Source organism: Streptomyces lanatus (assembly GCF_014655715.1).
In the GTDB taxonomy this organism is placed as follows: Bacteria; Actinomycetota; Actinomycetes; order Streptomycetales; family Streptomycetaceae; genus Streptomyces; species Streptomyces lanatus.
In genome coordinates, this window is sequence record NZ_BNBM01000006.1 from 1 (window position 1) to 226,789 (window position 226,789).

General features: G+C 70.5%; 210 protein-coding genes, 3 tRNA genes and 4 pseudogenes (1 of these 217 cut by a window edge). 96 read left to right on the plus strand and 121 right to left on the minus strand.

Annotated elements, in window-relative coordinates; translation table 11 throughout:
* Positions 1–57: 57 nt before the first annotated feature.
* The gene (locus tag IE325_RS17360) at positions 58–735 is read right to left on the minus strand and encodes a DUF4328 domain-containing protein (RefSeq protein ID WP_229911853.1); all 678 of its coding nucleotides are present in this window, start codon (positions 733–735) and stop codon (positions 58–60) included.
* 200 nt (positions 736–935) lie between these two features.
* Between IE325_RS17360 and IE325_RS17365 the strand changes: the two genes are divergently transcribed.
* The 3 genes from IE325_RS17365 to IE325_RS17375 all read left to right on the plus strand — a co-directional run bounded on the left by IE325_RS17365 (position 936) and on the right by IE325_RS17375 (position 3,105).
* On the plus strand, positions 936–1,619 hold the full coding sequence (locus IE325_RS17365; RefSeq protein ID WP_190070845.1) for a DUF4232 domain-containing protein: 684 nt from the start codon (positions 936–938) through the stop codon (positions 1,617–1,619).
* Positions 1,620–1,672: 53 nt separating this feature from the next.
* Complete coding sequence (locus IE325_RS17370) at positions 1,673–2,212, plus strand: hypothetical protein (protein ID WP_190070846.1); 540 nt, start codon at positions 1,673–1,675, stop codon at positions 2,210–2,212.
* A gap of 101 nt (positions 2,213–2,313) precedes the next feature.
* Entirely contained in the window at positions 2,314–3,105 is a 792-nt protein-coding gene (locus IE325_RS17375; RefSeq protein WP_190070847.1) for a polysaccharide deacetylase family protein, read from the plus strand.
* A 12-nt stretch (positions 3,106–3,117) separates the two neighbouring features.
* Here IE325_RS17375 and IE325_RS17380 read toward each other — a convergent pair whose 3' ends face one another.
* Entirely contained in the window at positions 3,118–4,593 is a 1,476-nt protein-coding gene (locus IE325_RS17380; RefSeq protein ID WP_190070848.1) for a helix-turn-helix domain-containing protein, read from the minus strand.
* Positions 4,594–4,813: 220 nt separating this feature from the next.
* On the opposite strand from IE325_RS17380, the gene IE325_RS17385 reads away from it, so the two are divergent.
* From IE325_RS17385 to IE325_RS17405, 5 genes are all read left to right on the plus strand, one after another.
* Positions 4,814–5,248 (plus strand): peptidase inhibitor family I36 protein, encoded by a 435-nt coding sequence (locus IE325_RS17385; RefSeq protein WP_190070849.1) that lies wholly within the window; start codon positions 4,814–4,816, stop codon positions 5,246–5,248.
* A gap of 161 nt (positions 5,249–5,409) precedes the next feature.
* Positions 5,410–7,554: a YncE family protein gene (locus tag IE325_RS17390; protein WP_190070850.1), complete on the plus strand. Its 2,145-nt coding sequence runs from the start codon at positions 5,410–5,412 to the stop codon at positions 7,552–7,554.
* A complete protein-coding gene (locus IE325_RS17395) occupies positions 7,551–8,516 on the plus strand; it encodes an AAA family ATPase (RefSeq protein WP_190070851.1) in 966 nt (321 codons plus the stop codon). Before IE325_RS17390 ends, IE325_RS17395 begins: the two co-directional genes overlap by 4 nt.
* Entirely contained in the window at positions 8,516–9,658 is a 1,143-nt protein-coding gene (locus IE325_RS17400) for a DUF58 domain-containing protein (RefSeq protein WP_190070852.1), read from the plus strand. Before IE325_RS17395 ends, IE325_RS17400 begins: the two co-directional genes overlap by 1 nt.
* Positions 9,655–11,847, plus strand: coding sequence for a transglutaminase TgpA family protein (locus tag IE325_RS17405; protein ID WP_190070853.1), 2,193 nt, complete (start codon positions 9,655–9,657; stop codon positions 11,845–11,847). The genes IE325_RS17400 and IE325_RS17405 overlap by 4 nt, the downstream gene beginning before the upstream one ends.
* A 43-nt stretch (positions 11,848–11,890) precedes the next feature.
* Here the strand turns inward: IE325_RS17405 and IE325_RS17410 are convergent, their stop codons facing one another.
* The 3 genes from IE325_RS17410 to IE325_RS17420 form a co-directional block, all read right to left on the minus strand.
* Complete coding sequence (locus IE325_RS17410) at positions 11,891–12,199, minus strand: hypothetical protein (RefSeq protein ID WP_190070854.1); 309 nt, start codon at positions 12,197–12,199, stop codon at positions 11,891–11,893.
* A gap of 68 nt (positions 12,200–12,267) precedes the next feature.
* Positions 12,268–13,848, minus strand: coding sequence for an alpha/beta hydrolase (locus IE325_RS17415; RefSeq protein ID WP_190070855.1), 1,581 nt, complete (start codon positions 13,846–13,848; stop codon positions 12,268–12,270).
* Between the two features lie 85 nt (positions 13,849–13,933).
* Positions 13,934–14,953 carry an aldo/keto reductase gene (locus tag IE325_RS17420; protein ID WP_190070856.1) on the minus strand — a complete coding sequence of 340 codons (1,020 nt, stop codon included), beginning with the start codon at positions 14,951–14,953 and terminating at the stop codon, positions 13,934–13,936.
* A gap of 128 nt (positions 14,954–15,081) precedes the next feature.
* On the opposite strand from IE325_RS17420, the gene IE325_RS17425 reads away from it, so the two are divergent.
* From IE325_RS17425 to IE325_RS17435, 3 genes and pseudogenes are all read left to right on the plus strand, one after another.
* A complete protein-coding gene (locus tag IE325_RS17425) occupies positions 15,082–15,669 on the plus strand; it encodes a TetR/AcrR family transcriptional regulator (protein ID WP_229911878.1) in 588 nt (195 codons plus the stop codon).
* A gap of 83 nt (positions 15,670–15,752) precedes the next feature.
* The gene (locus IE325_RS17430) at positions 15,753–16,775 is read left to right on the plus strand and encodes a glycoside hydrolase family 5 protein (protein ID WP_190070857.1); all 1,023 of its coding nucleotides are present in this window, start codon (positions 15,753–15,755) and stop codon (positions 16,773–16,775) included.
* 48 nt (positions 16,776–16,823) lie between these two features.
* Positions 16,824–17,749 (plus strand): annotated as a pseudogene (locus IE325_RS17435) (Ppx/GppA family phosphatase).
* A gap of 62 nt (positions 17,750–17,811) precedes the next feature.
* Here the strand turns inward: IE325_RS17435 and IE325_RS17440 are convergent.
* The 4 genes from IE325_RS17440 to IE325_RS17455 form a co-directional block, all read right to left on the minus strand.
* Complete coding sequence (locus tag IE325_RS17440) at positions 17,812–19,017, minus strand: NAD(P)/FAD-dependent oxidoreductase (RefSeq protein ID WP_190070858.1); 1,206 nt, start codon at positions 19,015–19,017, stop codon at positions 17,812–17,814.
* A gap of 136 nt (positions 19,018–19,153) precedes the next feature.
* On the minus strand, positions 19,154–20,098 hold the full coding sequence (locus IE325_RS17445) for an RNA polymerase sigma-70 factor (RefSeq protein ID WP_190070859.1): 945 nt from the start codon (positions 20,096–20,098) through the stop codon (positions 19,154–19,156).
* A 10-nt stretch (positions 20,099–20,108) separates the two neighbouring features.
* Positions 20,109–20,864, minus strand: a complete 756-nt coding sequence (locus tag IE325_RS17450; RefSeq protein WP_190070860.1) for a hypothetical protein — start codon at positions 20,862–20,864, stop codon at positions 20,109–20,111.
* Positions 20,854–21,369, minus strand: coding sequence for a SigE family RNA polymerase sigma factor (locus IE325_RS17455; protein WP_190070861.1), 516 nt, complete (start codon positions 21,367–21,369; stop codon positions 20,854–20,856). The genes IE325_RS17450 and IE325_RS17455 overlap by 11 nt, the downstream gene beginning before the upstream one ends.
* Before the next feature lie 211 nt (positions 21,370–21,580).
* On the opposite strand from IE325_RS17455, the gene IE325_RS17460 reads away from it, so the two are divergent.
* Together IE325_RS17460 and IE325_RS17465 are read left to right on the plus strand one after the other, a co-directional pair.
* A complete protein-coding gene (locus IE325_RS17460; protein ID WP_229911854.1) occupies positions 21,581–22,627 on the plus strand; it encodes a sigma factor-like helix-turn-helix DNA-binding protein in 1,047 nt (348 codons plus the stop codon).
* Complete coding sequence (locus tag IE325_RS17465) at positions 22,624–24,258, plus strand: transglycosylase domain-containing protein (protein WP_190070863.1); 1,635 nt, start codon at positions 22,624–22,626, stop codon at positions 24,256–24,258. Before IE325_RS17460 ends, IE325_RS17465 begins: the two co-directional genes overlap by 4 nt.
* Here the strand turns inward: IE325_RS17465 and IE325_RS17470 are convergent.
* The 3 genes from IE325_RS17470 to IE325_RS17480 form a co-directional block, all read right to left on the minus strand.
* On the minus strand, positions 24,252–24,866 hold the full coding sequence (locus IE325_RS17470) for a dihydrofolate reductase family protein (RefSeq protein ID WP_190070864.1): 615 nt from the start codon (positions 24,864–24,866) through the stop codon (positions 24,252–24,254). The genes IE325_RS17465 and IE325_RS17470 overlap by 7 nt on opposite strands.
* A 119-nt stretch (positions 24,867–24,985) precedes the next feature.
* Positions 24,986–25,870 carry an NAD(P)-dependent oxidoreductase gene (locus IE325_RS17475; protein ID WP_190070865.1) on the minus strand — a complete coding sequence of 295 codons (885 nt, stop codon included), beginning with the start codon at positions 25,868–25,870 and terminating at the stop codon, positions 24,986–24,988.
* A gap of 1 nt (position 25,871) precedes the next feature.
* A complete protein-coding gene (locus tag IE325_RS17480) occupies positions 25,872–26,762 on the minus strand; it encodes an NAD(P)-dependent oxidoreductase (protein ID WP_190070866.1) in 891 nt (296 codons plus the stop codon).
* A gap of 137 nt (positions 26,763–26,899) precedes the next feature.
* Between IE325_RS17480 and IE325_RS17485 the strand changes: the two genes are divergently transcribed.
* Positions 26,900–27,229 carry a winged helix-turn-helix transcriptional regulator gene (locus tag IE325_RS17485; RefSeq protein ID WP_190070867.1) on the plus strand — a complete coding sequence of 110 codons (330 nt, stop codon included), beginning with the start codon at positions 26,900–26,902 and terminating at the stop codon, positions 27,227–27,229.
* Here IE325_RS17485 and IE325_RS17490 read toward each other — a convergent pair.
* The 3 genes from IE325_RS17490 to IE325_RS17500 are packed head-to-tail and all read right to left on the minus strand — an operon-like array spanning position 27,155 to position 29,596.
* A complete protein-coding gene (locus IE325_RS17490; protein ID WP_229911855.1) occupies positions 27,155–28,417 on the minus strand; it encodes an acyltransferase family protein in 1,263 nt (420 codons plus the stop codon). The genes IE325_RS17485 and IE325_RS17490 overlap by 75 nt on opposite strands.
* A complete protein-coding gene (locus tag IE325_RS17495) occupies positions 28,401–28,997 on the minus strand; it encodes a hypothetical protein (protein WP_190070868.1) in 597 nt (198 codons plus the stop codon). The genes IE325_RS17490 and IE325_RS17495 overlap by 17 nt, the downstream gene beginning before the upstream one ends.
* A complete protein-coding gene (locus tag IE325_RS17500; RefSeq protein WP_229911856.1) occupies positions 28,994–29,596 on the minus strand; it encodes an RNA polymerase sigma factor in 603 nt (200 codons plus the stop codon). Before IE325_RS17500 ends, IE325_RS17495 begins: the two co-directional genes overlap by 4 nt.
* 237 nt (positions 29,597–29,833) lie before the next feature.
* Here IE325_RS17500 and IE325_RS17505 point away from each other — a divergent pair, with 237 nt between their 5' ends.
* From IE325_RS17505 to IE325_RS17515, 3 genes are all read left to right on the plus strand, one after another.
* Complete coding sequence (locus IE325_RS17505) at positions 29,834–30,163, plus strand: GYD domain-containing protein (protein WP_190070870.1); 330 nt, start codon at positions 29,834–29,836, stop codon at positions 30,161–30,163.
* A gap of 111 nt (positions 30,164–30,274) precedes the next feature.
* Positions 30,275–30,775: a hypothetical protein gene (locus IE325_RS17510; RefSeq protein ID WP_190070871.1), complete on the plus strand. Its 501-nt coding sequence runs from the start codon at positions 30,275–30,277 to the stop codon at positions 30,773–30,775.
* Positions 30,776–30,924: 149 nt separating this feature from the next.
* Positions 30,925–31,494: a tellurite resistance TerB family protein gene (locus tag IE325_RS17515; protein WP_190070872.1), complete on the plus strand. Its 570-nt coding sequence runs from the start codon at positions 30,925–30,927 to the stop codon at positions 31,492–31,494.
* A gap of 113 nt (positions 31,495–31,607) precedes the next feature.
* Here IE325_RS17515 and IE325_RS17520 read toward each other — a convergent pair whose 3' ends face one another.
* From IE325_RS17520 to IE325_RS17530, 3 genes and pseudogenes are all read right to left on the minus strand, one after another.
* Positions 31,608–32,096 carry a DUF6415 family natural product biosynthesis protein gene (locus tag IE325_RS17520; protein ID WP_190070873.1) on the minus strand — a complete coding sequence of 163 codons (489 nt, stop codon included), beginning with the start codon at positions 32,094–32,096 and terminating at the stop codon, positions 31,608–31,610.
* Positions 32,093–32,299, minus strand: a complete 207-nt coding sequence (locus IE325_RS17525) for a hypothetical protein (protein WP_190070874.1) — start codon at positions 32,297–32,299, stop codon at positions 32,093–32,095. Before IE325_RS17525 ends, IE325_RS17520 begins: the two co-directional genes overlap by 4 nt.
* 167 nt (positions 32,300–32,466) lie before the next feature.
* Positions 32,467–33,187: pseudogene (locus IE325_RS17530) on the minus strand (GntR family transcriptional regulator).
* A gap of 58 nt (positions 33,188–33,245) precedes the next feature.
* On the opposite strand from IE325_RS17530, the gene IE325_RS17535 reads away from it, so the two are divergent.
* The 4 genes from IE325_RS17535 to IE325_RS17550 all read left to right on the plus strand — a co-directional run bounded on the left by IE325_RS17535 (position 33,246) and on the right by IE325_RS17550 (position 36,379).
* A complete protein-coding gene (locus IE325_RS17535) occupies positions 33,246–34,079 on the plus strand; it encodes a class I SAM-dependent methyltransferase (RefSeq protein WP_190070875.1) in 834 nt (277 codons plus the stop codon).
* Complete coding sequence (locus tag IE325_RS17540; RefSeq protein WP_190070876.1) at positions 34,076–34,561, plus strand: hypothetical protein; 486 nt, start codon at positions 34,076–34,078, stop codon at positions 34,559–34,561. The genes IE325_RS17535 and IE325_RS17540 overlap by 4 nt, the downstream gene beginning before the upstream one ends.
* Positions 34,562–34,634: 73 nt before the next feature.
* Positions 34,635–35,279 carry an RNA polymerase sigma factor gene (locus IE325_RS17545; RefSeq protein ID WP_190070877.1) on the plus strand — a complete coding sequence of 215 codons (645 nt, stop codon included), beginning with the start codon at positions 34,635–34,637 and terminating at the stop codon, positions 35,277–35,279.
* Positions 35,276–36,379, plus strand: a complete 1,104-nt coding sequence (locus IE325_RS17550; protein ID WP_190070878.1) for a CU044_5270 family protein — start codon at positions 35,276–35,278, stop codon at positions 36,377–36,379. The genes IE325_RS17545 and IE325_RS17550 overlap by 4 nt, the downstream gene beginning before the upstream one ends.
* Positions 36,380–36,539: 160 nt before the next feature.
* On the opposite strand, the gene IE325_RS17555 is transcribed toward IE325_RS17550, so the two are convergent.
* The 4 genes from IE325_RS17555 to IE325_RS17570 all read right to left on the minus strand — a co-directional run bounded on the left by IE325_RS17555 (position 36,540) and on the right by IE325_RS17570 (position 41,210).
* Positions 36,540–37,040, minus strand: a complete 501-nt coding sequence (locus IE325_RS17555; RefSeq protein WP_190070879.1) for a universal stress protein — start codon at positions 37,038–37,040, stop codon at positions 36,540–36,542.
* A 4-nt stretch (positions 37,041–37,044) separates the two neighbouring features.
* On the minus strand, positions 37,045–38,268 hold the full coding sequence (locus tag IE325_RS17560) for an SLC13 family permease (protein ID WP_373315183.1): 1,224 nt from the start codon (positions 38,266–38,268) through the stop codon (positions 37,045–37,047).
* Positions 38,269–38,408: 140 nt separating this feature from the next.
* The gene (locus IE325_RS17565) at positions 38,409–39,404 is read right to left on the minus strand and encodes a phosphotransferase family protein (RefSeq protein WP_190070880.1); all 996 of its coding nucleotides are present in this window, start codon (positions 39,402–39,404) and stop codon (positions 38,409–38,411) included.
* A gap of 108 nt (positions 39,405–39,512) precedes the next feature.
* Positions 39,513–41,210: an amidohydrolase gene (locus IE325_RS17570; protein WP_190070881.1), complete on the minus strand. Its 1,698-nt coding sequence runs from the start codon at positions 41,208–41,210 to the stop codon at positions 39,513–39,515.
* A 160-nt stretch (positions 41,211–41,370) separates the two neighbouring features.
* On the opposite strand from IE325_RS17570, the gene IE325_RS17575 reads away from it, so the two are divergent.
* Complete coding sequence (locus IE325_RS17575; RefSeq protein ID WP_190070882.1) at positions 41,371–42,393, plus strand: helix-turn-helix transcriptional regulator; 1,023 nt, start codon at positions 41,371–41,373, stop codon at positions 42,391–42,393.
* A gap of 12 nt (positions 42,394–42,405) precedes the next feature.
* Here IE325_RS17575 and IE325_RS17580 read toward each other — a convergent pair whose 3' ends face one another.
* Together IE325_RS17580 and IE325_RS17585 are read right to left on the minus strand one after the other, a co-directional pair.
* Positions 42,406–43,134, minus strand: coding sequence for an LmeA family phospholipid-binding protein (locus tag IE325_RS17580; RefSeq protein ID WP_190070883.1), 729 nt, complete (start codon positions 43,132–43,134; stop codon positions 42,406–42,408).
* 22 nt (positions 43,135–43,156) lie between these two features.
* Positions 43,157–43,774, minus strand: a complete 618-nt coding sequence (locus IE325_RS17585) for a TetR/AcrR family transcriptional regulator (RefSeq protein ID WP_229911857.1) — start codon at positions 43,772–43,774, stop codon at positions 43,157–43,159.
* A 108-nt stretch (positions 43,775–43,882) separates the two neighbouring features.
* Between IE325_RS17585 and IE325_RS17590 the strand changes: the two genes are divergently transcribed.
* Complete coding sequence (locus tag IE325_RS17590; protein WP_190070884.1) at positions 43,883–45,544, plus strand: MFS transporter; 1,662 nt, start codon at positions 43,883–43,885, stop codon at positions 45,542–45,544.
* 162 nt (positions 45,545–45,706) lie between these two features.
* On the opposite strand, the gene IE325_RS17595 is transcribed toward IE325_RS17590, so the two are convergent.
* The 6 genes from IE325_RS17595 to IE325_RS17620 all read right to left on the minus strand — a co-directional run bounded on the left by IE325_RS17595 (position 45,707) and on the right by IE325_RS17620 (position 54,226).
* A complete protein-coding gene (locus IE325_RS17595; RefSeq protein WP_190070885.1) occupies positions 45,707–46,372 on the minus strand; it encodes a TetR family transcriptional regulator in 666 nt (221 codons plus the stop codon).
* Positions 46,373–46,427: 55 nt separating this feature from the next.
* Positions 46,428–47,684, minus strand: a complete 1,257-nt coding sequence (locus IE325_RS17600) for a sensor histidine kinase (protein WP_190070886.1) — start codon at positions 47,682–47,684, stop codon at positions 46,428–46,430.
* A gap of 114 nt (positions 47,685–47,798) precedes the next feature.
* Entirely contained in the window at positions 47,799–50,012 is a 2,214-nt protein-coding gene (locus IE325_RS17605; protein WP_190070887.1) for an MMPL family transporter, read from the minus strand.
* A 309-nt stretch (positions 50,013–50,321) separates the two neighbouring features.
* Positions 50,322–51,581 carry a vWA domain-containing protein gene (locus tag IE325_RS17610; RefSeq protein WP_190070888.1) on the minus strand — a complete coding sequence of 420 codons (1,260 nt, stop codon included), beginning with the start codon at positions 51,579–51,581 and terminating at the stop codon, positions 50,322–50,324.
* Positions 51,578–52,816 carry an AAA family ATPase gene (locus IE325_RS17615; RefSeq protein ID WP_190071237.1) on the minus strand — a complete coding sequence of 413 codons (1,239 nt, stop codon included), beginning with the start codon at positions 52,814–52,816 and terminating at the stop codon, positions 51,578–51,580. The genes IE325_RS17610 and IE325_RS17615 overlap by 4 nt, the downstream gene beginning before the upstream one ends.
* A gap of 54 nt (positions 52,817–52,870) precedes the next feature.
* A complete protein-coding gene (locus IE325_RS17620) occupies positions 52,871–54,226 on the minus strand; it encodes a hypothetical protein (RefSeq protein WP_190070889.1) in 1,356 nt (451 codons plus the stop codon).
* A gap of 149 nt (positions 54,227–54,375) precedes the next feature.
* Here IE325_RS17620 and IE325_RS17625 point away from each other — a divergent pair, with 149 nt between their 5' ends.
* Together IE325_RS17625 and IE325_RS46840 are read left to right on the plus strand one after the other, a co-directional pair.
* Positions 54,376–55,284: an expansin EXLX1 family cellulose-binding protein gene (locus IE325_RS17625; protein ID WP_190070890.1), complete on the plus strand. Its 909-nt coding sequence runs from the start codon at positions 54,376–54,378 to the stop codon at positions 55,282–55,284.
* Positions 55,285–55,560: 276 nt separating this feature from the next.
* Positions 55,561–55,845: a hypothetical protein gene (locus IE325_RS46840; RefSeq protein WP_190070891.1), complete on the plus strand. Its 285-nt coding sequence runs from the start codon at positions 55,561–55,563 to the stop codon at positions 55,843–55,845.
* Positions 55,846–55,941: 96 nt separating this feature from the next.
* Here the strand turns inward: IE325_RS46840 and IE325_RS17635 are convergent, their stop codons facing one another.
* The 3 genes from IE325_RS17635 to IE325_RS17645 are packed head-to-tail and all read right to left on the minus strand — an operon-like array spanning position 55,942 to position 57,492.
* Positions 55,942–56,433, minus strand: coding sequence for an RNA polymerase sigma factor (locus IE325_RS17635; RefSeq protein WP_190070892.1), 492 nt, complete (start codon positions 56,431–56,433; stop codon positions 55,942–55,944).
* A gap of 43 nt (positions 56,434–56,476) precedes the next feature.
* The gene (locus tag IE325_RS17640; protein ID WP_190070893.1) at positions 56,477–57,112 is read right to left on the minus strand and encodes a class F sortase; all 636 of its coding nucleotides are present in this window, start codon (positions 57,110–57,112) and stop codon (positions 56,477–56,479) included.
* Entirely contained in the window at positions 57,109–57,492 is a 384-nt protein-coding gene (locus tag IE325_RS17645; protein ID WP_190070894.1) for a Tat pathway signal sequence domain protein, read from the minus strand. Before IE325_RS17645 ends, IE325_RS17640 begins: the two co-directional genes overlap by 4 nt.
* A 192-nt stretch (positions 57,493–57,684) precedes the next feature.
* On the opposite strand from IE325_RS17645, the gene IE325_RS17650 reads away from it, so the two are divergent.
* The gene (locus IE325_RS17650; protein WP_190070895.1) at positions 57,685–58,113 is read left to right on the plus strand and encodes a DUF6153 family protein; all 429 of its coding nucleotides are present in this window, start codon (positions 57,685–57,687) and stop codon (positions 58,111–58,113) included.
* A gap of 91 nt (positions 58,114–58,204) precedes the next feature.
* Positions 58,205–58,849, plus strand: coding sequence for a DUF305 domain-containing protein (locus IE325_RS17655; RefSeq protein ID WP_190070896.1), 645 nt, complete (start codon positions 58,205–58,207; stop codon positions 58,847–58,849).
* 46 nt (positions 58,850–58,895) lie between these two features.
* On the opposite strand, the gene IE325_RS17660 is transcribed toward IE325_RS17655, so the two are convergent.
* Positions 58,896–60,830 (minus strand): right-handed parallel beta-helix repeat-containing protein, encoded by a 1,935-nt coding sequence (locus IE325_RS17660; RefSeq protein WP_229911859.1) that lies wholly within the window; start codon positions 60,828–60,830, stop codon positions 58,896–58,898.
* Positions 60,831–60,987: 157 nt separating this feature from the next.
* Here IE325_RS17660 and IE325_RS17665 point away from each other — a divergent pair, with 157 nt between their 5' ends.
* From IE325_RS17665 to IE325_RS17675, 3 genes are all read left to right on the plus strand, one after another.
* The gene (locus IE325_RS17665; RefSeq protein WP_190070897.1) at positions 60,988–61,794 is read left to right on the plus strand and encodes a class I SAM-dependent methyltransferase; all 807 of its coding nucleotides are present in this window, start codon (positions 60,988–60,990) and stop codon (positions 61,792–61,794) included.
* A gap of 119 nt (positions 61,795–61,913) precedes the next feature.
* Entirely contained in the window at positions 61,914–62,345 is a 432-nt protein-coding gene (locus IE325_RS17670) for a VOC family protein (protein ID WP_190070898.1), read from the plus strand.
* A gap of 69 nt (positions 62,346–62,414) precedes the next feature.
* Entirely contained in the window at positions 62,415–62,783 is a 369-nt protein-coding gene (locus IE325_RS17675) for a DUF6479 family protein (RefSeq protein ID WP_190070899.1), read from the plus strand.
* Positions 62,784–62,809: 26 nt separating this feature from the next.
* On the opposite strand, the gene IE325_RS17680 is transcribed toward IE325_RS17675, so the two are convergent.
* The gene (locus IE325_RS17680; RefSeq protein ID WP_190070900.1) at positions 62,810–63,301 is read right to left on the minus strand and encodes a DUF7144 family membrane protein; all 492 of its coding nucleotides are present in this window, start codon (positions 63,299–63,301) and stop codon (positions 62,810–62,812) included.
* Between the two features lie 176 nt (positions 63,302–63,477).
* Here IE325_RS17680 and IE325_RS17685 point away from each other — a divergent pair, with 176 nt between their 5' ends.
* Positions 63,478–63,936, plus strand: coding sequence for an FxLYD domain-containing protein (locus tag IE325_RS17685; RefSeq protein WP_190070901.1), 459 nt, complete (start codon positions 63,478–63,480; stop codon positions 63,934–63,936).
* Here the strand turns inward: IE325_RS17685 and IE325_RS17690 are convergent.
* From IE325_RS17690 to IE325_RS17700, 3 genes are all read right to left on the minus strand, one after another.
* Positions 63,930–64,679 carry an Ig-like domain-containing protein gene (locus tag IE325_RS17690; RefSeq protein ID WP_229911860.1) on the minus strand — a complete coding sequence of 250 codons (750 nt, stop codon included), beginning with the start codon at positions 64,677–64,679 and terminating at the stop codon, positions 63,930–63,932. The genes IE325_RS17685 and IE325_RS17690 overlap by 7 nt on opposite strands.
* 188 nt (positions 64,680–64,867) lie before the next feature.
* Positions 64,868–65,143, minus strand: a complete 276-nt coding sequence (locus tag IE325_RS17695; RefSeq protein ID WP_190070903.1) for a hypothetical protein — start codon at positions 65,141–65,143, stop codon at positions 64,868–64,870.
* 70 nt (positions 65,144–65,213) lie between these two features.
* Positions 65,214–65,912 (minus strand): TetR/AcrR family transcriptional regulator C-terminal domain-containing protein, encoded by a 699-nt coding sequence (locus tag IE325_RS17700; RefSeq protein ID WP_190070904.1) that lies wholly within the window; start codon positions 65,910–65,912, stop codon positions 65,214–65,216.
* Between the two features lie 132 nt (positions 65,913–66,044).
* Here IE325_RS17700 and IE325_RS17705 point away from each other — a divergent pair, with 132 nt between their 5' ends.
* The 3 genes from IE325_RS17705 (at position 66,045) to IE325_RS17715 (ending at position 68,631) form a co-directional block, all read left to right on the plus strand.
* Positions 66,045–66,995 (plus strand): ATP-binding cassette domain-containing protein, encoded by a 951-nt coding sequence (locus IE325_RS17705; protein ID WP_229911861.1) that lies wholly within the window; start codon positions 66,045–66,047, stop codon positions 66,993–66,995.
* A 29-nt stretch (positions 66,996–67,024) separates the two neighbouring features.
* On the plus strand, positions 67,025–67,831 hold the full coding sequence (locus IE325_RS17710) for an ABC transporter permease (RefSeq protein WP_190070906.1): 807 nt from the start codon (positions 67,025–67,027) through the stop codon (positions 67,829–67,831).
* Between the two features lie 152 nt (positions 67,832–67,983).
* On the plus strand, positions 67,984–68,631 hold the full coding sequence (locus IE325_RS17715; RefSeq protein WP_190070907.1) for a DUF4142 domain-containing protein: 648 nt from the start codon (positions 67,984–67,986) through the stop codon (positions 68,629–68,631).
* A 1-nt stretch (position 68,632) separates the two neighbouring features.
* Here IE325_RS17715 and IE325_RS17720 read toward each other — a convergent pair whose 3' ends face one another.
* Positions 68,633–70,279, minus strand: a complete 1,647-nt coding sequence (locus tag IE325_RS17720) for a glycoside hydrolase family 13 protein (RefSeq protein ID WP_190070908.1) — start codon at positions 70,277–70,279, stop codon at positions 68,633–68,635.
* 251 nt (positions 70,280–70,530) lie between these two features.
* On the opposite strand from IE325_RS17720, the gene IE325_RS17725 reads away from it, so the two are divergent.
* Positions 70,531–71,463 carry an LAETG motif-containing sortase-dependent surface protein gene (locus tag IE325_RS17725; RefSeq protein WP_190070909.1) on the plus strand — a complete coding sequence of 311 codons (933 nt, stop codon included), beginning with the start codon at positions 70,531–70,533 and terminating at the stop codon, positions 71,461–71,463.
* Between the two features lie 64 nt (positions 71,464–71,527).
* On the opposite strand, the gene IE325_RS17730 is transcribed toward IE325_RS17725, so the two are convergent.
* The 4 genes from IE325_RS17730 to thrS all read right to left on the minus strand — a co-directional run bounded on the left by IE325_RS17730 (position 71,528) and on the right by thrS (position 74,930).
* Entirely contained in the window at positions 71,528–72,181 is a 654-nt protein-coding gene (locus IE325_RS17730; RefSeq protein WP_190070910.1) for a DUF7691 family protein, read from the minus strand.
* Positions 72,182–72,243: 62 nt separating this feature from the next.
* A complete protein-coding gene (locus tag IE325_RS17735; RefSeq protein WP_190070911.1) occupies positions 72,244–72,522 on the minus strand; it encodes a hypothetical protein in 279 nt (92 codons plus the stop codon).
* Between the two features lie 29 nt (positions 72,523–72,551).
* Positions 72,552–73,523, minus strand: coding sequence for a nucleoside hydrolase (locus IE325_RS17740; protein WP_190070912.1), 972 nt, complete (start codon positions 73,521–73,523; stop codon positions 72,552–72,554).
* A 159-nt stretch (positions 73,524–73,682) separates the two neighbouring features.
* Positions 73,683–74,930: a threonine--tRNA ligase gene (thrS, locus tag IE325_RS17745; protein WP_190070913.1), complete on the minus strand. Its 1,248-nt coding sequence runs from the start codon at positions 74,928–74,930 to the stop codon at positions 73,683–73,685.
* 325 nt (positions 74,931–75,255) lie between these two features.
* Here thrS and IE325_RS17750 point away from each other — a divergent pair, with 325 nt between their 5' ends.
* The 6 genes from IE325_RS17750 to IE325_RS17775 all read left to right on the plus strand — a co-directional run bounded on the left by IE325_RS17750 (position 75,256) and on the right by IE325_RS17775 (position 80,601).
* Entirely contained in the window at positions 75,256–75,912 is a 657-nt protein-coding gene (locus tag IE325_RS17750) for a Uma2 family endonuclease (RefSeq protein ID WP_190070914.1), read from the plus strand.
* 247 nt (positions 75,913–76,159) lie between these two features.
* Positions 76,160–77,509 carry a helix-turn-helix domain-containing protein gene (locus IE325_RS17755; RefSeq protein WP_190070915.1) on the plus strand — a complete coding sequence of 450 codons (1,350 nt, stop codon included), beginning with the start codon at positions 76,160–76,162 and terminating at the stop codon, positions 77,507–77,509.
* Between the two features lie 76 nt (positions 77,510–77,585).
* Positions 77,586–78,590, plus strand: a complete 1,005-nt coding sequence (locus IE325_RS17760; protein ID WP_190070916.1) for a permease — start codon at positions 77,586–77,588, stop codon at positions 78,588–78,590.
* Positions 78,587–79,393 carry a TIGR03943 family putative permease subunit gene (locus tag IE325_RS17765; protein ID WP_190070917.1) on the plus strand — a complete coding sequence of 269 codons (807 nt, stop codon included), beginning with the start codon at positions 78,587–78,589 and terminating at the stop codon, positions 79,391–79,393. The genes IE325_RS17760 and IE325_RS17765 overlap by 4 nt, the downstream gene beginning before the upstream one ends.
* Positions 79,394–79,539: 146 nt before the next feature.
* Positions 79,540–80,280 (plus strand): GAF and ANTAR domain-containing protein, encoded by a 741-nt coding sequence (locus tag IE325_RS17770; protein ID WP_190070918.1) that lies wholly within the window; start codon positions 79,540–79,542, stop codon positions 80,278–80,280.
* A 45-nt stretch (positions 80,281–80,325) separates the two neighbouring features.
* Entirely contained in the window at positions 80,326–80,601 is a 276-nt protein-coding gene (locus IE325_RS17775) for a hypothetical protein (protein ID WP_190070919.1), read from the plus strand.
* An 8-nt stretch (positions 80,602–80,609) separates the two neighbouring features.
* On the opposite strand, the gene IE325_RS17780 is transcribed toward IE325_RS17775, so the two are convergent.
* The 3 genes from IE325_RS17780 to IE325_RS17790 form a co-directional block, all read right to left on the minus strand.
* Positions 80,610–81,392: a hypothetical protein gene (locus IE325_RS17780; protein ID WP_190070920.1), complete on the minus strand. Its 783-nt coding sequence runs from the start codon at positions 81,390–81,392 to the stop codon at positions 80,610–80,612.
* Positions 81,393–81,787: 395 nt separating this feature from the next.
* On the minus strand, positions 81,788–85,588 hold the full coding sequence (locus tag IE325_RS17785) for an nSTAND1 domain-containing NTPase (protein ID WP_190070921.1): 3,801 nt from the start codon (positions 85,586–85,588) through the stop codon (positions 81,788–81,790).
* A gap of 338 nt (positions 85,589–85,926) precedes the next feature.
* Positions 85,927–86,913, minus strand: a complete 987-nt coding sequence (locus tag IE325_RS17790; RefSeq protein WP_190070922.1) for a hypothetical protein — start codon at positions 86,911–86,913, stop codon at positions 85,927–85,929.
* A gap of 261 nt (positions 86,914–87,174) precedes the next feature.
* Here IE325_RS17790 and IE325_RS17795 point away from each other — a divergent pair, with 261 nt between their 5' ends.
* On the plus strand, positions 87,175–88,191 hold the full coding sequence (locus tag IE325_RS17795; protein WP_190070923.1) for a ribosome-inactivating family protein: 1,017 nt from the start codon (positions 87,175–87,177) through the stop codon (positions 88,189–88,191).
* 177 nt (positions 88,192–88,368) lie between these two features.
* Here IE325_RS17795 and IE325_RS17800 read toward each other — a convergent pair whose 3' ends face one another.
* Both IE325_RS17800 and IE325_RS17805 read right to left on the minus strand, forming a co-directional pair.
* Positions 88,369–88,563, minus strand: coding sequence for a DUF397 domain-containing protein (locus IE325_RS17800; protein ID WP_190070924.1), 195 nt, complete (start codon positions 88,561–88,563; stop codon positions 88,369–88,371).
* The gene (locus IE325_RS17805; protein ID WP_190070925.1) at positions 88,523–89,371 is read right to left on the minus strand and encodes a helix-turn-helix domain-containing protein; all 849 of its coding nucleotides are present in this window, start codon (positions 89,369–89,371) and stop codon (positions 88,523–88,525) included. The genes IE325_RS17800 and IE325_RS17805 overlap by 41 nt, the downstream gene beginning before the upstream one ends.
* 85 nt (positions 89,372–89,456) lie before the next feature.
* Here IE325_RS17805 and IE325_RS17810 point away from each other — a divergent pair, with 85 nt between their 5' ends.
* The gene (locus tag IE325_RS17810) at positions 89,457–89,933 is read left to right on the plus strand and encodes an ATP-binding protein (protein WP_190070926.1); all 477 of its coding nucleotides are present in this window, start codon (positions 89,457–89,459) and stop codon (positions 89,931–89,933) included.
* 139 nt (positions 89,934–90,072) lie between these two features.
* Entirely contained in the window at positions 90,073–90,825 is a 753-nt protein-coding gene (locus IE325_RS17815; protein WP_190070927.1) for an NPP1 family protein, read from the plus strand.
* 150 nt (positions 90,826–90,975) lie between these two features.
* Here IE325_RS17815 and IE325_RS17820 read toward each other — a convergent pair whose 3' ends face one another.
* Positions 90,976–92,496 (minus strand): hypothetical protein, encoded by a 1,521-nt coding sequence (locus IE325_RS17820; RefSeq protein ID WP_190070928.1) that lies wholly within the window; start codon positions 92,494–92,496, stop codon positions 90,976–90,978.
* Positions 92,497–92,566: 70 nt separating this feature from the next.
* Entirely contained in the window at positions 92,567–93,769 is a 1,203-nt protein-coding gene (locus IE325_RS17825) for a PP2C family protein-serine/threonine phosphatase (protein WP_190070929.1), read from the minus strand.
* A 222-nt stretch (positions 93,770–93,991) separates the two neighbouring features.
* Here IE325_RS17825 and IE325_RS17830 point away from each other — a divergent pair, with 222 nt between their 5' ends.
* Together IE325_RS17830 and IE325_RS17835 are read left to right on the plus strand one after the other, a co-directional pair.
* Entirely contained in the window at positions 93,992–94,432 is a 441-nt protein-coding gene (locus IE325_RS17830) for a hypothetical protein (RefSeq protein ID WP_190070930.1), read from the plus strand.
* A 64-nt stretch (positions 94,433–94,496) separates the two neighbouring features.
* Entirely contained in the window at positions 94,497–95,396 is a 900-nt protein-coding gene (locus IE325_RS17835; RefSeq protein WP_190070931.1) for a hypothetical protein, read from the plus strand.
* Positions 95,397–95,435: 39 nt separating this feature from the next.
* Here IE325_RS17835 and IE325_RS17840 read toward each other — a convergent pair whose 3' ends face one another.
* Complete coding sequence (locus IE325_RS17840; protein ID WP_190070932.1) at positions 95,436–96,761, minus strand: aminotransferase-like domain-containing protein; 1,326 nt, start codon at positions 96,759–96,761, stop codon at positions 95,436–95,438.
* Positions 96,762–96,838: 77 nt separating this feature from the next.
* Here IE325_RS17840 and IE325_RS17845 point away from each other — a divergent pair, with 77 nt between their 5' ends.
* On the plus strand, positions 96,839–97,618 hold the full coding sequence (locus IE325_RS17845; RefSeq protein WP_190070933.1) for an alpha/beta fold hydrolase: 780 nt from the start codon (positions 96,839–96,841) through the stop codon (positions 97,616–97,618).
* Between the two features lie 7 nt (positions 97,619–97,625).
* Here the strand turns inward: IE325_RS17845 and IE325_RS17850 are convergent, their stop codons facing one another.
* Positions 97,626–98,015 (minus strand): hypothetical protein, encoded by a 390-nt coding sequence (locus IE325_RS17850; RefSeq protein WP_190070934.1) that lies wholly within the window; start codon positions 98,013–98,015, stop codon positions 97,626–97,628.
* A 172-nt stretch (positions 98,016–98,187) separates the two neighbouring features.
* Between IE325_RS17850 and IE325_RS17855 the strand changes: the two genes are divergently transcribed.
* Together IE325_RS17855 and IE325_RS17860 are read left to right on the plus strand one after the other, a co-directional pair.
* Positions 98,188–99,162, plus strand: coding sequence for an endonuclease/exonuclease/phosphatase family protein (locus IE325_RS17855; RefSeq protein WP_190070935.1), 975 nt, complete (start codon positions 98,188–98,190; stop codon positions 99,160–99,162).
* A 29-nt stretch (positions 99,163–99,191) separates the two neighbouring features.
* Entirely contained in the window at positions 99,192–101,129 is a 1,938-nt protein-coding gene (locus tag IE325_RS17860; protein ID WP_190070936.1) for an FUSC family protein, read from the plus strand.
* A gap of 83 nt (positions 101,130–101,212) precedes the next feature.
* Here the strand turns inward: IE325_RS17860 and snpA are convergent, their stop codons facing one another.
* Positions 101,213–101,872 (minus strand): snapalysin, encoded by a 660-nt coding sequence (gene snpA / locus IE325_RS17865; protein WP_190070937.1) that lies wholly within the window; start codon positions 101,870–101,872, stop codon positions 101,213–101,215.
* A 172-nt stretch (positions 101,873–102,044) separates the two neighbouring features.
* On the opposite strand from snpA, the gene IE325_RS17870 reads away from it, so the two are divergent.
* Positions 102,045–102,989, plus strand: a complete 945-nt coding sequence (locus tag IE325_RS17870; protein ID WP_190070938.1) for a LysR family transcriptional regulator — start codon at positions 102,045–102,047, stop codon at positions 102,987–102,989.
* 29 nt (positions 102,990–103,018) lie between these two features.
* On the opposite strand, the gene IE325_RS17875 is transcribed toward IE325_RS17870, so the two are convergent.
* Positions 103,019–105,094: a PhoX family protein gene (locus tag IE325_RS17875; RefSeq protein WP_190070939.1), complete on the minus strand. Its 2,076-nt coding sequence runs from the start codon at positions 105,092–105,094 to the stop codon at positions 103,019–103,021.
* Between the two features lie 276 nt (positions 105,095–105,370).
* On the opposite strand from IE325_RS17875, the gene IE325_RS17880 reads away from it, so the two are divergent.
* From IE325_RS17880 to IE325_RS17900, 5 genes are all read left to right on the plus strand, one after another.
* Positions 105,371–106,816: a VWA domain-containing protein gene (locus IE325_RS17880; protein ID WP_190070940.1), complete on the plus strand. Its 1,446-nt coding sequence runs from the start codon at positions 105,371–105,373 to the stop codon at positions 106,814–106,816.
* 143 nt (positions 106,817–106,959) lie between these two features.
* Positions 106,960–108,675 carry a methionine--tRNA ligase gene (metG, locus tag IE325_RS17885; RefSeq protein ID WP_190070941.1) on the plus strand — a complete coding sequence of 572 codons (1,716 nt, stop codon included), beginning with the start codon at positions 106,960–106,962 and terminating at the stop codon, positions 108,673–108,675.
* A 161-nt stretch (positions 108,676–108,836) separates the two neighbouring features.
* Positions 108,837–109,313 carry a hypothetical protein gene (locus IE325_RS17890; RefSeq protein ID WP_190070942.1) on the plus strand — a complete coding sequence of 159 codons (477 nt, stop codon included), beginning with the start codon at positions 108,837–108,839 and terminating at the stop codon, positions 109,311–109,313.
* 64 nt (positions 109,314–109,377) lie between these two features.
* Positions 109,378–109,743, plus strand: coding sequence for a PH domain-containing protein (locus tag IE325_RS17895; protein WP_190070943.1), 366 nt, complete (start codon positions 109,378–109,380; stop codon positions 109,741–109,743).
* A 61-nt stretch (positions 109,744–109,804) separates the two neighbouring features.
* Positions 109,805–110,485, plus strand: a complete 681-nt coding sequence (locus IE325_RS17900) for a nucleotidyl transferase AbiEii/AbiGii toxin family protein (protein ID WP_190070944.1) — start codon at positions 109,805–109,807, stop codon at positions 110,483–110,485.
* Positions 110,486–110,515: 30 nt separating this feature from the next.
* Here IE325_RS17900 and IE325_RS17905 read toward each other — a convergent pair whose 3' ends face one another.
* From IE325_RS17905 to aspS, 3 genes are all read right to left on the minus strand, one after another.
* Complete coding sequence (locus tag IE325_RS17905; protein ID WP_190070945.1) at positions 110,516–111,853, minus strand: MFS transporter; 1,338 nt, start codon at positions 111,851–111,853, stop codon at positions 110,516–110,518.
* A gap of 196 nt (positions 111,854–112,049) precedes the next feature.
* Positions 112,050–112,967, minus strand: coding sequence for an intradiol ring-cleavage dioxygenase (locus tag IE325_RS17910; protein ID WP_190070946.1), 918 nt, complete (start codon positions 112,965–112,967; stop codon positions 112,050–112,052).
* Between the two features lie 129 nt (positions 112,968–113,096).
* Positions 113,097–114,860 (minus strand): aspartate--tRNA ligase, encoded by a 1,764-nt coding sequence (gene aspS / locus IE325_RS17915; RefSeq protein ID WP_190070947.1) that lies wholly within the window; start codon positions 114,858–114,860, stop codon positions 113,097–113,099.
* Positions 114,861–115,017: 157 nt separating this feature from the next.
* On the opposite strand from aspS, the gene IE325_RS17920 reads away from it, so the two are divergent.
* Positions 115,018–117,168: a SpoIIE family protein phosphatase gene (locus IE325_RS17920; RefSeq protein WP_190070948.1), complete on the plus strand. Its 2,151-nt coding sequence runs from the start codon at positions 115,018–115,020 to the stop codon at positions 117,166–117,168.
* On the opposite strand, the gene IE325_RS17925 is transcribed toward IE325_RS17920, so the two are convergent.
* The 3 genes and pseudogenes from IE325_RS17925 to IE325_RS17935 form a co-directional block, all read right to left on the minus strand.
* On the minus strand, positions 117,120–118,196 hold the full coding sequence (locus tag IE325_RS17925) for an AI-2E family transporter (protein ID WP_190070949.1): 1,077 nt from the start codon (positions 118,194–118,196) through the stop codon (positions 117,120–117,122). The genes IE325_RS17920 and IE325_RS17925 overlap by 49 nt on opposite strands.
* 112 nt (positions 118,197–118,308) lie before the next feature.
* A pseudogene (locus tag IE325_RS17930) lies at positions 118,309–119,016 on the minus strand (pirin family protein); the annotation flags it as partial.
* A 187-nt stretch (positions 119,017–119,203) separates the two neighbouring features.
* The gene (locus IE325_RS17935; protein WP_190070950.1) at positions 119,204–120,694 is read right to left on the minus strand and encodes an MFS transporter; all 1,491 of its coding nucleotides are present in this window, start codon (positions 120,692–120,694) and stop codon (positions 119,204–119,206) included.
* A 145-nt stretch (positions 120,695–120,839) separates the two neighbouring features.
* Between IE325_RS17935 and IE325_RS17940 the strand changes: the two genes are divergently transcribed.
* Positions 120,840–121,574 (plus strand): TetR/AcrR family transcriptional regulator C-terminal domain-containing protein, encoded by a 735-nt coding sequence (locus tag IE325_RS17940; RefSeq protein ID WP_190070951.1) that lies wholly within the window; start codon positions 120,840–120,842, stop codon positions 121,572–121,574.
* Between the two features lie 7 nt (positions 121,575–121,581).
* Here IE325_RS17940 and IE325_RS17945 read toward each other — a convergent pair whose 3' ends face one another.
* On the minus strand, positions 121,582–122,058 hold the full coding sequence (locus tag IE325_RS17945; protein WP_190070952.1) for an SseB family protein: 477 nt from the start codon (positions 122,056–122,058) through the stop codon (positions 121,582–121,584).
* Between the two features lie 120 nt (positions 122,059–122,178).
* Here IE325_RS17945 and IE325_RS17950 point away from each other — a divergent pair, with 120 nt between their 5' ends.
* From IE325_RS17950 to IE325_RS17970, 5 genes are all read left to right on the plus strand, one after another.
* Positions 122,179–123,009, plus strand: coding sequence for an intradiol ring-cleavage dioxygenase (locus IE325_RS17950; protein ID WP_190070953.1), 831 nt, complete (start codon positions 122,179–122,181; stop codon positions 123,007–123,009).
* Positions 123,010–123,137: 128 nt separating this feature from the next.
* Entirely contained in the window at positions 123,138–124,964 is a 1,827-nt protein-coding gene (locus IE325_RS17955; protein WP_190070954.1) for an acyl-CoA dehydrogenase, read from the plus strand.
* A 134-nt stretch (positions 124,965–125,098) separates the two neighbouring features.
* Complete coding sequence (locus IE325_RS17960) at positions 125,099–126,397, plus strand: M18 family aminopeptidase (protein WP_190070955.1); 1,299 nt, start codon at positions 125,099–125,101, stop codon at positions 126,395–126,397.
* A 62-nt stretch (positions 126,398–126,459) separates the two neighbouring features.
* On the plus strand, positions 126,460–126,708 hold the full coding sequence (locus IE325_RS17965; RefSeq protein WP_190070956.1) for a DUF6458 family protein: 249 nt from the start codon (positions 126,460–126,462) through the stop codon (positions 126,706–126,708).
* 66 nt (positions 126,709–126,774) lie between these two features.
* Positions 126,775–127,272 carry an LURP-one-related/scramblase family protein gene (locus IE325_RS17970; RefSeq protein WP_190070957.1) on the plus strand — a complete coding sequence of 166 codons (498 nt, stop codon included), beginning with the start codon at positions 126,775–126,777 and terminating at the stop codon, positions 127,270–127,272.
* Positions 127,273–127,282: 10 nt separating this feature from the next.
* Here the strand turns inward: IE325_RS17970 and IE325_RS17975 are convergent, their stop codons facing one another.
* Positions 127,283–128,080 carry a carbon-nitrogen family hydrolase gene (locus tag IE325_RS17975; protein ID WP_190070958.1) on the minus strand — a complete coding sequence of 266 codons (798 nt, stop codon included), beginning with the start codon at positions 128,078–128,080 and terminating at the stop codon, positions 127,283–127,285.
* 190 nt (positions 128,081–128,270) lie between these two features.
* On the opposite strand from IE325_RS17975, the gene IE325_RS17980 reads away from it, so the two are divergent.
* Positions 128,271–129,095, plus strand: a complete 825-nt coding sequence (locus IE325_RS17980) for a maleylpyruvate isomerase family mycothiol-dependent enzyme (RefSeq protein WP_190070959.1) — start codon at positions 128,271–128,273, stop codon at positions 129,093–129,095.
* Between the two features lie 238 nt (positions 129,096–129,333).
* Positions 129,334–130,101, plus strand: coding sequence for an SAM-dependent methyltransferase (locus IE325_RS17985; RefSeq protein WP_190070960.1), 768 nt, complete (start codon positions 129,334–129,336; stop codon positions 130,099–130,101).
* A gap of 7 nt (positions 130,102–130,108) precedes the next feature.
* On the opposite strand, the gene IE325_RS17990 is transcribed toward IE325_RS17985, so the two are convergent.
* Together IE325_RS17990 and IE325_RS17995 are read right to left on the minus strand one after the other, a co-directional pair.
* Positions 130,109–131,404: an MFS transporter gene (locus IE325_RS17990; RefSeq protein WP_190070961.1), complete on the minus strand. Its 1,296-nt coding sequence runs from the start codon at positions 131,402–131,404 to the stop codon at positions 130,109–130,111.
* Complete coding sequence (locus tag IE325_RS17995; RefSeq protein ID WP_190070962.1) at positions 131,401–132,063, minus strand: GntR family transcriptional regulator; 663 nt, start codon at positions 132,061–132,063, stop codon at positions 131,401–131,403. Before IE325_RS17995 ends, IE325_RS17990 begins: the two co-directional genes overlap by 4 nt.
* A gap of 283 nt (positions 132,064–132,346) precedes the next feature.
* Between IE325_RS17995 and IE325_RS18000 the strand changes: the two genes are divergently transcribed.
* Positions 132,347–133,195: a D-alanyl-D-alanine carboxypeptidase family protein gene (locus IE325_RS18000; protein WP_190071239.1), complete on the plus strand. Its 849-nt coding sequence runs from the start codon at positions 132,347–132,349 to the stop codon at positions 133,193–133,195.
* A 62-nt stretch (positions 133,196–133,257) separates the two neighbouring features.
* Here IE325_RS18000 and IE325_RS18005 read toward each other — a convergent pair whose 3' ends face one another.
* The 4 genes from IE325_RS18005 to IE325_RS18020 form a co-directional block, all read right to left on the minus strand.
* Positions 133,258–134,652, minus strand: a complete 1,395-nt coding sequence (locus IE325_RS18005) for a dihydrolipoamide acetyltransferase family protein (protein ID WP_190070963.1) — start codon at positions 134,650–134,652, stop codon at positions 133,258–133,260.
* Between the two features lie 10 nt (positions 134,653–134,662).
* Positions 134,663–135,640, minus strand: coding sequence for an alpha-ketoacid dehydrogenase subunit beta (locus IE325_RS18010; protein WP_190070964.1), 978 nt, complete (start codon positions 135,638–135,640; stop codon positions 134,663–134,665).
* Position 135,641: 1 nt separating this feature from the next.
* Complete coding sequence (gene pdhA / locus IE325_RS18015) at positions 135,642–136,826, minus strand: pyruvate dehydrogenase (acetyl-transferring) E1 component subunit alpha (RefSeq protein WP_190070965.1); 1,185 nt, start codon at positions 136,824–136,826, stop codon at positions 135,642–135,644.
* Positions 136,827–137,272: 446 nt separating this feature from the next.
* Positions 137,273–138,832, minus strand: a complete 1,560-nt coding sequence (locus IE325_RS18020) for a protein kinase domain-containing protein (RefSeq protein ID WP_190070966.1) — start codon at positions 138,830–138,832, stop codon at positions 137,273–137,275.
* A 351-nt stretch (positions 138,833–139,183) separates the two neighbouring features.
* On the opposite strand from IE325_RS18020, the gene IE325_RS18025 reads away from it, so the two are divergent.
* Complete coding sequence (locus IE325_RS18025; protein WP_190070967.1) at positions 139,184–140,833, plus strand: protein kinase domain-containing protein; 1,650 nt, start codon at positions 139,184–139,186, stop codon at positions 140,831–140,833.
* A gap of 103 nt (positions 140,834–140,936) precedes the next feature.
* Here the strand turns inward: IE325_RS18025 and IE325_RS18030 are convergent, their stop codons facing one another.
* The gene (locus tag IE325_RS18030) at positions 140,937–141,479 is read right to left on the minus strand and encodes a bacterial proteasome activator family protein (RefSeq protein ID WP_190070968.1); all 543 of its coding nucleotides are present in this window, start codon (positions 141,477–141,479) and stop codon (positions 140,937–140,939) included.
* A gap of 86 nt (positions 141,480–141,565) precedes the next feature.
* Complete coding sequence (locus IE325_RS18035; RefSeq protein WP_190070969.1) at positions 141,566–142,111, minus strand: PadR family transcriptional regulator; 546 nt, start codon at positions 142,109–142,111, stop codon at positions 141,566–141,568.
* A 78-nt stretch (positions 142,112–142,189) separates the two neighbouring features.
* Here IE325_RS18035 and IE325_RS18040 point away from each other — a divergent pair, with 78 nt between their 5' ends.
* Entirely contained in the window at positions 142,190–143,161 is a 972-nt protein-coding gene (locus IE325_RS18040; RefSeq protein WP_190071266.1) for a hypothetical protein, read from the plus strand.
* 47 nt (positions 143,162–143,208) lie between these two features.
* On the opposite strand, the gene IE325_RS18045 is transcribed toward IE325_RS18040, so the two are convergent.
* Positions 143,209–144,189 (minus strand): NAD(P)H-quinone oxidoreductase, encoded by a 981-nt coding sequence (locus IE325_RS18045; RefSeq protein WP_190070970.1) that lies wholly within the window; start codon positions 144,187–144,189, stop codon positions 143,209–143,211.
* Positions 144,190–144,431: 242 nt separating this feature from the next.
* Between IE325_RS18045 and IE325_RS18050 the strand changes: the two genes are divergently transcribed.
* Together IE325_RS18050 and IE325_RS18055 are read left to right on the plus strand one after the other, a co-directional pair.
* A complete protein-coding gene (locus IE325_RS18050) occupies positions 144,432–145,445 on the plus strand; it encodes an ATP-binding cassette domain-containing protein (protein WP_190070971.1) in 1,014 nt (337 codons plus the stop codon).
* A complete protein-coding gene (locus IE325_RS18055; protein ID WP_190070972.1) occupies positions 145,442–146,290 on the plus strand; it encodes an ABC transporter permease in 849 nt (282 codons plus the stop codon). Before IE325_RS18050 ends, IE325_RS18055 begins: the two co-directional genes overlap by 4 nt.
* A 9-nt stretch (positions 146,291–146,299) precedes the next feature.
* Here IE325_RS18055 and IE325_RS18060 read toward each other — a convergent pair whose 3' ends face one another.
* The 6 genes from IE325_RS18060 to pdhA (IE325_RS18085) form a co-directional block, all read right to left on the minus strand.
* Positions 146,300–147,418 carry a potassium channel family protein gene (locus IE325_RS18060; RefSeq protein ID WP_190070973.1) on the minus strand — a complete coding sequence of 373 codons (1,119 nt, stop codon included), beginning with the start codon at positions 147,416–147,418 and terminating at the stop codon, positions 146,300–146,302.
* The gene (locus IE325_RS18065) at positions 147,406–148,794 is read right to left on the minus strand and encodes a molybdopterin molybdotransferase MoeA (protein WP_190070974.1); all 1,389 of its coding nucleotides are present in this window, start codon (positions 148,792–148,794) and stop codon (positions 147,406–147,408) included. The genes IE325_RS18060 and IE325_RS18065 overlap by 13 nt, the downstream gene beginning before the upstream one ends.
* On the minus strand, positions 148,791–149,735 hold the full coding sequence (locus IE325_RS18070; protein ID WP_190070975.1) for an NTP transferase domain-containing protein: 945 nt from the start codon (positions 149,733–149,735) through the stop codon (positions 148,791–148,793). The genes IE325_RS18065 and IE325_RS18070 overlap by 4 nt, the downstream gene beginning before the upstream one ends.
* Before the next feature lie 66 nt (positions 149,736–149,801).
* Positions 149,802–151,193, minus strand: a complete 1,392-nt coding sequence (locus tag IE325_RS18075; RefSeq protein ID WP_190070976.1) for a dihydrolipoamide acetyltransferase family protein — start codon at positions 151,191–151,193, stop codon at positions 149,802–149,804.
* The gene (locus IE325_RS18080) at positions 151,193–152,197 is read right to left on the minus strand and encodes an alpha-ketoacid dehydrogenase subunit beta (RefSeq protein ID WP_190070977.1); all 1,005 of its coding nucleotides are present in this window, start codon (positions 152,195–152,197) and stop codon (positions 151,193–151,195) included. The genes IE325_RS18075 and IE325_RS18080 overlap by 1 nt, the downstream gene beginning before the upstream one ends.
* Positions 152,194–153,330, minus strand: coding sequence for a pyruvate dehydrogenase (acetyl-transferring) E1 component subunit alpha (pdhA, locus tag IE325_RS18085; RefSeq protein ID WP_190070978.1), 1,137 nt, complete (start codon positions 153,328–153,330; stop codon positions 152,194–152,196). Before pdhA (IE325_RS18085) ends, IE325_RS18080 begins: the two co-directional genes overlap by 4 nt.
* Positions 153,331–153,520: 190 nt before the next feature.
* Here pdhA (IE325_RS18085) and IE325_RS18090 point away from each other — a divergent pair, with 190 nt between their 5' ends.
* Positions 153,521–154,006: an Lrp/AsnC family transcriptional regulator gene (locus IE325_RS18090; protein WP_190071240.1), complete on the plus strand. Its 486-nt coding sequence runs from the start codon at positions 153,521–153,523 to the stop codon at positions 154,004–154,006.
* Positions 154,007–154,014: 8 nt separating this feature from the next.
* Here IE325_RS18090 and IE325_RS18095 read toward each other — a convergent pair whose 3' ends face one another.
* Positions 154,015–154,605, minus strand: a complete 591-nt coding sequence (locus IE325_RS18095; RefSeq protein WP_190070979.1) for a TetR/AcrR family transcriptional regulator — start codon at positions 154,603–154,605, stop codon at positions 154,015–154,017.
* The gene (locus tag IE325_RS18100; RefSeq protein ID WP_190070980.1) at positions 154,602–156,119 is read right to left on the minus strand and encodes a 3-hydroxyacyl-CoA dehydrogenase; all 1,518 of its coding nucleotides are present in this window, start codon (positions 156,117–156,119) and stop codon (positions 154,602–154,604) included. The genes IE325_RS18095 and IE325_RS18100 overlap by 4 nt, the downstream gene beginning before the upstream one ends.
* Before the next feature lie 160 nt (positions 156,120–156,279).
* Here IE325_RS18100 and paaN point away from each other — a divergent pair, with 160 nt between their 5' ends.
* Complete coding sequence (gene paaN / locus IE325_RS18105; protein WP_190070981.1) at positions 156,280–157,971, plus strand: phenylacetic acid degradation protein PaaN; 1,692 nt, start codon at positions 156,280–156,282, stop codon at positions 157,969–157,971.
* On the opposite strand, the gene IE325_RS18110 is transcribed toward paaN, so the two are convergent.
* The 3 genes from IE325_RS18110 to IE325_RS18120 are packed head-to-tail and all read right to left on the minus strand — an operon-like array spanning position 157,968 to position 160,716.
* Positions 157,968–158,702: a TrmH family RNA methyltransferase gene (locus IE325_RS18110; RefSeq protein ID WP_190070982.1), complete on the minus strand. Its 735-nt coding sequence runs from the start codon at positions 158,700–158,702 to the stop codon at positions 157,968–157,970. The genes paaN and IE325_RS18110 overlap by 4 nt on opposite strands.
* Positions 158,699–159,925, minus strand: a complete 1,227-nt coding sequence (locus tag IE325_RS18115; protein WP_190070983.1) for an HTTM domain-containing protein — start codon at positions 159,923–159,925, stop codon at positions 158,699–158,701. Before IE325_RS18115 ends, IE325_RS18110 begins: the two co-directional genes overlap by 4 nt.
* Positions 159,922–160,716, minus strand: a complete 795-nt coding sequence (locus tag IE325_RS18120) for a DUF5819 family protein (protein ID WP_190070984.1) — start codon at positions 160,714–160,716, stop codon at positions 159,922–159,924. The genes IE325_RS18115 and IE325_RS18120 overlap by 4 nt, the downstream gene beginning before the upstream one ends.
* Before the next feature lie 248 nt (positions 160,717–160,964).
* On the opposite strand from IE325_RS18120, the gene IE325_RS18125 reads away from it, so the two are divergent.
* The gene (locus IE325_RS18125) at positions 160,965–162,098 is read left to right on the plus strand and encodes an acyl-CoA dehydrogenase family protein (RefSeq protein ID WP_190070985.1); all 1,134 of its coding nucleotides are present in this window, start codon (positions 160,965–160,967) and stop codon (positions 162,096–162,098) included.
* Positions 162,099–162,116: 18 nt separating this feature from the next.
* Here IE325_RS18125 and IE325_RS18130 read toward each other — a convergent pair whose 3' ends face one another.
* The 4 genes from IE325_RS18130 to IE325_RS18145 form a co-directional block, all read right to left on the minus strand.
* Entirely contained in the window at positions 162,117–162,464 is a 348-nt protein-coding gene (locus IE325_RS18130; RefSeq protein WP_190070986.1) for a rhodanese-like domain-containing protein, read from the minus strand.
* Positions 162,465–162,509: 45 nt separating this feature from the next.
* Positions 162,510–163,421: a J domain-containing protein gene (locus IE325_RS18135; protein WP_190070987.1), complete on the minus strand. Its 912-nt coding sequence runs from the start codon at positions 163,419–163,421 to the stop codon at positions 162,510–162,512.
* Between the two features lie 446 nt (positions 163,422–163,867).
* Positions 163,868–165,334 (minus strand): DUF2252 domain-containing protein, encoded by a 1,467-nt coding sequence (locus IE325_RS18140; RefSeq protein ID WP_190070988.1) that lies wholly within the window; start codon positions 165,332–165,334, stop codon positions 163,868–163,870.
* A gap of 172 nt (positions 165,335–165,506) precedes the next feature.
* Positions 165,507–165,869, minus strand: coding sequence for a winged helix-turn-helix transcriptional regulator (locus IE325_RS18145; protein ID WP_190070989.1), 363 nt, complete (start codon positions 165,867–165,869; stop codon positions 165,507–165,509).
* A gap of 105 nt (positions 165,870–165,974) precedes the next feature.
* On the opposite strand from IE325_RS18145, the gene IE325_RS18150 reads away from it, so the two are divergent.
* On the plus strand, positions 165,975–166,625 hold the full coding sequence (locus IE325_RS18150) for an FMN-dependent NADH-azoreductase (RefSeq protein ID WP_190070990.1): 651 nt from the start codon (positions 165,975–165,977) through the stop codon (positions 166,623–166,625).
* A 75-nt stretch (positions 166,626–166,700) separates the two neighbouring features.
* On the opposite strand, the gene IE325_RS18155 is transcribed toward IE325_RS18150, so the two are convergent.
* Entirely contained in the window at positions 166,701–166,898 is a 198-nt protein-coding gene (locus tag IE325_RS18155; RefSeq protein WP_190070991.1) for a hypothetical protein, read from the minus strand.
* Positions 166,891–168,225, minus strand: a complete 1,335-nt coding sequence (locus tag IE325_RS18160; protein WP_190070992.1) for a glycosyltransferase 87 family protein — start codon at positions 168,223–168,225, stop codon at positions 166,891–166,893. Before IE325_RS18160 ends, IE325_RS18155 begins: the two co-directional genes overlap by 8 nt.
* 214 nt (positions 168,226–168,439) lie before the next feature.
* Between IE325_RS18160 and IE325_RS18165 the strand changes: the two genes are divergently transcribed.
* Positions 168,440–168,802, plus strand: coding sequence for a DUF1304 domain-containing protein (locus IE325_RS18165; protein ID WP_190070993.1), 363 nt, complete (start codon positions 168,440–168,442; stop codon positions 168,800–168,802).
* Positions 168,803–168,983: 181 nt separating this feature from the next.
* Here the strand turns inward: IE325_RS18165 and IE325_RS18170 are convergent.
* A tRNA-Leu gene (locus tag IE325_RS18170) sits at positions 168,984–169,067 on the minus strand.
* Between the two features lie 483 nt (positions 169,068–169,550).
* Here IE325_RS18170 and IE325_RS18175 point away from each other — a divergent pair.
* From IE325_RS18175 to pknB, 6 genes are all read left to right on the plus strand, one after another.
* Positions 169,551–170,432 (plus strand): FHA domain-containing protein, encoded by an 882-nt coding sequence (locus tag IE325_RS18175; RefSeq protein WP_190070994.1) that lies wholly within the window; start codon positions 169,551–169,553, stop codon positions 170,430–170,432.
* Between the two features lie 10 nt (positions 170,433–170,442).
* Positions 170,443–170,958, plus strand: coding sequence for an FHA domain-containing protein FhaB/FipA (locus IE325_RS18180; protein WP_190070995.1), 516 nt, complete (start codon positions 170,443–170,445; stop codon positions 170,956–170,958).
* A gap of 90 nt (positions 170,959–171,048) precedes the next feature.
* Positions 171,049–172,635 carry a Stp1/IreP family PP2C-type Ser/Thr phosphatase gene (locus IE325_RS18185; RefSeq protein WP_190071241.1) on the plus strand — a complete coding sequence of 529 codons (1,587 nt, stop codon included), beginning with the start codon at positions 171,049–171,051 and terminating at the stop codon, positions 172,633–172,635.
* A 27-nt stretch (positions 172,636–172,662) separates the two neighbouring features.
* The gene (locus tag IE325_RS18190) at positions 172,663–174,111 is read left to right on the plus strand and encodes an FtsW/RodA/SpoVE family cell cycle protein (protein ID WP_190070996.1); all 1,449 of its coding nucleotides are present in this window, start codon (positions 172,663–172,665) and stop codon (positions 174,109–174,111) included.
* Entirely contained in the window at positions 174,108–175,583 is a 1,476-nt protein-coding gene (locus IE325_RS18195) for a peptidoglycan D,D-transpeptidase FtsI family protein (protein WP_190070997.1), read from the plus strand. The genes IE325_RS18190 and IE325_RS18195 overlap by 4 nt, the downstream gene beginning before the upstream one ends.
* A gap of 170 nt (positions 175,584–175,753) precedes the next feature.
* The gene (gene pknB, locus IE325_RS18200) at positions 175,754–177,739 is read left to right on the plus strand and encodes a Stk1 family PASTA domain-containing Ser/Thr kinase (RefSeq protein ID WP_190070998.1); all 1,986 of its coding nucleotides are present in this window, start codon (positions 175,754–175,756) and stop codon (positions 177,737–177,739) included.
* Between the two features lie 204 nt (positions 177,740–177,943).
* Here pknB and IE325_RS46100 read toward each other — a convergent pair whose 3' ends face one another.
* The gene (locus tag IE325_RS46100) at positions 177,944–178,360 is read right to left on the minus strand and encodes a hypothetical protein (protein ID WP_229911862.1); all 417 of its coding nucleotides are present in this window, start codon (positions 178,358–178,360) and stop codon (positions 177,944–177,946) included.
* Positions 178,361–178,392: 32 nt separating this feature from the next.
* On the opposite strand from IE325_RS46100, the pseudogene IE325_RS46105 reads away from it, so the two are divergent.
* Positions 178,393–178,557: pseudogene (locus tag IE325_RS46105) on the plus strand (restriction endonuclease); the annotation flags it as partial.
* Between the two features lie 96 nt (positions 178,558–178,653).
* On the opposite strand, the gene IE325_RS18210 reads toward IE325_RS46105, so the two are convergent.
* From IE325_RS18210 to IE325_RS18235, 6 genes are read right to left on the minus strand one after another with little or no spacing between them, the layout of a single operon-like run.
* Positions 178,654–179,418, minus strand: coding sequence for a class E sortase (locus tag IE325_RS18210; RefSeq protein ID WP_190070999.1), 765 nt, complete (start codon positions 179,416–179,418; stop codon positions 178,654–178,656).
* A 12-nt stretch (positions 179,419–179,430) separates the two neighbouring features.
* A complete protein-coding gene (locus IE325_RS18215) occupies positions 179,431–180,609 on the minus strand; it encodes a class E sortase (protein ID WP_190071000.1) in 1,179 nt (392 codons plus the stop codon).
* Positions 180,606–181,244: an aminodeoxychorismate/anthranilate synthase component II gene (locus tag IE325_RS18220; protein ID WP_190071001.1), complete on the minus strand. Its 639-nt coding sequence runs from the start codon at positions 181,242–181,244 to the stop codon at positions 180,606–180,608. The genes IE325_RS18215 and IE325_RS18220 overlap by 4 nt, the downstream gene beginning before the upstream one ends.
* Positions 181,241–181,429: a hypothetical protein gene (locus tag IE325_RS18225; RefSeq protein ID WP_190071242.1), complete on the minus strand. Its 189-nt coding sequence runs from the start codon at positions 181,427–181,429 to the stop codon at positions 181,241–181,243. The genes IE325_RS18220 and IE325_RS18225 overlap by 4 nt, the downstream gene beginning before the upstream one ends.
* Before the next feature lie 26 nt (positions 181,430–181,455).
* A complete protein-coding gene (locus tag IE325_RS18230) occupies positions 181,456–182,145 on the minus strand; it encodes a class E sortase (RefSeq protein ID WP_190071002.1) in 690 nt (229 codons plus the stop codon).
* Between the two features lie 24 nt (positions 182,146–182,169).
* Positions 182,170–182,946: a DUF881 domain-containing protein gene (locus IE325_RS18235; RefSeq protein ID WP_190071003.1), complete on the minus strand. Its 777-nt coding sequence runs from the start codon at positions 182,944–182,946 to the stop codon at positions 182,170–182,172.
* 142 nt (positions 182,947–183,088) lie between these two features.
* Here IE325_RS18235 and crgA point away from each other — a divergent pair, with 142 nt between their 5' ends.
* Positions 183,089–183,343: a cell division protein CrgA gene (gene crgA / locus IE325_RS18240; RefSeq protein ID WP_190071004.1), complete on the plus strand. Its 255-nt coding sequence runs from the start codon at positions 183,089–183,091 to the stop codon at positions 183,341–183,343.
* Positions 183,344–183,633: 290 nt separating this feature from the next.
* Here the strand turns inward: crgA and IE325_RS18245 are convergent, their stop codons facing one another.
* Together IE325_RS18245 and IE325_RS18250 are read right to left on the minus strand one after the other, a co-directional pair.
* On the minus strand, positions 183,634–184,464 hold the full coding sequence (locus tag IE325_RS18245) for a rhomboid family intramembrane serine protease (RefSeq protein ID WP_190071005.1): 831 nt from the start codon (positions 184,462–184,464) through the stop codon (positions 183,634–183,636).
* Between the two features lie 103 nt (positions 184,465–184,567).
* Positions 184,568–185,101: a peptidylprolyl isomerase gene (locus IE325_RS18250; RefSeq protein ID WP_190071006.1), complete on the minus strand. Its 534-nt coding sequence runs from the start codon at positions 185,099–185,101 to the stop codon at positions 184,568–184,570.
* Between the two features lie 326 nt (positions 185,102–185,427).
* Here IE325_RS18250 and IE325_RS18255 point away from each other — a divergent pair, with 326 nt between their 5' ends.
* Positions 185,428–186,141, plus strand: coding sequence for a DUF5324 family protein (locus IE325_RS18255; RefSeq protein ID WP_190071007.1), 714 nt, complete (start codon positions 185,428–185,430; stop codon positions 186,139–186,141).
* Between the two features lie 175 nt (positions 186,142–186,316).
* On the opposite strand, the gene IE325_RS18260 is transcribed toward IE325_RS18255, so the two are convergent.
* Positions 186,317–186,389 (minus strand) — tRNA-Ala (locus tag IE325_RS18260).
* Between the two features lie 183 nt (positions 186,390–186,572).
* Here IE325_RS18260 and IE325_RS18265 point away from each other — a divergent pair.
* Both IE325_RS18265 and IE325_RS18270 read left to right on the plus strand, forming a co-directional pair.
* Entirely contained in the window at positions 186,573–187,121 is a 549-nt protein-coding gene (locus IE325_RS18265) for a helix-turn-helix domain-containing protein (RefSeq protein ID WP_190071008.1), read from the plus strand.
* Between the two features lie 176 nt (positions 187,122–187,297).
* Positions 187,298–188,947, plus strand: coding sequence for a serine/threonine-protein kinase (locus tag IE325_RS18270; RefSeq protein WP_190071009.1), 1,650 nt, complete (start codon positions 187,298–187,300; stop codon positions 188,945–188,947).
* A 94-nt stretch (positions 188,948–189,041) separates the two neighbouring features.
* Here IE325_RS18270 and IE325_RS18275 read toward each other — a convergent pair whose 3' ends face one another.
* Both IE325_RS18275 and IE325_RS18280 read right to left on the minus strand, forming a co-directional pair.
* Positions 189,042–190,394: a hypothetical protein gene (locus tag IE325_RS18275; protein ID WP_373315187.1), complete on the minus strand. Its 1,353-nt coding sequence runs from the start codon at positions 190,392–190,394 to the stop codon at positions 189,042–189,044.
* A 236-nt stretch (positions 190,395–190,630) separates the two neighbouring features.
* On the minus strand, positions 190,631–190,759 hold the full coding sequence (locus IE325_RS18280) for a DLW-39 family protein (RefSeq protein ID WP_003999697.1): 129 nt from the start codon (positions 190,757–190,759) through the stop codon (positions 190,631–190,633).
* Positions 190,760–191,097: 338 nt separating this feature from the next.
* On the opposite strand from IE325_RS18280, the gene IE325_RS18285 reads away from it, so the two are divergent.
* Positions 191,098–191,475 (plus strand): DUF6344 domain-containing protein, encoded by a 378-nt coding sequence (locus tag IE325_RS18285; protein WP_190071011.1) that lies wholly within the window; start codon positions 191,098–191,100, stop codon positions 191,473–191,475.
* A 130-nt stretch (positions 191,476–191,605) separates the two neighbouring features.
* Here IE325_RS18285 and IE325_RS18290 read toward each other — a convergent pair whose 3' ends face one another.
* From IE325_RS18290 to dnaA, 10 genes are all read right to left on the minus strand, one after another.
* On the minus strand, positions 191,606–192,349 hold the full coding sequence (locus tag IE325_RS18290) for an AAA family ATPase (RefSeq protein ID WP_190071012.1): 744 nt from the start codon (positions 192,347–192,349) through the stop codon (positions 191,606–191,608).
* 77 nt (positions 192,350–192,426) lie between these two features.
* A tRNA-Ile gene (locus tag IE325_RS18295) sits at positions 192,427–192,503 on the minus strand.
* 111 nt (positions 192,504–192,614) lie between these two features.
* Positions 192,615–193,373 carry a DUF3566 domain-containing protein gene (locus tag IE325_RS18300; protein ID WP_190071013.1) on the minus strand — a complete coding sequence of 253 codons (759 nt, stop codon included), beginning with the start codon at positions 193,371–193,373 and terminating at the stop codon, positions 192,615–192,617.
* Positions 193,374–193,391: 18 nt separating this feature from the next.
* Positions 193,392–195,980 (minus strand): DNA gyrase subunit A, encoded by a 2,589-nt coding sequence (gyrA, locus tag IE325_RS18305; RefSeq protein ID WP_190071014.1) that lies wholly within the window; start codon positions 195,978–195,980, stop codon positions 193,392–193,394.
* A 42-nt stretch (positions 195,981–196,022) separates the two neighbouring features.
* Entirely contained in the window at positions 196,023–198,095 is a 2,073-nt protein-coding gene (gene gyrB / locus IE325_RS18310) for a DNA topoisomerase (ATP-hydrolyzing) subunit B (RefSeq protein ID WP_190071015.1), read from the minus strand.
* A gap of 428 nt (positions 198,096–198,523) precedes the next feature.
* Positions 198,524–199,075, minus strand: coding sequence for a DciA family protein (locus IE325_RS18315; protein ID WP_190071016.1), 552 nt, complete (start codon positions 199,073–199,075; stop codon positions 198,524–198,526).
* Positions 199,072–200,193, minus strand: a complete 1,122-nt coding sequence (gene recF, locus IE325_RS18320) for a DNA replication/repair protein RecF (RefSeq protein WP_190071017.1) — start codon at positions 200,191–200,193, stop codon at positions 199,072–199,074. The genes IE325_RS18315 and recF overlap by 4 nt, the downstream gene beginning before the upstream one ends.
* A 126-nt stretch (positions 200,194–200,319) precedes the next feature.
* The gene (gnd, locus tag IE325_RS18325) at positions 200,320–201,195 is read right to left on the minus strand and encodes a phosphogluconate dehydrogenase (NAD(+)-dependent, decarboxylating) (protein ID WP_190071018.1); all 876 of its coding nucleotides are present in this window, start codon (positions 201,193–201,195) and stop codon (positions 200,320–200,322) included.
* A gap of 177 nt (positions 201,196–201,372) precedes the next feature.
* Complete coding sequence (gene dnaN, locus IE325_RS18330; RefSeq protein WP_190071244.1) at positions 201,373–202,503, minus strand: DNA polymerase III subunit beta; 1,131 nt, start codon at positions 202,501–202,503, stop codon at positions 201,373–201,375.
* An 867-nt stretch (positions 202,504–203,370) separates the two neighbouring features.
* Positions 203,371–205,272, minus strand: a complete 1,902-nt coding sequence (gene dnaA, locus IE325_RS18335) for a chromosomal replication initiator protein DnaA (RefSeq protein ID WP_190071019.1) — start codon at positions 205,270–205,272, stop codon at positions 203,371–203,373.
* Between the two features lie 383 nt (positions 205,273–205,655).
* On the opposite strand from dnaA, the gene rpmH reads away from it, so the two are divergent.
* From rpmH to IE325_RS18380, 9 genes are all read left to right on the plus strand, one after another.
* The gene (rpmH, locus tag IE325_RS18340) at positions 205,656–205,793 is read left to right on the plus strand and encodes a 50S ribosomal protein L34 (protein ID WP_015659252.1); all 138 of its coding nucleotides are present in this window, start codon (positions 205,656–205,658) and stop codon (positions 205,791–205,793) included.
* Positions 205,794–205,814: 21 nt separating this feature from the next.
* Positions 205,815–206,186: a ribonuclease P protein component gene (rnpA, locus tag IE325_RS18345; RefSeq protein ID WP_190071020.1), complete on the plus strand. Its 372-nt coding sequence runs from the start codon at positions 205,815–205,817 to the stop codon at positions 206,184–206,186.
* Positions 206,183–206,536: a membrane protein insertion efficiency factor YidD gene (gene yidD / locus IE325_RS18350; protein WP_190071021.1), complete on the plus strand. Its 354-nt coding sequence runs from the start codon at positions 206,183–206,185 to the stop codon at positions 206,534–206,536. Before rnpA ends, yidD begins: the two co-directional genes overlap by 4 nt.
* A gap of 3 nt (positions 206,537–206,539) precedes the next feature.
* Positions 206,540–207,808: a membrane protein insertase YidC gene (gene yidC, locus IE325_RS18355; protein WP_190071022.1), complete on the plus strand. Its 1,269-nt coding sequence runs from the start codon at positions 206,540–206,542 to the stop codon at positions 207,806–207,808.
* Between the two features lie 15 nt (positions 207,809–207,823).
* A complete protein-coding gene (locus IE325_RS18360; RefSeq protein ID WP_190071023.1) occupies positions 207,824–208,336 on the plus strand; it encodes a Jag family protein in 513 nt (170 codons plus the stop codon).
* Between the two features lie 126 nt (positions 208,337–208,462).
* The gene (gene rsmG / locus IE325_RS18365; RefSeq protein WP_190071024.1) at positions 208,463–209,179 is read left to right on the plus strand and encodes a 16S rRNA (guanine(527)-N(7))-methyltransferase RsmG; all 717 of its coding nucleotides are present in this window, start codon (positions 208,463–208,465) and stop codon (positions 209,177–209,179) included.
* Positions 209,180–209,474: 295 nt separating this feature from the next.
* Positions 209,475–210,545, plus strand: a complete 1,071-nt coding sequence (locus IE325_RS18370; protein ID WP_190071245.1) for a ParA family protein — start codon at positions 209,475–209,477, stop codon at positions 210,543–210,545.
* Positions 210,542–211,639, plus strand: a complete 1,098-nt coding sequence (locus IE325_RS18375; RefSeq protein ID WP_190071025.1) for a ParB/RepB/Spo0J family partition protein — start codon at positions 210,542–210,544, stop codon at positions 211,637–211,639. Before IE325_RS18370 ends, IE325_RS18375 begins: the two co-directional genes overlap by 4 nt.
* A 319-nt stretch (positions 211,640–211,958) precedes the next feature.
* Positions 211,959–212,576 (plus strand): GNAT family N-acetyltransferase, encoded by a 618-nt coding sequence (locus tag IE325_RS18380; RefSeq protein WP_190071026.1) that lies wholly within the window; start codon positions 211,959–211,961, stop codon positions 212,574–212,576.
* Between the two features lie 52 nt (positions 212,577–212,628).
* On the opposite strand, the gene trxA is transcribed toward IE325_RS18380, so the two are convergent.
* From trxA to IE325_RS18415, 7 genes are all read right to left on the minus strand, one after another.
* Entirely contained in the window at positions 212,629–212,961 is a 333-nt protein-coding gene (gene trxA / locus IE325_RS18385; RefSeq protein WP_031484651.1) for a thioredoxin, read from the minus strand.
* Between the two features lie 44 nt (positions 212,962–213,005).
* Complete coding sequence (trxB, locus tag IE325_RS18390) at positions 213,006–213,974, minus strand: thioredoxin-disulfide reductase (protein WP_190071027.1); 969 nt, start codon at positions 213,972–213,974, stop codon at positions 213,006–213,008.
* A gap of 170 nt (positions 213,975–214,144) precedes the next feature.
* A complete protein-coding gene (locus IE325_RS18395) occupies positions 214,145–215,071 on the minus strand; it encodes an RsmA family anti-sigma factor (RefSeq protein WP_190071028.1) in 927 nt (308 codons plus the stop codon).
* On the minus strand, positions 215,068–215,808 hold the full coding sequence (gene sigM / locus IE325_RS18400) for an RNA polymerase sigma factor SigM (RefSeq protein ID WP_190071029.1): 741 nt from the start codon (positions 215,806–215,808) through the stop codon (positions 215,068–215,070). The genes IE325_RS18395 and sigM overlap by 4 nt, the downstream gene beginning before the upstream one ends.
* 35 nt (positions 215,809–215,843) lie before the next feature.
* Positions 215,844–217,562, minus strand: a complete 1,719-nt coding sequence (locus IE325_RS18405) for a protein kinase family protein (protein WP_190071030.1) — start codon at positions 217,560–217,562, stop codon at positions 215,844–215,846.
* 137 nt (positions 217,563–217,699) lie between these two features.
* Positions 217,700–219,925 carry a murein biosynthesis integral membrane protein MurJ gene (gene murJ / locus IE325_RS18410; protein ID WP_190071031.1) on the minus strand — a complete coding sequence of 742 codons (2,226 nt, stop codon included), beginning with the start codon at positions 219,923–219,925 and terminating at the stop codon, positions 217,700–217,702.
* 45 nt (positions 219,926–219,970) lie between these two features.
* Complete coding sequence (locus IE325_RS18415; RefSeq protein WP_190071032.1) at positions 219,971–222,379, minus strand: DUF6049 family protein; 2,409 nt, start codon at positions 222,377–222,379, stop codon at positions 219,971–219,973.
* A gap of 269 nt (positions 222,380–222,648) precedes the next feature.
* Between IE325_RS18415 and IE325_RS18420 the strand changes: the two genes are divergently transcribed.
* Positions 222,649–224,091, plus strand: a complete 1,443-nt coding sequence (locus IE325_RS18420; RefSeq protein WP_190071033.1) for a CCA tRNA nucleotidyltransferase — start codon at positions 222,649–222,651, stop codon at positions 224,089–224,091.
* A 101-nt stretch (positions 224,092–224,192) separates the two neighbouring features.
* Here the strand turns inward: IE325_RS18420 and IE325_RS18425 are convergent, their stop codons facing one another.
* The 3 genes from IE325_RS18425 to IE325_RS18435 all read right to left on the minus strand — a co-directional run.
* Entirely contained in the window at positions 224,193–224,678 is a 486-nt protein-coding gene (locus IE325_RS18425) for an LppU/SCO3897 family protein (protein WP_190071034.1), read from the minus strand.
* 110 nt (positions 224,679–224,788) lie between these two features.
* Positions 224,789–226,066: an MFS transporter gene (locus IE325_RS18430; protein WP_190071035.1), complete on the minus strand. Its 1,278-nt coding sequence runs from the start codon at positions 226,064–226,066 to the stop codon at positions 224,789–224,791.
* A 95-nt stretch (positions 226,067–226,161) separates the two neighbouring features.
* Positions 226,162–226,789: the 3' portion of an inositol-3-phosphate synthase gene (locus IE325_RS18435; RefSeq protein ID WP_190071036.1), read on the minus strand. It continues 455 nt past the right edge of the window; the window shows 628 of its 1,083 coding nt (coding positions 456–1,083); the start codon falls outside the window, past its right edge; the stop codon is at positions 226,162–226,164.

Consider the following 226,789-nt stretch of genomic DNA (forward strand, 5'->3'; position numbering starts at 1 on the left):
CGCACTCGGCGGCCACCCACCGATCAGCCGCGTGAACAACCCTGCGGGTCAATACACCTAGTCCGCGCGGACCGGTGAATCGGCGTCCAAGTGCCGCATCTGCACCGCCGTCACGGCCCGGACCACGAAGATCCCGGCCACCGCCGCCCCGATGACCGCCGCGTCAGACGCGAGCAGCATCCATACGTCCGAGTAGGCGCGGGCGATGAGCTGGTCCGTGTCGTCGCCGTACATCAGGCCCACGCCGCTGAGAAGGCCGACCAGCCACAGGCCCCACCAGATGTTCACGACGGCCGGGAGCCGCTCGCCGGGGGCGCTGTCCTGGTGGGCGTCCGCGACGATGCCGCGTGGGATCCACAGGTTGGCGATGGGGATCACCCAGCCCGCGTAGAACCAGAGGCCGGAGTAGCGCGGCTTGCGGCCGGAGAGGGTGCGGGCGTTGTCGCGTACGTTGTCGAGCCACAGTAGGAAGGCGATCGCGCAGATCAGTACCGCGGCGCCGCCCACCGAGGTGACGAGGTGGTACTGGTCCTCCAGGGAGGTCAGCGGGCGGTGTACGCCCTCGCCCTGGTCCGGCGGTCCGGAGGCGGGTTCGCCGGTCGTCGCGAGTCTGATCTCCCAGATGGCCCGTGCGGCCCAGACCGCGCCGGAGAGGGCGAGGCCGGCGGTCGCGACTCGGGCTGCGCCTCGGACGGGGCGCAGGGCAGGTGTGGGGGGTGCTATGTGGTCGTTCACCGGGGCATCCTTGCCGACCGTCCGCCCCGGCCGCCAGAGCGGCACGCCTGATCGTGATCATGTCACCGGTCTGTGACAGCGCCGTCAGGGAACGATGGCACCGGGATCCCTTCCGCTCACCGCGTCCTCCTAATGATCGAGAGACACACCGAGCAACCGAGACGCCTCGGCCTCAACCAATCGACCACCAAGGGGATTTCATGTTCGGCAACCGTCGCAAGGCCCTCCTCGTCTCCGCAGCCGTCGTGGGCGGTGCCCTGCTGATGACGGCGTGTCAGGACTCGGAGAAGGACGCGGCCGCGTCGAACACCGCCGCCACCGCCTCGCAGGGTGGTTCCTCGTCCTCCTCCCCTTCCGGCTCCTCGACCGGGGGCAGCGGCAAGGGCTCCGGTAAGGACACCGGCACGGGCACCGGCAAGGGCTCCTCCGGCAGCGGGTCCGACGGGTCCGGTGTCGACAACGGCAACGGCGAGCGCGTGCCGGTCGAGCAGAGCTGCGGTGCCAACGACATCTCCTGGAGCACCCGGTCCGAGAGCCAGGCCGGCGGGTACATCCTGCTCATGGCCAAGGCGAAGTCGGGGATCAGCTGCTACCTGCCCGCCGCGCTGCCGACCGTCGCCTTCGGGTCCGACGGCACCCAGGCGGGGCCCGCCGAGCAGTCCGTCGGGGAGCAGATCAAGCTGAGCGGGAGCACCGTCGCGTACGCCGGTGTGAACCCGAAGTCCAGCAACAGCGACGGGGGCAAGGAACTGGACAGCATCATCGTCGGCGTCGGTGACAACGACCCGAACCCGGTCTCCCTGCCGGTCGGCACCATCACCGTCGACAAGCCGGTCGTCACCAACTGGCACACCGTGGCGACGGACGCCGTTCCCTTCAGCTGACCCCCACCCCACCCTCCTAGAGTTCTCGGAGGACCACCGACCGAGGAGGGCCGATGACGCCATCGCATTCCCCCGAGGTGCGGCAGGGCGACCTGCCGTGCTTCCGGGTCGAGCTGGAGAGCCCCGCGGAGGGGATCCGGCGGGTGCTGGAGGTCCGCGCGGGTTCGATGGAGGAGGCCCTGGTCAAGGTCCGGGATGCCGAGCATTGGCCCAGTGGCGGTTCGGGGAGCGACCCCGGCAGGTTCCGGGTCGTGGAGGCGACCGAGGAGAGCGCCACCAGCGAGGCCCGGCACGACCGGAACGCCCGGCGGCGCTACCTCAACATCATCGTGGAGGCAGGGCTTTCGGCGCTGGGCAAGACCCATCCCGAGCACTCGGACGACGAGTTCTCCGACGTCCTGTGCGACTTCTTCACCCGGGCCATCACTCTGCCGGGGCATGCCCCGTTCCCCGCCGGGGACGCGGAGGCCGATCGTCTGCTCAGCACCGATGACGCGGCCGCCGTGATGGTCCAGCTCCTCACCGTCCATCTCGACCATCACGGGCTGAAAGTGGCGCCCGCCCTTCCGGAGGAGCAGTCGCCGACCTCGTAGTTTGTGGAATTGTCCGTGATCGGTAACAGACGGATCCCCCGACCGTTTTTCCCCCTCTTGCCGGATGCACAGGCTCACAGCGACGGCAAGGAACACAGGACATGGTGCGTGGCGGCGGACGGGGATGGTACGGCAAGGTGCTCGCGGCGGCGCTCGGCGTGACCGCGGTGGCCGCGATGACCTCGTTCTGGGACGCGAAACTGGGTCCGGCCGACGAACAGCCCGCCCGGCCGGGCGTCTCCGCACCGCCCGCCCAGCCGCAGGGCAAGGGCAAGGAGAAGCCGCCGTCCGTCTCCGCGGAGATCGTGCACGCTTCGGACGCGGGAGCGCGTGGCGTCAACATCACCATCGACGACGGGCCCGACCCCGTATGGACCCCTCAAGTGCTTGACGTGCTGCGGGAGTACGGGGTCAAGGCCACCTTCTGCATGGTGGGGACCCAGGCGCAGGCCCACCCTGAGCTGGTGAGGAAGGTCGTCGCGGCGGGGCATCGGCTCTGCGACCACACCGTGTCCCACGACGTCACCATGGACCGCAAGTCCGAGGCCTTCCAGTCGCAGCAGATACTCGACGCCGAGCGGATGATCACGGAAGCGTCCGGGGGGGTACGGCCCATGTACTACCGTGCGCCCGGCGGCGCCTTCACCCCTTACAGCCGCCACCTCGCCGCCTCCCATGGCATGCGGCCGCTCGGCTGGAACATCGACTCCAAGGACTTCGAACTCCCCGGCACGGCCACCATGGTCGCCACCGTCAAGAACGAGATCTCCAACGGGCCCACTCTGCTCTTCCATGACGCCGGCGGCGATCGTTCCCAGACCGTGGCCGCCCTGCGCGAAGTACTGCCATGGCTGAAGCAGCAGGGGTACTCCTTCGGCTTCCCCGTGCGCTGACCTGCCGGGTCGTCATTGCCATCCGGTGGCATCGCTGACGGGGGACAGCGACGGGCGCGTCTGGATCTTCGTCTCCGAGAAGCCGTACTTGTCGAAGGCCGTCCGGTTCGTGATCGCGCGGTAGCCGTACCACGCGTCCCAGATATACGGCTGTGAGCTGCCCCGCGTCCTGGCCAGAATCCCGTTGGCCAGCTCGCGGGCCTTGTCCCATCCGCAGTCCGCGAAGACGCCGGTGCTGAGGACGGCGACGCCGCTCCAGTCGTTCCAGAGGCTGAAGTAGACCGCCGCGTCGGGGATGTAGTAGAGGATCCCGCCCGGGCCGACCAGGTAGACGCGGTCGTCGGTGGGCGTCTTGAAACGCTGCCCCGACGCCGGGCAGGCGCCGGTGGGGGACGCCGAGGGCTTCGGAGACTTCGGCGGTCGTGCCGGGCGGTCGCCGACCACCCGCACCAGGGCCGGTCCTACGGCCTCGGGTGAGGTCGCCTCGTCGCAGTGCGGCCAGTCGGCGAAGTTCTTCGACCGGTTCCACAGGCGGTGGGCGGCCTGGATGTTCCACTCCGGGTCCATCGCGTCGCGCGGGGTGCCGCCGAGTTTCCGTAGCGTCGTGTCGGAGATCTGGAAGACGCCCCAGTTCCGTGTGCCGTTGGGGTTCGGCACCATGTGCAGCGGGTCGAGGAAGGACTGGCAGTCGGCGATGGCCACCGCGCGGTCGGGTGCCTCGCGGAACACCTTGCGGACCCGCTCGCGCACCTTGCCGGCCGGCCAGGTGTCCATCCGGATCGGCGGCTCGTAGAGGGCCTTCTTCGTCTCCTCGCCGACCACTCCATTGGCGTCAATGCCGGAGAGCACCTGGAAGGCGGTCACTCGACGCAGGGTCTCCGGGCCGAACTCACCGTCCACCTCCAACTCGGCACCGGCCCGCTCCAGGAGCCGCTGCACCTCCCGTGCGCAGGCGTCCTTTCGGCCCATGCCCACGGGCTCGGCGCATTTCGGGGAGAAGAGCAGGCCCTCCTCCTCGTCGCCGGAGGTGGTCATCATCGCCAAGGCTGTGGCGCCGAGCGCCAGGACGAGAGCGACGGCGAGGAGGGTGGTGGGGCTTCTGCGGTACCAGGGGGATGGGGGGTGGGGAGTGGGGGGTTCAGCGACCGGGGGCTCGTCCGGGGTCGCCCCGGAAGCCGCGTCCGTGTCCGCTTCCGTGTCCGCGTTCGCGTCCTCGCCCTCTCCCCGATCCGGCTCCCGCGCCGCGTCCGCCAGCGACCAGAGCCGGTGTAATCGGCGCAGTTCCTCCGAGGACGCCCCGCAGGCCGTGGCGAAGCGGTGGGCCGGGCCGTAGTCCTTCGGGATGTACGAGCCGGAGCAGTAGCGGTGCAGGCTGGACCTGCCGATTCCGGTCTTCCCGGCCAGCTCGCCGTAGCTGAGGCGGGCCCGTCCTCTGAGCGCCCGCAGGCAGGCCGCGAACTCCTCGAACTCCTCGGGCTGCGATCCCATCGGTCTTCCCCTTCGGCACCCACCGTCGTCGTACCGCGCGCCGTCCCCCTGTCCCACCGGCGTCCCAACAGGCCGACTGAACCACGAGGTCACACGCGTTTCGGCGTCCCAGCATCCCATCGGACGGGGATTCGTTGCCAGGCGTTCCAGCGCGCTGCCAGCGTCGGCGTGGCTCGGGCGACAGGCCCCGACAGCCGACGACATGACCAAGGAGACAGTGATGAGGAACAAGCTCATTACCGCGCTGGCGACCACAGGGTTCATCGCCGTGGCGTTGACCGCCCTGCCAGGCACCGCGCAGGCGAACCCCGAGTGGTACGTCTCGCCGGCCTCGCAGATCCAGGCGGCGGACGGCAACCTCCATGCCTGGGAGCACCAGAAGAAGGGCGGCAAGCACTGCGCGTGGCCCAACGAAGTGGACAACTGGGACAGCTGCAACGGCATGCGCAACGAGGCGAGTTCCGTCTTCAACAACGGCCGCACGCATGACGTATGGCTGTACTACGGCCCCAACCAGACCGGCGCCCACTTCTGCCTCAACAAGGGCGTGTACCTGGAGAACATCGTCCACCACTACTTCCCGCACAACGGGGCCGGTGGCGGCGAGTCCCTGAACGACAACATCGCCTCCCACAAGTGGGTCGCCAACTGCTGAGCCACACCCGCTGAGTCACACGCAGTGATCCACTCGTCCGTCGCCTCCCACGAAGCGGCGGACGAGTGCCTGTGAGTGGCGCGTGTTGTCGCTGACACCTCTGTGTCCCGTCAACTACCCTTCGGCTACGCAGAGTTGGATATCGGCATGGGGGAGCAAGCATGCGCCCGACCGGCAACCACGTCACCGGCTATCTGGCCGTCTGCGCGGTCGGCACCCTCGTCGCCACCTCGCTCGTCGTCGGAGCCGGTGCGTCCGGTACGCGGCCCAGCCTCGCCGATGTCGGTGCCTGGCTGGCCAGCAGTGCGAAGGGCGAGGTCGCGCACGCGCACGGGCTGACCGGCGAGGTGGACGGCAAGGCCGTGCTGCCGGGCGGGATGGCGGGGCACCCGGTCTCGGTCGCGCAGGACGGCGACACCACGCTGGTGCTCGACGAGCGGACCGGGCGGGTCGTACGGATCGACGCCGCGCAGCTGACCGCCGAGCAGTCCGCGGACTACGGTGCGGCGGGGCTGCAGCTCGTCTCCGGGGGTGCGTACGCCTATGTCGTCGACCCGGCCAAGGGTTCCGTGCAGCGGATCGACCCCGCGATGACCACCGCCGAGAACCCGCCCGTAGAACTGGGTGGGCGGGCGGGAGCCGCCGTGGCCGACGGGGCGGGCACGCTGTGGGTGCCGCTGCCGGACTCCGGGACTGTGGTGCCGTTCGTGAAGGGGCGGAAGGGCGCTGCGGTCGAAGTCGCGGGCGCGGGGCATGAGTTGGCGCTGACCCTGGCCGGGGGGCGGCCCGTGGTGACCGACCTGGACACCGGTGTGATGAAGGTGCTGGGCGTCGATGGCGTGCAGGGCTCCTTCGAACTCGGCGACGCCATCGATGGGGCGGACCCGGGCGAGGTCCTGGTGCCGGGCGGCACCGATGGTTCCGCGGTGCCGGTGCTGGCCGCCGGCAGCGGGGATCTGGTCGTGGTCGACGTCCGCAGTCGGCAGACCACTCGGGTCCGCGTGCCCACGCAGGGGCATGCGCTGGGAGCGCCCCAACTCCTCGGCAAGCGGGTCTACATTCCCGACGAGTCCAACGGCGGGCTGCTGGTGTACGACACCTCCCTCTCCGCTCCCGCCGATCCGGTACGGGTCACCGGTGGGGCCGGTGAGCTCGAACTCTTCGTGCGCGACGGCCTGTTGTGGGTCAACGACCAGGACGGGGCCGCCGCCGCGGTGATCGACGCGGAGGGCGAGGTCAGGCGGATCGGGAAGTACGGGACGGATGCGCCGTCCGCGCGGCAGCCGGGGGACGGGCCGGTCGAGGACCGGGTACCGACCGGGGTGCCCGGCGCGCCGGTTCCGCCCGGGGCGGGCGCCCCCGGTGGGACGACGGCTCCGGCACCGGGGCCGGGTGCCCCTTCCGGTGGAACGCCCGGCGGGACACCTGGGCCGCCCACGTCCCAGGACCCCGAGCCCGGCGCCCCCGGCTCACCGCAGGCGGAGTCCCGGCCGGGCGCCATCCGCATCACCTTCGCCCCGGTGGTGGGCGCGACCCCGCAGCGGTACATGCTCAAGGGCGCGGCAGCGGAACAGACCGTCACCCCGGAGGAGGTCGGTCCCGAGGGGCCGTTCGTCTTCGAGGTCAGGGGCGGGTCGTGCGAGGAGCAGTACGGCTTCACGGTGGTCGCGGAGTACGGCGGGGGGAAGCCGGACAAGGAGTCCGCGCCGTCGGCGCTGGCGCGGCCGTGTGTTGCGCCGGGGGCGCCGCGGGAGGTCACCTTCACTCCGGCCCAGGGCGGGCACGGTGGCAGGGTGACCTGGCAGCCGCCGCAGGATGCCAGTGGCTCGGTGAAGTACGTGATCAACGGGCCCGGCGGGACGGCGGAGACCACCGAGCCCGGTTACACATACCGAAATCTGAAGAACCGCAGCAAGGACGGGGTGTCGGTGATGGCGAGCAACGCCGCCGGGTCGGGCGGGGCGGCGTCCGGATGGATCGACCTGACCCCGCCCCCTCAGCAGATGACCATCGTGAACAACAGCGACACCGACGACTCCGTCGGAATCCGCTCGGAGCCCACCACTCAGAGTGGCTACCGGGTGGGCAGAATCCCCGGCAACAAGACCGACCCGGTAGTCCAGGTCACCACCGTCCGCTGCAAGGTGAAGGGCGAGGAACAGACCTACGAGGGCACCGGTGAGAAGACGGATGTCTGGGCCCTCCACACCTTCCACAGCCCGGAAACCGACAGGGACCACACCGGCTACACCTCCGACATCTACGTGAACTCCCGCTCAAACCCAAACATCTGGGACTGCGAATGACCCAACCCCCCACCCGCATAGCCGACACCTTCCACACCCTCGCCGACAACATCGAACGCGTCCTCAAGGGCAAACGGGACACCATAGAACTCGCCCTCACCTGCCTCCTCTCCGAAGGCCACCTCCTCATCGAGGACGTCCCGGGCACCGGCAAGACCACCCTCGCCCGTTGCCTCGCCGCGTCCATCGAGGCCGAGTTCGCGCGGGTTCAGTTCACCCCGGATCTACTCCCGTCCGACATCACCGGCGTCACCGTCTACCGGCAGAACACCGGGGTGTTCGAGTTCCTCCCGGGCCCCGTGTTCGCGAACATCGTGCTCGGCGACGAGATCAACCGGGCCTCGCCGAAGACGCAGTCCGCGCTGCTGGAGGTGATGGAGGAGCGCCGGGTCACGGCGGACGGCACCACGCACCCGGTGCCCCGCCCGTTCATGGTGGTCGCCACGCAGAACTCGGTGGACATGGGCGGCACTTATCCGCTGCCCGAGGCGCAGCTCGACCGTTTCCTGATGCGGATCACCGTCGGTTACCCGGACCACGCCTCCGAGGTCGCGGTGCTCAAGGATCTCAAGGAGAGGAACGCCGACCCCGAGTCCCTCACCCCCGTCACGACCGCCAAGGAGATCGCGGAGCTCATCGCGCTGGCCGCCACCGAGGTACAGGTCGCCGACGCGCTGTACGACTACATCGTGCGGGTAGTGGCAGCCACCCGCGCCCTCCCCGACGTACGCCTCGGCGCCTCCACGCGCGGCTCCGTCGCCCTGTTGCGGGCGGTGCGGGTGCGGGCGGCCTCGCAGTCACGGCCGTACGCCTTCCCGGAGGACGTCAAGGCGCTGGCGGGGCCCGTACTCGCGCACCGGCTGATCCTGACCCCCGAGGCCGAGTTGAGCGGCCGTACCGGAACGGAAGTCATCGACGAGGTGCTGGCCACCGTGCCGCTGGACCGTGGGGCACGCGTCTGATGCTGTCGGGCACCGGGTGGGGCACGCTGGCGGGCGGTGCCGTGCTGACCACCACCGGCTATGCGCTGGGCTACGGCGAGGCCGCCGCGCTCGGCGTGACTTGTCTGCTCGCCGTCGCTTTCGCCGTCCTGTGGGCGCTGCCCGCGCCCGTGCTCGGCGCCGAGCGGCGGATCGTGCCGAGCAGGGTGAGCCGGGGTGATCCCGCCGAGGGTGTCGTCGTCCTGACCAACACCGGCAGCCGGGCCCGGCGGGGTCTGCGTGCCGTGGACCGTTGCGGTGGCCAGGACATCACCGTGGAAGTGCCGGCACTGAACCCCGGCGCCACCCACGAACTCCGCTACCCGCTCCCCACCGCCCGCCGTGGCCGTGTCCCCGTGGGGCCGCTGCGTCTTGAGCGGACCGATCCGCTCGGGCTGGTGCGCCGTATGCGGCCGTACGGCGAACCGGACACGGTGCTGGTACGGCCCCGGACCTGCCCGCTGCCCGTGCTGCCGTCCGGGCAGGCGCACCATGTCGAGGGGCCGGCCTCCGACACCGCCGACGACGGGTCGCTGACCTTCCACGCGCTGCGCGAGTACGTCCTCGGGGACGATCTGCGCCGGGTCCACTGGCGTTCGACCGCCCGCACCGGGACGCTGATGGTCCGGCAGATGATCGACGTCTCGCTCCCGCACACCACGCTCGTCCTCGACACCCGGCGCCCGGCCTACGCCTCCGGCGACGACTTCGAACTCGCCGTGGACTGCGCCGCCTCCATCGCCTGCGCCGCCGCCCGTTCCCACTTCCCCGTGCACCTGGTCGGCGCGACGGGACCGATCCTGCGCACCGACGGCACCGGCGACGACGGCGACGCACTGCTGGACGCGCTCGCCGTCGTGCGGGGCGAGGAACTGGCCTCCGTGACCGCCGCCTTCGAGGGGCTGGAGCGCGGCCGCGGTGACGGGGCGCTGGTCGTCGTCACGGGTGATGCCCGGGGGCTCGGCGTCGTCGACCGGGTGCGGCGCGGCTTCGGGCGGGTGACCGTGGTGCTGGTCGGCGACGCCGACACCGATGGACCCGGGACCGCCTCGGATGTACGGCAGTTGCGGGTCACGTCCCTGGACGAGCTGGCGGCCGGTTGGCGCCGGGAGGCCGTGCGATGAGCACGACCCGCACCCGCACCCTCACCTCCCTGCTCGCCGTGGCGGCCCTGTCCGTCTCCGCCGGGTACGGGTTCGCCCGGGTCTTCCCGCCATCCGATCTGCTGCCCGTGCTGGCGGTGGCCGCATTCGCCCCGCTCGTCCTCTCGGCCGTGCTGTCGGGGCGTCTCCGTCTCCGGGAAGGCCGGACCCCCCTCCCCCTCTGGCCGTCCGCGCTGCTGACCGTCGTCGTATGGGCCGTGGTCGTCAGCGCGACGCTGTTCCGCGAGGTGAGCGGCGGGCTGCCCGGCGGGCCCGCGCTGCGTGCCGCGTGGTCCGCGTTGCTCGACGCCCCGCACGGGCTGCTCTCCACGATCCTGCCCGCGCCGGGCGAGCCCGAGCTGCTGGTGCTGCCGCATGCGCTGGTGTGGGCGGCCACCGCCGTCTCCGCCGAACTCGCCCTGCGCACCCGCGCCCCGCTGCTCCCGGCCCTCCCGGCGGTCTTCGTCTTCGGCGTCGCCCTGGTCCTGGGCGCCGACGGCCCGGGAACCGCGTACCCGGCCGCGGGCGCGCTCGCCGCGGCCACCGCGCTGCTGGTGCTGCTGCGCTCCCGGGCCCGCCTTCCGCTGCGCGCGACGGCGCTACGGCTGCCGGCGGTGGGCGCGCTCGGCCTGGTCGCGGCACTGCTGGGCCCGCACTTGCCCGGCCTCGGCACCCCCTACGACCTGCACGAGACGGCGACGCGAGCCGACCGACGCCCGCAGTCCGTCAGCCCGTTGGACCTCCTCGCGGCCTGGATGCGCAACGGCGACGAGAAGCTGTTCACCGTACGGACCTCGGGCGCGACCCCCGGGAACTACCGGCTGGCGGTCCTCGACCGCTACGACGGCACGACCTGGAGCAGCGGTGCCGGGCTGACCCGTACGGGAGGCCGGGTACCGGAGGATCCGGAGGAGCGTCGCGGCGCCAAGACCCTCCAACAACACGTCACCGTACAGTCGTTGCCCGGCATCTGGCTCCCCGCCGCCGACCGGCCCTCGTCCGTCGGCGCGCCCGAGGGCACCTCCCTGTCCGTCGATCCGGACAGCGGGGTGCTCTCCACGGGCGCGGCGCTCCCCGCCGGATTCACCTACACCGCGACCTCCCGACTCCCCTCCTACGACGCCGAGCGGCTCCGGTACGCGTCCGCCGCCCACGACCCGGCGCGGCTGGCGCTCCCCGCCGTCGACGCTGCCGGGCAACCGATCGCCTCCGTACGGTCGTTCAGGAAGATCGCCGAGCGGGTGACACGGGGCAGCACCCAGCCGTACGAGCGGGCCGTGCGCCTGGCCGACTGGCTGCGCGCGAGCTACCGCCTCGACCCCGCCGCGCTGCCCGGGCACACCTATCGGAGCCTGGAGTTCTTCCTGGCGGGCGGCGGGGGCGGTACGTCCGAGCAGTTCGCCGCCTCGTTCGCGGTGCTGGCGCGCACGCTGGGTCTGCCCACCCGGGTGGCCGTGGGGTTCGGGCCGGGTACGCGGACCGGGTCCGGTGCCTGGCAGGTGCGGGGGCGGGACGTGCTGGCCTGGCCGGAGGTGAGGTTCGCCGGTGTGGGCTGGGTGCCGTTCCAGCCGACGCCGGGCGAGAGCGCGCGGGGTGCCTCCGCCGCCGTTTCGCCGGCGAAGCCGGAGGAGCGGCAGCGGGCGAAGGAGCGGGAGAGCACGGCACCGACGCGACCGTCGACGCCGTCGCACACGCGGGACGAGGCGACCGGGGGCGCATCAGGCTCCCGCCCGCTCCCGGTATGGCTCACCGCACCGCTCGCCCTGCTCCTGCTCGCCACGGCCTACGTGCTGTACGCCCTGTGGCTGCCGTACCGCCGACGCCGCCGACGCCGCAACGCCCCGGACGCGCGGCGCAGGGTCCTCGGCGCCTGGCAGCAGATCACCGAACGTCTCACGGAGATCGGGCTTCCCGACACGGGAGCGCACACGGCGCAGGAGGTCGCCGCCTTCGGCGTGGAGCACATGGGCGGCACCGCGGACCAACGCCTGCCGGCCCTGGCCACCCTGGTCAACGAGGTGGCGTACGCGGACCGCAGCCCCGACCCCGCGACCGCCGACGCCGCGTGGGCGGACTGCGCCGCCGTCGAGACGACGGTCCGGGCCCGCGTACCGCGCCGAACCCGCCTGCTCCGCCTCCTGAAACACGTGTGGCGCCGCCCGTCCGTGTAACAGGACGAGCAGCGCCACACGCACGCTGGCTGACGGTGAATCGTCAGCCGGGGAACGGCTTGCTCGCGTCGTCCTCGGCCTTGATGCACGCGTCGAGCTTCTTCTGGATGGCGGCGGCGTCGTTGAGCGCCTTCTTGGCCGCCGCGGTCTCGCCCAGCTGCTTCAGCTTGGCCGCCTTGGTCTTGAGGTCGGCGATCTGCTGGCGCATCTTGGCCTTGTTGCAGGTGACGGCGGCCTTGACCGAGACCGCGCTCTGGTCGGCCGAGGTGGCGGCCTGAGCGGGCGCGGACGTGATGAAGAGACCGCCGACGATGGCCGCGGAGACGGCCAGGGCGGAGAGGCGCTTGGTCATGAGTGTTCCCCCAGACAGGGCTTGCAATGGTCGCGGTGGATCTTACAGAGCCGTCTGTAGGGAGTGACTCAGCGGTAGGTCCCCGTACCCACCAAGTCCGGGAGCGGGTTGATGAGTTCGCCGTTCGGGGACCGGCGTTGCGCGGAGGGGTCGGTCGGCCACACCGCGGGGCAATGGGTGCCCTTGCGTGGGGTTTTGAGGGTGGTGAGGTACGTGTCGATGGCGTCGCGTGTGCACGGGCTCAGCCAGTAGTCGCCGTGGCCCACACCGTCGTACGTCAGGAGCACCGCCTCGCGGCCGATCTGGCGGGCCGCGTTGGAGCCCCAGGAGTACGGGGTGGCCGGGTCGAAGCGGCTGTTGGTCATGAGGATCGGCGGCGTGCCGTCGACGTGGAGGCGGCGCTGGGGGTTGGTGACCTCGGCCGGCCAGTCCTGGCAGCCGGTCTGGACGGTCCAGCCGAGGGTGCTGAAGCGGGTGACGGGGGCGCGGCGGGCGAGTTCGCGTTCGATGCGGGCGAGGGACGAGTAGGAGGGGACGTTCAGGTCGTAGTCCTGGCACATCACCGAGAGGAACGGGTACGGCGTCGGCTCGCCGTACTTGCGGACGGCCCCCGCTGCCGCCGGGTCGGCCGCGTCGATGTCGGAGAGCAGCTGGGCGAAGTCGAACCAGGAGGCCGGCTCGTACATATGGCTGAGGGCGAGGCCCTGGAGGTCCTGGGGCGTGACCGGCTGGGGCGGGTCGCCCGGCAGGACGATGTCGCCGGCTTCCGCGCGCTTGTGGAGCGAGTCGAACAGGGCGCGGGCGTCCCGGTCGTGGAGCGCGCAGGACGTCGTACGGGCGCACCAGTCGGCGAACTGGCCGTACGACGACTCCACCGCGTCGGTCTCGGTGCGCTGGAAGTCCCGGTTGCCCAGGCTGTGGTCCATGTTCGAGTCGAGGGTCATCGCGCGGATGCGGTGCGGGTAGCGCTCGGCGTACTGCTGGCCGATCGCGGTGCCGTAGGAGACGCCGTAGTAGCTGATCCGCTGCTCGCCGAGGCCGGCGCGGATCGCGTCCATGTCGCGGACGACGCTGCCGGTGTCCATGTGGTCGGCGAGCGGTCCCGTGAGTTCGCGGCAGCTCGCGCCGAGCGCGCGGTTCGCGGCGCGCAGGGCGGTGAAGGAGGCGGCGCTGTCCGGGAAGAGCAGTTCGCCCTGGGCGTTGATCAGGTCCTCGTCGCACTTGAGCGGGTTGCTGCGGGCGACGCCGCGCGGATCGAAACCCACGATGTCGAAACGGGCCAGCAGTTCGGGCGAGAAGACGTCGGGCGCGGCGAGCGCGAAGGATACGCCGGAGCCGCCCGGACCGCCCGGGTTGACCAGCAGCGAGCCGATCCGCTTGTCGGGGTCGGTGGCGAGGTGACGGGCGAGGGCCAGGTCGATGGTGTCGCCGTGCGGTCGCTTCCAGTCCACGGGCACCTTGACGGTGGCGCACTCGAACGTGCCCTGGCTGGAGGGGGATTCGCAGGGTTGCCAGGCTAAGCGCGAGGTGTTTTCGGGGGCGGCTGCGGCCGTCCCGGTGAGTAACTGGCCGAACAGCGTGGCGATCAGGGCTCCTACGGCCAGTTTCGCGCGCGGGATCAGTGAGGTCGGTGGGGGGTTGGGCGACATGGGTGTCCCTCCATGAATCAGAAGTTCACAGATGGACCACAGAATCGCCTCAACCCCCTTGTGAATCAAGGGATCTGAGAGTCAATCAGCGACGGCGCAGCGATGCCTCGAGCAGCGACGGCGGGGTGTCGAACTTCTCGTGTGCCGCCAGGTCGGTACCGGGGGCGACGATCGCGTCGACGGCGTCGAGTACATCGGCGGAGAGCACCGTGTCCGCGGCGGCGAGCTGCGCGTGGAGGTGGTCCGTCGTGCGGGGGCCGATGAGGGCGGCGGTCACGGCGGGGTGCGCGGTGACGAAGCCGAGGGCGAGCTGGATCATGGTCAGGCCGGCCTCGTCGGCGACCTTCGCCAGCCGTTCGACGGCGTCGAGGCGGGCCCGGTTGACGGGCAGGGTGAGGTCGAAGCGGTCCGGCATGAAGGCGGAGCGGTTCGTGGTGATGTCCCTGCCCTCGCGGACCGCGCCCGACAGCCAGCCCGAGGCGAGCGGGCTCCACACCAGCACCCCGAGCCCGTACTCCTCGGTCACCGGCAGGACATGGGTCTCGACGCCGCGCTGGAGGATCGAGTAGCCGGGCTGCTCGGTGACGTAGCGGCTCAGGCCGTGCTCGCGGGCGGCCCACTGGGCCTGCACGATGCGGTGCGCGGGGTAGGTCGAGGAGCCGAAGTGGCGGATCTTTCCGGCGCGTTGGAGGTCGGTGAGGGCGGACAGGGTCTCCTCGTCGCTCGTGCTCGGGTCCCAGCGGTGGATCTGGTAGAGGTCGACGTCGTCGACGCCGAGGCGGCGCAGGCTGTCCTCCAGTGCGGTGACCAGCCAGCGGCGCGAGGCGCCCCGGTGGTTGCGCTCGTCGCCCATCGGCAGGGCCGCCTTCGTCGCCAGCACGATGTCGTCCCGGCGGCCCGCGACGGCCTTGCCGACCATCTCCTCCGACTCGCCCGCGCTGTACATGTCGGCGGTGTCGATGACGTTGATCCCGGCGTCCAGAGCGGCGTCGACGAGGGCGGTGGCCTCGCTCTGCGTGGTGCGCCCGATCCGGCCGAAGTTCATCGCGCCGAGCGCGAGCGAGCTGATCTGGATGCCGGTGCGGCCCAGGGTGCGGTACTGCATGCGGTTGTCTCCTCACGATCAATCCGGAACAGTGTTCCGTTTCGACGATACGGAACGGTGTTCCGGTTTGGCAAGCGGGTGGCGTACGGTGAGGACGCAGCGTGGACGCGGGCGCGACGGCGCAGGGAGTGAGCGGGTCGGTGAAGGACGACGAGGGGGCACCGCCCGGGCGGAAGGACGCCCGGCGCAACAAGGAGACGCTGCTCGACGCGGCCGCCGCGGTCTTCGTCGCGAAGGGCGTGGACGCACCGGTGCGCGACATCGCGGCCGAGGCCGGTGTCGGACTGGGCACGATCTACCGGCACTTCCCGACCCGGGCGGACCTCATCATCGCCGTCTACCGGCACCAGGTCGACGCCTGCGCCGAGGCCGGCCCGGTCCTGCTGACGACGGGTGCGAGCGCGTACGCCGCGCTGGGGCAGTGGATCGACCTCTTCGTCGACTTCCTCGTCACCAAGCACGGGCTGGCGGCGGTCATGCGGTCCGACAGCGCCGGCTTCGACGCGCTGCACACCTACTTCCTCGACCGCCTCGTGCCGGTGTGCGCCCAGCTCCTCGAAGCCGCGGCCGCCGCCGACGAGATCCGCTCCGGCATCGAGGCCTACGAGCTGATGCGCGGCGTCGGCAACCTCTGCGTCGGCGCGGACACCGACCCCCGCTACGACGCCCGGCGCCTGGTCGGACTGCTCGTCGCCGGACTGCGCAAAGCACCGTAACTTTATGTTCTGATGTGTTGACCTCTGTTGGGATCAGCTTCTAGTTTGCGGGAATCGCACACAGCTGCTCAGAAGGGGATGCCGTGCCACGAGAGAACCGCCATCGCCGGACAGCCTGCCTCGGCGCGCTGCTGGCCTGCGTCACGGCATTCGGAGGCTCCCTCGCCTCCCCCGCGTCCGCGCGCCCCTCGGTGCCGCCCGTCAGTGACTTCCACGGGGTCAACTGGGCCGACCCGCGCGACAACTACGCCGACGACGAGGTCGTGCCGTCGGGGCTGTCCACGTCGGACGGCTACGCCACCACGTACGCCAAGTCCCGGGCGATCATCGGCGGGTTCGCCAAGCTGGGGGCCAACACCGTCCGGCTACCGGTGAATCCGTCCTCGGTCAACGGCCCCTTCTGGAAGTCGTACCGGGGAGCGATCGACGCCGCCACCGACAAGGGGTTCAAGGTCATCCTGGGTTACTGGGAGGGCGACAACGCCAAGGACGGCAAGGTCGACGACCCGGCCGCGTGGGACCGGATGTGGGCGCGGATCACCGGTGCCTACGCGCGCGATGCGAAGGTGTACTTCGAGCCGATGAACGAGCCGTTCGGCTACACCTCCCAGGAGTGGCGCGACGTCGCCGCGAAGTGGGTCACCGACCATCGCTCCGTGCCCCGCGACCGGATCCTCATCGGAGGCGTCAAGTACAGCGAGGACGTCAAGCCGGTGTGCGCCGACGGCCGGCTCGACGGGACCCGGCTTGCCCTGCACAACTACGGCTTCTGGCACACCGACTGGACCAGCTACGACCAGTGGAAGCAGGACTTCAAGGAGCGCATCGGCGACTGTGCCTCGCGCACCGTCCTGGACGAGTTCGGCGCCACCATGACGTCCGGACTGGACTACAACGGGCCCGTCGACGGCTCCCACGAGGTCGCCTACATCCAGGCCGCCACCGACACCGTCCGTGAGCTGGGCCTGGGTTCGGTCTACTGGCCCGGCCTGCGCAACGGCGACACCTACTCCCTCACCACCCTCCAGGGCACGGGCACCCACCTCTCCCTGAAGCTCAACAACCGCAGCGGGCTGGACCGGCTGCACTGGGCCTGGCGGAAGTAGCCGACGTCACCGACGCTTCACGTGTTCCGCGAGGGGTACGCCGAGTCCATGAGAGTAAGCGTGCTGGACACCGGCTCCAACACGGTCCGACTGGCCGTGTGCGACGTCGGGGACGGGGTGCCCCTCCCGGTGCACACCGCGAAGTGGAAGCTACGTCTGTCCGAACACATCGGCAGCGACGGCCGGCTCGGGGAGGAGGCCACGGAACGGCTCGTCAAGGCGTTACGGGCGGCCGTAGAGATGGCCCGGCAGTGGGACGCGCCGGAACCCCTGGCGTTCGCGACCTGACGTTCCTGGGCGCCCGGCGCTGGATGGGCTGGCGCTCGGGTCCGCTGGCTCTCTTCGACATCGGCGGCGGTTCCCTCGAAGTGGCCTTCGGGCGGGGCAGGACACCGGAGTTCGTGGCGTCGCTGCCGCTCGGCGCGAACCGGCTCACCCGTGAGTTCTTCGACTCGGACGACCCGCCCCAGCCGTCCGAGGTGACCGCCCTGCGCCGCAAGGTGCGCCATCAGCTGCGTGACGTCTCCGCCCGTATCCGCTGGGAACATCCGCAGACGGCCGTCGCGACCTCGCGGACCTTCCAGCAACTGGCGCGGCTGTGCGGCGCCGCGCCGGGGCGCCGCGGGCCCTTCGTCGAACGGGTCCTGCACCGCCGCGATCTGCGCCGGGCCGTAGACCGGCTGGCCGCGCTGCCCGCCGGCGAGCGGGCCGCGCTGCCCGGCATCTCCACACCCCGGGCCGGACAGAGCCTGGCCGGGGCGCTGATCGGGCACGCCGCGATGAAACTGAGCGATGTGAAGACCCTGACGATCTGCCCGTGGGCCCTGCGCGAAGGCATCCTCCTGCGCCATCTGGAGGACGGGGCCGACTGGTGGGCCGACATGGAGCACCATGACGGCGCCAGGAGGCCGGACCTGGACGGCGTACCGATCGCCTCGCACGCCCTGCGCGTGACCGTGCCCTCGTCGCCCTGACCTGCGCGGTCGTCCACGAACGGGCGCCCTCGGAGTCGAAGGCGCCCGCTCGGGTGGGTCGTTCAGGCCGCGGCCGTCGCCTCGACCGGGCGGTGTACGACCCGGCGGCGGCGGGTCGGGAAACCCATCGTCGGGTTGGCGACGCCCCAGACCGCGCCCTTGCAGACCAGTTCCTTGTACGTGGCGGCGAGACGGCCGGTGAGGGCGGCGCTGACGGCGCGGTCGTCGGCGGTGACGTACTGGATGAGGCCCTCCTTGCGGCCCAGGGAGATGCACTGGTTGAAGTAGCGCAGGGGTGCGTTCGGGAGCTTGCCGCCGGTCAGGCGGGCCGCGATGGTGTCGGCGGCCTGCCAGGCCATCGGCGTGCCCGAGGCGCAGGACATGCGCAGCGGCTTGTCGCCGCGGCCCATCGCCAGGGCCGCGTCGCCGATCGCGTACACGTCGGGGTGCGACACCGAGCGCATCGTCCCGTCGACCACGATCTGGCCCGTGTCGGGGGCGACGTCCAGGGTGGTGGCCGCCGCGATCGGGTGAACGGCGAAGCCGGTCGTCCACACGGTGACCGCGGCCGGGATCGAACCCCCGTCGGCGGTGGTGAGGCGGTCGGCCGCCACGGCGGTGACGGCGGCGTGCTCGTACGCCGTGATGCCGAGCCCGTCGAAGACCTTGCGCAGATGCCGGCGACCCTTGGGCGAGAGCCAGTCACCCAGTCCGCCCCGGGCGGCGAGGGAGACATCGAGGTCCGGGCGGGCCTCGGCGATCTCGGTCGCGGCCTCCAGACCGGTGAGGCCACCGCCCACGACGACCACGCGTTCCCCGGCGCCCAGTGCGGCGAGGCGCTCGCGCAGCCGGAGCGCGCCCGGACGGCTCGCGATCTCGTACGCGTGCTCGGCGGCACCCGGCACACCGTGGTCGTTCCAGCTGCTGCCGAGGGCGTAGACGAGGGTGTCGTACGACAGCTCCCCGGCCCCGTCGGCGGACTCGACGGCGACGGCCCGGCGCTCGACGTCGACGCCGGTGACCCGCGCCAGCCGCACTTCGACGCCGGTGCCCGCGAACATCTCGGTGAACGGCCGGGGCCTGAGGTCATGGCCCACGGCGAGCTGGTGCATCCGGACGCGTTCGACGAAGTCGGGCTCGGCGTTGACGAGGGTGATGGCGACGTCCTCGCGGTGCAGCCGCTTGGCGAGACGCCCGGCGGCGATGGCGCCGGTGTATCCGGCTCCGAGGACGACGATGCGGTGCGGAGTGGGCTGCGTCGACTGCATGGTGCTGCTCCTGTCGGGAAGCGGATCTCTGTCGGATTCGCCTCTTGAACCGGGCAGCTCGCCGTTTCCTGACAGCTTCCCGATGTGAAGCACGTCACATCGGGAAGGGGTCAGATAAAAGGTGTCGGACAAGGGGTCAGAACATGGTCAGCCGCGGGTCGCCGTGTTCCGTCGCCGCCCACCGCTCGGTCGCCCGCTCCAGCTTGTCGGGGTTGACCTGGTTGCGGACGCCGGCGATGCCGTCGGCGGTGATCTCCAGGCACATGACGCCGATGACCTTGCCGTCGAGGACCACCACGAGGGCGGGGCCGCCGTTGGCGGTCGTGGCGTACACCTCGGGCGAGCCGCCGACCAGCGCGCGCTTGGCCTCGCCGGGCTTGAACAGACCCCGCAGGAACTTCGCCACCGCGAGCGCGCCCTCGAACGCCTTGGCACGGGCCGGGACCTTCCCGCCGCCGTCGCCGATCGAGACGGCGTCCTGGGTGAGCAGCCGCACCAGGGGGTCGGTGTCACCGCTGGTCGCCGCCGCGAGGAACTCGTCGATGATCCGCCGCGCGGCGGCCTCGTCGATCTCGGTACGGGCCTTGCCGGCCGCGACATGGCCCTTGGCGCGGTGGAAGATCTGCTGGCTGGCGGCCTCGGTGATGTCGAGGATCTCGGCGATCTCCCCGTGCCGGTAGTCGAAGGCCTCCCGCAGCACATACACCGCCCGCTCGTTCGGCGTGAGCCGCTCCAGCAGGGCGAGGACCGCGTACGACACCGACTCGCGCTGCTCGGCGGTGTCGGCAGGGCCGAGCATCGGGTCACCGGCGAGCAGCGGTTCCGGCAGCCACTGGCCGACGTAGGTCTCGCGCCGCGCCCGGGCGGAGGTGAGCTGGTTGAGGCACAGGTTGGTGAGCGCCTTCGTCAGCCAGGCCTCGGGCACCTCGATCCGGTCCACGTCGGCTGCCTGCCAGCGCAGGAACGTCTCCTGCACGGCGTCCTCGGCCTCGCTCGCGGAGCCGAGAAGGCGGTAGGCGATGGCCCCCAGACGGGGCCTGGACGCCTCGAACCGATCCACGTCGCTCATGGTCAGGGCCATGGTCGGGATCCTAGCCGGGCGCGGGTGGCACGGACACGGACGCCGTGGGATCGGCCGTCCGGGCACCCTCGGCGGACCTGGCACCGTCCGTGGGTTCCGCGGCCCTTGTGCCCTGCCGCGCCCCGGCCGTCACCGAGATCGTGTCGCCGATGCGGATACGGCCGTGGAACCACTCGGCGTCCTTGATGTCGAGGGCGATCAGCCCGCCCTGGGCCTCGTAGTCACTCAACACCTTCAGCTGGGGGACGTATTGGCCGATGTAGTGCGACCGGCCCTCGCTGTCGCGCAGTTCGACCACGTACGGGACGCTGACATAGGCGGGCCCCTTGGACGGCACCTCGAAGGTCAGCTGTCGCGGGTTCTGCTTGGCGACCACCGTCAGCGGGCCGGTGAACTCCGTCGGCGCGGCGTTCCGCGACACGACCGGCAGCGCCCGGCCGTCGACGGTGAGGGTGCCCCCGCGCAGGTCGAGCGTGCCGGCGACGGGCTCAGGCGTGGGCGTGGGTGTGGGGGTGGGCGTCGGGGCGGAGTACGTGGTGGCCGGGACGCGGCTGCCGGGTGGGTGTTCCCGGGCCCCGCCGGAGTTCAGGTTCAGCGCGAGGCCGAGGACGACGAGGGCCAGGGTGCCCGCGCCGAGGGTGACCGTGACCCGGCGGCGACGCCTGCGGCGCGTCGCGCGGGCGCGGATCGCGGCGCCGTCGACGGTCGGCGGGGTCCCTTGGTCCGCGGCCAACTCGCGCAGCGCGGCGGAGAGTTCATCGGACACGGCCGCTCTCCTTCCGGACCGGCACATCGGCGTCGTCCGCCGCGAGGTGCTTCGCCAGCGCCGCCCGCCCCCGGGACAGCCGCGCCTTGACGGTCCCCACGGGCGCACCGGTGTCGGAGGCTACCTGTTCGACACTGAGGTCGCACAAATGGTGCAGGACGATCGCCATCCGCTGTGCCTCGGGCAGTTCGCGCAGGGCGGCGACGAGCGCGGTGTACTCGGGCCCCGGGCCCGGGGTGTGCTCCGGCGGCGGGTTGCGCCGTACCAGTTCCAGCCAGCGTTTCGCCCGCCGCCAGCGGCTCACCGCCAGCCGCATGGCCACCGTACGGATCCACGCCTCGGGCGCGCTGTCCGCCAGGAACCGCTCCCGCCGGTCCCAGGCCCGCACGAACGCCTCCTGCACGACGTCCTGGGCCTCGCCGTGGTCCCCGGTGAAGGCGTAGAGCTGCCCGGTCAGCCGGGGGAACGCGGCGGCGTAGAAAGCGTCGAACTCGTCCTCGGTCATGCGTCGGTCATGCCTCCACCGGAATCGGTGCCCTTTCCGTGCAACCCGGCCACCTCCGCCGTGCGTACAAGTCCCGCGGCCCCCACCAGGAAGACGCAGCACACGCGTCCCCGGCTCCCACTTCCCGGACGGTGCTTTTCCTCACGGCGGTCGCGGACCGGACGCCCGCGCGCCCGGCCACGAACGTGTCCCCGAGCCGAAGGACCCCCACGTGCCGGCACCCCACCACGCGCCCCACGACTTCGCCGCCTACGCCCGCGCCCACTGGCCCCGGCTGGTCGTGACGGCGCGGCTGCTCACCGACGACGACGGCGCGGCGGAGGAGTTGGCGCGCAGAACGCTGGCGCGGATGTGCGCACGGTGGCGGCGCGTGCCGCGCGACGACGTGGACTTCCATGTACGGCGCTGTCTGGTGCGGATGCACCTGCGCGGGCCGCGCGGACGGCGGGCCGCACGCCGCCGGGCCGTGCTGGTCCTGCGGTTCTGGGAGGGACTGACCGACACGGAGATCGCCCAGGTGCTGGGCTGCTCGACGGGCGCGGTACGGGCCCGGATCCGGCACGGCCTGCACGCGGCCGGCGCCGGCCCGGAGCAGCTGCGCGAGGTGTACGCCCGGACGGCCGGGGAGGTCGTCCCGTCCGAGGTGCCGCTGCCCGGCATCCAGGGACGGGGCCGCGAACTGCGCCGGCGCCGGGTCGCGGTGGCCGCGGCGGCCTGCGCGGCGCTCCTCACGCCGGTCGCGCTGCTCGCCGTCGGCCGGGTGGGGGCGGGCGGCGCACAGGAGTTGGCGACCGGCGGCCCCCGTACGGCACCGAGTCCCGTCCGGGTCGTGACGCCGGGCGAGCGGGTCACCGCGGGGCCCGGGGTACGGGTGTGGCTGACCGCGGACGGCGGGCACTGGTCGGCTCCGGTGACCATCGCGGGCGACGACGGCGACCGCCCGCTCGACGAACCGGGGGTCACCCTGCGGGTGGACACCGTCAAGGGCGGCTACCTCCTGTCGGGCCTCTTCCACGGCCTGCGCGGCGAACCGAGCCGGGTGGAGGTACGCACCGGCGACGACGGCGACACGACCACGGCGAAGATCCTCGTCCTGGCGGGCAGCCCGGGCTGGGGCGTCTGGTACGCGGGAGCGCCCGTGCCCGAGAAGCAGATGAAGGCGCTACTGGACGGGGACGGGGACGAACGGATCGTGACCGTCTACGACGCCTCGGGCAAGGTGGCCGCCCGCTCGGACCGCGAGTGGTGGCGGGCATGACGGAACCCCACCGCGAACGCACCCCACGCCACACCCGCGTCCACACCCCCCTGCGCATCCGCTTCCGCCGCACCCGGGGCCGCAGGCTCCGCCGCCTCCTGTACGCCTTCCTGGCCCTGCTCGCGACGCTGTGCACGGCCGCGGTCGTGGCGTACCAGCTCACCCCGATCCCGAAGCCGCACCCCGAGACGGTCACCCAGAGCACGGTGTTCCTCGACAAGGGCGGCGCCTACCTCGGCCGCCGCGGCCCGGTCGACCGCCAGGACGTACCCCTCTCGTCCATCCCCCGCCATGTACAGGAGGCGGTGATAGCCGCGGAGAACCGCTCGTTCCGCACGGACAACGGCATCTCGCCGAGAGCTATAGGGAGGGCCACCCTCGCGGCCCTGACCGGCGGCGAACCGCAGGGCGGCTCGACCATCACCCAGCAGTATGTGAAGAACGCGCTGCTCAGCCCGGAACGTTCACTGACCCGCAAGGCCCGCGAGGCGATCGTCGCGATCAAACTGGACCGCACCCGCAGCAAGGACGAGATCCTGGAGGGCTACCTCAACACGGTCTACTTCGGCCGGGGAGCGGCAGGCATCCAGTCGGCATCGCGCAACTACTTCGGAGTGGACGCGAAGAACTTGACGATCGCGCAGGGCGCGGCGTTGGCGTCCATCGTCAACATCCCGTCGTACTACGAGAAGGCGGGCTCGGACGCGAAGGTCACCGCGAAGCTGGCGGACCGCTGGGAGTGGGTGCTGGACGCGATGGCGGCGAGCGGCACGATCACGGCACGGCAGCGCACCGAGGCCCGCTTCCCGGCCTTCCGCTTCTACCCGCCGGGCGAGACGGAGGGCCAGCGCCAGTATCTGATCGACGTCGCCGCGAAGGAGGCCGCCGACCGGCTCGGCATCACCGAGGACCAGCTCGCGAGCGGCGGCTACAGCGTGACGACCACCTTCGACCTGGCCCTCCAGGACCGCGCCACCCAGCTGGTCCAGGACCATCCCGGCGGCAAGGACGGCGTACGTGTACACACGGCGGTCGTGGGCCTGGTGCCCGGCGACGGAGCCGTACGCCTGCTGTACGGCGGCTCGGACTACGCACGCCAGCCCTTCAACGACGCGGTGAGCGGGGCGGTGGAGGCGGGCACGGCCCTGGACCCCTTCGTCAAGATGGACCGCCTGGCGGGCGAGCCCCTGCGCGCCGTACTCCGCACCACGGCACCGACCCCACTCGCCCTCACCTCCGCGTACGCGACCCTCGCGGCCGGCGGCGAGCACGCCACCCCGTACACCGTCACCCGCATCACCCGCGAGGGCCGCACCGTCTACCGGGCCCACCCCGAGGTACGACGCGTCCTCGACGAGAAAGCCGCGCTGATGATGGGCACCCGCCCGTCCCCGGCCACCGCCGCCACCCCGAGCGTGACGAAGCCCCTCCTCACAGGCGGCGCGGGCGGCGGCACCACCCGCCGCACGGTATGGACCACCGCCTACGACCCCGACCTCACCCTCACAGTCGCCCTGTTCGCCGACCGCCCCGGCCCCAAGAAGAACACGACGACCCCGGCCCAACTACCGAACGAGCCACCGCCGGTGGAGTTCGCGGAGGGGGTGGCGACGGGGATCATGGCTCACTGACTGAGGCGATACTTCAGGTGAGTAGCCAGCGCCGTGGCCTCAACCCGCACCGGCTCCACGTCCCGGCGCACGGCCCCCGGCCCCTCGAAGAGCCGCAGACCCGCGCCGAGCAGTGCAGGCACCACATGCAGCTGCAGCTCGTCGATGAGTCCCGCGCCCAGGTACTGCCGTACGGTGCTCGCGCCGCCCGCGATGTCGACGTTCCGGTCGCCGGCCGCGGCCCTCGCCCGGTCGAGGGCGTGGTGGATGCCGTCGGTGACGAAGGTAAAAGTGGTGCCGCCCTCCTTGACCAGGGTGGGGCGGGGGCGGTGGGTGAGGACGAAGACCAGGGTGCGGAAGGGCGGGTTGTCGCCCCAGAACTCCTCGCCCGTGTCGTACATCGTGCGCCCCATCACCACCGCGCCGGTCGCATCGAACCACTCCCGCATCAGCTCGGAGTCACGGTTCTCCTCACCACCGCTCATGCCCTGCCGCTCCCGCCAGCTCGCCAGGTTGTGGATCCACTCGAAGAGCGGTTCGGCACCGGTGCCGCCCGGGTTGTCGAGGGTGACGTCGGGGCCGGCGATATATCCGTCGAGGGAGATGGCGAGGTCGGCGGTCACGGTCATGAGGGGGGCTCCTGGGTGGGTGACGGGGGTGTGCCTTCACTCTCACGTCGATCGGCGGGCGGCGCATTCGACACCGCCGGTGGAATCGGCCGTGACCTGCTTCAGTGCCGCCTTCGGCGTCAGTCGCCGCCGACCCCGGTGGGCGCTTTCAGGACCTCGATCAGGCTGGTCACGCTGTCGTCGGCATGCCCGGCCGCCGTGCCCCGCCGGAAGATCTCCAGGACCGCGTTCGGCAGTGAGGGGTCGACGCCGGTGTCCTGGGCGGTGCGCAGGACGTGTTCGGCGCTCGCCGCGCCCATGGCGAGTCTGTCGATGTCGCCCGGATGCTCACCGGCAGCGATGCGCGGTGTGTAGTGGGCCAGGAAGTCCGGCATGCCGGACAGCACGGACGACATCGACGGCAGCAGCTCCTCGGCGCCGACGCCCTGGGCGTCCGCCATCGCGAGGGCGTGCAGCCAGCCCAGCACCGTCGTCCAGAACAGATCCATCCCGGCCTGGTAGTACAGCGCCGCAAGCCCCGGGTCCTCGCCGCGGAAGTCGGTGCCGGTGAGCACCTCCAAGGTCTCCCGGTGTGTGTCGAAGACGTCCTTCGGCCCACTGTAGAAAGTGGAGAAACCGGGCTGCCCGATGCCCGGGGGCGAGGCCAGTACGCCACCGGTGAGGTACGCGGCACCGTGGCCCGACGCCCACCGCGAGGCGTCCCGGGCACTCTGCGGGGTCTGCGAACCGAGATTGACCAGGACGCGCCCGGACAGCTCGTCGGTGGCCGGCCCGAGGACCGCGTACATCGCGTGCTGGTCCGTCAGGCTGAGGACGATCAGCTCGCTCGCGGCCACCGCGTCACGAGCGGTGGCGGCCCGCCGGGCCCCCTCGGCGGCCAACTCGTCCGCGCTGCCCGTGCTCCGGTTCCAGACGGTGACCCGGTGCCCCCGCCCGAGGAACGCCCTCGCCATGGCCCGCCCCATCGGGCCGAGGCCGATGACCGATACATCCCGCCGTCCCACGCTAGGCCGCCCTCTCCGGCTTCCTGAGCACCTCTGTCAGCGCCGAGATGCTGTGCTCGCCGTGTCCCGCCTCGGCCGCGCGTCGGACCAGGTCGTGCAGGGGGGTGAGCCAGGCGGTGTCGACGTTCGTCTCCTCGGTCAGGTCCGCGTCGTGGGCCGAGCCCGCGAGGAAGAGGTTCACCGAGGACGCGGCGTCGGTGTAGTCGCCGCTGTCGATCTCCTTCGCGTACACCGGAAGCAGCGACTTGATCATGTCCAGCCACTTCTCGGCGTACCGCACCATGCTGCTCACCTCCAGCCCACGCGACTGGAGGACCGCCGCCCCCTGGAAGAAGCCGACGAGGGCAGGCAGCAGCGTGGCGCCGACGGCCATTTCGTAGAGGGCGGCGAGGTCGGGCTCGTCCCCGAGGTGGACGGTGTCGCCGCCGAGTGTCCTGAGCGCCGTCTCGTACTCGTCGAAGACCGTTCGGTCACCGCCGTAGTAGAGCAGCGTGTCCGCCTCTCCCACGGCCGACGGCACGTTCTTGACCGCCCCGGCCAGGAAGCGGGCGCCATGCCCCGTCACCCAGGCGGCCATGGCCCGGGCGCCGGCGGGCGCGCCGCTGTTCAGGGTGACGACGGCCCGTCCGGGTAACGCCGTCGCGGCCGGCTCCAGGGCGGATCGGGTGTCCTCGAAGGTGGTCAGACACGTGACGACCAGCGGGCTCGCCGTCACGGCGGCCGCCACCGTCGCCGCCCGCACCGCTCCCCTCTCCACGAGGGCCGCGGCCCTGCCCGGTGTGCGGTTCCACACCGTCGTCGGATGTCCGGCGTCGATGAACGCCCCGGCCAGTGCCCGGCCCATCGAACCCAGCCCGATGACGGTCACGGGTGTGCGATCGCTCTCAGCCATGCTTCGACTCCATTCACGTCCGCTCACGGAAATATCGAAATCGCGCACGGCCCATGCTGGTTGTTCACGCACATTCCCTCAAGTACCTACAATTTTGTGGGGTACTGAAAGAATTGTTAGTGGGAGGGCCGAGGAACATGAAGGAGCGGACCTATATCTGTGGTCTCGACGCCGCGATCGCCGTCATGGGAGGGAAGTGGAAGGGCCTGATCCTGTTCTCGCTGGGTGAAGGGCGGTTACGCTTCGGTGAGTTGCGGCGGACCCTTCCCGGGATCAGCGAACGGATGCTGACGCTTCAGCTGCGAGAGATGGAGAAAAGCGGCCTGGTGCATCGCGAGGTCCACTACCAGGTCCCGCCGAAGGTGGAGTATTCGCTGACCGAATTCGGCCACTCACTCAATACGGCGATGGCGCCGCTCGGCGAGTGGGGCGAGGAGCACATGGAGCGCATCGAGGCCATCCCGTGATCTCCGCGGATTCCGGCCGGGTACCTCCACGAAGCGGTACGTCAGCGCCGACAGCGGCAACAGCACGGCGACGAACAGGACTTCGCGTACGGGATCGTCCTGCCGTGATCGCCCCAGCGTGCCGTCGCTCACCGCCAGGAGCAGCGGGTGCACCAGGTAGACCGAGTAGCTGATGATGCCGAGGGCGGTGAGTGGGCGGGGGGTTCGGTGGTGCCGTAGGGCCAGTCCGGTGGCGAAGGTGAGCACGGCCGCTGCGAACGCCAGGGTCCAGCCGCCGGCCGTGAACTGGCGCCCGTCGCCGTACCAGTTGGCGCTCGCCACCGCGCAGACCAGCACCACCGCGGTCGTGCAGCCCGCGCGCGCCCAAGTGATCTGGCCGCGCTCTGCCCGGTGGACGGCGGTGCCGAGGAACATCACTGCGAGGATCACCAGGCTCTCCCACAGCGGGACCGTGGCGTTGAGGGCGACCAGGACGAGCGCCGGAACCGCGCCCAGCACGCCCCCGAACACACGCAGCGCATACGCCTCGGCGCTCGCGCAGCCGATGGCCACCGCCATGGTGAGCGACGCCCACACGATCAGCGGGCCGGTGCCGACCGCGCCGGAGAGAGCGGACGTCGGCAGGGCGATCCCGGCCATCGCGCTCGCGGCGGCGAGAACCGCGAGAGTGGCGGAGACGGCCGCCGAGTGGCGGTGGAGCCGGACCGTGAACAGACAGACGACCAGCAGGTAGAAGGCCATTTCGTAGGAGAGCGTCCACAGGACCAGGAGGAGGTTCGGGGTTCCCAACAGCTCCTGGAGGAGGGTGATATGGGCTACGGCCACGGAGGCCGGGCTCTGTCCGTCGAGGTCCGGGCCGATCTCCGCGATGCGCGTCAGGTCGAAGGCGAGGGCGAGGGTGATGACGGCCGCGTACAGGGGGTAGATGCGCAGCAGGCGTCCGGTCCAGAAGGTCCGGACACAGCGGCGGCGCTCCAGCGATGCCGGGATGATGTAGCCGCTCACCAGGAAGAACACCATGATGCCGTAGCGGCTGGTGTTGAAGTGGGGCATCAGTTCGCGGCGGAACTCCGGGAGGTAGGAGTACGAGGAGTGGTCGAGGACGACGACGAGTGCGGCGATGCCGCGGAGGGCGTCGAGCCAGCCGTAGCGGTGTGAATCGGGACCGCTGCTACTGATTCCGGCCACTCTTCCTCTTCGGCTTCACCGGGACGCAGGGCTGGTAATCGGCCTTGTCCGCATAGGCTTTGACGGAGTTCGGCCGGGTGTAGCCCTTGGTGTTCTCGAAGACCAGCAGGTCACCTCGGTGCAGGGTGATCGTCGAGCGGGCGTCCAGTCCACGGATGGGGACGAGGCTTCCGTCCTTGGCGATCGCCCAGATGCCGGGTCGTTCGAAGCGATCCCGGTCCCGCTCGCAGACATAACCCTCGGCGATCACCTCCACGGTGACCTGGATGCCCAACGGACGTACCTCGCGAGCGAGTTCATGCTGGGCGCCGATGTCGAGCTCCTGGTCCTTGACCCTGAGCGTGACGCTGCCGTCGCCGTGCGGCTCGACCGCGTACGCCTTCGCCCCGGCCGGTGAGCCGGGCACCACCACGGCGGCGACCCAGGCCGCGGCACATGCGGCCGCGACGACGGCGAGGCGGCGCATGCGGGCCTTCGAACGGCTGCCGCCCCCGTCCGGGACGTCCTCGCGGCGCCGCTCGATCTCGCTCGTCAGCTCGGCCAGCAGCCGGTCCTCGAAGGTCGACTTCGTCGTGCTCATGCTTCTCCCCCTAGGACGTACGCAGGCGACGGATCGGTCGGTACGGCCGGCGGGTCCGCCTCCCCGCGCAGCGTCTTGCGTGCCCGGTGCAGCCGGACCCGGGCGGTGACCTGGCGGATGCCCAGCGCGGCCGCCGCCTCCGTGACGGTGAGCTGGTCCACCGCGACCAGTTCCATGACGGCCCGTTCGCTCTCGGGGAGCCGCACGAGCGCGGCCAGCACCCGCCGCCCCGGGCTCTCCGCGTCGAGCCGGTCCTCGATCCGGGCGATGTCGTCGGCCTCCAGCAACCGCCGCCCGGACAGGCGCAGATCGCGTTCGGCCTCCCTGGCGATCCGGCGCCGTTCCGAGGAGACGACATTGCGGGCGATGCCGTACAGCCAGGCCGTCTCGCTGCCGAGGCGGGGCCGGTAGGTGTGGGCCGAGTCGAGGACGGCGAGGAAGATCTCGGCGGCGAGGTCGGCCGCGGTGTGCGGGTCGTCCACCCGCCGGGCCACGAAACGCATCACCGCCTCGACATGGCGCCGGTAGAACTCCTCGAAGAGCCTCGGGTCACGCACCGCCGCGGCGGGCCCGACCGGTAACTGTTGCGCTCCGTCCACTGGCGACTCCTTCGCACGGCTCCCGCACACGGCTCCCGCATACGAACACTTCATCTGTTCTTGGGCCGGGGCGCGAAAAGCGTTACACGGGCGCCGGGGGAGCAACCGGTGACAGCGGGGCGACTGCCAACGGGTGAATCCGGCGCCGCGGCGGATGGCGGCCGCCCTGGCGGCGGGAAGGCCCTTGCCCGTACGGAGTTCCGGGGTACCGGACGAGCGATGGGCAGGAGCGTCCCGATGCCGAAGTTCCTCATCCAGGCGAGCTATACGTCCGAGGGCACCAAAGGGCTGCTCAGGGAGGGCGCGAGCGGGCGCCGGGCCGCCGTCGAGCAGGTCGTCTCCGGTCTCGGCGGCAAGGTCGAGGCCATGTACTTCGCCTTCGGCCGGGACGACCTCATCCTCATCATCGACTTCCCCGACCCCGTCTCCATGGCCGCCGCCAGCCTCGCCGTGAAGGCCAGCGGCGCCCTCGACACCCGGGCCACGCCCCTGCTCACCGTGGACGAGATCGACGAGGCGGCCCGCAGACAGGTCGCGTTCCGCGCGCCGGGGGCGCAGGGCGGCTGAACAAGGCGTGGTCTTCGCGTTCGCACGTGGCCGTAACCTTGAGTACATGCGTGACCGACAGGCTTGCCGGTCAGGCCGGTTCACCCGAGCGAATACGAAGGACCAGCGCACGTGTCGTTGAAGAACAGTCGTCTCAGGCTCGCTTCCGCCGCCCTCGTCGTGGCCCTGTGCGGTCTGGCCACAGCCACTGCCACAGGTCCGGCGACGGCCGCGACGGAGGCGGGGGCGCGGGAACAGACGTCCTTCGCACCCTCGGGCTTCGTCGACCTCCCCGCCGGTCCCCTCCCGGCCGACGGCGAGCGGCACGCGTTCACGGTCGGCTACCGCAACGACGGCCCCACGGACCGGACCGTCGCCCCGCAGCTTCTGGTGGTGTCGCCGGACGGAGGGCCGTTCCTCGATCCGGCGGACGTCGAGGTGGAGCGGCGTACGGCGCACGGCTGTTGGGAGGCCGTGGAGGTCGGTACGCAGACCGGCACCCTGTTCACCGACCTCGCGAAGGCCCGGCGCACCCTGCATCCGGGCGAGACCCTCACCCAGGTCTACCGGGTCACGGTCGCCGACCCGCAGGTCAAGGCGACGGTGGCACCCCGGGTGGCGCTGTACGGCTGAACGGCTGATGTGTGGCGCCCGGTTTCCTTGAGGATGCTGTGAGGGATGTGTGAGGGGGAACTCGGGTGGGGGCGCGGACGTTGGCTGGATGAGACGCGAAGCGCAAGAGGACGACCGGAACGACACGGGCTGAAGCCGAGGTGGCACGGATGGCGATGTGGGATCGGATCAAGGACCAGGCCAAGGGACTGCAGCAGCAGGCCCAGGGCGCACGGGGCGCGGGCGGGCACGGGCAGCCGGGGACGGGGTCCGGCGGACGCGGCCGGTCCGGCTCGGGTTCCAAGGCCCAGTTGGTCAGCGCGCTGAAGTCACAGCTCACCTCGCTCAAGACGGAGCTGAAGAGCGGCGCCTACCGGGACGCCAGCATGGCCATGTGCGCCCTGGTCGCCGCCGCCGACGGGAATGTCGACCCCGCCGAGCGGCAGCATGTGGAGTCCCTGATCCTCAACAACGACGTCCTGCAGAACTTCCCGTCCGAGCAGCTGCGGCAGCGCTTCAACAAGCATGTCGACCAACTGTCGTACAACTTCCAGCAGGGCAAGACCGAGGCCCTCCAGGAGATCGCCAAGGCCGCGAAGAAGCCCACGGAGGCCCGGGCGGTCGTACAGACGGGTTTCGTGGTGGCGGGCGCGGACGGGTACATCGCGCCGGCCGAGGAGCAGGTGCTGCGGGAGGCTTGCTCGGTACTGGGGCTGTCCGCGCAGGAGTTCGGGCTGTGAGCGAGCGGTGGGCAGGGGGCGCCGCACCTATGTGACGTCCTTGCGGCCGAGGCCCCGCCCTCCTGCCACGGGGGAAGCAGAGGAGCGGGGCCGGTTGTCGGTGCATGCGGGCGTCAGCGGTGCGGGGTGCTGACGCAGATGACGTGGACGCGGCCCGCGCCGACCGCGTCACAGGAGAGACTGACTCGGGCGTACGGCATCGACACCTGACCGTCCTCGATCGGCTTGTCGCAGGCCAGGCACATGGGCGCCCCGGTGAGCGCGGCGTGGTGATCGCACAGGGCCAGGACGGAGCGGGCGAGCCGCATCGCGCGCTGGGTCTCGCCGTGCAGCCCTGCCGCCTCCGGCTCACGCAGCCGCCGTTCCGCCTCACCGACGCCGACCAAGGCGACTTGCGCGGGCACGTCGCCCGTAGGCAGACCCGCCGCGAGTTCCTCGACGACTGGGATCAGCCGCTCAAGGAAGCCGCCGAGGTCCGCGTGCCAGAGCTTCAGGTTCTCGTGTCGCGGCAGCGTCGGCTGATCGAGAAACCAGGACGCGGCGGCGCGCATTGTGGCGGGGGTGGGTGCCTGGGTGCCCGTCTCCTCTTGGGCGGCGCTCACTGGAGAACCGCCGGCCGTTCGGCCCGGCAGCACGCACACGCGCAGGGCGGGTTCGGGGACATCTGCGGCAGTGGCTGCGGCTCCGTGTCGCGCAGGATGCCCACGGTGCCGCGCTCCTCGGTCACCGCGCCGTAGCGGTCCACGGTGTACACCCGCAGCGTCATCTTGACCCCGGGATCTCGGGGAGCTGTAGCGTTCGTCATGTCGACCTGCTCTCTCAGGTTGGCCGCTCCCCGGGGCCGTGTCAGCGGTCGCCGGGGTTCCCATTTCGGTAGCCGGGCACAGCGCGACCGCGGACGCGGCCGACGAGCACGGCACAACCAGAGATTGGACCGGTGGACCGGTCCAGTCAAGCGGATCTGAAGAAGCGCTACCCCATCGGGTACCTGTCGGTCTCCTCGAACACATGCGAGGCAGTGACGCCCTCTTCGCACACCAAGGGGCGTCGATCCCGGTCATACGCCATGTGCACCACTACAGCGACGGCAACGGGCCGGTCCACCTCAAGCAGGCGAGCCTCCTCCCCGGTGGCCAGACGGACCGTCTTGACGTCAACGCCTTCAAAGGGCACCCGACCTGTTTCGCGCCGCACGTAATGGGTCGTTCCCTCTGCGATCGGGCCCGCCAGAGCGAGCCGAGGGGCAGCGTCCGCGATGTCCGGCGGAAACCACGCGGTGACCAGCGTGCCCGGAGCCCCGTCATCCAGCAGGACCAGCCGCGCCCGGCGCAACGCGGTCTCCCCTCCCCTCAGTCCAAGGAGGTCCCTCACATGCTCCGGCGGCACAATCCGGTCAGGCACACCCAGCCGCCGAAAAGGCGCACCACCCGACAGCCGGGTGGAGCCCGCTCGGCGCCCACCGGCAGGCCGCGCGACCGGCGTCTCCACCACTGTGAACCCCGCACCTTGGCGCGCGATGACCAGGCCGTCATTACGGAGCACGTCGTACGCCTTGACCACCGTCGCCCTGGAGACATTCCACTGCTCTGCCAGATCACGGCCGGACGGCAGCAGTTCACCGGGGACCGAATTCGCCGCCCGCGATCCTGGTCCGCAGATCCTCGGCAATCTGCTCGTACTTCAGCAATGACATGGACGCACACACTTCCGATCACTGGACTGGTCCACCGGTCAGCCCTCAGAATGCCCCCATGACGAGCCCCGAGGTAGCGCCGGAGATCGTGAGGTTCTACGCCGAGACCATCGATGAGGCCCAGCGGCTGAGTACGACGGCTGACGGTCGGCTTGAGATGGTACGCACGCGGGAACTGCTGCGCCGCTATCTGCCCCCACCGCCCGCCCGGATCCTCGACGTCGGCGGTGGGCCCGGGGCGCATGCCCGTTGGCTCGTCGAGGACGGTTACGCCCTGCACCTCGTCGACCCGATCCCCCGTCATGTCAAGCAAGCCGAACAAACCGGCGCCACGGTCGAGTTGGGCGACGCCCGCCGGCTCACCGCCGAAGACGGCTCCTACGACGTGGTGCTCCTGCTCGGCCCGCTCTACCACCTGCCCAAGCGCGCCGACCGCGACCAAGCGCTCGCGGAGGCCCACCGGGTGCTGAGACCGGGCGGCCTTCTGGCAGCCGCTGGCATCAACCGGTACTCCAGCCTGTTCGAGCACGCCGCCTTCGCGCACCTGCACAAGGAGACGATGCGCAGGAGCATCGGCGGCATCCTCGCCTCGCAAGTCCACGACGGGAGGAAGGCGTTCACCGCGGCCTATTTCCACAGCGGCGAGCAACTGCGCGACGAGGTGACCGCGGCGGGCTTCGAAGCCGCCGAGGTGTTCGGCGTCGAGGGCCCGGCCTGGTCCATGCTCGCCGCGGCCGAGCGAAACACCGGCAGCGACTTCCGTGACTCCGCCCTCTTCGAATCGGCGCTCACCGCGGCGCGCATGGCGGAGCCGTATCCGGAACTGCTCGCGGCAAGCTCCCACCTGCTGGCCGTCGGACGGCGCCATGGCGGCGCTGAAGGAGCGAGATGACCACCATCGCCGTCACCGGGCACATGGACCTGACCGCGCCCAGCGTCTCCCTCGTCCGAGACGCCCTGCGGGAGGCGCTCGCGCCGTATGCCTTCGATCTGACCGGCGTCTCGTGCATCGCCCAGGGCTCGGACTCCGTATTCGCCGAAGTCGTGCTGGAACTCGGCGGACGCCTGATCGCAGTCATTCCCTCGCAGGACTACCGGCGGAACAAGGTCGAGCCCGATCACGAGGAGACGTTCGACCGGCTCGTGGAGGCCGCGGCCGAAGTCGTGGTCCTGGACCACGAGACCGCGAACCGCTCGGCGTACGAAGACGCCAATCGCACGCTGCTGAAGAGGGCCGAGCGACTGGTCGCGGTCTGGAACGGCGAACCGCCGAGCGGCAAGGGCGGCGGCACCACGGACACCGTCCTGGCGGCGCGCGACGCCGGTCTCCCCGTGGACGTCGTGTGGCCTGACGGCGCTGCGCGAAGGGCCTGAGACCCCGGCATGTGGCACAGATCACGGGAAGCCGGTCCGGGGTGCCGGACAGCTCATTGATGTGAGCACTCATATGCGAACCCGGGTACGGGCCGGGGAATCGAGCGCGTTCGCCGAGCTCTTCGACAGCTACGCCCGCGCGGTCTACAACCATGCCTTCCGGCTGACCGCCGACTGGTCGGTGGCCGAGGACGTGATGGCCGCGACCTTCCTGGAGGCATGGCGGCTGCGCGACCGGGTGGATCCCGAAGGCGGCTCGCTCAGGCCCTGGCTGCTGGGCATCGCCACCAACACGGCCCGCAACCAGTACCGCAGCAACCGGCGTTACCGCGCCGCCGCCAACGCCGCCGCCGCGGCCGAGCTGTCGGTGCCCGACCACGCGGACGAGGTCGCCGACCGGGTCGACGACCGGCGCCGGGTCGCGACCGCCCTCACCGCCCTGGCCAGGCTGCGCGCACCGGAACGCGAGGTCGTCACGCTCTGCCTGGTCGAGGGCCTGGACTACGAGGCCGCGGCGGTGGCGCTCGGGGTGCCCGTCGGCACGGTGGCCTCCCGGCTGTCCCGGGCTCGCAGGAAGCTGCGGGCGCATGCGGAGGACGCCGCTGTAGGGACGCCGTACGAGAAAGTTCCCGGAAATCGGGAAGGCGGCCGGCCCGCACGACAGACAAGAGGTGATCACACCAGCGTGATCCGGCCCGCACAGGAGGGAAACCGATGAACGCGAACACGCCCCGGCCGCACCCGGCCGACCAGGACCGGAGCATCTCCGAGCTGCTCTCGGGTACGGCGCGTGACCTGCCGTCGGGCCGCCACGAGTTCCACAAGGAGCGACTGATGGCCCAGATCCACGACATACGGCGCGACGAGCGCACCGAGACGTCAGCGCCCCGGCAGCAGCGCCGTCTGCGCCTCCCGCGCCCGGCGATCACCCTGCCCCTCACCGCGGTCGCCGTGGCGGCGGCGGTCGTCGCCGGGGTGTGGCAGAGCGGCGGGGGCGCCGGGGTCAGGGACAGCGGGGTCGCCACCGGGCCGGCGCTGACGACGAAGATCGGTGCGGCGACCACCAAGGGCATGCCTCAGCTGATCGACCGGATCTCGCTGGCGGCGGCCGACACCTCCCATCCGGACGTCAGGCCGGGGCAGTTCATCTACATCGAGTCCAAGTCCGCCGACAGCTTCATCAAGACCGTCGGCGACAAGTCGAGCCTGGCCAGTCACGCGCTGCACACCCGGCAGGTGTGGGAGTCCGCCGACGGCACCGAGGGCTGGCTCATCGACCCCTCGGTCAATGACAGCCCCGAGGGCGAGACCCTGAGCCTGCCCGACGAGCAGGGCAACACCCCCGAGGCGACGCTGAACGCCCCCTCCTACGACTACCTCGCCAAGCTCACCACCGACCCCGACGAACTCCTCGCGAAGATCTACAAGGAGACCGAGGGGATGGGCAACACCCCCGACCAGCAGGCGTTCACCACCATCGGTGACCTGCTCGGCGAGAGCTACCCTCCGGCGGAGCTGTACCCGGCGCTGTTCAAGGCCGCCGCGAAGATCCCCGGTGTCGTCGTGGTCGACGACGCGGTGGACGCGGCCGGACGGCACGGGATCGCGGTGGCCCGGCTCGACGAGACCAGCGGGCAGCGCGAGGAGTGGATCTTCGACCGGAAGACCCATGTGTTCCTCGGCGAACGCACCGTCCAGGTCCGCAAGGGCACCGGCACGGACGCCCTGATCACACCCGGTACGGTCACCTTCACCAGCGCGATCATGAAGCGGGCCGTCGTCGACGAGATGAAGCAGACACCGACGCGGAACGGCTGACGCCCCACGCCCGCGCCGTCAGCCCCGATGCGGCGGCGGGGGCGGCATCGTCGCCAGGTCGGGGGCCGGCTCGGGCCAGGACCAGCAGATCGGAGATGCATCGGAGATGCAGCAGACCCCGGCCAAGACCGGCTGACACACCGCCCCGCCTCCACCGCCGTCACCCGTGATGCGGCGGCGGGGGCGGGGGCGGCATCGTCCCCAGGTCAGGCGCCGACTCCGGCCACACCAGCAGCAGTGGGCAGGCGGCGTGGTCGACGACGAAGCGGCTTGCCGGGCCCAGGCTGTGCGGGCCGAGGCGGGAGCGGTCGCCGTCGCGGGCCAGGACGAGCAGGTCGGCGCCGTCGGTCGCGGCGACCACCTCGCGCTCGACGCGCCCGGTGCGCTCGCTGCGGGTGCAGGGGCGGGCGAGGCGTTCGGCGGCCGCTCGCAGCAGGCTCTCGGCGGAGGCGGCGGCGAGGTGTTCGACGCGGGTGCCGGGGTCGCGTTCCGGATGCCCTCGGCCAAGCAGCCCGGCGAACGCGCCGTGCGCGGCGTCGGCGACATCGTGCCCGGTGACGTGCAGCAGGACGATCTCGGCGCCCTCGGGAGCATGCGCCCGCGCGGCGTCCACACACGCGGGCCAGGTGCCCTCGACGACCCAGACGACCACCACCGCCATACGATCAGCCTCCTCCGATCACCGCCAGCGACGCCCACAGTGCCAGTACAGCGGCGCACAGGCTCGCGGGTACGGCGTACAGGCCGAGCCGCGTGAACTCCCGCAGCTGAACCTCCGTGTCATGGGCGTGGACGATACGCCGCCACAGCAGCGTCGCCAGCGATCCGGCGTAGGTGAGGTTGGGGCCGATGTTGACGCCGAGCAGCACGGCGAGGACTGCGCCGGGACCGGAACCGGACGCGAGCGGCAGCAGCACCAGCACCGCCGGCAGATTGTTGATGACGTTCGCCAGTACGGCGGCCAGCAGGGCGATCCCGAACAGGGCCGCGAGCCCGGTGCCGTCGGGAATCAGCCGGCCGAGCGCCGTGTCGAGGCCGTTGTCCACGACCGCCCGCACCACGATCCCGAGCGCCAGCACGAAGGCCAGGAACGGCAGCGAGGCCGAACTCACCAGCGCCCTCGGTGTCGTACGGCGCCGCAGCAGGGCCCGCACGGCGAGGACCGCGGCCCCGGCCAGGGCGGCCCAGGCCGGGTCGATGCCGACGGCCGAGGTCAGCACGAACCCGGCCAGCGTGCCCGCCACCGTGAGCAGCGCGAACAGGGGCAGTTCGGGGGCGTCGCCGCCGGACGGGGCCTGCGCGCCGGCGTCCAGGTCGGTGGCGAAGAAGCGCCGGAAGACGAGGTATTCGACGGCGATCGCGGCCAGCCACGGCAGCGCCATCAGCGCGGCGAACCGGGTGAAGCTCAGCCCGCTGGCCGCGAACGCCAGCAAGTTGGTCAGATTGGACACCGGGAGGAGGAGGGACGCCGTGTTGGAGAGGTGCGTGCAGGCGTAGACGTGCGGCTTGGGGCGGGCGCCGAGCCGGGCCGCCGTCGCGAACACCACGGGTGTGAGCAGTACGACCGTCGCGTCGAGACTCAGTACGGCCGTGATCGCCGACGCGGCCAGGAACACCTGGGCGAGCAGGCGTCGTGGCCGACCCGCCGCCGTACGTGCCATCCATGCGCCGCACCACTGGAACAAGCCCTCGTCGTCGCAGAGTTGGGCGAGAACCAGTACGGCGGCCAGGAAGCCGATCACCGGGCCGAGCTGTTCCGCCTCGTCCAGCGCGTCACCCACCGAGATCGCCCCGGTGGCCACCACCAGCGCCGCGGCCGGGACGGCGACCACGGCCTCCGGCCAGTTGAAGGGGCGGACGACGGCGCAGACCAGCACGAGCACGAGCATGGCCGCGGACAGGGTCTCCGCGAGCGGGGCGTTCAGTTCCGGTTCCTTCCGTACGGCGGTGACGGTGGCGGGGCTGTGACTGTGGCTGTCGCCTGTGTCTCCGCCGCACGGTACCCCGGGAAAAAGTCGGCCCTGTACGCCTACCCCAGCGCCCTCACCCCGGCGAGATGACCGGCCAGCGTGCGGCGGCAGTAGGCCAGGTGGTCGCCGCCGTAGCCGCGCGGGCCGCACTCCACGACGAGGAGGAGGCCCAGGTAGAGGTGGTAGAGGGCGAGGCGGTGCCGGAAGGCGGGACTGTCGAGGTTCAGGGTGCCGCCGGCCTCGGTGTAACCGGCGACCAGATCGCTGTCGGGGCCCGCGTCGCCGCCGAGGGCGAGGGAGACCAGTTCGGCGGCGGGGTCGCCCCAGAACGCGCGCTCGTGGTCGATGAGGCCGGTGACGCGGGGGTGCCCTCGGTCTCCGGGGCCGCTGATGAAGATGTTGCCGGGCCACAGGTCGTAGTGGACCAGCCGGGGCTCGGTGATCTCGTCGAGCGCGTCCGCACCCTCGGCGACGAGGGTCCGGATGTCGGCGGGCGTCGCGTCCAGCGGGGACCGCCAGCGGGCGGCGTCGTCAAGGAGCGAGTCGACCATGGCGGTGAACGCCGTCCGCCAGTCGGGGGCGGACAGTGCGGACTCGGCGGCCGGGTAGCCGAACCGGCCGTCCTCCGGGGACAGGGTGTGCAGACGGGCGACGACGGCGCCCAGTTGGCGGCGCAGTTCCCGCCCGGTCGCCGGGGGCAGACGGTCGGCCGCCTTGTCCCACGGGACGCCCTCCAGGACGGAGACCGCGAGGAACTCCTCGCCGACGTGGAGCAGTTCGGGCGTCGGGACATCTCCCTGCGGCAGCTTCTCGATCCGCCGGTAGACCATGGCCTCGGTCGCGAGGATGCCGCGCTCGTAGCGCAGAACCTCGGCGTCGGGCGGCGGGGCGAGTTTTACGACGGCGGGGCGGCCGTCGTCCAGGAGCACACGGTAGGCCGTGTTGAACCAGCCGTCGGTCAGCTCGCTCTCCATCCGGCATCCGACGCCGACGGAGTCACGGAGCAGGGCGTCGAGGTCCTCGGGAGACAGGTGGCGCTTGGTCCGGCTCTGCATGAGGGCACGCTTTCGGGCGAAGGGCGACAGGGCGACGGCGAGGCGATGGCGGGAGCGCTCCCACAGTGCCGACCGTCCATCGCCCGGTCAAGCACGCCCCGCGCCCTCTCACCGCTCGTACACCACCCGCCCGTCGAACACCGTGAGGTCGACCTCCACCTCCGCGATCCCATGCGGGTCACCGTCCGTCAACGGCCGGTCCAGTACGCACAGATCGGCCGCCTTCCCCGGCTCGACCGTCCCCTTCCACCCGTCGGCGAAGTCCTGCCAGGCCGGGGTGGCGGTGTAGGCGCGCAGGGCGGCGGCGAGCGGCACGCGCTGCTCGGGCCCGCTGGGCCGTCCCGTCGCCTTGGACTCGCGCAGCATCATCGAGACGACGCCCTGCCGCCAGTCCGGTTCGGTTATCGGCGCGTCCGAACTCGCGCACACCCGCACACCGGCCTCGATCGCGGAGCGCACCGGCCACTGGACGGCGGACCGCCGCGGCCCCACGATCTCGTCCATCAGGTCAGAGATGGTCCACTTGATGGCGGGGTTCATATTGACCCCGTAGCCGTGCGCGGCCAGTTCGGCCAGGCTGCCGGGCCCGATGAAGTCACCGTGGATGACGTAGTGCCGGGCGTCCGGGCGGGGTGCGCAGGCCTGCGCGGCGGTGAAGGCGTCGACGACCGTGTCGATGGCCCGGTCCCCGGTGACATGCACACCGAGCTGGAAACCGGCCTCGTGCGCGACGCGGATCATCTCCCGCAGTTCGTCGACCTGGAGGGCGGGGGTGTCGCCGTGCACGCAGAGCGCGCCGTGGCCGCCGTCCGGGTAGGGCTCGTTCATCCAGGCGGTGCGGTTCGGCGGCACTCCGTCGGCGAAGATCTTCACACCGATGGTGTTGAGCAGCCGGGGGTCCGGCGACCGCGGTCGGCGCAGCTCGGCGAGGCCCTTGCGCAGGTCGTCCGCCGAGCCGCCCATCGGCGCGGGCAGCAGCAGCACGCTGACGCGGGCGTGGAGTTCACCGGCGGCGACGAGTTCGGCGTACGCGGTCCAGTTGTCGGTGCTCAGGCCGCCGAACAGGGTGCCGGTGCCGCCGGGGCCGAGGCCGGGCTCGGTGTAGCTGGTGATGCCGCGGGCGTGGAGTTCGCGGACGACGGCCTGGATGGCCCGGCGGCGCTGGGCGGGGGTGGGGTCGGGCAGGGCGGCTTGGACCATGCGTTGGGCGGCCTCGCGCAGGATGCCGGTGGGTGAGCCGTCGGGGTCGACGTCGATGACGCCTCCGGCAGGTGCCGCCGTATCGGCGTGGATGCCGCAGCGGCGCAGGGCCTCGGAGTTGGCCCACACCATGTGCGAGGAGAAGTCGGTCAGACAGACGGGGTGATCCGGCGCCACGGCGTCCAGGTCGCGGCGGTGCGGGAAGCGGCGCGGATCGGCCAGGCACTCATCGAGATAGCCGGGGTCCCAGCCGAGGCCGACGATCCACTCGCCGGGCCGGGCGTGCTCCGCCGCCTGCCGTACGGTCGCTGCGATGTCGGCGATCGAGCGCACCGCCGGATGCCCCACGGCCAGGGCGAACGGCGGCTTCGACATGCCGTACGCGGCACCGTGCAGATGGGAGTCGTTGATGCCGGGCAGGACGGTCCGGCCGGCGAGTTCGACGACACGGGTGCCGGGGCCGACGAGCGCGCGCATCTCCGCGTCGGTGCCGACGGCGACGATGTCCCGCCCGCGCACGGCGACTCCCTCGGCCACCCGGAAGTCCCGGTCGACGGTGAGGACCTGGCCGCCGGTGAGGACGAGGGTGGGGGATGTGGCGTTCATGCGGGTTCCTTCCGGAACAGGGCGGCTGTGGCTGTGCCGACCAGCAAAGACCCGCACCGCCCGCGCCACCATCCGTACAAATACCGACCCGGCGACCGATGTTGTCCGGGCGGGCCCGCCCACTCGCGTCTTATCGTGGGGCGCTCCCCCGGAGGCCCGTATGCCCAGCCATCACCAACTCGCGGCGGCCACCCGCATCGGCATGCTCACCCGCGAGCACGACACCGCCGCCGCCTGCGCCGAGGCTCTGCGCGAACTCGCCCTGGCGCTGCCCCTGGACATGGCGACGCTCCTCACCCGCGACCCGCTGACCGGCGCCCACCTCCAGCTGGCCGGTATCGGTTCGACGGCCCAGGCGTCCGAGGCACTCGCCGTCGAGTTCGTGACGACGCCCTGGTACCGCAATGTCATGACGAGGGACCTGCCGCCGTCCATCTCCGCGGACGCCGAGGACCTGCCGGAGTACGGGCCGCGTTTCCGCGAGGGCTGGTTCTACGCCGAGCGAGTCCGCCCGGCCGGGTTCCGCGACGGCATGACCGGAGCGCTACGGCACCGGGACCGCCTGGTCGGCATGGTGCACCTGTACACGCGGCGCCCCGACGCCTACGACACCGACGCGCGCCGGCTGCTTGCCTCGGTGATGCCGGCGTTCGCCGCGCTCGCCGACCCCGCGGCCTCCGTCGCCGGGCAGCTCCCCACGGACGCCGGGGCGGCCCTCGTCACACCGGACGCGGTGCTCGAACTGCCCGGCCGCACCCGGCCCGAGGTGCTGCGGGAGGCGAAACTACGGCACCTGGTCGGCGTCTTCGCCGGGGCGTCGGGACTCCGGGTGCGGCTGTTGTGGCCGGGCAGCGGCGGCACCTGGTACCGCGTCGCGCTGCGACGGCCCCGGCCCACTCCGGGCATCGCGCCGGACGCCGTACTGATCCACGAGTCGCCCACCCTGCCCCCGTACGGGCTCAGTCCGCGTGAGCTGGAGGTGCTGACCCTCGCGGCCATGGGGTGGACGAACCGGGCCATCGCCGAGGCGCTGTTCGTGTCGCCGCGCACCGTGCACACCCACATCGAGCACCTGCTCCGCAAGACCGGTGCGGCCTCCCGCGCCGAGGCCACCGCCCTCGCGGTCCGCGACGGTCTGCTGTGTCCGGCGCCGGAGCATCTCGCGTTCTTCGTGGAGCGGTGAGCCCGCCTTCGCTCACGTGTCCTGGACCGTGCTCTCCGCCCCGTCGTCGTCGGGCCGGAACGTCACCGAGTCGCCGGAGAAGTGGGCGTCGAGGCCGTCGGCCGTGGTGGTGAGTGAGCGCAGGTGCAGGCCGTCGGGGATGTTGTGCAGCTGGATCGGGCGCGCGAAGACCCTGTCGAGGGCGGCGCTGCCGATGGCAGGCAGGGAACCGCCCGTGACCTGGAAGTCCTTGAAGGCGATGCGGTTGCCGGAGGCGGCCGAGACGGTGGTCTCCACGGTGATCTCCTGGCCGAGGGGCAGCAGCACGGCCGCGCTCACCCGGCCCGGGCGCCCGCCCTGGGCGATCTCCAGCCCGAGGGCGTTCGAGACGTCCTCGTAGGAGAGGGAGGCGGTGGCCCGCGCGCTGCGGGCTCGGGCCTCGCGGTCGTCGTCCGACTTCGTCAATCCGTCCAGGCGGAGGGAGAGTTCGGAGACCGGGAGGGGGCGGGTGGTGCCGTGGGCCGGTATGTCGTGGGCGGTGATGTCGACGTGGCTCAGGGTGCCGGAGGCCGCCTGGGTCAGTACCGGGAAACCGCGGACGTCGACCCGCGGGGGCAGCGGTGTGTCCATGCCCTGCTGGAACGCCTTCGCCGTACGTGACTCGATGCGTACGGCGACCGCCCGGTCGACGGCTACAGGGACGACGGCCAGCGTGACGAGGGCGGCCGTGACGGCGGTCCGTGATCGAGACATCCTGCTCATCCGGTGCTCTACTCCTCGGGTTTCAGGGGGTGGTGGTGCCGTGCAGCCGGTGGACCGTGGCCGCCGCGGTGCCGCTGTCGACGCCGGCGGCGATCAGCGCGGCCGTGGTGGCGCCGGTGCCGTCGTCCCGCCAGGTCCCTGAGTTGACCGAGCCGAGCAGGGCGAGGAGATGGGCCTCGATGGCGGCGCTGAGCGGGCCGGGCGGGACGGTCGAGTGGAAGACGCCCCGGCGCTGGCCCTCGGCGAGGATGCCGGTGACCGTCTCGCGGGCGGGGGCGAGGAGTTCGCTCACCCGATCCGGGCCGAGGTCATGGCGGGCGAGGCCGATCAGGGTGCGGTAGCAGTCGGCGACCGGCCACAGGGTGAGCACGAAGCGGGCCAGGGCGCTCGCGGGGTCGGTGTCGGCGCCGGACGCGGGTGCGCTCGCGTCGGCCACGGCTCGGCGTATCGCCGCGACCGCGTCCTCGGCGAGGCCCTTCACCAGCGCCGCCCGCCCCGCGAAGTGCGTGTACAGGGTGCGCCGCGCCACCCCGGCGGCCTCGGCGATGTCACGGAGGCTGCTGTCGGGGTCGCGGCCCAGTTCCCGCAGGGCGGCGTCCAGGATGCGGGCGCGCGTGGCGCGTGTCGTGCGGCTGCTCACATCAGCGATATTTGCACATCGGTGAGCAAGAAACTAGTCTGCTCATCAATGTGCAATTAACTCGCAGCCGTCCCTCACCCCGCTGCCGCAGCCCCCTGGGAGTCCCCCGTGCCCCTCGTTGCCGACACACCCGTAGAGAAGATGACCGGGCTGTACGCACGGCGCTGGTGGGCACTGCTCGTGCTCTGCCTGAGCCTGCTGATCGTCGTCATGGCGAACACGTCGCTGATCGTGGCCGCCCCGGACATGACCCGCGATCTGGACCTGAGCAGCAGCGACCTCCAGTGGGTCATCGACGGCTACACCGTCCCGTACGCCGCGCTGATGCTCGTGCTGGGCGCGATCGGCGACAAGTACAGCCGTCGCGGTGCCCTCGTCACCGGCCTGCTGATCTTCGCGGGCGGCGCCGTGATGGGCAGCCTCGTCGACCAGACGGGGCTCGTCATCACCGCCCGCGCGGTCATGGGCGTCGGTGCCGCCGTCGTCATGCCGGCCACGCTGTCACTGCTGGTCGCGACGTTCCCGAAGGCCGAGCGCGGCAAGGCCATCACCGCCTGGAGCGCCACCTCCGGCCTCGCCATCGCGGTCGGCCCGCTGGTCGCCGGGTGGTTGCTGGAGGACCACGCCTGGGGCTCGACGTTCCTGATCAACGTCCCGATCGCGCTCGTCGCCGTCGTGGGCGCGCTGGTCCTGGTGCCGCCGTCCAGGGCGACGGGCATGGGCCGGATCGACTACGTCGGCGGCCTGCTGTCGATCGTCTCCATAGGCTCCCTGGTCTACGCGACCATCGAGGGCCCGCACTTCGGCTGGGGCACCGGCCCGATCACCGCGGCCGTCGTCGCCGGTGTCGGTCTCGTCGCCTTCGTGGCCTGGGAGCTGCGCCACCCGAGCCCGATGCTGGACGTCCGCAAGTTCGCGCTGCGCCCCTTCACCGGCTCGATGATCGCCGTGCTGTTCTTCTTCTTCGGCACCTTCGGCGCGATCTACTACTCCACCCAGTACCTCCAGTTCATCCTCGGCTACGACGCCCTGGAGACCGGCGTACGGCTGCTGCCGCTGGCCGGAGCGGTGTTCGTGGGCGCCGCGGTGACCGGCCGGCTCACCCCGAAGCTCGGCGTGAAGGCGATGGTGGTCACCGGCATGGTCATCGGCACCGCCGGTGTCCTGCTGCTCACCCTGGTCGACCAGGGCTCGGCGTACACCGACTTCCTGGCCCCGATGATGATGCTGGGCTTCGCGATCGGGCTGAGCGTCTCCCCGGCCACCGACACCGTGATGGGCACCTTTCCCGAGTCCGAACTGGGCGTCGGCGGCGGCGCCAACGACACCTCCATGGAACTCGGCGGCTCCCTCGGCATCGCCCTGCTGGGCTCCCTGCTCGGCACGTCCTACCGCAACGAGCTGACCGACCTCGTCGGCGGCCACCTCCCGGCGACGGCACTGGACACGGCGAAGGACTCCGTGGGCGCCGGGTTGGCCGTCGCCGAGGAGGTCGCGAAGAACCCCGCCGGCGGCGCCCAGCAGGCCCAGGCCCTGATCGACGCCGTCCACGAGGCCTTCGCCCACAGCATCGCCCAGACCAGCCTGGTCGGCGGGATCATCATGGCCGCCGGAACGATGATCGTCCTCGCGGTCCTGCCGGGCCGACGGGCGACGCGGAAGGCCGGGTCCGGCACCGCCACGATCACGACCGATGAGTCCGAGCAGCCGCGGGAGTCAGAGAAGGCAGAGAAGACCGAGACCCAGGAGGCACACTCGGGCACCGCCTGAGCGGCAGCCCCCGCAGAGCGGGCCGTGCCATGAGCGGCGCACGGCCCAGGACGGTGCCGGGAGGGGACGCCCGGCGCCGTCCTCCCATGTCGAGGGGGCACGCGCCGTGCGGCTGTACGGCTCTGCAGACCGCGCGCCTCATCGCCGTACGGATACGACGACTCAGCCGTCCCCGGCATCCGCCCCGGCGGTCACCGCCGACACCACCGGCGCAACCGCCTCCACAACCTCCCGCGCCCGCTCCTCCGCCACCCCCGTGGCGATGAGGTTGGCGACGGCCACGCGCGTCCCGTCGTCCTCCAGCAGCCCGTCGTTGATCGACTCCAGCAGCGCGACGGTCATCCCCTCTAGCCCCGCACTCATCGCGGCGGCCGGCAGATGGCTGTGGAAGACGCCCTCCCGCTGCCCCCGCTCCAGCACACCCGTGGCGGTATCGCGGGCAGGCGCCAGGACCTCCGCCACGCGCGCCGCGCCCAGATCCCGCTTGGCCAGCGACAGCAGCAGCCGGTAGCGGTCGCCGACGGGCCACATCGAGAGCACGAACCCGGCGAGTGCCCGCTCGGCCGGTTCGTCCTTCACCAGCCGCGCACCGGCCTCCAGCGCGCTGCGCAGCGCCTCGGATGCCTCCTCGGCGAGGGCCTCAAGCAGCGCCTCGCGGCCCGGGAAGTGGCCGAACAGGGTGCGTCGTACGACACCGGCGGCGCGCGCCAGCTCCTCCAGCGTGATGTCCGGGTTGCGGCCGAGTTCCTGACGGGCCGTGGCCAGGATGCGCGCCCGGTTGGCCCGCGAATTGCGCCGCAACGGCTCGCGGGAGACGGGCTTGGTCACGGAAACCTCGATGGTCGACGGTTCGGTCCGCGAAGAGCGGATCACGGCCGGGGGATCACCCGCATTCTCGCACGGAGGGCCGAGGCCCCCACGGCTCACCGCCCGCGGCGTCGTGCGGTCGCAGGGGCAGCGCGGTCATCACCTCGAAACCCCCCTCCGGCCGCGGCCCCGCGCTCAGTTCGCCGCCGATCGACTGGGCCCGTTCGCGCATGCCCATGACGCCGAAGCCGCCGCTCGACCCGGCACGGGCGGCGGGGCCGTCGTTGCTGACCGTGATGAGCAGGCGGGAACCGGAGTAGACGAGCCGTACGGACGCGGCCTCCGTGGTGGCGTGCTTGGTGACGTTGGTGAGCGCCTCCTGCACGATGCGGAACGCGGTCAGGTCCACGCCGGGGGACAGCGGCTGCGGCTCGCCCTGTGTGCTGACCGTGACGGTGACGCCGGCGGACGCGCACGACGAGACCAGTTCGGGCAGCCGGGCGAGTCCCGGCGAGGGTTCCAGGGGCGCGGAGTCCGGGTCGCCGTTCCTGCGCATCAGTCCCAGCGTGGCCTTCAGCTCGCGCAGCGCGGCGGAGGTCGTGCCGTTGAGGTCGGTGAGGATCTTCTGGGTCTGCTCCGGGCTGGTCAGCGCCAGGTGGGCGGCCGTACCCGCCTGGGCGTTGGCCAGGGCCAGGTGGTGGGCGACGACGTCGTGCAGCTCGCGGGCGATGCGCATGCGTTCCTCGGTGACCCGGAGCCGTGCCTCCTCCTCGCGGGTGCGTTCGGCGTGCTCGGCACGGGCCTGCACGGCCTTCAGATAGGCGTGCCGCAGCCGGGTCATCCGGCCGGCGGCCAGCGGCAGCAGCAGCCAGAAGAACGGGCCGATCGTCCGGAGCAGCAGCGACAGATGGTCCATGGAGTCGGAGATCCCGGATGCGATGACCACCGCCATCACGGTGGTGATGCCGTAGGCCCGGGTGGCCACGTGGTCGGTGAGCGCGGCCAGCCAGTAGAGCGCCGCCATGACGGGGGCCAGCAGCAGCGGGGTGAGCAGATACCCCAGCACGATCACGGTCGCCGTGCAGAGCCCGCTCACCACGACGGCGGCGCGCGGGTGACTGCGGTGCTTCAGCAGGGCGAGACAGGCCACGCCCATCAGGACGGAGGCGGTGCTGTCCTGGTCCGGCGGGTCGGCGCCGGGCAGGGTGAGCATGCCCCCGAGGGTCGCGCAGCCCATCAGCGCCGCGGCCAGGACCAGGTCGACGGCGAAGGGGCGGCGGTCCGAGAACTCCTCGAGGCGGTCCGCGTAGCGCCGCTCCGGGCTGGTGATCATGGTGCTCTCCGGTCGGTGGGCTGGGTCCATGGTCGCCGCCCGAGGGTGCGGACGGCCGACGGGACCGCCCGTGTCCTTCGTCACGGGCGGTCCCTGGGGAGGGGGGGCGGCGGTTCAGGTGCGCGCGGGTTCCGCCGGTTCCACCCCGGCCGGGACGGGCTCCGGTGTCCCGGGCCGCCGGCTCAGCGCCTCGCCCTCCACATCGACGCGCGGCAGGATCCGGTCCAGCCACTTCGGCAGCCACCAGGCGCGGTGGCCGAGCAGGGCCAGCACCGCCGGCACGATCGCCATCCGTACGACGAACGCGTCGAGCAGTACCGCGGAGGCGAGCCCGAACCCGATCATCTTGATCATCGAGTCGCTCTCCCCGATGAACCCGGCGAACACCGCGATCATGATCAGCGCGGCGGCCACGACCACGCGGGCACTGTGCCGGAAGCCGGAGGTCACCGCCTGACGCGGCGACTCCCCGTGGACGTACGCCTCCCGCATCCGCGACACGAGGAACACCTCGTAGTCCATGGCGAGCCCGAACACGATGCCCACCAGGAAGATCGGCATCAGGCTCATGATCGGCCCGGTCTGCTCCACGCCCAGCAGTTCGGCGCCGTGGCCCTGCTGGAAGACCACGACGACCGCGCCGAGCGAGGCCAGCACCGAGAGGAGGAAGCCGAGCGCCGCCTTCAGCGGGACGAGCAGCGAGCGGAACACCACCAGCAGCAGCACGATCGCCAGGCCGACCACGACGACGAGATACGGCACCAGCGCGGCCTGCACCTTGTCCGAGATGTCGATGTTCAGCGCGGTGGTGCCGGTGACCTCGAAGGTCGCCCCGGTCTCGGCCTCGACCCCGGGACGCTCGCCCCGGATGACGGTCACCAGGTCCTTGGTCTTCTCGTCGGTCGGCGCGGTGGACGGCACCACGGAGAAGACGGCGGTGTCACCGGCCTCGTTGAAGCGTGCCGGAGAGACGGACACGACGCCCTTGGTGCCGCCGATCTCCTCGGATATCGCGCTGACGGCGTCCTTGGGATCCTTGCCCTTCTCGGCGTCCACGACCACGGTGAGCGGCCCGTTGAAGCCCGGCCCGAAGCCCTCGGCGAGCGCGTCGTAGGCCCGCCGCTCGGTCGTCGACGTCGACTTGGCCTCGTCCCCGGGCATGCCCAGCTGCAACTGGGTCATCGGCACGGCGAGCGCCCCGAGCCCGACGACACCGAGGAGCAGCACCGGCAGGGGCCGCCGCAGCACGAACCGCGCCCAGCGGGTGCCGCCGTTGTCGCCCGCGGTCTCCTCGATACGGCCCTTCTTGCGGGCCTTCCTCGACAGCACGGCGTTGGGCCAGAAGCCGAGGAAGGCGGGGACCAGCGTCAGCGCGATGAACACGGCGACGACGACCGCGCCCGCCGCGGCCAGGCCCATCTTGGTGAGCATCGGGATGCCGACGACCGCCAGCCCGGCGAGCGCGATGACGACGGTGAGCCCGGCGAACACGACCGCCGACCCGGCCGTACCGACGGCCATCCCGATCGCCTCCTCGGGCGTACGGCCCTTCCCGCGCTCCTCGCGATAGCGCGAGACGACGAACAGGGCGTAGTCGATGCCGACCGCGAGCCCCAGCATCATCGCCAGGGTGCCGGTGGTGGTGGACAGACCGAGGGCGTCGGCCAGGGCGAGGATCGTGGCCATGCTGACGCCGACGCCGATGACGGCGGTCAGCAGCGGCAGTCCGGCGGCGGCGAGGGACCCGAAGGTGACGAGGAGTACGACGGCGGCGATCGCGATGCCGATGGCCTCGGCCATACCGCCCGCGCCGCCCCCGTCCTCCATCGCGCTGCCGCCGACCTCGACGGTCAGCCCGGAGTCCCGTGCCTCGTCGACGGCCTTGTCGAGATGGCTGCGGCCGGCGTCGGTGAGGTCATTGGCCGACACCTTGTAGGTGACGGTGGCGTACGCCGTCGTACCGTCCTTGCTCACCGCCTTCGCCTGGAACGGATCGACGACTGACCCCACCTGCGAGCCGTCGCCGAGCTCGGCCACGGCCGCCTCGATCGCCTCCTTGTTCTCGACGGCGGTCACCTTCTGACCGTCCGGCGCGACGAACACGACCCGGGCGGTGGCCCCGTCCGCCGTCGCCCCGGGGAAGCGCTGCTCCATCAGGTCGAACGCCTGCTGCGACTCGATGCCCGGCATGGAGAACTCCTCGTCGGAGGCTCCCGGCGCCTTGAGGGCACCCAGCCCGACGGCGGCCAGCACGGCCGCCCAGACCAGGGCGACGTACCAGCGCCGCCGGAAGGCCAGACGGCCCACTCGATACAGGAAAGTTGCCACGACAGGGGGTCTCCACATCTGGGACACGTCTGGGATGGATCCGGGCCGGGTCCGGGATGGATCCGGGAAATCTGCTGCTCGGACGTGTGCCCAGGCTCCCGGGGAGAGGGGTGTCGTGTCGTCGTGCGGCTGCCGACAATCGCGGGTACTGAGAACGTAGTACGGATCGGGTGGGGGTCAGCCGCGAGGACTAGAGGACTGGAGGCCGAAGCACTGCTGGAGGTGAGTGTCGGACCCGCCGCCTACTCCGCCCGGATGACAGGAGAGGTCGCTGGCGACCGGCCCCCGCCCCCACGGTCGGCGGCGACCTCAACGCCCCCCGCCCCCCGTCCCGATCTCCACCACCCGAGCCCAGTCCGGCGGCCCCTCCGGCACATACTCCGTGCCGTCCTCGCCCCAGGAGCGGCCGCGTGCCCGGGTCGTGCGGGGGAAGCGGGGAAACAGCCCCACCACCACCCGGCACGGCGGACGGGAGCTCGGCCAGGGTGTCTGGCCGTCCGTCAGGGCGACCACGACGTCGGGGCGCGGGCGGGTGCGCAGGGCCTGTCGGAAGCCCTCGCGCAGGTCCGTGCCGCCGCCCCCGACCAGCGGAATGCCCTCGGTGCCGCACACGCGGTGCGCCTCCCCGGCCGCCGCGTCGCAGGACACCGCGCTCACCAGGTCACGGCGCCCGCCCACGGCGCGGGAGATAGCGGCGACCTCCAGCAGCGCGCTGCCCAATTCGGCGTCGCTGACCGAGCCGGAGGTGTCGATGACGACACAGACGCGGGGCGGCCGGCGTCGCAGGCTCGGCAGGACGGCGCCCGGCACGGAGGCCGAGCGGCGCGACAGGCGGGCGTATGTGTAGTCCTCGCCGACACCGGGACCGGACACCGCCGAGCGCACGGCCGCACCCAGCAACTCCCGCCACGGCTGCGGCGGATGGAACACCTCCTCCGCCCAGCGCCGCCACCCGTCCGGGGCGTCCCCCGGCCGCCCGGTGATGCCCTGCGCGACCCGGAACCGGACGGCGTCCCGTTCCTGCGCGCTCAGCCCGTGCGCCCCGCCCGGCCCGAGATCCCACTCGCGCTCCAGCCCGTCGGCCCCGCTGCCGCAGTCCAGCCAGGCCAGCTCCTGCATCCGCGGCCCCAGCCGGAACTGCCGCAGATAGTCCTCCATGAGCTGGCCGTCGTGGAGCATCAGGGTCGCCGGTACGACGGCCCCCTCGGGCCGGGTCAGGCCGTCCCCGTACACGTCGTCGTTGATCTCGCAGTCCGCGGCGATGTTCATCCGCAGCCGCTCCCCCGGCCCGGTCAGCTCACGTTCCCGTGCCACCCGGTCGCTGCGCTCATGATGCTCACGCAGCAGATGCGACACCTCGTGCACCCACACCCCGGCCAGCTCCTCCACCGGGGTCCGCTCCACGAACGCCGGTGACACATAGCACCGCCAGTGCCGGTCGACGGCCATCGTCGGAACGCGACGCGACTCCACGACATGCAGCGCGAAGAGGGCCGTGGCCAGATAGGGGCGGACGCGGGCGGCGTGCAGACGGGCGGAGTACAGCTTGTCGCGGTCCAACGGGATCATCGGCCGCCCACCCCCGCCTTCGCCGTGGCGGCCGCCCGGTCCGCGCGCCGCGACAGGGACACGACCCCGGCGAGCCGTTCGATCGACGCCGGGACGTCCCAGTCCTCCTCCCGCAGCGAGGCCAGCGTGCTCGCGGGGACGACCACCAGATCGGGCGCGCCGGTCTCCAACGCCCGTATCAGCAGCGCCCAGGCGGCATCCCAGCGCGCCTTGTCGGGACGTGCCCGTACCGCCTCCACCACACCGTCCAGCGCGGCCTGCCGCAGATCGCCCCGCTCGGGCAGTTCGGCCGCCGCCGGATCGGCGAGCAGCACCTCGGGGTCCGGCAGGTCCATCCGGTCCACGCACGCCAGCAGCTCCAGGCCCGGCCCGTCACCGACCGTCCCCCGCACCAGCAGGGACAGCACCTCCCGCGAGGACCCGGCGGCAACGGCGAAGGCGACCAGGCACTGCGTCATCTCCCAGCTCCGCGGCGACGGCCACGCCCCGCCCCGCCGTGTCTCCCCGCTCGGCAGCCGATGCACCAGCCCGGGCCGCCCGGACAGCAGCCCGCCCACCGCACGCCGCGCGAACTCCACGGCCTCCGGCAGCTTCTCAGGGTCGAGCCGGGGCAGGGTGGCCCGCGGCCAGGTCCCGCCCAGTCCCCGTACGACGACTTCGTGGTCGTGGGCCCATTGCAGATGCACGAACCGGTTGGCCAGCGGCGCGCTCAGCTCCCAGCCGTCGGCCGCCGAGGACCGCGGATTGGCGGCGGCCACGATCCGCACCCCCGGCGGCAGCCGCAACGCCCCGATCCGCCGCTCCAGCACCACCCGCAGCAACGCGGCCTGCACGGCGGGCGGCGCGGTCGACAACTCGTCCAGGAACAACAGCCCCCGCCCGGCCTTCACCAACCGCACCGCCCAGTCCGGCGGCGCCATCGGCACCCCCTGCCCGGCGGGGTCGTCGCCCACGACGGGCAGCCCCGAGAAGTCGGACGGTTCATGGACGCTGGCGATCACCGTGGTCAACGGCAGATCGAGCGCGGCGGCGAGCTGAGTGAGCGAGGCGGTCTTGCCGATCCCCGGCTCCCCCCAGAGCAGCACGGGCAGATCGGCGGCGACGGCGAGGGTGAGGGCCTCCAGTTGGGGGTCGGGGCGGGGTTCGGTGGTGGTGCGGCGGAGGAGGGTCAACAGGTCGGTGGCCACGTCGAGTTGGGAGGTGGGGTGGGCGGACATGGGCGTGGAAACGGGCATGGGCATGGGTGATCACCTTTGGATGGTGTGGAGGTGGGTGAGGACGGGCGCGGGTCAGGGACGTGACGCGTGCCTCGGGCGCGCGCGGTGATCGAGGGAACGGCGGCTGCCGCCACCACGGGTCCGGCGGCCGTCGTGGCGGACGACGCTCCCCGGTCCGGAACCGATCAGCCCGGCCCGGAAGAGCCCGTACCTGATACGCCGCCGCGCGACCGTCTCCAGCTCGTCCCGCAACGCCCCGTTCCGCAGCACCGCGTCCGGCCCGAGCAGCCCTTCGACCACGGCCAGCGCACCGGCGAAGTCACCGTGCGAGAGGCGTTCGCGCACATCGGGCAGGCACTCGGGATGCCGGTGGGCGTCGTCGATGGCCTGGAGGCAGGGCAGTGGGGTGCCGGTCAGCGCGACGAGGAGTTCCTCGCGCCGGATCTCGTCGGGTGAGTGGTCGAGCGGCACCAGTACGCCACCGACCAGCCCGATCCGATGCCGGGCGCCCCGGCATTCGACGACCCGAGGGGCGCCGGCCGCAGTCGCGGACGCGGGCTGTGCCGCCCCGGGCCCCTCCGGCACCAGCGCGGCGGCGACCAGCGGATGCAGCCGGCCGGCCTCGATCGCACCGGCCCGCAGCAACTCCAGATCGGGCAGTATCCAGGTGGCGGCGTCGGGGAGCAGGGGCAGCTCGGAGAGCCGCCGGTCGACGGGCTCGACGTCCCCGCTGTCCACGTCGAGGAGAAGCCTGCGCCCGCCCTCCAACCGCACGACCACGGCACCGGAGGAGCGCCCTTCGGCACGCAGCAGCAGCGACGCCTCGTCGCCCCACCGGTCGGCGGCACAGCGAGGCCCGTACGGCGGCGGGCCGTCGTCCGCGGTACCGCCCCCGGCCCGTATCCGCAGCTCACCGGCCCTTCGCGCGTCCCACAGATGCCGGTGCAGATCGAGCCGGAACCGCCGGTTGGGCCGAGGATGCGGATGCCGAAACGGCAGGGAAGAGGCCGCACCGCCCCACAGCGCGAGGCTGATCCGCTGCCCCGCGTCCGCCCAGGCCGGAGGGGTCCGCGCCACCAGATACAACGGCCGCCCACGCCCGAGTCCGCCGTACCTGGCCAAGGCGAGCGTCAGTCCGGGACGCAGCAGCCCGTCGGGAGCGATACGAGGCATGTGCCAGCGCAGCAGATCGGGCGCGAGGAACCGTAGGTCGTCACGCACCCGACCGGCGACGTCCCGCCCGAACTCCCGCGCCAGGGACCGCAGATCGAGATCGACATCGACCCCGGCGGCGGCACAAGCCCCCGCCCAGTCCCCGGCGAGCCGACGAGCGGTCGCGATCTCGATCATGGAGACCGGCACGGCGAACTTACGCACGCGCGGCCAAAACGAAAGCCGGGATTCCCCGTTCGCGATCGGAGTGCCCATCAGCACTCACCTTGCGCGGACGGGACCCCCATTCTGTCAACAGAGAGAGTCGTCATCGCGCCGAGCGTAACCTCGCCCGACGCCCACCCGCGAACGATTTTCCGCGGAGGGCGCGGCAACCTTTCACCCCGCCGCGACGACTGCCACATATGGCATCCCCCAGAAAGCGCCGCACCCTCATCGCCCCCGCGGCGATGGTGGCGGCCGTGGCAGTGGCCGTATCCCTGCTCATAGCGTTCCGCCCCGACGGCGGGACGAAGCCGACAGCAGCCGAGACGCCGACGAGCCCGGCGGCCCACACCCCAGCGACACCTACGAGCGCAGAGCCCGAACCAGCGCCGCCGCGCCCCACACCCACGCCGAAACCAACACCAACACCGAAGCCGAAGCCGAAGGCGAAGCCGCCGAGCCCAGCCTCCCAAGCCGTCTCGGCCTCGCTGGCCGGAAGAATCCGCCCCGAGGTCACCTACGAGGGAACCGCCACCTTCTACGACACCGGCGACGGCAACGGAGCCTGTCTGTACGGCCCGACGACCGACGTCATGACGGCCGCGATGAACCACACGGACTACGAGACCTCGAAGGCGTGCGGCGCATACGTCCGGGTCAGCGCGGCGAACGGCGCCTCGGTGACCGTCCGCATCACCAACGAGTGCCCCCTGCCCTGCGCCCCCGGCCAACTCGACCTGAGCCCCCAGGCCTTCGCGAAACTGGCCGCCCCCTCGGCCGGCCAGATCCCCGTCACCTGGACCCTGCTGAGCCCGGCGACGACGGACAAGATCTCGATCCGCTACAAGACGGGTTCCAGCCGCTACTGGTGCGCCCTCCAGGCGGTCGGCCACCGAAACCCCCTGGCCCGCCTGGAGGTACGGAGCCCGGACAACACCTGGCGTCGGCTCGCCCGCACCGAGTACAACTACTTCCTCTCCGAACAGGGCGAGGGCTGCGGTACGGCGATCAGGCTCACGGACATCTACGGGGAGACGCTGACGGTGGAGGGCCTCGCCGTCCGGCCGGACGCCCTGCAGCCGACCGGGCTTCAGTTCGCGGCCCACTAGGGCCTGTCCGGCGGATCAGGCCGGCTGAAAGAAGCAGTTCAGACCGGCCAAGCCGAGCCGGGGTCGATGGGGGTGCCCCGGCGCGAGCCGGGCGAAGCCGGTTCGAGCGTGGGGGAGCGTGCAGCTGCAAGGCGGAGGAGGGCGGCGACGCGATGGGGGTCGGGAGCGCGTGCCAGAGCCCGCGACGCCGGCATGATCCATCAGAAGGGCCCTAGCGCTCAGCGTGCCGGCGGTGGCTCCGTAGGGACCGGGGTACGGGCCGTCGTGGGAACCGCGGTGGGAATCGCCGTAGCGCCCGGCCCCGGTGTTCTCGACGGTGCCGGTGGTGTCGTCCGGGTCGGGGACGCCGAAGGGGACGGCGTCGGTGAGGTCTGGGCCGGAGGTGTCGTCACGTCGCTCGCGGGGGGCGGTGCCAGTGGGGGTGCCGGCGTCGTCGGGGTGTCCGAGCGGCCCAGAGGGAGCGCGATCAGCAGGGCCGCCGCGACCGCGCAGGTCACGCCCACCCCTGCCGCCGTACGCACGAGTCGGCGGCGCGACGCCCTGCGGCGGAGTGTCTCGTAGTGGCCGGAAGGCGGGGCGAGGCGGTCCGTGGGTGGGCGGAGGATGACCGCGAGGGGGTCGTCGGGGGAGAACTCCGGGCCGTCGAGGTCGTCTTCGTCAAAGCGTGTGGTCAAGGCTTCTCCTCAGATGGACGCGGAGCAGTTCTCGGGCCGCGTGCAGGTCGGCCTTGACGGTCCCTTCCTTGCGTCCGGTCAGCACGGACACCTCCCGGATCGGCATGTCGGCGTAGTAGTGGAGGAGGATCGGGGTACGGAGGCGTTCGGGGAGGGACTGGACCAGCAGGCGGACCGAGGGGTCCGCCTGCTCCGTGTGGGGGGTCACCGCCGCCTCCGTCCTCGCCCTGCGCATCGCCTTGCGTTCGCGTTCCAGCTTGCGCCAGTGGTCGCGGACGAGGTTCGCCGCCGTGACGTAGAGGAATCCGCGCGGCTCCTCGACCCGGCTCCAGCGCGCCCACAGCCTGGTGAAGGCCTCCGACGCGATCTCGTGCGCCGTCTCGTCGTCGTCGACGAGACGGCGGCACCAGCCGGCCAGGCGTGGGTACAGGGCGGCGAACAGTTCGGACGCTGCCGTGTCGCGGGACCGTTTCAACGCTCTCCATGGTGGTCGGGTCGTGAGGAATTCTGCACGGCGCTCAGGGGGCGGGCGTGGCCGAGTCCAGTTCCGCGAACACGATCACGTTGTCCCGGTACTCCTCGCCCTCGCGCGGGCCCCCGCAGGTGATCAGCCGCAACTCCGGGCGGTTCACGTCCCCGTAGACCTCGTCGGCCGGGAAGTCCGCCTTGGCCACCGTCCGTACGGCGCTCACCGCGAACTGAGCCGACGTGCCGTCCTCCCGGCGCGCCACGATCCGGTCGCCCCTGCGCAGCTCACCGAGGCGGCGGAAGACACCGTCCCCGTATTCGCCCACCGTGACATGGCCGAGGATCACCGACGGGCCGACCTGGCCCGGCGTCGGCGAGTGCCGGTACCAGCCCGCCCGGTCGTCGGCGGTGATGGGCGGCACCTGCGCGGTGCCGTCGGCGGCGAGGCCGAGCAGGATGAGCGGGGTGTCCACGGCGATCGCCGGGATCCGGAGCCGGACCGGGGTCGAACGGCCCAGAGCGCGCGCCGAGTTGGGGGAGGGGGACCGCTCTCCCGCCGACGCCTCCCGGTCCCTCGACCTGCGGGATTGCGCGTCCGCGGTCGGCTCCGTCTCCTGGCCGCCGCAGCCCACCAGCAGCGACGCCATCGCCCCCGCGGCGAACGCGCGCCTGGTGAGTGCCGTCACGCGCCGTTCGCCCGCCGACGCCGTACGACGAACGCCGTCGCGCCCCCGGCTACCAGCAGCGCCGCGGCACCTCCGCCGACGAGACCGCCCCGCTCGGTACTGGAGTTCGCGGCCGGTGTCGTCTCCCCGGTGTCGGGGGCGCCGGACGGGACGACGGAGACCTGGCCGTCCTGCGGCGCGCGGGTCGGCGCGGCCGACGGGGCCGTGCTGGAGGGGGGCTCGGTCGGTTCGGCGGACGGCGTCGGGGCGGCCGTGGCCGAGGGAACCTCGGTCGGGCTGGGGACCGGGGACGGGGTGGCCGAGTCGGCGAAGGCCGGGGTGACGCTCGCCAGGAGGGCGGTGCAGGTCAGTGCCAGGGCGCTGAGAGTGGTGCGGCGCATGGACACGCTCTCTTTCGTCGGTCCGCCGGTACTGCCGTACGCGGCGGGTGGGTGACGGGTCGAGCGGAGAGACGAGGGGGCGGTGGGGCGGGTTGTAAAGAGATGGCAAAGTCGTCGGAGTCCCTCGCCGCGCAGGACGCCTTGACGCATGGCCGATGAGTCGGCCCGGCCCCGGATACGTACGATGAGGGCGTGACAGCCCGTGCACAGCACCGCCGTGCGCTACGGCTCCCCGTCCCGGGACCGTGGCGCACGCTTCTGCTGCTCGGGCTGCTCGCCGGACTGTTCGGGATGCACGCCCTCGGGCCCGCGAACGCGGTCGCCGGCGGCTCCCACCACTCCCCGCACTCCCATGCGCGGGGCATGGACGCGGCCCATACGCCGGCCCCGAGCGACGAATCCGTCTGCCACGGCGACGGCACCGACGACGGCCATGTCCAGCATGCCGACGCCACCTGTGCCTCCGGCGCCGTCGGCGGCGGCCCCGTGCTGCCCGCCCTGGCGCCCGACCCGGCGGGAAGCGCCGTCCCCGGCGACCTCGACCGCCGTAACCCGGCCCTCGCGCCGGACGGCGGGCGCGCGCCTCCCTCACTCGCCGAACTGCAGATCCTGCGGACCTAGGACAAGGCCGAGCCGTCCGTCCCCGTCACCTCGCTGCGGGCGTACGGCACTCAGCCATGTCCAGCTCACTTTCACCGCAGGAGTTCTCAGCATGACCAGCATCCGTACCCTGGCGCGCCGCGCCGCCCTGGCCTCGACGGCCACCGCCGCCGCCCTCGTCCTCGCCGCGTGCGGCGGCGGTGGCGGGGACGACGCCTCCGACACGTCCCCCTCGTCCTCGTCCTCCGCCGGCGCCGACGCCGCTGCCGGCGCGCACAACGACCAGGACGTCTCCTTCGCGCAGGGCATGATCCCGCACCACCAGCAGGCCCTGGAGATGGCGGAGATGGCGGCCGACCGCGCCTCCTCCGCCGAGGTCAAGGACCTCGCCGCGCGCATCCGCAAGGCCCAGGACCCGGAGATCCGGACCATGTCGGGCTGGCTGAAGGAGTGGGGTGAGGACGTCCCGTCGGCGATGCCCGGCATGGACCACTCCGGTCACTCAGGTGGCTCCGGCATGGCCGGGATGATGGACCAGAAGGACATGGACAAGCTGTCCGACGCCTCCGGCAAGGCCTTCGACACCCTCTTCCTCACCCTCATGGTCGAGCACCACGAGGGCGCGGTGGAGATGGCCGGCACCGAGAAGGCGAAGGGCGCGTACGCTCCGGCGACCAAGCTCGCCGACGCCGTCGTCACCGGCCAGACCGCCGAGATCGAGGAGATGAACAAGCTGCTCGGCAAGACCGGCGGCTGACGTACAGACGGGTGGCGGCCCGCCCCCACGGGCCGCCACCCGCCCCTCACTTCAGCCCCAGCCCCCGCCGGTACGACTCCCCCGGCCCCGCCCGGTCCACGATCGCCGCGCACGCCACCCGCGCCGCGCAGTCCATGGCGGGGTCGGCGGGCCGCAGCAGGGTGTTGTCCTTGAACTCCAGGTTCTTCGGGTCGCCGCAGTCCGGGGCGGGCGGCCAGCCGCCGGGGTAGTCCCGGCGGGGCAGCCAGTCGGGGACGGTGTCGTCCCAGAAGTTGCCGTGGAAGCGGACGTCCCGGACGGGCCTGTCGCCCCAGTCCTCGCTGCATCCGCCGATGGAGGCGCGGTAGTCGTGCACGGCGTTGTCGCGCACGGTGATCCACCTGCTGCTGTCGTCGGTGTAGATGCCGACGTTCCAGATGCCGTAGGCGCTGTCGCTGACCGCGTTGCCGCTGACGACCGCGCCGTCGGCGTACGACGTGCCGTGCTCGCCGCGCAGATAGATGCCGCCGCCGTCGGCGAGGAGACGGTTGGTGGCGAAGACCCGGTTGCCGGTGATGCGGTTGCCGCTCATCAGGCCGCCCGGGTCGTCGGCGGGGCCGGAGAGGATGCCGCTGTAGGGCACGTGGTCGACCTGGTTGTGGGCGATGGTGGTGCCGCGGCTGCCGCCGTCCCAGATGCCGGAGGAGGCGCTGTACTCGGCGCCGGTGCGGTGGATCCAGTTGTTGCTGACGCGGTTGCCGCGGCTCGTGCCCTTCGTGTCCGGCGGCAGGACCCCCAGCGACACACCACCGTCGGAGACATCGGTGAAGACATTGCCGTCCACGGTGTTGTGCGAGCTGTCCCCGGAGAACACCAGCCCCTGGGCGCCGAGATGGACGAACCGGTTGCCCTGGAAGGTGATGCGCTCGGCGGAGCGGAAGGCGACGTTCCCGGGCACGGTGAGCAGCTTGAGCTCGTCCCCCTTCCCCGGCCGCAGATACATGCTCCACGCCGCCGCGAAACCGCCCGGCCCGCTCGGCGCCGTCCACCCGCCGTGCGCGAACGTCAGCCCCTTGAACGCGATGTCGTGCACACCGGTCCCGCCGACCAGCGTCTGCAGCACGGGCGCGGTGGCCTTCACCCGCCGCATGTCCTCGCCCGCCCTGGGCCGGTACAGCAGCTCGTGATGTCCGGGCCGGGAACGGTCGAGATACCAGCTCCCGCGCCGGTCGAGGAAGCCGGGGGAGTTCTCGACGTCGGACGGAAGGGCGAGCAGCTCCGCACCGTACAGGTCACGGGCCATCCGCCAGCACGGCTGGTCCATGGTGAGCGTCGACCCGCCGCCCGGACCGGGGGTGATGTCCGCGATACCGCAGCGCCCCTCCAGATAGTCGAACCGGAACCGCAGCTCCATGTCACGCGGCGCCCGCCAGCTCCGAGGGACGGCACTGGTGGTGGTGAGCCCGGTGCCGGTCACCTTGAGCTTGCCGGGAATGCCGTCGCCGAGAGCGGCCCGCGCGGCCCGCTTCCCCCCGACGTACAGCTGACGCGTCTCGAGTCCGCCGACGTCCGCCCGCCACACGCCCCGCCGCACGGGGTCGGGCCGCCATCCCCCGATGTCCCGGCCCCCACTGAGGGTCACCGGCTCCTGCCGGTCCGTGCCCTGGCCGTACGCCTGGTACACCACCTGATGCCCGCCCCGCCCGGAGTCCCCGGCGGCCTCGGACATCCGCAACGGCGCACTCATCCGATACGTCCCACCGCGCAGGTTGACCACGACATCCGAGGTCATCCCACCCGTCCTGTCCCGCACGGCCCGCTGAGCCCGAGCGGGAGTGGCGAACGGCCGCTCGAAGCTGCCGGACCACCGGTCGTCCCCCCACGGCGCCACATACAACTGCTCCGCGCCGTCCCCCGGCGCGGCCCCCGCCACCCCCGACACCCCACCGCCCAGCACCACCACCATCGCCGACACGACCGCCCCGACCCGCAGGTCCACCATGTCCCGCTCCTCCCGTCCGCCGGATGCGTCCATGGTCGAGCGGGGGCGAGTCCGGGCGCGTCGGCCGATGGTCGGTCGTGGTGCTTCTTTGGTCGGCGCGTCGGCACGCGCCGGTATACGGAGGTTTTCGGGGGCCGACCAGAGGATCGTTACGGGCATGGCAGAACAGCAGCGATTCGACGTGTGGGCGTCCGGCGCGGCCTACGAGCGGTACATGGGCCGTTGGAGCCGGGTCGTCGCACGGGAGTTCCTCGCCTGGCTCGGCCGCGCGGACGGACTGCGGTGGCTGGACGTGGGGTGCGGTACGGGTGTGCTGGCGGTGGAGGTGGCGAAGCGGTACCGGCCCCGGGACGTGGTGGGGTGCGACCGCTCGGAGGGGTTCGTGTCCGCCGCACGAGCCATGGCACCGCCCACAGCACGGCACTTCGTCGTCGCCGACGCCCTGGCACTGCCCCTGCGGACCGGCGCCTTCGACGTCGCAGTCAGCGGCCTGGCCCTGAACTTCCTGCCCGAACCACCCATCGCCGTAAGGGAGTTGGCCCGCGCTGTTCGCCCCGGCGGCCTGGTGGCGGCGTACGTCTGGGACTACGGCGAGGGCATGGGCCTCCTGCACCACTTCTGGAGCGCCGCCACCGCCACGGACCCGGTCGCCTCAGCGGCTCTGGACGAGCGCCGCCGCTTCCCCGACTGCCGCCCGGAGCCCCTCCACACCCTGTGGACGGACGCCGGGCTCGCCGAGGTGTCGGTGACGCCGATCGAAGTCCCCACGGTCTTCGCGGACTTCACCGACCTGTGGGATCCCTTCCTCGCCGGCCAGGGCCCCGCCCCGGGCTACGTCGCCTCCCTCACCCCACCCGCCCGCACCCGCCTCCGCGACACCCTGCACGCCTCCGTCCCCGTCGCCCCGGACGGCTCCATCCGGCTCACGGCACGGGCCTGGGCGGTGCGTGGCGTACGGCCCTGACCTCAGCCGGTCCTAGGTCTCGGGTATATGGGCGGGCCGCCGTGAGGTACGGCCCCGTTCGGGAATCGCGTACCAGTCGCCCGGGTTCACCCGTCACGACCGTCGAAGAGGAGCCCCACATGTCCGACACCCCCGCCCCGGTCCACGAACTCCGCCTGGTGGTCACGGCCGACGACTACGACGAGGCGCTGCGCTTCTACCGGGATGTGCTGGGCCTCCCCGAGCGCGCCGCGTTCTCCTCCCCCGACGGCCGGGTCACCATCCTGGAGGCGGGCCGGGCGACCCTGGAGCTGACCGATCCCGGGCACGCGGAGTTCATCGACGAGGTGGAGGTCGGCCGACGGGTGGCCGGTCACATCAGGGTCGCGTTCCAGGTGGACGACTCGACGGCCACGACGGCCCGGCTGGCGGCGGCCGGCGCCGAGGTCCTGGCGGAGCCGACCCGCACTCCGTGGAACTCCCTCAACGCCCGCCTCGAAGCGCCCGGCGCGTTGCAGCTGACGCTGTTCACGGAGCTGGGTGACGGCGTCGGGCCGGAAGGACGCGCGTAGACCCTTGGCGCGCCGGAACCCTCCGTTCCTGCGGGAGCTTATTCATCCGTTTCGGTGATAATTGGGAGCATGAGTACCGCGACGTTTGTACTAGCGGCCACGTCGAGCGACGTACTCAACGTGATCGCCGCCTTCGTAGGGGGAATGATCGTCGCCGGCGCACTGGTCTGGGCGGTGCAGTTCGGCATGCGGGTCCGTGACCGGGAACTGCCGCGGCCCACGGCCGACGAGCAGCCGCACCTCCCGGACACCGGACCGGTCCACGAGGAACGCGAGCTGCGGGAGCCCGACGAAGTGCCGCACTCGCAGGGCCGAGAACGCCTCCTGCCGCACGAACTGCACCACGCGGGCAGCAGACGCAGCGACGACCAGCACCGCAAGCGCTGGATCCCCGGCAAGAGCGGCTCCTTCGGCGGGGGCGGGATCGGCCACGCCTAGGAGGCACTGATCGGCTCGGACAGGTCTCAGAGCCTGTCCGAGCCGGGGTCCGGGGCCAGGGCGAGGGCGAGGATCACGAAGAAGTCGATCCCCACCATGATCACCGACCAGACCGGTGTGTACGGCAGGAACAGGAAGTGGGCGACCATGCTCAGGGACGCCAGGAAGATGCCGGTGATCCGCGCCCACCACTCCCCCCTGAGAATGCCGAGACCGACACCGGTGGCCAGGACGCCCAGGGCGAGCAGGATCCAGCCCCATGCCGTGAGGTTGGCCTCGAAGACGTAGTCCCCGACGCGGGTGTAGACGTCGTCGTCGGCGAGGGCGGAGATGCCCTGGAGGATGGCCAGCACCCCGTTCACCAGCATCAGCACACCGGCGAAGAGAAGTCCTCCGGTGATCCACTCCGAGGTGGGGGCGGCGTCACGGCCGGTGCCGGTCCCCGCCTCGCGCGGAGGCCACGCACCGTCTGCGGGGCTGTGGGCGGCATCGCTCGCGTGCGACTGCGGCTGGGTCATGGCTGCCGTACCCCACTTCTCGCGTGAACGCGGTCGGGTTGTGCGGTCGGTACGACGATGGGGCGGCCCGGGGGCGCCCACCACGGGGGAGATGCCGATCGGGTGACGTCCGGAGTGCGGGGACGGCCGTGCGGATCTTCACTGAAGGGACCGAACCGCACCCCTTGGAGCCCCGTATGCCCGGTCATCGCCCCCGCCGGAGAACCGCCGCCCTCCTCCTGACGGCCACCGCCCTGGCCGTGCCCGCCCTGACCTCCTGCTCCGACGACGACACCGTCTCCTCGACGGCCAGCAAGGCGGCGTCGGCCTTCGCCTCGGCGACGGCGGAGGCGGGCCGTCAGCTGGACGACATCAAGGGCGGCATCGACGCCAAGAGCTCGGTGAGCCTCGGCGACCCCACGACCGACTCCGACGGCCGCGCGACGGTCGAGGTCACCGCCGAGAACACGACCGACTCGACCCGGTCCTTCGGCGTCCAGGTCAACTTCAAGGACGAGGACGGCAACCTGCTCGACGCGACCGTGGTGACCGTCTCGGACGTGGCGGCGGGCGGCACGGGCAAGGGCACCGCCCGCAGCACACGTGACCTGAGCGGGGAGGTGAAGGCGGAGGTGGCGAGGGCGGTCCGCTACTGACCCGCCGGGGCGCCGTGCGGGCCGGACCCGTGCACCGTGATGTCGATCTGCTCGCTCGTCGCGCTGACGCCGTTCAGGGTCGCCGTCGCCTGGAGGCGGCCCATGCCGGAGGGCAGGGCGAGTCCGGGGACGCAGGACCAGGTGCCGTCGGGGGCGGCCGTCGTCGAGCAGACCTCCTCCTCCAGCGCGTCGCGGACCGTGATCTGGGCGGCGGGGAAGGCCGTACCGGACATCTCCGGGAGCGCGCCCAGCGGTACGCCGGACGCGGGGCGGGACAGGGTCGGCGCGGGCAGGCCGACCGTCACGGTGCAGGTGCCGCGCCGGTGCACGGTGCCGTTCGCGTCACGCAGGGCCAGGGTGCAGTCGGGGAGCCGGGTGCCGGGTTCGGCGTCCGGGGGGACCGACACGACGAAGGGGAAGGTACGGCCCTTCCACACGGCCGGCGCCTCACCCTTCGACACGGCCGGTCCGTCGAAGGTGTACGTCGCGCTGGCCCCGCCCTCGGCCACCGCCCCCCGGTACCCGGGCCCGGCGAAGGGCGCCGCCGTCACCTTCGTCCTCGCCGGCGCCGTCAGCGTCAGCACCGAACCCGCGCCCAGCGGCTCCCCGTCGTACCCGCCGACCTGGACGACCCCCTCCCGGCCCGGCTCGATCGTCGCGAACGCCCAGAGACCGTCGTCGACACCGAACGCCACGGCGCCCGGCCCGACCAGCACGATCAGCGCGCCCGCCGCAGCGAGCACCGTTGCCCTCCAACACCCGCGGGACCTGCTCATCGTCGGCGGAGCTCCTCACACACCTCGGCGGCACCCACCCTCACCTGCGATTCTCACGCCCGCACCCCCCGATGACCCGCACCGCTCGTCCGGACGGGCCGAGAGGACGACAGGCACCACCCGTCCGGGCGCCCTGGTGACAGCCCCCGAGCAGCTCACCCCTCCTCCGCATGCCGCGCCGCCGCCTTCACGTCCGCCTCGGTCTGGCTCCGTGCGGCGCCCTGGTCCTTCGCGTACGCGGTGATCGCCGCCTGGACCGTCTGGGCGAGGTCGCGCCACTCACGCCAGGCCGTGTCGTACGCGTCGGTCTGGAGCGGGGTCCAGGGGGTGCCGGTGGGCGGTCCGTAGGCGTCCCGGAGCTCCTCCACCCTGCCGTGTGCCCGGTCCGCCGCCCGTTGCATGGTGACGAGTTCGTCGAAGGTGCTTGCCACGCGTCCGGATCCTCGGGGAGCGGGGGCGGGTCACCGGGGGCGGCGCGCCAGTGGGCTCACCCGGTCGGGCTCAGTCGGCGTCGCGGCCGGCCGCCAGTCGGGCCGCCATGCCGTCGAGGATCGTCTCCACGCCGAAGGCGAAGACCTTCTCGACCTCCTCGCCGAAGGTCAGCCCGCGCTGTCCCTGCGCCTGCATGCTGGCGCTCAGCCGGGGGTACTTCGCCGCGAGGGCGGCGACCTGTGCGACGACCGCGGCCTCGTCCTCGGGCTGCGCGGCGTCCCCCGACGAGGCCCGCTGCTTGACCTCGGCGGCGTCGGTCGTGGTCATGAACGCCATGCCCGTCACGAACATGAAGGGCGTGCTCACGGCCCAGTCGAGGTCGGCGTCCCGGAACCCGGCCGCCTCGAAGGTCTCGTAGGCGCACTCCTGGAAGCGGGCCATGCCCTCGCTGTAGGCGACGTACGTGGTGATCACCCGCACCAGCCAGCGGTGCCGGCCGGTCAGCTCGTGCGCGGCGTACATCAGCTCGCGGGCCGCCGCCCGCCACCCCACGGCCGGGACGTCCGGCAGCGTGACCTCGCCCCACACCTCGTCGGCGGCGAGGACCAGGAGGTTCTCCTTGTTGCCGACGTGCCAGTACATCGCCGTGGCCGCCGAGCCCAGCTTCTGGCCGAGCTTGCGCATGCTCAGGCCGTCGATGCCCTCCGCGTCGAGCAGTTCGATCGCCGCGCCGACGATCTGTTCCCGGTTCAAGGTCTCCCGCGCCATGAGGCCAGCGTAACCGCCACTTGCACGCCGTAAAACTTTCCGACCGAAAGGACTTGCACACCGTGCAAGTGGAGTTTTACGGTGTTCAAGTCGCCAGAGTTGAACACCATGCAAGTCATTCAAGGAGACCCCATGTCCGCCATGCACGCCATCCACGCTGAGGGCCTGCGCAAGTCCTACGGCGAGAAGCTCGTCCTCGACGGAATCGGCCTGCGCATCCCCGAGGCGTCCGTCTTCGCCCTGCTCGGTCCGAACGGCGCCGGCAAGACCACCGCCGTCCAGATCCTGTCCACGCTGATCGGCGCGGACGGCGGCGAGGCCCGGGTCGCCGGGTACGACGTCGTGCGCCAGGCCGACGACGTACGCCGGTCGATCGGGGTGACCGGGCAGTTCGCCGCCGTGGACGGGCTGCTGACCGCCGAGGAGAACCTCCTGCTGATGGCGGACCTGCACCATCTGCCCCGCCGCGAGGGCAAGCGGCGGGCGGCCGATCTGCTGGAGCGCTTCGACCTGACTCCGGACGCGAAGAAGACCGTCTCCTCCTTCTCCGGCGGTATGCGCCGCAAGCTCGACCTCGCGATGACGCTGGTCGGCGAGCCGCGCGTCATCTTCCTCGACGAGCCGACCACCGGCCTTGACCCGCGCAGCCGCCGCATGCTGTGGGAGCTGATCCGCGGCCTGGTCGAGGACCGCGGCATCACGATCTTCCTCACCACGCAGTATCTGGACGAGGCCGACCAGCTCGCCGACCGCATCGCCGTGCTGAACGGCGGCCGGATAGTCGCCGAGGGGACCTCGGAGGAGCTCAAGCGCCGGATCCCCGGCAGTCACATCCGGCTGAGGTTCGGTGGCGAGGATCAACTCGACGCCGCCGCCCGGGTGTTCGACGTCGCCCAGCGCGACCCCGAGAACCTCGCCCTGAACATCCCCGGCGACGGCACGCCCGGCACCGTGCGCGCGGTCCTCGACCTGCTCGACGCGGCGCGGCTGGAGGCCGAGTCGCTCACCGTGCACACACCCGACCTGGACGACGTGTTCCTCGCGCTCACCGAGAAACCGCAGCAGCCGGTCCCCGCCCTCTGAGCCCCACCACCCGACAGGAGACGACCCCGATGGCCACCGCCACCGCCCCAGCCCCCGCCCGCTCCTACGCGTTCCGCGACTCGATGACCATGCTGCGGCGCAACCTCACCCGTATGCGCCGCTACCCCTCGATGACCGTCCAGATCGTCACGCTCCCGGTCCTGCTCCTCCTTCTCTTCGTCTATGTCTTCGGCGGCGCGATCGGCGAGGGCATCGGCGCCGGGGACCGCGGCGACTACGTCAACTTCCTCGTCCCCGGGATCATCGTGATGGCCGTGACGTACGGCACCATCCCGATCGCGGTCTCCGTCTGCAGCGACATGACCGAGGGCATCATCAACCGGTTCCGGACGATGGCCATCTCCCGCAGCTCGGTGCTGACCGGCCATGTCCTCGGCAACATGGTGCAGATCGTCTGCATCCTCGCCCTGGTCACCGGCGTCGCCTACGCCATCGGCTTCCGTCCCAACGCCACCGCCGTCGAGTGGGCCGCCGCCATGGGGCTCCTGCTGCTGCTCGCCTTCGGACTGAGCTGGCTGTCGGCCGCCATGGGCCTGCGCGCCAAGACCGTCGAGTCCGCGAGCAACGCCCCGATGCCGCTGACGTATCTGCCCTTCCTCGGCAACACGATCGTCACCCCCGAGTCGATGCCGACCGGCCTGCGCTGGTTCGCCGAGTACCAGCCCTTCACCCCGATCAACGAGACCCTGCGCGGCCTCCTGCTGGGCACCGGCATCGGCAACTCCGCCTGGATCTCCCTGGCCTGGTGCGTCGGCCTCGCCCTGGTCGGCTATCTGTGGGCCCGCTCGGCCTTCCGCAAGGGCGCGGAGCGCTGAGCACGGCTTTGCGAACCCGAGACGAGCCCTAAAGGTTCCGGCCGAACCGGCATTCGTACTCCGGTACGTGCGGGGTTTCCCCTACCTACAGGCACCGGGACCGGACAGGAGACACAGTGCTCGTTTCACGGCGAACGGCGGGAACTCTCTTCGTGGGTGGCGCCCTCATCCTCACCCTCGGCGCCCTCCTCTACCCCACCGCGCTCGGCGTCCAGAAGGCCGACACCGCGCCCGAGCGGGTCGTCGCTCAGACGTCGGCCGGGCCGCTGACCGAGGCCGACCGGGACTTCGTGGTCAAGGTGCGGGCGGCCGGGCTGTGGGAGTTCCCGGTGGGGAAGATGGCGTTACGGAAGGGCACGACGGACGCGGTCCGGACCGCCGGGCAGCACCTGGTCGACGGACATGCCTCGCTGGACGCCGACTGCCGCGGGATCGCGGCACGGCTCGGCATCACCCTGCCCAACCGGCCCAGCCCTCAGCAGCAGGGCTTCGTCGCGACGCTCGACTCGGACAGCGGCCGACGGTTCGACACCGACATGGCCAACATCCTGCGCGTCACGCACGGCCAGATCTTCACCACCATCGCGACGATCCGGGCCACGACCAGGAACACCCTGGTCCGGCGGTTGGCCGACCATGCCAACGACACCGTCCTGGACCACATCACCGTCATGGAGAAGACCGGTCTGGTCGACTTCGGCCAGGTCCTGACGCAGGAGACCTCGCCTCCCACGCTCCCCGCCCAGGACCTGACCCCGCCTCCACCGGCGTCGGGCGAACCGCAAGTGGTACTGAAATGACCTACGCCAGCCAGACCGTCGTGTCCGGGCCCAGCCGGCCTCCCTCCAGCGGCCCGCTGGCGATCAGCACCTCACCCGGCGGCAACTCCACCGCCGTACCGGAGAGATTGGCCACGCACCGCCAGCCGTCCGAGCGGGCGAAGTGCAGCACACCGGGCGGGGTGTCCGGCACCCACTCCAACTCCTCCCCCTCCAGCAGCTTGCGGCGCAGCCGCAGGGCCCGCCGGTACAGCTCCAGGGTCGAGCCCTCGACACCGTCCTGGGCCTGGACCGCGTACGCCGCGAAGCCCGGCGGCTGCGGCAGCCAGGAGCCACCCGCGCCGAAGCCGTACGAGGGCCCGGTCGTCGTCCACGGCAGCGGCACCCGGCAGCCGTCGCGGCCCTTGCGGACGCGCCCCGTCTGTTCCCAGATCGGGTCCTGGAGCACCTCGAAGGGCAGGTCGGCGACCTCGGGCAGACCGAGTTCCTCGCCCTGGTAGACGTACGCCGAACCGGGCAGCGCCAGCATCAGGAGGGTCGCGGCACGGGCGCGGCGCAGGCCGGCCGCCTCGTCGACGGCCGGGGCGTGGCCGCCGGACAGCAGCCAGGCGTTGTCGTCGGTGCCGGGCGGGAGCATCAGGCGGGAGGTGTGCCGTACGACGTCGTGGTTGGACAGGACCCAGGTGGCGGAGGCGCCCGCCGCGCGGGCCGTGGCGAGGGAGTCGGTGATGATCTGCTTCAGCTCGTCGGCGTCCCAACTGCCCTGCAAATACTCGAAGTTGAAGGCCTGGCCGAGTTCGTCGGGGCGGGCGTAGAGGGCACGCCGGGCTGATGGATTGACCCAGGCCTCGGCGACGGCCATGCGGGGCGGGCGATAGGAGTCGAGGATCTTGCGCCAGTCGCGGTAGATCTCGTGGACCTCGTCACGGTCATAGAAGGGGTGGGTGCCGGGCGGGAAGCGGGGGAGGGAGTCCTCGCCGCTGAGTTCCGGGGCGCCGAGGTCGCGCAGCGGCTCGTCGAGGTCCTTGGCGAGGGCGTGGGCGACGTCGACGCGGAAGCCGTCGACGCCGCGGTCGGACCAGAAGCGCAGGGTGGTGCGGAAGTCGGCGCGGACCTCGTCGTGCGCCCAGTTGAGGTCGGGCTGCTGCGGGGTGAAGAGGTGGAGGTACCACTGGCCGTCGGGGACCCGGCGCCAGGCGCTGCCGCCGAAGACGGACTGCCAGTCGGAGGGCGGGAGTTCGCCGTGCGGGCCGCGGCCGTCCCGGAAGACATAGCGCTCGCGGGCGGCGGAGCCGGGCCCGGCGCGCAGTGCCTCCTGGAACCAGACGTGCTGGTGGGAGGTGTGGTTGGGGACCAGGTCGACGATCACCTTCAGGCCGAGGCGGTGGGCTTCGCCGACCATGGCGTCGAAGTCGTCGAGGGTGCCCAGGCGCGGGTCGACATCGCGGTAGTCGGCGACGTCGTAGCCGCCATCGGCCAGTTCGGAGGGGTAGAAGGGGCTGAGCCACAGGGCGTCCACGCCCAGGGCGGCCAGATGGTTCAGGCGCTGGGTGACGCCCTTGAGGTCACCGAGGCCGTCACCGTCGCCGTCGGCGAAACTGCGGGGGTAGACCTGGTAGATGACGGCCTGGCGCCACCAGTCGGGGCGGGTGGAGGAGAGGTCGGACACACGGGCTCCTCATGGCTCGGTACGGGCGACAGTGAGAACTCTGTCCACTAGGCCGGAAAAGCGAACCCCATACCCAGCGGAGGAGATCATTCCTGGCGTGACGAAATTGTGATTGCTTCTTGAACTTCCATTGCGTTGTCGCAGGTTGACAGCGTTCTCCGGCAGCCCGACGATGTGCTCACGCTGTGGCGCGTGTGACCAATGAGCCCAGTGTTTCTTCTTCGACCACTCACCCCATTGATGGGATACGCATGTCCATAGCGAGACGTGTCATCGCGCGGCGCCTGCTGGGGACGGGCGCCGCGTCGCTCGCCCTCTGCGCGGCGACCGTGGCCTCCGCCTCCGGCGCCTTCGCCCACGGCACTCCCGGCGGCGACGGCTGGAAGTCCGGCGGCACCTACAAGCCCGGCACCGGCGCGGGCACCGAAACGGCCACCGACCGCTGCCAGTTCTCGCTCGACGGCACGAACTTCTACGACTCGGTCAAGGTCGACGACCAGAACCTCAAGGTCACCGACGACGGCAAGGTCCACCTCACGGTCCGCGCCGCCGCCGACGCCACGACCTGCACCGCCTCGCTCGCCTCCTACCTCGCCCACGGGGCGACCTTCGCGACCTCCGGCGAGCAGGTCTTCGTCGACTTCGACACGGTCACGGTCAAGCCGGGCGGCACCGGCACCCTCGACATCGCGGTGCCGGACGCGGGCTGCTTCGGGCAGATCGACCTGTACCGGGGCGCGGTGAAGTTCGACGGCAAGGCCGACGCGAACGACGGCTTCGTCCACGGTGACCTGCCCAAGGGCCCCGACCGCCCGGTCATCAAGGACAAGCTGATCGCGGCCTGGAACGGCGGCACCAAGGACTGCACGACCGAGCCCCCGGCGACCGAACCGCCGGCCACCGAGGAGCCGCCGACCACTCCGCCGGCCGAGCCCTCCGAGCCCGCGACCGACGAGCCGTCGACCCCGGCCGAGGAGACGACCCCGCCGGCCTCGGAGACCCCGACCCCGGAGCCCTCCGGGTCGACGTCGGCCCCGGCGCCCTCCCCCAACGGCGGCGGCGACCTCGCCCAGACCGGCGGCAGCAGCGCGACCGGCCCGATCGCGATCGGCGCGGTCGTGCTGGTGGCGGGCGGCGCGGCGTTCGTGGTGGCGTCGAAGCGCCGCCGCTCGGCCCGCTCCTGACGAACCGAAGGTGACGGGGCCCGGGGTGATCCCCGGGCCTCGTCGCTTCCGGCCCGTCAGCCCGTCAGCCCGTGATGGAGAAGAAGATCGTGTCCTGGTGGTACCAGTCGAGGTTCTTCGTGGCCCACTCCCATTCGCGGTGCTCGTCGTCCAGCTTCCCGATGATCTGCTGGACGTCGTAGCGAAGGCTGTGCTCCATCTCGTCGAGCACGGCCCGGTACGCGTCGGCCGCGGGCTTGGCCCTGGCCAGCGGGAACATGCCGATGTGCGGGCCGTCCACGGGATAGGGGATGGCGAAGGGGATCTCGTCCGGCGGCCCGGAGAACACGTGGTCGTGCAGGAGCAGTTCGCGGCTCACGCCCAGGCGGAGCAGCTCCTCGTCGACCGCGCCGAAGAAGGTCGAGGGCTTGGAGTAGACGCCCAGCTCGGCGGAGTCGGAGCCGTTGCAGTCGATGATGTGCTGGAGGGCGCGGTAGTAGGCGCCCGCCGCGTACTCGGCCTCCGACCTCGCGTGACCGGCCAGCAGATGATCCAGCGCGTCCGGGACGGACAGGCCCCAGTCGATGCCCTGATGGTCGAGTGAACGCTGGCTCCGCTCGGCCATCCCGCGTATCGAGCCCAGGACGCGCTGCTGGTCGGGCGTGAGGCTGTCACCGGCGCCGAGGAAGGCCAGCACGTCAGCTTTTTCAACGGTGTTGTAGGAGATGATCCGGCTCATGGTCATCATCCTGTCAGCCAACACTGACAACGAGGATGCCGAACCCTGGGCCTGACGGATCATCAGGCCCAGGGAAAGCCCTCATTGATCCCGAACAGCACGGTGAACAGGGCCATCCCGCCCAGCGGGACGATCACGAACGAGTCGGGGCGCTCGCGCCGCACCGCGCCCAGGGCGAGGGCGGCGAGCGGGCCGAGGAGGCTCGCCGCCATCAGGGACCAGCCCGCGCCCTTGTGGTCGAACACGTTGAACGCGACGAACGCCGCCGTGATGAAGCAGAAGGGCGAGGCCCACAGGGTCTTCACCGCATCGCGGGCGGGGGCTTCGGGCGTGCTGGTCATGGGTGTGCTTGTTCCCTCGTTCGTGCTGGTCAGGCACGGTCCACTGTAGTCAGGTACAGCTCGGTGAAGCGTGCCACGTCGACGTCGAGGGCCACGTCCACCAGGTGCGGATCGCGGGCGCCGCTGTGGAGTTCGGCCTCGCCGGGGCGCGGGCGGCGGTCGACGATCGTCTGGCCGCGGGTCGGGCCGGGGGCGAGGGAGACCTCGACGGGGAGAAGGCGGGTGGTGATGCCCGCCGGGTCCACGACCGCGCAGACCGCGCCCGCGTCGCCGATGCCGCCGGCCTCGGGGTCGGTGGTGACGTCGGGCGCTGCCGGGCGGTGGGCAAGCAGTTCACCGGCGAGCCGGGCACCGGGTTCCGCGCTCGCGCGCAGCCGCCGTACATCCGCGCCCGGCACCACCACACGCTGGAAGACATCGAGGCCGTACATGGTGATCGGCACCCCCGCGGTGAGCAGGATCGCGGCGGCCTCCGGGTCGTGCCAGACGTTGAACTCCGCGACCGGCGTGGCGTTTCCGCAGGCCACCGCGCCGCCCATGAAGACGATCCGCTCGATGTTGCCGGTGACCTCGGGGTGGGTGCGCAGCAGCAGGGCGATGTTGGTGAGGGGCGCGGTGGGGATGAGGGTGACCGGGCGGGGGGAGGCGAGGATCTCGCGGCGCAGCAGCGTCACCGCGTCCACATCGGCCGGGGTGCGGCGCGGGGCGGGCAGGCCCAGGTCGCCCATGCCGTCGTCGCCGTGCACATGCCGTGCCGAACGCGAGGGCTCGATCAGCGGCCGGCCGGCACCCCGGGCGACGGGTATCTCGGGGGCACCGGCCTGCTCCAGCACGGTCAGGGTGTTGCGTACGACGCCGTCCACGTCCGTGTTCCCGGCGACACAGGTGATGGCGCGCAGGTCGAGCCCCGGATGGCGTACGGCGAACAACAACGCCAGGGCGTCGTCGACACCGGTGTCGCAGTCGATGATCACCGGTATCGGACGGCCGTCGAGCGTCACGGCGGGGCTCCCCTCGTCACGGGTGCGGTGGCGGGCTCTGCGAGAGCGACCTTACGGTGTGCTGTAGGTGGAGTGCGTCGTCGTATGGCGCCGCCGTGCGGTTCTGCGCGTGCGGCGCCATACGGCGGTTATCCGCTTCTGCCCCAGGTCACGGGGCCGTCACAGGGCTGGGGCGTCCCACAGCTCGGTCCCGCGCGCCGCGACCCGCGCCGCGATCCGGGCGACCAGCTCGCTCCCCGGTACGGCGCCCGGCCTACGCCCGTCCCGCAGCCGTACGGCCACCGGCTCCCCGTCCGCCGCCGCCTCCCGCTCCCCGATGACCGCCTGGTACGGCACCAGGCGTGCCGCGCGGACGCGGGCGCCGAGGGTGCCGTGCTCGGGGCCGGAGATCTCGGCGCGCAGACCCATTCGGCGGGCTCGGTCCAGCAATTTCTCGGCCGCTCCGTACTGCGCCTCCGCCACCGGGAGGATCCGCAGCTGCACGGGCGCGAGCCAGACCGGGAACGCGCCCCCATGCTGCTCGATGAGATGGGCGACGGCCCGCTCCACACTGCCGATGATGCTGCGGTGCACCATGACCGGGCGGTGCTTGGCGCCATCGGGGCCGATGTAGTGCAGGTCGAAGCGTTCGGGCTGGTGGAAGTCGATCTGGACGGTGGACAGGGTCGCCTCGCGGCCCACCAGGTCGGCGATCTGGACGTCGATCTTGGGGCCGTAGAACGCGGCCTCGCCCTCGACGGCCTCGTACGGGATGCCGGAACCGTCGAGGACCTCGCGGAGCAGGGCGGTGGCGCGCTGCCACAGCTCCGGGTCGGCGACGTATTTCCCGCCCTCGCCGGGGAGCGAGAGACGGTGTCGTACGGCCCTGATCCCCAGATCAGCGTAAGCCCGGTCGATGAGTTTCAGGGCGGCGCGGGCCTCGTCCACCGCCTGGTCGAGGGTGCAGAAGACGTGGGCGTCGTTGAGGTGGATCGCCCGGACCCGGGTGAGGCCGCCGAGGACCCCCGACAGCTCGGAGCGGTACATGCCGCCCAACTCGGCCATGCGGAGGGGTAGTTCGCGGTAGCTGTGGGCGCGGGAGCGGTAGATGAGGGCGTGGTGGGGGCAGAGGCTGGGGCGCAGGACGACCTGGTCGGCGGCCATGAGGTCGTCGCCGAGGTCCATGGGCGGGAACATGTCGTCGCTGTAGTGGTCCCAGTGCCCGGAGATCTCGTACAGCTCGCGCTTGCCGAGCACGGGCGAGTAGACGTGCCGGTACCCGGCCTCGCGTTCCGCCCCGCGGATGTACTCCTCCAGCTCATGCCGGACGATCGCACCGTCCGGCAGCCAGTACGGCAGACCGGCGCCGATCAGAGGGTCGGTGTCGAAGAGGTCCAGTTCGCGGCCGAGGCGACGGTGGTCATGCATGGCTACTCCTCCGGATGTCACCAGATGAAGAGACGAGCACCCACACGCCGAAGCCCCGGGGCACTCGCCCCGGGGCTTCGAATTCGCTCAGCTGTCAGCGCGCCGGGACGGGGTCCGGCGTCGTCGTGAGAGACGGGTTGGCGCGCTGCATGGGGGGACCGTAGCAAGAGGTGGGCGGGATGTCGCGGCGATTTTCCGGGACCCGGCATCAGCGGCTTTGCCGGAGAAACGTAACAGCACACTCGTTCGAGTGAATGCCTATCGATTCCTTGTACGCTCGCGACGTCTACCCTGAGAGCGTCGCGTCGAGCGAAGGAGGTCTGTCATGGCGGTGGCGGAGCCGATCATCATGCCGGGGTATCAGGGCGAGGCCATTCATGGGCCGTACGACGACCCTGACGGCGACAGTGACGCGGACAGCGGCGTGCCCAGCTATGAGGGCGCGAGCGTGGAGCAGGTCTTCGAGCTCTTCAGTGCGGCGGCCCCCAGGGGTTGGCGCGTGGAGTTGATCGAAGGGGAGATCTACGTGACACCGCCGACCAACGGGGAGCACGAGGGGATTGTGTCGAGGCTCAACCGCCAGATCATCCGGAAGGACCCCGACGACTTCCTGTTCACCTACACGGGCATCGGTCTCGACGTTCCCGGGGCATCCAAGACTGGTCACGTGGTCCCCGACCTCGTCGTCGCACCCGACGGCGCCTTCGATGACGAGAAGCAGTGGCACGACACTCTGACCGTCCTGCTTGTCGCCGAAGTAACTTCCCCCGGCACCGCTGATCGTGATCGTGAAAAGAAGATCCGCGGTTATGCCCGAGCCGGCATTCCCGTCTACCTGCTGATCGACCGCGAGGAAGCGGAGATCACCGTCTACTCCGAGCCCTCCGGCGACGAGTATGCCCAGGCCCCAAAGTGCAAGATCGGACTCGCCGTCTCTCTGCCCGCCCCCTTCGGGTTCGAGCTGGACACATCGAGGTTCTGAGCCCACTCCGCGTCCCGGCCCGGAACCCCCGACGCCCGCGCCGGTCCCGCGTTCGCCGCCAGGATCAGCATCGCGACCGCGACCACCGCGGCGGCCACGCCTCGGGTATATCGCTCGGTGGTGCTGGTGCGTTCCTGCACGGCGACCTCGCAACAGCGATGGGTTAAACACGCTTAATCCTCGGTTTAACCTAGGGTCGTCGGACTCTAACGGCAAGGGGCGCAGGGGGAGTTGGGGGCGTTGAGCGATGTCGGAGCGTGACGATCCAGGGACCATCGGGCGAAGAGTCCAGCGGCTGCGGGCCGATCGCGGGCTGACGCAGAGGCAGTTGGCCGAGCCCGCCTACACCCCCGCCTACATCTCCACCCTGGAGGCCGGCCGCGTCCGGGCCTCCGACGACGCGCTGCGGCATATCGCCGAGCGGCTGGGCGTCGCCTTCGAGGAGCTCGCGACCGGGCGGCCCGCGCATCTCGTGACGGATCTGCGGCTACGGCTGACCGAGGCCCAGCGGGTCCTCGCCACCGGTGACACCGAGACCGCCGCCGAGCAGTACACCGAGCTGCTCACGGAGGCGGAGGGGAACGGGTTCGCCGAGGAGCGGGCGGCGGCGCTGCTCGGGCTCGGCGAGTGCGGGATCGACTCCGGTGAACTCACCGCCGCCCGGCGCCACTTCGAGCGGGCCGAGCAGGTACTGAGCGAGATCGACGCGCCCCTTCCCGCCCGTGTCCCCGCCCTGCGCGGCCGGGCCGTGTCGCACTACCTCGCCGGTGAGCTGCGCTATGCCGTCTACCTCCTCGAATCCACCCTCGACGAGCTCAACCGCGGCGGACTGCACGACCCCGACGCCCTGCTGCTGCTCTACGCCAGCGTCATCGGCCCCTATATGGACATGGGGGCACACGCGCGTGCCGCCCAGGCCGCGGAGTACGCCCTCGCCCTGGCCCCGCAGGCCGGTGACCCCGCCCTGGTCGCCCGGATGCACCGCTCCGTCGCCCGCACCCTCCTCGCCGAGGGCCGGGTCACCGAGGCCGACGCCTCCCTCGCCAAGGCCGCCGAGCTGTACCGCCGGCTCCAGATCCGTACCGAACTCGCCAACTGCCACTGGATGCGCGGCTACGTCTACGCCCAGCACGGCGACCTGGAGCGCGCCGAGGCCGAGCTGCGCGAGGCGCAGACCATGCTCACCGCCAAGCGTGCCGCGCTGTACACCAGCCAGGTCGCCGTCGAACTCGCCGACGTACTGCACCGGCGCGGCAAGTCCGAGGAGGCCGCCGCTCTTCTGCACGGGGTGCTCAGCGACCTCAGCCCCGAGCGCGGCGCCCTGCACTCCGCCGCCGCCCACCGGCTGCTCGGCATCATCGCCGAGGACGCCCGGGACACCGAGACCGCCGAGGAGCACTACGTCCGCGCCCTGAGCCTGCTCGAACGCGCGGGCGCGGCCGGTGACCTGGCCGACCTGTGCCGGCTGCTGGGTGATCTGCTGCGCCGTACCGGCCGGGTGGAGGCGGCGCTGGACGCGTACCGGACGGGGCTCGGGCACCGTACGGCCCCGGGTACCACGACACTCGGCCCGGCGCCCGCACAGCCTCCGCTGTGAACAACCCCAGGCTGCGCACAGCTCCGACCGGTTAGCCTTCGCAGGGCTATTCGAACATCTGGGGACGGACAGGCGCGTGGAAGATCGGCGGACCCTGGTCGACGGGGTGCGGCTCGTCGTACGGGCACTCGTGTACGCCGTCGTCGGCGGCGCCGCGCTCCTCGCCATCGCCACCGTCGTCTCGGTCCTCGGGCCCATGCTCGCCCTCGACCTCTACACCCCGCCGGTCGCCGCCTGGTGGACCGTCTTCACGGCGATCGCCGTACAGGGCGTGCCCTTCCTGCTGCTCGGCACCGTCGTGTCGGCGGCGATCGGGGCCTTCGTACCGGAGAAGGTCTTCAGCCGGCTGCTGCCGCAGAACCAGGCCCTCGCGGTGCCGGTCGCGGGGGCGGCCGGTGTCGTGCTGCCCGGGTGCGAGTGCGCGTCCGTGCCGGTGGCGGGGAGCCTGATGCGACGCGGAGTGGCTCCCGCCGCCGCCCTCGCCTTCCTGCTCTCCGCCCCCGCCATCAATCCGATCGTGCTGGTCGCCACGTCCGTGGCCTTCCCCGGGCAGCCGAAGATGGTCCTCGCCCGCCTCGTCGCCTCGCTCGCCACGGCCGTGGTGATGGGCTGGCTGTGGGCCCGGTTCGGCCGCGAGGAGTGGATACGGCTCCCCAAGCGGCACGCCGACCCCGCCGCGATCGGCCTGCGCGCCTTCACCGACGGGCTGCAGCACGACTTCCTGCACGCCGGCGGCTTCCTCGTGCTCGGCGCGGCGGCCGCGGCGACCTTCAACATCGCGGTGCCGAGATCCGTCCTGGAGCTCTTCACCGGGTCGGTATGGATGTCGGTGCTGCTGCTCGCGCTGCTCGCGGTCGTGCTGTGCGTGTGCAGCGAGGCGGACGCGTTCGTCGCCGCCTCCCTCAGCGGCTTCTCGCCCACCGCGCGGCTGGCGTTCATGGTGGTCGGTCCGATGGTGGACCTGAAGCTGATCGCCCTCCAGGCGGGCACCTTCGGGCGGTCCTTCGCGCTGCGGTTCTCGTCCGTGACCTGGGTGGTGGCCGTGCTGAGCAGCGTGCTCGTGGGGTGGTGGCTGCTGTGAGGCGGTACGGACCGGCGGTACTGCTGCTCCTGACGGGCGCGGCGATCCTGCGGATCTCGCTGTTCGGCGAGCTGTATCTGCGGTATGTGCAGGCGGGACTACGGCCGTACCTGGTCGTGTCGGGATTCCTGCTCATGCTCCTGGCGGTGGCCGCGGCGGTCGCCGGGCGAGCGGAACAGGAACCGCACGCCGAGCAGGGCCAGCACGGAGAGCACGGCGAACACACCGGCCGCGATCAGGAACGCGAACACGGCGAGCACGACGACCACGGCGACGATTCCCACACCCACGATCAGCACGGCGGCCACCATAGCCCCCGCGTCGCCTGGCTCCTCACCCTCCCCGCCCTCGCCCTCCTCCTCTTCCCTCCGCCCGCCCTCGGCTCCTACAGCGCCGAACGCGAGGCGGCACAGCGCGCGGCACAGGGCGTCGGCCACTTCCCGGCACTGCCTGCCGGGAACCCGGTGGAGCTGACACTCGCGGAGTTCAGTTCCCGGGCGGTCTACGACAGCGGACGCTCACTCGCGGGCCGCACGGTCCGGCTGACCGGCTTCGTCACCCGCGACGACGACGGCACCTGGTACGTCACCCGCCTCCTCGTCGCCTGCTGCGCCGCCGACGCCACCACCAGCAAGGTCGAGATCCGCGGCCAGGACACCCCACCGGCCGACACCTGGATCACCGTCACCGGCACCTGGCACCCCAAGGGCAGGCTCGGCACGGACGCGGCGTGGCCGCCGGTGCTGGACGCCGGGTCGGTGCGGCGGATCGCGCAGCCGGCGAATCCGTACGAGAAGCGGTAGCCGGCCTCCACGACCGGTCGTACAGGCGGTGTCACCGGGGTTTTGCCGTGCGGGTTGCGGGTAGTCGGGCGTCGTCCGGGGTGGGCGGTACAGGGGCCGTCGGGATCCCGGAGCCAGCAGGCCGCGCTCGGGACGAGGAGGCTGCCGTGCGGCCCAGAGACGAGCAGAGTGAGCAGGGAAGGGAACCGGCGAGGCCCGCGGACGCCATCGCGGACCGGGTACGCGGGGCCGGACCCGGCGAGATCCCGGGGCGTCTGTGCGATGTCGCCGTGGAGTTGCTGCCCGTGACCGGGGCGAGCGTGTCACTGCACAGCGACGGCATGCCGGTCCAGCTGGGCGCGAGCAGCGCGCAGGCCGCGTATGTCACCGAGATCCAGGCCACCCTGGGCGACGGTCCCTGCCAGTCCGCCGCGGAGAGCGGGGCGCCGGTGCTGGCGCGTGATCTGACGGCCGGGCAGGACGTGCTGCGCTGGCCGGTCTTCGCCCAGCAGGCCACGGCCGCCGGGGTGCGGGCGGTGTACTCGATGCCGCTCGGCAACGACACGGTGTGCGTCGGGACGCTCGACCTCTACCGCGACTCCCCCGGCGACCTCGACGACCGGGACCTGCGGACGGCACGGGTCATGGCCGGGATGATGACGGTGGCGCTGATGGCGCTGCCGCGCATGGAGGAGGCGGACGGGCCGGGCGACGACCGGTGGCTGAGCGGCCTCGCCACCGACCATGACCAGGTCTATCAGGCCACCGGCATGATCATGGCCCAGCTGGGCGTCGGCACCGACGAGGCGCTGGCCCGGCTGCGGGCGCACGCGTTCGCCCTGGGGCGTACGGCGCTGGACGTGGCTCGGGACGTGGTGGCGCACCGGTTGCGGTTCGACGGGACCTGAGTCCCGGCCCGGTCGCGGCCGACGGTCCCCCTAGGATCGTCGGCCATGGACATAGCGGGTTTCATCATCGCGTTCGCCGCGCTCATGGTCGTCGCCGGCCTTCAGGGGCGGCTCTCCCGTGTCGACCGGCGGGTTGCCCGGGTCGAGCGCAAACTCGACCTGGTGCTGGAGCACTTGGGTCTCGTCGACGACGATCCGCGGATGGCCGAGGTCATGGCGCATGTGCGGGACGGGGACCAGATCAAGGCGATCAAGCGGTACCGGGAGATCACCGGGGCGGACCTGCTGGAGGCCAAGGAGGCCGTCGAGCGCATGGCCTGACCCGGTCGTCAGACGGACCGTCTGCTCTGCCTCCTGACCTCCGCCAGTCGGTGGGCGCCGAGTTCGACGGTCGTCCATGTGGCGTCGGCCGACACCTCGCCGAGGCCGCCGTTGGTGACGATGATCGCGTCGTCGCCCACCCGGACGACGGCGACGTCGAGGGTGAGGGTCGGGGCATCCTCGTACTCGGAGATCCCGCTGAGCACGATCCGCAGCGCCTGCCCCGCGTCCCCGACGTGCGGCATCTCGGCGCCCCTGACCTCCACGCCGAGCTGCCCGCCGCCGGCCGTCGCCGTGAACCGGCCGCACTCGTCCGGCATGCCGCCGAGCCACTGCAGCGTGTCGTCGATGTCCTCGGGGTGATGGGCGACGACCTGGTAGCGCAGCTGGGCCCCGTCCCAGGCGTCGTCCAGCCCGATCGAGGCGCGGGTACGGGCGTCCGGCCCGAGGATGTCCTCCGTGTAGAGGACGTCGAGCAGCCGCGCGCATTCGCCCGACTCGGTGCTGGCCTTGAGCATGGACTCCCGCCAGGTCGCGAACCCGTCGGTGGGCACCCAGGGTTCACCGAGATCGGTCTCGCTGACCAGCGCGGCCCGCGCCTGGGCCTCGGTCAGCGTCGGCGCGGCGACTGGGGTGCGCGAGGCGGTGCCGGGGGCCGCCGAGGAGGAGGCCGGGGCGCGGACCGCGTGGACCGGCCGGCCCAGTCCGGAGACGGAGCACGCGGGCGCGGACAGCAGGGCACCTGCCGAGAGCACCGCGATGGTGACGGCACGGGCCGGATGACGGGGCATCACAAAGCCTCCTGAGCCAGGGTCGAGGACGCGCCCAAGATCGGGTACGTCCTCTTAAGGCACCACCCCGACAGGAAGCCCACCAGCGCCGCCGGGCCGTCCGGGTGACGGGGGCGGTCAGCCGCCGTCGGCTTCGGGGGGGGGGAGCATCATGTCCTTGCCCGGTAGTCGTTGCTCGGATCCGCAGCTTGCCGAGGGAGGCGTCGTCGGTGTCGGTGGCTTCGAAGGCACGGATCCCTTCGGGAGGCTGCGGGGCGATCCGGCGTGTGACGCCGAGGCGGGCTGCGGCGTGCAGTGCTCTTACAGCTGGAGGTTGCCGCGCCACGGATCGAATGAGGCTGACAGGCGGAGAGTTGATCGGCAGCCCATTTCAAGGGCTGATCAATTGCGTCCGCTCAACCGCACACCTTTCGGTACGGCACTTCACGCACGTACGTCCGCCACTGCGCCCTCGTCAGCTCGCGCTCTCCCGCCCGCGCGCACACCGATTCGACCGCCCGGGTCGGGTCGATCGTGTAGCGCTGGAGGGGCACGTGCGCGCTTCCCGCGTACACCGTGCCGCTGTCCGCGCCGAACGCCACCGTGTCGATCGCGTCGCCGGGTGTGGTCAGGAGGCCGCCGAGCGGCTGGTGGGTGGCGATGTCCCACAGCTGGAGGCTTCCCGCCTCGCCGCCCACCGCCAGCGTGCGGCCGTCGGGGCTGATGGCGAGGGCGCTGACGGCCTCGGAGGTGTCGTCGCTGACCGGGTAGGAGCCGTCGTCCGGTCGGTCGGTCGGTTCCTCCGGGAGCGCAGGGAAGACGTTCGGCATGGTGCCCTCCCGCTGCCGGACCGCCGCGTCCCACAGCGCCACCCGCCCCGCCCGGTCCCCCGCCGCGAGCCGCGAACCGTCCGGGGCGAAGGCGAGGGCGCCGATCTCGTCGCCCTGGACCAGGTCGCGTCCGGTGACCTTGCCGCCCGGCAGACTCGCCGTCCGGTTGTCGCCGGCCAGAAGCCCGCCGTCGGGGCGGACGGCCAGGTGACTGCTGGACAGACCGGTGAGGACGGCCGTCCGGCGGTGGCGGGCGATGTCCCAGGTCTCGTCGGTCAGCTCGCCGGTAACCGATGTGCGGGTGAGGTGGAGCGTGCGGGCGTCAGGGCCGAGGGCGATCGTGATCACCGCCCCGGCCGAGGTCTTCTCCGCCAGGTCCAGTGCCGCGCGGGCCCGGCCCCGGGTGACGTCCCAGATCGTGAGCCGCTGCGGGGACGCCTCGTGCCAGGGCGCCGTGACGCCGTACGCGAGCACCTTGCCGTCGGGGGTGAAGGCCAGATGGGGGAGGGTGTACTCCGGGAGCTCCGGCCGGGAGGGGTCGCGCGGCGGCGTGGGCGGCAGTGTCCTGAGCAGTCGTCCGTCGCGTGTGTCGCGCAGCTCGAAGCGGTAGGTGTCGCCGGTGCGTCGCGCGGTGGCGAGAGTGCGGCCGTCCGGGCTGATCTGCACCTTGTCCGCCGGCCGGTCCTGCCAGGCGGAGGTCACGGCCGTCCCGACGTCCAGGGTGTGGACCGTGCCGGCATCCAGATAGCGCAGTACCGGGCGGGTGGGGTCCCAGGCCAGATCGCCGAGGTGCTGGTTGTTGAGGGAGTGCCGGAACACCGGGGCGTCGACGCCCATCCGCCACACCCTGATCTCCTCCCCGTCGGCGGTCGCCAGGAAGTTCCCGTCCTTGCTGAAGGCGGCGTACCTCACTCCGGTGTGGGGGAGGTCGTGCAGCTGTTCCCCCGACCGGACGTCCCAGACCCGCACGCCGCTCGGCATCACCGCGGCGAGCCTCCCCCAGCCTTCGGCCGGGGGGACCCCCATCTCGCTCCGCTCGCCACCACCGCCGAGCACCAGCTGCAGGCGCTCCTGGCCGCAGATGTCGCCCGCGCGTTCCCAGCGCCCGTGCACCGTGCGCCGGTCCGTGAGGTCCCGCACCTGCGGCGCGCCGCCTTCCCCGAGGGGGCAGACCGCGATCAGCCGGCCGTCCTCGCTCGGCGCCGTGGTGTCCTCCGCCTCGAACAACAGCCTCCCGTCCGCGGCCGAGTGCACCCTCGCCCGGAACTCGCCCGCACCGCGCACGGAGTACGTGCTCCTGCCGAAGTCCACGACGGCCGACTCCGGCAGCCGGTCACCGGCCCATCGCCCGGCGACCGTGTCCCACAGCCGCACCCCGTCGCCCCGGCCATCCCCGTGGATCGCCAGCAGCCGCCCGTCCGGGCTCGCCCCGATCGCGGTACCGCTCTCCGGCAGCCGCCCCTCGGCGATCCGCCGGTGCCGTGTCACGTCCCAGGTCCGCCAGGTGCGCCCCTCGACGCTGAGCAGGGTGCGACCGGAGTCCGTCAGACGGCGGAAGGGGCTGTCGCCCGGTGCCCGGTCGCTGAAGGTGTCCAGTTCCTGCTGGCCGAGCGAACCCAGCAGCGCCCGCCGGGTCTCCGGCAGCTCGGCCACCCGCCAGGCGGCGACGCCCAGCAGCTGTGCGGTGCGCGGGTCGGTCGTGCGCAGGCCGTCCGCGACGGCGGCGATACGGCGGGCCTCGTCGTCGATACGGCGGCGCTCGTTGTCCCGGCCCTGCGTCCAGGCGGCGAGACCGGCGACCAGCGCCACCACGAGGACCGCCGCCAGTGCGCCCATCCCCGCCCGTGTCCGGCGCGTCGTGCGGGCGGCGGCCCGGCGTTCCGCCTCACGGGCGGCCAGCGCGGCGGTGAGGAACTCGCGTTCCGGCACGGTCAGGGAGCGGTCGGCCTCGTGATCGGGGATCAGCTCCGCCACACGGTCCAGGCGGGTGCCCCGGTACAGGGCGCCGGGGTCGCGCTCGTGCTCCAGCCAGACCCGGGCGGCCTCGGTCAGCCGCCGGTGGTGACGCAGCCGCTCCCGGTCCTCCTCGATCCAGCCGCGCAACCGCGGCCAGCTGGTGATCAGCGCCTCGTGGGCGAGCTGGACGGCGTCCTCGTCGACGGTCAGCAGCCGGGCGCGGGCCAGCCGCTCCACGACCACCGGCACGTAGGGACACGCCCACTCCTCCCGCTCGGCACGGTTCAGCGGGCGCCGGGTGTCGGGGGTGCCCTGGCCGGGCTCGACCATCCGCAGCAGCAGCCGCCGGGCGGCATCCGCCTGCTCCGCGGTCAGCTGCCCGTACGCCTCCTCGGCGCTCGCCGCGATGGCGCCGCGCACCCCGCCGGCCGCCTGGTACGCGGCCAGGGTGAGCACCCGGCTCTTGCGCCGCCGCCAGGTCTCCAGCAGTGCGTGCGAGAGCATCGGCAGCCCGCCGGGCTCGTCGAGGACTTCGTCCACGATCCGCGCGGTCAGCTCCCGCTCCACCAGAAGCCCGGCCTCCTGCGCCGGCTTGACGACCGCCTCGCGCAGCTCGTCCGCGGTCATCGGGCCGACCAGCAGTCCGGCGCCGCACAGCGTGTCCGCGAGGCCGCGGTGCTCGCCGCAGCGGGGGTAGAAGTCGGCCCGTACGGCGATGAGCACCCGCAGCCGGCTGCCGGGGTCCCGGGCGGCGAGCAGCAGGTCGATGAACCGGGCGCGCTCCGCCCGGTCCCGGCACAGGGTGAAGACCTCCTCGAACTGGTCCACCACGACCCAGCTCTCCGGCTCGTCCTCCGCCGGGGTCAGCAGATGGCCGTACCTGGCGGCAGGCCGGTCGCCCGGCGTGAGCACCCGCAGCACCGCCGGACGGCCCCGGTCGGCGATCTCCTCCTGGAGCCGGGGTATCAGTCCGGCCCGCAGCAGAGAGGACTTTCCACTCCCTGAGGCACCGAACACCGCGGCGAACCGGTGCCCGCACACCAGCTCCAGCAGGTCCTCCGTCAGGCGGTCCCGGCCGAAGAACAACCCCTGGTCGGCCGGCTCGAACCGGGACAGGCCCCGATACGGCGGCGCCGCGTCCTCGTCCTCCTCGCGGACCTCGCCCGCCACCTCCGCCTCGGCGTCCCTCCACCGCGGCTCCCACTCGTCCGGGTCGCCGCCGCAGGCCCGCACATAGCCCTGGACGACGGCGAGCGACGGCAGCCGTTCACCGGCCGCGGCCTGCGACAGCGTTGTCGCGGAGAAGCACGCCGTCTCGGCCATCCTCCGGTACGAGGGGCTCCCCGCGGCCTTGCGCAGCTCCCGCAGCTCGTGCGCGAGGCGCGGCACGGGACCGGCCGTCGGGTCCAGCGGTCTTTCCGGGCGCCCCATGCGCACCTCCCTGTGGCCGGCGGATAACTGGCGATTTAGCTGATGAAAGCGGCATCGAGCGCGACGAACGTACAAGCCGCCAGGTAACGGCCAGGTAGACCGCAGGTGACGTTGAGGCGATGCGGCATGTGATGTGCATCAATCCCCCTCCGCCCACGAGCTTGATTGACCTGACAAAGGGGACGTGGCCATCAACGTTCCGGTTGCGGGCCTCGGCCGGCATCCGGCGCAGAGCTCAACAGCCGCCCACGCAAAACGCTCGGCTGGGGGTTCCCAGCCGAGCGTTTTGCAGAGCTCCTGGCCACAGCCAGTTGATCACTGTGTCGCCGTGACCGAGGTCAGCCTCCGTCTGAGCCGCCGCGGCACTGAGTGATGGCGCTGCACCCCCGGGTGTACGGGTTCGCCTCGGTCGACACGATCAGGTCCGTGTCGAAGCCCCAGTGGGCATTCGGGTCCTGGGCCGGGTCGTACTCGATCTGGGCCCTGATGTGGTTGGGATTGGGGATGAAGCTCTCGTAACTGAACGTAGGCGGGTGAAGAGGGTTGATACGGCCATCAGTTGTGGCCTGCGTCACTCGATAGGTCCGCACGCCGACGATCGCGTAATTCGGAATGCGGCGGACGTAGGCCCATTCGTCCTGGCCCCGATAGCGGTCGGCCATATCCGGACGTTCCCGCTGAAGCTGGTCGACGACTTTCAGCGCGTTCCTTGCCCAGGTCGGATCGATCACATAGACGTAGGAGTGTGTGGTGATTTCCCCTGCCTGGCAGCGTGACATCAGGTAGGGACCGAACACCGGAATCATGGCGTAGGCCGCCAGCCGGCCCGTCGAGCAACCCGGGTCCCGCGCCACGCCGGTCAAGGCGACGATTCCTTGGCTCCGCGCGAAAGTCTCCGCCACGGACAGGGTCCCGGTCGTCGAGATGTAGTTGCTCTCCATGGAGCCTTCTCCGCCGTGGACATGGCGGACGAGGTCGTTGTTCCATCCCCGGGCCGTGAAACCGTCTCTGAAGATCTCGTCCGGCGCACGGGAGTCCCCGCGGTACAGGTCGCGCGGGAACGCACTCTGCGGATCGATGTCCGCATTGTGCAGAGACGGACACGACTCCCCGCCCGACCCCGAGGCGGAGCCTCCCGGGCAGGGGCCGTCGGCGGCGACGGCGCTCGACAGTGCGCCGAGCGGGCCGAGCAGGGTGGCGAGCACCGCCAGCATGAGCGTGGACACAACCGACGCGACCGTGCGCCTGCGGCGGCGGGGCAGACCCGTTCCACGGGCCGGTGCGGGCGGCGGCTGTTCGGCGGCTCCCCGTTCGGGGACTGCCATGACGTCTGGGTAGGGCATCGCTCTGTTCTCCAGGTCCTTGGCGTGCCGGGATCCGGCTTGGCCCGACCGAGCCTGGCGACGGAACAGTTGACCGGCACGTCCCTTTCATCAGGTCAATCAATTCCGGGGGCACCGCAATTGATTGACCTGACAAATGGGACATGCCAATCAACGTTCCGGTTGCCAGCGTTGGGTGTGCCGTCGGGCCGGTCCCCGCAGATCGCGCCGTCGGCAGACACACGGACAAGCGAAGGAAACCGAATGTCATTTCGTCTTCTCCGGCGCCTTGGCGCGTCGCTGGCCGTACCCGCAATCGTCGTAGGCGCCGTCGCCGCTCACGGGCTTCCGGCCGCCCACTCGGCGCAGAGCTCGGCCGGCGCCACGGCGGTCACGAGCCATCTCGATCCCGCCCACACGGAACTGGCCGCCAGTTCGGACACATGGCACCAGCTGGTCTGGGACCTCGACGCAGGCGATCAGGGGTACCAGACACTGATCGGCCAGGTGCGGTCACTGGTCACCGCCACGGGCGGCCAGCGTCAGAACGTGGCTACCGTCAGCGGCAGGAACGCCGCCGTCGACGTCACCTCCCCGAACGCCCACCACGAGTTCCTCGACCTCCAGGTGCAGGGCGGCGGCCGGAGAACCCACCTGATCATTCGCCTCAGCGACCTGTACGTCATCGGCTACTTCTTCTACGAGCCCGGTGCGCCCGGCGCCGGAGGCTCCAACGTCTACGTCCCCCTCGCCGACGACAGCCCGACGAACCTGCCGCAGGCGATTCTCCAACCCGGCACCAACGGTTTTGTGAGATACGGCAACATGATCGGGAGAGAGAACTACAACGATCTCGCCGGCCTCGCCGGCACCAACCTGGCCGACCTCCAGATAAGCCCGGCAAGCCTGCAGCAGTCCCTGTACGCCCTGAGCGACCGTGACAATCTCCGAAACAACAACCAGGGTGTCATCGCCCGCGGCCTGCTCCAGTTCATCGTCACTGTCAGTGAGGGCATCCGCAGCAGGCGGCTCGCGGGGAGCATGACGGGCATGCTCCAGAGCCACAGCACCATGACCCTCGGTGAGCCCAACGTGGAACTGATGCGCAAGTGGTCCGACATCAGCAACGTCCTGACCGGCGCTTCGACGTCTTCGTCGCCGCCGCCCGCGGTCACCACCAGGTACTGGGGCACGATCGACACGCCCGCCGCGGCCGCGGCAGTCCTGCTGGTGGCACTCTTCAACAAGGCGTTCGGCAGCCCGCCCCACGACGAGCTCTGACCGACGACACTGGTGCGTCCGGGGACTCCGGCTGCTGCTGGAATTGATTGCCCTGATCGGACGGGCTGCCGATCAACTCTCCGGCTGCCAGTCTTGAATCCGTGCCGCTCATCCCCCCGAGGGGCACACAGCCGCCGGTGGACTCCCCCCGTCCGCCGGCGGCTTCTGGCGTGGCCGTCAGCGCCCGACGTGGCTCACGAAGGCGACGTACGCCTCCGGCGAGAGGGTGAGGGTGCCGACCTCGGGGTTCTTGGAGTCGCGGACGGCGATGTGGGGGGTTAGGGGGGCGACTTCGACGCAGTCGCCGCCGGTGTTGCCGCTGTAAGTGGACTTACGCCAAGGGACGTTGGCCAGATCCGGTGTGCTGCCCATAACGCTCCTCCAGTACGCCCTTGATCAGTTCCGCCGAATCCTCTACGGAGAGGGCGGCCCCCTGCAAGTCAGCGTAACGAAGGGCGCCCTCACGGATGGTGTCCGGGTTGGCGGTCATGTGCCCCGAGATCAGGTCCTCGGTGTAGACGATGTCCGGGTCGTCGTCGAAGCGGAGCAGATTGAACGACCCCGCGAGACTCGTGTGTGCACCCACCCCGAAGGGCAGCACTTGGAGGCGGATCCAGTGCTCGTCCTGGAGGTCCAACAGGTGGTGAAGTTGGTTGCGCATGACCTCCGGGCCGCCGATCGGTCGGTGCAGCACCGCCTCGTCCAGCACCACCAACGACAGGGGCGGTTGCTCCCGCTTCAGAATGCGCTGGCGTTCCATACGGGCGGCGACCAGTTCCTCCAGCTTGTCCCGCCGCCCCGTGGCCAGCACGGCACGGGCGTACTCCTCCGTCTGCAACAGCCCGTACACGAGCTGGCTCTGATATGCGGAGATGTACGTAGCCTTCGCCTCCATGTCGGCGTACGGCTGGAACCACGTCGGCAGTTGGCTGCGCAGCACCAGTCCGACGAGCCGCGAGAAGCACCCATCCGTCAGCAGCGCGGCATCCGCTCGCTCGGCGAACTCTCTCGTCGGCACCTTGTGGGCGGTCTCGATCTGGCCCACAAGGGACCCGGTACAGAAGATGCAGTCCCCCAGCTCCTGCTGGGACATCCCCGCAGACTCCCGATACCGGCGGAGCTCTGAGCCGAAGTAGTCCAGCGGCGAGGCGGTGGGGTCGAGTGTGCGGATGCGGGCCATGGGCGGTCACCCCCAGATCAGAACGCGCCGAGGCGTTCGTTTCGTTCTGTAGCCGAGCGTAACCACACGACTCCACGCTGATGGCATGAATCATGTAACTGCCCAGCCGGGGGAAGGACTTGGCGCCCGGTACGGCGCCACCTTCCCCGCCCTCGGCGAGCACTCCGCCCGGCACCTGCGCCGCATCCTCCGCCTCTACCTCACCGCCTGGGCGATGGACGACCTGTACGACCCGGCCTCCCTCGCCCTCACCGAGCTGATCGCCAACGTCGTACGCCACTGCCCCGACCGGCGTGCCGCGGTGCTGATCCTGCGACTGCCGGAGGGGCGGGGACTGCGTGTCGAAGTCACCGACCCGAGCTCGTGCCCGCCGTTGTCCACAGCTGTGGACGAACTCGCCGAGGGCGGGCGCGGAGTGGGGATCGTCGATGCCGTGACGGACCGGTGGGGGTGGGTTCCGCTGACCGACCGGCCCGGCAAGACCGTCTGGTTCGAGTGTGACGCCAAGGTCGCGGGACAACGTGAGGTGAACGGCGAACGAACCGAATGGAACGGGTGTTGACGCCACGAGGAACAAACCCCCGAAACGCCGAGGACGATTAATCGCCTTGGTCAGAACATGCTGCCAATCAATTCCCCGCACTCCAGTCTCGGTCTCGCCCCGCCGGAATCCCGGCAGAACGAACCACTGGAGAACCCACATGCTGCAGAAAGCCAAGGCCGCCCTCGTCCTGGGCAGTGCCGCCGCCCTGACCGTCGGCTTGACGGGCAGTGCCAGCGCCGGCGTCCTGAACCCGCTGCCGTGGAACGCGAGCACCTTCCAGAACAAGTACATGCCGCTGTTCGACTACGACGGGGACGGCTGCTTCCCCGCGGCGGCGGTGGACGCGGGCGGACACCTCAACGGCGGCCTCAACCCCAGCGGCCCGATCACCGGCGACTGCCGGGACGGCCACCTCGGCAGAGCCAACACGTACTCGCAGTCCCTGTGCCGGAACGGTTGGTGCGCCTACGTCTATGGGCTCTACTTCGAGAAGGACCAGACGCTCAACGGCGCCGACGCCTTCGGGCACCGCCACGACTGGGAGTCCGTCGTGGTCTTCCAGAAGCAGGGCGAGGAGCGCCCCCGGTACCTGGCCGCCTCCCGGCACGGCGGCTACAGCACCCACCCGATCAACGAGGTGCCGATGGACGGCAACCACGTCAAGATCGTCTACCACAAGGACGGCGCGAGCACGCACGCCTTCCGCTTCGCCAAGTGGGGCGAGGACACGGAGGCCTGGGGTCCGGGCAACAAGTGGGACACCCCGGCCCTGGTCACCATGGAGCAGATGGACAAGACGCCGCGCGACGCCCTGTGGAACTCCCAGTGGGGCAGGGCCAACTTCCCTCTGACCAACAACCTCGTCAGCAACATCAACAAGGCCCGCCCGGCGGAGGTCCCGGCGTTCTGACGCCGCCCGACCGCCGCACCTGAGCCGCCCCCGGCGGGGACACTCCCCCCTGTCCCGCCGGGGGCCTCCCTTCGTTCTCACCCGTCTCGGGCTGTCGGTGCCGTGGCCCGGCCTTCGATCACTACGTACGGTGGTGGAGGTGCTTCACCTTCACCCGCTGAGCTGCAACTGCTCCAGCCGCTGCCGCACATTCTCCAGGGCACCAGGGCGACGCCCCGGCACCTTCCCCCTCAACTCGGCGAGGGTGGACCCCAGTTCGCGCGCGAACTCCGCATCGCGGATCTCCCCCCACTGGTGGTGGGCGCGGTCGACCGCGTCCTCCACCACAGCCGCGTCCGGCGCCTGCCCCGCGGTCAGCCTCGCCGACGCGATCATCAACCACGTACGGCAACTACGCACCGGATCCCCCGCGAGCATCGCCAGATCGGCCCGCACCTCACTCCAGTGCAAAGCCTGCACCGAACCGGCCCCGTACACCTGCACGGCCCCGTGCTCCTCCATGGCGGCAAGCTCATCGGCGTCTTTGTGCCGACCGGATTGGACGGCGGAGGTGATGGCGTCGTGGGGGTCGGTGGGGGGCTCGGGCTCGGGCTCGTTGAGGGTGAGGAATTCGGCGGGGGCGGGTGGGAGGCTCAGGGGCGGGGCGGGCGTGGGACTTTGCGTGCTGCTGGACGCCGGGTTCGGCGTGGGACTCGACGCCGGGCTCGGCGCGGGTGTCGGCGCAGGACCGGGCAGCGGGGCCAGTACAAGGGTCGGCGGGTTGCTCGGCACCAGGGCCGGGGCGCGGCTCGACAGGGCGCTCGCCGCTGCCGCCGGGGCAGAGGACTGTGCCGGGAGCGGTGAGGAGGTGGGTGCAAGCCTTGGCGCGGACGCCGGTGCGGGACCCTGCGGACCAGCGGCCGCAGGCGCCGGCATCGGACCCGGTGGTGTGCCCGGCGCCGGAGGTGTCATCACCGGTGTCGGGGTCGGCGCCGGAGGTGTCATCGCCGGTGGCGGGCCCGGTGTATAGCGCGGGGGCGAAGCCATCGAGCCCTGTACATGGCCCGCCGTCAGCACGATGTCCTTGCCCGTGCCGCCCTCCGGGGCGATGCGGGAGAGGGCGTGGTGGTGGAGTTGGTCCAGGGGTGGGCGGTGGCCGCTGCGGAGGAGGGTGGCGATGGCCTTCATGTACGTCGGGCCCGCCACCGTACGACGGCTCGGCGGTGGCGCGATACGGCCGTACACCGCGCTCTGGCGCCCGGAGTCGAGGGGGTTGGCGCACAGCCACTCCCAGGTCTCGGCGTCGGCGTGGAGATCGACGATGAGGGACGTCGAGCCGGGGGCGCGCAGGCGCAGTTCCTCGCGGAACCAGTGCCAGGGGAAGCCGGTGTAGCGGACCGTGGCCGGGGTGGAGCGGGCCAGGGCGAGGTGGGGGAGGTGTTGGCGGCGGTCCAGTTGGATCTGGCCGGCCACGAAGACCGTGAGCGGGCCCGGGGCCGTCGCGGCGGCGCGCAGGCGGGTGAGGACGGCCTGCGGTTCCAAGGGGTCGGCGAGTTCGACGACGTTCGCGGTGTCGGTGCCGGACAGCACCGCGGGCGGCACCGCGGCGAGTATGGGAAGCACGGAGGCGGCGTCCACCAGACAGGCCTTGCCCACCGGTGAGGCGGCGAGCAACAGCACGGTTCCGGGCATCGGTCCCTCCCCATCCCCCGTCGATCACTTACGGCAGCACCGTAACCGCTGCGGGTGCAAAGGGGGGATCTCAGGCCTGCAAACGTCCGTTTCCGTCCCCATTCCCCGCATTCCCCACGCCACTTCTCCGCCGTACCGCGAACACCGTCGTGTCATCGGCCAGCCGCCCGCCGCAGTGCCGCAGCGTGCGCTCCCGCACGAGGGCGACCAGCCGCGTCGGCCGCGCCACACCCGGGTCGGCGGCGACGGCCTCGGTGACATCGGCGGCGAGCGGGTAGAACTCCCCGTCGCCGTCCCGAGCCTCCGTCACCCCGTCCGTGGTCATCAGCAGTGTCTCGTCGGGCCCGAGCGGCACCCGGAGCACGGACGGCGGGCCGTCCACGGGGTCGAGTTCCCCCATGCCGAGCGGCAGCCCTCGGCGGCCGGACGGCAGGGACCGTACGCCTGCGGGGCCGACGACCAGCGGGCAGTCGTGGCCGAGGATCACCGCGTCCACCGCGTCCCCGTCCCCCTCGGGGAACGAGATCAGCACGGCGGTCGCGAACCGGTCCCCGTCCTCCCGCCCGAGGGCCATCCGCATCCGGATGTGCCGCTGCATGCGCACCTCCAGCCGTACGGCGACCGCCGCGAGGTCCGGTTCGTGGTACCCGGCCTCACGGAACGTGCCGAGCAGCGCGGCCGCCGCCTCCACCGCGCCCAGCCCCTTGCCCTGGACGTCGCCGAGGATGACGCGGGTGCCGTGCAGGCCGGTCTGGATGTCGTAGAAGTCGCCGCCGACCCGGGCCTCGCTGTCGGCGGCGAGATAGACCGCCGCGTGCTCCAGACCGCCCCAGACCGGTGGCAGGGGGCGCAGCACGGTACGGCGGATCGTGGCGGCGACGTCCTGCATGTGCAGCATGCGCCGCTCGCCGCGCACCCGGACCACACAGGCCGCCGTGGCGAGGACGCCACCGATGCCGGCGAGGACGAGGTCGGGGAGGCCGGCCTCGTACTCGTGCGGCAGGACGGCGTCGGCGGCGAGGTAGGTGGCCGGGGCCAGCACCGCGAAGACGGCCGTGCCCCACACCCCGCAGATCGCGGCGGCGATACCGGGTACCAGCACGATCCAGGACAGGATCCGGAAGTCGCTGCTGGTGTAGAAGTCGACCAGCACGATGCCGATGAGCAGCAGCAGCGGCGGCGCCCATGCGACGCTCCGGCCCCGCACCCGCAACAGCCCCGACCGACGCGGGGTGCCCTGCGGGCCGGCCGAACCGTCGCTCACGGCCCTCATGCGCCTCAGCGAAGCACGCCGTGGGTCGCGCCGCATCCGGGTACCCGGGGTTCGGGGCCCCGTCCCTGGGGGCTGCCGCCCCCCAGACCCCCGCTTCGGCCTGAACGGCCTCGTCCTCAAACGCCGGACGGGCTGAAATACAAGGAATCGCCCCGCCGACTTGCCAGCAGCCCGCCCCAGGTGTGCCCTGGATTGCGGGGGCGAGGAGGAAGGAGTCCTCTCATGGCTCACGCGGCACCCGCAGGGACGGGCGGCACCGGGACCGCCACCCTGCCCGATGTGTTCGGCGAGCGCACGCACCGCGTCGCGAGCGTCGCCGTGCCGGTCGTCCTCGGGTTGATCTATGGCTACTGGGCCGCGGCGAACCGCCGCTCCGGTGGCGAGATCACCGGCTGGAACCTGCTCTTCGGCTTCGTCACCGCGGCGGCGTTCATGATCCTGTACGTCGGCGTCCGCGCCCTCGCCCCGCACATGAGCCGCGAGCTGCACGCCGTCGTGTGGGCGAGCTTCACGGGCGGTACGTTCGGGTTCCTGTACAGCCAGACCGGCGCGAGCATCATCAGGTCCTGTCTCATGGGGCTGACGATCGGCGCGGTCTGCTTCGTGGTGATGTTCTACCGCTACTACACGCACGAGGACGCCGAGGGCCACCGCATCGGCTGAGACCGCACCGCCAGATGCAGGCACCCCGCTGGCGCCCCCGCCTCCGCCCCCCTTGCCTGAGAGGGTGCCCACCCGTCTGCGGAACGCCCTGTCGGCAGCGCTGATCGCCCTGTCGTGCCTCCTGCTGCCCTTCGGCGCGCTCGCGGCCTGGGTGGTGTACGGGCTGGCCGACACCGGGACGTATGTCGCGACGATGGCACCGCTCGCCGCCGATCCGGCGGTGCGCGGCGCGGTCGCGGACGCCGTGGAGGACGGGATCATGCGTGAGGTCGGCGACCGCCGGGCCACCTCACCGGAGGCGCGCCCCTTCGTCGGCGACGCGGTGCGCTCGTTCACCCGTACCGAGGCCTTCCGCGCGGCGTTGGACGCGGGCAACAGGGCGGTCCACGACGCGGTGCTGCGGGCCCTGCGCGACGAGCGCGAGCGCGCGGTGACGGTCGACCTGGCCCCGATCACCGCCCAGGTCAAGCACCGGCTCACCGCCGACCACGTCCCCCTCGCGCGCCGCATCCCGGTCGAGCACACGGCGGTCGACGTGCTCCCGGCCGCCGAACTGGACCGGTTCAGAAAGGGTTACCACGTGCTCGAAGTCGCCGGATTCTGGCTGCCCCTCGCGGGCGCCGTCCTCGCCGTCACCGGTATCGCCGTCGCCGCGTGCCGCCGCCGCGCGGTCATGGCGACGGCCCTGGGCACGGCACTCGGGGGCGCGCTCCTGGCCCTGGCGGTGGTGATCGGCCGCCGGCTCACCCTGGCCGACCTGCCCGAGGCGGCCCATCGCCCGGCCGCGGGCGCGATCTACGACGCCCTGACGGCGACCCTGCGCACGGTGTCCTGGCTGCTGTTCGTCGTCGGCATGGCGGTGGCCCTGGTCTGCCGGATCACGGAGTACTACGCGCGACTGCGCCGAGTGTCCACAGCACCCGCCCCAGATCCGGCCCGGGAACAGACGCGAGCCCGAGTCTGACGGCGTCCGAGCCGCTGTTCATCCTCCTCGTCCGCTGGATCACGGAGTGCCACGCGCGACTCCGGCAAGTACCCGCAACGCCCACCGCAGATCCGGCCCGGGAGCAGACGCGAGCCCGAGTCTGACGGCGTCCGGCGTGCGGTGCGGGTCGACGGCGAAGGTGGGGCCCGGGGTCACCGCGATGCCGTGCGCTGCCGCGGCGGCCGTGAAGGTGTCGGCCCGCCAGGGCGCGGGCAGCTCCCACCAGGCGAAATAGGCGTGCGGGTCGGATCGTACGGCGAAGCCTCGCAGTTCCTCGGCGAGCAGCCGCTGGCGGTGTTCCGCGTCCGCGCGCTTCGCCGCGACCAGCCGCTGCACCGTCCCGTCCGTGATCCACCGCACGGCCGCCTCCAGCGCGAACCTCCCCGCGCTCCACCCACCGGACCGCACGGCCGCCGCCACCGCCCCGACCCGGTCCTCGGGCACGACGGCGAAGCCGACGGTCAGGCCGGGCGCGACCCGCTTGGAGAGGCCGTCGACGACATGGACGAGGTCGGGGGCGAGGACCGCGAAGGGGTCGTCGTCGGTGAGGAAGGACCAGATGCGGTCCTCGATGACGGGGAGGCCGAGTGCGCGCACGGTGTCGGCGAGCGCGTGCCGGCGTTCGGGGCTCGTCGTGACCGAGGTCGGGTTGTGCAGGGTCGGCTGGAGGTACAGCGCGGACAGTGGGGCGGTGCGGTGGGCGGCTGCCACGCTCTGCGGGAGCGGGCCCTCGTCGTCCGTGGCGAGCGGCACCAGGGTGATGCCGAGCCGGGCGGCGATCTCCTTGACCACGGGGTACGTCAGCGCCTCGACGCCGACCCGGCCGCCGGGGCGGACCAGGGAGGCGAGGGTGGCGGCGACGGCCTGGCGGGCGTTGCCGGTGAACAGCAGCCGGTCGGGGGCGGGCGGCCGGCCCGGGGTGGCGAGCAGGGCGGCCGCCGCCTGCCGGGCCTCGGGGGTGCCGGTGGCGGGGGCGGGGCGGAGGGCCTCGGTGAGGACGTCGGGGCGCAGGAGCGGTGCGAGGGCGGGTGCGAGGAGTTCCGACTGGCCCGGAGCGGAGGGGTAGTTGAGCTCCAGGTTGACCGGCGTCGCGGCGGTCGCGTCCTCGACCAGCGCCCTGCCGCCGGTGCCCGCCGGGGCCGCCCGCACGAAGGTGCCGCGGCCGACCTCGCCGACGACCAGTCCCCGCCGTACGAGTTCGGCGTACACCCGCCCCGCCGTCGACCCGGCGATCCGGCGCCGCCGCGCGAACACCCGCTGCGGGGGCAGTCGTTCGCCGGGCTTGAGCCGCACGGCCGCGATCTCGTCGGCGATGCGGTCGGCGATCCGCCGGTAGTCGTCCATGAGCCCGCCCTCCCACATTGCACCGAGGGCAAAGATCTTATTGCACCGAGGAGTTGGGGCGATCTAGGGTCGTCCACATGACCCCCTTCCTCGCATACGAGGACAAAGGCGCCGATAGTTCTTCGGTCCCCCTTGTCCTCGTCCACGGCCATCCCTTCGACCGCACCATGTGGGCCCCGCAGATCGAGGAGTTCTCCGCCACCCGCCGCGTCGTCGCCCCCGACCTGCGCGGCTACGGCGCTTCCCCGGTCGTCCCCGGCATCACTCCGCTCTCCGTCTTCGCCGAGGACATCGAGGCCCTGCTGGACGACCTGGGGCTGGACACCTTCGTCCTCGCGGGTCTGTCCATGGGCGGCCAGATCGTCATGGAGTGCTACGCCCGCTTCCCCGAGCGCATCCGCGGCCTCGTCCTCGCCGACACCTTCCCGGCGGCGGAGACCGCCGAGGGCAAGCAAAGTCGCGGCGCGATGGCCGACCGGCTGCTGCGCGAGGGCATGCGCGGATACGCCGACGAGGTGCTGGAGAAGATGGTCGCGCCGTACGCGGACGACCAGGTCAAGGCCCATGTCCACGGCATGATGACGGCGACCGCCCCCGAGGGCGCCGCGGCGGCCCTGCGCGGTCGCGCCGAACGCCCCGACTACCGCGCCCTGCTGACCCGCGTCACGGTCCCCGCCCTGGTCGTCGTGGGCGCCGACGACACCTACACCCCCGTCTCCGACGCCGAGGCGATGCACACGGCGCTCCCCGACTCGACGCTCCGGGTGATCGAGGGGTCGGCGCATCTGCCGAACCTGGAGCGGCCGGGGGAGTTCAACGCGGCGCTGGGGCGGTTCCTGGCGTCGGTGGACGGCTGAGGGACGCTCAGTCGTCGGACGGGTAGTCGCCCAGCATGTAGATGAGCGCGATCCCGGCGAAGCACAGGCCGATCGGCACCACGTTCCAGTCCAAGGTTTCGTCCGCGCCCAGTTCCCGGCCGATGAACAACCAGTTGGCAAACAGGGCGATCATGACGCACACATCGATGAGCGATATCGTGCGCCACAGTCCCGCCATGAGTTGCCGCTGGCCCCGGTACCTGTTCGCCAGCAGGACCAGGCACAGCACGAACGAGCCGACGCCGAAGCCGAGGGCCACCTGCCAGGTCGGGTACCGGCCGAGCCGCGTCCCGGACACCCACAGCGACACCGTCGTACAGCTCGGGATCAGCAGCGTTCCGATCCAGAAACAGACGAGCCCACTTCGAGTGATCACTGCCCCGCGACCTCCTGACGTCTCCCGCCGTCGCCCCATCATGGGCGCGCACACGCGGGACCCCTCCCGCCGCCGGACCATCGCGCAACCTTCTCCCCACGGCTCTCGTCTTTGAGGGAGGATTCGGGCATCCGATGACACCCGACACCACCCGCGAGCGGAAGGCCCCGACTTGGAGACTGCGGCGTCCGAGGGCGGCAGGCCGGGGCGCCGGTTCGGTGCCTGGGTGGCCGGGCTGCTGTTCCTCGCCGTCAGCGTGGTCGTCGGCTGCCGGGTCGCCGACACCGACGGCATCACGCCCGTCCCGCAGCTCCTCGCGTTCCTGCCGTGGCTGCTCGCGCCCGCCGGCCTCGGGCTGCTGCTGGCCGTGCTGGCCCGCTGGTGGTTCGGCGTCGTGTGGGCACTCGCGCTGCTCGGACTGCTGGCCTGGTTCATCGAGCCGTACGGCAAGAGCACCCAGCCGGACGGGCCCCCGCTCGCCGCCTTCCGGGTGCTGACCTCGAACGTCGAGTTCGGGCAGGCCACAGACGCCCTCGTCGCCGCCGTCCGCCGCGAGAAGCCGGACATCGTGTTCGTGCAGGAATGCGAGTACACCTGCGACGCCCTGCTCAGGAAGGACCTCGGCGCCGGCTATCCGCACCGGGCGGCGCAGGTGGCCGAAGGTTCGAAGGGCTCGGTCGTCCTCAGCCGCTTCCCGCTCGACCCGGCCGACGCCGTCACCGGCACCATGGCCATGCCCGGCGCCGTCGCCGACGTCCGCGGACACGCCGTACGGCTCCAGCTCGCGCACCCCATGCCGCCGCTGCCCGGCCGGACCAACCTGTGGCGCCGGGAGCTCGGCGAGCTGCGGGACTTCGCCGCCGAGGACCACGGCACGCCCCTCGTCGTCGCCGGGGACTTCAACGCCTCACAGGACCACGCCGCCTTCCGCCGCATCCTGGACACCGGTCTACAGGACGCCGCCCGCCTCGACGGCCACGACCGCACCCCGAGCTGGCCGGCCCGCACCACCCCCACCTTCGGCGCGCAGATCGACCATGTCCTGGTCTCCGCCGACCTCTCGGTGAGCGCCGTCCGCTTCCTGGACCTGGCAGGCACCGATCATCGCGCCCTTGTCGCCGACCTCACGCTCCACCAGCGACGATGAGCTGAACACCGGTGCCCATAATGGGCCGCATGCCCCGCGAACTCCCCATCGGCCTCACGCCCCCCGACTGGCTGGTGCGGAACCTGCGGGCCCAGCCGGCCCCCGTCAACCGGCCGGCCGTGATCCGCGCCGCCATCGCGATGGCCCTCCCCCTCGCCATCGGCCTCGCCGTCGACCGCCCCTTCTACGGCGCCATCGCCTCCATGGGCGCCCTCAACGGCGTCATCAGCGACACCGCCGCCGCCTACCGCGTCCGTATCCCCACCATCGCCATCCCCCAGCTCTTCGGCGCCGTCGGCATCACCCTGGGTGCCCTGGTGTACGGCCACGGCTGGGTCGCGGTCGCCGCCGTCACCGGTGTCGCGCTGGTCTCCGGGATGATCTCGACGATCGGCGCGGTCGCCTCCGCGTCGGGCCTGGTGCTGCTGCTGACCTGCGTGGTCGGCGCGGGCCTTCCGATGCCGGGCGCGTGGTGGCTGGCGCCGCTGCTGATGTCGGGCGGCGGGCTGCTGGTGCTCGTCCTCGCCCTGCTCGCCTGGCCGCTCAGGTCGGGGGTGCCAGAGCGTGCCGCCGTCGCGAACACCTACCGCACCGTCGCCGACCTCCTCACCGCCGTCGGCGGCTCCACCCAGGCCTACGACGACGCCCGCCACGCAGTCACCCAGTCCCTGAACCAGTCCTACGACATCGTCCTCGCCCACCGCGCCCGCCACCACGGCCGCAGCCCCGAACTCGCCCGTCTGCTGGCCCAGTTGAACGCCATCACCCCGGTCGTCGAGGCCGCCCCCGCCGCCCACCTGGCCGGCACCCCGCTCCCGCCCGAGGTCCCCGAGGCGGTACGCCATCTCGCCTCGGCCGTCGAGACCGGCTACACGGGCCCGATAGGCCTCAAGCCCGCCACCACGGAAACGACCCGCGCCGTCGACCACGCCCTGCGCCACGCCGCCGACGTCGTCGCCACCCCCGACGTCGACCCCCGCGGCATCGACGACCGCCTCGGCCGCCCCGCGGCCCTGAGCATCCGCGCCGCCCGCGCCCTGCGCGGCGTCACGCTCTCCGCCGCCTCCTGGCGCTACGGCCTGCGCCTCGCCCTGTGCATCGGCCTGGCCCAGGTACTGGTGTCGATCATCGACGTCCCCCGCTCCTACTGGGTCGCCCTGACCATCACCTTCGTCCTCAAGCCCGACTTCGGCTCCGTCTTCTCCCGCGCCCTGCTGCGCGCCCTCGGCACCGTCGCCGGCCTGGTGATCGCGGCGGCGGTCCTGGCCGAGGTGCCGCGCGGCTGGTGGGACGTACTGGCACTGCTCCTGCTCGCCCCGCTCGTCCCGGCGCTCACCCCTCGCGGATACGGCTACCAGACGGCCGCCATCACCCCGGTGATCCTGCTCCTCTCCGACGTCCTCAACCGCCAGGGCACCGCCCTGCTCCTGCCCCGCCTGGTCGACTCCCTCATGGGCTGCGCCATCGCCCTGGTCGCCGGGTATCTGCTGTGGCCGGAGAGCTGGCACACCCGCGTCGGCGACCGCCTCGCCGGAGCCGTGGACGACACGGCGAGCTATCTGGAGGCCGCGTTCGGCCCGACGCCCGTCGACCCCCCGGCCCGCGCCCGCATGCGCCGCCGCCTCTACCGCGACCTCTCCACCATCCGCACCGAATTCCAACGCGCCCTGACCGAACCCCCGCCCACGGGACGCCGGGCGGCCGCGTGGTGGCCCTTGGTGGTGGCGGTGGAACGCATCGTGGACGCGACGACGGCGGCGAGGGTGAGGGTGCGACATGGGGCGCCCGCGCCGTCGACCGCCGAGGTGACCCAGGTGGCGCTTCAGCTACGGGAGTTGGCGGAGGGCGTACGCAAGGCCGAGACCCTGTACGCGGTCCGTACGGATCTGACGGGCCCGGCAGGCAGCGTCCTGGAGCCCCTACGCCAGGAGGTAGCGGCGGCACGCGCCATCGCGTCCCCGCACTAGATGCCTTCTGGCACCGCGCAAGCCGGCGCGGCCGCCCCGTGCAGGAGGGCGACCGCGCCAGGTGGGGGGTGGGTCTCGCGGTACTAGTGGCCGGCCTTGTGCAGAGCCTTGTCCATCGCGGCGGCGAACCCGTTGGCCCACAGCTGATCGACCTTGGCCCGCTCATTGGAGTCGGGCTGCGAGTTCGTGCAGGACGGACCGGGCCCGCCACCCGACATCAGCTCACTGCAGGGCCCCTCGTAGTGGTCCGGCAGCCCCAGCACATGCCCCGTCTCGTGCGCGGTGACGCGAGTCGAGTCGTACTCCTGGTTCTGCTGGTAGTCGAGGAAGATGTACCCACTGCCGTGACCGTCGGTCGAGGCGTACGAGCCGCGAGGGTCGTTGCCCTCGCGGTAGGTGAAGTCGGCGTTCGAGCCCTCCTGGAGCTTCACGTTGGAGACCGAGCTGTTCCAGATCTGGGTACTGCGGGCTATCTGCGCGCTGAACGTCGGCGCGGACGACGCGTCGTAGGTGACGGTGACGGCCGCGAGGCCCGGGTTCGCCGCACGCTTCTCGGCGACCGACTTCAGCACCGCCTCGAAGAAGGCACGGCTGGAGTCGGAGTCGGCCGAACTGGCGACGTATCCGGACTGGATGTGCGCCGGGGCGGCCGTCGCCGGGGCGACCGTGCCGAAGCCGAGGGCCGCGACACCGAGACCGACCGCCGTCAGCGAACGGGCGGACAGGGAAAAGGACATGCGCATCGATGACTCCTAGGTGGGGGGTGAGTCGTCAAGGCGAGTGTCGACGCCCATGTGGCCGCTGTGATGATGGCAATCAGTGATAGCCCGGCCCTATCGGGGCCCCAATTCGCAGGCATCAGGGGGGATTTATGCGGCTGGTGAAACCGTTGCTTCCGTTTTAATCTCCCCTTGCATGGAGCTCGAGGTCAGACATCTGCGCGCGCTGTGCGCCATAGCCGACACCGGCAGTCTGCACCGGGCCGCGCGCCAGCTGGGCGTCGCCCAGCCATCCCTCAGCACCCAACTGCGGCGGATCGAGCAGGAGCTGGGCGGCGCGCTGTTCGTGCGCGCGAGAACCGGCTGCCGCCCCACCCCGCTGGGCCGGCTGGTGCTCAGCCGGGCCCGTCCGCTGGTGGCCGATATGCGCGCCCTCGTCGCCGACGCGAGGGCGGCCGCGGTGGGCGGCGCGGAACTGAGGGTCGGCTCGACGGCGAGCAAGGCACTGGCGGGCTGGCTGCGCCGGCTGCGCGGCCACGGCCAGGACCCGACGCTGCACATGAACGTCTCCCCGAACGCCCTGCTCCGCATGGTCGCCGACGGCCAGCTGGACGTCGCCTTCGTGCACGAGGTGGAGGGCTGCCCCCTGCGGATACCGCCCGAGCTCAGCCTGCGCGTGCTGATGGAACGCGAGCCGCAGTTCGTCTCGCTCCCGACCGACCATCCGGGGGCGAAGAAGTCCGAGGTCACCCTGCTCGACCTGGCCGACGACCGCTGGATGGTCGACCCGACCGTCGACGGCGAGTGGGACGCGGTGCAGCGGATGTTCCGCGCGGCCGGCGTCAACCCCCATGTCCTGCACGGCGACTACTACACGGCCGACGCCCTGGTCGCCACCGGCGAGGTGGTCGCGGTCTGCCAGCCCACCCACGCCGACAGCCCCACGATGGCGGTACGGCGCCTGCACGGCGACCCGCTCGGCGTACGCCTCTTCCTCGCGGCCCGTACGGAGACGGATCTCGACGGGGTGTATCCCGCGCTGGAGGAGGCGTACTGGGAGGCGGCGCGACAGGCGCCGGCGTACCGGGAGTGGCTGGAACACGACGGTGAGCGGCAGCCGCCGGTCCCAGCACTCCCGTAGGACCTTGAAAGGCCCTTTTGCTACGCGGCTCAGACGCCGATGTCGCAGCCGTCCTCGCGCCAGACCGCCACGACGGCGGGACGGTTGATCTTCCCGGCCCCGTCGGGCCAGGCGCTCAGCGGCTTCTCGGCGGTCGCGCCGTCGATCTCGCCCGGGTGCTGCACGGCGACGAGCACCCGGCGGTCCTGGACGAGCGGGCCGCAGGTCTCGGCGCCGTTCGGCATGGTCAGGAACTGCTTGAGCTCACCGCGCCGGTCACCGCGGGTGGCGACGCCGAAGAGGCCGTCGTGGTTGCCGAGGGCGTTGCCGTCGGTGGAGATCCACAGGTTGCCGTGCGAGTCGAAGGCGACGTTGTCCGGGCAGGAGATCGGGGAGACGTCGTCCTTCGGGAACCCGGCGAAGTAGGTGGCCGGGTCGTTCGGGTCACCGGCCACGAGGAACAGCGACCAGGCGAACTTCTTACTGTCGGCACGGTTCCAGCGCTCGGTGAGCTCCAGGATCTGGCCGTGCTTGTTGGCGTTGCGCGGGTTGGCCTCGTCGGCCTTGGCGTTGGAGCCGACACCGCGGTTGGTGTTGTTGGTGAGGGCGACGTACACCTTGCCGGTGCGCGGGTTGGGCTCGATGTCCTCGGGCCGGTCCATCTTGGTGGCGCCGACCTTGTCACCGGCGAGGCGGGTGAAGACGAAGACCTCCTCCGCCGACATCCCCTCGACGTGCGAGACGGCACCGTCGCAGGTGGCGGTGGCCAGCGGAATCCACTCACCGCTGCCGTCGAACTCACCGTCGGCCGGCAGCTTGCCGGTCCCGTCGATCTCGATGGCGGGGGAGTCACCGGTGAGCTTGGCGACGTACAGCGTCCCTTCGTCGAGCAGCGAGAGGTTGTGCTCCCGCACGGCCCGACCCGACCCCTTCTTCATCCGCTTGCTGCCGACGAACTTGTAGAAGTAGTCGAACCGCTCGTCGTCACCGCTGTAGACGACGGGCCGCCCGTCCTCGGTCAGCCGGACCGTGGCGCCCTCGTGCTTGAAACGACCGAGCGCGGTGTGCTTGCGCGGCTTGGAGGTGGGGTCGTAGGGGTCGAGCTCGACGACGTACCCGAACCGGTGCGGCTCGTTGGGCTCCTGGGCGACGTCGAACCGCTTGTCGAACCTCTCCCACTTACGCTCGCTCGCACCGGTCCCGAGCCCGTACCGCTTGTCGGTGGCGCGGGTGGCGTTGGCGAAGTACTGGTTGAAGTTCTCCTCGCCGTGCAGCGTGGTGCCCCACGGGGTGACACCGCCGGAGCAGTTGTTGAGCGTGCCGAGGACCTTGGTGCCGGTGGGGTCGACGGAGGTCTTGAGCAGATCGGACCCGGCGGCCGGGCCGGTGACCTTGAACTCACTGGTGGCGGTGACGCGCCGGTTGAGCGGATGCCGCGAAACGGGCGTGAGCTTCCCGCTCCTGCGGTCCCCCTCCACGACGACGGCGGAGAGGCCGTGGGCCGCCCAGGCGACCTCGACCTGCTGCTTGGTCGGGTTGGCGGCGTCGTAGCCACGGAACATGAGCACTTCATCGGTGTACTCGTGGTTGGCGACGAGAATCTGCCGCCCATGCTCACCCGGCAGCGGAAGCAGGGCAAGGAAGTCGTTGTTGTACCCGAACTGCTTGGACTGCGACTCGGCGGTCTGCTTCTCCGGGTCGAAGGCCGGGGCACCGCGCAGGATGGGCTCGCCCCAGCGGATGACGATGTTCTGCGCGTAGCCGTCCGGGATGGTCACGGTGTCGGCGGTGTTCGGCGCGACGGGGCTGAAGCGCAGGCCGCGCGCGCCGCGGGAGGCGTGGCGGGTGCTGTTGGCGGCGGCGGCCGGGGTGGCGGCGGTCGCCTCCGGCGCGGCGACGGTGGCGGAGGCCCCCACGGCGGTGGCCGCGGTGACGACGGCAGCGGCGCGCATCACGGTACGGCGGCTGAGGGCGTCGGCGATGACATCACCGACGTACGGGTTGGTGGTGGTGTTGGGCACCTCGTGGAAACAGGCGTCACCACACCGGAAACGGCAGGTCAGAGCTGCTCTGCCACCATGATGCGAGTCGTTGTTGACGCTGACTATCGGCAACTGAATACGCATGGCTCTTGGTACTCCCCTTGCTTCCCCTTGAATGCAGCGTGGGGGACGGTAGGGGCACGTTTGTGCGGCAGTGGGGCTGTTGAGTGAACGCAAGGTGAACTGGGCGTATCCGTAATGGAGTTGCCCGCCGCGACCGGAGTCGACGCGATGGCGCCCTTGACGTGACGGGGGTCCTGTGCCAGCCCCTCCCCAAGATCGCCATCTGGGGCCGCTAACCTTACGTGTCCGTCCTGGCCAGGGATCTACGGGCATCAACTCACGCGAAGGGTTGCGCACATGGGCATTCTCACTCTCCTGCGGAACGCGTTCGGCCGGTCACGCAAGGGACGCACCGCCGAAGCAGAGGGTGCGACGACGCCTTCGCCGGCCCCCCAGCCGACAGTCCCCTCCCCCTCCCCCGAACCCCAGCCGACCCCCACGGCCCAGGTCCCGGAACCCCGAACGGCAAACCGCCCGACCCCGGAGCCGACGAAGCCGACCCAGGATGTTACGGACGTTCCGGACACTCAGGACGACGACGAGCACGAGCTGGTCTCGGCCGCCTTCGACAACGTGACGGTCCCGAAGCCGACGGAGTCGGGGGAGTCGACGGGGGTGGAGGAGCCGGTGGCGGTGGAGGAGCCGGTCGCCGAGGCGCCGGTTGCCGAGGAGGCGTCGGTCGAGGAGCCGGTGGCGGCTGAGGAGCCGGTCGCCGAGGAGGCCGCGGCTGAGGAGCCGGTCGCCGAGGAGCCTGCGGTCGAAGAGCCGGTGGCGGTGGAAGAGCCAGCCGCCGAGAAGGCTGCTGCCGAAGAGCCGGTCGCTGAAGAGCCGGCGGCTGAGGAGCCGGTCACGGAGACGCCCGTCGTCGAGGAGCCGGCCGAGGCGGAGCCCGTAGCCGAGGAGACCCCGGCCGAAGAGCCGGTCGCCGCAGAGGTCACGCCGGAGCCCGAGCCCGCTGCCGAGGAGGCGGAGCCCGAGGCCCCGGAGCCCGAACCCGCAGCCGCCGACGTCGAGGACGCCCCACAGGGGCCACTCGCAGCCGACGACGAGAGCCGCACGGGTGGTGCGGGTGGGAACAACCAGGCCGAAGGCGAAGCCGAGGCCACCACGAACACCCCCGCCACCCCCGCCGGCACCGCCCTCGCAAAGGCTGGCCTCCAAACCGCCCGCGCCAAGGTCTACCTCGTCCTCGACCGCTCCGCGAGCATGCGCCCGTACTACAAGGACGGCTCAGCCCAGGCCCTCGCCGACCAGACCCTCGCCCTCGCCGAGCACCTGGACCCGGACGCCCCGAACCACTCCCTCCACGTCGTCTTCTTCTCCACCGAGGTGGACGGCACCACCGACCTCACCCCGGCCTCCTCCGAGACCGCCATCGACGACGCTCACGCCGGCCTCGGCCGCATGGGCCGTACCAGCTACCACGCCGCCGTGGAAGCCGTCCTCGCCCACTACGACAAGACGGCGACGTCGACCCCCGGCACCCCCGCCCTCGTCGTCTTCCAGACCGACGGCGCCCCCGACGCCAAGACCCCGGCCACCCACGCCCTCACCGAAGCCGCGAAGACCCACCCCACCGTCTTCTTCTCGTTCGTCGCGTTCGGCGACCACGACAACAAGGCGTTCGACTACCTCCGCAAGCTGAAGACCGACAACACGGCCTTCTTCCACGCGGGCCCGACCCCCCTGGAGCTCACGGACGCGGAGCTCTACGACGGCGTACTGATCGACTGGCGCCCGTAGCCCCCGTAGATCACCACCGAGGATCCCGGGCCGCCCCTTCCCACCCCATAAAACGGGAAGCGGGCGGCCCACCCATGTCGGCTACGATTTCAAGGTTCGCAAAGAACCAAGAACCCCGAATTCCGACCTGGGAGCAGCCCCCGATGGCTCGACACCTCATCACCAGCGCCCTTCCGTACATCAACGGAATCAAGCACCTGGGCAACATGGTGGGGTCCATGCTCCCGGCGGACGTGTACGCCCGGTATCTCCGCCAGCGCGGCCATGACGTCCTGTACATCTGCGCGACGGACGAACACGGCACCCCGGCCGAGCTGGCGGCGAAGGAGCAGGGCCTCCCGGTCGCGGAGTTCTGCGCCCAGGCACACGACGCGCAGAAGGCCGTCTACGACGGCTTCGCGCTGGCCTTCGACTACTTCGGCCGGAGTTCCTCCCCGCAGAACGTCGAGATCACCCAGCACTTCGCCCGCAAGCTGCATGAGAACGGCTTCATCGAGGAGCGGGCGATCCGGCAGGTGTACAGCCCGGCGGACGGCCGCTTCCTCCCGGACCGCTATGTCGAGGGCACCTGCCCCCACTGCGGCTACGACAAGGCCCGCGGCGACCAGTGCGAGAACTGCACCCGCGTACTCGACCCCACCGACCTGATCAACCCGCGCTCGGCGATCTCGGGCTCCACCGACCTGGAGGTCCGCGAGACCAAGCACCTCTTCCTCCTGCAGTCCAAGCTGCAGAAGGAGGTCGAGGAGTGGGTCACCCGCCATGACGGCGTCTGGCCGCACCTGGCGTCCTCCATCGCCCACAAGTGGCTGACCGAGGGCCTGCACGACCGTGCGATCACCCGTGACCTGGACTGGGGCGTGCCCGTCCCGGCGGACACCTGGCCGGAGCTGGCGGCCGAGGGCAAGGTGTTCTACGTCTGGTTCGACGCCCCGATCGAGTACATCGGCGCGACGAAGGAGTGGTCGGACCAGGACCCGGAGAACCGGGACTGGAAGTCGTGGTGGTACGAGGCCGACGACACCGTCCGCTACACCGAGTTCATGGCGAAGGACAACGTCCCCTTCCACACCGTGATGTTCCCGGCCACCGAGCTGGGCATCCGCGAGCCGTGGAAGAAGGTCGACTTCGTCAAGGCCTTCAACTGGCTGACGTACTACGGCGGAAAGTTCTCCACGTCCCAGAAGCGCGGTGTCTTCACCGACCAGGCCCTGGAGATCCTCCCCGCCGACTACTGGCGCTACTTCCTCATCGCCAACGCCCCCGAGTCGGACGACTCGTCCTTCACCTGGGAGCACTTCACGGCCACGGTGAACAAGGACCTGGCCGACACCCTCGGCAACTTCGTCAACCGCGTCCTGTCCTTCTCCAAGAAGCGCTTCGGCGAGGAGGTCCCGGCGGGCGGCGAGCCCGGCGAGGCTGAGGCCAAGCTCGGCGAGCAGATCGCCGAACTCCTCGTCGAGTACGAGTCGCAGATGGGGGCCCTCCAGTTCCGCAAGGCGGCGGCGGCCCTGCGCGCCCTGTGGTCGGCCGGCAACTCCTACCTGGAGGAGAAGGCCCCCTGGCTGGAGATCAAGACCGACAAGGACGCCGCGGCCCTCACCCTGCGCACGGCGATGAACCTGATCCACCTCTACGCGGTGGTCTCGGAGCCCTTCATCCCCACCACCTCGGCCGCCATGCGCCAGGCCTTCGCCCTCCCCGACGACACGGCGACCTGGGTGACCCCCACCGAGGCGAAGTCCCTCACCACCGTCCCCACCGGCACCCCCTTCACCGTCCCCCCGGTCCTCTTCGCCAAGCTCACGGACGACGACCTGGAGGCGTACAAGGAGCGCTTCGGCGGAGACCCGGCGTAGGGCCCAACCTCCGGTGGTCGCGAAGATCGGAGAGGCTGCCGTGAATTTCTTGACCGATCCGTGCCCAACTCGGGGACATCACGCGGATGTTGCCCATCCGGTTGGCATCGATCACACCCCGGGGCCACCATGTCCCCCCGCACGACCGTATGGTTTCCGCCATGGCAGTCCCTGAGGTCATTCCGATCGCGTACGAGCCGCATGGCCGTACCGAGGCGATCGGCTTTTACGAGGACGGGCAGTTCATGGGGTCGGTGACCTACGCCTTCCCCAAGGGCTTCGAACTCGACTCCGGCTGGGAAGAGCACAAACGGCTCTATGCCGTGCTGCACACCTTCGACCCCGAGGGCCGCTACCGCGACTCGGAGATCTGGTGTGCCGGCACCTGGGCCGAGCAGCAGCGGGCGGCGCAGGGCCCCGACGCGCCCCTGTCCCGTGCCCGCGCCCACCTCGCGACCCTGCTGCGCCGCCTGCCCCGGCGGACGTACACGGACATCGCGGTACGGCCCTTCCAGCTCACCGTGGACGGTGTGCTGTTCGGCATGGTCATCGGGGAGGACGAGGGCGAGCCGTGGGCCGAGCTGTACCCGGACCATCTGGGGTTCGGGGCGCCCTGGGACGGTTCGTACGACACCTGATCGTTTTGCGCCCCTCAGCCCCTATGCTGGCCGCAAAACGGTCATCACATGGGGGGATTCGTCCATGGCGCTCTTCGGTAACGCGCACACCATCGACCAGGGGCAGGCGCAGCAGGACTACGCGCGTCTGCTGGGGCACGGTGAGCAGGTGCACGCCGCGTATCTGCTGATACGCGACACCATCCTGTTCACCGACCGCCGGCTGATCCTGGTCGACAAGCAGGGCATCACCGGCAAGAAGGTGGAGTACCACTCCATCCCTTACCGCAGCATCACGCACTTCGCGGTCGAGACCGCCGGCACCTTCGATCTGGACGCCGAGCTGAAGATCTGGGTCTCGGGGACGTCGACGCCGATCGAGAAGACGTTCACCAAGGGCGTCGACATCTACGAGGTGCAGGCGATCCTTACGCAGTTCGTGGCGAGGTAGCGCCCGCGTACGGCCCTGCCGGGGCCGGCCGTCCCGGCGGGGCCGTCATAATCGGCGCACCATGATCCCGTTGCGCCGCCATCTGCTGACCGACGTCCTCGCGATCGGTGCCCGTTACCCGCTCGTCCTGGCGGGCGAGTACGCGGTGCGGGCGCACGGTCTGAGGCCGAGGGATCCGTCGCGGGGGCCGCTGGAGCTGGCGACCGAGTCGCCCGAGCCGATGGACCGGATCGCGGACGTGCTGCGGGAGGGTCTGACCGGACTCGGCTGGCGGGTACGGCCCTTGGAGACCGATCCGCTCTCCGCGCGTCTCCTGGTCACCGGGGTGGAGGGCGCGCGGGACCAGCCGGTCGACCTCGTCAAGGAGGCCCTCTGGCATCCGTCGGTGATGACCGGCCTCGGCCCGGCGCTCTCGCTCGACGACCTCATCGGCACCAAGGTGCGCGCCCTCACCGACCGCGGCACGGCGCGCGATCTGACCGACGTCTACGCTGCCGCGGCCCACTGGAGCTTCCCCGATCTGGAGGAGCGGGGCCGCCGCCATGCCTGGGACGAGTTCGACCCGGCCGACCTCCAGTCCCGTCTGGAGGCGACGGAACTCCTCGACGACCGGGAGTTCACCGTGCGGGGCCTGGACGCGGAGTCGGTGCCGGCGCTGCGCCGCTGGGTGCGGGCGTGGGCGGACGACATCGCGGAGCGGCTGCTGGAGGAGGAGGCACTCCGGCCGCCGGCGGAGGAATGACACTGCTCGGCGGCGATGGGCCGCTCCGGGTCATTTGACGCCGGTCGCCTCCGATGTGACGTCCGCTGTCGCCCTCGTCGTGCCCGTGCGGCGGATGAGGGCGACGCCGATCACCGCGAGGAGTGAGGCGGCGGAAAGGGTGTAGAGGCCGCCGTTGGTCGTGCCGGTGGTGTCCTTCAGGTAGCCGAAGAGGGTGGGGGAGACGAAACCGCCCAGGTTTCCTATGGAGTTGACGACCGCCAGTCCGGGTGCGGCGACCTTGAGGTCGAGCCCGGACTGGGCCATCGGCCAGAACAGCGTCGCCGCGCACTTGCCGCCGACCGCGGCCAGGGTGATCGCGGCGAGGCCGAACCAGGGGGAGCCCAGCGTGGCCAGGAAGGTGCCGAGGGCGGACAGGACCAGGGCGAGGGCGAGGTAGGGGCGGCGGTCGGGGGTGCCGTCGGTGAAGTGGCTGACCGTGTACATCGCGATCACGGCGCAGATCCAGGGGATCGCCGAGAGCAGGCCGACCTGGAAGGACGACAGTCCGCCTATCTCCTCTACCAGGCTCGGCAGCCAGAAGGTGATGGCGTAGCCGGTGAGCGCCATCGCGAAGAAGACCATCGTCAGCAGGGCGACCTGCTTGTGGAAGAGGAGCCTGAGCCGGGACACCTTCGGGGCCCGGCTGCGGGCCTCCTCGTCACGGGCGACGGCCGCGCCGAGTGCGTCCTTCTCCTCGCGTGTGAGCCAGGGGGCGTCCTCGATCCGGGAGACGAGGAAGAATCCGGCGACGACGCCGACGACGATCGACAGCAGCCCTTCGAGCGCGAACATCCAGCGCCAGCCCGCGAATCCGCCGACGCCGTGCAGTTCGAGGAGGGCGCCGGTGATCGGGCCGGTCACGATGTACGCCGTCGCGGAGCCGCCCAGGAAGATGGCGCTGGCCCGGCCGCGGCTGGAGTCGGGCAGCCACTGGGTGAAGTAGAGCAGCACACCGGGGAAGAACCCGGCTTCGGCGACACCGAGCAGGAAGCGCAGGCCGTAGAACATCCACACGTTGTGGATGAAGCACATCGCCACGATCACCGCACCCCAGGTGATCATGATGCGGGTCAGCCAGACACGGGCACCGAAGCGCTCCAGGAGCATATTGCTGGGCACTTCGAACAGGGCGTACCCGATGAAGAACAGGCCGGCGCCGAGCCCGTAGGCGGTGGCGCTCACTCCGACGTCGGCGCGCAGCTCGTCCTGGACGAAGCCGACGTTCGTCCGGTCCATCTGGTTGACCAGCAACATCAGCACGAGGATCGGCAGCATCCGGCGCAGGAACTTGCCGACGGCGCGGCGTTCGGCTTCGGGTATCACCGACGCCAGGACCGGTTCCGACATCGTCGTCTCCCCTCGGTTGTGCATATACGTGAACTGAAATCACGTACGCGGACCCGGAGAACGTAACGGAGGCGGGTCGGCAAGGTCAACAGGTTGAATGGATGTCCATACATGTGAATACGGGGCGGATGTGTACGCACATATCCAGCGCACACGTCCGCCCCGCGTCATCCGCCCCGCGTCGTCCGTTCGTCGATCAGGTGCCGGTGTTGGTGGCCTCCGGGTCGACGCCCATCGTGAGCGTCGCGACGACGCCCTTCGCGATGGCGTTCTTCTTGTACTTCAGCTTCAGCAGGCCGCCCTCGGTCCCGTTGTCGGGGTAGATGGTGTCCTCGTCGAGCGTGGTGCGGGTGGTGGTGTTGGTGGAGTACGGCGCCACCTCGGCGGTGGCCAGCACGCTCGCCTCGTCGAAGAAGAGCTGACCGGTGTGGCAGGTGGTGCCGCCCTCGTACCCGGCGTCCGTCCAGGTGCCGCTCACATGCACCTTGGTGTGGATGTGGACGCACCGGCCCTGGTACCAGCCGGGGAAGACCGTCCTGAACTCCACCACGCCGTCGCGGTCCGTCCGCCAGGTGCCGCGCAGATAGCGCTCGTCGTCCGTCGGCTCCTCATGGACGCCGCCTCCGCCACCCGGCTCACCCGAGGGCTCCCCGGACGGGGGCTCGCCCGTCGGCTCGCCGGAGGGCGGGGTGCCGCCCCCGCCGCCACCGCCGCTGCCCATGGACTCGTATCCCGAGTACACGCCGAGCGCGTTGCAGTGCCAGATGTCGACCGCCGCGTTCCTGATCGGCTTGCAGGTCTCGGAGTCGATCACCTTGAGGCGGAGGGTGAGCGGGATGCCCTCCTCGTCCTCGGTCACGTCCTTGCGGAGCTTGTCCGCATCGATGTAGTAGGGGCCCTCGGTGGTCTCGGAGGTCAGCTTGTAACAGACCTCGCCGCTGGAGGCACTGGCGCCGGCGGACGCGGTCCCGGTGGTCTCGTCCGCGAACGCGCCCGACGCGAGCGTCCCGCCGACGCCCACCGCCGCGGCGGCTCCCGCACCGGCGATCACGACCTTGCGACGCGTGAGGTCCCGCTTGTGTTTCGGCCCTTCGGCCGTGTGGTTTCCCGTCATGTGCAGGGAAGTTAGGGACGGCGCCTGTCAGGAACTTGGGTAAGGGCTGGGCAAGAGCCCTGCATGTGCCGCATAAAGAGAAGCGGCCCGGAACCGACGCGGGTTCCGGGCCACTTCTCGACGTACCGCCTACTTCGGCTGCGGCTTGCGCACCGACAGGTGCAGCTCCTTCAGCCGGACCTCCTCCAGCTCCGTCGGCGCGCCCATCATCAGGTCCTGGGCGTTGCCGTTGAGCGGGAAGGCGATGGTCTCGCGGATGTTGGGCTCGTCCGCGAGGAGCATGACGATGCGGTCGACGCCGGGGGCGATGCCGCCGTGCGGCGGGGCGCCGAAGCGGAAGGCGCGGAGCATGCCGGCGAACTTCTCCTCGACGGTCTCACGGTCGTAGCCCGCGATCTCGAAGGCCTTCAGCATGATCTCGGGCTCGTGGTTCCGGATCGCGCCGGAGGACAGCTCGACGCCGTTGCAGACGATGTCGTACTGCCAGCCCAGGATGTCCAGCGGGTCCTGGGTCTCCAGGGCCTCGAGGCCGCCCTGCGGCATGGAGAAGGGGTTGTGCGAGAAGTCGATCGTGCCGGTGTCCTCGTCCTTCTCGTACATCGGGAAGTCGACGATCCAGCAGAACCGGAAGACGCCCTCCTCGAAGTGCCCGGCGCGCTTGGCGGCCTCGACCCGCACCGCGCCCATGATCTTCGAGACCTCGTCGAACTCGCCCGCGCCGAAGAACACGGCGTGACCGGCGGCCAGCGACAGACGCTTGGTCAGCTCGGCGACGTTCTCCTCGGTGAGGAACTTGGCGATCGGGCCGGACAGCGAGCCGTCCTCGGCCACACGCACCCAGGCCAGGCCCTTGGCGCCCTGCGAGACGGCGTAGTCACCGAGCTGGTCGAAGAACTTCCGGGGCTGCGCGGAGACATCGGGCACCGCCAGGGCGCGCACGTGCTTGCCCGCGAAGGCCTTGAACTCCGAGCCCTCGAAGATGTCGGTGATGTCGACGAGCTCCAGCTGGGCGCGCAGGTCCGGCTTGTCGGAGCCGTACTTGAGCATCGCCTCGCGGAACGGGATGCGGGGGAACGGCGAGGTGACATGGCGACCGTTGCCGAACTCCTCGAACAGCTCCGTCATGAGCTGCTCGATCGGCTGGAAGACGTCCTCCTGCTCGACGAAGCTCATCTCGACGTCGAGCTGGTAGAACTCGCCCGGCGAGCGGTCCGCGCGCGCGTCCTCGTCGCGGAAGCAGGGCGCGATCTGGAAGTAGCGGTCGAAGCCGGAGATCATCAGCAGCTGCTTGAACTGCTGCGGGGCCTGGGGGAGGGCGTAGAACTTGCCCGGGTTCAGGCGGGACGGCACGACGAAGTCGCGGGCGCCCTCGGGGGAAGTGGCCGACAGGATCGGCGTGGCCATCTCGTTGAATCCGAGCGCCGTCATCTTGTGACGGATGGCGCTGATCACCGACGTACGCAGCAGGATGTTCTTGTGCATGCGCTCGCGGCGCAGGTCCAGGAAGCGGTACTCCAGACGCCGCTCCTCGTTCACCCCGTCCTCGGTGTTGATCGTGAACGGCAGCGGGGCGGCGGCGCCGAGCAGCTCGACCTCGCCGACCTCGACCTCGATCTCGCCGGTGGGCAGCTCGGAGTTGATGTTCTCGGTGCCGCGGGAGACGACCTTGCCGTCGATGCGGACCGTGGACTCCTTGGACAGCTTGTCCAGGGCCTCGTACGCCGGGGTGCCGGGACGGGCCACGAGCTGCGTGATGCCGTAGTGATCGCGCAGATCGATGAAGAGGATGCCGCCCAGGTCGCGCCGATTGTGCAGCCAGCCACTCAGCCGGACGTCGGTGCCGACGTCAGAGGAGCGGAGCTCGCCGCAGGTGTGGGACCTGTACCGATGCATCGTCGTTCATCCAGTCTTCGCGGATCGGGGGGCGTGTTTCACGTGAAACTTCCCCAAGCCTACCGGGGAGCCCAAGATCGCCTCCCCACCTTTACTGACCAGGTGCCCCGTACAGCTTCGGTGGCAGGGTGCGATCACCTCTTCCTAAAGTGGGCGCATGCGCACTGGTGAGCCCCTGCCCGCCGTGGGGGAGGTCCTCGCCGCCCTCGCGACCGGGCTGTGGCACTGGAACACCGCCACGGGACTGGTCACGGTCGACGCGGAGGCGGCACGGCTGCTCGGGCTGCCCGCCGACCAGGCCACGCTCAGCCAGGCCCAGGTGCGCTCCCGGCTGCATCCGGTGGACTGGAACGAGATCAGCGGAGTGATCCAGCTGGCCGTCGCCGAGGGCACGCTCGGCGAGGTACGGGTGCGGATCATGGACGAGCGGGGCCGGGTCGTCCGGGTCGGCCGCAGCCGCTTCCACGCCTCCTTCGACCAGCGGAAACGGTCGTACGAGGTGACGGGCTCCCTCCAGGAGGTCACCGAGCCGGTGCCGGGCACCTCCGCCGGGCGTACGGCGGTCACCGGCGACTGGCGGCGCTCGCGCGAGGCGTTCCTGCTGGACGCGGGCCGGGCGCTGGCCGAGGCACGGTCGACGGCGGAGGTGCTGCGGGTCGCGGCCGGGCTGTCGATGCCGGGCTTCTCACCGGACGGGCTCGCGGTGTTCGGGGTGACGGGCGATCGCCTGACGATCATCGGCCACCACGGTCATCAGCCCGGTGACGAGGGTCCCTTCACACACATGGCCCTGGAGACGGACTATCCCGCCGCCGAGGTGGTCCGCACCGGCCGGGCCGTCTATCTCTCCTCGCCGGAGAAGTACAAGGACCGCTACCCGCTGACCTGGCCGCTCGCCGCGCACTTCAACCGGCAGTCCTGGGCGTTCCTGCCGCTGACCGTGGCGGGCCGCACGATGGGCGCCTGGATGGCGGCGTTCACCTATCCGGTCGCCTTCACCCCGGATGAACGGTCCGTGCTGACGACGGTGGCCCGCATGCTCGCCCAGGCCCTCTCCCGCGCCGAGGCCACCGAGTCGGCACGGGAGCTGACGGACGGCCTCCAGCGCTCGATGCTGCCCCAGCTGGGCCCCGAGATACCGGGCATGAGCGTCGCCGCGCGCTATGTGCCGACCGGCGGGGGACTGCAGGTCGGCGGCGACTGGTACGACATGATCCCGCTGCCCAGCGGGCGCTTCGCGCTGGTCATCGGGGACGTCCAGGGCCATGACGTGCGGGCGGCGGGCCTGATGGGCCAGCTGCGCATCGCGCTGCGCGCCTACGCCTCCGAGGGCCACCGACCCGACGCCGTGCTCTCCCGCGCTTCCCGCTTCCTGCACGGGATGACGTTCGGCGCCCTCGACGAGGACCCGTCCGACCTGCGCTTCGCGACCTGCCTGTATGTCGAGGTCGACCCCACGACCGGGCTGCTGGACATCGCCCGCGCCGGGCACCCCGACCCGGCGATCCGGATGACCGACGGCACGGTGCTGGCCCGTCCGACGGCCGGCGGGCTGCCGCTGGGCATCGACCCGGACGCCGACTATCCGACGACCAGGATCACCCTGGAACCCGGCGAGACCATGCTGATCTGCACGGACGGCCTGATCGAGACCGGCGGCCATGACCTGGACACCGGCTGGAAACGCATCCGCACCATCCTGGAGGAGCACGACGGCGATCTGGAGGAGCTGGCCGACGCCCTCGTCCAGGCGGTCCACGGCCCGTCCTCCCACCACACCACCGGCCCGCTCGCCGACCGGCGCGAGGACGACATAGCGGTGCTGCTGCTGACCCGGCAGGACGACGGCCGCGGCCGCGACGACACGGTGGCCGTACAGCCGGCGGTCCGGCGCACCGTGATGTCGGTCGCGCAGGCCGAGCCGGAGCGGGTCGGGGTGGCCCGGCAGCAGCTGCGGGAGCTGCTGCACGACTGGGCCTGCGAGGACCAGGTCGACTCGGCGGTGCTGCTGCTGTCGGAGACGCTGACCAACGTCCTGGTGCACACGGACGCCGACGCCCTGCTCCTTGCCGAGGTGAGCGGCGAGCCCGGGCATCGCCGGATGCGTGTGGAGGTCACGGACAACAGCGATGATCTGCCGCACCGGCGCAGCCCCGGCGAACTGGCGTCGTCCGGGCGCGGTCTGATGCTGATCGAGCTGCTGGCCCAGGCGTGGGGCGTCGACCCTCGCGGCGAGGGCAAGAGCATCTGGTTCGAGCTCTACGAGTCCGAGGGCGCCGTCGGCTCGGGTGCCGCGGAGCTGCCGTAGAGCTCCCTCAGTTCGAGCACGACACCGGTGGCGGCGGCGGTGAGGGGTACGGCGAGCAGCATGCCGAGGATGCCGGCCACCGAGGCTCCCGCGGTGATCGTCAGCATGACGAGGGCCGGGTGCATCTGCACCGTGCGGCTCTGGATCGCGGGCTGCAGCACATGTCCCTCCAGCACCTGCACGGCGAGCACCACGCCCAGCACCCACAGCGCGACGACGAAGCCCCGGTCGGCGAGCGCGACCAGCACGGCGACGGCTCCGGAGACGAACGCGCCGAGGTAGGGGATGTAGGCGCCGACGAAGACGAGCGCGCCGAGCCCGACCGCGCCGGGCACGTCGAGGATCAGCAGCCCGACCGTGATGCACACCGCGTCGATGAGGGCGATGAGGGTGGTGCCCCGCATGAACCCCTCGACGGCCCGGAAGGCGCGCCGGGCCATGGCCTCCACGACGTCCGCGCTCCCCTGCGGAACGACGGACCGCAGGGCGCCCGCGGCCCGGTCGGAGTCCCGCAGGAAGAAGAAGACCAGCAGCAGCGCGAGCACCGCGATGGCGATGGTCTCGCCCACGACGCTCACTCCGCTGAGCACCCCGGAGGCGGCCGTCCCGCCGAACTTGGTGAGCAGCTCCCGGGCGTTGGAGGCGATGTCCTCCAGCGAGGTCCCGGCGGCCCCGAAGTGGTCCGCGAGATCCTGCCCCGCCTGTTTGAGCGACGCGACGATCTCGTCGCCGCTGTCCACGATCGCGGCGACCACGATGTACACGGCCCCGCCGACGACGGCCACCACGGCGACGCAGGTGAGTCCGGCCGCGACCGATCGGTTGACCTTGGCCTTCACCAGCCGCCGGTGCAGCGGCCCGAGCAGCGCCGTGCCCAGCAGGGCGAGCAGCACGGGCACCACGGCCGTACGGAACTCCACGGCCAGCCGGATCCCGACGTAGACGACCCCGGCGACGAGCAGCACGACGGCGCACCAGGCGGCGAGGCGCCGTACGGGGTCGGGGAGCAGCGGGGTGGGGGCCTGCACGCCTCCAGCGGATCATGCGCGGGGCGGGGCTGTCGTGCGCGGGCGGACCGGGTGGGTGACGGGACGGGCGAGGCCCGGGTGTAGCCCCGGGCCTCGTCGCACCGCGGAGGGATCAGGCCTCCGTCGGCCCGCCCTCGCTCATTCCGTGCACCGCCGGGACGGTGCCGAGGCGGCCCTTCTGGAAGTCCTCGAAGGCCTGCATCAGTTCGTCCTTGGTGTTCATGACGAACGGGCCGTAGTGGGCCATCGGCTCACGGATCGGCTGCCCGCCGAGGAGGACGACCTCCAGGTCCGGGGTGTGCGAGTCCTGCTGCTCGTCCGCGCGGACGGTCAGCGAACCGCCGTCCCCGAAGACCGCCGTCTGCCCCATGTGCACCGGCCGGCGCTCGGCGCCCACGCTGCCGCGGCCGGCGAGGACGTACGCGAGGCCGTTGAAGTCCTCGCGCCACGGCAGGGTGATCTCCGCGCCCGGCGCGAGGGTCGCGTGGATCATCGTGATCGGCGTGTGCGTGACACCGGGACCGGCGTGTCCGTCCAGCTCACCGGCGATGACACGCAGCAGCGCGCCGCCGTCGGGGGAGGTGAGCAGCTGGACATGGCCGCCGCGGATGTCCTGGTAGCGCGGCGCCATCATCTTGTCCTTGGCCGGGAGGTTCACCCACAGCTGGAGGCCGTGGAAGAGACCGCCGGACATGACCAGCGACTCCGGCGGCGCCTCGATGTGCAGCAGGCCCGAGCCCGCCGTCATCCACTGGGTGTCGCCGTTGGTGATGGTGCCACCGCCGCCGTTGGAGTCCTGGTGGTCGAAGATCCCGTCGATGTACCTCCTTGTGCGTCCAGTTTAGTTGAGCATTGAACTTCTTGCCACCCCTAACGGGAAAAGCGCGGCACCCATTCCCACCGGGCACGCCGAAGGCCGACACCCGGGGGCGGGCGCCGGCCTTCGTCACGAGGACCCGGTGCTTCGGCGGCGGCTCAGTGTGTCAGCAAGAGCCCATCCGATGGGGTCAGACGGCGAGTTCGTGCTGCTCCTCGGGGGTGTGGACGTCCTTCCGCCGGTCGTCCCGCATGACCAGCGTCGCCAGCACGGCCGCCGCCGCGACACCGATCGCGCTGACCGTGAAGGTGGTCGACATCGAGGCGGTGAAGGCCTCGCGGGCGGCGGCGACGATCCCGGCGTCCCCGCCGGCGACCGCGCCGGCGATCGAGTGCCTGGCCTCTTCCGGCGTCCCCTTAGGCATCCGGTCCGCGAAGCCGCTGGAGAGCAGCGAACCCAGGATCGCGATGCCGAGGGCGGTGCCGGCCTGCTGGATGGTGTCGTTCAGGGCCGAGCCGACGCCCGCCTTGTCCTCGGGGATCGTGCCCATCAGCGCGGCGACCGCGGCCGGCATCGCCAGACCAGCGCCGAGTCCGAGCAGCCCGAGCGCCACCGCCGGGACCGTGAAGCCGGAGTCCGCCGAGACCGTGGCCAGCAGGGCGAAGCAGGCCACCATCACCAGCATCCCCGCGAGGATCACCCACCGGTTGCCGTACTTGGCGGCGAGCTTGACGCCCACGCCGTTGCCGATGAGGGCGGTGATCGCCAGCGGCAGGAAGGCGAGCCCCGCCTTGATCGGCGAGTAGCCCAGCACGAACTGCAGATACTGCGTCAGCACCAGCAGCAGACCGCCGTTGCCGATCTGGACGAGCGCCAGGGACAGCGAACCACCGCTGAAATCACGGTGCTTGAACAGCACCAGCGGGACCATCGGGGACTTGGTGACGTTCTCCCAGATCACGAAGCCGGCCAGGGACACGAGGGCCACCGGCAGGGCGACGGTCCACACCCCGTGCTGCGGAAGCTCGATGATCCACCACACCAGGGCCGTCATCCCGACCGCCGACAGCACCGCACCCAGCGGATCCGCCTTCTGCCAGGGCGCCCTGGACTCCGGCATCAGCGTCAGACCGGCGACGACCGCGAGCGCCACGATCGGCACATTGATGAAGAAGATCGACTGCCAGGAGAAGTGCTCGATCAGAACCCCGCCCAGCACCGGGCTGCCGACCAGGCCGAGCATGGACACCGAGCTCCAGGCCGCCATCGCCTTGCCGCGCTCCTCCTCGTCGAAGACGGTGATGAGGATGGACAGGGTCGACGGCATGATCAGCGCCCCGCCCACCCCCATGGCGACACGCACGGCGATGACCTCACCAGGGTTGGTGCACCAGGTCGCGGCCAGCGAGGCCGCCCCGAAGAGCAGCAGCCCGATCAGCATCACCTTCCGGCGCCCGAACCGGTCGCCCAGGCTGCCGGAGGTGAGCAGCAGACCGGCGAAGACCAGGATGTAGGAGTCCAGGATCCACTGGGTCTGCTGCGCGCTCGCCCCGATCTCCCCGGTCATCACGGGCACCGCGACGGTCAGCGCCATGCTGTCGACGACCAGTACGAGTGTGCTCAGGCAGAGCACGATGAGGATCCACCAGCGGCGTGGATCACGGGTTCCTTTGACGTCCATGACATCCCCTCCCGGGTCCCGGTGCGCGATGCGCGAACACCGTTCCTTCGATGCGAACACTGTATGCATCGCGGAACGGCGTTCGCAACCCTCATTCCTGTACGCTCGATGCGAACGTCGTACGCAGGGATGTGAAGGAGCGCCGATGGCCGCCAGGAGCACCAAGCCGAGCCCCATCCCCTCCGTCTGGGCCCGCCCCCGGCGCGAGCCCGACCAACCCACGCTCAGCCGCACCACGATCGTGCGCGAGGCGATCGTCATGCTGGACGCGGAGGGCGTCGAGGCACTGAGCATGCGCAAGCTCGCCACCAGGCTGAACGCCGGCGCGGCCTCCCTCTATCGGCACGTCGCCACCAAGGACGAGCTGATGGAGCTGGCCGTCGACGAGGTCGCCGCCGAGATCCACGTACCGCCGGTGGACAGCACCGACTGGCGCGCGGGCGCCACCGAGGCGGCCGGGGCGTTCCGTACGACCGCCCTGCGGCACCCGTGGCTGTCGTCGGTGCTCGGACAGGCGGGCCTCGCCTATCTGGGCCCGAACCTCATGGCGTTCTCCGAGCGGCTGGCGACGCTGTTCGCGGACGCCGGTTTCGCGAAGCCGTCCAGCCCGATCGACACGCTCCTGTCGTACGTGATCGGCATGAGCACCACGGAGGCCGCCTGGCTCACCGCGGTCGCCCGCTCCGGCGAGACCGAGGCGGACTTCATCGCCCGCCTGATGCCGGCCGCCCAGCAGGCGGCGGCGCTGCATGAGCACCTGGCGGACGGCTACGCGGAGGTCATGACGGCCACGACAGACCCGGTGGCCGTACGGGACGAGAAGTTCGCGTACGGCCTGGAGGTCGTCCTGGACGGCCTGGCGCTACGGCTGGACCGCTGAGGCGGGATCAGCCGCCGTACATGCGCCGCATCGCGAACTCGACCATCTGCTCCACGGCCTTCGCGTCGAAGACCATGCGGTGCTCGCCCTCCATGTCCAGGACGAAGCCGTAGCCGGTCGGCAGCAGGTCGATCACCTCGGCGCCGGTGATCACGAAGTACTTGGACTCCTTGCCCGCGTACCTGCGCAGCTCCTTCAGCGAGGTGAACATCGGGATCACCGGCTGCTGGGTGTTGTGCAGGGCGAGGAAGCCCGGGTTGTCGCCGCGCGGGCAGTAGACCTTCGACGTCGCGAAGACCTGCTGGAAGTCCTCGGCGGACATCTGCCCGGTGGTGAAGGCGCGCACCGCGTCCGCGAGCGAGGGCGGGGACGGCTCGGGGTAGAGCGGCGGCTGCTGGCCGTAGCCGCCGACGCCACCTGCCATGGGCTGCTGCGGCTGGGCGTACCCCTGCTGTGCACCGACGTTCTGGTCGTAGCCGTACATGGGCGCAAGCGTACCGAGAGCGGCCCGGCCGCGGACCGGTACGGGGGCTCCGGCAAACCGACAGCGACTTGACAGCGTGTGCCCCTGGGTTCCCGGCGCCGCCCCTCCTAGCGTCGGTCCATGCGCCGAGACCACGCCGAAGAAGTCCACGAGCACGACCGGGGGCTCTCCCACGACCTTCCCGTCCTCGCCCGCCGCCGCATGATCCGGCTGATGGCGGGGGCGGGTCTGGTCCCGCTGGTGGGCTGCACCTCCGAGGACAAGACGTCCGAAGCGGCCTCCTCCAAGGGCACGCCCGAGGGCACCTCACCCTCCGCCGAGTGCGCGACCATCCCCGACGAGACCGCGGGGCCCTTCCCGGGCGACGGCTCGAACGGCGTGAACGTCCTCAAGGAGAGCGGCGTGGTCCGCAGCGACATCACCACCAGCTTCGGCGACTCCGCGGGCGGCACCGCCGAGGGCGTGCCCCTGACCGTCACGCTCACGGTCGTGGACGCCGCCTCCGGCTGCGGGACGCCGAAGAAGGGCGCCGCCGTCTACCTCTGGCACTGCGACCGGGAGGGCAACTACTCCCTGTACTCGGACGGCGTCAAGGACGAGAACTACCTGCGCGGCGTCCAGGAGACGGACGACAAGGGCCAGGTCACCTTCACGAGCGTCTTCCCCGGCTGCTACACCGGCCGCTGGCCGCACATCCACTTCGAGGTCTACGGCAGCCTGGCCGACGCCACGGCGGCGAAGTCGATCACCAGCACCTCGCAGCTCGCCTTCCCCAAGGACACCTGCGACACCGTGTACGCCACGGACGGCTACACCCAGAGTGTGACGAATCTCAGCCGTCTCTCCCTGGAGACGGACGGCATCTTCAGCGACGGTTACACGCAGCAGCTGGCGACGATGTCGGGCGGCGTCGAGGAGGGATACACCGCGACCCTGACGGTTCCGGTGTGACCTGTCACAGATGACCGGATCGGGGTTGCGTCTTATTACTGACGGGTAGCATCATCGTAGCTACTTGTTGGTACGTGAACTAGCGCGAGGATCAAGTGCCTCGCCGATCCCTCTACGGAGTCATCGCCATGGGGCACTACAAGTCGAACCTCCGCGACATCGAGTTCAACCTCTTCGAAGTACTCGGACGCGACAAGCTGTATGGCACGGGTCCCTTCGAGGAGATGGACGTCGAGACCGCGAAAAGCATCCTCGAGGAGCTGACCCGCCTCGCCGAGAACGAGCTGGCGGAGTCCTTCACGGACGCCGACCGCAACCCGCCGGTCTTCGACCCCGAGACGAACACCGCGCCGGTCCCCGCGTCCTTCAAGAAGAGCTACAAGGCGTTCATGGACTCCGAGTACTGGCGTCTGGGTCTGCCCGAGGCGATCGGCGGCACCACCGCCCCGCCGTCGCTGATCTGGTCGTACGCGGAGCTGATCCTCGGCTCGAACCCGGCCGTGTGGATGTACTCCTCCGGCCCGGCGTTCGCCGGCATCCTCTACGACGAGGGCAATGACGTCCAGAAGAAGATCGCCCAGATCGCGGTCGAGCGGACCTGGGGCTCCACCATGGTGCTGACCGAGCCGGACGCCGGTTCGGACGTGGGCGCCGGGCGCACCAAGGCGGTCCAGCAGGAGGACGGCTCCTGGCACATCGAGGGCGTGAAGCGGTTCATCACCTCGGGTGAGCACGACATGGAGGAGAACATCCTCCACTACGTGCTCGCGCGGCCGGAGGGTGCCGGTCCGGGCACCAAGGGCCTGTCCCTCTTCCTCGTCCCGAAGTACCTCTTCGACTTCGAGACCGGCGAGCTGGGCGAGCGCAACGGCGTCTACGCCACCAACGTCGAGCACAAGATGGGCCTGAAGGCCTCCAACACCTGCGAGATGACCTTCGGCGACCAGCACCCCGCCAAGGGCTGGCTGATCGGCGACAAGCACGAGGGCATCCGCCAGATGTTCCGCATCATCGAGTTCGCCCGCATGATGGTCGGCACGAAGGCGATCTCCACGCTGTCGACGGGCTACCTGAACGCCCTCGAGTACGCCAAGGAGCGCGTCCAGGGTCCCGACCTCGCGCAGTTCATGGACAAGGCCGCACCCAAGGTCACCATCACCCACCACCCCGATGTGCGCCGCTCGCTGATGACGCAGAAGGCGTACGCGGAGGGCATGCGCGCTCTGGTCCTCTACACCGCCTCCGTCCAGGACGCGATCGCGGTGAAGGAGGCGGCCGGCGAGGACGCCAAGACCGAGCACGCGCTCAACGACCTGCTCCTGCCGATCGTCAAGGGCTACGGCTCCGAGAAGGGCTACGAGCAGCTCGCCCAGTCGCTGCAGACCTTCGGCGGCTCCGGGTTCCTCCAGGAGTACCCGATCGAGCAGTACATCCGCGACGCCAAGATCGACACCCTGTACGAGGGCACGACCGCGATCCAGGGCCAGGACTTCTTCTTCCGGAAGATCGTCCGCAACCAGGGCGCGGCCCTGAACTCCCTCGCCGAGGACATCAAGAAGTTCCTGGCGCTCGGCGAGGGCGGCGAGCAGCTGGGCGCGGCCCGTGAGCAGCTCGCCAAGGCGGCCGTCGAGCTGGAGGCGATCGTCGGCCTGATGCTGACCGACCTCGCGGCCACCGAGCAGGACGTCAAGAACATCTACAAGGTGGGCCTCAACACCACCCGCCTGCTGCTGGCCTCCGGTGACGTCGTCGTCGGCTACCTGCTCCTCAAGGGCGCCGCGGTCGCCGCCGAGAAGCTGGGGTCGGCCTCCTCCAAGGACAAGGCCTTCTACCAGGGCAAGATCGCGGCGGCGAAGTTCTTCGCGGCCAATGTCCTGCCGGGCGTCACCGGTGCGCGCAAGCTCGCCGAGGGTGTCGAGCTGGACCTGATGGAGCTGGACGAAGCGGCCTTCTAGCCGGACGGCCGGGGAGATCACAGCCCCTTTCCGGCCAGTCGTTCCACCCACTCACGGACAATCCGCATCGCCCTTACGAGGGCCCGCTCCCCTTCTCCGGGAGCGGGCCCTCGTACGTCGTTAAGGTGAACCCCATGAGCGAACCCCCCCGCTTCGATCGCGGCCACACCGACGACCTCATGTCCTTCCTGGCGGCGAGCCCGTCGCCGTACCACGCCGTGGCGAACGCCGCCGAGCGGCTGGAGAAGGCCGGATTCAGGCAGGTCTCGGAGACGGACGCCTGGGACGGGACGAGCGGGGGCAAGTACGTGCTGCGCGGTGGCGCGATCGTGGCCTGGTACGTCCCCGAGGACGCGGCGCCCCACACGCCGTTCCGGATCGTCGGCGCGCACACGGACTCGCCCAATCTGCGGGTGAAGCCCCTGCCCGACACCGGGGCGCACGGCTGGCGCCAGGTGGCCGTGGAGATCTATGGCGGACCGCTGCTCAACTCCTGGCTCGACCGCGACCTGGGCCTCGCGGGCCGGGTGACGCTGCGGGACGGCTCGACGCGCCTGGTGAACGTGGACCGCCCGCTGCTGCGCGTCCCCCAGCTCGCCATCCACCTGGACCGCTCGGTCTCCGCGGAGGGACTCAAGCTCGACAAGCAGCGGCATCTGCAGCCCGTGTGGGGCCTGGGCGGCGATGTGCGCGACGGCGACCTGATCGCCTTCGTGGAGGAGACGGCCGGTCTCGCGGCGGGCGAGGTGACGGGCTGGGACCTGATGGTCCACTCCGTCGAACCGCCCGCGTACCTGGGCCGGGACAAGGAGCTCCTCGCCGGTCCGCGCATGGACAACCTGCTGTCGGTCCACGCGGGCACGGCGGCCCTCGCCGCGGTGTCCGCCACGGGCGGCGGACTGCCGTACATCCCCGTCCTCGCCGCCTTCGACCACGAGGAGAACGGCTCGCAGAGCGACACCGGCGCGGACGGGCCGCTGCTCGGCAGCGTCCTGGAGCGTTCGGTGTTCGCGCGCGGAGGGTCGTACGAGGACCGGGCCCGTGCCTTCGCGGGCACCGTCTGTCTCTCCTCCGACACCGGCCACGCCGTCCACCCCAACTACGCCGAGCGCCACGACCCGACGCATCACCCCCGCGTCAACGGCGGACCGATCCTCAAGGTCAACGTCAACAACCGCTACGCGACCGACGGTTCGGGCCGCGCGGTCTGGGCGGCGGCCTGCGAGCGGGCGGACGTCCCCTTCCAGTCCTTCGTCTCCAACAACTCCATGCCCTGCGGCACCACCATCGGCCCGATCACCGCCGCCCGGCACGGCATCAAGACGGTCGACATCGGCGTGGCCATCCTGTCGATGCACAGCGCCCGCGAACTGTGCGGCGTGGACGACCCGTGGCTGCTGGCGAACGCGCTGGTGGCGTTCCTGGAGGGGTAGTTCCGAACGCCCGGGGTACCCGCCCCCGACCGGAATCGGACCGGACAGGGAGGCGACAACTCATGGGCCTCGGCGGGTGCATCATCCTCATCGCCGTAGGAGCCATCCTCACGTTCGCGACCGACTGGGACATGGAGGGAGTCAATCTCGACCTGGTCGGCGTCATCCTGATGATCGTCGGACTGATCGGCGTCACGACGTTCAGCAGCATCGCCCGGCGCAGGCGCGTGGTGGTACCGCCCGCGACGCCGGTCGTCGAGGACGAGCACCGTCATCGGCGGGACGGGTACAGCGACGGTTACGGGGCCTGAGGGGCGGGCTCAGTCCGTCGGCCTACAGACGGCGTTTCGGACCGGGCGGCGGGGAACCCCTCGTGCATGAGATTCCTCGTACGCGACCGGCTCCTCGGCTTCGGTGACGACTACTGGATCGAGGACGACCGGGGCAACAAGGTGTTCCTCGTCGACGGCAAGGCGATGCGGCTGCGGGACACCTTCGAGCTGAAGGACACCCAGGGGCATGTCGTCATCGACATCCACCAGAAGATGCTCGCCCTGCGCGACACGATGGTGATCGAGCGGGGCGGCGCGCCGCTCGCCACGATCCGCCGCAAACGCCTGTCCCTGCTGCGCAACCACTACCGGGTGGCCCTGGCCGACGGCAGCACCGAACTCGACGTCAGCGGCAAGATCCTCGACCGGGAGTTCGCCATCGAGTACGACGGCGAACTGCTGGCCGTCGTCTCCCGGCGCTGGCTGCACGTCCGGGAGACCTACGGCGTGGACGTCGTCCGGGACGACGCGGATCCGGCGCTGCTGATCGCGGTGGCGGTGTGTGTGATCCACCTGGCGGAGAAGGAACGGAAGGACGACTGAGGCCCGTGCGTCAGTGACGCGGTGGCGCCAGGCCCAGCACCCGGTCCTTCAGCGCGGGGAACTGATCCCGTGTCACCGCTACCTTCCCCGGGTCGAACTCCACGGTGAGGACCTGCTCCCCCGCACCCGCCTGCGCCAGCACCTCGCCCCACGGATCGACCACGATCGAGTGACCGGCCTGCGGAACTCCGGCGTGCGTCCCGGCCGTTCCACAGGCGAGCACGAACGCCTGGTTCTCCACCGCCCGCGCCTGAGCCAGCAGCGTCCAGTGCGCCCGGCGGCGCTCCGGCCAGCCCGCCGGGACGACGAGGGTCTCGGCGCCGGCGTCGACGAGACCGCGGAAGAGTTCGGGGAAACGGAGGTCGTAGCAGGTGCCCAGGCCCAGGACGGTCTCCGGAAGACGGACCGTCACCAACTCCTCCCCCGCGCTCATCAGCACGGCCTCGCCCTTGTCGAAGCCGAACCGATGGATCTTGCGGTAGGCGGCGGCCAGCTCACCGGAGGGGGAGAAGACGAGCGAGGTGTTGTAGAGCGGCCCGTCAGGGTCCCGCTCGGGAATGGAGCCCGCGTGCAGCCACACCCCCGCGTCGCTCGCGGCCTTCCCCATCACTTCACAGGTAGGCCCTTCGAGCGGCTCGGCCTCATCGGCGAACGCCTCGTAGGCGAAGGCGCCGGTGGTCCACAGCTCCGGCAGGACGACGAGGTCGGCGGCCCCAGCCTGTTCTTTCACGAGCGAGGCCACGCGCCCCCGGCGCGATTCGACCGATTCGCCCTCGTTGACGTCGATCTGGAGCAGAGAGGCGCGCACACTACCACCGTCCTGGCATTCGAGCCGTCCATACGGGCCTACGATCGTCACACGAAAGCACTGCCGGGGTGCCGCACAGCAGCGTAACTTAGCGTTTCAAGACACCCGCCGACAGCCGCCACCTCCCACTGGCAACGACGCCACAACCTGCCCGCGTACCGACGTACCAACCGCCGAGGGGTCCCGTTCCGTGAGTCTGCATCCCACCCTCCAGCCCTACGCCGACGCCTGGACCCACTCCATCGAAGCGATATCCGAGCTGGTGACGCCGCTGGTGGAGGGCGAGTGGAATCGGCGCACCCCATGCCCCGGCTGGTCGGTCCGTGACATCGTCTCCCATGTCATCGGCCTGGACTGCGAGATGCTCGGCGACCCGCGCCCGATCCACACCCTCCCGCGCGACCTCTTCCACGTCACCAATGACCACCAGCGCTATATGGAGATGCAGGTCGACGTCCGCCGTCATCACACGGCGCCGGAGATGACGTCCGAGCTGGAGTACACGATCATCCGCCGCAACCGCCAGCTGCGGAACGAGTCCCGCGACCCCGGCACCAAGGTACGCGGCGCGCTCGGCACGGAGATCACCCTCGAAGAGTCCATGCGGGGCCACGCCTTCGACGTCTGGGTGCACGAGCAGGACCTGCGCACCGCCCTCGGCCGCCCCGGCAACCTCGACTCCCCCGGCGCGCACATCGCCCGTGACCACCTCCTCGCCCAGCTGCCCGAGATCGTCGCCGCCAAGGCCGACGCCCCCCGCAGCTCGGCGATCGTCTTCGACGTCCACGGCCCGATCGAGTTCCTCCGCACGATCCGCATCGACATCCAGGGCCGCGGCACCCTCGAAACAGCCCCCGCCCTCGGCCCCGCCGCCACCCTCACCCTCGACTGGGAAACCTACTTCCGCCTGGCCTGCGGCCGCGTCACGCCGGAAGCGGCGGCGGACCGGGTGAAGGCAGAGGGCGACACAGCCCTGACCACGGCGATCCTGCGCCACTTCACGGTGACGCAGTAGCGACACGGGCGGAGGCGGGCGGTCACTTTCAGAGCGACCTGCACCTCTCAACGCCGGTCCAGGCAATCTCAGCCCGTCCGGCGTTTGAGGACAAGGCCCCTTCAGGGCCGGAGCGGGGTCTGGGGCGGCAGCCCCAGTGGGGTCGAAGGGGCGGAGCCCCTGGAGGACGGGACGGGTAGGGGCGGCGGGGGCGAGAAATCGCTGTCGCCCGCCACCCACCCACCACTACCGTCCATCCGTGACCAACACCCCACCCCGCCTGACCCGCCTCACCTTCCACAGCCCCCTCTCCGAGGCCCGCGCACAAAACCTCGTCCACCGCCTCACCCGAACCACCCCCACCACCCCCACCACCATCCTCGACATCGGCTGCGGCTGGTCCGAGTTGATGCTGCGCATCCTCACCGCAGCCCCCGAAGCCACAGGCATCGGCATAGACATCAACTCCGACGACCTCACCCGCGCCCGCCAGAACGCCGAATCCAGAGGACTCCAGCAACGAGCCGAATTCGTCAACGAGTCGGCCATCAAATCCACCCGCGGCCCCGCCGACCTGGTCCTCTGCGTAGGAGCAAGCCAGGCCCTCAGCACAGCCACCCCGCCCCACCACACCACCGAGGCCCTGACCGAACTACGCCGCCTGGTCACCGACGACGGCCGCGTCCTGCTCGGTGAAGGCTTCTGGCAACGCCCCCCGACCCCCACCGAACTCTCCGGCATGTGGCCGAACGCCGCGGCGACCGACCACCACGACCTCGCCACCCTTCTCGACCTCACCGTCGCCGCGGGCTTCCGCCCGGAGTGGACGGAGACGGCGAGCTTGGACGAATGGGAGGAGTTCGAGTCGGCGTACCAGGCGGACGTCGAGGTATGGCTGGCCCAGCACCCGGACCACCCCCTCGCCGCCGAGACCCGCGACCGCCTCGACCGCCACCGCGCCCAGTGGATGAGCTATCGAGGAGTGCTGGGACTGGCGTATCTCACCCTCGTCCCGGTCACCCGCTGAGGAGCCGTCACACGGGGACGTGCACCGTCTCCACCCTGCTGGCCACCAGCCGTTCCCGCTCCCTGCGCGCCGCCCGCTTCCGCAGCCGCAGAATCTGGCTGACGCCGAGGGCCTGGAGGACGAACACCACCGAGAAGGCCACGGCATAGTCGCCACCCGTGGCGTCCAGCAGCACACCGACCGCGAACAACGTGGTCATCGAGGCCACGAAACCACCCATGTTGGTGATCCCGGACGCCGTCCCCTGACGCTCCGGCGGATTCGCCGGGCGCGCGAAGTCGAAGCCGAGCATGGAGGCCGGCCCGCACGCCCCGAGCACCGTGCACAGCACGATCAGCAGCCACATCGGCGCGGTGTCGCCGGGCCAGACCAGCGTCGTCGCCCACACCACGGCGGTCGCCGACACGGTCCCGAGCGCCAGCGGCAGCCGCGCCTCGTGGTGCCGGGCGACGACCTGGCCGTAGACGAGACCCACGACCATGTTGGACAGGACGACGAGAGTGAGGAGTTCACCGGCCGCCGCCCGGGACAGCCCCTGCGCCTCGACCAGGAACGGCAGTCCCCACAGCAGCAAGAACACCATCGCCGGGAACTGCGTCGTGAAGTGGACCCAAAGCCCCAACCGCGTGCCGGGCTCCCGCCAGGACGCGGCTATCTGGCGTCGTACGTATGCCGCGCCCTGGTGCGGGAGGGGTTCCGGTTCGTGTCCCTCGGGGTGGTCCTTCAGGAACAGGAGCAGCAGGACGAGTACGACCGCCCCCGCGCCCGCGCTGCCGGCGAACGCCGTCGTCCAGCCCACGCCGTGCAGCAGCCGGGCCAGCACCAGGGTGGAGACGAGGTTGCCGGCCATGCCCGCCAGGCCCGCGAGCTGGGCTATCAGCGGGCCCCGGCGGGCCGGGAACCAGCGCCCGCCGAGCCGCAGCACGCTGATGAACGTCATCGCGTCGCCGCAGCCCAGCAGGGCGCGGGAGGCGAGGGCGGTGCCGTACGACGGGGAGAAGGCGAAGCCGAGTTGGCCCACGGTGAACAGCACCGTGCCGATGGCCAGCACCTTCTTGGTGCCGAGCCGGTCGACGAGCAGGCCGACGGGTATCTGCATGCCCGCGTAGACGAGGAGTTGGAGGATCGAGAACGTCGACAGGGCGGAGGCGCCCACGTGGAAGCGGTCCGCGGCGTCGAGTCCCGCGACCCCCAGTGACGTACGGAAGATGACGGCGACGAAGTAGACCGAGACGCCTATGCCCCAGACGGCGACGGCGCGGCGGCCGCCCGGCGGGTCGCCGGGGAGCGCGGCGGACCTCATCGCTCCTCACCCCGTGCGAGGTGCGAGAACCAGTCGATGTGCCGGTGGACCATGCCGACGGCCGCCTCGGCGTCGCCGGAGCGCAGGGCCCGGAGGATCTCCTCGTGCTCGGTGAGGGTCTTGGCGATGCGGTCGGGGTGGGAGTACATGACGGCGACGCCCATGCGCAGCTGCCGGTCGCGGAGTTGGTCGTAGAGCCGGGACAGGATCTCGTTGCCGCCGCTGCGGACGATCTCGGCGTGGAAGCAGCGGTCGGTGACGGCGGCCGCGGCGAGATCGCCGGCCGCTGCCTGTTCCTTCTGTCGGGTGAGAAGTTCCTGGAGGCGCTCGATGAGTCCGGGGGGCGCGGGGACGGCCTTGCGCGCCGCATGCTCCTCGACGAGCAGCCGCGTCTCCACGACGTCCTTGATCTCCTGCGCGGAGACCGGCAGGACCAGGGCGCCCTTCTTCGGGTAGAGCTTGATCAGCCCCTCGACCTCCAGGCGCAGCAGCGCCTCCCGCACCGGGGTGCGCGAGACCCCTACGGCCTCGGCCAGCTCGCCCTCGGTGAGCAGCGTGCCGCCTTCGTAACGGCGGTCCAGGACACCCTGTTTGACGTGGGTGTAGACGCGGTCGGCGGCGGGGGGCTGCTTGACAGGTGCGGGTGGCGCGGAAGGCATGCGCACATCATAGATACAACACGTACGCAAGCCGGGGATCCGTCCACCATCCGGACCGCCCCGGCGCTTTGTTGAATCTTTAGGAATCCTCGCGCGAAGAAGCGACATTCGACCCAGCAGTTGCACAACCTTCTGTGCTACTTACGTGTCACACACGTGCGGCCCCACTGTTCTTCCCCTTTCCAACTTGGCCGCACTGTCGGGGCATTTCGAAGCAATCGGGGTATTTCAGTTGATAACCGCCACCAAGGGCTTCCGTATCCGCAGAGCCGCAGCCGTCGCCATGACGACCGGCGCCGTGCTCGCCACCGGAGCCCTCACCGCGGCGCCCGCGCAGGCCGTGACGACGCCCACCATCACCGCCAAGGGCGGGTATGTGATGAACGGCTCGACCGGCGCGACCCTGTTCACCAAGGCCGCGGACACCAAGAGGCTCACCGCCTCCACCACGAAGATCATGACCGCCAAGGTCGTGCTCTCGCAGACGAACCTGAACCTGGACACCAAGGTGACGATCCGGAAGGAGGTCAGCGACTACATCGTCTCCAAGGGCGCCTCGTCGGCCCGGCTCATCGTCGGCGACAAGGTCACCGTCCGCCAGCTGCTCTACGGGATGATGCTTCCGTCGGGCTGTGACGCCGCGATGGCGCTCGCCGACAAGTTCGGCTCCGGTACGACGGTCAAGGCTCGCACGGCCAACTTCATCGGCAAGATGAACACCATGGCCAGGAGCCTGGGCATGACCAACACGCACTTCGATTCGTTCGACGGCATAAGCAATGGCGCCAACTACTCGACGCCCCGCGACCTCACCAAGCTCGCGCGGAGCACGATGAAGAGCGCCACGTTCAAGTCCGTCGTGAAGACGAAGTCGTACACGGCCAAGACGATCACCAAGACCGGCGCCACCCGCACCATGGCGGCCTGGAAGAACACCAACGCCCTGCTCGGCTGGAACGGCACGCTCGGCATCAAGACCGGCTCCGGCACGGAGGCCAAGTACTGCCTGGTCTTCGCCGCCACGGTCAACGGCGAGTCGGTGATGGGCGCGGTCCTCACCGCCTCCTCCGAGGCCAACCGCACGGCCGATGTGAAGAAGCTGATCAACTACGGGTACGCCCGCATCAGCTGACCCTCGTCACGACCTACGCAAAGGGGCGGCCACTCGTCGGAGTGGCCGCCCTTTCGCTGTGCTTACGCCCAGGTGATCAGCCGCTTCGGCTGCTCCAGGATCGCCGCCACATCGGCGAGGACCTTGGAGCCCAGCTCACCGTCGACCAGGCGGTGGTCGAAGCTCAGCGCCAGGGTGGTGACCTGACGCGGCTTGACCTTGCCCTTGTGGACCCACGGCTGGAGCTTGATCGCGCCGACCGCGAGGATCGCGGACTCGCCGGGGTTGAGGATCGGGGTGCCGGTGTCGACGCCGAAGACGCCGACGTTGGTGATGGTGACCGTGCCCCCCTGCATCGCCGCCGGGGTGGTCTTCCCCTCCCGAGCCGTCGACACCAACTCGCCGAGCGCCTCGGACAGTTGCGGAAGCGTCTTGGCCTGGGCGTCCTTGATGTTCGGGACGATCAGGCCGCGCGGGGTCGCCGCGGCGATGCCCAGGTTGACGTAGTGCTTCCGCACGATCTCCTGGTTGGCCTCGTCCCAGGACGCGTTGACGTCAGGGTTGCGCCGGATCGCGACCAGCAGGGCCTTGGCGATGAGCAGCAAGGGGTTCACGCGCAGGCCCGCGAACTCCTTGTCCTCCTTGAGCTCCTCGACCAGCTTCATCGTGCGCGTCACGTCCACCGTCACGAACTCCGTGACATGCGGTGCCGTGAACGCCGAGCCGACCATCGCCGCGGCCGTCGCCTTGCGGACGCCCTTGACCGGGATACGGGTCTCACGCGCCGTGTCGTAGGCGGCCACCGGCGCGGGGGCGGCCGTGGGCACGGCGACCGGGGCGGCCTGGGGCACCGGCTCGGCGGCCGGCGGGGCCACCGCCGCGTGGACGTCCTCGCGGGTGATGATGCCGTCCGGGCCGGTGGGAGTGACCGTCGTCAGGTCGACGCCCAGGTCCTTCGCCAGCTTGCGGACCGGCGGCTTGGCCAGCGGCCGGGGCGGCGTCACCGCTTCCGAGGGAGCGTGGCCGTTCAGCTCGGCCTGGACGGCCTGGGCCGCGGGCTCCTGGCGCGGAACGTCGGCCCCCTTGCGCGGGCGGCGCTTGGTCGAGGTCTGGGCCACGCCGTAGCCGACCAGCACGGGCTGGCGGCCCGTGCCCTCGGCCTTGGGCTCCTCGGCCGGGGCCTCTACCGAAGGCTCCGGGGCGACCGGGGCCGCCCCGCCCGCCACGTCCACCGCGATGATCGCCGTACCGACGTCCACCGTCGTGCCCTCGGGGAAGTGCAGCTCACGGACCACCCCGTCGTAGGGGATGGGCAGTTCCACGGCCGCCTTGGCCGTCTCGACCTCGCACACCACCTGGCCGTCGGTGACCGTGTCGCCCGGCTGGACGTACCACTTGAGGATCTCCGCCTCGGTGAGTCCCTCGCCCACATCGGGCATCTTGAACTCGCGCAAGGACGCTTCAGTCATCGTCGTCACGTCCCTCTCCTCAGTACGCCAGGGCACGGTCGACGGCGTCGAGCACCCGGTCCAGGCCCGGCAGGTACTCCTCCTCCAGACGCGCCGGCGGATACGGGGCGTGGTATCCGCCCACCCGCAGCACCGGGGCCTCCAGATGGTAGAAGCAGCGCTCCGTGATCCGGGCGGCGATCTCCGCGCCCGAACCGAAGAACACCGGCGCCTCATGGACCACGACCAGACGGCGGGTCTTCTCGACCGACGCCTGGATGGAGTCGAAGTCGAGGGGGGAGACCGAGCGCAGGTCCAGGACCTCCAGGTTCCGGCCCTCCTCGGCGGCCGCGGCGGCGACCTCCTGGCAGAGCTTCACCATCGGGCCGTACGCGGCCAGCGTGAGGTCGGTGCCCTCGCGGACGACGCGCGCCTTGTGCAGCGGACCGGGGATCGCTTCGGTGTTGACCTCGCCCTTGTCCCAGTAGCGCCGCTTGGGCTCGAAGAAGATCACCGGGTCGTCGCTCTGGATGGCCTGCTGCATCATCCAGTACGCGTCGGAGGCGTTGGACGGCGACACGATCTTCAGGCCCGCCACATGCGCGAAGAGCGCCTCGGGGGACTCCGAGTGGTGCTCGACCGCGCCGATGCCGCCGCCGTAGGGGATACGCACGACGACCGGCAGCTTGACCTTGCCCAGGGAGCGGGCGTGCATCTTCGCGAGCTGGGTGACGATCTGGTCGTAGGCCGGGAAGACGAAGCCGTCGAACTGGATCTCCACGACCGGGCGGTAGCCGCGCAGGGCCAGGCCGATCGCGGTGCCGACGATGCCGGACTCGGCGAGCGGGGTGTCGATGACGCGGCTGTCGCCGAAGTCCTTCTGCAGGCCGTCCGTCACCCGGAAGACGCCGCCGAGCTTGCCGACGTCCTCGCCCATGATGAGGACCTTGGGGTCCGAGTCCAGGGCGCGGCGCAGCGACTCGTTGATCGCCTTGGCGAGAGCCATCTTCTCCGCCATCTCAGTGACCCCCCTCTACGTCCGCGAACGACGCCTGGTAGGCGGCGAACTGGGCGCGCTCCTCGTCGACGAGCGCATGCCCGTCCGCGTACACGTTCTCGAAGATGGCGAAGTGGTCCGGGTCAGGCATGGCGCGGACCGCTTCGCGCACTCGTTTGCCCAACGCCTCGCTCTCGGCCTCCAGTTCCGCGAAAAATCCCTCGTCCGCGTGGTTTGAAGCCTCCAGGTACCGGCGAACGCGCAGGATCGGGTCCTTCGCCTCCCAGGCCTCGCGCTCCTCGTCGGCGCGGTACTTCGTCGGGTCGTCGGAGGTGGTGTGGGCGCCCATGCGGTACGTGTACGCCTCGACCAGCGTCGGGCCCTCGCCGGCGCGGGCGCGCTCCAGCGCCCACTTCGTCACGGCCAGACAGGCCAGGACGTCGTTGCCGTCGACGCGGACGCCGGGGAAGCCGTAGCCCTGTGCGCGCTGGTAGAGCGGCACGCGGGTCTGCTTCTCGGTCGGCTCGGAGATCGCCCACTGGTTGTTCTGGCAGAAGAACACCACGGGCGCGTTGTAGACCGCGGAGAAGGTGAAGGACTCGGCCACGTCGCCCTGGCTGCTCGCGCCGTCGCCGAAGTAGGCGATGACCGCGCTGTCGGCGCCGTCCTTGGCGATGCCCATGGCGTAGCCGGTGGCGTGCAGCGTCTGGGAGCCGATGACGATCGTGTAGAGCTGGAAGTTGTTGCTGTTGGGGTCCCAGCCGCCGTTGTTCACGCCGCGGAACATGCCCAGCAGGTTGGTGGGGTCGACGCCGCGGCACCAGGCCACGCCGTGCTCACGGTAGGTCGGGAAGACGTAGTCGTCCTCGCGGGTGGCGCGGCCGGAGCCGATCTGGGCGGCCTCCTGGCCGAGCAGTGACGCCCACAGGCCCAGCTCGCCCTGGCGCTGCAGGGAGGTGGCCTCGGCGTCGAAGCGTCGGGTGAGCACCATGTCGCGGTAGAGGCCGCGGAGCTCGTCGGGGGTGATGCCGGCGACGTACTTGTCGTACTCGGCGTTCTTGACGCGCTTGCCCTCGGGCGTCAGCAGCTGCACCAGCTCGGGGTCCGTGCTGCTCGGCGTCTTCCTTGCGGTTGTGGTCTTGCCGGCCGTGCTCTTGGTACCGGCGCTGCGTCGCGACTTCCGCGCGGCAGTGCTCTCCACGGTCACGTGTGCTCCTCCGTCGGTCCGGCATCCCGGGTTCGCCGGGTGCCAGTGCGGCTCACCTGCAGCCCTACGGACGCACAGGGTGGGTGCGGCTCGTTGGGGACAGGCGTGACAGGTGCCCCGGCGAGCGCCCTGCAAAAGGCACGTTACCCAGTGCTCCACATTTCTGTGAAACCCCTCCTGACCTGCGATTTTGCTTGGATATCCAAGTAAATCGCGAAAGGCGGGAACAACTCCTGGTCACAGCCTTGCAGGGGGCCGGAACAACGGCACGTTATATCGGTGACCCAGGTCACGGGAAGAGTCGCCGAGAGCGTAGTCACCGAAGTCGTGTGACGCCGGTCTCACGCGGGGGCCTCTCGGCGGGTCCGGAAACGCCACGCGCGCTTGGAGCCCGTCTCCGGGCCGCACGCGCGCGTGGATGTCTCTCGCCGGTCGGCGGCGGGGTGTCAGCCGGTGCCGCCGGTGGGGAGCGTCGGCTCCCCGGTGGGCTCCTCGGTGGGCTCCTCCGTCGGCTCCTCGGTGGGCTCCTCGGTCGGCTCCTCCGTCGGCTCGGCCGTGGTCGGGTCCTCGGTCGGCTCGGTCGTCGGCTCCTCGGTGGGCTCGTACGTGGGGTCCTCGGTCGGCTCGTAGGTCGGGTCGGTGCCCGTGCCGCTGCCGTCGTCGGTGACCTCGTCCGTCGGCTCCTCGGTCGCCTCGTCCGTGGGCTCGTCGGTCGTCTTGTCCTCGGTGGTCTGCGACGTCGTCGGCGTCTGCGTGGTGTCGCCACCACCGCCACCGGTGCCGTCGCCCCTGTTCAGCGCCAGCGCGACACCCGCCGCGATGGCGATCACCGCGAGCACGGCCAGGATCCACAGCTTGCCGCGGCCGCCGCCACTCCGGTTGCCGTTCCCCTCGAAGCCGCCGTCGTCGCCGCCCCCGTACCGGTTGGGCAGGATCGGCTGCGGGATCTGCGTCGTGCCGGAGGCCGGGGTGCCGGGGTGCCCCATGACGGTCGTGTTGGCGAAGCCCGCGGACGGGGTGTGCCGGCCGTCGTGCGTCGTCACCGGGCCGGTGTTCCAGGTGCCGGTGTGGCCGCCCTGGTCGTACAGCATCTGCAGGCCGTACTGGACGAGGCCGCGCATCTCCTCGGCCGTCTGGAACCGGTCGTCGGGCTCCTTGGCGAGCGAGCGCATGACAAGGCCGTCGAGCTCGGGCGGCGTGGCGTCGGAGACCTCCGACGGCGGCGTCGGGATGTCCTGGACGTGCTGGTAGACCACCGACAGCGGGGTCTCTCCGGTGAACGGGGGCCGCAGCGCGAGGAGTTCGTAGAGGAGGCAGCCCGTCGCGTACAGGTCGGAGCGGTGGTCGACCGCCTTGCCGAGCGCCTGCTCCGGGGAGAGGTACTGCGGGGTGCCCATGACCATGCCGGTCTGCGTCATCGTCGACTGCGCGCCGTGCAGGGCACGCGCGATGCCGAAGTCCATCACCTTCACGGCGCCGTTGTTGGTGATGATGACGTTGGCGGGCTTGATGTCGCGGTGCACGATGCCGTGCTGGTGCGAGTAGGCGAGGGCCTCAAGTACACCGGAGACGATGATCAGCGCCTGCTCGGGGCCGGGCGCCTCGGCGTTGATCAGGAGGTCGCGGATGGTGCGCCCCTCGACGATCTCCATGACGATGTACGGCACGCTCTGGCCGTTCACGAAGTCCTCGCCGGAGTCGTACACGGCGACGATCGCATGGTGGTTGAGGCCGGCCACCGACTGGGCCTCGCGCGTGAAGCGGGCCTTGGACACCGGGTCCTCGGCGAGGTCGGAGCGCAGCAGCTTGACCGCCACGGTGCGTCCGAGGCGCACGTCCTCGGCCGCGAACACCTCGGCCATGCCGCCCCGGCCGAGTCTGCGGGTCAGCCTGTAACGGCCGTCCCCGACAAGCCCGCCATTACCCCACATTTCCGGCGCGTCTGACATACCGCCGCCAGCCGCCTCGGGGTCGGACGGGCCCTGAGCGCGCTGCTGCTGTGCCATCGGTCCTCGCCGTCGTTTCTGCCCGCGGTGCGCGCGGTGTTGTTACGGTCTCCGTCGGCCACGCTACAGCCTCTGCGCAAGCCTCCGGTCCGAGACGGTCGCCCGGGCCCGACGGAGAAGGACGGGCCATGAAACCCGCACCCCCTCCACTCGTGCAAATTCTGTGCACCGACCGTACGGCCCTTGTAACGCTTCCGCGACGCTCCCTTCTCGTACGGTCACGGAACGGGCACCGCGCTTGACCTGTCAGTGCCTTGGGGCAGACTTGGCCGGGAATAGCACATTGGATCACTCGGGATCACGGATCCGCGGCAATCGCAGGCGCCCGAGAGGCTACGGGGGACGCACAACATGAGCCAGGACGGCGCACAGGGCGCGAACGCGGGGCGTTCGCTGGCCGGCGGCCGCTATCAGCTGCGCGACCTGCTCGGCCAGGGCGGCATGGCCTCCGTGCATCTCGCCTACGACTCCGTGCTCGACCGGCAGGTCGCGATCAAGACCCTGCACACCGAGCTCGGCCGCGAGCAGGCCTTCCGCGAGCGCTTCCGCCGCGAGGCCCAGGCAGTGGCCAAGCTCACGCACACCAATATCGTCTCGGTCTTCGACACGGGCGAGGACAGCGTCGACGGCATGACGACGCCGTACATCGTCATGGAGTACATCGAGGGCCGCCCGCTCAGCTCCGTCTTCGACGAGGACGTACGGCAGTTGGGCGCGGTGCCCGCCGACAAGGCGCTGAAGATCACCGCGGATGTGCTGGCGGCGCTGGAGATCAGCCATGAGATGGGGCTGGTCCACCGGGACATCAAGCCGGGCAACGTGATGCTGAACAAGCGTGGCGTGGTCAAGGTGATGGACTTCGGCATCGCGCGCGCCATGCAGTCCGGTGTGACGTCGATGACACAGACCGGCATGGTCGTCGGCACCCCGCAGTACCTCTCGCCCGAGCAGGCGCTCGGCCGTGCCGTGGACGCCCGTTCCGACCTCTACTCGGTCGGCATCATGCTGTTCCAACTCGTCACCGGGCGGCTGCCGTTCGACGCGGACTCCCCGCTGGCGATCGCGTACGCGCATGTACAGGAGGAGCCGGTCGCCCCGTCCTCCATCAACCGCGCGCTGCCCCCGGCTGTGGACGCGCTGGTCGCCCGCGCCCTGAAGAAGAACCCGAACGAGCGTTTCCCCAGCGCCGAGGCCATGCGGGACGAGTGCCTGCGGGTCGCCGCGTCCTTCCAGGCGACCCCGCCGAGCATCGTGCCGGGCGCGCACACCCAGAGCGGACAGGGCGTCGGCGCCTCGGTGTTCCCGCCGGTCGGCCAGACGCCGCCGCCCGGGGGCCACGTCCAGACGCCGTACCAGCAGCCGACCCCGGCGCCGAATCCGTACAGCAACACCCCGCCGCCGGCCCCGCCCTCCCCGGCGTACGGCTATCCGCAGCAGCAGCCGGGCTTCCAGACGCCCGCGCCCGCCGCGTACTCCCCGCAGCCGGGTCACACGACACCGCCGCCCTACACCGTCCAGCCCGGGCAGCGGCCCGCTCCGGGCGGCGGCAGGAGCAACCGGCCGGTCGTCCTCGGCTCGATCGTCGTGTCCCTCGTCGCGGTCGTCGGCCTGATCGTGGCGCTGGCGCTGAACGGCGGCGGCGCCGAGGACGACGGCGGCGGGGGCGGCGGCGGGACGACCGCCACGCCCTCGGTGACGAAGAAGGCGGGCTACCGCGAAGGGGACGACTCCAAGACCGTCGAGACGACCGACTGCACCGAGCCGGCGGAGTCGTACACGGACCCCGACAAGGTGACGATGCCGGACTTCACGTTCAAGTACTGGCCGTCGGTCGTCGAGTGCCTCGACGAGGCGGGCTGGGACTACGAGAAGATCGACGTCAACGAGAACACGTACGGACAGGGCACGATCATGCGGCAGTCGCCGGTGGCGCGTGAGGACTTCGATCCGGACAGTCCGCCGAAGATGACGTTCACGGTGTCGACGGGCAATCCGCAGTGACATCCGCGAAAGCGGCTTCCGCGACATGAGAAAGGGCCCGGTGGCGTGTGCTGCCGGGCCCTTCGCGGATTTCGCGGATCAGTGAGCGGTGATCGGTGATCGGTTACAGATACGGTCCGCCCGCGCGGCCGCCCATGTGCTGTTCGCCGTCCTCCTGACCGCCGACGCCGGGCGGGAGCGCGCGGCGCATCTGCTCCAGCTGGGCCCGCGCGGCCATCTGCTGGGCGAAGAGCGTGGTCTGGATGCCGTGGAAGAGGCCCTCCAGCCAGCCGACCAACTGGGCCTGCGCGATGCGCAGTTCCGCGTCGGACGGCGTCCCTTCGTCCGTGAAGGGCAGGGAGAGCCGCTCCAGCTCCTCCACGAGCTCCGGGGCCAGACCGTCCTCCAGCTCCTTCACCGAACTGGCATGGATCTCCTTCAGCCGGACCCGGCTCGCCTCGTCCAGAGGAGCAGCGCGTACCTCTTCGAGCAGCTGCTTGATCATGCTGCCGATGCGCATGACCTTCGCCGGCTGCTCGACCTGCTCCGTCACCGGGATCTCGCGGGAGTCCTCGTCTCCGGTGCCGCCGCTGAGCGCCATCCCGTCCTGGCCCACGACCAGGATCTGGGGGTTCTCGGGCGACCTTTCGTTCCTCGGCATCTCCATGCCGCCATTCTCTCGCACCCGTACAGCTCATCATCCTGGTGCCCCCGGTGTGGGGTGATCCACCGTTTACGCCCGGACGGTTTCCGTCAGGGGCCGCCGCCCCGGGCCAGGCGGGTGAGACGGGCCTCGCAGATGTCGAGCCAGCGGCTCTCCGCCTCGGCGTGGAAGACGCGCTGTTCCAGCAGGAGGAGGCGGGCCATCTCGTCGGGGTGCTCATGCGCCCGCGCCAGGGCCTCGGCCCGCTGCCGTACACAGGCGTCCAGGGCCTCGGCGACATGCCTGCGCTGCGCCCGCACGACCTCTCGTACGTCGACGCCGGGCGCCCCCGCCGCCATGACCAGCTTGATGGCCAGCTCGTCCCGGGGCGGGCTGACCCGTTCCACGGGCCGGGCGAACCAGGCCCGCAGCTCGGCGCGGCCCGCCTCGGTCAGCGCGTACAGCGCCCTGCCCGCCTCGTCCGCGCCGTCCTGGACGACCATGCCGTCCCGTTCCAGCCGGCCGAGGGTCGTGTAGACCTGCCCGATGTTCAGCGGCCAGGTCCCGCCCGTACGCGCCTGGAACTCGGTGCGCAGCCGGGAACCGTAGCGGGGGCCGGGTTCCAGCAGCGCCAGCAGTCCGTGGCGTATCGACATAACCGGATTGTGCGCCGGATTGGGTCGGGTGGCGGAGTCCGGAATGCCGGGTCCGGCGGATGCGGTGAAAGTTGTGTCATGACTTCTTGGCCGGGGGTGGTGCGGGGGCGCGGGCGAGCCGCTTCGAGTGGGTCGCGCGGCCCGTCGTGGCCCGCGGGGCGGCTGGTCGTGGTGGCGGCGGGGCTGATCATAGGGCTGTGGGGGGCCGGGGTGTCGTACGGCGTGGACGGTCCGCGTGGGGCGGCGGGTCCGGCGCGTGTGTCCTCCGGCTCCGTGGGTGCGTCCCGGTCGGCCCTGTCCCCCTCCGAACCGGCGGGTTCCCCCACGTCGGCCGCCGCGGAGTCGTCCGGCTCCACGGGCGAGGACGACGACGCCCGTCCTTCGTCGGATCCAGCGGAGCCGTCGGCCGACGGGTCCGAGGAGTCGGGCCAGGGGTCGGGCCACGGGTCGAGCGAGCACTCGGGGGCCGCATCCGGCGAGGAGTCGGAGCAAGGGGCAGGTGAGGACTCAGGCGATGAGTCCGGCCAGGGGTCGTCCGGTGAGGGGCCGCGCGACGAGTCGGACTCGGCGACGGCGAAGCCCCGGCCCTCGGTCACGCCCAGTGCCCATGGGCCCACCGCGTCCTCTCCCACCCCCTCCGGCAAGCCGTCGCGGGCCGGGAGCCGGGCGGGTGAGGGGCGGGAGCGGCCCGGGCGGGAGAGGGGGCCGCTGGAGCACGAGGAGGCGAAGCGCGAGAGGGGGAGGGACCACGAGAGGGACCAGGGGAGGGACCACGACGACGGTCTCGCCGCGGGGCGGGACTCGGGGGCATCGGAGGGGGAGGGTGCGGGTGAGGAGGACGGGGGCGGCATGTCCGAGGACACGGACGCCACCCCCACCCGGGCCCCGTCGCCGGCCACCCCACCGGCCGCCCCTGCACACCACCCCGCCCCCCACGCCGACGGCCCCACCGGGCCCGTCCTCGAACTGCTCCCCCTCGGCACCGGCCTGGTGCTGATCGGCCTCGGCCTGGGTCTCGCGTTCGTGGGGCTGCGGCTGCGGCGCGGTTAGCGGGTGTCACTCGGGGGGCGGCCCCATACGGCGGGAGCCCGGCATCCCTACGGCGCGACGAGGAGCACCTTCCCCACATGTCCGCTCTCCTCAAGCACCCGGTGTGCCTCGGCGGCGTCGCTCATCGGGAGTTCGCGGTCGACGACCGGGCGGATGTGGCCGGCGTCCAGGAGGGGCCAGACGTGTTCGCGTACGGCCGCCACGATGGCCGCCTTCTCGGCGATCGGGCGGGCGCGCAGCGAGGTCGCGCTGATGGCGGCGCGCTTGGCGAGCAGTGCGCCGATGTTGAGCTCGCCCTTGACGCCGCCCTGCATGCCGATGATGGCGAGACGGCCGTTGACCGCGAGGGTCTGGACGTTGCGATCGAGGTACTTGGCGCCCATGTTGTCGAGGATGACGTCGGCCCCGGCCCCGTCGGTGGCCTTCCTGACCTCCTCGACGAAGTCCTGTTCCCGGTAGTGGACCAGGATGTCGGCGCCCAGTTCGGCGCACCGGTCCAGTTTCTCCTTGCTGCCCGCGGTGACGGCGACCTTGGCGCCGACGGCCTTGGCGAGCTGGATGGCCATGGTGCCGATGCCGCTGGAGCCGCCGTGCACGAGCAGCGTCTCGCCGGGGCGGAGGTGGGCGACCATGAAGACGTTGGACCACACCGTGCAGACCACCTCGGGCAGCGCGGCGGCCCGCGTCAGGCTCACGCCCTGGGGCACGGGCAGCAGCTGACCGGCCGGTACGGCGACCTTCTCGGCGTAGCCGCCGCCCGCGAGCAGCGCGCACACCTCGTCGCCGACGGCCCAGCCGGAGACACCCGGGCCGATCTCGGCGATCCGGCCGGAGCACTCCAGGCCGGGGTAGGGGGAGCTGCCGGGCGGCGGGTTGTAGAAGCCCTGCCGTTGCAGGATGTCGGCACGGTTGACGGCGCCGGCCACCACCTCGACCAGCACCTCGCCCTCACCGGCGACCGGATCGGGGACCTCGTCCCACACCAGCGCCTCGGGCCCACCAGGTTCGGGAATCGTGATCGCATGCATGGGACGGACGCTACTCCTCGGCCCCGGGCCCCTGTCCCTAGGACCTTGTCCCCCGTCTTCCTAGGACCTCCCTAGGACCTTGTCCCTCCCGTCCCTCGGTCGTTGGACGGGTTCTGTCGCAAATCCCTGTGCGGCACCGATGAGTTTGCGCGACCGTAAAGGTCTCCCCATGCGTAGCCCAAAAAGCCTCCCTATACGTAGCGCGAGGACGCGGAAGGACCACTCGGAAGGACCCCGACAGCATGAGCACGCAGACGATGTCCGGTCTCGCGATCGAGACCGCCGGCCTGGTCAAGACATTCGGCGAGACACGGGCCGTCGACGGCGTGGACCTGGCGGTCCCGGCCGGCACGGTCTACGGCGTCCTCGGCCCGAACGGCGCAGGCAAGACCACCACCGTGAAGATGCTCGCCACCCTGCTGCGACCCGACGGCGGCGAGGCCCATGTCTTCGGGCACGACGTCGTCCGCGAGGCCGACGCGGTGCGTGGCCGGGTGAGCCTCACCGGGCAGTACGCCTCCGTGGACGAGGACCTCACCGGCACCGAGAACCTCGTCCTGCTGGGCCGCCTCCTCGGGCACGGCAAGCAGGCCGCTCGGGAGCGCGCCGCGCAGCTGCTGGAGGCCTTCGGGCTGACGGACGCGGCGGGCAAGCAGGTCAAGAACTACTCCGGTGGCATGCGGCGCCGTATCGACATCGCCGCCTCCATTCTCAACACGCCTGATCTGCTGTTCCTGGACGAGCCGACGACCGGGCTCGACCCGCGCAGTCGCAACCAGGTGTGGGACATCGTGCGTGCGGTCGTCGCCCAGGGCACCACCGTGATGCTGACGACGCAGTATCTGGACGAGGCCGACCAGCTGGCGTCCCGGATCGCCGTCATCGACCGCGGCAAGGTGATCGCCGAGGGGACCAAGGGCGAGCTGAAGGCGTCCGTGGGTGCCGGGTCCGTCCATCTGCGGCTGCGGGACGCCGAACAGCGGCCGGAGGCCGAGCGGGTGCTGCGGCTGACCCTGGACGCGGAGGTGCAGCTGGAGCCCGACCCCGTGGCGCTGACCGCGCGGGTCGGATCCGGTGCCGCCAACGGGCAGGGGGCGGCCGAGCAGGCCGGCCGGGCGCTCGCCGAACTGGCCCGCACCGGAGTCATCGTCGACAACTTCTCGCTGGGTCAGCCCAGCCTGGACGAGGTCTTCCTCGCCCTCACCGGACACGACACCCACAAGACGGCCGCCGACAAGGACGAGGTGACGGCATGAGCACCGTGACGCAGACCGAGAGCAAGGACCTCGCCCCCGTCAGCACCGAGTCGCTCGCCGCGCTGCTCGTCAGCAAGGAGCGACCGCCGCGGCCCAGTGCCTTCTCGGCCTCCATGACCTTCGGCTGGCGGGCGATCCTGAAGATCAAGCATGTGCCGGAGCAGCTCTTCGACGTCACCGCGTTCCCGATCATGATGGTGCTGATGTACACGTATCTGTTCGGGGGTGCCCTGGCCGGGTCCCCGAAGGAGTACATCCAGTTCCTGCTGCCGGGCATCCTGGTGATGTCGGTCGTGATGATCACCATGTACACGGGTGTCTCGGTGAACACCGACATCGAGAAGGGCGTCTTCGACCGCTTCCGCTCGCTGCCGATCTGGCGGCCGTCGACGATGGTCGGCTATCTGCTGGGCGACGCCCTGCGCTACACCATCGCCTCCGTCGTGATGCTCACCGTCGGCGTCATCCTGGGCTACCGCCCGGACGGAGGCGTGGCCGGAGTGCTCGCCGGGATCGCGCTGCTGGTCGCGTTCTCGTTCGCGTTCTCATGGATCTGGACGATGTTCGGGCTGATGCTGCGCTCGGAGAAGTCGGTGATGGGCGTCAGCATGATGGTGATCTTCCCGCTGACCTTCCTGTCCAACGTCTTCGTCGACCCGAAGACCATGCCGGGCTGGCTCCAGGCGTTCGTGAACAACAGCCCGATCACCCATCTCGCCTCAGCCGTGCGCGGGTTGATGGCGGGCGACTGGCCGGCGGCCGAGGTCGCCTGGTCGGTGGGCTGGGCGGGCCTGTTCGTGCTGGTCTTCGGGCCGATCACGATGCGGCTGTACAACCGCAGGTAGGGCCCGGCGTCAGATGCGCTTCATCCCTGGGGGCAGACGCCGGTCATCGGGTGTGACCTGAGTGCCCGGCGTCGCCCGCACGATGGTGATGAGCCGGTCCGTCAGCTCCAGTGTGCCGACGGCCGAATCGTCGTATCCGAGCACCCGATGCCCGCGGATGACGCTGACCACCAGGTCATCGGTCTGTCGCGGTGTCTTGCCCACCTCGGCCTTTATGACCGGCCGTTCGACGAGGTCGAGCCCGCTGCCCTGGTGGATCAGGTCCTCCAGGACCATGCCGGCGGCGGGGCTGAGCACGGACAGACCGAGCAGCCGCCCGGCGGCGCTGGCGCTGGTGATGACCGCGTCGGCGCCGGACTGCTTGAGCAGCGGGGCGTTCTCCTCCTCGCGGACCGCGGCCACGATCTTCGCGCCGGGGTTGAGCTGCCGGGCCGTCAGCGTCACCAACACGGCCGTGTCGTCCCGCTGGGTCGCGATGATGATCTTCCGGGCCTTGTGCACCTCGGCCCTTTTCAGGACCTCGCTGCGGGTCGCGTCACCCGTGACCCCGGCGTATCCCTCCGCGACGGCCGCCTCGATCACCTTGGAACTCGGGTCGACCACGACGACCTGGTCCTTCCTCAGCCCGGTCGCGCAGACGGTCTGGATCGCCGAACGCCCCTTCGTGCCGAAGCCGACGACGACGGTGTGGTCACGCAAGGTGGACCTCCAGCGGTTCAGCCGCCATTCCTCCCGGGTCCGTTCGGTGAGGACCTCAAGGGTGGTGCCGACCAGGATGATCAGGAACAGCACGCGCATGGGCGTGATGACGAAGATATTGGTGAGCCGGGCGGCATCACTGACCGGGGTGATGTCGCCGTATCCGGTGGTGGAGAGGCTCACGGTCGCGTAGTAGAACGCGTCGAGGAGATCGACGGAACCGTCGGAGCTGTCGTTGTAGCCGTCGTGGTCGGCGTAGACGATCAGTGCGGTCAGCACCAGCAGGGACAGCGCCAGCGCGACCCGCTTGGCCACCTGCCGGAAGGGATGCTCCACGATCTTCTTCGGGAGCTTCACCCGATAGGTCTCGACCCGCTCGTCCGCCTGCCGCGCTATGGCGTCCTGGCCCGGAAGTTTCACGTGAAACACACCTCGATGCCGGCACTGGCCCAGGGCAGATCGAGCAGCTCGGCCTCCTGACCCGCCCGCGCACCGCCCGGCGGTACGACGGCGACCGCATCGGCCGCCGCCATGCCCCGCAGCATCGCCGGCCCCTGGTAGTGCAGCGGCACGGCATGGTCGCCGCGCAGCACCACGGGGATGAGCCGGGTGTCGTACGGATGCCCGTGCGCCGCCTCCTTCAGGGGCATCGTGTACGCCTCGGGGGCGGGGCGTGCGGCGAGGGTGCGCAGCATGGGTTCGGCCAGGGTGAGCAGGCCGGAGACGGCGGCCAGGGGGTTGCCGGGCAGGCCGACGAGGTGCTGGTGCTCCTTGGTGCGGGCCAGCAGCATGGGGTGGCCGGGCCGCACCTTGACGCCGTCCACCAGGAGTTCGGCGCCGATGCGCTTCAGCGTGGGGTGGACGTGGTCGACAGGGCCGGCCGCGGTGCCGCCGGTGGTGACGATGAGGTCGGCCTCGGACTTGGTGAGGGCCTTGTGCAGGGCCTTGGCGTCATCGCCGAGCCGGCGCACGGCGGTGACCTCGGCGCCGAGTGCGCGCAGCCAGGGCGGCAGCATCGGGCCGAGGGCGTCCCGGATGAGCCCGTCGTGCGGCAGCCCTTCGGTGAGCAACTCATCGCCGAGAACGAGGACTTCGACGCGGGGGCGGGGCACTGCGGTGAGGGTGTCGTATCCGGCGGCCGAGGCGAGGCCCAGCACGGCGGGGGTCACGAGGGTGCCGACGGCGAGCAGTTGATCGCCGTTACGGCACTCCTGGCCGCGTGGGCGGATGTCCTGGCCGTGCTGGATCTCCCGGCCGGCGTGCAGCTGGCCCTTGGCGTCCGTGCGGCCGTGCTCGCTGCGCAGAACGGCGGTGGTGTCCAGGGGGATGCGAGCACCGGTCGCGATGCGGACGGCCTCGCCGTCGGTGAGCGGCTCGGGCTCGGCGTGCCCGGCCAGGACGCCCTCTTCCCGTACGGCCCAGGGGCCGGGGCCCGCGACCGCCCAGCCGTCCATCGCCGAGGTGTCGAAGGAGGGCAGGTCGGTGAGGGCGGTGAGGGGCTCGGCCAGGGTGAGGCCCAGGGCGACGTCGAGCGGGACGGAGACGGGAGCGCGGCGGGCGGACCGGGTGGCGCTCCGGGCGGCGCGGGCGGCGGTCTCGCGGGCGTCGGGCCAGGGGGTGGCCCTGTGGTGGCGGTCGGGGTTGCCGGGGTCGGGCTCGCGAGGAGTCTCGGGGCGCTGCGGGACGGGCGCGGGCAGGGGGTCGCTAGGGCTGCGGTGCGCGTTGTTGTCGTTCACGAGGGCGAGCACTTCCTCGACATCGAGGTCCTCGGCGTCCCCGTCGGTCCGGATGCCGCGGGCGGTCATCCGGCGTCCGGACGGGCGTCGGGGGTGGCGTCCGGAGCCGCCTCGGACTTGGCGGCAGCGGCCTCCTCCGCCCAGCGCAGGGCGAGCGCGGCGGCCTTGCGGGACGCCTCGGCGACGGCTTCGGGGCCTGACTGGCCCCCCTGCGCCTGTGCGGCCTGCGCGGCCTGCGCCGCCGCGTATCCGACGAGGAAGGTGGTCAGCGGGGCCGCCGGACGCGCCACGCCGTGAGCGGCGTCGCGGGCCAGGTCCAGCAGCAGCTTGGTGTCGACGTCGAGGTCGATGCCCAGTTCGTCCTTGACTGCGGAAATCCATTCATCCAACACGTGCCCATGCTCCCTGATGCGTGCCCTGGCGGTGGCGATGTCGTCCCAGGTGTCGCAGTCGAAGGACGCGACGGGGTCGGGGACGCGGGTGAGATCGAGCGCGCCGGTCAGCCGGCGCAGGGGGAGACCGGTGAGGCCGTCGTGCTCGTGGGCGAGCGCGTCGAGTCCATGGCGCAGCGCGGACGCGCGGTACGCGGCGACGAGGGGCTGGTCGCGGCCTTCGGCGTCGGTGAGCAGCGCGCCGTCGGCGTCGCCGGTGCGCAGGGCGGCCAGCAGCCGCTGGACCGTGCCCTCGTCGAGGAAGGGCAGGTCGGCCGAGAGGACGACGACCGACTCGGCCGTGGTGTGCCGCAGCCCGGCGCCGAGGGCGGCCAGGGGGCCGCCGCCGGGCGGGTCCTCGCGCGCCCAGGTCACCGGGCGTGCGGTGGCGCGGGGCTCGGCGACGACGACGCTGGTGCGCGCGTCGGCGCAGGCGGCGAGCACCCGGTCGAGCAGCGGGCGCCCGCCGACGCGCACGCCGGGCTTGTCCACACCGCCGAGCCGCCGCGCGGCGCCACCGGCGAGCACGACGGCGTCGTAGGCGACGCCCTGTGCGTCCGTCGGTTCGTACGCGGTCATCCCCCGAGTATGCGTGCCTCGGCGATCACAGGGAACGCAGGGGAAGCGGCCGGCCCGGCCGGTGTGTCACAGGGTGCGCAGCAGCACCGCCGGCTGTTCCACGCAGTCCGCCACATATCGCAGGAAGCCACCCGCCGTGCCGCCGTCGCAGACCCGGTGGTCGAAGGTGAGCGACAGCTCGACGAGCTGGCGTATGGCCAGTTCGCCCTCGTGCACCCACGGCTTGGGGATGATGCGGCCGACACCGAGCATCGCGGCCTCGGGGTGGTTGATGATCGGTGTGGAGCCGTCGACGCCGAACACGCCGTAATTGTTCAACGTGAAGGTGCCGCCGGTGAGTTCCGCCGGGGTGAGGGTGCCCGTGCGGGCCGCCTCGGTGAGCCGGGCGAACTCCGCGGTCAGCGACTCCGCGTCCCGCGCGTGCGCGTCCCGGACGACCGGGACGACGAGTCCCCGCTCGGTCTGCGCGGCGAATCCGAGGTGCACCTGGTCGAGCTGGACGACCTCGCGGGCCTCCATGTCGACCGTGGAGTTCAGCTCGGGGAACCGGGCCAGGGCGGCGGTGCAGATGCGGGCCAGCAGGGCGAGCAGGGCGATCTTCGGTCCCCCGGCGGCGTTCATCGCGGCGCGCGCCCGCATCAGCTCCGTCGCGTCGGCGTCCACCCAGCAGGTGGCGTCGGGGATCTCGCGCCGGCTGCGGGAGAGCTTGTCGGCGACGGCTCCGCGGACGCCCTTGAGGGGGACGCGGATGCCGGCGGGGGGTGCGGAGGAGCGGGTGGCGGCCACGGGTGTGTGCGGCTCGACCGTCGGCTGTGCCGCGCTGCGTCCGTGCACCTCGGCGGCCCGCAGCGCGTACTCGACGTCGGCCCGCAGGATGAGCCCGTCCGGCCCGGAACCGTGCAGCTCCCGCAGATCGAGGCCGTTCTCGCGGGCGAGGCGGCGCACGAGCGGGGAGATCACGGGCACGGGCCCGTCGCTACGGGTCTCCTCGTCGGCCGGTGCCGTGTCATGACCGTGGCCGTGTCCTGCCCCGGTGCCGACAGGCCGCGCCACGCTCTCGGCAGGCGGCGTCACCTCACGCGCGGCGGCCCCGTTCGCCGTCTGAGCAGCAGGTGCAGCAGGCCGCACCCTCCGCCGCCGCGCCGGTGCCTCCGAGGTGCCGTATCCCACCAGCACGTTCCCGGAGCCCTCGGTCTCGCCGCCGGAGGCCGACGCGCCGACCGCCACGGTCACCAGCGGCGCCCCGACGGGCAGCTCCGTGCCCTCCTCGCCGAAGCGGGCCGTGACCACACCGGCGTAGGGGCAGGGGATGTCGACCATCGCCTTGGCCGTCTCGACCTCGACGACCGGCTGGTCGACGGCGACGACGTCACCGACCTCCACCAGCCAGCGGACGATCTCCGCCTCGGTCAGGCCCTCGCCGAGATCCGGCAGCCTGAACTCCAGCACCTGCGCCATCAGCTCTCCGCCTCCCACTGCAGACGCCCCACGGCGTCCAGGATCCGGTCCACGCCGGGCAGGTGGTGACGCTCCAGCATCGGCGGTGGATAGGGAAGGTCGAACCCGGCCACGCGCAGCACCGGCGCCTCCAGGTGGTGGAAGCAGCGCTCCGTGACCCGGGCCGCGATCTCCCCTCCCGGTCCGCCGAACCCGCCCGACTCGTGTACGACGACCGCCCGTCCGGTCCGCCGTACCGAGGCGGCGACCGTCTCGTCGTCGAACGGCACCAGCGAGCGCAGGTCGACGACTTCCAGGTCCCACCCTTCCTCCCGGGCCGCCTCGGCGGCTTCGAGGCAGACGGGCACGGACGGTCCGTACGTGATGAGCGTGGCGCTCCGCCCCGAGCGCCGCACCACCGCGCGGCCAATCGGTTCAACGTCCGTCGGCTCTTCCGGGTTCCAGGTGTCCTTCGACCAGTACAGCCGCTTGGGCTCCAGGAAGACCACGGGGTCGTCGGAGGCGATGGAGGCGCGCAGCAGCCCGTAGGCGTCGGCGACGGTCGCGGGCGTGACGACATGGAGCCCCGGAGTCGCCATGTAGTACGCCTCGGAGGAGTCGCTGTGGTGCTCGACGCCGCCGATGCCGCCGCCGTAGGGCACGCGGATGGTGATCGGGAGCGGCATCCGGCCGCGGGTGCGGTTGCGCATGCGCGCGACGTGCGAGATGAGCTGCTCGAACGCCGGGTAGGCGAACGCGTCGAACTGCATCTCCACGACCGGCCGCAGCCCGTACATGGCCATGCCGACGGCGGTGCCGAGGATGCCCGCTTCGGCGAGCGGGGTGTCGGTGCAGCGGTCCTCGCCGAACTCCTTGGCGAGGCCGTCGGTGACGCGGAAGACGCCACCGAGGGTGCCGACGTCCTCGCCCATGACGTGCACGGACGGGTCGGCGGCCATGGCGTCGCGCATCGCGCGCGTGAGGGCCTGCGCCATGGTGGCCGGCTTGACGGCGACGGTGGTCATCGGTGCGACCCTTCGGACTCGGCGTGCAGCTCCGCCTGCAACTGGTCCCGCTGTTCGCGCAGTTGCGGGGTGGGCTCGGCGTACACATGCGTGAACAGGTCCATCGGGTCGAGCGCCGGGTCCTGGTTCATGCGTTCACGCAGGTCGGCGGCCATGGCCTCGGCGGCGTCCCGCTCGGTCTGCTTCCCGGCCTCGTCGAGCAGGCCGCGCTCGGTCAGCTCGTGCTCCAGGAGGGCGATCGGGTCGTGCCCGCGCCAGGTCTCGACCTCGGTGTCGCCGCGGTAGCGGGTCGCGTCGTCGGCGTTGGTGTGGGCGTCGATGCGGTACGTGATCGCCTCGATCAGCGTCGGACCGCCACCCGCGCGGGCGTGCCGTACGGCGTCGGCGAGCACCTCGTGCACGGCGACCGCGTCATTGCCGTCGACCAGCCGGCCGGGCATGCCGTAGCCGACGGCCTTGTGGGCCAGCGACGGGGCCGCGGTCTGCTTGGCGAGCGGGACGGAGATCGCGAAGCCGTTGTTCTGGACGAGGAAGACGACCGGCGCCTGCCATACGGCGGCGAAGTTCAGCGCCTCGTGGAAGTCGCCCTCGCTGGTGCCGCCGTCGCCGACCATGGCGAGCGCGACCACGTCGTCGCCCTTGAGGCGGGCGGCGTGCGCGAGGCCGACGGCGTGCGGGAGCTGGGTGGCGAGCGGCGTGCACAGGGGGGCCACGCGGTGCTCGTACGGGTCGTAGCCGGTGTGCCAGTCGCCGCGCAGCAGCGTCAGGGCCTCAACGGGGTCCACGCCGCGTGCGACGGCCGCGAGGGTGTCGCGGTAGCTCGGGAAGAGCCAGTCACGCTCCTGAAGGGCGAGCGCGGCGGCGACCTCGCAGGCCTCCTGGCCGGTGCTGGACGGGTAGACGGCGAGGCGGCCCTGCTTGGTGAGCGCGGTCGCCTGCGCGTTGTACCTGCGGCCCCGCACCAGCTCGGCGTAGAGCCGGCGCAGCAGGTCCGGGTCGGCCTTCGCTGCCGCCGCCGTCCCGAGGACGCGGTAGGGCTCGGCGTCGGGCAGCAGCGGCGCGGGGTCCATCCGGGGCTGCCAGGCGGGCGGCGGCGATGGCCGGTACCCGCCTCGCTGCTCCATGACCGTCATGACGGCACCTCCTCGTGGGAGCGGCTACGGGAGACGCGTCGGCTGTGAGGCGTCTCACCTACCGATTGTTCGGTCGTCGGCACATTTTGGCTACAGGCGGCCCGAGGCTGTGGACAAACGGTTCTCCACAGCCTCCAATGAACGCATTACGTCCATGGAGGGAAGGCAGGGGGACATGGCGCCTGAACAAATGGCCGAGAGCCCGGACGACGGTGTGCCCCTGCCGCCGGCCCGTCCGCTCGACGCCATCGATCAGGACATCCTTCAGATGCTCCAGGCGGACGGCCGCGCGTCGATACGGTCGGTCGCCGAGCGGGTCCATGTCTCGCGCGCCAACGCCTACGCCCGTATCAACCGCCTCATCGAGGACGGTGTCATCCGCGGTTTCGGTGCCCGCGTCAACCATGAACGCGCGGGCCAGGGCACCTCCGCGTACATCACCCTGAAGATCGTCCAGAACACCTGGCGCACGGTCCGCGAACAGCTCCGCCAGCTGCCCGGCGCCTCCCACATCGCCCTGGTGGGCGGCGACTTCGATGTGCTGCTCCTGGTGCACACCTCGGACAACCGCGCCCTGCGTGAGCTGGTCCTCACCCGGCTCCAGGCGATCCCGGAGGTGCTCAGCTCGCGCACCCTGCTGGTGTTCGAGGAGGAGGATCTGGAGCCGCAGGGCTGAACGCCGCTTCAGGCGGCCTTGCGCAGCCCCCCGAAGACCAGCCGCGCCACCGTCTCCGCGACCTCGCGTTCGTTCATCCCGCGGCCGTCCGGGCGGTACCACTCCACGATCGAGTTGACCATGCCGAAGACGAGCCGGGTCGCCAGGCGCACCTCCACGTCCGCGCGGACCTCGCCCTCGGCGGCGGCCGCCTTGAGCAGGGCGGCGACCTGGTGGTCGAAGTCGCGGCGGCGCTCCAGGGCCCAGCGCTCGGTGTCGGTGTTGCCGCGCACCCGCAGCAGCAGCGTGACGTACGGCAGCTCGGCTATGAGCACCTCGACCATGCGCCGCACGACGTACTCCAGGCGGTCGGCGGCGTGCCCCACGCGTGCGTGCTCCTCGTCGAGGATCCCGAAGAGCCCGTCCAGGGCGCGGCTGACCGCGCGGCGCAGCAGTTCCTCCTTGCCCGTGACGTGGTGGTAGATCGACGACTTGGAGATGCCGGCCGCCTTGGAGAGGTGCTCCATGGAGGTGCCGTCGTAGCCGCGCTCGTTGAAGACCTGCACGGCGACGGAGAGCAGTGTCTCCGGGGTGTACGTGTCGCGCTTGGCGGTGGTCATGAGGTGCTGCCCTCCCGCTTGTCGGAGGCGTACGCGTGGCGGTACAGCGCGAGGGACGGCGCGTAGCGGCCGGAGGGCTCGCGTACGTGCAGTTCGTCCAGGAGGTCGTAGGCCCAGCCGCGGCCGAGCCTGCGGCTCCATTCGAAGGGCCCCATGGGGTAGTTGACGCCGAGCCGCATCGCGGTGTCGATGTCCTCCACGGTGGCAACGCCCTTGGCGACGGCGTCGTGCGCCAGGTCGACGATCCGGGCGACCGTGCGGGCGACGATCATGCCGGGGACGTCGCCGATGACGCTGACGTCCTTGCCGATCGCCTGGAAGAGGCCGATGGCCTCGGTGAGGGTCCCCGGCGAGGTGTCCTGGGAGGCGGACACGGCGATCCGGGTGGCGCGGCGGTAGTCGACGGCGAGGTCGAAGTAGACGACGTCGCGGAACTCCACCGAGGTCTGGCCGTCGGCGAGCGCCAGCTGGCCGCCGCCCGGCAGCACCAGACGCGTGCCGTGGTCCTCTTCCTCCTCGCGCACCGGGATGCCCGCCTCGCGGATCAGCGGCAGAAGCTCGGATGCGGGGCCCAGGTCGCCCTCGGCGACGACGTAGGCGGGCTGCTGCTGCCTCTCCGCGGTGTGCGGCTCGTCGCGCTCGGCGTCCTCCGCGTAGTCGTACCAGCCGTGCCCGCTCTTGCGGCCGAGCCGGCCGGACTCGACCAGGCGGCGCTGGGCGAGCGAGGGCGTGAAGCGCACGTCGTTGAAGAAGGCCTGCCACACGGAGTGCGTGACGGATTCGTTGACGTCCTGCCCGATGAGGTCGGTGAGCTCGAAGGCGCCCATCTTGAAGCCGCCGCACTCGCGCAGCACGGCGTCGATGGTGGCCGGGTCGGCTCCTTGCGCCTCGTGGACGGCGAAGGCCTCGGCGTAGAAGGGCCGGGCGATGCGGTTGACGATGAAGCCGGGGGTGTCGGCGCAGGCCACCGGCGTCTTGCCCCAGGCGCGTGCCGTCTCGTACGCGCGCGTGGCGTACGTGACGTCGGTGGCGAACCCGGAGACGACCTCGACCAGCGGCAGCAGCGGCGCGGGGTTGAAGAAGTGCAGGCCGACGAACCGCCCGGGGTCGCTCAGGGCGCCGCCGATGGCCGTGACCGACAGCGACGAGGTGTTGGTGGCGAGCAGGCAGTCCTCGTCGACGATGCCCTCCAGCTCGCGCAGCAGCTCCTGTTTGACGTCGAGGCGCTCCAGTACGGCCTCGACGACCAGGGCGCAGTCCGCGAGCTCGGCGAGGGACTCGGCGGGCAGCAGCCGCGCGCGGGCGGCGTCACGGTCGGCGGCGGTGAGCCGGTCCTTGGCGACGAGCCGGTCCAGGCGGGCGCCGATCGCGTCCGCCGCCGCCTGTGCGCGCCCGGGAGCGGCGTCGTAGAGCCGCACGGGGTGGCCGGCGACCAACGCGACCTGGGCGATGCCCTGGCCCATGGTGCCGGTGCCGACGACGGCCACGGGGCTGCTGAGGTCGAGTGCTGTCATGTGCGCGATCCTCCCGCACGGGGTTTTCCACAGATGCGGCGGACCCCCTTGAACCGACCGATCGTTCGGTTACTCTAACTCTGTCTGGCTGTTCCTGCCCATGTCTGCGTCCAGATCATGAGCTCGACGGAGAGCTCTGGAAACGAGGAGTTGGTCCCGCATGGCCGCCGAACTGACCGCCCACGAGCTGATCGCCAAGCACCGGCCCACCCTCGACCAGGCGCTGGAAGCGATCCGCACGCGCGCGTACTGGTCACCGCACCCCGAGCACCCCAAGGCCTACGGCGAGAACGGCAGCCTGGACGCGGCGGCGGGCAAGGCGGCCTTCGACGCCCTCCTGGGCGGTCGCCTCGACCTCGGCCAGCCCGGCACCGACGGCTGGGTGGGCGCCGAGACGTCCCCGTACGGCATCGAGCTGGGCGTCGAGTACCCGCACGCGAACATCGACGAGCTGCTGCCGGCCATGCGGTCCGGCATGCGCGCGTGGCGGGACGCGGGCGCGGAGATGCGCGCGGTGGTGTGCGTGGAGATCCTCAAGCGGATCAGCGACCGGACGCACGAGTTCGCGCACGCGGTCATGCACACATCCGGCCAGGCCTTCATGATGGCGTTCCAGGCGGGCGGCCCGCACGCGCAGGACCGCGGCCTGGAGGCGGTGGCGTACGCCTATGTCGAGCAGGTCCGCACCCCCGACACCGCGGAGTGGACCAAGCCGCAGGGCAAGCGCGACCCGCTGGCGCTGAACAAGCAGTTCACGCCGGTCCCGCGCGGGGTCGCCCTGCTCATCGGCTGCAACACCTTCCCGACCTGGAACGGCTATCCGGGCCTGTTCGCCTCCCTCGCCACCGGCAATCCGGTCCTGGTCAAGCCCCACCCGCGCGCGGTGCTGCCGCTCGCGCTCACCGTGCAGGTCGCACGGCAGGTCCTCACCGAGGCGGGCTTCGACCCGAACCTCGTCGCGCTGGCCGCCGAACGCCCCGGCGAGGGCATCGCCAAGACCCTCGCCACCCGCCCCGAGATCCGGATCATCGACTACACCGGCTCGACCGCGTTCGGCGACTGGCTGGAGGCCAACGCCCGCCAGGCGCAGGTCTACACGGAGAAGGCCGGCGTCAACACGGTGCTCGTCGACTCCACCGACAACTACAAGGGCATGCTGTCCAACCTGGCCTTCTCGCTGTCCCTGTACAGCGGCCAGATGTGCACCACCCCGCAGAACCTGCTCGTCCCCCGCGACGGCATCCGCACCGACGAGGGCCCCAAGACCTTCGACGAGGTCACCGCCGACCTCGCCCGCTCCGTCGACGGCCTCCTCGGCGACGACGCCCGCGCGAACGCGCTGCTCGGCGCGATCGTGAACCCGGATGTGAAGGCCCGCCTGGAGGCCGCCGCCGGGCTCGGCGAAGTCGCCCTCGCCTCCCGGGAGATCACGAACCCCGAGTTCCCGGACGCGGTCGTCCGTACGCCGGTGATCGTGAAGCTGGACGGTGCCAAGCCGGACGACGAGGCCGCGTACATGAGCGAGTGCTTCGGGCCGGTGTCGTTCGCCGTCGCCGTCGACTCGGCCTCGGACGCCGTGGAGTTGCTGCGGCGCACGGTGCGGGAGAAGGGCGCGATGACGGTCGGGGCGTATACGACGGACGACGAGGTCGAACAGGCCGTACAGGAGGCGTGCCTGGAGGAGGCCGCCCAGCTGTCGCTGAACCTCACGGGCGGGGTGTACGTCAACCAGACGGCCGCGTTCTCCGACTTCCACGGTTCGGGCGGCAACCCGGCGGCCAACTCGGCGCTCACCGACGGGGCGTTCGTCGCGAACCGGTTCCGGGTCGTCGAGGTGCGTCGGGAGGCCTAAACGGCGCCGAGGCTCCAGTGGTACAGCGTCATAGCCACACTGGTGGCGAGGTTGTAGCTGGAGACCTGCGGGCGCATCGGCAGGGACAGCAAGTGGTCGGTACGCGCGCGCAGTTCGGCCGACAGGCCGCTTCGCTCCGACCCGAAGGCGAGGACGGCGTCGTCCGGGAGCTTCACGCCCCGGATGTCGTCGCCCTCCGGGTCGAGCGCGAAGAGGGGGCCCGGTGGCAGCTCGGCCACGTCCAGTCGCTCCACGGCCGTCGCGAAGTGCAGGCCCGCGCCGCCGCGTACGACCGTGGGATGCCAGGGGTCGAGGGTGCCGGTGGTGACCACACCGGTCGCCCCGAAACCGGCGGCCAGGCGGATCACGGCGCCGGCGTTGCCGAGGTTGCGGGGGTTGTCGAGGACGACGACCGGGGCGGTGCGGGGGGTGTGGGCCAGCTTTTCGAGGTTGGCCGCGCGGGGCGGTCGTAGCGCGAGGGCGGCCACGGCCGTCGGATGCGGGCGCGCCACCAGGGACGAGTACGTCGACTCCGGGACCTCCGTCAGGAGCGCGGCCAGCGGCTCCCGTACATCCGGCGCCAGTTCGTCCGCGAGGGCCAGCGTCGCCTCCCGGTCGACGGTGACCGCGACCGGGACGTCGGCTCCGAAGCGCACGGCGTGCTTCAGGGCGTGGAAGCCGTCGAGCAGTACGGAGGTCCCTGCGAGCCGGTTCCAGGTGGTCACGGTCATGCCGTGAAGCCTACGTGCGCGTGCTCGGGGTTCTCCGGGGTGCGCGGTCCGGGGAGTTCCGTACGGTCCTCGCCGCGCCGTACGAGACGCGAGAGCCGTCCACGCGCGTGTGCCGTCCAGCCGCCGAGGCGGCGCAGGAAGGTCGTCGGCAGGAAGACCGCGTCCGCCGCGATCATGGCGAGGGAGAAGAACGGCAGGCCGAGGACGACCGCGATCACGGCGTGCTCGGTGATCATCGCGGTGAGCAGGACGTTCTTGACCCGCCGGTTGAACAGCGTGAACGGGAAGGCGACCTGCACGAGGACCGTGCCGTAGGTGATGAGCATCACCATGGTGCCGCTGGAGGAGAGCAGATCGGCGAGGGCGGGCCAGGGGGAGAAGTAGTCGAGGTGCAGTGGGTAGTAGACGGCCGTGCCGTCCTGCCATCTGGTGCCCTGGATCTTGTACCAGCCGGCGGTCGCGTAGATCAGACACGCCTCGGCCATGATCACCAGCAGGGCGCCGTTGTGCACGATGTTGCCGATGACGTCGAGGAGGATGCGGGGCTGAGCGGTGCGCGCGCGGCGGCCCACGATCCACCACACGGCCATCGCCGGCCACATGATCCACAGGATCACCGGTACGGTCAGGTCGCCATCCAGGCGGCCCGCCGTGGTCGCCGCCACCAGCGCGAACCCGGACACCCCCCACAGGACCGGACCCACCCGGTCCGGCGCGATGCGCTCGCCACGCGCGCGTGCCGCGTTCTGGCGCCGGGCCCGGCGCTCGTCCAGCGACCAGACCCGGCCGCAGCGCGTGAAGACGAGGTAGACGCACATCAGGTGCAGCACGTTGTCGCCGCCGTCGCCCATGAAGATGGAGCGGTTCTGCAGCGAGAGCACGCCGACCATGAACAGCACGGACATCGTGCGGGTGCGCCAGCCGAGCAGCAGCAGAACGCTGGTCAGCACGGCGAAGACGTAGACACTCTCGAACCAGAACCCGCTGCTTGACCAGATCAGGGCGGTGAAGGAGCCGTTCGTCCCGATCAACTGCTGGGCGAGGTCGAAGTCCCACGGGCCGGCGGGGCCGTACATCTCATGTCGGTGGGGGAACTCGCGCAGCAGGAACAGCAGCCAGGTCGCGGTGAAGCCGATGCGGATCACGGCCGTCTGGTACGGGCCGTGGGCGGACTCGGTGACCCGGGCGATGGCGGCGGAGATCGCGAGGGCGAAGCGGTTCACCGGGCGGCCTCCGCCGTCTCGTCGGCCGGGATCGACCACCAGGGCAGCACCCGGTAGGTCGGCTTGTCGGAGAGCTCCTCGTCGCTCCACTCCGGCTGCGGCACGTTGGTGGTGCGGGAGCGGACCTGGACGCGGGCGACGACGCCGTCCTCACCGGCCGCGTTCTCTCGGTCGAGGCGCAGTTGCACTATGTGCCGCAGATAGGTCTCCGACAGGGCGCCGCGCAGGCCCACGGGGCGGTTGTCCGCGTCGTGCGTGGCGACGAAGAAGTCCCAGGCGCGGCGCAGCTCGTTCTGCTGGGTGTGGCTGGGCAGCAGATTGCCGTCGATGGCCCGGCCGTCCTGGGCGGACAGGTCGTACCAGCCGGTGGTGCGGGTGCCGCCGTCGGCGGTGTCGATCTCGGCGCGGACCTGCACGGCGATGTTCTGCTGGAGCGGGTTGGGCGCGAACAGCTTCCAGTTCTGCTCGAACTCCGGGTATATCCAGTCGTCGATCGCCCCGCCGTGCTGCTTGGTGACCGTGTTCGGCGGGGCGACGTGCAGAAACACCATGCCGACGTGGACACAGACGGCGATGGCCACCACCGCGAGGGCGAGCGCGGCACCGATCTGGTAGCGCAGGGAGAGGGCGGCGACTCCGGTGCGGGGTTCCGGTTCGGGGGGCGCTTCGGCGATCAGCGGGGCTTCGGCGGACCGGGGCGCGTCGGCGGGCGGGGCGGGGCGCGGCACGGGCGGATGCGGCTGCTCGGCCGGTCCGTGTCGCGCGGCCGAGCCTGCGTCGTACGCGTCCATCCTGTCCCGTTCCCCGATTCCGGTCCGTCCTGCCTCAGCGCTCGCACGGGAACGGTACTCAGGCCCACCCGCCGGGCACAGCCCCTGACGGGCCGACGTTGCCCACACCCTACGGGTGTCCCGCCGGACCTCGCTGGCACGTGATCGGGACCTCACGGGACCCGCACACACGCCATTCCCTTCTTCTAGAACCTGTTCTATCTTGACGCACCGTCAGCTCGCCATGCGTGTGCGGAAGGGCAGGGATCGTGGACTTCACCTTCACCGAGGAGCAGCAGGCGGCGGCCGAGGCGGCGCGCGGAGTGTTCGCCGGGGTCGCGCCGGACGCCGTGCCCTCTCCCGCGCTCACCCCGGGCGCCGTCGCCGACACCTTCGACCGCCCGCTCTGGGGCCGGCTCGCCGACGCGGACCTGCTGAGCCTGCTCCTCGCGGAGGAGTACGGCGGCGCGGGCCTCGACGCCGTCGCGCTGTGCCTGGTACTGCGCGAGTCGGCGAAGGTACTGGCCCGGGTGCCGCTCCTGGAGAGCAGCGCCGCGGCAGCCGCCGTCCAGGCGTACGGCGGCCCTGAGCTGAAGGCCGCGCTGCTGGCGCGGGCCGGACGCGGCGAGGCCGTGCTGACCGTCGCCGCGCACGGCCGCACCGGCCACGACGGTGCCGAACTCGCGGTGACGGCACGGGAGGCGCCCTCCGGGTGGGTGCTGGACGGCGTCCAGACCGCGGTTCCTTGGGTGTACGACGCCGATCTCATCGTCGTGCCGGCCCGTACCGCCGCCGACCGCACTGTGATGGCGCTGGTGGCGCCGGACGCCAAGGGCGTCACGCTCGCCGAACAGTTCTCGACCAGCGGGGAGCGGCTGGGGGAGGTGCGGCTTGAGTCGGTGCGGGTCGCTGCGCGCGATGTCATCGACGCCGAGGGGGCGTGGGAGTGGCTGCGGGAGCTGCTGGCCACGGGGACATGTGCGCTGGCGCTCGGGCTGGGGGAGCGGGTGCTGGGGATGACGTCCGAGTACGCGAGCAAGCGGGAGCAGTTCGGGCATCCCATCGCCACGTTCCAGGCCGTCGCCGTGCAGTCCGCCGACCGGTTCGTCGACCTGCGCGCCATGGAGGCCACGCTGTGGCAGGCCGCGTGGCGGATCGCCTCAGGAGCACCGGGAGCGCTGCCCGCCTCCGGTGACGTGGCCGTGGCCAAGATCTGGGCCTCGGACGGCGTACGGCGGATCGTGCAGACGGCACAGCATCTGCACGGCGGCTTCGGCGCCGACGTCGACTATCCGCTGCACCGGTACCACGCCTGGGCCAAACACCTGGAACTGGCGCTCGGCCCGGCGGCGGCGCACGAGGAGGCGCTGGGGGATCTGCTCGCGGCACATCCCCTGGCCTGACCTGCGGGCCCGGGTGCGCTACAGCACGAAACCGGGCTGACCCTCGTCGGTCACCACGGGTCGTCCGGCCGCCGCCCACACCTGCATGCCGCCGTCGACGTTCACCGCGTCGATGCCCTGCTGGACCAGGTACATCGCGACCTGCGCCGAACGGCCGCCGGAGCGGCAGATCACGTTGACCCGGCCGTCCTGCGGGGCGGCCTCGGTCAGCTCGCCATAGCGGGCCACGAACTCGCTGATGGGAATGTGCAGGGCGCCTTCGGCGTGGCCCGCCTGCCATTCGTCGTCCTCACGGACGTCGAGGAGGAAGTCGTCGGCCTTGAGGTCGGTGACCTCGACGGTGGGTACGCCTGATCCGGGATGCATGTCGTCGACGCTACCCGACAGGTCTCGACACGGCTCCGCGCCCCCTCAGGGGCCTTGGCTTTGCAATGCCGCCAGTTCCGCTTCCCGCTCCGACACCTGGGCCAGCAGCTGCTCGGCGATCTCGTCCAGGAGACGGTCGGGGTCGTCGGGGGCCAGGCGGAGCATCGCGCCGATCGCGCTCTCCTCCAGGTCCTTCGCGACGAGGGTGAGCAGCTCCTTGCGCTGGGCGAGCCATTCGAGGCGGGCGTACAGCTCCTCGCTGGGGGTCGGGCCCTGCTCCTTCAGCACGGGTCCCTTGGCCCATTCCTCGGCCAGCTCCCGCAGCAGCGCCTCGTCGCCCCGGGCGTAGGCGGCGTTGACGCGGGTGATGAACTCCTCACGCCGGGCCCGCTCGGCGTCCTCCTGGGCGAGGTCGGGGTGGGCCTTGCGGGCAAGCTCGCGGTAGAGCTTGCGGGCCTCGTCGCTGGGGCGCACCCGCTCCGGGGGCCGCACGGGCTGCTCCGTGAGCATCGCCGCGGCCTCCGGGAACAGTCCCTCGCCGTCCATCCAGCCGTGGAACAGCTCCTCGACGCCGGGCATCGGCAGCACCCGGGCGCGAGCCTCGTCGGCCTTGCGGATGTCCTCGGGGTCGCCGGTACGCGCGGCCACGGCCTCGGCGATCCGGGCGTCCAGCTCGTCGAGGCGGGCGTACATCGGGCCGAGCTTCTGGTGGTGCAGCCGGGAGAAGTTGTCCACCTCGACGCGGAAGGTCTCCACGGCGATCTCGTACTCGATCAACGCCTGCTCGGCGGCCCGCACGGCCCGCTCCAACCGCGCCTCGGGCCGCTCGCCCGCGTCCTCGGCCGTCACCTTCGCCTCACCACCCTGCTCAGCTCCACCGACGGGCACCTCGGCACCGCCCGGCGCCCCCGCACCAGCGGGCTCGGCCTGGGACTGCTCAGCTTCCGGCGTCATCACCCGCCCAGCGTAGGCCACGACGTGCCGGGCACTTCGAACACGGAGGATCCGGGGGCGCCGGGGCCGACAGCACCGGGGGCTACCTCGGCAGCAGCCCGCGTGATCCCTAGCCATCCCGGCCGTGATCCGGCGGATGCCGGGCTCGCCGGGCCGACCGTGCCATGGCGGACGCCAGGTTCGCCGCGCCGAGAACACCACGGGCGCTGCGTCGACGGGCGCCCCGTCTCCTCTCCGCGATCCAACGGGCCCAGGGCCGCCGCAGCGCCCGTGGTCTTGCCGGCGCCCACTCGACCGCGGCCCACAGTGCGCCCCGACTCCGCCCCGCCCCGGCAGACGCCAGGCCGACGCCGCTGCCGATACTCCGCTACTCCGCCGACCGCGCTACACCCCACCGCCTCCGCCGCAATCCAGCGGACGCCAGTCCACCGGTGCTGCGGACGCCCCGGTCACACCCCCATCTCCGCCGGAATCCGCCCCGCCCGCACCGCCGCCACCAGTGCGGCGTGGTCCGCCTCCGTGCGGTCGGCGTAGGTAAGGGCGAAGTCCGCGATGGCCTCGTCCAGTTCCTCGTTCTTGCCGCAGTAGCCGGAGATCAGGCGGGGGTCGGCGCTGTGGGAGTGGGCGCGGGCCAGGAGGGCGCCGGTCATGCGGGCGTAGTCGTCTATCTGGTCGGCGGCCAGCGCGGCCGGGTCGACGCTGCCCTTGCGGTTGCGGAACTGGCGTACCTGGAAGGGGAGCCCGTCGACCGTCGTCCAGCCAAGCAGGATGTCGCTGACGACCTGCATGCGCTTCTGGCCGAGGACCACGCGCCGCCCCTCGTGGTCCGCATCCGGCGCCTCGAAGCCGGCCGTCACCAGGTGCGGGACCAGGACCGAGGGGCGGGCCTCCTTCACCTGCAGGACCAGCGGTTCGCCGCGGTGGTCCAGCAGCAGGACCACATAGGAGCGGGTGCCCACACTGCCCGTGCCGACCACCCGGAACGCCACGTCGTGCACCGCGTGACGGGAGAGCAGGGGGTGGCGGTCCTCGGAGAGCGTCGTGACGTAGGCCTCCAGCGACGCCGCCACCGCCGCGGCCTCCTCGTCCGGGACCCGGCGCAGCACCGGCGGCGCGTCCACGAACGTACGGCCGCCGTCCTCCGTCACCGCCGTCGACTTCGCCGCGAAGCGCCCGCTGGTGTTGGCCCGGGCCTTCTCCGCGACCCGCTCCAGCGTGCCGAGCAGATCATGGGCGTCGGTGTGGGAGACCAGTTCCTCGTCCGCGATCGCGTTCCACGCATCCAGCACCGGGAGCCTGGCCAGCAGCCGCATGGTGCGCCGGTAGGCACCGACGGTGTCGTTCGCCGCCTTGCGGCACTTGTCCTCGTCCGCGCCCGCCTCCCGGCCCGCGAGCACCAGCGAGGTGGCGAGCCGCTTGAGGTCCCACTCCCAGGGGCCGTACAGCGTCTCGTCGAAGTCGTTCAGATCGATGACCAGGCCGCCGCGCGCGTCGGCGTACAGCCCGAAGTTCGCCGCGTGCGCGTCGCCGCAGATCTGGGCGCGGATCCCGGTCATGGGGGTGCGGGCGAGGTCGTACGCCATGAGTCCCGCCGAGCCCCGCAGGAACGCGAAGGGCGTCGCCGCCATCCGGCCGACCCTTATCGGGGTGAGCTCGGGAAGCCGGCCGAGGTTGGACTCCTCGACGGCGGCCACCGCGTCGGGCCGGCCGGCGTCGAGATCGAGCACCGAGTGGTCGGCGCGCGGCACCCGCCTGCGCAGTGCCTTGCCCTCCTCCTTCGGCGCCCCGCCACCGGGCCACTCGGCGAAGCCGCGCACCCGGGGCAGCCGGCGCCGCACGGCCCCCGCCGACGTCGACCCCGATTCCGCAGTCACCGCGGCCGCCTCCGCCGTAGCCCCCGCACCGACCTCGGTCATACCGACCGCCTCCCCCGCACACCCATGAACACCGACACGAACATCAACTCGTGCCGACGTTACAACCGGCGGCCGAAACGCGTCAGACCCTGTGGACAACTCCACGACTGTGGAAAACCCGCACGGAGTACCGGCCGACCCGCCGCCTCACCAGCCCTTGGCCCGCTCCCCCTCAGCAGCCCTCGGCCCGCTCCGCCTCCGGCAGATACTTCTCCGCCCACCCGCCGAGTTCCGTGAGCGCGGGTTCGAGCGCGGCGCCCGCCTCCGTCAGCCGGTACACGACCCGCAGCGGCGGCCCCTCGTACACCTCACGCACGACGAGCCCCGCGGCGGCCAGTTCGGTGAGCCGGTCGGAGAGCATCCGCTCGCTGATGCCGGGGACCGCCCGGCGCAGGGCGACGAAGTAGGCGGGGCCCGCGGTCAGGACGGACACGATCGGGCCGGTCCAGCGCTTTCCGAGCAGCTGGAAGACGCGGCTGATGCCGGCGTCGACCCGCTTGCACGCCGATACGTCGTGACTCTGCTCACCCGCCATGCCTCTCAGGGTACTGCCCTGCCGTACGGGGATGAAAAAAAGTAAGTGACTGTGTTATCCATAGTCATGCACGAACTTTCAGTCCCTTCCCTTTCGGAGATCCCCATGGCAACGCTGCTGCACATCGACTCCTCGGTCTTCCCGGCCGACGCCTCCTCCTCGCGTGCCGTCACCGACGCCTTCCGTCGCACCTGGCAGGAGCAGCACCCCGAGGGCACGGTGATCCACCGCGATCTCGCCGCGCACCCGGTGCCGCACATCACCGCCCACGCCCACACCGCCGGCTTCTCCGATCCGGCCACGCACTCCCCCGAGCAGGCCGCCGCCTTCGCGGAGCGCGTGAAGCTGATCGAGGAGCTGGAGAGCGCGGACGCGGTGCTGATCGGCGCCCCGATGTACAACCTGACGATCCCGTCGACGCTGAAGGCGTGGCTGGACAACGTGGTCCTGATGGGCCGCACCGCGGGCGCCACCCAGTCCGTCAAGGGCACCCCGGTCACCGTCGTCGCCAGCCGTGGCGGCGCGTACGGCCCGGGCACGCCGCGTGAGGGCTACGAGTACGTGCAGAACTACCTGTCGGCGATCCTGACCGACTTCCTCGGCGCCGACCTCGACTTCATCGTCCCGGAGCTGACCATGGCCCCCGCCAACCCGGAGATGACCGACCTGGTCCCCCTCTTCGAGGCCTCCCGCGAGCGCGCCCTCGACGAGGCCACCACGAAGGCGAAGCAGCTGACCCAGCGGCTCGCGGCGTAACGGCCTCGGAGACGCCACGCGCGCGTGGGTCCTCGTCGAACGGCGAGAGGGCCCACGCGCGCGTGACGGACAGCCTCACCCGCTCCCGGCCCCGGGGCCGCCGCCGACTCCCTGCACCGTCGCTCCCGTCGCCGCCGAGCCCGCCGGCACCCGCCCCACCGGACGTTCCCCCACCGGACGTCCCCCCGCCGAAGGCAGACACAGCGCCACGACCAGCCCTACCACCGCGAGCACGGTGACCAGCACCAGATGCGCGTGCAGTCGCTCAGCCACGGTCCGCGCTCCCCTCCGGCACCCGGCCACCGGCGCCCACCAGGCTCCCGACCCGGCGAACAGCCGCCCCCAGTTCCCCCCGCCGGAACCACGCGGCCAGCACCAGCGGATACACCAGATACCCGAACCGCGTCGCCGGTATCAGGCACATCGCCAGGCCCAACCCCAGCGCCAGCCGGTCCGCCGCCGCGACGACGGTGCGGGGCGGCCGTACCGCCAGCGACACCGCCACTCCACCCGCCGCGGCCACCAGGGCGCCCATCGCGAGGACGGAACCGCCGGGGACGTACGTCGCCAGCAGATACCCGGGCAGCGGGCTGGCCGCCGGTGAATGCACCCCGCCCTCACCCAACGGGAAGAGGACGACGTGCTCCACGAAGGCGTGCGGATCGGCGAGGGCCACCGGCACCACCGCCGCCGAGGCCACCAGCACGGCGACGACTCCGGCCCGTACGGCAGTCCGCCGCCCCGCCGTCACCGGCAGCAGCACCAGCCCCACCGGCAGCAGCGGCCAGGCCGTCCACTTCAGCGCGGCCGCAGCCCCCATCGCCAGCCCGGCCGCCACACCGGAACCGCCCCGGCCCGCCAGCGCCAGCCCCAGGCACATCAGCCCGATCACCGGCAGATCCACCCCACCGACCGCCAGCGGCAACGCCACCGCCGGGAACGCGGCGAGCAGCAGCGCGGCGCGCGCGTCCGACTCCCCGACCGATGAGACCGAGGCGACCGAGGCGAGGGTGCCGCGGCCACGCCCCGCTCCCCGCGCGGCGATCAACATGCTCACCAGGAACACGGCGCAGAACCACACCCGCGCATCCGCGAGCGGCGTCCCCCCGAACAGCGCGTGCGGTATCCCGAACAGGGCCATGCCGGGCAGATAGGGGTTGTAGTCGTCGACGCCGACCGGATGCGGCACGTAAGGGCTGCCGGAGTCCAGCAGCAGCGCGCCCGAGTGCTCGACGACGTGCACCTCGGACTGCGCGGTCCCCGCGAGGACCATCAGCGTCAGCGGGACCACCACGGCCCCGAGGAGCGCCGCGAGCGCGCTGTGCCGGCTCCAGGGGCGCGGCGACCGGCGGGCGAGCTCCGCGGCGACGGCGTATCCGACGGCGGCGCAGGCGCCCCAGATCCGGTGCGGGGTGAGGTTCGTGACCAGGGCCAGCGCCAGCGCGAAGACCGCGCAGCCGAGCCAGAACAGCACGTCCCGGCGCACTCGGAGCGCCCGGCGGGACCGCGCGGGGGCCGGCGGGACAAGTGGAGCAACGGGGGCGAGGACAGGTCCGCCGGGCCGGACTCCGGCGACGAAGGCGAGGGACTCGGGTGGCATCGGTGGGCTCCTGGGGCAGGGGAGCTCCAATCTCGCGCCGGGCCCGCCTCACCCACCTCGGCCGAACGGCCACGCCTGAAGGCCCCCGGTACAGACGGCTCAGCCGAAAGTCCGAGCGGCCCCAACCCCTGGATCCCCCACCCCTCGGTCCCCTACCTCCCGATCCCCCACCCCTCGCTCTCCCCCCTCACACCCCCACGGGCACAATCACGCCATGCATACGCTCTCCGTCGTCCTCGTCGCCCTCATGGCGCTGCTGCACGTCTACATCCTGGTCCTGGAGATGTTCCTGTGGCAGCGCGGTCCGGGCCGCCGTTTCCACGGGTTCGACGCCGAACTGGCCCGCACCACCGCGCCGCTGGCCGCCAACCAGGGCCTCTACAACGGCTTTCTGGCCGCGGGCCTGGTCTGGGGTCTGATCGCCGACGATCCGACCGGCTACCGGGCGCAGATCTTCTTCCTGTCCTGCATCGTCGTCGCCGGCGTCTACGGCGCGGCCACCGCCAACCGCCGCATCCTCTTCGCCCAGGCCCTGCCGGCGGCCGTGACCCTCGCGGCGGTCGTCGCGGCGGGCTGACACGGGCCACAGCCTCAAGAAGCGGACAGGGCAGACAGGCCGGATCCCCTGGTGAGATAGCTCACGCACTCCGGCCTCACATCCGGCCTGGCCAGGCTGTGTGATGCCTCACAACGATCATGGAAAAGGAAACGGGCCCCTGCGGTGACTTCCGTCACCTGCAGAGGCCCGTATCTCACGGTGCGCGAGGGGGGAGTTGAACCCCCACGCCCTTGCGGGCACTGGAACCTGAATCCAGCGCGTCTGCCTATTCCGCCACCCGCGCATTGGGTGTGTCCTCGGGCCCTTCCCTCGCGGTCCGGCGCCTTCCGACACGCAGAACATTAGCACGCCGGCCAGGGCCGGTTCACATCCCTTATCCCCAGGCAGCTCCCCACCAGCACGGTCGGCGAACGCCACCCCGCGGCGACCGATCCGCGGCGCCCCGCGCTCCGTATCAACGACGACCTGTTCACGTATCAACCTCGTACCGGTACCAGGCATCTCCCCAGGAGCCGGTCAGGGTCCACAGTCAGGTGCGGGACACTGGTTTGCGGCCGCCTCTACGATCCATGGCAAGACTGTGTGCCGAAGGAGTTCGAAGCGGAGCTCCGAAGGGAACTTCGAGGGCGTCGACACCCGTCGACCGGGCCGACAGGGGGAACCAGCCGATTTACCGGCGCGTGGATACGATCAGTAAGCAGTACCAGGTAAGGCAGTGCCCGCCCGGCGGGATGCAGGACGAAGGCAACGACGAAGGAGGTGCCCCATGGGAGTCCTGAAGAAGTTCGAGCAGCGTCTCGAAGGTCTGGTCAACGGCACCTTCGCCAAGGTGTTCAAGTCCGAGGTCCAGCCGGTGGAGATCGCCGGAGCGCTCCAGCGCGAGTGCGACAACAACGCGACGATCTGGAACCGCGACCGGACCGTCGTACCCAATGACTTCATCGTGGAGCTGAGCACACCGGACTACGAGCGGCTCAGCCCCTACTCCGGGCAGCTCGGTGACGAGCTCGCCGGCATGGTCCGCGACTACGCCAAGCAGCAGCGCTACACCTTCATGGGCCCGATCAAGGTCCACCTGGAGAAGGCCGACGATCTCGACACCGGCCTGTACCGCGTACGCAGCCGCACCCTCGCCGGCTCCACCGATCAGCAGGGCGGCGGCCAGCAGGCCCCCGCACCCGCCGCCCCGGCCGGGCGGCCCGGCGCCCCCCAGGGCCAGGGCGGCTACGGCTACCCGCCGGCCGCCGCGCCCGCCGGCGCCCCGCCCATGCCACCGTCACCGCCGCCCGGCTCACGCCCCGGCGGCTACGGCTACCCGCAGCCCGCGGGCGGCCGGCGACCTCCCGCCGCACCCGCGGCAGGCGGCCGCACCCGCTACTGGATCGAGATCAACGGCACCCGCCATCAGATCTCCCGCGCCACGCTCGTGCTGGGCCGCAGCACCGACGCCGACGTGCGGATCGACGACCCCGGCGTCTCCCGCCGGCACTGCGAGATCCGGACCGGAACGCCCTCGACGATCCAGGATCTCGGGTCCACCAACGGCATCGTGGTGGACGGGCAGCACACCACCCGCGCTACGCTCCGCGACGGCTCGCGGATCGTCGTGGGCAGCACCACCATCATTTACCGGCAAGCCGAAGGGTGAAGCGGGGGCAATGTCAGAGCTGACCCTCACGGTCATGCGGCTGGGTTTCCTGGCCGTACTGTGGCTGTTCGTGATCGTGGCCGTGCAGGTCATCCGCAGCGACCTGTTCGGTACGCGTGTCACCCAGCGCGGGTCCAGGCGGGAAGCCGGACGGCAGCAGCAGGCCGCCCGGCAGGCAGCCGCGCCGCCGCAGCAGCGCGGCCAGCAGGGCGGCGGCCGCCAGCGCCGTAACGCTCCCTCCAAGCTGGTCGTGTCCGAGGGCACCCTCACCGGCACCACCGTCGCGCTCCAGGGCCAGACCATCACCCTGGGCAGGGCGCACGACAGCACGATCGTGCTGGACGACGACTACGCCTCCAGCAGGCATGCCAGGATCTACCCGGACCGCGACGGCCAGTGGATCGTCGAGGACCTTGGCTCCACCAACGGCACGTACCTCGACCGAACGCGGCTGACGACCCCCACACCTATTCCGCTGGGCGCGCCGATCCGCATCGGCAAGACCGTCATCGAGCTGCGGAAGTAGTACGAAAATGAGCGAGCGGAGCGAGCACGCAGCGGTGGCCCACACCACGGGCCCCGGCGCGCTCCCGACCGGAGGGTGGGCACCGTGCGGATGTACCCGGAGCCGACGGGCGAGGTGCGCATGAGTCTGTCACTGCGCTTCGCCGCCGGATCGCACAAAGGCATGATCCGGGAGGGCAACGAGGACTCCGGATACGCCGGACCCCGCCTGCTCGCCATCGCCGACGGCATGGGCGGCGCGGCCGCGGGCGAGGTCGCCTCCTCCGAGGCCATCTCCACCATCGTCGCCCTCGACGACGACATCCCCGGCTCGGACATCCTCACCTCCCTCGGCACCGCCGTGCAGCGCGCCAACGACCAACTGCGCGCCATGGTCGAGGAGGACCCCCAGCTGGAGGGCATGGGCACCACGCTCACCGCCCTGCTGTGGACCGGACAGCGCCTCGGCCTCGTCCACGTCGGCGACTCACGCGCCTACCTGCTGCGCGACGGCGTCCTCACCCAGATCACCCAGGACCACACCTGGGTGCAGCGCCTCGTCGACGAGGGCCGCATCACCGAGGAAGAAGCCACCACCCACCCCCAACGCTCCCTGCTGATGCGGGCGTTGGGCAGCGGCGAACACGTCGAACCCGACCTCTCCATCCGTGAGGTCCGCGCCGGCGACCGCTACCTGATCTGCTCCGACGGCCTCTCCGGCGTCGTGTCCCACCAGACCCTGGAGGACACCCTCGCCAGCTACCAGGGCCCCCAGGAGACCGTCCAGGAACTCATCCAGCTCGCCCTGCGCGGCGGCGGCCCCGACAACATCACCGTGATCGTGGCCGACGTCCTCGACCTGGACACCGGCGACACCCTCGCCGGACAGCTCTCCGACACCCCCGTCGTGGTCGGCGCCGTCGCCGAGAACCAGCAGCACCACCTGCACGACAACGGCATCATGCAGACCCCCGCCGGACGCGCCTCCGGCCTCGGCCGCCAGGTCCCCGGACAGGGCGGCGGAGGCGGCGAGTTCGGCCCGCCCGGCTCCGGCGACACCACCGGCTACGCCCCCTCGGGCAGCTTCGGCGACTACACCGACGACGACTTCATCAAGCCCCGCGGCGGCCGCAAGTGGCTGAAGAGATCCCTCTACTCGGCCCTCGCCCTCGCACTGATCGGCGGCGGCCTCTACGGCGGCTGGCGCTGGACGCAGACCCAGTACTACGTCGGCGCCAACGAGGAGCATGTCGCCCTGTACCGCGGCATCAGCCAGGACCTGGCCTGGGTCTCGCTGTCGAAGGTCGAGAAGGATCACCCTGAGATCGAACTCAAGTACCTGCCGCCGTACCAGAAGAAGCTCGTCGAGGCCACCATCGCCGAAGGCGGCCTGAAGGACGCCCAGGCGAAGATCGACGAACTCCAGCTCCAGGCCACCGCGTGCAAGAAGCGCGCCGAGCAGCAGGCCGCGCAGAGCGAGCAGAACTCCAAGACCGGCGAGGGCGAGGCCGGAGGCACCACGGGAACCACCCGTACCTCCCTCACGTCCAAGGCGACACCGACACCGAATCCCTCGGCGTCCACCAAGTCCCCGCCCCCGTCCTCCTCCACCTCCCCGACACCGACTGCGACGCCCAAGCCCGGCCCCACACTCTCGGAGGAAGAGCAGAAGGTCGTCTCGTACTGCGGTGCGCAGTAGGCAAGCCGTGAGAGGCCCCGTCACATCATGAGCAGTACAACGAACTCGCCGACGCACCACACGTCCACGATCGGCGCGATCGGCGCACCGAGCAGGCGCAACACCGAACTCGCGCTGCTCCTGTTCGCGGTCGTCATCCCGGTCTTCGCCTACGCCAACGTCGGCCTGGCGATCAACGACCAGGTCCCGGCCGGCCTGCTGGGCTACGGAATCGGCCTCGGCCTCCTGGCCGGCATCGGCCACCTCGCCGTACGCAAGTTCGCGCCCTACGCCGACCCGCTGATGCTGCCGCTGGCCACCCTGCTCAACGGCCTCGGCCTGGTCGTGATCTGGCGCCTGGACCAGTCGGAGAAACTGCAGGCGAGCAAGACCTTCGTCGAGGCGGCCCCACGCCAGCTGCTGTACTCCGCCATGGGCGTCGCCCTGCTGGTCGCGGTGCTGATCTTCCTCAAGGACCACCGCGTCCTGCAGCGCTACACCTACATCTCCATGGCCGCCGCGCTGTTCCTGCTCGTGATGCCGCTGATCCCCGGCCTCAGCGCCCCCACCTACGGCGCCAAGATCTGGATCAAGATCCCCGGCCTCGGCACACTCCAGCCCGGTGAGTTCGCGAAGATCGCCCTCGCGGTCTTCTTCGCCGGCTACCTCATGGTCAAGCGAGACGCCCTGGCACTCGCCAGCCGCCGCTTCATGGGCCTGTACCTGCCACGCGGCCGCGACCTCGGTCCGATCCTCGTCGTCTGGGTGATGTCGATCCTCATCCTGGTCTTCGAGACCGACCTCGGAACATCCCTGCTGTTCTTCGGGATGTTCGTCATCATGCTGTACGTCGCCACCGAGCGGACGAGCTGGATCGTGTTCGGTCTGCTGATGTCCGCGGTCGGCGCCGTCGGTGTGGCGAGCTTCGAGTCGCACATCCAGACGCGTGTGTCGGCCTGGCTCGACCCGATGCGCGAGTACACGCTCAGCCGCACCCCCAACGGCGACGGCCTCGTCCACTCCGAGCAGGCCATGCAGGCCCTGTGGGCCTTCGGCTCCGGCGGCACCCTCGGCACCGGCCTCGGCCAGGGCAACTCCGACCTCATCGGCTTCGCCGCCAACTCCGACTTCATCCTCGCCACCTTCGGCGAGGAACTCGGCCTGGCCGGCGTCATGGCGATCCTCCTGCTCTACGGGCTGATCGTCGAACGCGGCGTCCGCACCGCCCTCGCCGCCCGCGACCCCTTCGGCAAGCTCCTCGCCGTCGGCCTGTCCGGCGCCTTCGCCCTCCAGGTCTTCGTCGTGGCCGGCGGCGTCATGGGCCTCATCCCGCTGACCGGCATGACGCTGCCCTTCGTGGCATACGGCGGCTCCTCCGTCATCGCCAACTGGGCCCTCATCGGCATCCTGCTGCGCATCAGCGACACCGCACGCCGACCCGCGCCCGCCCCCGCGCCCAACCCCGACGCCGAGATGACCCAGGTGGTCCGTCCGTGAACAAGCCCCTACGCCGGATCGCGATCTTCTGCGGCCTCCTCGTCCTGGCGCTGCTCGTCCGCGACAACTGGATCCAGTACGTCCAGGCCGACGAGCTCAGGAGCGACAAGAACAACCGCCGCGTCACCATCGAGCGCTACGGCACCCCCCGCGGCAACATCATCGTCGACGGCAAGGCCATCACCGGCTCGAAGGAAACCTCCGGCACCGACTTCAAGTTCAAGCGCACCTACACCAACGGCCCGATGTGGGCACCCGTCACCGGGTACGCCTCCCAGGCCTTCGGCGCCAACCAGCTGGAGTCCATCGAGGACGGCATCCTCACCGGCAACGACGACCGGCTGTTCTTCCGCAACACCCTCGACATGCTCACGGGCAAGGAGAAGGAAGGCGGAAACGTCGTCACCACCCTCAACGCCGCCGCGCAGAAGGCCGCGTTCGAGGGACTGAAGGCACAGGGCGGCAAGGGTGCCGTCGCCGCCATCGAGCCGTCCACCGGCAAGATCCTGGCCCTGGCGTCCTACCCGTCGTACGACCCCTCGTCCTTCGCCGGCAACTCCACGACGACCGACACCGACGCGTGGCAGAAGCTCCAGAAGAAGGTCAACCCCGACGACCCGATGCTCAACCGGGCACTGCGCGAGGTCTACCCGCCCGGCTCCACCTTCAAGGTGGTCACCGCAGCCGCCGCGCTGGAGAACGGCCTGTACACGGACGCCGACGGAAAGACCAAGACGCCGCTGCCGTGGACCATGCCGGGCACCACGACCGTGCTGAAGAACGAGGGCAACATCCCCTGCAAGAACGCGACACTGCGGGTCGCCCTCCAGTACTCCTGCAACACCGTCTTCGGCAAGATCGGCTCCGACCTCGGCAACGACAAGATGCTGGAGGAAGCCAAGAAGTTCGGCTTCACCGAGGAGCTGTACACCCCGACCCGTACCAGCGCCTCGGTCTTCTCCGACGACATGAACCCGTCGGAGACCGCGCTGTCCTCCATCGGCCAGTTCAACACCGCCGCCACCCCGCTGCAGATGGCCATGGTCGCCTCCGCCGTCGCCAACAACGGCACCCTGATGAAGCCGTACATGGTCGACGAGCTCCAGACCAACAACCTCGACGCCCTCGAGCGGACCACCCCCGAGGAGATGAGCAAGCCGCTGTCCGCGGAGAACGCCCAGATCCTGCAGTCCATGATGGAGACGGTCGTCGGAGACGGCACCGGCAAGAACGCCCAGATCGACGGCGTGAAGGTCGGCGGCAAGACCGGCACCGCCCAGCACGGCGTCGACAACAGCGAGAACCCGTACGCGTGGTTCATCTCCTACGCCAAGACCGACAACGGCTCACCCGTCGCCGTCGCCGTCGTGATCGAGGACGACAACGCCGTCCGCGACGACATCTCCGGCGGCGGCCTCGCGGCACCCATCGCCAAGAGCGTCATGGAGGCGGTCATCAACAGCAAGAAGTGAACCTGCTCACGTCCCCTTCACATCGGTGCACGTTGCGATACCGGTCCTGTATCGGGTTACGGGCTTGGCCAGGTCACACAAGATGAGCCGGGTACGGTATGCCCGGACGGCACACCGCCCCACCCACAAGGGTGAGGTCGGGACCGACGGAGAGGGCTGGTAGGTAGCTTATGGAAGAGCCGCGTCGCCTCGGCGGCCGGTACGAGCTGGGCCAGGTGCTCGGCCGTGGTGGCATGGCGGAGGTCTACCTCGCGCATGACACCCGGCTCGGCCGCACCGTGGCGGTGAAGACGCTGCGCGCGGACCTCGCGCGCGACCCGTCCTTCCAGGCCCGCTTCCGCCGGGAGGCCCAGTCGGCCGCCTCGCTCAACCATCCCGCGATCGTGGCGGTCTACGACACGGGCGAGGACTACATCGACAACGTCTCGATCCCGTACATCGTCATGGAGTACGTGGACGGCTCGACGCTGCGCGAGCTGCTGCACTCCGGCCGCAAGCTCCTGCCCGAGCGCGCGATGGAAATGACCATCGGCATCCTCCAGGGCCTGGAGTACGCCCACCGCAGCGGCATCGTCCACCGCGACATCAAGCCCGCGAACGTCATGCTGACGCGCAACGGCCAGGTCAAGGTCATGGACTTCGGCATCGCCCGCGCCATGGGCGACTCCGGCATGACGATGACCCAGACCGCGGCCGTCATCGGCACCGCCCAGTACCTCTCGCCGGAACAGGCGAAGGGCGAGCAGGTGGACGCCCGCTCGGACCTCTACTCCACGGGCTGTCTGCTCTACGAGCTCCTGACGGTACGGCCCCCCTTCATCGGCGACTCCCCGGTGGCCGTGGCCTACCAGCACGTCCGCGAGGAAGCCCAGGCCCCGTCGGTCTTCGACCCCGAGATCACGCCCGAAATGGACGCGATCGTACTGAAGGCCCTCACCAAGGACCCCAACTACCGCTACCAGTCGGCCGACGAGATGCGCGCCGACATCGAGGCCTGCCTCGACGGCCAGCCCGTCGCCGCCACCGCCGCGATGGGCTCCGTGGGCTACGGCGGCTACCCCGACGACCAGCCGACCACGGCCCTGCGCGCCCAGGACGCCGGCGCCACGTCGATGCTGCCGCCGATGAACCCCGACGACGGCGGCTACGGATACGACGACCGCGTCGACCGACGCCGCCAGAAGAAGTCCAACACCTCCACGATCCTGCTCGCCGTCGCGGCCATCCTGGTCCTCGTCGGCGCGGTCCTCATCGGCAAGTGGGTGTTCGACGGGGACACCGCGAGCAACAGCCAGGTGCCGGTTCCCAACCTCATCGGTGAGACCGAGAACAGCGCGAGGAATCTGCTCGGCAACGTCGACCTCGAGTTGGGGCAGATCACGCCGAAGGAGTGCGAGGACAAGCCCAAGGGCCAGATCTGCGACCAGGACCCCGCTGCCAAGACCAACGTCGACAAGGGCTCCAAGATCAACGTCGTGGTGTCGACCGGAGCGCCGAAGGTCGCCGTACCCAACGTGATCAACAAGAACATCGACGAGGCCACCGAACAGCTGAAGGACAAGGGCTTCGAGGTCGAGACCGAGCTGACGGAGTCCTCCCAGACCGAGGGCACCGTCCTGAGCCAGGACCCCGACCCCGGTACCGAGAAGGAAAAGGGCTCGACGGTCACCCTCGAGGTCGCCAAGGCCCAGGCGAAGGCCACCGTGCCCGACGTCCTCGGCAGGACCTGCGACGAGGCGAAGGCACAGATGACGGCCAACGAACTCGTCGGCACCTGCACCGAGGTGGACACCCAGGACCCGAACCAGGTCGGCAAGGTCATCGCGACCTCACCGCAGGCCGGCAGCGAGGCCGACAAGAACTCCACGGTGACCATCCAGATCGGCAAGCAGGCCAAGCAGAAGACCCAGGTACCGAGCGTCGTGGGTCAGACGGTGGGCCAGGCCAAGCAGACCCTGGCGGCAGCCGGCTTCACCAACATCCAGTTCAACAACGGCAGCGACCAGAGCGACACAGCCCTCGTCACCGACCAGGACCCCAAGGGCAACCAACAGGTCGACGACCCGGCGGGCACCCAGATCACGCTGACCACCGTGGGCTTCGGCAACAACGGAGGAAACAACGGCGGAGGCGACAACGGAGGCATCTTCGGCTGACGAAGCCGTCCCCTCCGGGATCATCACGGGCCCCGGCACCCTTCAAGGGTGCCGGGGCCTGTTGTTTCCATCACCCCCCCACACCGCTGGAATCCAAGAGCCTGCGCGACAGCGTGCTGCAACGAACCGATGTCCTCGACCGGGCGAAGGCGCTGTCACTGCTGCCGGACGGGATGCATGTGGCCAACGGCTACCAGGTCCCGGTCACGCTCCAAGGCGCTCGCGATCTTCTCCCGCCGAGCCGTCCTCAACATCGCCATGCTCCTCCGCGACAGCAAAGTCGCACGTCAGGTACGTGTCTACCTCCTCGACATGGAGTACCTGGCCCGCACACAGCCTGTGGATAACCCGGCTCCCACTGAGGTCGGCTCCTTCGACGACCGCATCGACCAGCGCATCACCCACATCCTCGGCAGGACCGTCGTCCCCATGTTCAACGCCCTGATCGAAACGTCGGGCGAGTACCGCGCGGAACTGGTCGCGCTCCGCGCAGGCGTCCAACGCATCGAGCGACGGCTCCACCAGCACCACGCACGGCTGCAGAGGCTCGAAGGGGTACGCGACGACCGCCCGGCCGTCGGAGTCATGGACGCCATGCACGGCCGCACGTTCGAGCACCACATCGCCAAACTCCTGCGCCGCGAGGATGCACCAACGTCGTCGTGCAGGGCGGTCGCGGAGACCGGGGCGTCGACATCATCGCGCTCACGGCCGACGGACGGCGCCGCGTCGCCCAATGCAAGAGGCTTGCCCCCTACCTGAACATCACCAGCCCCGAGGTCCAGAAGTTCATCGGGCCGGCGAAGATCCTGGAGTAATCGCGACCTGACGCACAGAGGCCCGAAGTCGCAAAGAGTAGTTGCGGCTTCGGGCCTCCGTCATGTTAGAGGACAGAGTTGCCGAAAGTATCTCTGTCAGCCGCGAAGCTCCACCGGCGGTGTCCGTTCCTCGTCCACCTTCTCCACCCGCTCCAGCTCCCCCCACACCACATACCGGTACCGGCTCGTATACACCGGCGTACAAGTCGTCAGCGTGATGTAGTGCCCCGCCTTCGTCTTCCCCGACTCCTTGGGGACCCCGGAGAGGACCTTGACGTTGTACTTCGACGTCTCGGGAAGGACGGCGTAGACCTTGTAGACGTACCACTTGTCCTTCGTCTCGAAGACGATCGGGTCGCCCTTCTCGAGCTTGTGGATGTTGTGGAACTTCGCGCCATGACCGTCACGGTGCGCCGCGAGGGAGAAGTTCCCCTTCTTGTCCGCGGTCGGCAGGGTCGCCTTGACGGGGTCGGTGTAGTAGCCGGCCACGCCGTCGTTGAGGATCTTCGACGTCGTCCCCTTCTCGACGAGGATCTCGCTCGAGCTCATCGCGGGGACGTGGAGGAAGCCGATGCCGTTCTTGGCGTCGTACACGGCCGGGCGCCCGGAGTCCTCGTCCTGGTGGGCCCAGATGTCACGGACCTTGTCGGCCTGTTTGTCCGCCGCGCGGTCGGCGATGACGTTCGTCCACCACAGGGAATAGACGACGAACAGGCCCAGAACCAGTCCCGCCGTGATGAGGAGTTCGCCGAAGACGCTGACGGCCGCCGCGATCCGGCCCGTGCCACGGCGGCGAGCCGGGCGACGCCGTGACGCGGGAGCGGCCGTGTGATCTTCGGTGCCCTCGGTGGTCGCTGCCACTATTCATCTGCCTTAACTGACGAGCGCATCCGGCTTGCCCTTGCTGCGCGGCCGTTCCTCGACCATCTTGCCCCAGACGATCAACCGGTACTTACTGGTGAACTCCGGCGTGCATGTGGTGAGTGTGATGTAGCGGCCCGGCCCGGTGAAACCCGACCCCGGCGGAACCGGATCCAGCACACTCACATTGCTCGGCGACGTCACCGGAAGGATCGACGCCATTTTGTACACGTAGTACTTGTCCTGCGTCTCCACGACGATCGCGTCGCCCTGAGCCAGCCGGTTGATGTAGCGGAACGGTTCGCCGTGCGTATTGCGATGCCCCGCCAGCCCGAAGTTGCCGCTCTTGTCGCCCGGCATCGCCGTCTTCAGCTTGCCCTCGCCGTAATGGCCGACCATGCCCCGGTCGAGCACCTTCTTGTTGCTGATGCCCTCCGCGATCGGGACGACGACGTCCAGCCGCGGGATGTGCAGGATGGCGAAGCCCTGCCCCGGCTCGAAGGACCCCGGAGCGCGTTTGCCGCTCGCCCAGTCGTCCTGGAGGCTGCTGGCCTCCTTGTCCGCCTGCGCATGCGCCCGGACATTGGTCCACCACAGCTGGTAACTCACGAACAGCAGCATCAGCACGCCGGTGGTGATGAACACCTCACCGATCGCCCGGCTGGCCACGGTGCCCGGACTGGGCCTGCGCGCCCGGGCCTGTCTACGGGCCTCCATACGGGAGAGAGGAGCACCGGAGCCACTCTCCTCCGCGCCCGCCTCCGACGCCTGACGCGCGCCGCCCCCGTGACGCCCATGACGCCCCTTCGCTGCCTTTCTACGGGCCGCACGGCCACCCGCCGGGGGTCCAGGGGCAGAAGTGACGGAAGAGGCCGCAGAAGGCGATATGGAGTCGATCGAGTCGATGGACTCACCGGAGCGCGGCGGATCCGGGATCCGCAAGGCCACCGTCTCGTCGTCCGGCGGAGGTATGTACGACTCCGCGTACGGCTCTTGGTACGCGTACGGCACCTCGTCGCCGTACTCCTGCGTGACGTAATTCTCCCCGCCCGACCACTCCCCGAGCGCACCGGAACCCTCGTACGGCTGCTGCCCGTACGAGGACCCCTGGTCGCCGGCGTCGCCGTAGGAGTCGGTGAACGACTCCCCGTACACGGCGCCGGACTCGCGCTCAGGGCGCAGTGCGGTCACGCCGTGGCCCTGCCCACCACCGGGGCGAGCCCCGCCGACCTCGCCACCGCGTCCTGGTAGCCGCACTCCACCAGCCAGTTGGCCAGCATCCGGTGCCCATGCTCGGTCAGCACCGACTCGGGATGGAACTGCACACCCTCCACCGGGAGTTCACGGTGCCGCAGCCCCATGATGATGCCGTCATGAGTCCGCGCCGTGACCTCCAGGTCGGCCGGCACCGTCTCCGGCTCCGCCGCCAACGAGTGGTAGCGCGTCGCCGTGAACGGCGACGGCAGCCCCGCGAAGACACCCTTGCCCTCATGCTCGACCAGCGACGTCTTGCCATGCAGCAGCTCCGGCGCACGGTCCACGACACCGCCGTACGCCACCTGCATCGACTGCATGCCGAGGCACACCCCGAAGACCGGCACCCCGGTCGAGGCGCAGTGCCGGACCATGTCCACACAGACACCCGCCTGCTCAGGCGTCCCCGGACCCGGCGACAGCAGCACACCGTCGAAGCCGTCCTGCGCATGCGCCGTCGACACCTCGTCGTTGCGCAGCACCTCACACTCGGCGCCCAGCTGATACAGGTACTGGACCAGGTTGAAGACGAAGCTGTCGTAGTTGTCCACGACCAGAATGCGTGCGCTCACTGGTTGTCCACCGTCACATCGTTGAAGGGCAGCAGCGGTTCGGCCCACGGGAAGACGTAGTTGAACAGGACGTAGACCACGGCCATGACCAGCAGGAGCGAGAGCAGCGCCTTCACCCACGCGTTCCCCGGCAGATGCCGCCAGATCCAGCCGTACATGCCGTCCCTTTCGTCGCACCACGGCATCAGACTCACGCCGTACAGCCAACAGACTAACGGCGCAACGCCTCCGGTTTCCCGGCCTCCACAGGCTGAGTGGAGTCCAGATGAGCCCACACGATCAGCCGATGACTGTGCCCCCACTCCGGATCGCACGTGGTCAGCGTCAGATAACGGCCCTCACGCGTGTACCCCGACTTACGGGGCACAGCGTCGATCACCTCAATGTCCGTGGGCAGTGTTTTGTAAGGCCCTTTGTCGATCCGATACGTGAACCAGGTCGTCCCATCGGTCAGCACCACCGCGTCACCCGGCCGCAACCTGGGAAAATCCTTGAACGGATCACCGTACGTACGCCGATGACCGGCGACCGAGAAGTTGCCCTTCTGCCCGAGCTGAGCGGTGGCCGCGTAGTGACCCAGCCCCTTCTTCAAGGTCTTGGTCGCGGTGCCCTCGAGCACCGGCTTGTTCCACGTGAAACCAAGCCGCGGGATGTACATGATCGCGAAGGGCTTGTCCGTCTCATACGGCCCCGGCGTCGGCGCCGACTCCGCCGGACCGGCAGCCTCTCCCGTGGGCCGCACCGCCCCATGCGCCCACTGCTCCTGCAACCGATCGATCTGGTCGCTCATGACACTGTCGGCCTTCACACCGGTCCAGAACAGCACATAGACGACAAACAGCACGATCACGGTGCCCACGGTGATACACAGTTCACTGACGGACCTGACGACCACACGCACCGGCAGCTCCAGAGAGGCTGGGACTCACTCCACGGGCTTGGCGTACCGCAGATCCACTGTGCCCGAGTAACCCGGCAGAGTCACCGTCCCGTCCTCGGTCACTTTCCAGCCGAGCCCGTACACATTGACGTACACCATGTAGTTCTGAATCGCCGACGAAGCCGCGAGAGCCTGCTGCATCTTCCCCGGATCACCCACAGCCGTGATCTTGTACGGCGGCGAGTACACCCGGCCCTGAAGAATCAACGTGTTGCCCACGCAGCGCACGGCACTGGTCGAGATCAACCGCTGATCCATCACCTTGATGCCCTTGGCACCGCTCTGCCACAGCGCATTGACCACAGCCTGAAGATCCTGCTGGTGGATCACCAGGTAGTCCGGCTGCGGCTCGGGATAACCCGGCAGCTTGGCAGTCGCGTCCGGCGGAGCGTCATTCAACGTGACAGTGATCGCCTCACCCGTCAGCTTCTGCGTCCCCGCCCTCTCCTCCAGCGCTGCCAGCTTGTCGTCCTCGGCCTTCGTACTGCCGTCGTCCCGCTCGGCGAGCGCCTCCACATCGTCTCGCAGGGCCGCGTTGGACTCATTGAGCCCACCGTTCTCACGACTGCGCTCATGGATCAGGTCCGAAAGCTTCAGCAACGAGGCATCCGTACGGATATCGGTGCCCTTGGCCGTATTGAAGCTCGTGAAGAAAATCAGCCCCGCCAGCGCGAACACAGCCGCGGTCAGCACCCGCACCGGGCGGAATCGGCCGCGGACAGGACTGGATCCCGTGCGGGGAGAGTCGGCAGAATTGCTCAACGTACCCTTATCTCCTTCGGCGCCGCGGAAGCACTACGCTAACGGACGCCCGGGGGAGCAATCGGAGTCCCCTTGTACGCTGCTCCGGAGCCAGCCACAGTTCCCTGCGCGGCCACGCAGCGCATCGACAGGAGAGACCCTCGTGCCGAAGTCACGTATCCGCAAGAAGGCCGACTACACGCCGCCGTCGTCGAAGCAGGCGACCGCCATCAAGCTGACCAGCCGCGCCTGGGTCGCGCCCGTGATGCTGGCCATGTTCATCATCGGCTTGGCCTGGATCGTCGTCTTCTATGTGACCGATGGTTCGCTGCCCATCGACGCGCTGGGCAACTGGAACATCGTGGTGGGCTTCGGCTTCATCGCGGCCGGGTTCGGCGTCTCGACCCAGTGGAAGTAGCGGCCACCTCACGGTGAACGTAGCTCTGCCCAGGGCTATCCGCTGAGTTATCCACAGCCGTTTTCCACAGTGGGGAAAAAGAACGACGATCTGTGGATAACCCATCGAGTGTTGACGCCGGTGTGACGGAACTACCGGTCCGAAGCAAGCGATCGAAAACCTGTTCGCCCCCTGTCTGACCTGCAGAAACGCTGGTCGATGACAGGGGGCACAGTTGTTTCTGCACAGCGCGCACAAGATCCGCCACACGCTGTGGACAACAGGGGGGCTCAGGTGGATGAAGGGCCTGCTCAGGTGAGCTGGACCGTCCTCAGCACGGTGATCAGGACGACCACGGCCAGCACCAGGGCGCATGTGCCGTACTGCACCAGCGTCCGGCGTTCCCGTGGGGCGTGGACCATGGCGTAGCCGATGATGACGCCGGCGACCAGGCCGCCGATGTGTGCCTGCCAGGCGATGTTGCTCCAGCCGAAGGTGAGGATGAGGTTGATCACCAGCAGGGCGATGATCGGCCGCATGTCGTACTGGAGTCGGCGCATGAGGACCGCGGTGGCGCCGAAGAGGCCGAAGATGGCGCCGGAGGCTCCGAGGGAGGCTGTGTTGGGGGCGGCGAGCAGGTAGGTGAGGGCGCTGCCGGCGAGGCCTGAGCAGAAGTAGAGCGCGAGGTAGCGGGCGCGGCCGAGGGCGGCTTCGAGGGGGCCGCCGAGCCACCAGAGGCTGAGCATGTTGAAGGCGATGTGGAAGATGGCCTCGTGGGTGAACATCGAGGTGATCAGTCGCCAATATTCGCCTTCGGCGACGCCTTCGGTGGGGTTGAAGGGGGCGGGGGGCCAGCTGCCGAGGAGGACCAGGTCGTTCAGCAGTGAGGTGCTGGTCTTTACGGCGATGAAGACGGCGAGGTTGATCCCGATGAGGATCTTGGTGAGCAGGCGGGGGTCGGCGGTGATGGTGCCGCCGCGGACGCAGTCGGGGCATTGGAAGCCGACGGAGGCGCTGACCATGCATTCGGGGCAGATGGGTCGCTCGCAGCGGGTGCAGCGGATGCCGGTCTCGCGGTCCGGGTGGCGGTAGCAGCTGGGCAGGCTCTGGGCGTCCTGCGGGCTGCCTGCCGGCTGGTCCATGGGGTTCCCCTAGGTCGTTTTGCGCGATGCACGTCCTCATACATCGCCCCGCTCATCCTTACGGACGAGCGGGGCGATTGGTTCCCTGGGGGAGGTGTCGGACTCAGCCTTCGCGGGTCTCGACGACGACCGACTCGATGACTACGTCGTTGACGGGGCGGTCGGTGCGCGGGTTGGTCTGCGCGGTCGCGATGCCGTCGATGACCTTCTGGCTGGCCGCGTCGGTGACCTCGCCGAAGATGGTGTGCTTGCGGTTCAGCCAGGTCGTGGGGGCGACCGTGATGAAGAACTGCGAGCCGTTGGTGCCGGGGCCGGCGTTGGCCATGGCCAGCAGGTACGGCTTGTCGAAGGCGAGGTCCGGGTGGAACTCGTCTGCGAACTGGTAGCCGGGGCCACCGGTGCCGTTGCCCAGCGGGTCTCCGCCCTGGATCATGAAGCCGCTGATGACCCGGTGGAAGACCGTGCCGTCGTAGAGCTTGGCCGTGGACTTCTCTCCGGTGGCGGGGTTCGTCCACTCACGCTCGCCCTGTGCGAGCTCGACGAAGTTCTTGACCGTGATCGGCGCGTGGTTCGGGAGGAGCCGGACCTCGATGTCGCCGTGGTTGGTCTTCAGGGTGGCGTAAAGCTGCTCAGCCACGATCTGCCTTCCGTTGTCTTCCTGTGACCCCCCGATCCTCGCATGGACGGCGGGTTCCGTCGCCCGGCACTCGTTCACCGGCATGCAACCGGGCGCTTCTCTGCCAGAAAAGTGGGTGAGTGGGTCCGTGGCGGGGGCGCGTGGCGGCGAACCGTGGCATTGTCGACGACAAGCCACCGTTGAACCGCATTGGTCCGCTATTGGGTTTGATCAAGTTATTCGGCACCCATATGCCCGCCCACACATGCCGCGGAGCGCTGCGGCAGGCATGATCCGTAAAAGGGTGGAAAGTCGAATTACCGTACGCCACCGAGGAGGAGGATCCCGTGACCCGCATTGACAGCGTGCGCGCCGCGACCGGCTCGGCGAAGGACAGCGTGCTGCACGCCGCGGAAGTGGTGGCGCCCTACGCCGACACCGCCAAGGACAGGGCCGCGCAGTATGCGCATGAGGCACGCGTACGGCTGGCGCCGGTGGTGTCGCAGGCCACCGAGCAGGCCCGTGCCCAGGCCCGTCTTCAGTATGGGGCGCATGTGGCGCCGTATCTGGAGCAGGCACGTTCGCATGTGCCGCCAAAGGTCGACCTGGCCGCTCAGGAGGCCGCGGTCCGTACGCGCAAGGCGGCTCGTCAGGCCGCTGACTATTCCCGGCCGAGGATCGAGCAGGCGGTGGCCGCGGCCGGGCCCATGAGGGACGAGGCCACGGCACGTGGTGTGGCTGCGCTGGCGGCGCTGCGTGGGCAGGTCTCGCCCAGGGAGATCGAGAGGCTGGTCCGTAAGCATGAGCGTCGCGCCAGGGCTGGTCGTGTCGTGAAGGTGCTGGCGGTGTTCGGTGTCCTGGCGGGGGGTGCTTTCGCCGCGTGGAAGTGGTGGGACAAGCAGGCCAATCCGGACTGGCTGGTGGAGCCGCCGGCTGCGACGGAGGTGCCCGAGTCGGGTCGTCTGACTTCGGTCGACGGCAGTGGCAAGTCGGACCTGGATCCTGAGGTCCAGGCGAAAGAGGCGGAGGAGGAGGCCGCGCGGCGCGACGAGGGTCAGTGATGTGAGGCCCGCGCCGTCCGGGAGGTCGAACTGTGCTGTGGGGCGGAAGACTTGAGGTCTTCCGCCCCACAGCGATGTTTCACGTGGAACAGCGGTGGGTGGGCCGCTGCGAAAACTGAGGCTGATCATGGAAGCGCCCTCCGGGAATGAGTCCCGGAGGGCGTCTGACCTGGGGTGGAGCCTAGGGGAGTCGAACCCCTGACATCTGCCATGCAAAGACAGCGCTCTACCAACTGAGCTAAGGCCCCTGAAACGGAACGTCCGACCGGAAGTGAAACCCCACCCCGGCGGGCGCCCAGACCAGAGTACCCGGTCGCCCCCCGGATCCCGCAAAAGGATTGGGGGTCCCGGTAAACGACCACTCTCCGTAAGATGCTCGGCGTGGTTCGCTACAGCGAACCGCGGTTCTGGGGAAGCGATGGGGAGACGCAATGGACGCCGCACAGCAGGAAGCCACCGCAAGAGCGCGGGATCTGCAGCGGAACTGGTACGGGGAGCCGCTGGGGACGCTCTTCCGTAAGCTCATCGACGATCTTGGTCTCAACCAGGCTCGTCTCGCGGGGGTACTGGGATTGTCCGCACCGATGCTGTCGCAGCTGATGAGCGGGCAGCGGGCGAAGATCGGCAATCCTGCCGTGGTCCAGCGGGTGCAGTTGCTGCAGGACTTGGCGGGGCAGGTCGCGGACGGCAGCGTGAGTGCGGCCGAGGCCACCGAGCGCATGGAGGAGATCAAGAAGTCGCAAGGGGGTTCGGTGCTGAGCAACACCACGCATACGACGAACAGTTCGGGTGCGCCGACGGTCAAGCGGGTGGTCCGTGAGATCCAGTCGCTGCTGCGCTCGGTGGCGGCCGCGGGCGACATCATCGATGCCGCGGACACTCTCGCCCCCAGCCATCCCGAACTGGCAGAGTTCCTCCGGGTGTACGGCGCCGGCCGCACCTCGGACGCGGTCGCGCATTACCAGTCCCACCAGAACTGACGCCGAGGCCCGGTGGTCGAGGGGGTTCGGCAGCCGGGCCGACGGTTCACGTCCTGGGCGGGCACGAGGGGTCGTGCCGGGGGAGTCCTCGAAGGACGGTCAGCGAGGGGGAGTCGTATCGCTCGTCGTGGGGGAAGCAAGGGGGGTAAGCGGAGGGGGAGGAGCGGCGCACAACCATGGGTGAGGTCTTCGCCGGGCGGTACGAACTGGTCGATCCGATCGGGCGTGGAGGCGTCGGCGCGGTCTGGCGTGCCTGGGATCATCGGCGTCGTCGGTATGTGGCGGCCAAGGTGCTGCAGCAGAGTGACGCCCATTCGCTGCTGCGGTTCGTCCGCGAGCAGGCCCTGCGGATCGATCACCCGCATGTGCTCGCGCCGGCCAGCTGGGCCGCCGACGATGACAAGGTCCTGTTCACCATGGATCTGGTCGCCGGCGGTTCGCTGGTCCATCTCATCGGGGATTACGGCCCTCTGCCGCCCTCGTTCGTCTGCACCCTTCTCGATCAGCTCCTCGCGGGGTTGGCCGCGGTGCACGCGGAGGGCGTCGTCCATCGGGACATCAAGCCCGCCAACCTGCTCCTCGAAGCCACCGGCACGGGCCGGCCGCGGCTGCGGCTGTCCGACTTCGGCATCGCGATGCGGCTCGGTGAGCCCCGTCTGACCGAGACCAACCTCGTGGTGGGAACGCCGGGTTATCTCGCACCCGAGCAACTCATGGGTGCGGAACCGGACTTCCCGGCCGATCTGTTCGCCGTGGGGCTGGTCGCGCTGTATCTGCTGGAGGGGGCCAAGCCTGACACCAAGGCGCTCGTCCAGTACTTCACCGAGCATGGAACTCCCGGTGCGCCCAAGGGCATGCCGGAACCGCTGTGGCAGGTCGTGGCCTCGCTGTTGCAGCCGGATCCGCATGGGCGGTTCCGCACGGCGACGGGGGCGCGCAAGGCTCTTGCCTCGGCCGCGGAGCTTCTGCCGGAACCGGGCCTGGACGACGAGCTGATCGAGATCTTCGACCAACTCGGTCCGCTTCCAGCGGGGTTCGCGGCGAGCGGGCCGCTCAAGCGGGCGCCGGGGGTTGACGGGGGGATTGCAGGGACCGGGTCGGTATCGGCCGGTACAGGCTCCGTATCGGCGGGCATGGGCTCCGTCGAGGGAGGCAGGGACTCTGTCGAGGCGGGCAGGGGCTCCGCTGCTGCGGGTGCCGGTTCCGCCCTGGCAGGCACCGGCTCGGCGTCGGTCGGCGACCGTCCTGCGCGGAGCGATACCGGGTCCGTGCCGTCGGGCGCCGTATCCAACGATCCACGTCAGGGCATGGCGGAGCCGACTCCGGCTCCAGGCCCCAGCCCGTCGTCCGAGTACACGCCACCCGCCGCCCCGCAGACGGGCACCCCGCGGCCCGGCGACAGCAACGGCCAGTTCCCCATGTCGGACACCGGCAGCTTCCACCTGCCGCTGTCCCAGCACACGGGCTCCTCCCCGCTGGCTCACACTCCTCGGCCACAGCCCCAGGCCTCTCCCTACGACGCCACGCATGTCCTGTCCTCCCCCCAATCACCCGCACCGCAGTACCCGACTCAGCCTCCGACGACGCCGGCGCAGCACCAGCACGTCGACACCTCTACTGCTTCGTACACCGCTCAGAGCCCGCAGGTTCCGCCTTCGGCGCCCCCAATTCCGCAGTCACGCCGCCGCGGGGGCCACCGGGCCACCCGACGTGCGGCTCGCAGCGTCGCGCGCCGCCCCGGCCCTCCGGCCAAGGTCGCGGTGCCGCTCCTGCTGCTGGCGCTGGTCTGCTACGCGGTGGGCTTCTGGGCGCTGGCGCAGATCTGAGCGCCGAGACGGTCGGATTGCCGTCGGCAGGGTCCGTCCTCCGGCCCGGTTCCGATCGTCGGCCCAAACCGGAGCCCGCCCCCAGACCCGGGCCCTACCCGACGCCAACCCTCCGCCGGGCCACCACCATCCACACCCCCAGCACCACCAGTACCAGCGTCCCCGCCCCGATGCCCCCCACCGCGAGCAGGGTCATCGCAGCGTCCCCGCCGTCACCGCCGCCTCCGGCTCCCCCCACCGCAGCGGCCTCCCGGTCCCCCGCGTCGACCTCGAACACGCCCGCCGGCTCGGACTCCCCCGCATACGCGGGACCGGCCTGCGCGGTGCCGCCCACGCGCACGCGCAGCGTCAGTTCGAACGGCCCGTTCCCGTAGCTCTCGGCGACTGCGGCCGAGAGGTGCACCACGAGGTAGTAGGAGCCGGCGAACCGCATCGCGCTGAGCCGGTCGAGCGCGGCGTAGCGGTTCTCGTAGGCGACGGGTGGCAGGGGGTCCAGTGCGGCGGGCTTCCGGGTGCCGTTGTAGTTGGCGCTCGCGTCGTCGACGAGGGCTCGTGCGGGGTTGTAGAGGGCGAGGTTGAGGGCGCCCGCTGCGGAGCCGCCCGCGCCGCTCGAGGTGCCGAGCTCGGCGGTGGCGTACAGCTGGCGGCCCCAGTCGAGCGGCACCTTGTAGAAGAGTGTGCGCCCGGGCTGGACGTCGGTGGTCCACACGCCCTCTCCGACAGGTGCGGCGGAGGCGAATCCGGAGCCGCCTTGACGCCGCTGGCTTTCGCCGGAGGGGAGTGTGGGGGAGGCGGAGTCCCAGGTCTCGGGGGCGCTGGTGGCGCCGGTCTGCCTCCGGGGCGGTTCGGAGGTGACGAAGAGTTCCAGGACCCAGGTGTCCGGTGTGGAGTCCGCCGTGGTGACCCGCTCGACGATCACGTCGTAGGCGCCGGCGCTCCTGCAGCGGGACTGGTCCGGAGAGATCTCGCGCGCTCCCCATGCCCCGATCGGGCGCGGGCTGTGGCCGGCGCCGAAGATCTCGTTGTCCTGGGAGCAGGGGCGGCCAGTGGCGTCCCGTACGGACACGTCGATGCCGTCGCGCGCCTGGACGGTGCTGTCGGGTGGCGGGACGGCGGTCACGGAGACGTAGGCGTCGGAGGCGTCGTCGAGGTCCAGGCGGTAGTGGACCTCTCCTTCGCCGGGCAGGGAGCTTTTGTATGTCGCGCCCGGTGTGAGGGGTTCGGCGGCCGCGGCACTGGGCGCGCCCGTGACGGGCCGGGCGTCGGGGGCGAAGGCGTAGGGGGCGGGTTTTCCGGCGGCGAGCGCGGGAACGTCCGGCAGGGCAGCCGTCGTGCACAGCAGCAGCGCCGCTGCGACGGCCACGCGCAGGCGTGCCGGGGAGTGGGGGCTCCAAGGGCCGCGTCGCGTCCTCGCGGGACGCCATCGCGCCGTACGCCGCCGCCTCATCACGCGCCACTCCTCGTCGCCGTCGGACCATGGGCCGTCGCCCATCCTGCCCAGCGCGGCCGTGCGTCACCCTCGCATTCCGTACGGCCGTCCGAAACGCCCGGCTCCGAGGTCTGCGTTCTAAGGTCTGCGCACGGCTTCCGCAACTCGAAGGGGCGTCGTTCCGTGGGCGGAGGGGTACACAAAACCCCGGCCGCTCGGGCGGCCGGGGTCTGTGTGCAATCCGATGTCGTGGCTCACGAACCCGTGGGCACGGAGTCAGTCGCCTCCGTCCACAGATCCTGCTCGGCGCGATCCGCCTGGATCTGGCGGTACACGAGGAGCCCGCCGATGGCGGCCAGTGCGACCAGGAGAAGCTTCTTCACCGCGCGACCTCGTCTTTCCTTGACGTAGGGGACCTCTGGCGCCCGACTATACACACCGGTCGATATCAATCGGTGACCTGCGTCGGGTGCTCAACTGCCGTCCGGCGCAACCCAGTAGAACCGGACGCCACCGCTCCGATCGGAGGGTGATCACACCCCGACAGACGGTGACCATTCGCCCCTTTTCTCGGCTTTCCTCACTTACCAAGCTTCCTGCACCCATTCGAGTGCAGTTCATCTGAAGATCGACGCGCCACGGGCGTCGGTCCATGACTTCGCAGCCCCTATACACATCATGAGGAAAGTACGCAAATCGCCCAACCTGAAAGTGAGGGGCCATGACCAGGAACAAGGTCATGAACCTGTGGACCGCCATCGTCACCGCATTCCTCGCGCTGTGCACGGCGCTCGGGTTCGTCACCAACACCGCCGCCGCGGCCGTAGCGCACACCGAGACGAGCCGCAGGACCGACGGCGACGACAACAACCGCAGCGCCGAGCTGCCGGTGCCGGCGATGCCCCACTGGGCCTGGTCCTACGCCAGAGCCCTGCCCCCCACGATGAAGCAGCGCATCCGCGCCGAGGCGCACGGAAAGACCCCCAGCTGCAGACACCGGCCGCTCACGGAGACGGAAGCCGCAGCGTCCGCGTCGACCACCCGCGAATGCGCCGAGGAAGACGCTCCGGACCGGCCACTCGTCCCGCATCAACGCTGAACCCGGGCCCGCCCCCGGCTGTAGCCCTTCTGTTCCACCCGCCGTCACAGCGAGCTTGCGTACACGGCACCGCTCATGACGACAGCCCCTTCAGCAGTACGGCGTGCTCCGCCCCGACGCCACCCCCGCCTCATCCCGGCTCGACGATGTGCCGGAGATAGGCCCACGGGTCGTTGAGGTACCGCCGCCAATGATCGACGAGTTCCAGATCCCGCCAGTCGGCGGGACGCATTCCGTGGTCACCCACCTCGATGATCTCGGCGCCCGGCAGCGCCGTCAGCACAGGTGAGTGCGTCGCGCAGACGATCTGTGCGCCAGAGCGCCCCAGTTCATGCAGCAGCCCCACCAGTTGAAGACAGGAAGCGAAGGACAGCGCGGCCTCGGGCTCGTCCAGCACGTACAGCCCAGGCTCCTGAAACCGCTCCCGGAAGGCCATCAGAAAGCCCTCGCCGTGGCTCATCTCCTCCGCGGCCCCGGACAGCCTTCCCGTCTTCTGCTCCCGGCCCAGCGCGTCCAGCGCCGTCTCCGCCCGCAGGAAGAATCCTCTGCGGCGCGTCCGAGGCCCGCGCAGCATGCGGCGGCCGGCTGCCGTCGCCTCGAACCGTATGCGCCCGCCCAGGGCCGACGGCTCCCGCCAAGTCCCGTACTTGTAGCCCGCGGAGCCGCCCCAGGAGTCCAGGCCGAAGCCCTCCGCCAGCGCCTCGACCAGGGTCGACTTGCCCGAGCCGTTCTCCCCCACCAGGAATGTGACCGGCGCGGTGAATCTCAGGCCGTCGTCCAGCAGCTGCCGCACACACGGCACCGACCACGGCCACTGGCCGCCTTCCGCGCGCTCTCCCTCGGTGGCATGCGCGTATGCCCGTTCGACGATCATGCCGTCAGGCTCTCATCCGGCACTGACAGCCGGACATGTGAAAGACCCCCAGCCCTGTGGACTGGGGGTCTTTTCGCTGGTGGGGCTAACAGGATTTGAACCTGTGGCCTCATCCTTATCAGGGATGCGCTCTAACCAACTGAGCTATAGCCCCGCCGCGCTCTGCGGTATGTGTCCCGCGCGCTGACTCCTGAAGATTAGCGCACGACCGGGGCAGTCCCAAAATCGGTTGTCGGAGGACCGTCAGCCGCGGTTTAGCGGCAGGTCACTCGTCCTCCGCGAGCGTCAGCTCGACGCCGCCCACGAAACCGGCGGAGAGGTTGTAGATGAACGCGCCGAGTGTCGCCAGCGCCGTCGCGAGGACGACGTCGATGACCGCGATGATCGATGTGAACATCAGCACATGCGGCAGCGACAGGAACGACTGCAGGTCAAAGCCGTTCGACTCGTTCGAGCCGGTCGCCTCGGAGATGGTGCCGCCGACCGTCGAGAAGACACCCATCGCGTCCATGACCATCCACAGCACAGCCGACGCGACGATCGTGCAGATGCCCAGCGCGATGGAGAGCAGGAAGCTGACCTTCATCACCGACCACGGATCGGCCTTGGCCACGCGCAGCCGCGCCTTGCGGGTGCGCGGGGTCGTACGCGCCCCTGTGCGGGGCCGGCGTACCGCGCTGCCCGGAGCGGGCGTCTGGTAGGCCTGCGGCGGGTGGTAGGGCCCGGCGGCCTGCTGCTGGCGCTCCCCGGGCAGCGGGGAGGCCGGCGCCGCCGGGGTGCCCGCGGGCTGGGGCTGCGGCTGAGCGCCCGCGCCGGCCGCGTACTGCTGGGTCACGGTTCCCCCCTGGGATCCGGGTGCGTCGGGCGAGGAAGTGCCCTTCGCCGGCGACTTGATCGCTTTCAGCTGGGTGGTGTGCGGATCCGTCGCGGGCGTGGCGGAGCCACGGCCACCGCCGTCCGTCTGCGAACCGGCCGTAGAACCGGTCGAGGTACCGGACGATCCGGCGCCCGTGGCTCCGCTCACGATGACTCTCTCCTCGTGCTACTCGGCCGAGGGTGCGTCCTCGTCCGTGCCGATGGTCGTGGCGGCCCCCTCGGCGGTCTCGTCGACGACCACGTCGCCGTCGACTTCCTCCGCCTCGCGTCCCGCCTCGGCGTTGCGTGCGATACCCACGACGGCATCGCGCTTGCCCAGGTTGATCAGTTGGACGCCCATCGTGTCACGGCCCGTCTCCCTGATCTCGTTGACTCGCGTACGAATCACACCGCCGCCCAACGTGATGGCGAGGATCTCGTCGGTCTCCTCGACCACCAGCGCGCCGACGAGGGAGCCACGGTCCTCGACGATCTTGGCGGCCTTGATACCGAGGCCGCCGCGACCCTGGACGCGGTACTCGTCGACGGCGGTCCGCTTCGCGTACCCACCGTCGGTGGCAGTGAACACGAACGTACCGGTTCGAACAACATTCATCGAGAGCAGCTCGTCTCCCTCACGGAAGCTCATGCCCTTGACACCCGAGGTGGCGCGGCCCATGGGGCGCAGCGACTCGTCCGTCGCGGTGAACCTGATCGACTGCGCCTTCTTGCTGATCAGAAGCAGATCGTCGTCGGACGAAACGAGCTCGGCGCCGATCAGTTCGTCATCGGAACCGTCCTCCATCTCACGGAGGTTGATCGCGATGACACCGCCGGAACGCGGCGAATCGTAATCCTTCAGAGGCGTCTTCTTCACCAGACCGGCCTTGGTGGCGAGCACGAGGTAGGGAGCCGCCTCGTAGTCGCGGATCGCGAGAATCTCGGCGATCGCCTCGTCCGGCTGGAAGGCCAGCAGGTTGGCGACATGCTGCCCGCGCGCGTCACGGCCGGCGTCCGGAAGCTCGTACGCCTTCGCCCGGTACACCCGGCCCTTGTTGGTGAAGAACAGCAGCCAGTGGTGGGTGGTCGAGACGAAGAAGTGGTCGACGATGTCGTCTTCCTTCAGCTTCGTGCCGCGTACGCCCTTGCCGCCGCGCTTCTGCGCCCGGTAGTCGTCCGTCTTGGTGCGCTTGACATAGCCGCCGCGCGAGACGGTGACGACGATGTCCTCCTCGGCGATCAGGTCCTCGATGGACATGTCGCCGTCGTAGGGCACCAGCATGGTCTTGCGGTCGTCGCCGTACTTCTCGACGATCGCCGCCAGCTCCTCGCTGACGATGCCGCGCTGGCGGACCGGCGAGGCGAGGATCTGGTTGTACTCGGTGATCTTCGCCTGGAGCTCGTCGTGCTCTTGGATGATCTTCTGGCGCTCGAGGGCGGCCAGTCGGCGCAGCTGCATCTCGAGGATGGCGTTGGCCTGGATCTCGTCGATCTCCAGGAGCTCCATCAGGCCCGTACGCGCGATCTCGACGGTGTCGCTGGCCCGGATCAGGGCGATGACCTCGTCGATGGCGTCCAGGGCCTTCAGCAGGCCGCGCAGGATGTGCGCGCGCTCCTCGGCCTTGCGCAGCCGGAAGCGCGTACGGCGGACGATGACCTCGATCTGGTGCGTCACCCAGTGGCGGATGAACGCGTCCAGGGAGAGCGTGCGCGGGACGCCGTCGACGAGCGCCAGCATGTTGGCGCCGAAGTTCGTCTGCAGGTCCGTGTGCTTGTAGAGGTTGTTCAGTACGACCTTGGCGACCGCGTCCCGCTTGAGGACGATGACCAGGCGCTGGCCGGTGCGGGACGACGTCTCGTCGCGGACGTCCGCGATGCCGCCGATCTTGCCGTCCTTCACCAGGTCGGCGATCTTCTGCGCGAGGTTGTCCGGGTTGACCTGGTAGGGCAGCTCCGTGACCACCAGGCACTGGCGGTTCTGGATCTCCTCGACCTCGACGACGGCGCGCATGGTGATGGAGCCGCGGCCGGTGCGGTACGCCTCCTCGATGCCCTTACGGCCCACCACAAGGGCGCCCGTCGGGAAGTCGGGGCCCTTGATGCGCTCGATGAGGGCGTCCAGGAGCTCCTCGTGCGAGGCCTCCGGGTTCTCCAGGCACCACTGGGCGCCGGCCGCGACCTCACGCAGGTTGTGCGGCGGGATGTTGGTCGCCATGCCGACCGCGATCCCGGCGGAGCCGTTGATCAGCAGGTTCGGGAAGCGGGCCGGCAGGACGGTCGGCTCCTGGGAGCGGCCGTCGTAGTTGTCCGTGAAGTCGACGGTGTCCTCGTCGATGTCACGGACCATCTCCATCGACAGCGGCGCCATCTTGCACTCGGTGTAGCGCATGGCCGCCGCCGGGTCGTTGCCCGGCGAGCCGAAGTTGCCGTTGGAGTCGACGAGCGGCATGCGCATCGACCACGGCTGGGCGAGACGGACCAGGGCGTCGTAGATCGAGGAGTCGCCGTGGGGGTGGTAGTTGCCCATGACGTCGCCGACCACGCGCGCGCACTTGTAGAAGCCGCGCTCGGGGCGGTAGCCGCCGTCGTACATGGCGTACAGGACGCGGCGGTGGACGGGCTTGAGGCCGTCGCGGACGTCCGGCAGCGCGCGGGACACGATGACGGACATCGCGTAGTCCAGGTACGAGCGCTGCATCTCGGTCTCGAGCCCGACGGGCTCGACACGCAGGATCTGTCCCTCGTCAGGCGTGACGGGAGTGTTCTCGTCGGTCATTGCTGGTGAAAGTCCTTCCTGGTGCGGTCAGCTGAGACCGACTCAGATGTCGAGGAAGCGGACGTCCTTGGCGTTGCGCTGGATGAACTGGCGGCGGGCCTCGACGTCCTCACCCATGAGGACCGAGAACAGGTCGTCGGCCTGGGCGGCGTCGTCGAGGGTGACCTGGCCGAGGACGCGGTGCTCCTGGTCCATGGTCGTGATGCGCAGCTCCTCGGCGTTCATCTCGCCGAGACCCTTGAAGCGCTGGATCGAGTCCTCGCGGACCCGCTTGCCGCGCTGGCGGCCCATCTCCAGGAGGGCGTCGCGCTCACGGTCGGAGTAGGCGTACTCGACCTCGTCCCGACCCCACTTGATCTTGTACAGCGGGGGACGCGACAGGAACACGTGCCCGGCCTCGACCAGCGGCCGCATGAAGCGGAACAGGAAGGTCAGCAGCAGGGTGTTGATGTGCTGGCCGTCGACGTCGGCGTCCGCCATCAGGATGATCTTGTGATAGCGGAGCTTCTCGATGTCGAAGTCCTCGTGCACGCCCGTGCCGAAGGCCGAGATCAGCGCCTGGATCTCCTGGTTCTGCAGGATCTTGTCGATCCGCGCCTTCTCGACGTTGAGGATCTTTCCTCGGATCGGGAGGATCGCCTGGTACTGCGGGTTGCGGCCGGACTTGGCCGAGCCGCCGGCGGAGTCACCCTCGACGATGAAGATCTCGCACTTGGTGGGGTCGTTCGACTGGCAGTCGGAGAGCTTGCCCGGCAGGGACGCCGACTCCAGCAGGCCCTTGCGGCGGGTCAGGTCGCGGGCCTTGCGGGCCGCCACGCGCGCGGTGGCCGCCTGGATGCCCTTGCGGACGATGTCCGCGGCCTCGACCGGGTTGCGGTCCAGCCAGTCGTTGAGGTGCTCGTAGACCGCCTTCTGCACAAAGGTCTTGGCCTCCGTGTTGCCCAGCTTGGTCTTCGTCTGGCCCTCGAACTGCGGCTCGCTCAGCTTCACCGAGATGATCGCCGTCAGACCCTCGCGGATGTCGTCACCCGTGAGGTTGTCGTCCTTCTCGCGCAGCAGCTTCTTGTCGCGCGCGTACTTGTTGATCAGGTTGGTGAGCGCCGCGCGGAAGCCCTCCTCGTGCGTGCCGCCCTCATGCGTGTGGATGATGTTGGCGAAGGAGTACACGCCCTCGCTGTAACCGCTGTTCCACTGCATGGCGACTTCGAGGGAGAGGGCCTTGTCCTTGTCCTCGGCCTCGAGGTCGATCACCGACGGGTGCACCACATCGCCCTTGCGGGAGTTGAGGTACTTCACGAAGTCGACGATGCCGCCTTCGTAGTGGTACGTGACCGTCTTGACCTCGGCGGTCTCGTCCGCGCCGGCCTCGTCCGCGCCGGACGTGGCCTTCGCCGACTCGCGCTCATCAGTGAGTTTGATCGTCAAACCCTTGTTGAGGAACGCCATCTCCTGGAAGCGCCGCGAGAGCGTCTCGAAGGAGTAGTCGGTGGTCTCGAAGATGTCGCTGTCGGCCCAGAAGGTGACCGACGTACCCGTCTCCTCGGTGGCCTCGTGCTGAGCCAGCGGGGCCGTGGGGACGCCCATCTTGTAGTCCTGCGTCCAGCGGTGGCCGTCGGTCCTGACCTCGACGGCGACCTTCGAGGACAGCGCGTTCACGACGGACACACCCACGCCGTGCAGACCACCGGAGACCGCGTAGCCGCCGCCGCCGAACTTGCCGCCCGCGTGCAGCACGGTCAGCACGACCTCGAGCGCCGGCTTGTTCTCGGAGGGGACGATGCCCACCGGGATGCCACGGCCGTTGTCGACGACGCGCACGCCGCCGTCGGCGAGGATCGTGACCTCGATGGTGTCCGCGTGACCGGCCAGCGCCTCGTCGACGGAGTTGTCCACCACCTCGTACACGAGGTGGTGCAGTCCGCGCTCGCCGGTCGAACCGATGTACATACCGGGTCGCTTGCGAACCGCGTCCAGACCCTCGAGGACGGTGATGGCACTCGCGTCGTAGGACGCCGTGACTGAGGCCTCGGCGACTCCGGCCGTGGCCTCGGTGGACGGGATGTTCTCGTTGGGGTTGCCGGAATCGGCCACGAAGCGCCCTTTCTGGCACAGCACGAGCCGGGCTCGTCGGCAGGTTGCCGGAGCGGCTGCGGCATGTTGCGTTGGTAAGCCTTGATCAGCGTTGCTCAGCGTTTCCCGGCGGTCCCCACGATTGGGGCGGGATTAGCCTCCAGTCTACCGGTAGCGCCGACAGTGATGGGGGTTTGCCGGTACCTGAGTCCGCATGTGCCGCCCTGAACCCGCCTCCGCCGACTCCCGATATGCGGATGGGGGCTCAAAGAGGCTCACAGAGCCACTCAGCGCTTCCGGCCGTCAACCCTTGGCTACTTCGGAGTCAGGTCGTGACGCGCGCCCGCGCGTGGGGGTACGTCGCGGTGGCCGCCGGCCGCGTTTCGTGACCGCCGACGACTGCTGATGTGATGTCGGTCACCTGGGGCCGACGGGGCTGTGGAGACCGCTGTGACGACCGCTCAAGGGCCTGCCTACCCGTAGGTGTCACCGGGGCCCGTGCTGCCAGGAGCGCGCAACGGGCCGTAGCGGCGCGCCGGACCACCGGGACCGTGCACCTTGATCTGCTTCACCGCACCATGCCCGAGGTCCTCGTTGAGCCGGGCGACCAGCGTCGGCGCGAGCAGCCGCAGGTTCGTCGCCCAGGCCGTCGAGTCACAGCGCACCACCAGGACCCGCTCGTCCTCGTCGTACTTCTCCGGCACACAGTGCTTGGCGACATCCTCACCGACGATCTGCGGCCAGCGGCCCATCACACCGCCCACCGCGGCCGGAGTCTCCCAGCCCCGCTCCGTGATCAAGCGGTTGATGGCAGCGCCCAGCGCCAGGGGGTCACGCCCGTCGGCCCGTGCGCCGGAGCGCAGACCGCCCCCGCGCCGCGCCTGCTTCTTCTGCCACGCCGCGTCGCCACGCGCGCGTGCCTGCTCCTTGGCCGCCCTGAGCGCCACGCGCGCGAGATCGACGCCAGAGGGCTCCTGAGCCTTCTTGGGGGCCTCGGGGACGTTCCCGGACGGTTCCTCGCTCATACGCGCTCCACCGTCCCCTCGGACACCGCATACCGCGCCCCCGCCAGCACATGGGGCACGTCGTCGTCGACCGCGGCCGTCACCAGGACCTGCTCGCCCGGCGCAACCAGCTCGGCCAGCCGCTCACGCCGCCTGGTGTCCAGCTCGGCGAACACATCGTCGAGGACCAGCACCGGCTCATTGCCCTCGGCCCGCAGCAGGTCGTACGACGCCAGGCGCAGCGCCAGCGCGTACGACCAGGACTCGCCGTGCGAGGCATAGCCCTTGGCGGGCAACTGACCGAGTTTGAGAAGCAAATCGTCCCTATGGGGCCCTACGAGCGTGACACCCCGCTCGATCTCCTGCTTACGCGCCTCGGCGAGCGCCGCCATCAACTGCTCGAAGAGATCCTCACGCGTGTGCGCCTCACCCGGAGCCGACGGCTTGTAGTCCAGCGCGACGGGACCACCGCCGGGCGCCAGCTGCTCGTACGCCTTGTCGGCCAGCGGCTGGATCGTCGCGATCAGATCGAGGCGCTGAGCGAGCAACTCGGCGCCCACACGGGCGAGATGCTGGTCCCAGACATCGAGTGTGGACAGATCCATCGAGCGCCCGCCATGCCTACGGGCCAGCGCGGCCGACTTCAGCAAGGTGTTGCGCTGCTTGAGGACACGCTCGTAGTCGGAGCGCACGCCCGCCATGCGCGGGGAGCGGGCGGTGATCAGCTCGTCGAGGAAACGGCGCCGCTCACCGGGATCGCCCTTGACCAGCGCGAGATCCTCCGGCGCGAACAGCACGGTCCGGACGATGCCGAGCACATCACGGGGTCTGACCTGCGAGGACCTGTTGATCCTGGCCCGGTTCGACTTGCCCGGGTTCAGCTCCAGCTCAACCAGCTGCTGCCGGTCGCCCTGACGCACCTGCGCCCTGATGACCGCCCGGTCGGCGCCCATGCGCACCAGCGGGGCATCGGAGGCGACACGGTGGCTGCCGAGAGTGGCGAGATAGCCGACGGCCTCGACGAGGTTCGTCTTGCCCTGGCCATTGGGTCCGACGAAAGCGGTGACGCCCGCATCGAGCGGGACCTCGACCCTGGCGTACGAGCGGAAGTCGGCCAGCGACAGATGCGTGACGTGCATGGTCGTTCGCCGACCTCCCCCAACATGTGGTTGAACCGTCCCCAGTTGTGGACAACCGGGCCACCCCCCGAGGGTGCCAGGCCGGCATCCCCCAGGGTGTGGAAACTTCTCCGTGCTCCTCCTGGCCTACTTCTTCTCGACCGCGTGGCCGCCGAACTGGTTCCGCAGCGCCGCGATCATCTTCATCTGCGGCGAGTCGTCCTGGCGGGACGCGAACCGCGCGAACAGCGACGCGGTGATCGCCGGCAGCGGCACCGCGTGATCGATGGCGGCCTCCACAGTCCAGCGTCCCTCACCGGAGTCCTGTGCAAAACCCTTGAGCCTGTCCAGGTGCTCGTCCTCGTCGAGGGCGTTCACCGCGAGGTCCAGCAGCCAGGAGCGGATCACCGTGCCCTCCTGCCAGGAGCGGAACACCTCCCGGACGTCGGTCACGGAGTCGACCTTCTCCAGCAGCTCCCAGCCCTCGGCATAGGCCTGCATCATCGCGTACTCGATGCCGTTGTGGACCATCTTCGCGAAGTGCCCCGCGCCCACCTTCCCGGCGTGCACCGCACCGAGATCGCCCTCCGGCTTCAGGGCGTCGAAGAACGGCTGCACCTTGGCGACATGCTCCGCGTCACCGCCGTACATCAGCGCATAGCCGTTCTCCAGGCCCCAGACACCTCCGGAGACGCCGCAGTCGACGAAACCTATGCCCTTGGCCGCCAGCTGCTCCGCGTGCTTCTCGTCGTCCGTCCAGCGGGAGTTGCCACCGTCCACCACGACATCACCGGGCTCCAGGAGCTGCGCCAGCTCATCGATGGTCGCCTGGGTCGGGGCACCGGCCGGGACCATCACCCACACCACGCGCGGGCCCGGGAGCTTGCCCACCAGCTCTTCCAGGCTCTGGACATCCGCGAGGTCCGCGTTGCGGTCGTATCCGACGACGGTGTGGCCCGCGCGGCGGATCCGCTCGCGCATGTTGCCGCCCATCTTGCCGAGGCCGACGAGACCGAGCTCCATCAGTTGTGTTCCTTAGGTTGCTGTGGCGTGAGAGGCACCTTCGTACCCATGTCCGAGCCTAAACCCGGACGCACGCGCACATCTGTGGGCATACGCGCTCAGACGCACGCCCTCACCTGGGGTTTCCCCACAGACCGGGACCGACTTCTCCACGGCCTGTGGACAACCGTCGGCCGCTCAGCCGCTGAGACGCACCGGCATGATCAGGTACTTGTAGGCCTCGTCCGCCTCGGCGTCCAGCGCCGGCTTGCCGCTCAGCAGCGCGGGCTTGGTGGACGTCGTGAACGACAGCTGGGCCACCGGGGAGTCGATGGCGCTCAGGCCGTCCAGCAGGAACGTCGGGTTGAAGGCGATCGAGATGTCGTCGCCGTCCAGCTGCGCGTCGACCCGCTCCACAGCCTGTGCGTCGTCGCTGGAACCGGCCTCCAGGATCAGCACGCCCTGCTCGAAGCTGAGGCGCACCGGGGTGTTCCGCTCGGCGACCAGCGCCACACGCTTGACGGCCTCCACGAAGGGGGCGGTCTCGATCACGGCGACCGAGTTGAACTCCGTCGGGAACAGCGTGCGGTACTTCGGGAGGTCGCCCTCCAGCAGGCGCGTCGTCGTACGGCGACCGGCGCCCTCGAAACCGATCAGACCCTCGCCGGCACCCGAGCCCGAAAGCGCAAGCGTGACGCTGTCGCCGCTGGTCAGCGCCTTGGCGGTGTCCAGGAGCGTCTTGGCGGGGACCAGGGCGACCGCGGAGGCCTCCGGGTTCTCCGGCTTCCACAGGAACTCGCGGACCGCGAAGCGGTAGCGGTCGGTGGAGGCCAGGGTGACGGTGTCGCCCTCGATCTCGATGCGCACACCGGTCAGCACGGGCAGCGTGTCGTCACGGCCGGCGGCGATGGCGACCTGGGAGGCCGCGGAAGCGAAGACCTCACCGGGAACGGTGCCCGTGGCGGTCGGCATCTGCGGCAGGGCCGGGTACTCCTCCACAGGCAGGGTGTGGAGTGTGAATCGCGAGGAGCCGCAGACCACGGTCGCCCGTACACCGTCTGTGGAGATCTCCACCGGGCGGTTGGGCAGAGCGCGGCAGATGTCGGCGAGCAGCCGGCCGGAGACGAGGACCGTGCCCTCCTCCTCGACCTCGGCCTCGACGCTGACGCGAGCGGAGACCTCGTAGTCGAAGCTCGACAGGCTCAGCTGACCGTCCTCGGCCTTCAGCAGGAGGCCGGCGAGGACAGGCGCCGGCGGACGGGCCGGGAGGCTGCGCGCCGCCCAGGCCACGGCCTCCGCGAGTACGTCGCGTTCCACCCGGATCTTCACTGTTGCCGCCTCCTGCTGTTGCCGGCGCTTCTCGGCCTGCCTGGCTTCGTCGTCTGTGTCGGTGTCGTCGGCCCCAGTGAGGGGAAGGACACCGGGAACAGTCTGACGCACCCCACTGACAGTAGGTGCCTCTCGGGGTCAAGTCGTGACGAGGGGCAGCCGGGAGCCGGACAGCGAGTTGTGCACAGGACCCACTTCGAAACGAATTCCCAGCTCTCTCTAGTTGGGAGTAGTAGTAGGGCCTGTGGATACCGTGGATAACCACGTTTTCCCAGCTCAGAGCAGAGATTTTGTCCACGGACCCTGTGGGCGACGGCGGTGGACAACTGAGCACTTCTGTGGAGAACGGAAAGTTCTGCACACCCCATGCACAGCCTGGGGCGAGTTCTCCCCAGCGCCGTCCCCAGCTTTGCCCATCTTTCCCACAGGCCAACCCGGCATCTTTGTGTGACGCCTTTCACTCGACCCGGTGAGGAGGCGCGTCGTGTTGCCGAACAGTGGACAGCGATGTGGAGAAGCTGGTGATCGCTGGGGACAACTGGCCTCAGCCTGTGGGTTGTCGGTGGACAACTTCATGCACAGCCTGTGGATCTTCTGACTGTCCACAGGCTGTGGAGATCCTTCGTCCACGAATCCACATGCTGATGACCTGGTCTGATCGTCTTTCAACAGGGACCCCTGTGGACACAGTCTGGACAACTTTCCAGTCCCCAGGGTGTGGACGGGAAAAACTCACCGAATCTGTGGAGAGTGGCCGTAACGCGGCAAGTATTCGAACAGCCCACGACCGCGACATGACGAAGGGCGCCCCGGGATCTCGTCCCGGAGCGCCCTCAGCGACGTACGGCGGCGCTGTCGCGCTGGCTCTCAGCCGTTCTTGATGCGGTTGGTGAGCTCGGTGACCTGGTTGTAGATGGAGCGCCGCTCGGCCATTAGATTGCGGATCTTGCGGTCGGCGTGCATGACCGTGGTGTGGTCGCGGCCGCCGAACAGGGCGCCGATCTTCGGCAGTGACAGGTCTGTCAGCTCGCGGCAGAGGTACATGGCGATCTGGCGGGCGGTGACGAGCTGGCGGCCGCGTGAGCTGCCGCAGAGGTCCTCGACGGTGAGGCCGAAGTAGTCGGCGGTGGCGCTCATGATGGCCGTGGAGGTGATCTCCGGTGTGGCGTCGTCGCCGCCGGGGATCAGGTCCTTGAGGACGATCTCCGTGAGGCCCAGGTCCACCGGCTGCCGGTTGAGCGACGCGAACGCCGTCACCCGGATCAGGGCGCCCTCCAGTTCGCGGATGTTGCGCGAGATGCGGGAGGCGATGAACTCCAGTACCTCCGGCGGGGCGTTGAGCTGCTCCTGGACCGCCTTCTTGCGCAGGATCGCGATACGGGTCTCCAGCTCGGGCGGCTGGACATCGGTGATCAGGCCCCACTCGAACCGGTTCCGCAGTCGGTCCTCCAGGGTGACCAACTGCTTGGGCGGCCGGTCGCTGGAGAGCACGATCTGCTTGTTGGCGTTGTGGAGCGTGTTGAAGGTGTGGAAGAACTCCTCCTGCGTCGACTCCTTGTCCGCGAGGAACTGGATGTCGTCGACGAGCAGGATGTCCATCTCGCGGTACCGCTTGCGGAAGCTGTCGCCCTTGCCGTCGCGGATGGAGTTGATGAACTCGTTGGTGAACTCCTCCGAGCTCACGTACCGCACGCGCGTGCCGGGGTAGAGGCTGCGCGCGTAGTGCCCGATCGCGTGCAGCAGGTGGGTCTTGCCGAGGCCCGACTCCCCGTAGATGAAGAGGGGGTTGTAGGCCTTCGCGGGTGCCTCGGCGACGGCGACGGCGGCCGCGTGGGCGAAGCGGTTGGAGGCGCCGATGACGAACGTGTCGAAGAGGTACTTCGGGTTCAGGCGTGCGGTGGGTTCGCCGGGGCCGGGTGCCGGTGCGGGCTGCGCGGCCAGCGGGCCGGGGGCGCCGGTGGCCGGGAGGTTCGCGCCGACGGGGCCGCCGCGGTGCACATGGCCGGAGCCGACGGGCGGCTCGGGCAGCTCGCGGCGGGGGCCCTGGTCGTAGTCGGCGCGCGGTTGGTCGTAGTCCGGGCGCTGCTGCTCGTAGTCGGGACGGTGCCCGTCGTAGGGCGGCCGGTCCATCTGCTGCGGGCGGTAGTCCTGGGACGGGGGGCCGTAGGAGTCCTGTGGGGGCGATGCGTACGGGTCCCGCTCGGGGAAGCCGAGTCGCTGCTGTTGCCAGCCGTAGTCGTCCTGTGTCGGGCGGGGCCAGCTGCCGGGGGTGGGTTCGGGGCGCTGGTACTCGCTCGGGTAGGCCGGGCGTGCCGTGGGCAGCGGGTCGGGGGAGGCGGTGGGTGGCTGGTCGTCGGCGCGGTGGCGGCCGTAGCCCTCGTACGAGGGGAGTTCGGGCTCCTCGTAGCGGGGCTGGGGTGACGGGTGTCCGCCTTGGTCGTAGGGGGCCTGGCGCTTGGGGGACGGTGGCACCGGCGGGGCGGGGGGCTCGCCGGCGGAGTCGTCGACGGTGATCGCGATGCGGATCGGGCGGCCGCATTCGCGGCTCAGGGTGTCGCTGACGATCGGGGCGAGACGGCCCTCCAGTACGCCTTTCGCAAATTCGTTCGGTACGGCGAGCAGGGCGGTGTCGGCGACCAGCGCGAGGGGCTGGCAGCGCCGGATCCAGTGCTCGTCCTTGCCCTCCACACCCTGTCCGCGGCCCTCACCGAGAAGTTGTTCAAGTACTCGTGGCCACACTGCGGCAAGATCGGCAGGTACGTCAGCCACAGGGCACGCTCTCTCACAGGTCCCACGAACGTGTGATTGTGGGACGGGTCGGGATTCAATCGGGTGGAGCCAGAATCAAGGGGACAAGGGAACGAATCGGAGTCCAGCCACGGTAGTCAGGGCGGCGGGTGCGGTTCAAGTTGTTGTCCCCAGCCTGTGGATAGTGTCTCCCAGTGACCTCTGGTTTGACCGGATGGCGTAGCCGCGCGTACCGTAACCAGGTCGAGTTGTCGATGGCTGCTGCCGCCTGCCTCCGATGGGCACAGATCGCGTCAGGTGATCGGGAAGCGGTGCAATCGGGCGTAACTGCGAGCTACTCGTGGGCGCACGGTGACAGCCAGGACGGCACCCGCCAAACACCGATTTATCTCTGGAGCCCCCGAGTGAGCAAGCGCACCTTCCAGCCGAACAACCGTCGTCGCGCGAAGACCCACGGCTTCCGCCTGCGGATGCGCACCCGCGCCGGCCGCGCGATTCTCGCGAACCGTCGTGCCAAGGGTCGCGCCAGCCTGTCCGCCTGATCCTGATCAGGTCATGACGTCGTGCTGCCCACCGAGAACCGGCTGAGGCGGCGCGAGGACTTCGCGACCGCGGTCCGACGAGGTCGCCGGGCAGGCCGCCCGACACTCGTCGTCCACCTTCGTAGCGGTGCCACGGACCCGCACGCGCCTGGGGAGAGCGCTCCCCCGACGCGTGCGGGTTTCGTCGTGAGCAAGGCTGTGGGTGGTGCGGTCGTGCGGAACAAGGTGAAGCGCAGGCTTCGCCATCTGATGCGCGACCGAGTCGACCGGCTGCCCCCCGGTAGCCTGGTAGTCGTACGAGCGTTGCCCGGTGCGGGTGACGCCGACCATGCACAGCTGGCCCGAGACCTGGATGCCGCTCTGCAGCGGCTGCTGGGAGGGGGCGCGCGATGAAGTACCCACTACTGGCTCTGATCAAGCTGTACCAGTGGACGATCAGTCCGCTGCTCGGGCCGGTGTGCAAGTACTACCCGTCGTGCTCCCACTACGGGTACACGGCCATCGACCGGCACGGTGCGATCAAGGGCACGGCGCTCACCGCCTGGCGCATCCTGCGGTGCAACCCGTGGTCGCTGGGTGGTGTGGATCATGTCCCGCCACGCAGGCGTCCGCGGTGGCACGAGATGCTGCGCAACGCGTGGCGTGCACGGAAGGGCGGGCCCTCCGCCGCTGAAACGGCCATCGAAGGTGATGTTCCTTCGAGCCCGGCCGCAGAGACCCCGTCCCATGTCCAAGGAGCATGATTAGTGGACACGATTGCCAGCCTCTTCAGCTTCATCACGACACCCGTTTCCTGGGTCATCGTCCAGTTCCACACGGTGTACGGCGCCATCTTCGGCCCTGACACCGGATGGGCCTGGGGCCTGTCCATCGTGTCCCTGGTGATTCTGATCCGTATCTGCCTGATCCCGCTCTTCGTGAAGCAGATCAAGGCGACCCGGGCGATGCAGACGCTGCAGCCCGAGATGAAGAAGATCCAGGAGCGCTACAAGAACGACAAGCAGCGCCAGTCCGAAGAGATGATGAAGCTGTACAAGGAGACGGGTACCAACCCGCTCTCCTCGTGCCTTCCCATCCTGGCGCAGTCGCCGTTCTTCTTCGCCCTGTACCACGTGCTCAACAGCATCGCGAACAACGACACCATCGGTGTCATCAACCAGAGCCTGCTGGAGAGCGCGCAGAAGGCGCACATCTTCGGGGCCCCGCTGGCCGCGAAGTTCACCGACAGCTCTACGGACGTCGCCGCGCTCGACGCCTCGCTGACCACGGTCCGCATCGTCACCGCGGTCATGATCGTCCTGATGTCGGCGTCGCAGTTCTACACGCAGCGTCAGCTGATGACGAAGAACGTCGACACCACGGTGAAGACGCCGTTCATGCAGCAGCAGAAGATGCTGATGTATGTCTTCCCGGTCATGTTCGCCGTCTTCGGCATCAACTTCCCCGTCGGTGTCCTCGTCTACTGGCTGACCACCAACGTGTGGACCATGGGTCAGCAGATGTACGTCATCCACAACAACCCGACCCCGGGTTCCAAGGCGCAGGCCGCGTACCTGGAGCGTCTGACCAAGCACGTCACGAACCACGGCAAGACCCGTCGCCGGGGTGAGCGCGCCATCATCAAGGCCATCGTGGCCAAGGGCCGTGACCGTAACGAGTACGAGCGCAAGTTCATCAACGGCCTCAGCAAGGCCGGTCTCGCGGCCCAGGCCGACGGCAATGTGGTGAAGGGCGACGGCGCCGTGGCCACCGTGTCCGAGGACGGTACGCCGACCACGACGGCGACGCCCAAGCGTCAGCAGCCGAAGCGCCAGAGCAAGTCTCAGCGTCAGTCCGGCGGTCCGAAGCAGGCCGGCGAGCCGACATCGCTGCAGAAGTCCGATGAGCCCGAGGACGCCAAGCCCGGCACTCCCAAGAAGGACGCGCCGAAGCCCGGCAGCAGCGGCCGCAGCAAGGCCCAGTCCGGGCAGCGCAAGGGCGGTCCGCAGCGCCCCAAGTCCCCGTCCAAGAAGTAAGAAGGAGCCCATCCCGTGACGGAAGGCACCACCTCCGCCGCTGTCGAGGGTGCAGACACCCTGAGCCGCCTGGAGCAAGAGGGCGAGATCGCGGCGGACTACCTCGAGGGTCTGCTCGATATCGCCGATCTCGATGGCGACATCGACATGGACGTCGAGGCCGACCGCGCCGCTGTCTCGATCATCAGCGACGCGGGCAGCCGAGACCTGCAGAAGCTGGTCGGGCGTGACGGCGAGGTGCTGGAGGCCCTTCAGGAGCTCACGCGCCTGGCCGTGCACCGGGAGACCGGGGACCGCAGCCGGCTGATGCTGGACATCGCGGGCTACCGGGCCAAGAAGCGTGCCGAGCTCTCCGAGCTGGGTGCCAAGGCCGCCGCCGAGGTCAAGAGCACCGGCGAGCCCGTGAAGATGAAGCCGATGACGCCGTTCGAGCGCAAGGTCGTGCACGACGCGGTGAAGTCGGCGGGCCTGCGCAGCGAGTCCGAGGGCGAGGAGCCGCAGCGGTTCGTCGTCGTACTTCCCGCCTGATCGGCCCTTACGTTTCCTCCGGCCCCGTCTGTGCGCAGGCGGGGCCGAACTTTGTCAGCCTGTTAGTTCTGGTGGTTCTGGTGTCGGCGCTCCGGGCGTCGGTGAGGTACGGAAGGACGGTCCCCCGTGACGGAGGCAGCGGAGCTTCCCCCTGTGCCCGAACAGGCACATGAGGTGTTCGGCGATCGCTACGCTGATGCGGTCCGCTACGCCGAGCTGCTCGCCGAGGCGGGTGTGCAGCGTGGTCTGATCGGCCCGCGAGAGGTGCCCCGACTGTGGGAGCGCCATCTGCTGAACTGTGCGGTGCTTTCGGAGGTCGTTCCCGAGGGTGTGACGGTGTGCGATGTCGGCTCGGGGGCCGGCCTGCCCGGTATCCCTCTGGCGCTGGTCCGGGAGGATCTGAAGATCACTCTCCTGGAGCCTCTGCTGCGGCGGACGAACTTCCTGACGGAGGTCGTGGAGCTGCTCGGGCTTGATCATGTGACGGTTGTCCGTGGTCGTGCCGAGGAGGTCATGGGGACGTTGCCGCCCGTGCATGTGGTGACCGCCCGTGCCGTGGCTCCGCTCGACCGGCTGGCCACCTGGGGCATCCCGCTGCTTCGCCCGTACGGCGAGATGCTGGCGCTCAAGGGTGACACCGCGGAGGAGGAGCTGAAGAGCGCGGCAACGGCTCTGAGCAAGCTGGGTGCGGTGGAGACGTCGATCCTCCATGTGGGCGAGGGCGTGGTGGATCCGATGTCCACGGTGGTGCGCGTCGAGGTCGGGGAGAGCCCGGGCGGTGTTCGCTTCGCGGCGAAGCGGGCGAAGGCGGCCAGGACGGGACGGGCCCGTCGACGGCGCTGATCCGTCCTGACGACGAGACGTACTCCACACAAGCTGGCAAACCTACCCATGCCGGAGTGTCGCGACAGTTCGGCCTCGGCGGCTGTGCATCGTGTTTCACGTGAAACGTCGCTCACTGCTCCACGGCATCATTAGCCGCGGTCGCGCTGCCGAACCTCGCGACCGAAAGCCCCTCGGTTCCCTCAGGGAGGGTGCTTCCGACGACTCTCCGTCCCTCTGGAGGGGCACGGAGTTTTCCACAGAGGTGGATTTCTCCACAGAACAACAGGCCTCACTGGTTCGCGACCCCGAAGACATGGGAGGCTCTGTTCATTGCGAGCCTGAAGTCGAGGAGAGTGAATCCTTGCGGTCCGACGCCAACATCGCGGGACCGATGACCGATCCGGTCCCCGGTCCCCGTACCGAATCGATGGGGGAGGATGTTTCACGTGAAACACCGCCCCCGATGGACGACACTCCCATCGGTCGTGCTGCCCAACTGGCGGTGGAGGCTCTAGGCCGCGCCGGCGAGGGCCTGCCACGGCCCGAGCAAACCCGTGTCATGGTGGTCGCCAACCAGAAGGGGGGCGTGGGCAAGACGACAACGACGGTCAATCTTGCCGCGTCGCTTGCCCTGCATGGCGGCCGAGTACTGGTCATCGACCTCGACCCGCAGGGCAATGCGTCGACCGCCCTGGGCATCGACCATCACGCCGAAGTTCCATCGATCTACGATGTGTTGGTCGAGAGCAAGCCGCTCGCGGAAGTCGTTCAGCCGGTGCCCGATGTCGAGGGACTCTTCTGTGCCCCCGCCACGATCGATCTCGCCGGTGCGGAGATCGAGCTGGTGTCGCTGGTGGCGCGTGAGAGCCGACTCCAGCGGGCGATCCAGGCGTACGAGCAGCCGCTGGACTATGTCCTCATCGACTGTCCGCCTTCGCTCGGCCTGTTGACGGTCAACGCGCTGGTGGCGGGGCAGGAGGTCCTGATCCCGATCCAGTGCGAGTACTACGCGCTGGAAGGCCTGGGCCAGCTGCTGCGCAACGTCGACCTGGTGCGGGGGCACCTCAACCCCGCCCTGCATGTCTCGACGATCCTGCTCACCATGTACGACGGCCGGACGCGGCTCGCGTCCCAGGTCGCCGACGAGGTGCGCAACCACTTCGGTGACGAGGTGCTGCGGACGAGTATTCCTCGCTCGGTGCGTATCTCCGAGGCGCCGAGCTATGGGCAGACGGTACTGACGTACGATCCCGGATCGAGCGGTGCCCTCTCCTACCTTGAGGCGGCACGAGAAATCGCGCTGAAGGGCGTCGGTGTCAACTACGACCCGACCAACGCCCACTTCGGCGCTCAGAACCCAAGCATGGCGGAGGGGATCCAGTGAGCGAGCGACGGAGGGGTTTGGGTCGTGGTCTCGGCGCACTGATCCCCGCTGCACCGACGGAGAAGACGGTGCCCCCGGCTGCGGTGGGAGGCGCTGCCTCAGCGTCGCCGGCCGGTCTGCCGGTGCTGACTGACCGTGGGGTGGCCGCGGCCAAGGTGGCTACGTTGCCGCCTGTTTCACATGAAACCGAGGACTCGGCGCCGAGCAGCGCCGTGGAGACGCCCGCAGCTCCCATGGGCGCCCACTTCGCGGAGATCCCCCTCGACCAGATCACGCCGAACCCTCGGCAGCCGCGTGAGGTCTTCGACGAGGATGCGCTGCAGGAGCTCGTCACCTCCATCCAGGAGGTCGGTCTCCTCCAGCCGATCGTTGTGCGTCAGATCGCTCCTTCGCGCTACGAGCTCATCATGGGTGAGCGGCGCTGGCGGGCCTGCCGCGAGGCCGGCCTCGATGCGATCCCGGCGATCGTGCGGGCCACCGATGACGAGAAGCTTCTCCTGGACGCGTTGCTGGAGAACCTGCACCGCGCTCAGCTGAACCCGATCGAAGAGGCGGCTGCCTACGATCAGCTGCTGAAGGACTTCAACTGCACGCATGATCAGTTGGCGGACCGTATCGGCCGGTCCCGGCCGCAGGTCTCCAACACGCTGCGTCTGCTGAAGCTCTCGCCGAAGGTGCAGAACCGGGTGGCTGCCGGAGTTCTCTCCGCGGGGCATGCGCGGGCGCTGCTCTCCGTCGAGGACGCGGAGGAGCAGGAGCGGCTGGCCTACCGGGTCGTGGCCGAGGGGCTCTCCGTTCGGTCCGTCGAAGAGATCGTGACCCTCATGGGTTCCCGGCCGCAGAAGACGCCGCGTTCCAGGGGACCTCGGGCCGGCTCTGTTCCCTCTCCGGCGTTGTCCGACCTTGCGACCCGGCTCTCGGACCGTTTCGAGACGCGGGTGAAGGTCGAGCTGGGGCAGAAGAAGGGCAAGATCACCGTGGAGTTCGCCTCCCCGGAGGACCTTGAGCGCATCCTCAGCACATTCGCTCCCGGCGAGAAGCTGGCCCTGCAGAAGAGCCTGCTGGCCGAGGACGAGGAGGAGACCGAGGACTGAGGCTCGGCCGGGGCGGGTCTGCTCCCTGACCATTCATGCGGGCCGTGTCCGGTGTGTACCGGAACACGGCCCGCACTTTGCTTTCTGGCGGTATCGATGGAATCGCATCGTGGATACGATGCGATCGGGTAAGGCGCATCCACCTGGCAGACCTCTTAGGGGAGGCGGGGTTCATGCGAACGGTGAGCCGCACCGGACTGGTGAGCGCGGGTCTTGGGCTGGGCGCGGTCGGCGGGTTCGTCGGCAGCCTGCTCAGGGAACGAAGCGCCCTGACAGCCGCTCGTGATGCCGCGGGCGAAGGAAGCGAGGAACAGCCTTCATGGGGCGTCGGCTCGTACCGCTCACGCTGGACAACCTTCCGGACCTTCCCAAGCGCTGCCGCACGTGTGTCTTCTGGGAGTTGGACCCGGTCAGCGGTGAGGCCGCGGTAAAGGCCGGCACACCCGCTCTGGAGAAGGAAGCCTGGATCTCCGCCGTTCTGCTGGACTGGGGATCATGCGGTCGAGTCGTCTACGTCGACGAGGTGCCTGTCGGCTTCGTGCTGTACGCGCCCCCGGCTTATGTTCCTCGCGCGACCGCGTTTCCCACGAGCCCTGTGTCGCCGGACGCGGTGCAGTTGATGACGGCGTTCATCATGCCGGGCTATCAGGGGCAGGGGCTGGGCCGGGTGATGGTCCAGACGGTCGCGAAGGATCTGCTGCGCCGGGGCTTCAAGGCGATCGAGGCCTTTGGAGACGCGCGCTGGAAGGAGCCGGCGTGTGTGCTGCCCGCCGACCATCTCCTGGCCGTGGGCTTCAAGACGGTGCGCCCGCACCCCAACTTCCCGCGGCTGCGGCTGGAACTGCGGACGACGTTGTCCTGGAAGGAAGACGTGGAGATGGCGATCGACCGCCTTCTCGGCGCGGTCCAGAAGGAACCGGCGCTGCGGCCTCTCTAAAGCGAATGGGCCAACCCCGAGGGGTTGGCCCATTCGTGTTTCACGTGAAACATCACTCGGCGATGAAGTCCTCAAGGTCGCGGAGGATCGCGGCCTTCGGCTTGGCGCCGACGATGGTCTTGGCGACCTCACCGTTGTGGTAGACGTTCAGCGTCGGGATGGACATGACGCCGTACTTGGCGGCCGTACCCGGGTTCTCGTCGATGTTGAGCTTGACGATCTCGATCTTGTCGCCGTGCTCGGCGGCGATCGCCTCGAGGGACGGCGCGATCTGGCGGCACGGACCGCACCAGGCGGCCCAGAAGTCCACCAGGACGGGCTTGTCGCTCTTGAGGACGTCCTGCTCGAAGGAGTCGTCGGTCACGTTCTTCAGGGTGCCGGCCACGGCGGGCTCCTTAACTGATTGGTGCGTGGGGCGGATGGGGGAGGTCAGACAGCGGTCTTCTCGGGCTCGGCCTTCTCCTCGTCCGCGAGGGCGGCGAGGAAGCGCTCGGCGTCGAGTGCGGAGGAACAGCCGGTGCCGGCCGCGGTGATCGCCTGGCGGTAGGTGTGGTCGACGACGTCGCCGGCGCCGAAGACACCAGTGAGGTTGGTGCGGGTCGAGGGGGCTTCGACCTTGAGGTAGCCCTCCTCGTCCAGCTCCAGCTGGCCCTTGAAGAGCTCGGTGCGCGGGTCGTGGCCGATCGCGATGAACAGGCCGGTGACCGCCAGGTCCGAGAGCTCGCCGGTCTTGACGTTGCGCAGCTTCAGGCCGGAGAGCTTCTGGTCGCCCTGGACCTCGGCCACCTCGCTGTCCCACACGAACTTGATCTTCGGGTCGGCGAAGGCGCGGTCCTGCATCGCCTTGGAGGCACGCAGGCTGTCGCGGCGGTGGACGATCGTCACGGACTTGGCGAAGCGGGAGAGGAAGGTGGCCTCCTCCATCGCGGTGTCGCCGCCGCCGATCACGGCGATGTCCTGGTCCTTGAAGAAGAAGCCGTCACAGGTGGCGCACCATGAGACGCCTCGACCGGAGAGCGCGTCCTCGTTCGGCAGGCCGAGCTTGCGGTGCTGCGAGCCGGTGGCGACGATGATGGCCTTCGCACGGTGGACCGTGCCCGCGGTGTCGGTGACGGTCTTGATCTCACCGGTCAGGTCGACGTTGACGATGTCGTCCGGGACGAGCTCGGCACCGAAGCGCTCGGCCTGGGAGCGCATGTTGTCCATGAGCTCGGGGCCCATGATGCCGTCCTGGAAGCCCGGGAAGTTCTCCACGTCGGTCGTGTTCATGAGCGCACCGCCGGCGGTGACGGCGCCCTCGAAGACCAGCGGCTTCAGCGACGCGCGCGCGGTGTAGAGCGCCGCCGTATAGCCGGCGGGCCCGGAGCCGATGATGATCACGTTTCGGACGTCGCTCACGGCTTGATTCCTCGTCTCTGGAATACGTCGTCGGACCGGTGGGAGCCCCTTTCAGAACTCTCACCCCACCCAACGGATCCTAAGGGGCGCGCATTCCCACTGTGTCCGGGCACACGGTGACGTCACATTGTGGGGGTTGCCGCTGCGGAGTGAGGTGAGCCGCCCGCCGCTCAGTGGCGGGCGTAGGAGTCCGTCAGGAGGACGTCTGCCTTGGTGTTCGACGGCTGCTTCACGCAGGACGCGTCCATGACGTAGGCGGTGACCCGGCTGACATCGGAGGCATCGGGCAGCACGACGAGCAAAGCGTCCTTGCCCTTGTAGCGGCCTTCCTCGGCGGCAAGGGCTGTGTCATCGCGGCCGATGCCCTTGCGGATGCAGTCGGGCACCGTGATCTCGCGGAAGATGCGCGGGCTCGCGGTGTCGGCCCCGCCTTGCATGCCCAGGCTGCGATCGGGCTTTTGTGAGCTGCCCACGGAGCTCTCGCTCGTGGCGAGGAGGTCGGTGACCTTCTTCTCCAGCTTTGCCGCGGAGAAGGTATCGGAGGAGGTCTGTCCCCCGTCGGCCGAAGGACCGGCTCCTCCGCCACCCATGAGAGAGGTCAGCAGTACCGAACCCAGCCCCAGGGCCGCGGCCGTGAATGCGGCGCCGAGGACGGCGACCCTGCGGCGTCCCGTCTTCTTGCGGTCCTTGCGGCCGGGGCCGGTCGTGGAGGAACGTGCGTGACCTGCCGGACGGCCTGCGGCTGTCGATGTTTCACGTGAAACATGCGCGCCGCCGTCCGCGCTGGACATCGTGTGGGCGCCTGCACCATGCGTCTGCGCGTCCGCGTCATCGGGTGCCGTCGCGCTCAGCAGAGCTTCTGCGGCAAGGGCGGCATCGATGCGTTCGGCGACGTCGGTGGGCATGCGTGAGGCGCCAGGCAGCGTGCCGAGCAGTCCCCGGATCTCCTCCAGCGAAGCATGGACGTCCGCGCACAGCTCGCACTCGTCGAGATGGCGACGTAGATCGGCGGTCCTGGACGGCGGGAGGAGGCCCTCGGTGAGGTCGGAGATCTCGGCGACGTCCGGGTGCCCGGCCGTGTCTGTCGTGGATGTCACGCTCGCCCACCTCCGCCCTTCACAGCAGCTGAATCACTCGACCCGGTATCGCGCGGACCCGTGGCTTGTGGCCCCTCGGCAGGTGGACCCGCTGCCGGTGGGACGGATGTCCCCTGCGTCCGGTTCCGCCTCTCGCCGGGATCCTTGCCGTCACGCGTACTTTCCGGCCGTAGATGCGTGAGGAGGGGCAGGAGTCTGGCTCTGCCGCGTGCACATCGGCTCTTGACGGTGCCGGTCGGCACATCGAGGACGCGGGCGGCCTCCGCGACCGGGTAGCCCTGCATGTCCACCAGGACGAGGGCCGCCCGTTGGTCCGGCGGAAGCGTGCCGAGAGCCTCGAGGAGCTGGCGATGCAGATCGTTGCGCTCCGCCGGCGCCGAGGCGGACTCGTGCGGCTCCAGCAGCTGCTCCAGGCGCTCGGTGTCGTCGACCGGGGAGGTCTTCCGGGAGGCAGCCTTGCGGGCGCGGTCCAGGCAGGCGTTCACCGTGATGCGGTGCAGCCACGTCGTGACGGCCGACTGGCCCCGGAAGGTGTGGGCGGCCCGGTAGGCGGACACGAGGGCGTCCTGGACGGCGTCAGCGGCTTCCTCGCGGTCGCCGAGCGTTCGCAGCGCCACCGCCCAGAGCCGGTCCCGGTGCCGCCGTACGATCTCGCCGAAGGCGTCGGGGTCGCCTTCCACGTGCAGGGCGAGGAGGTCCTGATCGCTTGTGTCGCCGTAGGCGTGGCCATCGGTCATCGGACCCCCTCCCCTCGTCTGCGGTCAGTTGTCGGTCAGCTGGTGAACTTCACGTTGGTGATGGCCTGCTTGTAGCCAGGCTGACTGTAGTTGGCGGAATCGACGCCGGAGTAGGGCATCGCGGTCAGCCACACCAGCACGTAGCGGGTCTTCTCCGGCTTGTCGACCGTCACCTTCGCAGAGGTGCCGTTCGTCGTTGCCGTGCCCAGCTGCTTCATCGAGCTCAACGGTGTGGACGAATCCGGTGAGTCGGTGGCGTACAGCTTGACGGTGGTGTGAGGGCCGCCGTACCGGAGGGAGAGCGTCGCGGTCGACACGTCCTGATCGGAGCCGAGGTCGTAGACGATGCCGACGCCAGGCTTGATCACTATCTCCGGACCGTCCTTGTAGCTGTTGGTCCGCCATCCCGTCGACGTGCTGTCGTCGTACGTCTGGTCCACGTCGCCAGGATGCTGGGCATCGCCCTCGGCCACGTACTCCTGAGCGCCCTTGATGCTGAGCGGCTTGGCCGGCTTGGTGCCGCCGCTGCCCTTGTCGCCGTCGTCCGTCGTCTGCGTCTGGTTGGAGTCCTCGGAGTTGCCGCCCTGGTCCATGAGCGCGTCCGCGAGCTGCCAGCTGCCCAGACCCAGGGCGGCGATCAGGAGCGCCGAGACGGCCCACTTCAGGGCCTTGCCGGTGCGGCTCTGGAGCGGGGGCGGCGGAGACTGCACCGGCTGATTCGCACCGGGGTGCGTCTGGCGGCCGTATGTGCCCTGCTGGTACGTCGTGCGCTGATAGTCCGGCGGGGCCGTGAACGAGGGCTCCGGCGGGCGGATGCGGGGCATCTCGCCGACCGCCTTCACCAACTCCTCCGGAGTGGTGCATGCCGACTCATGGCGCGAGGCGGTCGCGCCGTCGTTGGCCAGCGCGCGCATGGCGAGCTCGGACAGCCCGCGGTGGACACCGGCACGCACCTGGTCCGGGGCGATCAGACCGACGTCCTTGGGCAGCCCGGACAGCCCGTAGGCGTCGCTCTCGTACGGCCAGCGCTGGGTGAGCCCGGCGTACAGCAGCGCGCCGATCGCCTCCGTGTCGGTGCGCTGCGGAGTGTCCGAGCTGATGCCGCGCAGCGCGGCGTTCACCGCGAGGCCGCGGATGCGCCACTGGCCGGACGAGGTCCGCAGTACGGCGTTCGGGTTGAGCCGCAGATGCGCCAGGCCCTCACGGTGGGCGGCGGCCATGGCGGCGGACACCTGGGTGACCATCTGGTACGCCTCGTACGGCTCCAGCGGGCCGGACGCCAGGAGCGTGGTCATCTCCGTGGCGTCGGGGAGCCATTCGTGGACGACATAGACGAGGTCGTTCTCCTCGACGGCGTCCAGCACCTGGACGAACCGAGGATCGCCGAGCAGCGCGGAGGAGCGGGCCGCGGCCAGCACGGAACGGGCCCGCGCATGGTCCGCGGGCAGGATGTGCACGCCGACGGCGCGACGGAGTTTCTCGTCGACCGCACGCCAACTGCTGAAACCGTCCAGACGGGTGACGCACTCCTCGAGGCGGTAGCGTCTGGCGAGTTTGTGGCCGCTGTGCAGTTCGGGCGGTGAGGCCTTCCCGGGACCCTCGGTCCCGCCACTCCCCTGTGCCTCGTCGATGTCCGTGTCCCGCTCCCGATTGTTGGCCACCCCGTCGGCCGTGGACTGGTCCGCCTGAGCGGTCAGCGGCTCGTCGCCGCTGTTGTCTGCCACGTCGACGGCAGCCGTGCTCCGTTCCGCCACCGTCGTTCCTGCCTCCCCATCCATTGCGCGCCGTTGGACCCCGAGCGCGCCGTCCGACGCCGAAACCAATTGTGCCCACAGTCCGCCGCTATGCACGACACACGATGGCGGACGATGGTTGTGCGCTTACCCCCGACTCAGCGACCCAGACGCCCGCGCACCATGCCGACCAGTGAGTTCAGCTCATCGATACGCATCCTGCGCGCGGCGATGAAGAAGACCCCCAGCAGCACGGCGCCGCCGGCCACCAGAGCGGCGAAGGAACCGACGACGCCCTGGCCGAGCGTCCGGCTGATCCCGTAGCAGGCCGCCCCGCTGAGCAGTACCGCGGGCACCGAGGCGAGCCCGAGCCTGGTGTACGTCCGCATCACCCGGGCGCCGTCGAGGTCGCCGCCGAGCTTCTTGCGCAGCCGTCGCCAGGCGACATTGACGCCGATCGTGTAGGCCAGGCCGTACGACGCCGCCATGCCGACCACGGCCCAGCGAGCCGGGAGAACGAGGTAGCAGACGACCGACGCGAGGGCGTTGCCGGCCGCGACGATGACGGTGTTGTAGAAGGGGGTGCGGGTGTCCTCGTAGGCGTAGAAGGCACGCAGGACGACGTACTGCACGGAGTACGGGATCAGCCCGAGGCCGAACGCCATCAGCATGAAGCCCATGTTGGTGGCTTCGCTGGTGCCCGAGGATCCGAACATCAAGGTGCACATGGGGATGCCGAGCGCGACGAAGCCGAAGGCGAGCGGCACGATCGCCACGGCCGTGGTGCGCAGTCCCTGCGAGATGTCGTCGCGCACCGCGCCGGCGTCGTCCTCGGCCGCGGAGCGGGAGATACGGGGCAGCAGGGCGGCCATCAGTGAGACGGTGATGATGGCCTGCGGGAGACCCCAGATGAGCTGTGCGTTGGCGTAGGCGCTGAAGCCGGTGCCGGGGACGCCGGAGTCGGTGATCGCCGCCGTGGCGAGCTGGGTCACGACGAGGGCACCGGCCTGGTTGGCGAGGACGAAGAGGATCGTCCACTTGGCCAGCATCGCGGCCTTGCCGAGGCCGTGGCCCCTCCAGTCGAAGCGCAGCCGAAGCCTGAAGCCGGTCTCGCGCAGGTACGGGATCATCGCGAGGGCCTGGACGACGAGGCCGAGGAGCACGCCCACGCCGAGCAGTTGGATGCCCTCCGGCGGAATGCTGGTGACCTCCATGCCGGAGCGCTCGGCGGTGCCGTAGACCCACAGGAAGGCGCCGAGCGTCACGATGATGACGATGTTGTTCAGGACCGGGGTCCACATCATCGCGCCGAACCGGCCGCGGGCGTTGAGGATCTGTCCCATCACGACGTGGATGCCCATGAAGAAGATCGAGGGCAGGAAGTAACGGGTGAAGGTGACAGCGGTCTCGTTGGCCGCGGGGTTGTTCGCCAGGGGGGTCGACAGGGCCCGGACCAGGAGAGGGGCGGCGAACATGGCGAGCGCGGTGAGGACACCGAGGATCACCATGACGAGGGTCAGCAGCCGGTTGGCGTATGCCTCACCGCCGTCCTCGTCCTCCTTCATGGAGCGGACGAGCTGGGGCACGAACACGGAGTTGAGCCCGCCGCCGACGGTCAGGATGTAGATCATCGTCGGGAGCTGGTAGGCCACCTGGAACGATTCGCCGAGCAGGCCGAGGCCCAGTGCCGAGACGATCATCGCGGACCGTACGAACCCGGTCAGGCGGGAGACCATCGTCCCCGCCGCCATCACCGCGCTCGACTTCAGCAGCCCCCCGGCCCGTCCGCCCTTCTTCGCGGCGGGCGCCGCAGCAGGAGCGGGAGCCGGTGCCTCGGCCGCCACGGGCGGCGTGGGGCCCGGAGCAGGCGCCGGAGAGGGCGCGGGGACCGTGGGCGGTGCCTGGTACTGCGGATGGCCGCCCTGCTGCTGGTCCCGGAAGAGATGCGCGAAGGCGTCGTGCTCGGGGTTCTGTTCGGTGGAGTGCGAGACGAGGTCGTCGACGCCCACATACTGCGTCGTGCGGGGGTCGTCGCCGTACGGCAGGTACTGGGTCGGGCCCTCCGGCTCGGGCGCCGGGGTCTGGGCCCACACGTTCGGGTCGGGGGCGTACGGGGACTGGGGCGGCTGGGAGTAGAGGGGGTGCTGAGGCGGGTAGGTGCCCGGTGGCGGCGGGGGGTGCGCGGCGCGGTCGTAGAGCGCTTCGGCGACCGGGTCCTGGGCGGTGAGTTCCTGGTCCCGGTAGGGGTCCTGGTTGTAGGCGTCCTGGAGGTACATGTCCGCGGGGTGCTGCGGCGGCACCTGGCCGGGCTCGGGCGGCGGGCCCTCGGGGTGCCCCGAGCTGCCCGCGGCCTGGCCGCGGTCACCGTCGTACGGCGCGTTCATGGTTACCCCACCTCATCGTCCCGGGCCCACCGGCCACGACATCGCTCAACGGTCCACTCTCTCACCCGTGCCGGACGGGTCGGCGCTTTCCGCTGCGGTGTCCGGTGTCGGGTCACTCGGCTGCTCCGAGGCGTCTGCCCGGGTACCGGCGCGGGACTCCTCCTGGAGAACGTCCTCGGGGGAGAGACGGTCCTCGGGGCCTTCCGGGTTCTCCGGACCGCCGTCGGCCTCGCTCGTCTCCTGGGAACCGTCTTCCCCGCCGTCACGTGCCGCCGCGCGCTTGCGCTGCGTGTACATCCGGAAACCGGCGAGGACCAGCAGCAGGAAGCCGCCGCCGATGACCAGCATCACCGTGGCCGTGAACTCGGTGACCTTCACGTCGAAGGTGACGGGCGCACCGTACTTCTGGCCGTCCTCGGTGTACAGCTGGGCGATCACCGTGGCCTGGCCGTTCGCCTGAGCCGAGGTGGGGAACTTCACCGACTGGCTGTGTCCGCCGGAGACCGAGACGTCCTGCTCGTAGTAGCTCTCGCCGCCGATCTCCAGACGCCTCGGGCTGGTCGAGGTGAGCCGCAGCACCAGGTGCTCGACGCCCTGCACCAGGTTGTTCTGCACGGTGACGGGGATCGTGGCGCTGCGTCCGGAGAGCTTCGTCTCGGACTTGTCGATCAGCGTGACCTGGCCGGCCAGGGAGTCGATGTACGCCTCGACGTCATTGCGGTAGTCGGCGGCTTCCCCGGAGCGGCCCCGCCACGACGTGGACATCTCGCGGTTCATGGCCCGCCCGAAGGGGGTCACCACGCGGTCCTCGTTGCTGAGGATGACCTTGAAGTTGTCGAGCTTGTCCTGCGTGGTCGCGATCTGCTCGAAGGCCGAGCGCGGCAGCTCCTGCTTGCGCAGCGACGAGGGGTACCTGGAGGCCGCGGGGACCTTGGTGGTGGCGCCGGAGTCGGGCTTGGCCGTGGCGGCGGCCGTGAGCTCCTGGGACTCGGACCAGGCGCCGCCCTGGAGCGCCGTCACCGCCGCGGCCATGGCCTGGGCCTGGCTCGCCGTCGGCATCCGCTGCGGGGCGACGACGATGCTGCGCTGTTTGTCCGACTGGAGGTTCAGGGCCAGGCTCTGGGCGAGGAATCTCTGCACGGCGAGCGTCGAGCTGGAGGCTCGCGTCAGGTTGCCCTGGAACAGGGTCGACATGCGGGCGTCCGCGACCACCGCCGTGGTGCCGCCGCCGATGGGGCGGGCGGCGGAGGGCGTGTAGGGCAGGCCGCCCGTCTCGATCAGGCTGTCGCTGCGGGCGATCACCTTGTCGGCGCCGGCGGAGGTGGCGACCTTGACGATGGACGGGTCGACGGCGCCGTTCACGGGCCAGGCGAAGTCGGTGGTCGGTTCCACGTGGAGCACCGACTCGACGGTGTCGGAGGCGACGTCGGTGGCCTCCTTGAGGTGGCTCAGGGAGCCGGTGACGTTCGTGCCGTTGTGCGCCAGGGAGGCCAGGTCCGGGTCGGCGAAGGGCAGGGCGACGACCTCCTTGTCCTGCACCGCCTCCTGGAGCTCGGCCAGCCACTGGTTGGCGACCGCCTGGTGGGTGCCCGCCGTGGTCGTGTCGCCCTCGCCCTGGACGCGGTAGCTCTCCGTCATCGCGTCCACGGAGGCCAGCAGATCGGGGTCGATCACCCAGGTGACGTCGAGATCCTTGCCGAGGGACACGAGCTGCTGGAGGCGCCCGCCCGGGGAGATCTCCTCGGCGAGGTCGTCGTCATGGAACACCGGCGTCTGCGACTCGTCCGATCCCGTCTGCGCCGTCATGTGAGGCGTGGAGATCAGCGGCCACAGCACCGTCGTCCGGGTCTTGGTGTCGGCCTCGTCCGCCTGCCACGGCAGGAAGGTGCGCTGGATGCCCAGCACCTGGTTCCAGGGCCGCGCGGACGTCTCACCGGACAGGGAGACGGCGAACGGGTAGACCCCGGTCCCACCGAGGTCCAGCTTGTCGACCGGCACCGAGATGCTGAAGCTCCGGGAGACCCCCGGAGTGAGCTTGGCGAACTCCTCGACGTACTTGCCGCCCACCGGGGATCCGTCGAGACCCTCCTGGTAGTCGGTGCGCCCGGCGACCGTGTCGATGTCCGAGCGGGTGCTCAAGGCGCTCCCGAGACGCAGGTCGACCTGCGCGTCGGTGACGGTCTGCTTGCCGTTGTTGGTGACCGTGCCGGACACGGTCACGGTGTCGTCCTCGCCGACCACCGCGGGAGTGAGCGAGTCCACAGCGACCGCCACCGTCTTCGAGCCGGAAGCGGCCTTCAGGGAGTCCTGTCCGGCGGCGTGCGAGGGGGCCGCGGCAGGCAGCTGGAGCAGGCCTGCCAGCAGAGGCGCCCCGGCGAGCAGCGCTCCGGTGCGCCGCAGCCAGCGGCGGGCAGGTGAGGGACTCATCCCCTGGAAGTCTGCCGCCTCGGCCACGCGCTCGCCCGTCCCTCGTCGTCGTCAGTGGTCGTCGGAATGTGCGTCCACGCATGGTAACGATGCGCGCTGAGGGGAAGTGCCGCGGTGTGCCTCACAAGATCGGCCCACGCCGTCGGCCTGTCCCCTATGTACGGGTATAAAACAGGGCCCGTCACCAAGTCGTAAGGACAGCCCCTGGGCCTGCCTCGCCGGAGGCGGCTGTGCCCGTGGTGTGCACGTTTAATGGAGGCGCTCGCGGTCCCTTCGGCCACGTACCCTTTTCTGTTGTGCCGAACGCCAACGAAGACAAGTCCAGTGTCCTGAGCCAGGTGCAGCACCGCGCGGTGAGCGAGCTGCTGCGGGTCGCGCCTGTCGCCGACGACCTCGCCCGCCGTTTCCAGGAGGCCGGGTTCTCCCTCGCCCTGGTCGGCGGATCGGTCCGGGACGCGCTGCTCGGGCGGCTCGGCAACGACCTGGACTTCACGACCGACGCCCGGCCCGAGGACGTCCTGAAGATCGTGCGGCCGTGGGCGGACGCGGTGTGGGAGGTCGGGATCGCCTTCGGGACCGTCGGTGCTCAGAAGGACGGCTACCAGATCGAGGTGACGACCTACCGCTCGGAGGCGTACGACCGGACCTCGCGCAAGCCCGAGGTGTCGTACGGCGACTCGATCGAGGAGGATCTCGTCCGTCGTGACTTCACGGTCAACGCGATGGCCGTCGCGCTGCCGGAGAAGGAGTTCGTCGACCCGCACGGCGGGCTGGAGGACCTCGCGGCGCGAGTTCTGCGGACCCCGGGTACGCCGGAGGCGTCCTTCTCGGACGACCCGCTGCGCATGATGCGGGCGGCACGCTTCGCGGCGCAGCTCGACTTCGAGGTGGCTCCCGAGGTGGTGACCGCCATGAAGGAGATGTCCGCGCGCATCGAGATCGTCTCGTCGGAGCGGGTACGGGACGAGCTGAACAAGCTGATCCTCTCCGCCCACCCGCGCAAGGGGCTGACCCTGCTGGTCGACACCGGGCTCGCCGGACACGTACTGCCCGAGCTGCCGGCTCTGCGGCTGGAGAGCGACGAGCATCACCGTCACAAGGACGTCTACGAGCACTCGCTGATCGTTCTGGAGCAGGCGATGGCGCTGGAGGAGAACGGTCCCGACCTGACCCTCCGGCTGGCCGCGCTGCTCCACGACATCGGCAAGCCGCGCACACGCCGCTTCGAGAAGGACGGCCGGGTCTCGTTCCACCACCACGAGGTGGTCGGCGCGAAGATGACGAAGAAGCGCATGACGGCGCTCAAGTACTCCAACGAGTTGGTGAAGGACGTCTCACGTCTGGTCGAACTCCACCTTCGCTTCCATGGCTACGGCACGGGGGAATGGACGGACTCCGCCGTGCGCCGCTATGTCCGAGACGGCGGCCCCCTCCTCGGCCGCCTCCATAAGCTGACCCGCTCGGACTGCACGACGCGCAACAAGCGCAAGGCGGCGGCGCTCTCCCGGGCCTACGACGGCCTGGAGGATCGGATCGCTCAACTCCAGGAGCAGGAGGAACTCGATTCCATCCGCCCCGACCTCGATGGCAACCAGATCATGGAGATCCTCGGCGTCGGACCGGGGCCGGTGATCGGGAACGCGTACAAGCACATGCTGGAGCTTCGGCTGGAGAACGGCCCGATGGGGCACGATGCGGCGGTGGCAGCGCTGAAGGAGTGGTGGGCCGAGCAGGGCTGAGCCCTGGGGCAGGGCATGTTTCACGTGAAACGTGCCCACCCGGATACGCCGAGGGGCGATGTTTCACGTGAAACATCGCCCCTCGGCGTATCCGGGTGGACCTACTTGGAGGACGCGAGCTCCTCGAGGCACAGGGTGAAGTTGTCTCCGTCACCACTCTGCGTGTACTGGGCGTACTTCGTGCGGTTGCAAGTGGCGCTGCCGCCGTCATGCTTCTCCGCGACCTTGTACGCGGCCTTGGAGTCGCCGCAGTCCACGACCTCGAGGTCGGGGTCGGTGGAGCTGTTCGGGTTGCCGATGCTCATGCAGTCGCCGACCTCTGCCGTGTTGGCGTCGTCCCGGCTGGCTATGAAGCCGCCCACGACCACACAGACGACGACTACTCCCACGACGATGTTCTTGACCTTCTTGAAAGTCCACTTGCTGCCGGGCTGCTGCGGCGGAACCGGCGCGTACGGTGCCCCCTGCTGCGGGAACCCCGGCTGGCCCGGCTGCTGCGGGTACGGGGCCTGGCCCTGCGGCGGCTGGCCCTGGGCGTACGGGTTCTGGCCCTGGGCGAATGGATTGCCCTGCGGCGGCGTTGTCACTTGGGGTCCCCCTAGAACATGGGTGCGTGATCGCGAACAATGGCGCGATGTAAGACGGACGTAAGCTACCGGGCCCCACTGACAACTCTGTACTCGGGAATGTCTCCGTGTCATTGATGTGACACAGACCGATACTCAAAGCGGGCCATAGCCACAGCAACTGCCGCGTAGATAACGGCGACTGTGACAACAAGCGGGGCCGAACGGCCGTCCGGCGGCAGCATCAGGGCGGCCACTCCGGCGGCTCCGACGAAGGCGACGTTGAACAGCACGTCGTAGACCGAAAAGGTCCGGCCACGGAAGCCGTCCTCGACGGAGGACTGGACGATCGTGTCCGTCGCGATCTTCGCGCCCTGTGACGTCAGGCCCAGCACGAATGCCGCCACCAGCATGGGAGTTGTGGCGAAGGGCAGGCCGAGGCCGGTCACCAGGAGGGCGGCGGCGCCCGCGCACACGACGATCCAGCGGCCCGGGCCGAGCCGTGCGGCGGCCCACGGGGTCACCACGGCAGCCGCGAAGAAGCCGGCGCCGGAGACGGCCAACGCCAGCCCCAGCAGGGCGAGTCCGTCATCGGCATCGGAGGCGAAGGCGTACCGGCACAGCATCAGCAGCATGACGAGCAGGGCGCCGTAGCAGAAGCGCATCAGTGTCATCGTGAAGAGCGCCCAGGCGGCCTCGCGACGCGGTGGGGCGGACAGATGGCGTACGGCCGCCGCCAGGTCATGTGTGGTGCCGGCGAGGGCGGCCACGAGGCGTGGCTGCATCAACTCGCGGTCGGGTCCGAGCAGTTCCGGCGCCATGCGCAGGGCGGCCAGGCCCGCGCACAGATACAGGGCGGCTCCGAGGAGCACCACGGCGGCATCGGAGTCCCACACCACGAGCCGTACGACGAAGGCCAGGCCGGCTCCCGCGGTCGCGGCGAGTGTGCCGGCGGTCGGGGAAAGGGAGTTGGCGATGACGAGCCGCTCTTCGTCGACCACGCGGGGCAGCGCGGCGGAGAGGCCGGACAGGACGAAGCGGTTGACGGCGGTGACGCACAGGGCGGAGACGTAGAAGAGCCAGTCCGGGACCTCGGTGACGATCAGGGCGGCGGTCGCCGAGGCAAGCAGGGTGCGCAGCAGGCTGCCGTACAGCAGGACTTGGCGGCGGCGCCAGCGGTCCAGCAGAACGCCGGAGAAGGGGCCCACCAGGGAGTACGGCAGGAGCAGTACCGCCATGGCGGAGGCGATCGCTGTGGCCGAGGTCTGTTTCTCCGGGGAGAAGACGACGTAGGTGGCGAGCGCGGTCTGGTAGACGCCGTCGGCGCCCTGGGAGAGCAGGCGTACTGCGAGCAGGCGCCGGAAGTCCCGGAAACGCAGCAGGACTCGCAGGTCGCGTACGACGGACATGGGGCACAGCCTCACATACGGGAGGGTCCCCGGGCGGTATGACCCGGGGACCCTCCACGGCCCTGGCAGGAGCGTTCTGGTGCTGCGCCGTCCGCTTAGCGCTCGACCTCGCCCTTGATGAACTTCTCGACGTTTTCCCGGGCCTGGTCGTCGAAGTACTGGACCGGCGGGGACTTCATGAAGTAGCTGGACGCCGACAGGATCGGGCCGCCGATGCCGCGGTCCTTGGCGATCTTCGCGGCGCGCAGGGCGTCGATGATGACGCCGGCGGAGTTCGGGGAGTCCCAGACCTCGAGCTTGTACTCCAGGTTCAGCGGGACGTCACCGAAGGCACGGCCCTCGAGGCGGACGTAGGCCCACTTGCGGTCGTCGAGCCAGGCGACGTAGTCGGACGGGCCGATGTGGACGTTCTTCTCGCCGAGCTCCCGGTCGGGGATCTGCGAGGTGACGGCCTGCGTCTTGGAGATCTTCTTGGACTCGAGGCGGTCACGCTCGAGCATGTTCTTGAAGTCCATGTTGCCGCCGACGTTCAGCTGCATCGTGCGGTCCAGGACGACACCGCGGTCCTCGAACAGCTTCGCCATGACGCGGTGCGTGATGGTGGCGCCGACCTGGGACTTGATGTCGTCGCCGACGATCGGGACGCCGGCCTCGGTGAACTTGTCGGCCCATTCCTTCGTACCGGCGATGAAGACCGGCAGGGCGTTGACGAAGGCGACACGC

What these genes read in the sequence shown, in the direction of transcription:
- IE325_RS17705 (WP_229911861.1), top strand. Translation starts at nt 66,045, where the DNA reads ATGTCCGCCATGCACGCCATCCACGCTGAGGGCCTGCGCAAGTCCTAC.
- IE325_RS18000 (WP_190071239.1), top strand. Translation starts at nt 132,347, where the DNA reads ATGACGACCGGCGCCGTGCTCGCCACCGGAGCCCTCACCGCGGCGCCC.
- pknB (WP_190070998.1), top strand. Translation starts at nt 175,754, where the DNA reads ATGGAAGAGCCGCGTCGCCTCGGCGGCCGGTACGAGCTGGGCCAGGTG.
- IE325_RS18380 (WP_190071026.1), top strand. Translation starts at nt 211,959, where the DNA reads ATGGGGCGTCGGCTCGTACCGCTCACGCTGGACAACCTTCCGGACCTT.
- IE325_RS17895 (WP_190070943.1), top strand. Translation starts at nt 109,378, where the DNA reads ATGGCGCTCTTCGGTAACGCGCACACCATCGACCAGGGGCAGGCGCAG.
- IE325_RS17735 (WP_190070911.1), bottom strand. Translation starts at nt 72,522, where the DNA reads ATGACCAGCACGCCCGAAGCCCCCGCCCGCGATGCGGTGAAGACCCTG.
- IE325_RS17805 (WP_190070925.1), bottom strand. Translation starts at nt 89,371, where the DNA reads ATGGCCCGCATCCGCACACTCGACCCCACCGCCTCGCCGCTGGACTAC.
- IE325_RS17910 (WP_190070946.1), bottom strand. Translation starts at nt 112,967, where the DNA reads ATGACGGGAAACCACACGGCCGAAGGGCCGAAACACAAGCGGGACCTC.
- IE325_RS18175 (WP_190070994.1), top strand. Translation starts at nt 169,551, where the DNA reads ATGGGAGTCCTGAAGAAGTTCGAGCAGCGTCTCGAAGGTCTGGTCAAC.
- IE325_RS17515 (WP_190070872.1), top strand. Translation starts at nt 30,925, where the DNA reads ATGGCGATGTGGGATCGGATCAAGGACCAGGCCAAGGGACTGCAGCAG.
- IE325_RS17555 (WP_190070879.1), bottom strand. Translation starts at nt 37,040, where the DNA reads ATGGCGGTGGTGGTCGTCTGGGTCGTCGAGGGCACCTGGCCCGCGTGT.
- IE325_RS17680 (WP_190070900.1), bottom strand. Translation starts at nt 63,301, where the DNA reads ATGACCCAGCCGCAGTCGCACGCGAGCGATGCCGCCCACAGCCCCGCA.
- IE325_RS17565 (WP_190070880.1), bottom strand. Translation starts at nt 39,404, where the DNA reads ATGCAGAGCCGGACCAAGCGCCACCTGTCTCCCGAGGACCTCGACGCC.
- IE325_RS17730 (WP_190070910.1), bottom strand. Translation starts at nt 72,181, where the DNA reads ATGAGCCGGATCATCTCCTACAACACCGTTGAAAAAGCTGACGTGCTG.
- IE325_RS18035 (WP_190070969.1), bottom strand. Translation starts at nt 142,111, where the DNA reads ATGTCGATACGCCACGGACTGCTGGCGCTGCTGGAACCCGGCCCCCGC.
- IE325_RS17790 (WP_190070922.1), bottom strand. Translation starts at nt 86,913, where the DNA reads ATGGCAGTCCCCGAACGGGGAGCCGCCGAACAGCCGCCGCCCGCACCG.
- IE325_RS17610 (WP_190070888.1), bottom strand. Translation starts at nt 51,581, where the DNA reads ATGATCCCGTTGGACCGCGACAAGCTGTACTCCGCCCGTCTGCACGCC.
- IE325_RS17935 (WP_190070950.1), bottom strand. Translation starts at nt 120,694, where the DNA reads ATGGACGTCAAAGGAACCCGTGATCCACGCCGCTGGTGGATCCTCATC.
- IE325_RS17860 (WP_190070936.1), top strand. Translation starts at nt 99,192, where the DNA reads ATGCCCCGCGAACTCCCCATCGGCCTCACGCCCCCCGACTGGCTGGTG.
- IE325_RS17655 (WP_190070896.1), top strand. Translation starts at nt 58,205, where the DNA reads ATGACCAGCATCCGTACCCTGGCGCGCCGCGCCGCCCTGGCCTCGACG.
- IE325_RS17625 (WP_190070890.1), top strand. Translation starts at nt 54,376, where the DNA reads ATGGCATCCCCCAGAAAGCGCCGCACCCTCATCGCCCCCGCGGCGATG.
- IE325_RS18010 (WP_190070964.1), bottom strand. Translation starts at nt 135,640, where the DNA reads ATGGCGGAGAAGATGGCTCTCGCCAAGGCGATCAACGAGTCGCTGCGC.
- IE325_RS17550 (WP_190070878.1), top strand. Translation starts at nt 35,276, where the DNA reads ATGAACGCGAACACGCCCCGGCCGCACCCGGCCGACCAGGACCGGAGC.
- IE325_RS18165 (WP_190070993.1), top strand. Translation starts at nt 168,440, where the DNA reads ATGCATACGCTCTCCGTCGTCCTCGTCGCCCTCATGGCGCTGCTGCAC.
- IE325_RS17920 (WP_190070948.1), top strand. Translation starts at nt 115,018, where the DNA reads ATGCGCACTGGTGAGCCCCTGCCCGCCGTGGGGGAGGTCCTCGCCGCC.
- metG (WP_190070941.1), top strand. Translation starts at nt 106,960, where the DNA reads ATGGCTCGACACCTCATCACCAGCGCCCTTCCGTACATCAACGGAATC.
- IE325_RS18120 (WP_190070984.1), bottom strand. Translation starts at nt 160,716, where the DNA reads ATGGACGCGTACGACGCAGGCTCGGCCGCGCGACACGGACCGGCCGAG.
- paaN (WP_190070981.1), top strand. Translation starts at nt 156,280, where the DNA reads ATGGCCGCCGAACTGACCGCCCACGAGCTGATCGCCAAGCACCGGCCC.
- IE325_RS17870 (WP_190070938.1), top strand. Translation starts at nt 102,045, where the DNA reads ATGGAGCTCGAGGTCAGACATCTGCGCGCGCTGTGCGCCATAGCCGAC.
- IE325_RS18025 (WP_190070967.1), top strand. Translation starts at nt 139,184, where the DNA reads ATGAGCCAGGACGGCGCACAGGGCGCGAACGCGGGGCGTTCGCTGGCC.
- IE325_RS17440 (WP_190070858.1), bottom strand. Translation starts at nt 19,017, where the DNA reads ATGCAGTCGACGCAGCCCACTCCGCACCGCATCGTCGTCCTCGGAGCC.
- IE325_RS17545 (WP_190070877.1), top strand. Translation starts at nt 34,635, where the DNA reads ATGCGAACCCGGGTACGGGCCGGGGAATCGAGCGCGTTCGCCGAGCTC.
- IE325_RS17775 (WP_190070919.1), top strand. Translation starts at nt 80,326, where the DNA reads ATGGACATAGCGGGTTTCATCATCGCGTTCGCCGCGCTCATGGTCGTC.
- IE325_RS18100 (WP_190070980.1), bottom strand. Translation starts at nt 156,119, where the DNA reads ATGACAGCACTCGACCTCAGCAGCCCCGTGGCCGTCGTCGGCACCGGC.
- IE325_RS17755 (WP_190070915.1), top strand. Translation starts at nt 76,160, where the DNA reads ATGTCGGAGCGTGACGATCCAGGGACCATCGGGCGAAGAGTCCAGCGG.
- IE325_RS17600 (WP_190070886.1), bottom strand. Translation starts at nt 47,684, where the DNA reads ATGATCACCAGCCCGGAGCGGCGCTACGCGGACCGCCTCGAGGAGTTC.
- IE325_RS18370 (WP_190071245.1), top strand. Translation starts at nt 209,475, where the DNA reads ATGGGAGGCTCTGTTCATTGCGAGCCTGAAGTCGAGGAGAGTGAATCC.
- IE325_RS17390 (WP_190070850.1), top strand. Translation starts at nt 5,410, where the DNA reads ATGCGCCCGACCGGCAACCACGTCACCGGCTATCTGGCCGTCTGCGCG.
- IE325_RS18285 (WP_190071011.1), top strand. Translation starts at nt 191,098, where the DNA reads ATGACCAGGAACAAGGTCATGAACCTGTGGACCGCCATCGTCACCGCA.
- IE325_RS17445 (WP_190070859.1), bottom strand. Translation starts at nt 20,098, where the DNA reads ATGGCCCTGACCATGAGCGACGTGGATCGGTTCGAGGCGTCCAGGCCC.
- IE325_RS17795 (WP_190070923.1), top strand. Translation starts at nt 87,175, where the DNA reads ATGTCATTTCGTCTTCTCCGGCGCCTTGGCGCGTCGCTGGCCGTACCC.
- IE325_RS17900 (WP_190070944.1), top strand. Translation starts at nt 109,805, where the DNA reads ATGATCCCGTTGCGCCGCCATCTGCTGACCGACGTCCTCGCGATCGGT.
- IE325_RS17700 (WP_190070904.1), bottom strand. Translation starts at nt 65,912, where the DNA reads ATGGCGCGGGAGACCTTGAACCGGGAACAGATCGTCGGCGCGGCGATC.
- IE325_RS17455 (WP_190070861.1), bottom strand. Translation starts at nt 21,369, where the DNA reads ATGACCGAGGACGAGTTCGACGCTTTCTACGCCGCCGCGTTCCCCCGG.
- IE325_RS17890 (WP_190070942.1), top strand. Translation starts at nt 108,837, where the DNA reads ATGGCAGTCCCTGAGGTCATTCCGATCGCGTACGAGCCGCATGGCCGT.
- IE325_RS18185 (WP_190071241.1), top strand. Translation starts at nt 171,049, where the DNA reads ATGTACCCGGAGCCGACGGGCGAGGTGCGCATGAGTCTGTCACTGCGC.
- IE325_RS17420 (WP_190070856.1), bottom strand. Translation starts at nt 14,953, where the DNA reads ATGCAGTACCGCACCCTGGGCCGCACCGGCATCCAGATCAGCTCGCTC.
- IE325_RS17785 (WP_190070921.1), bottom strand. Translation starts at nt 85,588, where the DNA reads ATGGGGCGCCCGGAAAGACCGCTGGACCCGACGGCCGGTCCCGTGCCG.
- IE325_RS18180 (WP_190070995.1), top strand. Translation starts at nt 170,443, where the DNA reads ATGTCAGAGCTGACCCTCACGGTCATGCGGCTGGGTTTCCTGGCCGTA.
- IE325_RS17415 (WP_190070855.1), bottom strand. Translation starts at nt 13,848, where the DNA reads ATGTCGCCCAACCCCCCACCGACCTCACTGATCCCGCGCGCGAAACTG.
- IE325_RS17560 (WP_373315183.1), bottom strand. Translation starts at nt 38,268, where the DNA reads ATGCTCGTGCTCGTGCTGGTCTGCGCCGTCGTCCGCCCCTTCAACTGG.
- IE325_RS18160 (WP_190070992.1), bottom strand. Translation starts at nt 168,225, where the DNA reads ATGCCACCCGAGTCCCTCGCCTTCGTCGCCGGAGTCCGGCCCGGCGGA.
- IE325_RS17990 (WP_190070961.1), bottom strand. Translation starts at nt 131,404, where the DNA reads ATGAGGTCCGCCGCGCTCCCCGGCGACCCGCCGGGCGGCCGCCGCGCC.
- IE325_RS18265 (WP_190071008.1), top strand. Translation starts at nt 186,573, where the DNA reads ATGGACGCCGCACAGCAGGAAGCCACCGCAAGAGCGCGGGATCTGCAG.
- IE325_RS18245 (WP_190071005.1), bottom strand. Translation starts at nt 184,464, where the DNA reads ATGGACCAGCCGGCAGGCAGCCCGCAGGACGCCCAGAGCCTGCCCAGC.
- IE325_RS17995 (WP_190070962.1), bottom strand. Translation starts at nt 132,063, where the DNA reads ATGCCTTCCGCGCCACCCGCACCTGTCAAGCAGCCCCCCGCCGCCGAC.
- IE325_RS18275 (WP_373315187.1), bottom strand. Translation starts at nt 190,394, where the DNA reads ATGAGGCGGCGGCGTACGGCGCGATGGCGTCCCGCGAGGACGCGACGC.
- IE325_RS17955 (WP_190070954.1), top strand. Translation starts at nt 123,138, where the DNA reads ATGGGGCACTACAAGTCGAACCTCCGCGACATCGAGTTCAACCTCTTC.
- IE325_RS17535 (WP_190070875.1), top strand. Translation starts at nt 33,246, where the DNA reads ATGACGAGCCCCGAGGTAGCGCCGGAGATCGTGAGGTTCTACGCCGAG.
- recF (WP_190071017.1), bottom strand. Translation starts at nt 200,193, where the DNA reads ATGCACGTCACGCATCTGTCGCTGGCCGACTTCCGCTCGTACGCCAGG.
- thrS (WP_190070913.1), bottom strand. Translation starts at nt 74,930, where the DNA reads ATGCATGACCACCGTCGCCTCGGCCGCGAACTGGACCTCTTCGACACC.
- IE325_RS17620 (WP_190070889.1), bottom strand. Translation starts at nt 54,226, where the DNA reads ATGGGCACTCCGATCGCGAACGGGGAATCCCGGCTTTCGTTTTGGCCG.
- IE325_RS17810 (WP_190070926.1), top strand. Translation starts at nt 89,457, where the DNA reads ATGAATCATGTAACTGCCCAGCCGGGGGAAGGACTTGGCGCCCGGTAC.
- IE325_RS17400 (WP_190070852.1), top strand. Translation starts at nt 8,516, where the DNA reads ATGCTGTCGGGCACCGGGTGGGGCACGCTGGCGGGCGGTGCCGTGCTG.
- IE325_RS17905 (WP_190070945.1), bottom strand. Translation starts at nt 111,853, where the DNA reads ATGTCGGAACCGGTCCTGGCGTCGGTGATACCCGAAGCCGAACGCCGC.
- IE325_RS18070 (WP_190070975.1), bottom strand. Translation starts at nt 149,735, where the DNA reads ATGACCGCGTACGAACCGACGGACGCACAGGGCGTCGCCTACGACGCC.
- IE325_RS17830 (WP_190070930.1), top strand. Translation starts at nt 93,992, where the DNA reads ATGGCTCACGCGGCACCCGCAGGGACGGGCGGCACCGGGACCGCCACC.
- IE325_RS18130 (WP_190070986.1), bottom strand. Translation starts at nt 162,464, where the DNA reads ATGCATCCCGGATCAGGCGTACCCACCGTCGAGGTCACCGACCTCAAG.
- IE325_RS18075 (WP_190070976.1), bottom strand. Translation starts at nt 151,193, where the DNA reads ATGGCGCAGGTGCTGGAGTTCAGGCTGCCGGATCTCGGCGAGGGCCTG.
- IE325_RS17660 (WP_229911859.1), bottom strand. Translation starts at nt 60,830, where the DNA reads ATGGTGGACCTGCGGGTCGGGGCGGTCGTGTCGGCGATGGTGGTGGTG.
- IE325_RS17965 (WP_190070956.1), top strand. Translation starts at nt 126,460, where the DNA reads ATGGGCCTCGGCGGGTGCATCATCCTCATCGCCGTAGGAGCCATCCTC.
- IE325_RS18110 (WP_190070982.1), bottom strand. Translation starts at nt 158,702, where the DNA reads ATGACCGTGACCACCTGGAACCGGCTCGCAGGGACCTCCGTACTGCTC.
- gyrA (WP_190071014.1), bottom strand. Translation starts at nt 195,980, where the DNA reads ATGACCGACGAGAACACTCCCGTCACGCCTGACGAGGGACAGATCCTG.
- IE325_RS17380 (WP_190070848.1), bottom strand. Translation starts at nt 4,593, where the DNA reads ATGGGATCGCAGCCCGAGGAGTTCGAGGAGTTCGCGGCCTGCCTGCGG.
- IE325_RS17780 (WP_190070920.1), bottom strand. Translation starts at nt 81,392, where the DNA reads ATGCCCCGTCATCCGGCCCGTGCCGTCACCATCGCGGTGCTCTCGGCA.
- IE325_RS17470 (WP_190070864.1), bottom strand. Translation starts at nt 24,866, where the DNA reads ATGACCGTGACCGCCGACCTCGCCATCTCCCTCGACGGATATATCGCC.
- IE325_RS17385 (WP_190070849.1), top strand. Translation starts at nt 4,814, where the DNA reads ATGAGGAACAAGCTCATTACCGCGCTGGCGACCACAGGGTTCATCGCC.
- IE325_RS17880 (WP_190070940.1), top strand. Translation starts at nt 105,371, where the DNA reads ATGGGCATTCTCACTCTCCTGCGGAACGCGTTCGGCCGGTCACGCAAG.
- IE325_RS17845 (WP_190070933.1), top strand. Translation starts at nt 96,839, where the DNA reads ATGACCCCCTTCCTCGCATACGAGGACAAAGGCGCCGATAGTTCTTCG.
- IE325_RS18030 (WP_190070968.1), bottom strand. Translation starts at nt 141,479, where the DNA reads ATGGAGATGCCGAGGAACGAAAGGTCGCCCGAGAACCCCCAGATCCTG.
- IE325_RS18190 (WP_190070996.1), top strand. Translation starts at nt 172,663, where the DNA reads ATGAGCAGTACAACGAACTCGCCGACGCACCACACGTCCACGATCGGC.
- IE325_RS17580 (WP_190070883.1), bottom strand. Translation starts at nt 43,134, where the DNA reads ATGAGCAGGATGTCTCGATCACGGACCGCCGTCACGGCCGCCCTCGTC.
- sigM (WP_190071029.1), bottom strand. Translation starts at nt 215,808, where the DNA reads ATGACCGATGGCCACGCCTACGGCGACACAAGCGATCAGGACCTCCTC.
- IE325_RS17375 (WP_190070847.1), top strand. Translation starts at nt 2,314, where the DNA reads ATGGTGCGTGGCGGCGGACGGGGATGGTACGGCAAGGTGCTCGCGGCG.
- IE325_RS18055 (WP_190070972.1), top strand. Translation starts at nt 145,442, where the DNA reads ATGAGCACCGTGACGCAGACCGAGAGCAAGGACCTCGCCCCCGTCAGC.
- IE325_RS18145 (WP_190070989.1), bottom strand. Translation starts at nt 165,869, where the DNA reads ATGGCGGGTGAGCAGAGTCACGACGTATCGGCGTGCAAGCGGGTCGAC.
- IE325_RS17485 (WP_190070867.1), top strand. Translation starts at nt 26,900, where the DNA reads ATGAAGGAGCGGACCTATATCTGTGGTCTCGACGCCGCGATCGCCGTC.
- IE325_RS17750 (WP_190070914.1), top strand. Translation starts at nt 75,256, where the DNA reads ATGGCGGTGGCGGAGCCGATCATCATGCCGGGGTATCAGGGCGAGGCC.
- IE325_RS18430 (WP_190071035.1), bottom strand. Translation starts at nt 226,066, where the DNA reads ATGTCCGTCGTACGCGACCTGCGAGTCCTGCTGCGTTTCCGGGACTTC.
- IE325_RS17685 (WP_190070901.1), top strand. Translation starts at nt 63,478, where the DNA reads ATGCCCGGTCATCGCCCCCGCCGGAGAACCGCCGCCCTCCTCCTGACG.
- IE325_RS18095 (WP_190070979.1), bottom strand. Translation starts at nt 154,605, where the DNA reads ATGACCACCGCCAAGCGCGACACGTACACCCCGGAGACACTGCTCTCC.
- IE325_RS17710 (WP_190070906.1), top strand. Translation starts at nt 67,025, where the DNA reads ATGGCCACCGCCACCGCCCCAGCCCCCGCCCGCTCCTACGCGTTCCGC.
- aspS (WP_190070947.1), bottom strand. Translation starts at nt 114,860, where the DNA reads ATGCATCGGTACAGGTCCCACACCTGCGGCGAGCTCCGCTCCTCTGAC.
- murJ (WP_190071031.1), bottom strand. Translation starts at nt 219,925, where the DNA reads ATGAACGCGCCGTACGACGGTGACCGCGGCCAGGCCGCGGGCAGCTCG.
- IE325_RS17665 (WP_190070897.1), top strand. Translation starts at nt 60,988, where the DNA reads ATGGCAGAACAGCAGCGATTCGACGTGTGGGCGTCCGGCGCGGCCTAC.
- IE325_RS17525 (WP_190070874.1), bottom strand. Translation starts at nt 32,299, where the DNA reads ATGACGAACGCTACAGCTCCCCGAGATCCCGGGGTCAAGATGACGCTG.
- IE325_RS17945 (WP_190070952.1), bottom strand. Translation starts at nt 122,058, where the DNA reads ATGTACGGCTACGACCAGAACGTCGGTGCACAGCAGGGGTACGCCCAG.
- IE325_RS18270 (WP_190071009.1), top strand. Translation starts at nt 187,298, where the DNA reads ATGGGTGAGGTCTTCGCCGGGCGGTACGAACTGGTCGATCCGATCGGG.
- IE325_RS18080 (WP_190070977.1), bottom strand. Translation starts at nt 152,197, where the DNA reads ATGACCACCGTCGCCGTCAAGCCGGCCACCATGGCGCAGGCCCTCACG.
- IE325_RS17540 (WP_190070876.1), top strand. Translation starts at nt 34,076, where the DNA reads ATGACCACCATCGCCGTCACCGGGCACATGGACCTGACCGCGCCCAGC.
- IE325_RS17725 (WP_190070909.1), top strand. Translation starts at nt 70,531, where the DNA reads ATGTCCATAGCGAGACGTGTCATCGCGCGGCGCCTGCTGGGGACGGGC.
- IE325_RS18040 (WP_190071266.1), top strand. Translation starts at nt 142,190, where the DNA reads ATGACTTCTTGGCCGGGGGTGGTGCGGGGGCGCGGGCGAGCCGCTTCG.
- IE325_RS17570 (WP_190070881.1), bottom strand. Translation starts at nt 41,210, where the DNA reads ATGAACGCCACATCCCCCACCCTCGTCCTCACCGGCGGCCAGGTCCTC.
- IE325_RS18225 (WP_190071242.1), bottom strand. Translation starts at nt 181,429, where the DNA reads ATGCCGTGGTGCGACGAAAGGGACGGCATGTACGGCTGGATCTGGCGG.
- IE325_RS17615 (WP_190071237.1), bottom strand. Translation starts at nt 52,816, where the DNA reads ATGCCCGTTTCCACGCCCATGTCCGCCCACCCCACCTCCCAACTCGAC.
- IE325_RS17645 (WP_190070894.1), bottom strand. Translation starts at nt 57,492, where the DNA reads ATGCGCCGCACCACTCTCAGCGCCCTGGCACTGACCTGCACCGCCCTC.
- IE325_RS17465 (WP_190070863.1), top strand. Translation starts at nt 22,624, where the DNA reads ATGACGGAACCCCACCGCGAACGCACCCCACGCCACACCCGCGTCCAC.
- IE325_RS17480 (WP_190070866.1), bottom strand. Translation starts at nt 26,762, where the DNA reads ATGGCTGAGAGCGATCGCACACCCGTGACCGTCATCGGGCTGGGTTCG.
- IE325_RS17405 (WP_190070853.1), top strand. Translation starts at nt 9,655, where the DNA reads ATGAGCACGACCCGCACCCGCACCCTCACCTCCCTGCTCGCCGTGGCG.
- IE325_RS17840 (WP_190070932.1), bottom strand. Translation starts at nt 96,761, where the DNA reads ATGGACGACTACCGGCGGATCGCCGACCGCATCGCCGACGAGATCGCG.
- IE325_RS18045 (WP_190070970.1), bottom strand. Translation starts at nt 144,189, where the DNA reads ATGCATGCGATCACGATTCCCGAACCTGGTGGGCCCGAGGCGCTGGTG.
- IE325_RS17575 (WP_190070882.1), top strand. Translation starts at nt 41,371, where the DNA reads ATGCCCAGCCATCACCAACTCGCGGCGGCCACCCGCATCGGCATGCTC.
- IE325_RS18065 (WP_190070974.1), bottom strand. Translation starts at nt 148,794, where the DNA reads ATGACCGCCCGCGGCATCCGGACCGACGGGGACGCCGAGGACCTCGAT.
- IE325_RS17675 (WP_190070899.1), top strand. Translation starts at nt 62,415, where the DNA reads ATGAGTACCGCGACGTTTGTACTAGCGGCCACGTCGAGCGACGTACTC.
- IE325_RS17365 (WP_190070845.1), top strand. Translation starts at nt 936, where the DNA reads ATGTTCGGCAACCGTCGCAAGGCCCTCCTCGTCTCCGCAGCCGTCGTG.
- IE325_RS17395 (WP_190070851.1), top strand. Translation starts at nt 7,551, where the DNA reads ATGACCCAACCCCCCACCCGCATAGCCGACACCTTCCACACCCTCGCC.
- IE325_RS17495 (WP_190070868.1), bottom strand. Translation starts at nt 28,997, where the DNA reads ATGAGCACGACGAAGTCGACCTTCGAGGACCGGCTGCTGGCCGAGCTG.
- IE325_RS17370 (WP_190070846.1), top strand. Translation starts at nt 1,673, where the DNA reads ATGACGCCATCGCATTCCCCCGAGGTGCGGCAGGGCGACCTGCCGTGC.
- IE325_RS17820 (WP_190070928.1), bottom strand. Translation starts at nt 92,496, where the DNA reads ATGCCCGGAACCGTGCTGTTGCTCGCCGCCTCACCGGTGGGCAAGGCC.
- IE325_RS17950 (WP_190070953.1), top strand. Translation starts at nt 122,179, where the DNA reads ATGCGCCGAGACCACGCCGAAGAAGTCCACGAGCACGACCGGGGGCTC.
- IE325_RS17960 (WP_190070955.1), top strand. Translation starts at nt 125,099, where the DNA reads ATGAGCGAACCCCCCCGCTTCGATCGCGGCCACACCGACGACCTCATG.
- IE325_RS18140 (WP_190070988.1), bottom strand. Translation starts at nt 165,334, where the DNA reads ATGACCGAGGTCGGTGCGGGGGCTACGGCGGAGGCGGCCGCGGTGACT.
- IE325_RS17505 (WP_190070870.1), top strand. Translation starts at nt 29,834, where the DNA reads ATGCCGAAGTTCCTCATCCAGGCGAGCTATACGTCCGAGGGCACCAAA.
- IE325_RS17825 (WP_190070929.1), bottom strand. Translation starts at nt 93,769, where the DNA reads ATGAGGGCCGTGAGCGACGGTTCGGCCGGCCCGCAGGGCACCCCGCGT.
- IE325_RS18020 (WP_190070966.1), bottom strand. Translation starts at nt 138,832, where the DNA reads ATGGCACAGCAGCAGCGCGCTCAGGGCCCGTCCGACCCCGAGGCGGCT.
- snpA (WP_190070937.1), bottom strand. Translation starts at nt 101,872, where the DNA reads ATGCGCATGTCCTTTTCCCTGTCCGCCCGTTCGCTGACGGCGGTCGGT.
- IE325_RS17940 (WP_190070951.1), top strand. Translation starts at nt 120,840, where the DNA reads ATGGCCGCCAGGAGCACCAAGCCGAGCCCCATCCCCTCCGTCTGGGCC.
- IE325_RS17970 (WP_190070957.1), top strand. Translation starts at nt 126,775, where the DNA reads ATGAGATTCCTCGTACGCGACCGGCTCCTCGGCTTCGGTGACGACTAC.
- IE325_RS18090 (WP_190071240.1), top strand. Translation starts at nt 153,521, where the DNA reads ATGGCCGAGAGCCCGGACGACGGTGTGCCCCTGCCGCCGGCCCGTCCG.
- yidD (WP_190071021.1), top strand. Translation starts at nt 206,183, where the DNA reads ATGAAGTACCCACTACTGGCTCTGATCAAGCTGTACCAGTGGACGATC.
- IE325_RS18315 (WP_190071016.1), bottom strand. Translation starts at nt 199,075, where the DNA reads ATGAGCGAGGAACCGTCCGGGAACGTCCCCGAGGCCCCCAAGAAGGCT.
- IE325_RS17875 (WP_190070939.1), bottom strand. Translation starts at nt 105,094, where the DNA reads ATGCGTATTCAGTTGCCGATAGTCAGCGTCAACAACGACTCGCATCAT.
- IE325_RS18050 (WP_190070971.1), top strand. Translation starts at nt 144,432, where the DNA reads ATGAGCACGCAGACGATGTCCGGTCTCGCGATCGAGACCGCCGGCCTG.
- gnd (WP_190071018.1), bottom strand. Translation starts at nt 201,195, where the DNA reads ATGGAGCTCGGTCTCGTCGGCCTCGGCAAGATGGGCGGCAACATGCGC.
- pdhA (WP_190070978.1), bottom strand. Translation starts at nt 153,330, where the DNA reads ATGACGGTCATGGAGCAGCGAGGCGGGTACCGGCCATCGCCGCCGCCC.
- IE325_RS18150 (WP_190070990.1), top strand. Translation starts at nt 165,975, where the DNA reads ATGGCAACGCTGCTGCACATCGACTCCTCGGTCTTCCCGGCCGACGCC.
- IE325_RS17670 (WP_190070898.1), top strand. Translation starts at nt 61,914, where the DNA reads ATGTCCGACACCCCCGCCCCGGTCCACGAACTCCGCCTGGTGGTCACG.
- IE325_RS18290 (WP_190071012.1), bottom strand. Translation starts at nt 192,349, where the DNA reads ATGATCGTCGAACGGGCATACGCGCATGCCACCGAGGGAGAGCGCGCG.
- IE325_RS17410 (WP_190070854.1), bottom strand. Translation starts at nt 12,199, where the DNA reads ATGACCAAGCGCCTCTCCGCCCTGGCCGTCTCCGCGGCCATCGTCGGC.
- IE325_RS17815 (WP_190070927.1), top strand. Translation starts at nt 90,073, where the DNA reads ATGCTGCAGAAAGCCAAGGCCGCCCTCGTCCTGGGCAGTGCCGCCGCC.
- IE325_RS17800 (WP_190070924.1), bottom strand. Translation starts at nt 88,563, where the DNA reads ATGGGCAGCACACCGGATCTGGCCAACGTCCCTTGGCGTAAGTCCACT.